General features: G+C 62.7%; 228 protein-coding genes, 6 tRNA genes, 3 rRNA genes and 2 pseudogenes (2 of these 239 only partly in view). 94 read left to right on the forward strand and 145 right to left on the reverse strand.

The features are described 5' to 3' along the window. From HWQ56_RS18945 to HWQ56_RS18955, 3 genes are all read right to left on the reverse strand, one after another. Positions 1-522 carry the 5' end (the start) of a sugar porter family MFS transporter gene (locus HWQ56_RS18945; RefSeq protein WP_158155435.1) on the reverse strand. 912 nt of this gene lie to the left of the window's left edge, so the window shows 522 of its 1,434 coding nt (coding positions 1-522); the start codon lies at positions 520-522; the stop codon falls past the left edge of the window. Positions 523-676: 154 nt separating this feature from the next. Beyond that, positions 677-2,014 carry a carbohydrate porin gene (locus HWQ56_RS18950; RefSeq protein WP_176571475.1) on the reverse strand — a complete coding sequence of 446 codons (1,338 nt, stop codon included), beginning with the start codon at positions 2,012-2,014 and terminating at the stop codon, positions 677-679. Between the two features lie 296 nt (positions 2,015-2,310). Continuing rightward, a complete protein-coding gene (locus HWQ56_RS18955) occupies positions 2,311-3,225 on the reverse strand; it encodes a LysR family transcriptional regulator (RefSeq protein ID WP_176571476.1) in 915 nt (304 codons plus the stop codon). 152 nt (positions 3,226-3,377) lie between these two features. Between HWQ56_RS18955 and HWQ56_RS18960 the strand changes: the two genes are divergently transcribed. From HWQ56_RS18960 to HWQ56_RS18970, 3 genes are read left to right on the forward strand one after another with little or no spacing between them, the layout of a single operon-like run. Then, on the forward strand, positions 3,378-4,196 hold the full coding sequence (locus tag HWQ56_RS18960; RefSeq protein WP_176571477.1) for a dioxygenase family protein: 819 nt from the start codon (positions 3,378-3,380) through the stop codon (positions 4,194-4,196). Positions 4,197-4,223: 27 nt separating this feature from the next. Then, on the forward strand, positions 4,224-4,667 hold the full coding sequence (locus HWQ56_RS18965; protein ID WP_176571478.1) for a nuclear transport factor 2 family protein: 444 nt from the start codon (positions 4,224-4,226) through the stop codon (positions 4,665-4,667). Continuing rightward, a complete protein-coding gene (locus tag HWQ56_RS18970) occupies positions 4,642-5,709 on the forward strand; it encodes a maleylacetate reductase (RefSeq protein ID WP_176571479.1) in 1,068 nt (355 codons plus the stop codon). Before HWQ56_RS18965 ends, HWQ56_RS18970 begins: the two co-directional genes overlap by 26 nt. Before the next feature lie 78 nt (positions 5,710-5,787). Here the strand turns inward: HWQ56_RS18970 and HWQ56_RS18975 are convergent, their stop codons facing one another. Further along, the gene (locus HWQ56_RS18975) at positions 5,788-6,813 is read right to left on the reverse strand and encodes a LacI family DNA-binding transcriptional regulator (RefSeq protein WP_158159181.1); all 1,026 of its coding nucleotides are present in this window, start codon (positions 6,811-6,813) and stop codon (positions 5,788-5,790) included. A 124-nt stretch (positions 6,814-6,937) separates the two neighbouring features. Between HWQ56_RS18975 and HWQ56_RS18980 the strand changes: the two genes are divergently transcribed. The 7 genes from HWQ56_RS18980 to HWQ56_RS19010 all read left to right on the forward strand — a co-directional run bounded on the left by HWQ56_RS18980 (position 6,938) and on the right by HWQ56_RS19010 (position 16,582). Then, positions 6,938-7,783 carry an SDR family oxidoreductase gene (locus tag HWQ56_RS18980; protein ID WP_158159180.1) on the forward strand — a complete coding sequence of 282 codons (846 nt, stop codon included), beginning with the start codon at positions 6,938-6,940 and terminating at the stop codon, positions 7,781-7,783. Continuing rightward, complete coding sequence (locus HWQ56_RS18985) at positions 7,783-8,931, forward strand: phytanoyl-CoA dioxygenase family protein (protein ID WP_176571480.1); 1,149 nt, start codon at positions 7,783-7,785, stop codon at positions 8,929-8,931. Before HWQ56_RS18980 ends, HWQ56_RS18985 begins: the two co-directional genes overlap by 1 nt. 47 nt (positions 8,932-8,978) lie before the next feature. Continuing rightward, positions 8,979-9,902, forward strand: a complete 924-nt coding sequence (locus HWQ56_RS18990) for a sugar ABC transporter substrate-binding protein (protein WP_158159178.1) — start codon at positions 8,979-8,981, stop codon at positions 9,900-9,902. Between the two features lie 317 nt (positions 9,903-10,219). Continuing rightward, positions 10,220-12,619, forward strand: coding sequence for a membrane-bound PQQ-dependent dehydrogenase, glucose/quinate/shikimate family (locus HWQ56_RS18995; protein WP_176571481.1), 2,400 nt, complete (start codon positions 10,220-10,222; stop codon positions 12,617-12,619). Between the two features lie 377 nt (positions 12,620-12,996). Next, positions 12,997-13,776, forward strand: a complete 780-nt coding sequence (locus tag HWQ56_RS19000) for a PhzF family phenazine biosynthesis protein (protein ID WP_158159176.1) — start codon at positions 12,997-12,999, stop codon at positions 13,774-13,776. A 98-nt stretch (positions 13,777-13,874) separates the two neighbouring features. Beyond that, positions 13,875-14,894, forward strand: a complete 1,020-nt coding sequence (locus HWQ56_RS19005) for a transporter (RefSeq protein ID WP_158159175.1) — start codon at positions 13,875-13,877, stop codon at positions 14,892-14,894. A gap of 74 nt (positions 14,895-14,968) precedes the next feature. Continuing rightward, positions 14,969-16,582, forward strand: a complete 1,614-nt coding sequence (locus tag HWQ56_RS19010) for an inorganic phosphate transporter (RefSeq protein ID WP_158159174.1) — start codon at positions 14,969-14,971, stop codon at positions 16,580-16,582. A 380-nt stretch (positions 16,583-16,962) separates the two neighbouring features. On the opposite strand, the gene HWQ56_RS19015 is transcribed toward HWQ56_RS19010, so the two are convergent. The 6 genes from HWQ56_RS19015 to HWQ56_RS19040 all read right to left on the reverse strand — a co-directional run bounded on the left by HWQ56_RS19015 (position 16,963) and on the right by HWQ56_RS19040 (position 22,583). Continuing rightward, positions 16,963-18,318, reverse strand: a complete 1,356-nt coding sequence (locus HWQ56_RS19015) for an MATE family efflux transporter (RefSeq protein ID WP_176571482.1) — start codon at positions 18,316-18,318, stop codon at positions 16,963-16,965. A 208-nt stretch (positions 18,319-18,526) separates the two neighbouring features. Next, positions 18,527-19,024, reverse strand: coding sequence for a DUF5625 family protein (locus HWQ56_RS19020; RefSeq protein WP_158157230.1), 498 nt, complete (start codon positions 19,022-19,024; stop codon positions 18,527-18,529). Positions 19,025-19,061: 37 nt separating this feature from the next. Further along, positions 19,062-19,904 carry a sugar phosphate isomerase/epimerase family protein gene (locus HWQ56_RS19025; protein WP_176571483.1) on the reverse strand — a complete coding sequence of 281 codons (843 nt, stop codon included), beginning with the start codon at positions 19,902-19,904 and terminating at the stop codon, positions 19,062-19,064. A 2-nt stretch (positions 19,905-19,906) separates the two neighbouring features. Further along, the gene (locus HWQ56_RS19030) at positions 19,907-21,148 is read right to left on the reverse strand and encodes an NAD(P)/FAD-dependent oxidoreductase (RefSeq protein WP_176571484.1); all 1,242 of its coding nucleotides are present in this window, start codon (positions 21,146-21,148) and stop codon (positions 19,907-19,909) included. Further along, positions 21,145-21,465, reverse strand: coding sequence for a MocE family 2Fe-2S type ferredoxin (locus tag HWQ56_RS19035; RefSeq protein ID WP_158157236.1), 321 nt, complete (start codon positions 21,463-21,465; stop codon positions 21,145-21,147). Before HWQ56_RS19035 ends, HWQ56_RS19030 begins: the two co-directional genes overlap by 4 nt. Before the next feature lie 35 nt (positions 21,466-21,500). After that, positions 21,501-22,583 carry a fatty acid desaturase family protein gene (locus HWQ56_RS19040; RefSeq protein WP_176571485.1) on the reverse strand — a complete coding sequence of 361 codons (1,083 nt, stop codon included), beginning with the start codon at positions 22,581-22,583 and terminating at the stop codon, positions 21,501-21,503. Between the two features lie 183 nt (positions 22,584-22,766). Between HWQ56_RS19040 and HWQ56_RS19045 the strand changes: the two genes are divergently transcribed. Beyond that, entirely contained in the window at positions 22,767-23,816 is a 1,050-nt protein-coding gene (locus HWQ56_RS19045) for a LacI family DNA-binding transcriptional regulator (RefSeq protein WP_176571486.1), read from the forward strand. Positions 23,817-23,843: 27 nt separating this feature from the next. Here HWQ56_RS19045 and HWQ56_RS19050 read toward each other — a convergent pair whose 3' ends face one another. The 3 genes from HWQ56_RS19050 to HWQ56_RS19060 form a co-directional block, all read right to left on the reverse strand. Continuing rightward, positions 23,844-25,037, reverse strand: a complete 1,194-nt coding sequence (locus HWQ56_RS19050; RefSeq protein ID WP_176571487.1) for an amino acid aminotransferase — start codon at positions 25,035-25,037, stop codon at positions 23,844-23,846. Positions 25,038-25,065: 28 nt separating this feature from the next. Next, positions 25,066-25,677, reverse strand: coding sequence for a YitT family protein (locus HWQ56_RS19055; RefSeq protein ID WP_176571488.1), 612 nt, complete (start codon positions 25,675-25,677; stop codon positions 25,066-25,068). 186 nt (positions 25,678-25,863) lie between these two features. Next, positions 25,864-26,322, reverse strand: coding sequence for an Lrp/AsnC family transcriptional regulator (locus HWQ56_RS19060; protein WP_158157246.1), 459 nt, complete (start codon positions 26,320-26,322; stop codon positions 25,864-25,866). 154 nt (positions 26,323-26,476) lie between these two features. On the opposite strand from HWQ56_RS19060, the gene HWQ56_RS19065 reads away from it, so the two are divergent. Then, a complete protein-coding gene (locus HWQ56_RS19065) occupies positions 26,477-27,847 on the forward strand; it encodes an amino acid permease (protein WP_176571489.1) in 1,371 nt (456 codons plus the stop codon). Between the two features lie 115 nt (positions 27,848-27,962). Beyond that, on the forward strand, positions 27,963-28,838 hold the full coding sequence (locus tag HWQ56_RS19070) for an undecaprenyl-diphosphate phosphatase (protein ID WP_158157250.1): 876 nt from the start codon (positions 27,963-27,965) through the stop codon (positions 28,836-28,838). 43 nt (positions 28,839-28,881) lie between these two features. On the opposite strand, the gene HWQ56_RS19075 is transcribed toward HWQ56_RS19070, so the two are convergent. The 4 genes from HWQ56_RS19075 to HWQ56_RS19090 are packed head-to-tail and all read right to left on the reverse strand — an operon-like array spanning position 28,882 to position 33,099. Beyond that, on the reverse strand, positions 28,882-29,997 hold the full coding sequence (locus HWQ56_RS19075; protein WP_176571490.1) for an acetoin dehydrogenase dihydrolipoyllysine-residue acetyltransferase subunit: 1,116 nt from the start codon (positions 29,995-29,997) through the stop codon (positions 28,882-28,884). Continuing rightward, a complete protein-coding gene (locus HWQ56_RS19080) occupies positions 29,997-31,013 on the reverse strand; it encodes an alpha-ketoacid dehydrogenase subunit beta (protein WP_176571491.1) in 1,017 nt (338 codons plus the stop codon). The genes HWQ56_RS19075 and HWQ56_RS19080 overlap by 1 nt, the downstream gene beginning before the upstream one ends. Before the next feature lie 34 nt (positions 31,014-31,047). Beyond that, entirely contained in the window at positions 31,048-32,025 is a 978-nt protein-coding gene (locus HWQ56_RS19085) for a thiamine pyrophosphate-dependent dehydrogenase E1 component subunit alpha (RefSeq protein WP_176571492.1), read from the reverse strand. Between the two features lie 3 nt (positions 32,026-32,028). Beyond that, positions 32,029-33,099, reverse strand: a complete 1,071-nt coding sequence (locus tag HWQ56_RS19090; protein ID WP_158157258.1) for an ATP-NAD kinase family protein — start codon at positions 33,097-33,099, stop codon at positions 32,029-32,031. Positions 33,100-33,381: 282 nt separating this feature from the next. Between HWQ56_RS19090 and HWQ56_RS19095 the strand changes: the two genes are divergently transcribed. Continuing rightward, the gene (locus HWQ56_RS19095; protein WP_176571493.1) at positions 33,382-35,232 is read left to right on the forward strand and encodes a sigma-54-dependent Fis family transcriptional regulator; all 1,851 of its coding nucleotides are present in this window, start codon (positions 33,382-33,384) and stop codon (positions 35,230-35,232) included. 71 nt (positions 35,233-35,303) lie between these two features. Here HWQ56_RS19095 and HWQ56_RS19100 read toward each other — a convergent pair whose 3' ends face one another. Beyond that, positions 35,304-36,434, reverse strand: a complete 1,131-nt coding sequence (locus HWQ56_RS19100; RefSeq protein ID WP_176571494.1) for an SMP-30/gluconolactonase/LRE family protein — start codon at positions 36,432-36,434, stop codon at positions 35,304-35,306. Positions 36,435-36,664: 230 nt separating this feature from the next. After that, a complete protein-coding gene (locus tag HWQ56_RS19105) occupies positions 36,665-36,823 on the reverse strand; it encodes a DUF6021 family protein (protein ID WP_176571495.1) in 159 nt (52 codons plus the stop codon). A gap of 172 nt (positions 36,824-36,995) precedes the next feature. On the opposite strand from HWQ56_RS19105, the gene HWQ56_RS19110 reads away from it, so the two are divergent. Continuing rightward, positions 36,996-37,907, forward strand: a complete 912-nt coding sequence (locus HWQ56_RS19110) for a LysR family transcriptional regulator (protein WP_176571496.1) — start codon at positions 36,996-36,998, stop codon at positions 37,905-37,907. Here the strand turns inward: HWQ56_RS19110 and HWQ56_RS19115 are convergent. The 3 genes from HWQ56_RS19115 to HWQ56_RS19125 form a co-directional block, all read right to left on the reverse strand. Further along, entirely contained in the window at positions 37,861-39,174 is a 1,314-nt protein-coding gene (locus HWQ56_RS19115; RefSeq protein WP_176571497.1) for a dicarboxylate/amino acid:cation symporter, read from the reverse strand. The genes HWQ56_RS19110 and HWQ56_RS19115 overlap by 47 nt on opposite strands. A gap of 96 nt (positions 39,175-39,270) precedes the next feature. Next, positions 39,271-40,329: a tartrate dehydrogenase gene (locus tag HWQ56_RS19120; RefSeq protein ID WP_176571498.1), complete on the reverse strand. Its 1,059-nt coding sequence runs from the start codon at positions 40,327-40,329 to the stop codon at positions 39,271-39,273. A 190-nt stretch (positions 40,330-40,519) separates the two neighbouring features. After that, entirely contained in the window at positions 40,520-40,726 is a 207-nt protein-coding gene (locus tag HWQ56_RS19125; RefSeq protein ID WP_176571499.1) for a hypothetical protein, read from the reverse strand. Between the two features lie 267 nt (positions 40,727-40,993). Here HWQ56_RS19125 and HWQ56_RS19130 point away from each other — a divergent pair, with 267 nt between their 5' ends. From HWQ56_RS19130 to HWQ56_RS19140, 3 genes are all read left to right on the forward strand, one after another. Continuing rightward, positions 40,994-41,824, forward strand: a complete 831-nt coding sequence (locus HWQ56_RS19130; protein WP_176571500.1) for an alpha/beta fold hydrolase — start codon at positions 40,994-40,996, stop codon at positions 41,822-41,824. 409 nt (positions 41,825-42,233) lie between these two features. Further along, a complete protein-coding gene (locus tag HWQ56_RS19135) occupies positions 42,234-42,962 on the forward strand; it encodes a helix-turn-helix domain-containing protein (protein ID WP_176571501.1) in 729 nt (242 codons plus the stop codon). A gap of 78 nt (positions 42,963-43,040) precedes the next feature. Further along, positions 43,041-43,976 carry a DMT family transporter gene (locus tag HWQ56_RS19140; RefSeq protein WP_176571502.1) on the forward strand — a complete coding sequence of 312 codons (936 nt, stop codon included), beginning with the start codon at positions 43,041-43,043 and terminating at the stop codon, positions 43,974-43,976. Between the two features lie 49 nt (positions 43,977-44,025). On the opposite strand, the gene mgrA is transcribed toward HWQ56_RS19140, so the two are convergent. The 5 genes from mgrA to HWQ56_RS19165 all read right to left on the reverse strand — a co-directional run bounded on the left by mgrA (position 44,026) and on the right by HWQ56_RS19165 (position 51,903). Next, positions 44,026-45,021 (reverse strand): L-glyceraldehyde 3-phosphate reductase, encoded by a 996-nt coding sequence (gene mgrA, locus HWQ56_RS19145; RefSeq protein WP_176571503.1) that lies wholly within the window; start codon positions 45,019-45,021, stop codon positions 44,026-44,028. Next, positions 45,018-46,085 carry an ABC transporter substrate-binding protein gene (locus tag HWQ56_RS19150; RefSeq protein WP_176571504.1) on the reverse strand — a complete coding sequence of 356 codons (1,068 nt, stop codon included), beginning with the start codon at positions 46,083-46,085 and terminating at the stop codon, positions 45,018-45,020. The genes mgrA and HWQ56_RS19150 overlap by 4 nt, the downstream gene beginning before the upstream one ends. Next, positions 46,082-46,906, reverse strand: a complete 825-nt coding sequence (locus HWQ56_RS19155) for a TauD/TfdA dioxygenase family protein (RefSeq protein ID WP_158157371.1) — start codon at positions 46,904-46,906, stop codon at positions 46,082-46,084. Before HWQ56_RS19155 ends, HWQ56_RS19150 begins: the two co-directional genes overlap by 4 nt. A 44-nt stretch (positions 46,907-46,950) precedes the next feature. Then, entirely contained in the window at positions 46,951-49,152 is a 2,202-nt protein-coding gene (locus HWQ56_RS19160; RefSeq protein WP_176571505.1) for a TonB-dependent receptor, read from the reverse strand. 222 nt (positions 49,153-49,374) lie between these two features. Beyond that, positions 49,375-51,903, reverse strand: coding sequence for a beta-glucosidase H (locus tag HWQ56_RS19165; RefSeq protein ID WP_176571506.1), 2,529 nt, complete (start codon positions 51,901-51,903; stop codon positions 49,375-49,377). Between the two features lie 178 nt (positions 51,904-52,081). Between HWQ56_RS19165 and HWQ56_RS19170 the strand changes: the two genes are divergently transcribed. Together HWQ56_RS19170 and HWQ56_RS19175 are read left to right on the forward strand one after the other, a co-directional pair. Continuing rightward, positions 52,082-53,038, forward strand: coding sequence for a LysR family transcriptional regulator (locus tag HWQ56_RS19170; protein ID WP_176571507.1), 957 nt, complete (start codon positions 52,082-52,084; stop codon positions 53,036-53,038). A gap of 106 nt (positions 53,039-53,144) precedes the next feature. Further along, positions 53,145-53,360 carry a hypothetical protein gene (locus HWQ56_RS19175; protein ID WP_158157379.1) on the forward strand — a complete coding sequence of 72 codons (216 nt, stop codon included), beginning with the start codon at positions 53,145-53,147 and terminating at the stop codon, positions 53,358-53,360. Positions 53,361-53,535: 175 nt separating this feature from the next. Here the strand turns inward: HWQ56_RS19175 and rrf are convergent. The 5 genes from rrf to HWQ56_RS19200 all read right to left on the reverse strand — a co-directional run bounded on the left by rrf (position 53,536) and on the right by HWQ56_RS19200 (position 58,774). Continuing rightward, a 5S ribosomal RNA gene (rrf, locus tag HWQ56_RS19180) occupies positions 53,536-53,651 on the reverse strand. A 141-nt stretch (positions 53,652-53,792) separates the two neighbouring features. Continuing rightward, positions 53,793-56,685: ribosomal RNA gene (locus tag HWQ56_RS19185) — 23S ribosomal RNA — on the reverse strand. Positions 56,686-56,909: 224 nt separating this feature from the next. Beyond that, a tRNA-Ala gene (locus HWQ56_RS19190) sits at positions 56,910-56,985 on the reverse strand. 10 nt (positions 56,986-56,995) lie between these two features. Next, positions 56,996-57,072, reverse strand: a tRNA-Ile gene (locus tag HWQ56_RS19195). Between the two features lie 166 nt (positions 57,073-57,238). Further along, positions 57,239-58,774 (reverse strand): 16S ribosomal RNA (locus tag HWQ56_RS19200). The 16S, 23S and 5S rRNA genes sit together here with 2 tRNA genes alongside, the layout of an rRNA operon. A gap of 1,625 nt (positions 58,775-60,399) precedes the next feature. On the opposite strand from HWQ56_RS19200, the gene HWQ56_RS19205 reads away from it, so the two are divergent. Continuing rightward, positions 60,400-60,615 (forward strand): hypothetical protein, encoded by a 216-nt coding sequence (locus HWQ56_RS19205; protein ID WP_176571508.1) that lies wholly within the window; start codon positions 60,400-60,402, stop codon positions 60,613-60,615. Positions 60,616-60,952: 337 nt separating this feature from the next. Here the strand turns inward: HWQ56_RS19205 and HWQ56_RS19210 are convergent, their stop codons facing one another. The 11 genes from HWQ56_RS19210 to HWQ56_RS19260 form a co-directional block, all read right to left on the reverse strand. Beyond that, positions 60,953-61,336, reverse strand: a complete 384-nt coding sequence (locus tag HWQ56_RS19210; protein ID WP_176571509.1) for a response regulator — start codon at positions 61,334-61,336, stop codon at positions 60,953-60,955. 70 nt (positions 61,337-61,406) lie between these two features. Beyond that, complete coding sequence (locus tag HWQ56_RS19215; RefSeq protein ID WP_176571510.1) at positions 61,407-61,703, reverse strand: hypothetical protein; 297 nt, start codon at positions 61,701-61,703, stop codon at positions 61,407-61,409. Beyond that, positions 61,703-61,921, reverse strand: coding sequence for a hypothetical protein (locus HWQ56_RS19220; protein ID WP_176571511.1), 219 nt, complete (start codon positions 61,919-61,921; stop codon positions 61,703-61,705). Before HWQ56_RS19220 ends, HWQ56_RS19215 begins: the two co-directional genes overlap by 1 nt. A 77-nt stretch (positions 61,922-61,998) precedes the next feature. Next, positions 61,999-62,565 (reverse strand): lysis system i-spanin subunit Rz, encoded by a 567-nt coding sequence (locus tag HWQ56_RS28960; protein ID WP_209008687.1) that lies wholly within the window; start codon positions 62,563-62,565, stop codon positions 61,999-62,001. Then, positions 62,562-63,020 carry a structural protein P5 gene (locus HWQ56_RS19230; protein ID WP_176571512.1) on the reverse strand — a complete coding sequence of 153 codons (459 nt, stop codon included), beginning with the start codon at positions 63,018-63,020 and terminating at the stop codon, positions 62,562-62,564. The genes HWQ56_RS28960 and HWQ56_RS19230 overlap by 4 nt, the downstream gene beginning before the upstream one ends. Positions 63,021-63,082: 62 nt before the next feature. After that, a complete protein-coding gene (locus HWQ56_RS19235) occupies positions 63,083-63,298 on the reverse strand; it encodes a hypothetical protein (protein WP_176571513.1) in 216 nt (71 codons plus the stop codon). A gap of 60 nt (positions 63,299-63,358) precedes the next feature. Then, complete coding sequence (locus HWQ56_RS19240; protein WP_176571514.1) at positions 63,359-64,345, reverse strand: tail fiber domain-containing protein; 987 nt, start codon at positions 64,343-64,345, stop codon at positions 63,359-63,361. Between the two features lie 7 nt (positions 64,346-64,352). After that, complete coding sequence (locus HWQ56_RS19245) at positions 64,353-65,030, reverse strand: hypothetical protein (RefSeq protein ID WP_176571515.1); 678 nt, start codon at positions 65,028-65,030, stop codon at positions 64,353-64,355. Beyond that, a complete protein-coding gene (locus HWQ56_RS19250; protein ID WP_245217781.1) occupies positions 65,030-65,359 on the reverse strand; it encodes a hypothetical protein in 330 nt (109 codons plus the stop codon). The genes HWQ56_RS19245 and HWQ56_RS19250 overlap by 1 nt, the downstream gene beginning before the upstream one ends. Continuing rightward, positions 65,356-70,788: a TipJ family phage tail tip protein gene (locus tag HWQ56_RS29130; protein WP_176571516.1), complete on the reverse strand. Its 5,433-nt coding sequence runs from the start codon at positions 70,786-70,788 to the stop codon at positions 65,356-65,358. The genes HWQ56_RS19250 and HWQ56_RS29130 overlap by 4 nt, the downstream gene beginning before the upstream one ends. A 506-nt stretch (positions 70,789-71,294) precedes the next feature. Next, positions 71,295-71,933: a tail assembly protein gene (locus tag HWQ56_RS19260; protein ID WP_176571517.1), complete on the reverse strand. Its 639-nt coding sequence runs from the start codon at positions 71,931-71,933 to the stop codon at positions 71,295-71,297. A 267-nt stretch (positions 71,934-72,200) separates the two neighbouring features. On the opposite strand from HWQ56_RS19260, the gene HWQ56_RS19265 reads away from it, so the two are divergent. Continuing rightward, positions 72,201-73,363, forward strand: a protein-coding gene (locus HWQ56_RS19265; protein ID WP_176571518.1) for an IS3 family transposase whose coding sequence is annotated in 2 segments (ribosomal slippage) — positions 72,201-72,456 and positions 72,456-73,363 — 1,164 coding nt in all. Because the reading frame shifts where the segments join, the coding sequence is not laid out codon by codon here. Here HWQ56_RS19265 and HWQ56_RS19270 read toward each other — a convergent pair. From HWQ56_RS19270 to HWQ56_RS19375, 22 genes are all read right to left on the reverse strand, one after another. Continuing rightward, positions 73,294-73,623: a DUF2513 domain-containing protein gene (locus HWQ56_RS19270; protein WP_176571519.1), complete on the reverse strand. Its 330-nt coding sequence runs from the start codon at positions 73,621-73,623 to the stop codon at positions 73,294-73,296. The genes HWQ56_RS19265 and HWQ56_RS19270 overlap by 70 nt on opposite strands. Before the next feature lie 52 nt (positions 73,624-73,675). Further along, positions 73,676-74,455 (reverse strand): C40 family peptidase, encoded by a 780-nt coding sequence (locus HWQ56_RS19275; RefSeq protein WP_209008688.1) that lies wholly within the window; start codon positions 74,453-74,455, stop codon positions 73,676-73,678. Next, entirely contained in the window at positions 74,452-75,150 is a 699-nt protein-coding gene (locus HWQ56_RS19280; RefSeq protein ID WP_176571520.1) for a phage minor tail protein L, read from the reverse strand. Before HWQ56_RS19280 ends, HWQ56_RS19275 begins: the two co-directional genes overlap by 4 nt. Before the next feature lie 8 nt (positions 75,151-75,158). Beyond that, positions 75,159-75,494: a phage tail protein gene (locus HWQ56_RS19285; protein WP_176571521.1), complete on the reverse strand. Its 336-nt coding sequence runs from the start codon at positions 75,492-75,494 to the stop codon at positions 75,159-75,161. A 2-nt stretch (positions 75,495-75,496) separates the two neighbouring features. Continuing rightward, positions 75,497-78,976: a phage tail tape measure protein gene (locus tag HWQ56_RS19290; protein WP_176571522.1), complete on the reverse strand. Its 3,480-nt coding sequence runs from the start codon at positions 78,974-78,976 to the stop codon at positions 75,497-75,499. Between the two features lie 10 nt (positions 78,977-78,986). Continuing rightward, positions 78,987-79,280 (reverse strand): DUF1799 domain-containing protein, encoded by a 294-nt coding sequence (locus HWQ56_RS19295; protein WP_425331911.1) that lies wholly within the window; start codon positions 79,278-79,280, stop codon positions 78,987-78,989. A gap of 17 nt (positions 79,281-79,297) precedes the next feature. Then, positions 79,298-79,687, reverse strand: coding sequence for a phage tail assembly chaperone (locus tag HWQ56_RS19300; protein ID WP_176571523.1), 390 nt, complete (start codon positions 79,685-79,687; stop codon positions 79,298-79,300). Positions 79,688-79,696: 9 nt separating this feature from the next. Continuing rightward, positions 79,697-80,347: a phage tail protein gene (locus HWQ56_RS19305; RefSeq protein WP_176571524.1), complete on the reverse strand. Its 651-nt coding sequence runs from the start codon at positions 80,345-80,347 to the stop codon at positions 79,697-79,699. Positions 80,348-80,414: 67 nt separating this feature from the next. Next, the gene (locus HWQ56_RS19310) at positions 80,415-80,825 is read right to left on the reverse strand and encodes a phage tail terminator-like protein (RefSeq protein ID WP_176571525.1); all 411 of its coding nucleotides are present in this window, start codon (positions 80,823-80,825) and stop codon (positions 80,415-80,417) included. After that, positions 80,822-81,478, reverse strand: coding sequence for a hypothetical protein (locus HWQ56_RS19315; protein ID WP_176571526.1), 657 nt, complete (start codon positions 81,476-81,478; stop codon positions 80,822-80,824). Before HWQ56_RS19315 ends, HWQ56_RS19310 begins: the two co-directional genes overlap by 4 nt. Position 81,479: 1 nt before the next feature. After that, positions 81,480-81,869 (reverse strand): hypothetical protein, encoded by a 390-nt coding sequence (locus tag HWQ56_RS19320; RefSeq protein WP_176571527.1) that lies wholly within the window; start codon positions 81,867-81,869, stop codon positions 81,480-81,482. Further along, the gene (locus HWQ56_RS19325) at positions 81,832-82,095 is read right to left on the reverse strand and encodes a hypothetical protein (protein ID WP_176571528.1); all 264 of its coding nucleotides are present in this window, start codon (positions 82,093-82,095) and stop codon (positions 81,832-81,834) included. Before HWQ56_RS19325 ends, HWQ56_RS19320 begins: the two co-directional genes overlap by 38 nt. A 17-nt stretch (positions 82,096-82,112) precedes the next feature. Then, on the reverse strand, positions 82,113-82,490 hold the full coding sequence (locus HWQ56_RS19330; protein WP_176571529.1) for a hypothetical protein: 378 nt from the start codon (positions 82,488-82,490) through the stop codon (positions 82,113-82,115). A 10-nt stretch (positions 82,491-82,500) separates the two neighbouring features. Next, positions 82,501-82,938 carry a HeH/LEM domain-containing protein gene (locus HWQ56_RS19335; RefSeq protein WP_158154485.1) on the reverse strand — a complete coding sequence of 146 codons (438 nt, stop codon included), beginning with the start codon at positions 82,936-82,938 and terminating at the stop codon, positions 82,501-82,503. Positions 82,939-82,988: 50 nt separating this feature from the next. Further along, positions 82,989-83,966: a major capsid protein gene (locus HWQ56_RS19340; RefSeq protein ID WP_158154484.1), complete on the reverse strand. Its 978-nt coding sequence runs from the start codon at positions 83,964-83,966 to the stop codon at positions 82,989-82,991. Positions 83,967-83,969: 3 nt separating this feature from the next. After that, positions 83,970-84,707, reverse strand: coding sequence for a hypothetical protein (locus tag HWQ56_RS19345; RefSeq protein ID WP_158154483.1), 738 nt, complete (start codon positions 84,705-84,707; stop codon positions 83,970-83,972). A gap of 88 nt (positions 84,708-84,795) precedes the next feature. Beyond that, positions 84,796-84,987, reverse strand: a complete 192-nt coding sequence (locus HWQ56_RS19350) for a DUF2188 domain-containing protein (RefSeq protein WP_176571530.1) — start codon at positions 84,985-84,987, stop codon at positions 84,796-84,798. Positions 84,988-85,044: 57 nt separating this feature from the next. After that, a complete protein-coding gene (locus tag HWQ56_RS19355; RefSeq protein ID WP_176571531.1) occupies positions 85,045-85,527 on the reverse strand; it encodes a DnaT-like ssDNA-binding protein in 483 nt (160 codons plus the stop codon). A 24-nt stretch (positions 85,528-85,551) separates the two neighbouring features. Then, a complete protein-coding gene (locus HWQ56_RS19360) occupies positions 85,552-86,649 on the reverse strand; it encodes a minor capsid protein (protein WP_176571532.1) in 1,098 nt (365 codons plus the stop codon). Then, on the reverse strand, positions 86,585-88,030 hold the full coding sequence (locus HWQ56_RS19365; protein WP_176571533.1) for a DUF4055 domain-containing protein: 1,446 nt from the start codon (positions 88,028-88,030) through the stop codon (positions 86,585-86,587). The genes HWQ56_RS19360 and HWQ56_RS19365 overlap by 65 nt, the downstream gene beginning before the upstream one ends. Next, positions 88,030-89,325 carry a phage terminase large subunit family protein gene (locus HWQ56_RS19370; protein WP_245217782.1) on the reverse strand — a complete coding sequence of 432 codons (1,296 nt, stop codon included), beginning with the start codon at positions 89,323-89,325 and terminating at the stop codon, positions 88,030-88,032. Before HWQ56_RS19370 ends, HWQ56_RS19365 begins: the two co-directional genes overlap by 1 nt. Before the next feature lie 7 nt (positions 89,326-89,332). Further along, positions 89,333-89,989, reverse strand: coding sequence for a terminase small subunit (locus tag HWQ56_RS19375; protein ID WP_176571535.1), 657 nt, complete (start codon positions 89,987-89,989; stop codon positions 89,333-89,335). 114 nt (positions 89,990-90,103) lie between these two features. Here HWQ56_RS19375 and HWQ56_RS19380 point away from each other — a divergent pair, with 114 nt between their 5' ends. After that, on the forward strand, positions 90,104-90,439 hold the full coding sequence (locus tag HWQ56_RS19380; RefSeq protein ID WP_158156606.1) for a hypothetical protein: 336 nt from the start codon (positions 90,104-90,106) through the stop codon (positions 90,437-90,439). Between the two features lie 653 nt (positions 90,440-91,092). Here HWQ56_RS19380 and HWQ56_RS19385 read toward each other — a convergent pair. From HWQ56_RS19385 to HWQ56_RS19400, 4 genes are all read right to left on the reverse strand, one after another. Continuing rightward, positions 91,093-91,323 carry an Acb2/Tad1 domain-containing protein gene (locus HWQ56_RS19385; protein WP_158156608.1) on the reverse strand — a complete coding sequence of 77 codons (231 nt, stop codon included), beginning with the start codon at positions 91,321-91,323 and terminating at the stop codon, positions 91,093-91,095. Between the two features lie 182 nt (positions 91,324-91,505). Then, a complete protein-coding gene (locus HWQ56_RS19390) occupies positions 91,506-91,649 on the reverse strand; it encodes a hypothetical protein (RefSeq protein WP_158156610.1) in 144 nt (47 codons plus the stop codon). Between the two features lie 50 nt (positions 91,650-91,699). Then, on the reverse strand, positions 91,700-92,056 hold the full coding sequence (locus tag HWQ56_RS19395; RefSeq protein ID WP_158156612.1) for a hypothetical protein: 357 nt from the start codon (positions 92,054-92,056) through the stop codon (positions 91,700-91,702). Beyond that, entirely contained in the window at positions 92,053-92,382 is a 330-nt protein-coding gene (locus tag HWQ56_RS19400) for an MFS transporter (protein WP_176571536.1), read from the reverse strand. The genes HWQ56_RS19395 and HWQ56_RS19400 overlap by 4 nt, the downstream gene beginning before the upstream one ends. A 101-nt stretch (positions 92,383-92,483) precedes the next feature. Here HWQ56_RS19400 and HWQ56_RS19405 point away from each other — a divergent pair, with 101 nt between their 5' ends. Continuing rightward, a complete protein-coding gene (locus HWQ56_RS19405; RefSeq protein ID WP_158156696.1) occupies positions 92,484-92,663 on the forward strand; it encodes a type II toxin-antitoxin system HicA family toxin in 180 nt (59 codons plus the stop codon). A 51-nt stretch (positions 92,664-92,714) separates the two neighbouring features. Further along, the gene (locus tag HWQ56_RS19410) at positions 92,715-93,140 is read left to right on the forward strand and encodes a type II toxin-antitoxin system HicB family antitoxin (RefSeq protein WP_158156616.1); all 426 of its coding nucleotides are present in this window, start codon (positions 92,715-92,717) and stop codon (positions 93,138-93,140) included. A 145-nt stretch (positions 93,141-93,285) separates the two neighbouring features. On the opposite strand, the gene HWQ56_RS19415 is transcribed toward HWQ56_RS19410, so the two are convergent. From HWQ56_RS19415 to HWQ56_RS19470, 12 genes are all read right to left on the reverse strand, one after another. Next, complete coding sequence (locus tag HWQ56_RS19415) at positions 93,286-93,585, reverse strand: hypothetical protein (RefSeq protein WP_176571537.1); 300 nt, start codon at positions 93,583-93,585, stop codon at positions 93,286-93,288. A gap of 54 nt (positions 93,586-93,639) precedes the next feature. After that, positions 93,640-93,714, reverse strand: a tRNA-Asn gene (locus HWQ56_RS19420). Positions 93,715-93,717: 3 nt separating this feature from the next. After that, positions 93,718-93,793, reverse strand: a tRNA-Thr gene (locus HWQ56_RS19425). Between the two features lie 359 nt (positions 93,794-94,152). Next, entirely contained in the window at positions 94,153-94,353 is a 201-nt protein-coding gene (locus HWQ56_RS19430) for a hypothetical protein (RefSeq protein ID WP_176571538.1), read from the reverse strand. A gap of 239 nt (positions 94,354-94,592) precedes the next feature. Continuing rightward, complete coding sequence (locus HWQ56_RS19435; RefSeq protein WP_176571539.1) at positions 94,593-95,195, reverse strand: hypothetical protein; 603 nt, start codon at positions 95,193-95,195, stop codon at positions 94,593-94,595. Further along, positions 95,192-95,767, reverse strand: a complete 576-nt coding sequence (locus tag HWQ56_RS19440; RefSeq protein ID WP_176572437.1) for a recombination protein NinG — start codon at positions 95,765-95,767, stop codon at positions 95,192-95,194. The genes HWQ56_RS19435 and HWQ56_RS19440 overlap by 4 nt, the downstream gene beginning before the upstream one ends. Continuing rightward, on the reverse strand, positions 95,767-96,186 hold the full coding sequence (locus HWQ56_RS19445; protein WP_176571540.1) for a recombination protein NinB: 420 nt from the start codon (positions 96,184-96,186) through the stop codon (positions 95,767-95,769). The genes HWQ56_RS19440 and HWQ56_RS19445 overlap by 1 nt, the downstream gene beginning before the upstream one ends. Before the next feature lie 2 nt (positions 96,187-96,188). Then, positions 96,189-96,704: a hypothetical protein gene (locus HWQ56_RS19450; protein ID WP_245217783.1), complete on the reverse strand. Its 516-nt coding sequence runs from the start codon at positions 96,702-96,704 to the stop codon at positions 96,189-96,191. Continuing rightward, on the reverse strand, positions 96,701-97,489 hold the full coding sequence (locus HWQ56_RS19455) for a hypothetical protein (protein ID WP_176571541.1): 789 nt from the start codon (positions 97,487-97,489) through the stop codon (positions 96,701-96,703). The genes HWQ56_RS19450 and HWQ56_RS19455 overlap by 4 nt, the downstream gene beginning before the upstream one ends. Further along, positions 97,479-98,441 carry a phage replication protein gene (locus HWQ56_RS19460; protein ID WP_158156630.1) on the reverse strand — a complete coding sequence of 321 codons (963 nt, stop codon included), beginning with the start codon at positions 98,439-98,441 and terminating at the stop codon, positions 97,479-97,481. The genes HWQ56_RS19455 and HWQ56_RS19460 overlap by 11 nt, the downstream gene beginning before the upstream one ends. Position 98,442: 1 nt before the next feature. Continuing rightward, entirely contained in the window at positions 98,443-99,165 is a 723-nt protein-coding gene (locus tag HWQ56_RS19465) for a Rha family transcriptional regulator (RefSeq protein ID WP_176572439.1), read from the reverse strand. Between the two features lie 137 nt (positions 99,166-99,302). Further along, a complete protein-coding gene (locus tag HWQ56_RS19470) occupies positions 99,303-99,725 on the reverse strand; it encodes a phage regulatory CII family protein (protein WP_176571542.1) in 423 nt (140 codons plus the stop codon). 86 nt (positions 99,726-99,811) lie between these two features. Here HWQ56_RS19470 and HWQ56_RS19475 point away from each other — a divergent pair, with 86 nt between their 5' ends. Then, on the forward strand, positions 99,812-100,027 hold the full coding sequence (locus HWQ56_RS19475) for a hypothetical protein (RefSeq protein ID WP_176571543.1): 216 nt from the start codon (positions 99,812-99,814) through the stop codon (positions 100,025-100,027). Here the strand turns inward: HWQ56_RS19475 and HWQ56_RS19480 are convergent. After that, positions 100,024-100,260 carry a helix-turn-helix domain-containing protein gene (locus HWQ56_RS19480; protein WP_158156638.1) on the reverse strand — a complete coding sequence of 79 codons (237 nt, stop codon included), beginning with the start codon at positions 100,258-100,260 and terminating at the stop codon, positions 100,024-100,026. The genes HWQ56_RS19475 and HWQ56_RS19480 overlap by 4 nt on opposite strands. A 113-nt stretch (positions 100,261-100,373) precedes the next feature. On the opposite strand from HWQ56_RS19480, the gene HWQ56_RS19485 reads away from it, so the two are divergent. From HWQ56_RS19485 to HWQ56_RS19495, 3 genes are all read left to right on the forward strand, one after another. Continuing rightward, positions 100,374-101,219, forward strand: coding sequence for a S24 family peptidase (locus HWQ56_RS19485; RefSeq protein ID WP_176572440.1), 846 nt, complete (start codon positions 100,374-100,376; stop codon positions 101,217-101,219). A 469-nt stretch (positions 101,220-101,688) separates the two neighbouring features. Then, on the forward strand, positions 101,689-102,171 hold the full coding sequence (locus HWQ56_RS19490) for a helix-turn-helix transcriptional regulator (protein ID WP_209008690.1): 483 nt from the start codon (positions 101,689-101,691) through the stop codon (positions 102,169-102,171). Next, positions 102,168-102,605 carry a DUF6941 family protein gene (locus HWQ56_RS19495; protein ID WP_176571545.1) on the forward strand — a complete coding sequence of 146 codons (438 nt, stop codon included), beginning with the start codon at positions 102,168-102,170 and terminating at the stop codon, positions 102,603-102,605. The genes HWQ56_RS19490 and HWQ56_RS19495 overlap by 4 nt, the downstream gene beginning before the upstream one ends. 110 nt (positions 102,606-102,715) lie before the next feature. Here HWQ56_RS19495 and HWQ56_RS19500 read toward each other — a convergent pair whose 3' ends face one another. Then, entirely contained in the window at positions 102,716-103,051 is a 336-nt protein-coding gene (locus HWQ56_RS19500) for a DUF1654 domain-containing protein (protein WP_245217784.1), read from the reverse strand. A gap of 116 nt (positions 103,052-103,167) precedes the next feature. Between HWQ56_RS19500 and HWQ56_RS19505 the strand changes: the two genes are divergently transcribed. From HWQ56_RS19505 to HWQ56_RS19565, 13 genes and pseudogenes are all read left to right on the forward strand, one after another. Continuing rightward, entirely contained in the window at positions 103,168-103,638 is a 471-nt protein-coding gene (locus HWQ56_RS19505) for a hypothetical protein (protein WP_176571546.1), read from the forward strand. Positions 103,639-103,923: 285 nt separating this feature from the next. Continuing rightward, positions 103,924-104,319, forward strand: coding sequence for a hypothetical protein (locus HWQ56_RS19510; protein WP_245217785.1), 396 nt, complete (start codon positions 103,924-103,926; stop codon positions 104,317-104,319). 709 nt (positions 104,320-105,028) lie between these two features. Continuing rightward, a complete protein-coding gene (locus HWQ56_RS19515) occupies positions 105,029-105,619 on the forward strand; it encodes a hypothetical protein (protein ID WP_176571547.1) in 591 nt (196 codons plus the stop codon). Positions 105,620-105,724: 105 nt separating this feature from the next. Continuing rightward, positions 105,725-106,003 (forward strand): hypothetical protein, encoded by a 279-nt coding sequence (locus HWQ56_RS19520; protein ID WP_176571548.1) that lies wholly within the window; start codon positions 105,725-105,727, stop codon positions 106,001-106,003. Beyond that, positions 106,000-106,203, forward strand: coding sequence for a hypothetical protein (locus tag HWQ56_RS19525; protein ID WP_176571549.1), 204 nt, complete (start codon positions 106,000-106,002; stop codon positions 106,201-106,203). The genes HWQ56_RS19520 and HWQ56_RS19525 overlap by 4 nt, the downstream gene beginning before the upstream one ends. Continuing rightward, complete coding sequence (locus tag HWQ56_RS19530; RefSeq protein ID WP_176571550.1) at positions 106,200-106,394, forward strand: hypothetical protein; 195 nt, start codon at positions 106,200-106,202, stop codon at positions 106,392-106,394. Before HWQ56_RS19525 ends, HWQ56_RS19530 begins: the two co-directional genes overlap by 4 nt. Continuing rightward, the gene (locus HWQ56_RS29135) at positions 106,391-106,762 is read left to right on the forward strand and encodes a hypothetical protein (RefSeq protein WP_245217786.1); all 372 of its coding nucleotides are present in this window, start codon (positions 106,391-106,393) and stop codon (positions 106,760-106,762) included. The genes HWQ56_RS19530 and HWQ56_RS29135 overlap by 4 nt, the downstream gene beginning before the upstream one ends. Positions 106,763-106,882: 120 nt before the next feature. After that, the gene (locus HWQ56_RS19540) at positions 106,883-107,176 is read left to right on the forward strand and encodes a phiTE_015 family protein (RefSeq protein ID WP_176571551.1); all 294 of its coding nucleotides are present in this window, start codon (positions 106,883-106,885) and stop codon (positions 107,174-107,176) included. A gap of 104 nt (positions 107,177-107,280) precedes the next feature. After that, complete coding sequence (bet, locus tag HWQ56_RS19545; RefSeq protein ID WP_209008727.1) at positions 107,281-108,084, forward strand: phage recombination protein Bet; 804 nt, start codon at positions 107,281-107,283, stop codon at positions 108,082-108,084. After that, on the forward strand, positions 108,081-109,700 hold the full coding sequence (locus HWQ56_RS19550; RefSeq protein ID WP_176571552.1) for a YqaJ viral recombinase family protein: 1,620 nt from the start codon (positions 108,081-108,083) through the stop codon (positions 109,698-109,700). The genes bet and HWQ56_RS19550 overlap by 4 nt, the downstream gene beginning before the upstream one ends. Continuing rightward, a complete protein-coding gene (locus HWQ56_RS19555; protein WP_176571553.1) occupies positions 109,697-110,218 on the forward strand; it encodes a MerR family transcriptional regulator in 522 nt (173 codons plus the stop codon). Before HWQ56_RS19550 ends, HWQ56_RS19555 begins: the two co-directional genes overlap by 4 nt. Further along, positions 110,215-110,430: a hypothetical protein gene (locus HWQ56_RS19560; protein WP_176571554.1), complete on the forward strand. Its 216-nt coding sequence runs from the start codon at positions 110,215-110,217 to the stop codon at positions 110,428-110,430. The genes HWQ56_RS19555 and HWQ56_RS19560 overlap by 4 nt, the downstream gene beginning before the upstream one ends. Before the next feature lie 20 nt (positions 110,431-110,450). Beyond that, positions 110,451-110,809: pseudogene (locus HWQ56_RS19565) on the forward strand (hypothetical protein). On the opposite strand, the gene HWQ56_RS19570 reads toward HWQ56_RS19565, so the two are convergent. Then, complete coding sequence (locus tag HWQ56_RS19570) at positions 110,792-111,430, reverse strand: hypothetical protein (protein WP_176571555.1); 639 nt, start codon at positions 111,428-111,430, stop codon at positions 110,792-110,794. The pseudogene HWQ56_RS19565 and the gene HWQ56_RS19570 overlap by 18 nt on opposite strands. Positions 111,431-111,532: 102 nt before the next feature. On the opposite strand from HWQ56_RS19570, the gene yejK reads away from it, so the two are divergent. Further along, a complete protein-coding gene (gene yejK, locus HWQ56_RS19575) occupies positions 111,533-112,537 on the forward strand; it encodes a nucleoid-associated protein YejK (protein WP_176571556.1) in 1,005 nt (334 codons plus the stop codon). Positions 112,538-112,555: 18 nt separating this feature from the next. Here the strand turns inward: yejK and HWQ56_RS19580 are convergent, their stop codons facing one another. Continuing rightward, positions 112,556-113,503 (reverse strand): putative phage abortive infection protein, encoded by a 948-nt coding sequence (locus HWQ56_RS19580; RefSeq protein ID WP_176571557.1) that lies wholly within the window; start codon positions 113,501-113,503, stop codon positions 112,556-112,558. Between HWQ56_RS19580 and HWQ56_RS19585 the strand changes: the two genes are divergently transcribed. Beyond that, positions 113,502-114,056: a phiTE_072 family protein gene (locus HWQ56_RS19585; RefSeq protein ID WP_176571558.1), complete on the forward strand. Its 555-nt coding sequence runs from the start codon at positions 113,502-113,504 to the stop codon at positions 114,054-114,056. The genes HWQ56_RS19580 and HWQ56_RS19585 overlap by 2 nt on opposite strands. Here HWQ56_RS19585 and HWQ56_RS19590 read toward each other — a convergent pair whose 3' ends face one another. Further along, a complete protein-coding gene (locus HWQ56_RS19590) occupies positions 114,057-114,266 on the reverse strand; it encodes a hypothetical protein (RefSeq protein ID WP_176571559.1) in 210 nt (69 codons plus the stop codon). 96 nt (positions 114,267-114,362) lie between these two features. Beyond that, positions 114,363-114,521, reverse strand: coding sequence for a hypothetical protein (locus HWQ56_RS19595; protein ID WP_176571560.1), 159 nt, complete (start codon positions 114,519-114,521; stop codon positions 114,363-114,365). A 105-nt stretch (positions 114,522-114,626) separates the two neighbouring features. Here HWQ56_RS19595 and HWQ56_RS19600 point away from each other — a divergent pair, with 105 nt between their 5' ends. The 7 genes from HWQ56_RS19600 to HWQ56_RS19630 all read left to right on the forward strand — a co-directional run bounded on the left by HWQ56_RS19600 (position 114,627) and on the right by HWQ56_RS19630 (position 120,177). Next, positions 114,627-116,489: a DNA cytosine methyltransferase gene (locus HWQ56_RS19600; RefSeq protein ID WP_176571561.1), complete on the forward strand. Its 1,863-nt coding sequence runs from the start codon at positions 114,627-114,629 to the stop codon at positions 116,487-116,489. Positions 116,490-116,560: 71 nt separating this feature from the next. After that, positions 116,561-117,067 (forward strand): hypothetical protein, encoded by a 507-nt coding sequence (locus HWQ56_RS19605; protein WP_176571562.1) that lies wholly within the window; start codon positions 116,561-116,563, stop codon positions 117,065-117,067. After that, positions 117,064-117,756 carry an ASCH domain-containing protein gene (locus tag HWQ56_RS19610; RefSeq protein ID WP_176571563.1) on the forward strand — a complete coding sequence of 231 codons (693 nt, stop codon included), beginning with the start codon at positions 117,064-117,066 and terminating at the stop codon, positions 117,754-117,756. The genes HWQ56_RS19605 and HWQ56_RS19610 overlap by 4 nt, the downstream gene beginning before the upstream one ends. 148 nt (positions 117,757-117,904) lie before the next feature. Then, positions 117,905-118,378, forward strand: a complete 474-nt coding sequence (locus HWQ56_RS19615) for a class I SAM-dependent methyltransferase (RefSeq protein WP_176572445.1) — start codon at positions 117,905-117,907, stop codon at positions 118,376-118,378. A gap of 72 nt (positions 118,379-118,450) precedes the next feature. Beyond that, the gene (locus tag HWQ56_RS19620; RefSeq protein WP_176571564.1) at positions 118,451-118,810 is read left to right on the forward strand and encodes a hypothetical protein; all 360 of its coding nucleotides are present in this window, start codon (positions 118,451-118,453) and stop codon (positions 118,808-118,810) included. 39 nt (positions 118,811-118,849) lie between these two features. Continuing rightward, positions 118,850-119,062, forward strand: a complete 213-nt coding sequence (locus tag HWQ56_RS19625; protein WP_176571565.1) for a hypothetical protein — start codon at positions 118,850-118,852, stop codon at positions 119,060-119,062. Beyond that, on the forward strand, positions 119,062-120,177 hold the full coding sequence (locus HWQ56_RS19630) for a tyrosine-type recombinase/integrase (protein ID WP_176571566.1): 1,116 nt from the start codon (positions 119,062-119,064) through the stop codon (positions 120,175-120,177). Before HWQ56_RS19625 ends, HWQ56_RS19630 begins: the two co-directional genes overlap by 1 nt. Here the strand turns inward: HWQ56_RS19630 and HWQ56_RS19635 are convergent, their stop codons facing one another. The 10 genes from HWQ56_RS19635 to thrS all read right to left on the reverse strand — a co-directional run bounded on the left by HWQ56_RS19635 (position 120,178) and on the right by thrS (position 128,261). Further along, positions 120,178-120,675, reverse strand: coding sequence for a hypothetical protein (locus tag HWQ56_RS19635; RefSeq protein WP_176571567.1), 498 nt, complete (start codon positions 120,673-120,675; stop codon positions 120,178-120,180). It abuts the gene before it with no gap. 122 nt (positions 120,676-120,797) lie between these two features. Beyond that, a tRNA-Pro gene (locus tag HWQ56_RS19640) sits at positions 120,798-120,874 on the reverse strand. A 106-nt stretch (positions 120,875-120,980) separates the two neighbouring features. Further along, entirely contained in the window at positions 120,981-121,337 is a 357-nt protein-coding gene (locus tag HWQ56_RS19645; RefSeq protein ID WP_158155781.1) for a MerR family transcriptional regulator, read from the reverse strand. Continuing rightward, a complete protein-coding gene (gene ihfA / locus HWQ56_RS19650; protein ID WP_002553164.1) occupies positions 121,318-121,620 on the reverse strand; it encodes an integration host factor subunit alpha in 303 nt (100 codons plus the stop codon). Before ihfA ends, HWQ56_RS19645 begins: the two co-directional genes overlap by 20 nt. Positions 121,621-121,623: 3 nt before the next feature. Then, on the reverse strand, positions 121,624-124,002 hold the full coding sequence (gene pheT, locus HWQ56_RS19655; RefSeq protein ID WP_176571568.1) for a phenylalanine--tRNA ligase subunit beta: 2,379 nt from the start codon (positions 124,000-124,002) through the stop codon (positions 121,624-121,626). Between the two features lie 21 nt (positions 124,003-124,023). Further along, a complete protein-coding gene (gene pheS / locus HWQ56_RS19660; RefSeq protein WP_176571569.1) occupies positions 124,024-125,040 on the reverse strand; it encodes a phenylalanine--tRNA ligase subunit alpha in 1,017 nt (338 codons plus the stop codon). Between the two features lie 107 nt (positions 125,041-125,147). Then, the gene (gene rplT / locus HWQ56_RS19665) at positions 125,148-125,504 is read right to left on the reverse strand and encodes a 50S ribosomal protein L20 (RefSeq protein ID WP_002553161.1); all 357 of its coding nucleotides are present in this window, start codon (positions 125,502-125,504) and stop codon (positions 125,148-125,150) included. Between the two features lie 28 nt (positions 125,505-125,532). Beyond that, entirely contained in the window at positions 125,533-125,727 is a 195-nt protein-coding gene (rpmI, locus tag HWQ56_RS19670) for a 50S ribosomal protein L35 (protein WP_002553160.1), read from the reverse strand. Positions 125,728-125,787: 60 nt separating this feature from the next. Further along, entirely contained in the window at positions 125,788-126,339 is a 552-nt protein-coding gene (infC, locus tag HWQ56_RS19675; protein WP_176572446.1) for a translation initiation factor IF-3, read from the reverse strand. Beyond that, positions 126,339-128,261 (reverse strand): threonine--tRNA ligase, encoded by a 1,923-nt coding sequence (gene thrS, locus HWQ56_RS19680; protein WP_158155789.1) that lies wholly within the window; start codon positions 128,259-128,261, stop codon positions 126,339-126,341. The genes infC and thrS overlap by 1 nt, the downstream gene beginning before the upstream one ends. Positions 128,262-128,591: 330 nt before the next feature. Here thrS and HWQ56_RS19685 point away from each other — a divergent pair, with 330 nt between their 5' ends. Both HWQ56_RS19685 and HWQ56_RS19690 read left to right on the forward strand, forming a co-directional pair. Beyond that, a complete protein-coding gene (locus HWQ56_RS19685) occupies positions 128,592-128,897 on the forward strand; it encodes a hypothetical protein (RefSeq protein WP_176571570.1) in 306 nt (101 codons plus the stop codon). Positions 128,898-129,185: 288 nt separating this feature from the next. Beyond that, positions 129,186-129,398, forward strand: coding sequence for a cold-shock protein (locus HWQ56_RS19690; RefSeq protein WP_003234260.1), 213 nt, complete (start codon positions 129,186-129,188; stop codon positions 129,396-129,398). 69 nt (positions 129,399-129,467) lie between these two features. On the opposite strand, the gene HWQ56_RS19695 is transcribed toward HWQ56_RS19690, so the two are convergent. Both HWQ56_RS19695 and HWQ56_RS19700 read right to left on the reverse strand, forming a co-directional pair. Beyond that, entirely contained in the window at positions 129,468-129,800 is a 333-nt protein-coding gene (locus HWQ56_RS19695; protein ID WP_158155793.1) for an I78 family peptidase inhibitor, read from the reverse strand. Positions 129,801-129,922: 122 nt separating this feature from the next. Beyond that, the gene (locus HWQ56_RS19700) at positions 129,923-130,225 is read right to left on the reverse strand and encodes a hypothetical protein (RefSeq protein WP_158155795.1); all 303 of its coding nucleotides are present in this window, start codon (positions 130,223-130,225) and stop codon (positions 129,923-129,925) included. A 137-nt stretch (positions 130,226-130,362) separates the two neighbouring features. On the opposite strand from HWQ56_RS19700, the gene HWQ56_RS19705 reads away from it, so the two are divergent. Next, positions 130,363-130,605 (forward strand): hypothetical protein, encoded by a 243-nt coding sequence (locus HWQ56_RS19705; RefSeq protein ID WP_158155797.1) that lies wholly within the window; start codon positions 130,363-130,365, stop codon positions 130,603-130,605. Positions 130,606-130,638: 33 nt separating this feature from the next. On the opposite strand, the gene rbsD is transcribed toward HWQ56_RS19705, so the two are convergent. The 6 genes from rbsD to HWQ56_RS19735 are packed head-to-tail and all read right to left on the reverse strand — an operon-like array spanning position 130,639 to position 136,560. Beyond that, positions 130,639-131,043, reverse strand: a complete 405-nt coding sequence (gene rbsD, locus HWQ56_RS19710) for a D-ribose pyranase (protein WP_158155799.1) — start codon at positions 131,041-131,043, stop codon at positions 130,639-130,641. Continuing rightward, on the reverse strand, positions 131,040-131,960 hold the full coding sequence (gene rbsK / locus HWQ56_RS19715) for a ribokinase (RefSeq protein WP_176571571.1): 921 nt from the start codon (positions 131,958-131,960) through the stop codon (positions 131,040-131,042). The genes rbsD and rbsK overlap by 4 nt, the downstream gene beginning before the upstream one ends. A 16-nt stretch (positions 131,961-131,976) precedes the next feature. Next, positions 131,977-133,002, reverse strand: a complete 1,026-nt coding sequence (locus HWQ56_RS19720; protein ID WP_158155802.1) for a LacI family DNA-binding transcriptional regulator — start codon at positions 133,000-133,002, stop codon at positions 131,977-131,979. A gap of 3 nt (positions 133,003-133,005) precedes the next feature. Continuing rightward, complete coding sequence (locus HWQ56_RS19725; RefSeq protein ID WP_176571572.1) at positions 133,006-133,998, reverse strand: ABC transporter permease; 993 nt, start codon at positions 133,996-133,998, stop codon at positions 133,006-133,008. Further along, positions 133,995-135,548, reverse strand: a complete 1,554-nt coding sequence (locus tag HWQ56_RS19730; protein ID WP_176571573.1) for a sugar ABC transporter ATP-binding protein — start codon at positions 135,546-135,548, stop codon at positions 133,995-133,997. The genes HWQ56_RS19725 and HWQ56_RS19730 overlap by 4 nt, the downstream gene beginning before the upstream one ends. 55 nt (positions 135,549-135,603) lie before the next feature. Then, a complete protein-coding gene (locus HWQ56_RS19735) occupies positions 135,604-136,560 on the reverse strand; it encodes a sugar ABC transporter substrate-binding protein (protein WP_176571574.1) in 957 nt (318 codons plus the stop codon). A 356-nt stretch (positions 136,561-136,916) separates the two neighbouring features. Between HWQ56_RS19735 and HWQ56_RS19740 the strand changes: the two genes are divergently transcribed. The 3 genes from HWQ56_RS19740 to HWQ56_RS19750 all read left to right on the forward strand — a co-directional run bounded on the left by HWQ56_RS19740 (position 136,917) and on the right by HWQ56_RS19750 (position 138,706). After that, the gene (locus HWQ56_RS19740) at positions 136,917-137,159 is read left to right on the forward strand and encodes a DUF1654 domain-containing protein (RefSeq protein WP_158155810.1); all 243 of its coding nucleotides are present in this window, start codon (positions 136,917-136,919) and stop codon (positions 137,157-137,159) included. A 78-nt stretch (positions 137,160-137,237) separates the two neighbouring features. After that, a complete protein-coding gene (locus HWQ56_RS19745; protein ID WP_245217787.1) occupies positions 137,238-138,299 on the forward strand; it encodes an endonuclease/exonuclease/phosphatase family protein in 1,062 nt (353 codons plus the stop codon). Between the two features lie 77 nt (positions 138,300-138,376). After that, positions 138,377-138,706, forward strand: a complete 330-nt coding sequence (locus tag HWQ56_RS19750) for a hypothetical protein (protein ID WP_158155814.1) — start codon at positions 138,377-138,379, stop codon at positions 138,704-138,706. A gap of 3 nt (positions 138,707-138,709) precedes the next feature. On the opposite strand, the gene HWQ56_RS19755 is transcribed toward HWQ56_RS19750, so the two are convergent. Further along, on the reverse strand, positions 138,710-139,231 hold the full coding sequence (locus HWQ56_RS19755; protein WP_176571575.1) for a GNAT family N-acetyltransferase: 522 nt from the start codon (positions 139,229-139,231) through the stop codon (positions 138,710-138,712). A 61-nt stretch (positions 139,232-139,292) separates the two neighbouring features. Beyond that, entirely contained in the window at positions 139,293-139,862 is a 570-nt protein-coding gene (locus HWQ56_RS19760) for an SPOR domain-containing protein (RefSeq protein ID WP_158155818.1), read from the reverse strand. Between the two features lie 132 nt (positions 139,863-139,994). Between HWQ56_RS19760 and HWQ56_RS19765 the strand changes: the two genes are divergently transcribed. Together HWQ56_RS19765 and HWQ56_RS19770 are read left to right on the forward strand one after the other, a co-directional pair. Then, a complete protein-coding gene (locus HWQ56_RS19765) occupies positions 139,995-140,291 on the forward strand; it encodes a DUF6388 family protein (RefSeq protein WP_158155820.1) in 297 nt (98 codons plus the stop codon). 65 nt (positions 140,292-140,356) lie between these two features. Further along, complete coding sequence (locus tag HWQ56_RS19770) at positions 140,357-140,500, forward strand: hypothetical protein (protein WP_158155822.1); 144 nt, start codon at positions 140,357-140,359, stop codon at positions 140,498-140,500. Here the strand turns inward: HWQ56_RS19770 and HWQ56_RS19775 are convergent. The 3 genes from HWQ56_RS19775 to HWQ56_RS19785 form a co-directional block, all read right to left on the reverse strand. Next, complete coding sequence (locus tag HWQ56_RS19775) at positions 140,497-141,135, reverse strand: SPOR domain-containing protein (RefSeq protein WP_176571576.1); 639 nt, start codon at positions 141,133-141,135, stop codon at positions 140,497-140,499. The two genes, HWQ56_RS19770 and HWQ56_RS19775, sit on opposite strands and share 4 nt — an antisense overlap. Before the next feature lie 367 nt (positions 141,136-141,502). Next, the gene (locus HWQ56_RS19780) at positions 141,503-141,850 is read right to left on the reverse strand and encodes a hypothetical protein (RefSeq protein WP_158155826.1); all 348 of its coding nucleotides are present in this window, start codon (positions 141,848-141,850) and stop codon (positions 141,503-141,505) included. A gap of 140 nt (positions 141,851-141,990) precedes the next feature. Then, a tRNA-Val gene (locus HWQ56_RS19785) sits at positions 141,991-142,067 on the reverse strand. Positions 142,068-142,243: 176 nt separating this feature from the next. On the opposite strand from HWQ56_RS19785, the gene HWQ56_RS19790 reads away from it, so the two are divergent. Then, positions 142,244-143,527: an NAD(P)/FAD-dependent oxidoreductase gene (locus HWQ56_RS19790; protein WP_158159086.1), complete on the forward strand. Its 1,284-nt coding sequence runs from the start codon at positions 142,244-142,246 to the stop codon at positions 143,525-143,527. Positions 143,528-143,572: 45 nt separating this feature from the next. Here HWQ56_RS19790 and HWQ56_RS19795 read toward each other — a convergent pair whose 3' ends face one another. Further along, entirely contained in the window at positions 143,573-144,202 is a 630-nt protein-coding gene (locus HWQ56_RS19795) for a peptidase C39 family protein (RefSeq protein ID WP_158159087.1), read from the reverse strand. Positions 144,203-144,471: 269 nt separating this feature from the next. Here HWQ56_RS19795 and HWQ56_RS19800 point away from each other — a divergent pair, with 269 nt between their 5' ends. Then, on the forward strand, positions 144,472-144,648 hold the full coding sequence (locus HWQ56_RS19800; protein ID WP_176571577.1) for a hypothetical protein: 177 nt from the start codon (positions 144,472-144,474) through the stop codon (positions 144,646-144,648). 1 nt (position 144,649) lies between these two features. Here the strand turns inward: HWQ56_RS19800 and HWQ56_RS19805 are convergent, their stop codons facing one another. Continuing rightward, the gene (locus HWQ56_RS19805; protein ID WP_158159084.1) at positions 144,650-145,393 is read right to left on the reverse strand and encodes a TerC family protein; all 744 of its coding nucleotides are present in this window, start codon (positions 145,391-145,393) and stop codon (positions 144,650-144,652) included. Between the two features lie 114 nt (positions 145,394-145,507). Here HWQ56_RS19805 and nhaR point away from each other — a divergent pair, with 114 nt between their 5' ends. Further along, positions 145,508-146,401 carry a transcriptional activator NhaR gene (nhaR, locus tag HWQ56_RS19810; protein WP_176571578.1) on the forward strand — a complete coding sequence of 298 codons (894 nt, stop codon included), beginning with the start codon at positions 145,508-145,510 and terminating at the stop codon, positions 146,399-146,401. Positions 146,402-146,463: 62 nt separating this feature from the next. On the opposite strand, the gene HWQ56_RS19815 is transcribed toward nhaR, so the two are convergent. Next, a complete protein-coding gene (locus HWQ56_RS19815) occupies positions 146,464-146,973 on the reverse strand; it encodes a DUF1993 domain-containing protein (RefSeq protein ID WP_176571579.1) in 510 nt (169 codons plus the stop codon). Positions 146,974-147,093: 120 nt separating this feature from the next. Here HWQ56_RS19815 and HWQ56_RS19820 point away from each other — a divergent pair, with 120 nt between their 5' ends. Next, on the forward strand, positions 147,094-147,744 hold the full coding sequence (locus tag HWQ56_RS19820) for a YceH family protein (protein WP_158159078.1): 651 nt from the start codon (positions 147,094-147,096) through the stop codon (positions 147,742-147,744). On the opposite strand, the gene HWQ56_RS19825 is transcribed toward HWQ56_RS19820, so the two are convergent. Next, positions 147,745-148,563, reverse strand: a complete 819-nt coding sequence (locus tag HWQ56_RS19825) for a shikimate 5-dehydrogenase (RefSeq protein ID WP_176571580.1) — start codon at positions 148,561-148,563, stop codon at positions 147,745-147,747. Positions 148,564-148,741: 178 nt separating this feature from the next. Here HWQ56_RS19825 and HWQ56_RS19830 point away from each other — a divergent pair, with 178 nt between their 5' ends. Together HWQ56_RS19830 and HWQ56_RS19835 are read left to right on the forward strand one after the other, a co-directional pair. Next, a complete protein-coding gene (locus HWQ56_RS19830; RefSeq protein ID WP_158159068.1) occupies positions 148,742-149,077 on the forward strand; it encodes a hypothetical protein in 336 nt (111 codons plus the stop codon). A 135-nt stretch (positions 149,078-149,212) separates the two neighbouring features. Further along, entirely contained in the window at positions 149,213-149,404 is a 192-nt protein-coding gene (locus HWQ56_RS19835) for a hypothetical protein (RefSeq protein ID WP_158159066.1), read from the forward strand. 184 nt (positions 149,405-149,588) lie between these two features. Here the strand turns inward: HWQ56_RS19835 and HWQ56_RS19840 are convergent, their stop codons facing one another. Beyond that, on the reverse strand, positions 149,589-150,149 hold the full coding sequence (locus tag HWQ56_RS19840; RefSeq protein WP_158159065.1) for a hypothetical protein: 561 nt from the start codon (positions 150,147-150,149) through the stop codon (positions 149,589-149,591). A gap of 221 nt (positions 150,150-150,370) precedes the next feature. Here HWQ56_RS19840 and pbpG point away from each other — a divergent pair, with 221 nt between their 5' ends. Continuing rightward, complete coding sequence (gene pbpG, locus HWQ56_RS19845; protein WP_176571581.1) at positions 150,371-151,288, forward strand: D-alanyl-D-alanine endopeptidase; 918 nt, start codon at positions 150,371-150,373, stop codon at positions 151,286-151,288. A 32-nt stretch (positions 151,289-151,320) separates the two neighbouring features. Here pbpG and HWQ56_RS19850 read toward each other — a convergent pair whose 3' ends face one another. Beyond that, positions 151,321-152,286, reverse strand: coding sequence for a sensor domain-containing diguanylate cyclase (locus HWQ56_RS19850; RefSeq protein ID WP_158157504.1), 966 nt, complete (start codon positions 152,284-152,286; stop codon positions 151,321-151,323). 82 nt (positions 152,287-152,368) lie between these two features. Next, a complete protein-coding gene (locus HWQ56_RS19855) occupies positions 152,369-152,860 on the reverse strand; it encodes a hypothetical protein (protein WP_176571582.1) in 492 nt (163 codons plus the stop codon). 235 nt (positions 152,861-153,095) lie between these two features. Here HWQ56_RS19855 and HWQ56_RS19860 point away from each other — a divergent pair, with 235 nt between their 5' ends. Genes HWQ56_RS19860 through HWQ56_RS19870 form a run of 3 tightly spaced genes read left to right on the forward strand, consistent with a single transcriptional unit; the run spans position 153,096 to position 155,816 of the window. Next, positions 153,096-153,779, forward strand: a complete 684-nt coding sequence (locus HWQ56_RS19860) for a response regulator transcription factor (protein ID WP_158157507.1) — start codon at positions 153,096-153,098, stop codon at positions 153,777-153,779. Then, entirely contained in the window at positions 153,757-155,148 is a 1,392-nt protein-coding gene (locus tag HWQ56_RS19865) for a sensor histidine kinase (RefSeq protein WP_158157509.1), read from the forward strand. The genes HWQ56_RS19860 and HWQ56_RS19865 overlap by 23 nt, the downstream gene beginning before the upstream one ends. Before the next feature lie 5 nt (positions 155,149-155,153). After that, on the forward strand, positions 155,154-155,816 hold the full coding sequence (locus HWQ56_RS19870) for a winged helix-turn-helix domain-containing protein (protein WP_176571583.1): 663 nt from the start codon (positions 155,154-155,156) through the stop codon (positions 155,814-155,816). 87 nt (positions 155,817-155,903) lie between these two features. On the opposite strand, the gene HWQ56_RS19875 is transcribed toward HWQ56_RS19870, so the two are convergent. Next, positions 155,904-156,317: a PA0061/PA0062 family lipoprotein gene (locus tag HWQ56_RS19875; RefSeq protein ID WP_158157513.1), complete on the reverse strand. Its 414-nt coding sequence runs from the start codon at positions 156,315-156,317 to the stop codon at positions 155,904-155,906. Between the two features lie 215 nt (positions 156,318-156,532). Here HWQ56_RS19875 and HWQ56_RS19880 point away from each other — a divergent pair, with 215 nt between their 5' ends. The 3 genes from HWQ56_RS19880 to HWQ56_RS19890 are packed head-to-tail and all read left to right on the forward strand — an operon-like array spanning position 156,533 to position 162,315. Next, positions 156,533-159,754 carry an efflux RND transporter permease subunit gene (locus HWQ56_RS19880; protein WP_176571584.1) on the forward strand — a complete coding sequence of 1,074 codons (3,222 nt, stop codon included), beginning with the start codon at positions 156,533-156,535 and terminating at the stop codon, positions 159,752-159,754. Beyond that, positions 159,744-160,928 carry an efflux RND transporter periplasmic adaptor subunit gene (locus HWQ56_RS19885; RefSeq protein ID WP_158157517.1) on the forward strand — a complete coding sequence of 395 codons (1,185 nt, stop codon included), beginning with the start codon at positions 159,744-159,746 and terminating at the stop codon, positions 160,926-160,928. The genes HWQ56_RS19880 and HWQ56_RS19885 overlap by 11 nt, the downstream gene beginning before the upstream one ends. Next, positions 160,912-162,315, forward strand: a complete 1,404-nt coding sequence (locus HWQ56_RS19890) for an efflux transporter outer membrane subunit (RefSeq protein WP_176571585.1) — start codon at positions 160,912-160,914, stop codon at positions 162,313-162,315. The genes HWQ56_RS19885 and HWQ56_RS19890 overlap by 17 nt, the downstream gene beginning before the upstream one ends. Positions 162,316-162,384: 69 nt before the next feature. Here the strand turns inward: HWQ56_RS19890 and HWQ56_RS19895 are convergent, their stop codons facing one another. The 7 genes from HWQ56_RS19895 to HWQ56_RS19925 form a co-directional block, all read right to left on the reverse strand. Then, positions 162,385-163,812 carry an efflux transporter outer membrane subunit gene (locus HWQ56_RS19895; protein WP_158157521.1) on the reverse strand — a complete coding sequence of 476 codons (1,428 nt, stop codon included), beginning with the start codon at positions 163,810-163,812 and terminating at the stop codon, positions 162,385-162,387. Between the two features lie 3 nt (positions 163,813-163,815). Next, positions 163,816-166,938 carry an efflux RND transporter permease subunit gene (locus HWQ56_RS19900; RefSeq protein WP_176571586.1) on the reverse strand — a complete coding sequence of 1,041 codons (3,123 nt, stop codon included), beginning with the start codon at positions 166,936-166,938 and terminating at the stop codon, positions 163,816-163,818. Further along, positions 166,935-170,147, reverse strand: coding sequence for an efflux RND transporter permease subunit (locus tag HWQ56_RS19905; RefSeq protein ID WP_158157525.1), 3,213 nt, complete (start codon positions 170,145-170,147; stop codon positions 166,935-166,937). The genes HWQ56_RS19900 and HWQ56_RS19905 overlap by 4 nt, the downstream gene beginning before the upstream one ends. Further along, positions 170,144-171,397, reverse strand: a complete 1,254-nt coding sequence (locus tag HWQ56_RS19910) for an efflux RND transporter periplasmic adaptor subunit (protein ID WP_158157526.1) — start codon at positions 171,395-171,397, stop codon at positions 170,144-170,146. The genes HWQ56_RS19905 and HWQ56_RS19910 overlap by 4 nt, the downstream gene beginning before the upstream one ends. A gap of 359 nt (positions 171,398-171,756) precedes the next feature. Beyond that, positions 171,757-172,293, reverse strand: a complete 537-nt coding sequence (locus tag HWQ56_RS19915; protein ID WP_158157527.1) for a diguanylate cyclase domain-containing protein — start codon at positions 172,291-172,293, stop codon at positions 171,757-171,759. 118 nt (positions 172,294-172,411) lie between these two features. Beyond that, the gene (locus tag HWQ56_RS19920) at positions 172,412-173,536 is read right to left on the reverse strand and encodes an L-dopachrome tautomerase-related protein (RefSeq protein ID WP_158157528.1); all 1,125 of its coding nucleotides are present in this window, start codon (positions 173,534-173,536) and stop codon (positions 172,412-172,414) included. Positions 173,537-173,559: 23 nt separating this feature from the next. Further along, the gene (locus tag HWQ56_RS19925; protein ID WP_233270909.1) at positions 173,560-174,714 is read right to left on the reverse strand and encodes an SMP-30/gluconolactonase/LRE family protein; all 1,155 of its coding nucleotides are present in this window, start codon (positions 174,712-174,714) and stop codon (positions 173,560-173,562) included. Between the two features lie 180 nt (positions 174,715-174,894). On the opposite strand from HWQ56_RS19925, the gene HWQ56_RS19930 reads away from it, so the two are divergent. Further along, positions 174,895-175,419, forward strand: a complete 525-nt coding sequence (locus HWQ56_RS19930) for a GlcG/HbpS family heme-binding protein (protein ID WP_176571587.1) — start codon at positions 174,895-174,897, stop codon at positions 175,417-175,419. Positions 175,420-175,568: 149 nt separating this feature from the next. Here HWQ56_RS19930 and HWQ56_RS19935 read toward each other — a convergent pair whose 3' ends face one another. Then, entirely contained in the window at positions 175,569-175,829 is a 261-nt protein-coding gene (locus HWQ56_RS19935; RefSeq protein ID WP_176571588.1) for a hypothetical protein, read from the reverse strand. 209 nt (positions 175,830-176,038) lie between these two features. On the opposite strand from HWQ56_RS19935, the gene HWQ56_RS19940 reads away from it, so the two are divergent. Further along, a complete protein-coding gene (locus HWQ56_RS19940) occupies positions 176,039-177,850 on the forward strand; it encodes a monovalent cation:proton antiporter-2 (CPA2) family protein (protein WP_176571589.1) in 1,812 nt (603 codons plus the stop codon). 214 nt (positions 177,851-178,064) lie between these two features. Next, on the forward strand, positions 178,065-178,631 hold the full coding sequence (locus HWQ56_RS19945) for a DUF4337 domain-containing protein (RefSeq protein WP_158158777.1): 567 nt from the start codon (positions 178,065-178,067) through the stop codon (positions 178,629-178,631). Between the two features lie 139 nt (positions 178,632-178,770). Here HWQ56_RS19945 and HWQ56_RS19950 read toward each other — a convergent pair whose 3' ends face one another. Next, positions 178,771-179,922, reverse strand: coding sequence for an N-acetylmuramoyl-L-alanine amidase (locus HWQ56_RS19950; protein WP_176571590.1), 1,152 nt, complete (start codon positions 179,920-179,922; stop codon positions 178,771-178,773). 162 nt (positions 179,923-180,084) lie between these two features. Between HWQ56_RS19950 and HWQ56_RS19955 the strand changes: the two genes are divergently transcribed. The 4 genes from HWQ56_RS19955 to HWQ56_RS19970 all read left to right on the forward strand — a co-directional run bounded on the left by HWQ56_RS19955 (position 180,085) and on the right by HWQ56_RS19970 (position 185,161). Beyond that, a complete protein-coding gene (locus HWQ56_RS19955) occupies positions 180,085-180,765 on the forward strand; it encodes a response regulator transcription factor (RefSeq protein ID WP_176571591.1) in 681 nt (226 codons plus the stop codon). Continuing rightward, complete coding sequence (locus HWQ56_RS19960; protein ID WP_176571592.1) at positions 180,743-182,137, forward strand: sensor histidine kinase; 1,395 nt, start codon at positions 180,743-180,745, stop codon at positions 182,135-182,137. The genes HWQ56_RS19955 and HWQ56_RS19960 overlap by 23 nt, the downstream gene beginning before the upstream one ends. Before the next feature lie 126 nt (positions 182,138-182,263). Continuing rightward, positions 182,264-183,658, forward strand: coding sequence for an MFS transporter (locus tag HWQ56_RS19965; RefSeq protein WP_158154008.1), 1,395 nt, complete (start codon positions 182,264-182,266; stop codon positions 183,656-183,658). Positions 183,659-183,772: 114 nt separating this feature from the next. Further along, on the forward strand, positions 183,773-185,161 hold the full coding sequence (locus HWQ56_RS19970; RefSeq protein WP_158154007.1) for an amidase: 1,389 nt from the start codon (positions 183,773-183,775) through the stop codon (positions 185,159-185,161). Between the two features lie 57 nt (positions 185,162-185,218). Here the strand turns inward: HWQ56_RS19970 and gntR are convergent, their stop codons facing one another. Next, entirely contained in the window at positions 185,219-186,235 is a 1,017-nt protein-coding gene (gntR, locus tag HWQ56_RS19975; RefSeq protein ID WP_176571593.1) for an HTH-type transcriptional regulator GntR, read from the reverse strand. Between the two features lie 208 nt (positions 186,236-186,443). Here gntR and HWQ56_RS19980 point away from each other — a divergent pair, with 208 nt between their 5' ends. Further along, positions 186,444-186,983 (forward strand): gluconokinase, encoded by a 540-nt coding sequence (locus HWQ56_RS19980; protein WP_158154005.1) that lies wholly within the window; start codon positions 186,444-186,446, stop codon positions 186,981-186,983. A gap of 74 nt (positions 186,984-187,057) precedes the next feature. Beyond that, positions 187,058-188,410: a GntP family permease gene (locus HWQ56_RS19985; protein ID WP_158154004.1), complete on the forward strand. Its 1,353-nt coding sequence runs from the start codon at positions 187,058-187,060 to the stop codon at positions 188,408-188,410. A 66-nt stretch (positions 188,411-188,476) separates the two neighbouring features. Here the strand turns inward: HWQ56_RS19985 and ilvA are convergent, their stop codons facing one another. After that, a complete protein-coding gene (gene ilvA, locus HWQ56_RS19990) occupies positions 188,477-189,490 on the reverse strand; it encodes a threonine ammonia-lyase, biosynthetic (RefSeq protein WP_176571594.1) in 1,014 nt (337 codons plus the stop codon). A gap of 265 nt (positions 189,491-189,755) precedes the next feature. Between ilvA and HWQ56_RS19995 the strand changes: the two genes are divergently transcribed. Together HWQ56_RS19995 and HWQ56_RS20000 are read left to right on the forward strand one after the other, a co-directional pair. Next, positions 189,756-190,070 carry a hypothetical protein gene (locus HWQ56_RS19995; protein ID WP_158154002.1) on the forward strand — a complete coding sequence of 105 codons (315 nt, stop codon included), beginning with the start codon at positions 189,756-189,758 and terminating at the stop codon, positions 190,068-190,070. Between the two features lie 60 nt (positions 190,071-190,130). After that, the gene (locus HWQ56_RS20000; protein WP_176571595.1) at positions 190,131-190,763 is read left to right on the forward strand and encodes a glutathione S-transferase family protein; all 633 of its coding nucleotides are present in this window, start codon (positions 190,131-190,133) and stop codon (positions 190,761-190,763) included. Between the two features lie 18 nt (positions 190,764-190,781). Here the strand turns inward: HWQ56_RS20000 and HWQ56_RS20005 are convergent, their stop codons facing one another. Next, complete coding sequence (locus HWQ56_RS20005; protein WP_245217788.1) at positions 190,782-191,678, reverse strand: LysR family transcriptional regulator; 897 nt, start codon at positions 191,676-191,678, stop codon at positions 190,782-190,784. A gap of 102 nt (positions 191,679-191,780) precedes the next feature. Between HWQ56_RS20005 and HWQ56_RS20010 the strand changes: the two genes are divergently transcribed. Continuing rightward, positions 191,781-192,488, forward strand: a complete 708-nt coding sequence (locus HWQ56_RS20010) for a CTP synthase C-terminal region-related (seleno)protein (RefSeq protein WP_176571596.1) — start codon at positions 191,781-191,783, stop codon at positions 192,486-192,488. Between the two features lie 2 nt (positions 192,489-192,490). Beyond that, entirely contained in the window at positions 192,491-192,820 is a 330-nt protein-coding gene (locus HWQ56_RS20015) for an antibiotic biosynthesis monooxygenase family protein (RefSeq protein ID WP_176571597.1), read from the forward strand. Here HWQ56_RS20015 and HWQ56_RS20020 read toward each other — a convergent pair whose 3' ends face one another. From HWQ56_RS20020 to HWQ56_RS20030, 3 genes are all read right to left on the reverse strand, one after another. After that, positions 192,821-194,239, reverse strand: a complete 1,419-nt coding sequence (locus HWQ56_RS20020) for a short-chain fatty acid transporter (RefSeq protein ID WP_158153998.1) — start codon at positions 194,237-194,239, stop codon at positions 192,821-192,823. It abuts the gene before it with no gap. A 63-nt stretch (positions 194,240-194,302) separates the two neighbouring features. Next, positions 194,303-194,959: a CoA transferase subunit B gene (locus tag HWQ56_RS20025; RefSeq protein ID WP_176571598.1), complete on the reverse strand. Its 657-nt coding sequence runs from the start codon at positions 194,957-194,959 to the stop codon at positions 194,303-194,305. Between the two features lie 35 nt (positions 194,960-194,994). Next, the gene (locus HWQ56_RS20030; protein WP_176571599.1) at positions 194,995-195,693 is read right to left on the reverse strand and encodes a CoA transferase subunit A; all 699 of its coding nucleotides are present in this window, start codon (positions 195,691-195,693) and stop codon (positions 194,995-194,997) included. A gap of 275 nt (positions 195,694-195,968) precedes the next feature. Here HWQ56_RS20030 and HWQ56_RS20035 point away from each other — a divergent pair, with 275 nt between their 5' ends. Continuing rightward, positions 195,969-196,868 carry a LysR family transcriptional regulator gene (locus tag HWQ56_RS20035; RefSeq protein ID WP_176571600.1) on the forward strand — a complete coding sequence of 300 codons (900 nt, stop codon included), beginning with the start codon at positions 195,969-195,971 and terminating at the stop codon, positions 196,866-196,868. On the opposite strand, the gene HWQ56_RS20040 is transcribed toward HWQ56_RS20035, so the two are convergent. Next, positions 196,854-197,993 carry a DUF2235 domain-containing protein gene (locus HWQ56_RS20040; RefSeq protein ID WP_176571601.1) on the reverse strand — a complete coding sequence of 380 codons (1,140 nt, stop codon included), beginning with the start codon at positions 197,991-197,993 and terminating at the stop codon, positions 196,854-196,856. The two genes, HWQ56_RS20035 and HWQ56_RS20040, sit on opposite strands and share 15 nt — an antisense overlap. 75 nt (positions 197,994-198,068) lie before the next feature. On the opposite strand from HWQ56_RS20040, the gene HWQ56_RS20045 reads away from it, so the two are divergent. Both HWQ56_RS20045 and HWQ56_RS20050 read left to right on the forward strand, forming a co-directional pair. Further along, positions 198,069-198,890: an aldo/keto reductase gene (locus HWQ56_RS20045; RefSeq protein WP_176571602.1), complete on the forward strand. Its 822-nt coding sequence runs from the start codon at positions 198,069-198,071 to the stop codon at positions 198,888-198,890. Positions 198,891-199,011: 121 nt separating this feature from the next. Continuing rightward, positions 199,012-199,707 (forward strand): GntR family transcriptional regulator, encoded by a 696-nt coding sequence (locus tag HWQ56_RS20050; RefSeq protein ID WP_158153992.1) that lies wholly within the window; start codon positions 199,012-199,014, stop codon positions 199,705-199,707. 24 nt (positions 199,708-199,731) lie between these two features. Here HWQ56_RS20050 and HWQ56_RS20055 read toward each other — a convergent pair whose 3' ends face one another. Next, positions 199,732-200,652, reverse strand: coding sequence for a LysR family transcriptional regulator (locus HWQ56_RS20055; protein ID WP_158153991.1), 921 nt, complete (start codon positions 200,650-200,652; stop codon positions 199,732-199,734). A 123-nt stretch (positions 200,653-200,775) separates the two neighbouring features. Between HWQ56_RS20055 and lysA the strand changes: the two genes are divergently transcribed. Beyond that, positions 200,776-202,011 (forward strand): diaminopimelate decarboxylase, encoded by a 1,236-nt coding sequence (gene lysA / locus HWQ56_RS20060; protein WP_176571603.1) that lies wholly within the window; start codon positions 200,776-200,778, stop codon positions 202,009-202,011. Here lysA and HWQ56_RS20065 read toward each other — a convergent pair. After that, on the reverse strand, positions 202,008-202,718 hold the full coding sequence (locus tag HWQ56_RS20065; protein ID WP_176571604.1) for a FadR/GntR family transcriptional regulator: 711 nt from the start codon (positions 202,716-202,718) through the stop codon (positions 202,008-202,010). The two genes, lysA and HWQ56_RS20065, sit on opposite strands and share 4 nt — an antisense overlap. Positions 202,719-202,978: 260 nt before the next feature. Between HWQ56_RS20065 and HWQ56_RS20070 the strand changes: the two genes are divergently transcribed. Further along, a complete protein-coding gene (locus HWQ56_RS20070) occupies positions 202,979-204,340 on the forward strand; it encodes an MFS transporter (RefSeq protein WP_176571605.1) in 1,362 nt (453 codons plus the stop codon). 28 nt (positions 204,341-204,368) lie between these two features. Beyond that, a complete protein-coding gene (gene gudD, locus HWQ56_RS20075; RefSeq protein ID WP_176571606.1) occupies positions 204,369-205,712 on the forward strand; it encodes a glucarate dehydratase in 1,344 nt (447 codons plus the stop codon). A 492-nt stretch (positions 205,713-206,204) separates the two neighbouring features. On the opposite strand, the pseudogene HWQ56_RS20080 reads toward gudD, so the two are convergent. The 5 genes and pseudogenes from HWQ56_RS20080 to galB form a co-directional block, all read right to left on the reverse strand. Next, positions 206,205-207,364 (reverse strand): annotated as a pseudogene (locus HWQ56_RS20080) (HlyD family secretion protein). Next, positions 207,361-209,025 carry an MFS transporter gene (locus HWQ56_RS20085; protein WP_176571607.1) on the reverse strand — a complete coding sequence of 555 codons (1,665 nt, stop codon included), beginning with the start codon at positions 209,023-209,025 and terminating at the stop codon, positions 207,361-207,363. The pseudogene HWQ56_RS20080 and the gene HWQ56_RS20085 overlap by 4 nt, the downstream one beginning before the upstream one ends. A gap of 175 nt (positions 209,026-209,200) precedes the next feature. Beyond that, complete coding sequence (locus tag HWQ56_RS20090; RefSeq protein WP_176571608.1) at positions 209,201-210,259, reverse strand: 4-oxalomesaconate tautomerase; 1,059 nt, start codon at positions 210,257-210,259, stop codon at positions 209,201-209,203. Between the two features lie 4 nt (positions 210,260-210,263). After that, positions 210,264-210,977 carry a 4-carboxy-4-hydroxy-2-oxoadipate aldolase/oxaloacetate decarboxylase gene (locus HWQ56_RS20095; protein ID WP_158153943.1) on the reverse strand — a complete coding sequence of 238 codons (714 nt, stop codon included), beginning with the start codon at positions 210,975-210,977 and terminating at the stop codon, positions 210,264-210,266. Further along, positions 210,974-211,714, reverse strand: a complete 741-nt coding sequence (galB, locus tag HWQ56_RS20100) for a 4-oxalmesaconate hydratase (protein ID WP_158153944.1) — start codon at positions 211,712-211,714, stop codon at positions 210,974-210,976. The genes HWQ56_RS20095 and galB overlap by 4 nt, the downstream gene beginning before the upstream one ends. A gap of 108 nt (positions 211,715-211,822) precedes the next feature. Between galB and HWQ56_RS20105 the strand changes: the two genes are divergently transcribed. Beyond that, on the forward strand, positions 211,823-213,034 hold the full coding sequence (locus HWQ56_RS20105; RefSeq protein ID WP_158153945.1) for a LysR family transcriptional regulator: 1,212 nt from the start codon (positions 211,823-211,825) through the stop codon (positions 213,032-213,034). Here the strand turns inward: HWQ56_RS20105 and HWQ56_RS20110 are convergent. Continuing rightward, the gene (locus HWQ56_RS20110; RefSeq protein ID WP_158153946.1) at positions 213,010-214,266 is read right to left on the reverse strand and encodes a gallate dioxygenase; all 1,257 of its coding nucleotides are present in this window, start codon (positions 214,264-214,266) and stop codon (positions 213,010-213,012) included. The genes HWQ56_RS20105 and HWQ56_RS20110 overlap by 25 nt on opposite strands. A 259-nt stretch (positions 214,267-214,525) precedes the next feature. Between HWQ56_RS20110 and HWQ56_RS20115 the strand changes: the two genes are divergently transcribed. Then, on the forward strand, positions 214,526-215,719 hold the full coding sequence (locus HWQ56_RS20115; protein WP_158153947.1) for an MFS transporter: 1,194 nt from the start codon (positions 214,526-214,528) through the stop codon (positions 215,717-215,719). 4 nt (positions 215,720-215,723) lie between these two features. On the opposite strand, the gene HWQ56_RS20120 is transcribed toward HWQ56_RS20115, so the two are convergent. Then, positions 215,724-216,683 carry a quinone oxidoreductase family protein gene (locus HWQ56_RS20120; RefSeq protein ID WP_176571609.1) on the reverse strand — a complete coding sequence of 320 codons (960 nt, stop codon included), beginning with the start codon at positions 216,681-216,683 and terminating at the stop codon, positions 215,724-215,726. Between the two features lie 73 nt (positions 216,684-216,756). Then, positions 216,757-217,548, reverse strand: coding sequence for an AraC family transcriptional regulator (locus HWQ56_RS20125; protein WP_158153949.1), 792 nt, complete (start codon positions 217,546-217,548; stop codon positions 216,757-216,759). 310 nt (positions 217,549-217,858) lie between these two features. Between HWQ56_RS20125 and HWQ56_RS20130 the strand changes: the two genes are divergently transcribed. Beyond that, entirely contained in the window at positions 217,859-219,124 is a 1,266-nt protein-coding gene (locus tag HWQ56_RS20130) for an MFS transporter (protein ID WP_158153972.1), read from the forward strand. A 79-nt stretch (positions 219,125-219,203) separates the two neighbouring features. On the opposite strand, the gene HWQ56_RS20135 is transcribed toward HWQ56_RS20130, so the two are convergent. Beyond that, on the reverse strand, positions 219,204-220,018 hold the 3' portion of the coding sequence (locus HWQ56_RS20135; RefSeq protein WP_176571611.1) for a LysR family transcriptional regulator. Its footprint extends 94 nt past the window's final position; 815 of the gene's 909 nt are visible here — the last part of the coding sequence; the start codon falls outside the window, past its right edge; it ends in the stop codon at positions 219,204-219,206.

Raw genomic sequence — 220,018 nt, forward strand, 5'->3', positions numbered from 1 at the left:
CTCGAACAGGTGCACCAGGCCGGCACTGGCGATGTAGGCCAGGCACTGGCCCGAGACGATCATCAGTTCGCTCTGGCACACCAGCCGGCCCCGATGGCGAGGCGCGGCCAGCTCGGCGATCAGCACCGGCACGGTGGACGAAGCACCGCCCACGGCGATACCGAGGATGAAACGGGTGGCGACCATGGTCCACAGGGTAGGTGACAGCGCCGTGCCCAGCGCGCCCAGGGCGAACAGCACGGCCAGGGCCTTGAGTACGCCGAGGCGGCCGTAGCGGTCAGACAACTGGCCGGCGAACAATGCACCGAACGCGCCACCGAAGATCAGTGCCGAGGCCACCAGGCCTTCGGAGACCGGGGTAAGCCCGAGGCCGCCCTGGCTGGGGTCCAGCGACATGAAAGGCAGTGCGCCGGAGATGACCCCGGTGTCGTAACCGAACCCCAACGAGCCCATGGTGGTGATGGCGGCAATGCGCCAGAGGATTTTCGAGGACGCGCCAACGGCGGCTTGGTTACTGGACATGAGGTCAACCTTTATTGAATTTATGTGTACGCTCAGTGGGGACGAGAGTACTGCGATTGATTTGGAAAAAACATGCCGCGATGGCAAATGTGTTTTCCGCCTGGTGGAAAACAGCGTCGCCGTCCCTGGCGACGCCCAAGGCAAGGCAGCCGCTCTAGAACCGCGCCTGCACCTTCAAACCGGCGATCAGCGCCGCGTCGACCTCGCGCACACCCCCCGGGTTCTTCACGTACTGCAGGTTGGGGCGTACCGTCAGCCAGTTGGTGACATGCACGCCGTAATAGATCTCGCTGCTGGTCTCGTTGTACTGCAGCGGGATATAAGCCGGGTTGTCGTCGTCGCTGATGCCGTTGGCTTCGTTCTGCAGGCGGGCGCGCTCGCGATAGTCGGCGTTGGTGTGAACCTGGGCGATACCGATACCCAGGTCGTCCATGGGGCGGCTGTCCAACAGCCCTTTGTAGACGATACCCGCCTGGATGAAGTGGTCGACCTGGCTGGTGGCCTTGTCGTGGTGAGTGAAGTTGGCGAACACCGACAGGCCCCGGCTGCTGTCACCGTCGCGCGCCGTCAGTTGCTGTTGCACCACCAGCCAGTAGCCGTGACGGCTGCCGTGTTGCTGGAAGGCGTTGCCCGTCAGCGGCTGCGGGTTGCCGTCGCGGTCCTGCAGTACGTCGTTGGCATTGGCGCTGCTCTTGTAGTAACCCAGGCGGTATTCACCGGGCAGGCGGTTGAAGGTGGGGCTCCACACCAGCTCCACGGGAATCAGCGCGCCTTCGGTGCCGCTGCCGCTGAGCTTGAAGCCATTGCCCACGTCCAGGTTGGAAGGGTTCTGGTTGAACACGCCGATCTGCGCATACCACTGGGGCGCGAATTGATAGCGGGTGCGGACGGCCCACTGGCTGACGGGCCAGTTGTACCAGATGTCGCCAATCCAGTTGGCAGCCTGGGCACCGCAGAATGGGGTGCTCTGGAAGTCGCAGGGGAAACTGTTGAAGTCCGAGCCTTCGTCGAAGCGTCCCGCCTTGATATCCAGGGCACCGTCGAACCAGGCCTTGCTCATCCACATTTCGGTGAGGCGCCATGTCTGCCCGCGACCGTACACTTCCTGGGACGACGCATAGCCGCCCACGCGGGGGTCTGCCACGCGGTCGTTGGTCAGGTTCCGGCCGTCGCGTTCGGTGATGGTCAATTGCAAGCGAGTGTTGTCCCAGCCCAGCAGCTTCTGCAGGTCGGTCTTGAGGCCCACGGCGTATTGCTCGGTCCAGCGCGCCGTGTGGTCCTTGTCGTAACCCCCGTGGGCGTTGGCAGCCATTTCCCCGGTGTAGTTGAGCTGGACATCCACCCCCTGCTCCAGCCACCCGCTGCGCACACCGCCCCAGTCACCGGTCATCCAGTGGGAGTCGGCGGCAAAAGGTTGATTATCGGCACAGGCCAGCCCGGGCATCAGCAGGCAAAGGCTGACCGCAACCGTGCTCTTGGCAAAGTCTTTCATGCGTGACGTTTCCTTGTTGTTGGTTTTTTTATCAACGTGCAGACAAAACAGTGCCGGGCCCGGCCACCAAGACCTGCCCGGCCTTGGCGCGACGGATCATAGGGGGGTGACGTTCAGGTGAATACCCGGGCAAAACTCAAATGTGAATTCCGCCAGGCGAAAAACTGTCCGGGTACTCAGTGGGCCACTTACCCGTACGGTGGGTGGGGCATGTGGTGGGCTGATGCTTCGCGGCGGCTGGGACGCGGCCACGTCCGCTGCTACGCAGGGTGCACGCTGCGCCGAATGCGACAGGGCTAGCGCGTCCAATGGCGTTCGTATTCGTGCTGGTTGAAATCAGCCAGCAGGAATTCGATGAATACCCGCAACTTGGCAGGCATGTAGCGGCGGCTCTGGAATGCCATGTTGATGGTCAGGCGCGGCAGGTCCCAGTCGTCCAGCACGGGTATCAGGCGGCCGGCCACCAGGTCGGCGTTGATGATGTACCTGGGCTGCACCAGGATGCCGCCACCGGCCAGCGCGGCTGCGCGCACGATCTGGCCGTCGTTGGTTTCCAGGATGGGGTCGGCCTTGAACGCCAGCTCTTCCTTGCCGCGGGTAAAACGCATCACCCGTGGCTGGTTGGCGTGGCTGTAGATCAGCAGGTCATGGTTGGCCAGGTCATCGATGGTCTTCGGCGTACCCATGCGTTGCAGGTAGCCCGGCGAGGCCGCCAGCACCCGCCGGGTCTCTGCCAGGCGGCGGATGGTGATGTTCGAGTCCGGCTCGTATTCTTTGGTGCGAATGGCCAGGTCGATTTCGCTGTCGATGATGTCGAAATAGCGGTTCTCTCCCAGCAGCTTCACGGTGATGTGCGGATAGAGTTTGCGAAACGCCGGAATCAGCGGGGCAATGTGCAGCATGCAGAAGGAAATGGACGAAGTGATGGTCAGCGTGCCAACCGGCTGTACCAGGGATTCGCTGAGCGAGGCCTCGGCTTCCTTCAACTCGCCCAGCAGGCTCTTGCAACTGGTGTAGAACTGGTGGCCGGAGTTGGTCAGCGCCAGGCGCCGGGTGTTGCGGTCAATGAGCCGGGTATTGAGGCGCTGCTCCAGGGCGACCAGGTGGCGGCTGGCGGCGGCATTGGACAGGCCCAGTATTTCCGCGGCCTTGCTCAGGGTTCCGACTTCGGCAGTCAGGACGAACAGTTCCAGTTCGGTGAGGCGATCCACTGTGTGCTTCCTTTTTATTTTTTCACAGGTGAAATAAAGAATTCCGCAAGCGGCCTTTTCTTACATCCTGCGGAACTATAACGTGCGGCGCAACAGGCTGAGAAGTGTGTCGCCCCTGATGACCGACACCGCCGACCGTTCAGGGAGTCACCATGCGCAATTTGGACGAAACCACCATCACCCAGGCGGTGCTGGCCTATAACCGCGGCACCGGCGATGCCCGGTTGTGTGAAGTGATGACCAGCCTGGTGCAGCACCTGCATGCCTTTGCCCGTGACATCAAGCTGACCGAAGCCGAATGGCGCGGCGGCATCGACTTCCTCGCCAAGGTGGGCGCCGTGCCTCCCGACCGCCACGAGTTCGTGCTGCTTTCCGATGTGCTGGGCCTGTCGACCCTGGTGCTGGCACAGAACGAGCGCAAGCCCAAGGGCTGCACCCAGGCCACCGTATTCCATGTGGCCCCGACACCCGCGGTACTGGTCCATGACCTGGGTGCGGACATCAACCCCCAGCTCGGTGGGCCAAAGGGTTACGTGCAAGGCACCGTACGCGATGACAAGGGCGCCCCCGTGCCCTACGCCGAGATCCATATCCGCGTGGCGGGCGATTGCGCCCTGCTGCAAGCCGATGACCGCGGCCACTACCACTTCAGCACGTCACTGCCGGGCAGCCAGCAAGTGCGCCACGAAGGCCCGGTGAACCAGTTGCTCGGCGCGCTCAACCGCCATGCCTGGCGCCCGGCGCACCTGGAGTTTTCCATCAGCGCCAGCGGTTACCAGCGCCTGACCACCCAGGTATTTCGCGAAGGTGACCCGTACCTGGACTCCGACGCGATCTTCGGCGTGCGCCCATCACTGATCACCCACTGGCAGTGCCAGCCTGCTGGGGCGACCCCCGACGGCGGCCACAGCAATGAAGTGTTCTACACCCTGGCCTTCGATTTTGTCCTGGCCAGGCAACCGGCCGCCTGAACCCTGCCCCTGCCTGTGGACGCCCCCATGCTCGACGATCACGCCCTGACCGCTACCCTTCGCGCGCTGGAAGACCAGCGTTACCACGCCATGCGCCAGGGCGACCTGGAAACCTTTGCCCACCTGGCCCACCCGGACCTGGTGTATGTGCATTCCAACGGTGTCCAGGACACCCTGGCGCGCTATTTGGCCAAGTGCCGCGATGGCCTCTACCGCTACCACCGCATCGACCACCAGGTACACGAGGTGCGCCGCGCAGGCGACACCGCCCTGGCGTTCGGTGAAATGTGGGCCGACATCACGTCCCACGGGGTGGCCAAAACCCTGCATAACCGAACGCTGAGCGTCTGGCTCGACACGGCTGAAGGCTGGAGGCTGCTGGCCTACCAGCCCACCCCCGTCGTCCAGCGCCCCGCCCCTGCCGCTACTCAAGGAGACTTGCCCCATGTCAACGCCCCCATTCGTCTATAACGGCCAACCGTCGCGCGTCATCTTCGGCCAGGGTTCGCTGCAACAACTGGAGGCGGAGATCGATCGCCTGGGCGCCAAGCGCGCGCTGGTGCTGTGCACCCCCGAGCAGCGTGCCCAGGCCGAGCATATTGCCCAGTTGCTGGGAGACCGCGCAGCCGACATCTTCGACAAGGCCGTGATGCACGTGCCCATCGAAACCGCCCGCGAGGCACGGGAAGTGGCACGCAAGCTGGGCGCAGACTGCGCCGTAGCCATTGGCGGCGGTTCCACCACCGGCCTGGGCAAGGCCATCGCCATGGACTCGGGGCTACCGATCCTGGCCATTCCCACCACCTACGCCGGCTCGGAAATGACCCCGGTGTACGGCCTGACCGAGAACGGTCTCAAGCGCACCGGCAAGGACCCGCGGGTATTGCCCAAGACCGTGATCTACGACCCGGAACTGACCGTCAGCCTGCCGGTGGACATGTCCATCACCAGCGGCATGAACGCCATTGCCCACGCAGCCGAGGGCCTGTATGCCCAGGACGGCAACCCGGTGATGTCGTTGATGGCCGAGGAAGGCATTCGCGCCCTGGCTGAAGGCCTGAAGAGCATCCACAAAGACCCGGCCGACCTGGCCGCCCGTGGCGACTGCCTGTATGGAGCCTGGCTGTGCGGTACCGTGCTGGGCAACGTCGGCATGGCCCTGCACCACAAGCTCTGCCACACCCTGGGTGGCAGCTTCAACCTGCCCCATGCCCAGACCCACACCATCGTGCTGCCCCACGCCATTGCCTACAACCAGTCGGCGGCCCCGGCACTGTCGCGCATCTGCCGCGCGTTGAACGTCACGCACGACAGCCCAGCGGCGGCGCTGTTCGACCTGTCCAGTTCCCTGGGCGCACCCACCCGCCTCAAGGACCTGGGCCTGACCGAAGCCGACCTGGACCGTGCCACCGATATCGCCCTGTCCAACCCCTACTGGAACCCACGGCCCATCGAAGCCACTGCGATTCGCCAACTGCTGCAGGACGCCTACGACGGCGTGCGGCCGCAGTAAGCCAGGCGCTCTGGAACGCTCGCTGGCCAGCCAGCTCTCACACCAGGATCGCGTGGGAGCACGGCCCTTACCGTCAGGTCAGTAAGGCAAATTGAACGGCGTGACGATCTGCACCTGCGAGGGTGCAATCGCGCCGGGCTTCCAGACGCGATGAAATTGCAGGATGTGCAGGAACACATGGCGGGCATCGATCTGCAGGTTATGGTCGATGATCGCTGCGATTTTCTGCTCGGCCAGCAGTTGGCGATTTTCCTCGTCCAGGTCGTGGGCGATGAACACGTCGAGGGCTCGCCCCTGGGCCGCGAACGCGTCGACGATGGCGCGGTTGCCACCGCCCACGCTGTACACTGCACGCAGGTCAGGGTGTTGCCCGAGGGCCTGCACCACCCGCTCGAACGTACTGGCGTACACGCCATAGCCCCCACTGATTTCCACGACCTGCAAATGCTCGGCATGGCCGCGCAACCAGGTGCGAAAGCCCATCTCCCGCTCTTCCTCACCGCGAAACAGTTCACTGCCGATCACCACGGCCACCTGGTGCGGCCCTGGCGCCAACCAGCGCGACAACAGGTAGGCGGCCGTTTGCCCGGCAGTGCGGTTGTCCATGCCCACGTAACCGATGCGCTCGCTCAACGGCAGGTCAGTGACCAGCGTCACCACCGGGATGCCGGCGGCCGTCAACTGCTTGACCGCGAGGTTCACCGGCGGCTCGTCGGCCGCCTTCAGCACCACCCCGTGGCTGCCGGTGCCCAGGCAACGCAGTAGCTGGTCGTGCATGGCCTGGGGCTCGATTTCTTCGAAGAAGTGAAACCGCGGGGCAATGCGAAACGGCGCCAGGCTACCCAGTTGTGCCGTGATGGCGGCCCGCACCGCGGCGCTGAAGCGCTGCGGGGTGTGCATCACCACATCGACGTAGAAAGTGCGGCCCACGGCCAGGCCGTTTTTCTCCTGGGCTTCCAGGTCATCGAGGGCCTGTTCGATGCGCCGGCGGGTCTGGTAATGAACACTGCCGCGCTCATGCAGCACCCGGTCCACCGTGGCCTTGCTGACGCCGGCCTGGGTCGCCAGCTGTTTGATGGAGAAGTGCTTGGCGCGTTCGAGCATGAGGGTAAGCCTGAGGTTTTCTTGAGGTCTTTTTGAGCCTTTGCCCGATGCGGCCAATGCTAGTCTCAGTTTCGCAAGGCGTCGAGCCGGCGCACCGACAAGAATAAAAAATCAGGAGACCCGCATGTCCACTACCGACCTGGCCACCTCGTTCACCGGCCACTATTTCGTCGTCACCGGCAGTACCCAGGGCCTGGGCGCTGCGGTGGCTCACACCCTCGCCCGCCGCGGCGCTGCCGGGCTGATCATCTGCGGCCGACGGCAGAGCCAGGGCCAGGAACAGGTTCGCCAATTGGCGCAACTCGACTGCCAGGCGTTCTTCGTCGAAGCCGACCTTGAGAAGGTCGAGGATTGCCAGAAAATCATCGAGGCCGCGCGCGAGCATTTCGGCACGTTGCACGGGCTGGTCAACTGCGCAGGCATGTCCGACCGCGGCACCATCCTGGACACCTCGCCCGACCTGTTCAACCGCCTGTTCGCCGTCAACGTCCGCGCGCCGTTCTTTCTGATTCAGGAAGCCGTCAAGCTGATGATCAGCCAGGGTGTGGAAGGCAGCATCGTCAACATTCAGAGCATCGTCAGCCACGGTGGCCCGTCCTACCTCACCGCCTATTCCACCTCCAAGGGCGCGCTGGCCGTGCTGACCAAGAACGCGGCCTACAGCGCCCTGCGCAACCGCATCCGCATCAACGGCCTGAACATCGGCTGGATGGATACCCCCCACGAAGACGAAATCCAGCGCCGCTACCACGGCGCACAGGATGGCTGGCTGCAGGCGGCCGAGCAGGCCCAGCCATTCGGCCGCCTGCTCAAACCCGAAGAGGTGGCGCAGAGCGTGGCATTCCTGCTGTCGCGCGAGTCAGGGATGATGACCGGGACGGTGATCGACCTGGAACAGGGCGTCATCGGCTGCGGTGACGACGCCGTGCCACGGCCGCAACGGCCACTGACCCTGCCGGAGAATGCCTGATGAGCACGCCCGCCTTCGTCACTGAAAACGCCGTGCGCCTGGAAGACTTCAGCCGCCTGTGCGAACAGCGCACCAGCGCCGAACACTACCCCCACTGCACCGAAGTGCAGGCGAACGTACCGATCTACGATGCCCAGCGCCTGCGGGACGGCGACCGCCACGCCGTGCTCGATGAGCTGCACCGGGTCTTTCGCGACGGCCCCGGCGTGCTGGTGATACGCAAGGGCTTTGCCGACACCGCGGTCGTCGACCGCCAGAGCGCGGTGTTCGAAGCCATCTTTGCGGTGGAGGCCGAAGCCGGCGTGGCCGCCGACCATTTTGCCAAGGCCGGCAGCAACGGGCGCATCTGGAACTCCCTGCAAAAAGCCGCCCTGCAGTCGCCCGCCGCCTACGTCGAGTATTACGCCAACCCGCTGATCGGCCTGGTCGCAGAGGCCTGGTTGGGCCCGGACTTCCAGGTCAGCGCCCAGGTCAACGTGGTACGCCCCGGCGGCCAGGCGCAACAGCCGCACCGTGACTACCACCTGGGGTTCCAGACCGTTGACGTGGTGGAGCGCTACCCGGTGCACCTGCAAGTGCTGTCCCAGCACCTGACCCTGCAGGGTGCCGTGGCCCACACCGACATGCCGCTGGAAAGCGGGCCTACCCAGATACTGCCGTTCTCCCAGCAATACCCGCTGGGCTTCCTGGCCTGGCGCCGGCCCGAGTTCATCGAGTATTTCCAGGCCCATGCCGTGCAGTTGCCGCTGGTCAAAGGCGACCTGCTGTTCTTCAACCCGGCGCTGTTTCATGCCGCCGGCACCAACCGCACCGCCGACCTGCACCGCATGGCCAATCTGCTGCAGATTTCCGCCGCCTTCGGCAAGGCGATGGAAACCGTGGACCGCGAGCGGATGATGCTGGCCATCTATCCGCACCTGCTGGCGCAACTCGCCGACAACCTGTTGAGCGCCGAAGGCCTGGCGGCAGTGATTGCCTGCACCGCAGACGGCTACTCATTCCCCAGCAACCTGGACACCGACCCACCCCTGCATGGCCTGGCCCCCCAGACCGGCCAGCAACTGATGCACCAGGCCCTCAGCGAGCGCTGGCCCTATGCGACCTTCGCCGAGCGCGTGCAGCAGATGCGCACCAAGCGGCAGGCCTGAATTCACGTCAATGGTTTTGAAAACAACAACAACAGCGGACCGACACCATGAAAAAACAATTGCTTGGCTTGATCTTCAGCGCGGTACTTTCCCCCCTGGCCATGGCCGACGTGCACATTGGCGTCAGCATCGCCCAGGTCGATGATGTGTTCCTGGCGCAGATGCGCGACTACATGGTGGCCCACGCCAAACAGCTGCAAGGCGTGACACTGCAATTCGAGGATGCCCAGGGCGATGTGGTGCGCCAGCTCAACCAGGTGCAGAACTTCACCTCCCAGGGCGTGGACGCCATCATCGTCAACCCGGTGGACACCGCCGCCACGGCCAAGATCACCGACGACGCCCAGAAGGCCCATATCCCCCTAGTGTACGTGAACCGCCGGCCCGACGGCGACCAGCTGCCGCCGGGGGTCGGCTACGTGGGCTCGGATGAGGTCAAGGCCGGCGAGATGCAGATGCGCTACCTGGCCGACAAGATGGGCGGCAAGGGCAACCTGGCGATCATGCTCGGGCTGCTGTCCAACAACGCCACCCATAACCGCACCCTGGGGGTCAAGACCGTCCTCAAGGACTACCCCAACATCCACGTGGTGGAAGAACAGACCGCCGACTGGCAGCGCAGCAAAGCCATGGACCTGATGAACAACTGGATCGTATCCGGGAAGAAAATCGACGCCGTGGCGGCCAACGCTGACGAAATGGCCATCGGTGCCGCCATGGCTATCCGCCAGGCCGGCATGGAGCCTGGCAAGGACATCCTGGTAGGCGGCAGCGACGGCGGCCCGGCAGGCTTGGAGGCCATCAAGAAAGACCAGCTGGCGGTCACGGTGTACCAGGACAACAAGGGCCAGGCCAATGGTTCCATCGATCTGGCGTTGCAGATGGTGCGCAAGGAGCCCTACAAGGCCGAGCTGACCATTCCCTACCAATTGATCACCAAGGCCAACTACCAGGACTTCGTGAACCCTTGACCCGGTGACCCACCTCGCTTGATTGGCCGACAGGCAGCGCAGCTGTCTGTCGGCCCCCCGCTCCACCTCCCCGTATTCCAATCGCACCGCTCTAGCGCAAGCATTCCCGCTTGATAGATTTCTATCAAAGAATACATGGCGCGACGAATTACCGCACCCTAGAATCCCGCGCACTCGCCAAATGGTGCTGCAAAAGTGCCATTGGAATAACAAGCCTCACTGTCAACCGCCGCCGATTAGTCCGCTTGCCTCTGGATATCCAGGGGCCGGGTGGCCTTTGCCTTGAAGAAAGTAAACGTGCACATGGAAGCAAAAAAATGAAGAAGATATTGCCCATACTCGTGGGTGTCTTATTGGGCCTTTGTGGCCTGGGGGTTCTGGCCGGGGGCGTGCAACTGGCGCTGCTGGGGGGAAGTTTCTACTACATCGTGGCCGGCATCCTGATGCTGGCGGGCGGCATCCTCGCCATTCGCCGCAGCCTGCTGGCGCTGGTGCTGGTCTGGGTGCTGCTGGTATTCACCGCCCTCTGGGCCTTCTGGGAAGTGGGCACTGACTTCTGGCAGCTGGTTCCACGCCTCGTGACCTTCCTGGTCATCGCCCTGGTACTGACGGCGATCTCGCCATGGCTCAACGGCTGGAACCGGTACCTGAAAACCTCCACCACGTCCCTGCTGGCCGCCGTGCCCGCGCTGTGCCTGGTGGTGATCGGCTACAATATGTTCCAGCCCCATGCCACCGTGGAGCCGTCGGGCAAGCCCGCCGACGTGGTCGAGCCTCAGGCCGCCGCGACCTCGGGCAACGACTGGACCGCCTATGGCCGCAACACCATGGGCGACCGCTTCGTGCAGTTCGACCAGATCAACAAGAAGAACGTCCAGGACCTGAAAGTGGCCTGGACCTTCCGCACTGGCGACATGGCCATCAACGGCGCCGAGTACCAGGGCACACCGTTGAAAGTGGACGACACCCTGTACCTGTGCACACCGTTCAGCAAGATTTTCGCCCTGGACGCCGTCAGCGGTAAACAGAAGTGGATCTTCGACCCCAAGGCAGTCGAAAACGCTGGCAACAAAGGGTGGAAACGCTGCCGTGGCCTGGGCTATTTCGACGAAGCCCAAGCGTCGGTCGCCGCGCCTGCCAGCGACGCACCTGCCGGGGCTGTCAGCTCGCCTGCCGCCGCCAGCTGCCGCAAGCGCATCATCACCACCACCATCGATGCCCGCCTGATGGCCGTCGACGCCACCACCGGCGAAGCCTGCCAGGACTTCGGCGACCACGGCGCCGTTGACCTGCTGGTCGGCCTGGGCCCCAACGCCCCGGGCGATTACTACCCCACCTCGGCCCCCCTGGTGGCCGGTGACGTGATCATCGTCGGCGGCAAGCTCAACGACAACCTGACCACCGGCGAGCCATCGGGCGTGATCCGCGGCTATGACGTGCGCAGCGGCAAACTGCTGTGGGCATGGGACCCGATCGACCCGACCCGTGGCAGCCGCCCGCTGAAGCCGGGCGAGATCTACCCACCCGAGTCGCCGAACTTCTGGGGCACCGCCTCGTACGACCCGAAACTGGGCCTGGCCTACATCCCCACCGGCAACCAGACGCCGGACTTCTGGAACGGCAACCGCCACCCGGGCTCGGATGAGTACAACGACTCGATCGTTGCCCTGGACGTGAAGACCGGTGTCGACAAGTGGCACTTCCGCACCGCCAACCACGACATGTTCGACTATGACGTGTCGGCGCAGCCGATCCTGTACGACCTGCCGAACAAGGCCGGCGGCACCACCCCGGTGGTGATCGCCATGACCAAGCGCGGGCAGATCTTCGTGCTGGACCGCCGTGACGGCAAGCCGGTATTCCCGGTGGAAGAACGCCCGGTCGCCACCGATGGCATGCCTGGCATGCACATCTCGCCTACCCAGCCCTACTCGCAACTGTCGGTGGGTGCCGAGCGCCTGAAAGAGTCCGACATGTGGGGCGCTACGGTGTTCGACCAGTTGTATTGCCGTGTGCAGTTCAAGGAAATGCGCTGGGAAGGTGAATTCACCCCGTTGGTCGAAGGCCAGCGCTCGCTGATCTACCCAGGCTACTACGGCGGCGTCAACTGGGGCGGCGGTGCAGTGGACACCTCCACCGGCACGCTGATCGTCAACGACATCCGCATGGCCCAGTGGGGCCGCTTCATCAAACGTGAAACCGCCAAGGCCACCGGCCTGAAGCCGTCGACCGAAGGTGAATACTCCGAACAGCTGGGCACCCCCTGGGGTGTCGAGCGCTCGATGTTCGTCTCGCCTGTGGGCGTGCCGTGCTTCAAGCCACCGTTCGGCAGCATGACCGCCATCGACCTCACCAGCGGCAAGGTGCGCTGGCAGGTGCCGATGGGCAGCATCCAGGACGCGCCCGTTCACGGTGTGGTACCGGGCGTGTACATGCCACTGGGCATGCCGACCATGGGTGGCCCGCTGGTGACCAAGGGTGGCCTGACGTTCTTCCACGGCACCCTGGACTACTACATCCGTGCCCTGGACAACGACACCGGCAAGGAATTGTGGCGTGGCCGCTTGCCTGTCGGTGGCCAAGGTGCACCGATGAGCTACGTGGGTGCCGATGGCAAGCAGTACGTCGTGGTAACCGTCGGCGGCGCAACCCGCACCGGCACCAACGACAACCGCGGCGACTACGTGATTGCGTATGCGTTGCCGGCTGCCAAGTAAGGCGTGAGCGGTACGGAAAAGGGTGCTTCGGCACCCTTTTTTGGTTCTTCATAGAGTGGCACTTACAAAGATCTATCGCGAACCAACAAAGGAGCATTCTGTCGGCCCGTCTTGCAACCGCGTCAAGGCCACCAGGTGCATGTCTTGGTTTTTCCTGCGCCCCTGAAACCGAGCGCCGCCCGCGCGGCGCTTCCCGGGCAGAGCCCGGTCCCACATCTGTTTCGGGCCAGTTAAGCCTGTCAGACCACCTGGTTCGCCTTGTTTGCTCACCCCAGATCGTTGTCCCCCCCTGCCGTGTCGCCCACTCCGTTGTTGCTGTTTGACGCTCCCCCTCTCCGCGCATTAGTGTTTCTTTCCCCTGAGATGGAGTTCCCCCCGTGCAGTTGAGTATCTACCAGGTCGACGCCTTCGCCGACCGCCCTTTCGGCGGCAACCCCGCCGCGGTCTGCCCCCTTGCCGAATGGCTGCCCGATGCGCAGTTGCAAGCGATCGCCGAGGAAAACAACCTCTCGGAAACCGCCTACTTCGTGCGCAAGGGCGATGCCTTCGAGCTGCGCTGGTTCACCCCCACGGTGGAGGTCGACCTCTGCGGCCACGCCACGTTGGCGGCTGCCTGGGTCATTGCCAACGAGCTGCCGGACGCACCCGCGGTGATGCGCTTCGCCACCCGCAGCGGCGAGCTACGGGTGAGCCGCACCGCCCACGGCCTGGCCATGGATTTCCCCGCCAAGCAGCCGGTACCTCGCGAACCGGTGGAAGGGCTGCTGGACGCCTTGGGTATCACCCAGGCCGAGGTCTTCGCCACCGATGACTGGTTGGTCGTGGTGGAGGACGAAGCGTTGATCGCCCAGCTGAAGCCCGACTTCAACCGCCTCAAAGGCCTGCCCCTGCGCGGCATTGCCGTGACAGCGGCCAGCCAGCGCTTCGACTTTGTCACCCGCTGGTTCGGCCCCAACGTGGGCGTCAACGAAGACCCGGTGACCGGCTCGGCGCACACCTCGCTGGCCCCCCTGTGGGCCGAGCGCCTGGGCAAGACGCTGCTGAAAACCGAGCAAGGCGGTGCGCGCAAAGGCCAGTTGACCTGCGAACTGGCTGGCGACCGCGTGATCATCAGTGGCCAGGCCGTGTTGTTCATGAAAGGCACGGTATTTTTCTGAAGCGCGGATGAAGATTGCCAGCCGCACACAAACTGTCACATAACCGCAATATGGCGACTTCATGATCGGCGGCATCTGCCTTCGCGCCGTGAGCCGCCATGACTTCGAGCATCATCAAGAGCCACCAGGACTCGGACCTCTTCGGCCTTCTCTACGGCTACCGGTTCCGCCCCGGTGGCCCGGTGTGCGAGCTGGACTCGGCCGCGGTGTTGCAGACCCTGGGGTGCGCCGAGCACAACGAGGCGTTCATCTGGCTGCACCTGAACCTGGCCCACGCCGGCTGCGAGCGCTGGATGCGCGCCCACCTGCCGCTGCCCGATGACTATTTCGAAGCCCTGCACGAGGGCTCGCGTTCCACCCGCATCGAACAGGTAGAGGACTCGTTGCTGGCGGTGGTCAACGACGTGGTGTTCAATTTCGGCATGGTCTCGTCCGACATTTCCACCCTGTGGTTGTGCGCCACCGAGCGCGTGTTGGTCAGTGCCCGCCGCCAGCCGCTGCATTCGGTGGACAAGCTGCGCTCGTCGGTCAAACGCGGCGAACGCTTCCGTTCGCCCATGGAGCTGCTGGTTCACCTGTTCCGCGACCAGGCCGAGGTGCTGACCCAGATCGTGCGCAAGACCAGCCTGAGCGTCGACGGCATCGAAGACCAGCTGCTGTCCCTGCGACTGAGCAACAACCGAGCGGAATTGGGCGCCATGCGTCGGGTACTGGTTCGCCTGCAACGGTTGCTGGCCCTGGAACCGGGGTCACTGTTGCGCTTGTTGAACCGCCCGCCGGCCTGGTTGCAGGAAGACGACCTGCAGGCGTTACGCCAGGCCACCGAGGAGTTCGCCCTGGTGCTCAGCGACCTCACGGCCCTGGGCGAACGCATCAAGCTGCTGCAGGAAGAGATCGCCGCCAACCTCAACGAACAGAGCAACCGCACGCTGTTCACCCTGACCGTGGTCACGGTGCTGGCCCTGCCCATCAACATCATCGCCGGTTTTTTCGGCATGAACGTGGGGGGTATTCCCCTGGCCAGTGACCCGGAGGGGTTCTGGATACTGGTGGCACTGGTAGCCACCTTCACCTTGCTGGCCGGGCGCTGGGCTTTTCGCAAGCGCAGCGACTACTGACCTGAAGCTGACGCCAGTCTGTCACATTCTGCAACGATCATAGGGATTCCCCTCCCTCAATCGAGTTGCCTGACATGGCTACGCCAACCCTGGCTTCTTCATCCCCTGGCAGTACCCACGCGCGCCCGACGTTCGACCGCAAACCAGGGCGCGGCACCTTGATCGTGTTTTTCGTCATCCTGGTCGTGGGGCTGGTGTACAGCACCTGGAGCCTGGTCAGCGACGTGGATGACATGGGCACGGTGGTCACCACCTGGACGCCCTTCCTGTTGTTGGGCATCGCCCTGCTGATTGCCCTGGGCTTCGAATTCGTCAACGGCTTTCACGACACGGCCAACGCCGTGGCCACGGTGATCTACACCCACTCGCTACCCCCACAGTTCGCGGTGATGTGGTCGGGGTGCTTCAACTTCCTCGGCGTGCTGCTGTCCAGCGGCGCGGTGGCCTTCGGGATCATCGCCCTGTTGCCGGTGGAGCTGATCCTGCAGGTGGGCTCCTCGGCCGGGTTCGCGATGATCTTCGCCCTGCTGATCGCGGCCATCGTCTGGAACTTGGGCACCTGGTGGCTGGGGTTGCCGGCTTCGTCGTCCCATACCCTCATCGGCTCGATCATTGGCGTGGGCGTGGCCAACGCCTTGATGCACGGGCGCGACGGCACCAGTGGGGTGGATTGGAGCCAGGCGCTGAAGATCGGTTATTCATTGCTGCTGTCGCCGCTGATCGGTTTCGTCTGCGCGGCGCTGCTGCTGGTGGCCTTGCGCTTGCTGGTGAAGAACCGCGCGTTGTACAAGGCGCCGGTCAGCGATGCCCCGCCACCGTGGTGGATCCGCGGCCTGCTGATCCTGACCTGCACCGGCGTGTCGTTCGCCCACGGCTCCAATGACGGGCAGAAAGGCATGGGCCTGATCATGCTGATTCTGGTGGGCACCCTGCCCATGGCCTACGCCTTGAATCGGGCGATGCCCGCCGACCAATCGGTGCAATTCGCCGCCGTGGCGCAAGTCACCCAGCAAGCCCTGGCCAAGGCCGACCCTACCCCGGTGGCCGGTGACCCGCGGGTAATTCTCACCGACTATATTCGCGACAAGCGACCCAGCCCGCAGCTGGTACCGGCCTTGGCGGCCATCGCCGGCCTGATCGGCCAGGAGGTGAGCGCCTACGGCAGCCTGACCGCCATCCCCGCCGCAGCGGTGGGCAACGTGCGTAACGACATGTACCTGACCGGCGAAGCCATCCGCCTGATGGAAAAGGACAAGCTCGGCCAGTACGACGCCGACACCCAGGCCAAGGTCAGCCTGTTCAAGCAGCAGATCGACAGTTCAACCCGTTTCATCCCGCTCTGGGTCAAGGTGGCCGTGGCCATCGCTCTGGGGCTGGGCACCATGGTGGGCTGGAAGCGTATCGTGGTGACCGTGGGCGAGAAAATCGGCAAGCACCACCTGACCTACGCCCAGGGGGCGAGCGCCGAGGTGGTGGCGATGCTGACCATCGGCGCGGCAGACCTGTACGGCCTGCCGGTGTCCACGACCCACGTATTGAGTTCAGGGGTGGCCGGCGCGATGGTCGCCAATGGCTCGGGACTGCAGATGCGCACCGTCCGCAACCTGGTGATGGCCTGGGTGCTGACCCTGCCCGCAGCGATCCTGCTGGCCGGGTCGCTTTACTGGCTGTTCGCAACGGTGTTCTGACCACCAGGTGGCCGCAACGTGTAGCAGCGGACCCGGCCGCGTCCCAAGCGCCGCGCCGCACCAGGCACGCCGCCTGCACCGCCACGGCGGCCTAACGGCCGCTGCTGCGAAGCGTACGCGTGAGCCGGTAGCGGCCTCCGTCCTCGGGATATGGAAGTCAGAAGCCGCCGCATAAAATATGTTTCAAACAGTTGACCAAATGCCCCTCACATGCCTCCTGGCACCCTGCCCACGCAATTGATCATTTCTTCGCCACTGCGGCCAAGATACTGGCCCCATTGGGTTTGCCGAAGTTATCCACAGAGATACCCACGATTTCCGGGGACAACTTCAACCCCCTCCACCACAACAGTTTCTGCAGGGCAAGTGCATCTGCACGCTCAGACCAACCGCTCGATCCGCCGATGGCGCCATACGCCGCGGTAATAGACCGATTGCAGCACCAGCATGCTCAGGTAGGTCACCGGGAAGGCCATCCACACCCCTTGCAGGCCGAAGTGGGCATTGAGCAACCAGGCGGCCGGCAGCTCGACACCGACGATGCAGAAGATCGAGATCAGCACCGGCACCAGCACCGTGCCGCTGGCGCGCATGATGCCGCCCACCAGCGCCTGGAAGCCGAACACCAGCATGCTCCAGAGCATGATGTGCAACAGGTGTTCGGCCTGGGCACGGGTGGCGGGGTCGGTGATGAACAACGCCAGCAGCCAATGGGAGAGCAGGTAGCCGAGCACGATCAGGCCGCCGGTGAGCCAGAGGTTGATGGCCATGCCGGTACGCAGGATCGGGCCGATGCGCTCCAGGCGCCCGGCACCGATGGCCTGGGCCCCCAGGATGGAGGCGGTGATGGCAATGGAGAGCGCCGGGAATTGCACGTAGTTGACGATCTGGGTCACCGCGCCATAAGCGGCGGTGGCCTGGGAACCGTGGCCGTTGACCAGCGACAGGATCACCAGTTCGGAGAGTGAGATGACCACCATCTGCAAGCCCGTGGGCAGGCCGATGCGCAGCACCTTGGCGAGGATCCAGCGATCCAGGCGCAGGGCCTTGAAAAACGCGCGGTCGGGGGCCAGCACGTGCTTGGCGCGGTTCAGGCGCCAGGCCAGCAAGGCGATGGCCACGACGTTCCCCGCCAGCGCAGCGACCGCGGCGCTTTGCGTGCCCAGTTGCGGCAGGCCCAGCCAGCCACGGATCAACGCCGGGGTCAGCAACAGGCCCACGGCGGTGGACACCACCAGCGCCAGCAGGGGCGAGAGGGTATCGCTGACGCCACGCAGCAGTTGGGTGAACAGCACGAACACCAGCAGGATGGGCATGATGCACATCATGACCCGGGCGTAGGCCACTGCGTCATCGAGCACGTCGGCCGGTGTGCCCAGGCCCTGTAGTGCCTGGCGCGCGAAGACGCTGCCAAACACGGCCGCCACCAGGCCGATCAGCGCGCCCAGCAACAGGGTAGACGCCGCGATCTGCTTGACCATGTGCGGTTCGCGCGCGCCCCAGGCCTGCCCGATCAGCACGCCGGCGCCCGCCCCCAGGCCGATAACCAGGGCGATGAAGAAGAACACGATCGGAAACATCCCCGACACCGCTGCCAGCGCCTGGGTGCCGAGCATCTGGCCGATGAAAATACTGTTGAGCGTACCGGACATCGATTGCAGGAAATTGGACAGCACCATGGGCGCCAGGAACGCCAGGTAGGTTTGCCACAGGGGGCGTTGCGCGGCGGTATGCATGGAAGGCGCTTCTCGGGCAGATGGCAGGCGTGGATTCTAGGGCCTGTGTGAAATGTATTCCAGCGAAGGCCAGGCCAGGCGAAAACAGGCGAGGAAGCGGAGTTTACGTGGTGTAAATGAGCATACCGAGCCTGTTTTCAACGCAGCATGGGCGAGTTGGGATGCATTTCGTACAGAGCCTACCGCACTCGGTCGTCGGCCCGCCCGATCAATAGGCCCTGACCACACTGACGGCGGCCCGGTAGTCGGAGATGCCCGCAGCGCTGCCACGGCGCTCCACCATGATCTGGTAACGCCCCGGCCTGAGGCGCACTTCGCTCAGTTCGGCATGCAGCACGCCGCTGCCCCAGGATGACAGCGTGGGGTGGTCGATGCGTCGGTCCTGGATGACCACGGCGGCGTCGATGTCGTAAATGCGCAGAAAGACGTTGAACGGTGCGCCCTGCTCGCTCGTGTGCCCGGTGGCGTCGGGGCGCACGCCACCGGCACCTGCCCACAGCTGCTGGCGGGCGACCGGGTCATTGGGCGGGTAGAAATAATCCAGGCGCACTGAGTAGCTGTCCTTGTCGGCAACGTGCAAGGTCATGCCTGCCACCGCGCCTGCAGTCTTCAGGCTCAGGGGTGCCACGTCGGCGGCGTTGGCCTCGGAACCGTGGGCCGCCAGGGCGAGGTTCAGGGCACACAAGGCCAGCGGGAAATCTCTCAAAACGGCTCCAGCGGTGGGTCATCCGTTTCAGGGTACCTCAATTTGCCCGCGGCGCCACCGACTGCCATAGCTCGCGGGCCTGGTCCTTGAGCCATAATGCTTCGGCCCAGCGGTCGCCGAGCTCGCGGCCATCGGCGCCGGTGATGGCGTACGGCGGCGGCCCCAGTTCGCAGGTGAACGACAGGCTAGCGCTGGCACTGCCTTCACGAGCCAGCCAATCTTCCATGCCGTGGCGCCACCAGCCCAGAAAGCGCTGCACCCAGCCCTGGTGCTGGGCGAACGCCAGGGACACCTGCACCTGCTCGCTGCTGGCCACCCGCCCGTGGAAGCCCCAGCTTCGGCGCAGAATCCGGTGAATCGCCTCGTCGTCTTCGCTGTTGGGGGTGTCGGGCAGCTCGCGCCCCACCACGTAGTGAGACAGGTCGGCGAGTAGCTTGAGGTCCGGCAATTGCGCCAGCAGTTCCAGGGTAAAAGGCAGGTCGTTGGTCACGCGGTAGCGGTGAGTTTCCACCAGCACCGGAAAGTCCACCTGTTCGGCCAGGCGCTGCCAGCCCTCCATCACGGGCACTGCGGCGGCCAGGGTGAACGGCCGCACGTCCGCTTGGATCGTGAGGTGATGGCAGCCGTGCTGGCTGGCCACGTCCAGCGCGGCGGCCAGGTCGTCCACCGTGCGTGGAAACACCTGGCCTTCGATCGCCAGCCCCAGGCTCTGCGCCTCGTCGCTCAAGCGTCGGGCATGGCCGGGCTGCCAGAAATGGTCGGTGATACCGTCGAAGCCCGCCGCGGCGATCTGCTGCAGTTGCGCTTCCAGCGGCTGGGTGGGCTGGCCCTGGTGGTCGAGCATGGCCCACAGGGATTGAAACACCAGAAAACGGCTCACGGTCAGTTCCTCAACAGGGTTTTGAGTGACACGCTGGCATCGGCCAGCGCATCGACGGGCAAGGGCAGGCCGGCGCCGATCAACCGTTCGCACAATTTGATGTCCTTGGCCACGCTGTTGCCGGCGCCCCAGCCGCAGGCGCCTTGCAAGCGCTGGTCGGCGTCGAGAAAGAACAGCAGCAGGCCACCGTTGCCCAGCTCGCGGCGCGCGCTGGGTGGGCTGTCACCTGCTTGGCCGACCATCTGCAGGCTGGTGTCGTAGTGGTCGGACCAAAACCCTGGCACCTGTTCATAGGGCAATTCGGCACCCAGCAAATTGAGCGCAGCGTGGCGCCCCTGGGCCTCGGCATTGCGCCAGGTTTCCTGGCGCTGGAACGGCCCCTGGGGGTGCAGCCTGAACTCGCAGACATCACCGGCGGCGTAAACCTGCCGGTCGCTGGTGCGCAGAAAGGCGTCGACCCGAATACCCTGCCCTACCGCCAGGCCGGCCGTCTGGGCCAGGTCGATAGCAGGCTGCATGCCGATACCCACCAGCACGCCATCGCACGGGAGGCGGCTGCCGTCCACCAGGGAGACGACCTCGACCTGGCTGCCCCCCTCAAAAGCTTCGACACGCGCATTCAGGCGCACGTCCACACCCTGTGCGCGATGCAAGGCCAACAGCGCGTCGCCGAGGTCGGCCGGCAGCACCCGTCCGGCCAGGCGCGGGCCGGCTTCGAGCACGGTCACCTCACAGCCCTGGGCGCGGGCACTGGCGGCCACTTCCAGGCCGATGAAACCGCCCCCCACCACCACCAGCCGCGCCCCGGGGCGCAGGTGGTCGCGCAGGGCCAGCGCTTCATCGTGGGTACGCAGGTACAGCACGTTCGGCCAGTGGGGCGCGACGCCGGGCAAGCGCCGGGCGCGCCCACCGGTGGCCAGCAGCAGGCCCCGGTACGCCAGGTGCGTACCGTCGGCCAGGGCCAGGCGTCGCGCGGCGGTATCCAAGGCCCGCACAGGTTGCCCCGTGAGGTGTTCGATACCCAGTGCCCGCAGCTGCTGCGCACCACACACACTGAAGCTGGCCAATTCAGCAGTGCCCTGCAACAGGCCCTTGGACAGCGCGGGCCGTTCGTAAGGCGCATGAGGCTCGTCACCGATCAGCAGCAGGCGGCCGTCATAACCCTGCTCACGGAGCGTCAGCGCAGCGCGGCCACCGGCGTGCCCGGCGCCCACGATGACCAGGGGCGCGGTGGCCGGGTTCATGGGTTCACCCCCAGCAGCACCCGCCCAGCCTCGACGCGCACCGGGTACGTCTTCAGGTTCACGCACACCGGCGCCCCCAGTGCCTTGCCGGTGCGGTAGTCAAAGCGGCCGTTGTGCTTGGGGCACTCGATGACGTGGTCCATCACCAGGCCGTCGGCCAGGTGGATGGCTTCGTGGGTGCAGCGCCCGTCGGTGGCGAAGAATTCGCTGTCGGCGGAGCGGTACACCGCGTACGTGTGCTGCTGGTGGTCGAAGCGGATCACGTCTTCTTCATCGATCTCGTCCACGGCGCACACATCGATCCATTGGTCATTCATGGCGGTCTCTCTTGTTATGCAAACGCTGGGCAGGTTCAGGCCGCGGCCGAGTCGTGACGCTCGGGCACCGGGCGCCGTACGTGGCAGGTAGGGTCTTTGCGCTGGCGCCACACCGTGGGCAGGATCTCGCGGTACGCCTGCCACAGGTTGGCGTAGGGCGGCGGGCAATCGTGGCGGATGGCGTCGTGCAGCTTGGGCAAGGCGTGGTACGGCACCATGGGGAACATGTGGTGTTCCAGGTGGTAGTTCATGTTCATGTACAGGAACCGCTGCAGCGCGCTCATGTAGATGGTGCGGCAGTTGTAGCGGTGGTCCAGCACGTCTTCGGCCAACCCCACGTGCTGGGACACGCCCCACACATAGTTGAGCCAACCGCCGTACAACGTCGGCAGGCCGATGATCATCAGCGGCAACCAGCTGTGCAGCACCAGCGCGGCGCCCAGGGTGACGGCGTAGATCAGCAACCACAGACGCGCCGTCCAGAACACCCGGGACCACTGGGTTTCGGGGATGAATGTCTGCTCCTGTTCATCCAGCCGGCCGCCGGCATGACGACACAGCGCGGCGCTGGTCTTGAGCACGTGGGGCAGGCTGAACAGGCTGAGGAACATCTTGGGCAAACTGGGCGGGCGCGGTTCGACGATCTCCGGGTCGCGGCCAACGATGATGGTGTCGGTATGGTGACGGGCGTGGCTCCAGCGCCATACCTGGGGCTCGAACATGATCATGAAGCTGGCCAGGTGATAAACCGCGTCGTTCAACCAGCGGGTCTTGAACGCGGTGCCATGCCCGCACTCATGCCAGCGGGCGTTGGCTGCGCTGCCATACAGCACACCGTAGGCGAAGAAGAATGGCACGCAGGCCCAACTGCCCCACAGCCAGCAGCCTGCCCCGCCGGTGACCAGCAGCGCCAGCAACCACAGGCCGGTGTCGCGCAGGGCCGGGCCGTCGCGGCGTTGCATCAGTGCTTTCATTTGTTTACGCGGTACTGGCGACTGGTACCAGGTGGCCGAAGCCAGCCCTTGCTCCACGGCGCGGGCAGCCTGGTCGCCGGTCAGGCGGTAATCGCGGCGCGCGGGCCGGGCACGGCGTTCGAACGCTGCACTGTAGTCGGACATGGTGTTGTTCTCCGCAGGCGTAAGGGGTGGGCGTGCCGGCCTTTGCTGCGGCCGGCTCGCCTGGACTCACCTTAGGTCTGCGCAGGGTTGCCCTCAATGCCTTGAAGACATTCACTCTCAAGCTATCATCGCAAGGGATGAGCGCTTGAGGGTTTTCTATCAAGCCATGACGCCAGGGCCCCCATGAACAAAAACAAACGCCCCACCATCGCCACCGTCGCCGCCCAAGCGGGCCTGAGCGTGGCCACCGTCGACCGGGTGCTCAACGCCCGCGCGCCGGTCAATGCCGAGACCGCCGAGCGCGTGTTTCACGCCGCCGAAGCGGTGGGCTATTTCGCCGCGCGGCTGATTGGCCAGCGCATCCACGAACGCAAGCCCGCCTACCGTTTTGGCGTGCTGTTGCTGGGCACCGCCCAGGCGTTCTACGGGCAACTGCAACGCGCCATCGAAGACGCCGCCCGGCGCTACGGCGCGGCGAACCTCAATTGCCAGTTCGACCACGTGACCGACCGCAGCCCGGCCGCCATCATCGGCCAGATCGAACGGCTGGCCGTGCAGTGCGACGCCCTGGCGGTCGTGAGTTTCAGTGACCCGCGCATCAACGCCTGCATCGAGCAGATGCGCGCCGCCGGGGTGCCCATCGTGGCGTTGCTGTCGGACGTGGACGAACAGGGCCGCACCCCCTACGTCGGCCTCGACAACCGCCAGGTGGGACGCACCATGGGCTGGCTGTTGGCAAACCTGTGCGGAACACGTCGGGGCAGCGTCGGGGTACTGCTGGGCGGGTACCGGTTTCTCTGCCACCAGGTAAGGGTGCAGGCCTTGTACGACTACCTGGCCGCCGAGGCACCCGGCCTGACGTTGCTTGACCCATTGATCAACCTGGACAACGACCAGCTCACCGAAGAAGCTACCCTGGACCTGCTCGCCCGCTACCCGGACCTGTGCGGGCTATGCGTGGCGGGGGGCGGTGGCGACGGGGTGATCAGTGCGCTGCGCCAGCGCCCGGGCCAGCGGGGCCTGTGCAGCATCGTCCAGGAGTCGACGCCCCTTTCGCGTCAGGCCATGGCCGACGGCGTGCTCAGCCTGGTCATCGACTCCCAGCCGCAGCCGATTGCCCAGGCCCTGATCGATGTGCTGGTGGGCTTGCAGCAGGCCCCCGACTTCGATGCCGCACGCCAGCGGGTATTCGTGCCGTTGCAGATCATCACCCGGGAAAACATGGGGTGCTGATGCCTGCAACCGCGACTCGGCCCGCCTTCAACGCAACTGGGCGATAGCGCTGGCGACGGCGGCGACGTTGTGCTCGTTCAGCCCGGCCAGGCACAGGCGGCCGCTGTCGACCAGGTAGATGCCGGCGTCTTCACGCAAGCTGCGCACCTGCTCCACGCTCAGCCCGGTGTAGCTGAACATGCCCTGCTGATGCAGCAGGTAGTCGTGGCGGCCGTCCGGGTATTCGTCGCGCAGCAGCGACGCCAGTTGCGTACGCATGGCCTGGATGCGCACGCGCATCTGCTCCACTTCCGCCAGCCATTGGGCGCGCAGGTGTGCGTCGCCCAGCACCCCGGCCACCAGACGGGCGCCGTGGCTGGGCGGGCTCGAATAGTTGCGGCGCACGGTGGCCTTCAATTGGCCCTGGACATTGGCCGCGGTTACCGCGTCGCCACACACCACCGACAGGCCACCGACGCGCTCACCGTAGAGCGAGAAGATCTTCGAGAACGAATTGCTCACCACCAGGGTCAACCCGGCATCCGCCATGGCACGTATGGCGTAGGCATCCTGCTCCATGCCCTGGCCCAGGCCCTGGTAGGCCGTGTCCAGAAACGCAATCAGCTGACGTTCGGCCAACACCTTCACCACCTCATCCCACTGTGCGGTGCTGAGGTCGGCGCCCGTGGGGTTGTGGCAGCACGGGTGCATCAGCACGATGCTGTGGGCTGGCAGCGTGGCAAGGGTCGCACACAGCGCGGCAAAATCGACGCCACCGGTGGCGGCATCGAAATAGGGATAGGTGTTGACGGTGAACCCGGCACCACCGAACAGCGCGTGGTGGTTTTCCCAGGTCGGGTTGCTGACCCATACCTGGGACTCGGGGAACCACTGGCGCAGGAAGTCGGCACCGACTTTCAGGGCTCCCGAGCCTCCCACGGTCTGGAGAGTGGCGACTCGACGTTCCTCCAGCACGGCTGCCTGCTCGCCGAACAGCAGCCGTTGCACCTGGGCGCAATAGTCGGCCAGGCCGTCCATGGGCAAGTACAGCGACGGGCCCTGCTCGCTCGCCAACCACCGGCGCTGAGCCTCGGCCACCGATGGCAATTGCGGAATACGCCCCTGGGCGTCGTAGTACAGGCCGATGCTCAGGTTGACCTTCGCGGGCCGCGGGTCGGCCTGGTAGGCCTCCATCAGCGACAGGATGGGGTCGCCGGCATAGGGGCGGACGTGTTCGAGCATGGTGGACTCCAGACAGTGGGTAAACATTTCAGGCGCAATAACGACCCGCGCGGTGGTTGAAAGCGATGATCAGGTTCAGCACCACCGCGCCCACCACCGAAATGGCCAGCAGCCAGGGTGCCACGGCGGTCAGCGACCCCGCCAGTATCAGCACATCGGCGCCCATCTGCAGCCAGCCGGCACGCCAGCCAAAACGCTGCTGCAGGTACAGGGCCAGGATGTTGATGCCGCCCAGGCTGGCGCGGTGGCGAAACAGGATGAGGAAACCGCTGCCCAGAATGATGTTGCCCACCAGCGCTGCATACAGCGGCTGGATGTGCGCCAGGCTGATCACCCCGTGCAGATGATCGGAGAACACCGACACCAGCGCAATACAGGTGAACGTCTTGAGGGTGAACGCCCACCCCATGCGGCGCACCGCCAGGTAATAGAACGGCAGGTTGAGCACGAAGTAGCTCAGGCCGAAGGCATACCCCAACGCGTAATGCAGCAGCAGCGCCACACCGGCCATGCCGCCAGTCATGATGCCGCCGTCGCGCAGCAACAGCAGGCCGAAGGAGATCATCACCGTGCCCACCAGCATCGCCAGGCAATCTTCGACGCGGCTATGGGGGCATGGAGGGGCAATGGCTGTGTTCATGGTTCGCTCGATCATCAGGTGGTCACGGGCGGCAGGCAAGCGATGCCGCAATCGAGCGCGAAACTATCAAAACACGAACGGAATGTGTATTTAAAATTGAATTAATGCGAGATTCGCGCATTGAAATCAAATTTTCCGCTCATTTCGAGTGCAGAAAATCGCTGCCAGCCCCTTTTCGGTGCAGTTTCAGCTGCCCGCGATCCCCGCTTCCTTGATGCGTTGCAGCACCACCGCGGTCTTGATATGGCTGGTGCTGCCGTTGTTGGTGAGGCGCCCCATCAAGGCATTCAATTCATTCAAATCCGCTACCGCCACCTTCAGCGAATAGTCGGCATCGCCGGTGGTCTTGTAGGTGTCGATGATCGCGGTTTCCCCCTGCACGAACGCCTCGAACGCGCTGGATTGCGCCAGTGTGTGGCCCACCAGGCGCACGTCCATCATCGCCACCATCTGGGTGTTCATGGCCTGGGGCGCCAAGCGTGCGTGGTAGCCCAGGATCAGCCCGGCCTGCTCAAGGGCAATACGCCGCCGCGAGCACTGGGACGCCGACAGCCCCACCAGCTCGCTGAGGTCCTGGTTGGTCAGGCGGCCGTTAGCCTGCAGCAGGGTCAGAATCTTCAGGTCGAAATCGTCGATGGCAGACATGGCCAAGGCTCCGTGGCACAGGGAATCGGGCCAGCAGGTTACCAGCACCGGCGCCGTCGCGCCCCTGCCTGGCACCTGAATTGCAAACGAGCCCTGCAAGACGTCACGCAGGGCATCGGCCAATGCCCGCCTCCCTTCTGATCAGGACATCGCCATGAGCCAGTCACCCGCCTCATCGTTGCACCGGGGCTTGAAGAACCGTCATATCCAGTTGATTGCCCTGGGCGGCGCCATCGGCACCGGGCTGTTCCTGGGCATCGCCCAGACCATCACCATGGCCGGCCCCTCGGCCATTCTCGGCTATGCCATCGCCGGCATCGTGGCCTTCATGATCATGCGCCAGTTGGGCGAGATGGTGGTCGAGGAGCCCGTGAGCGGCAGCTTCAGCCACTTTGCCCATCGTTACTGGGGCCCCTTCGCCGGGTTCATGTCCGGGTGGAACTACTGGGTGCTGTACGTCCTGGTCGGCATGGCCGAACTGACCGCGGTGGGCCTCTATGTGCAGTACTGGTGGCCCGGTATTCCGACCTGGGCGTCGGCGGCGGTGTTCTTCGTGCTGGTCAACCTGGTCAACCTCACCCACGTCAAATGCTACGGCGAAGTGGAGTTCTGGTTTTCCCTGATCAAGGTGGTGGCCATCGTCAGCATGATCCTGTTCGGGGGGTGGTTGCTGGCCACCGGCACCGGGGGTGAGCAGGCCGCCATCAGTAACCTGTGGGCCCACGGCGGGTTCTTTCCCCATGGCCTGGGAGGGCTGGCGATGGCCATGGCGGTGATCATGTTCTCCTTTGGCGGGCTGGAGCTGGTCGGCATCACCGCCGCCGAGGCGGATGACCCCAAGCGCAGCATTCCCACGGCCACCAACCAGGTGATCTGGCGCATCCTGCTGTTCTACATCGGCGCCCTGACAGTGCTGCTGTCGCTGTACCCCTGGGAAAAGGTCGTGACCGGGGGCAGCCCCTTCGTGCTGATCTTCCATGCCCTGGACAGCAACATCATTGCCTCGCTGCTCAACGCCGTGGTGCTGACCGCGGCCTTGTCGGTCTACAACAGCTGCGTGTTCAGCAACAGCCGCATGCTGTTCGGCCTGGCGCGCCAGGGCAATGCCCCGGCGACGGTGCTGCGGGTGAACCGCCGGGGGGTGCCGGTGGTAGCGCTGGGCGTGTCATCGGTGGCCACCGGTGTGTGCGTGGTGCTCAACTACCTGATGCCGGGCGATGCCTTCGGTTTGCTGATGGCCCTGGTGGTATCGGCGCTCGTACTCAACTGGGTGGTGATCAGCATCACGCACTTGAAGTTCAAGCGTCATCAACAGCGCCAGGGCGGCGTCTCCATCTACCCTAGCTGGGGTTACCCACTGACCAATTACCTGACCCTGGCGTTTCTGGCCGGCGTGCTGCTGGTGATGTTCCTGACCCCAGGCATGCGCTTGTCGGTGTACCTGATACCGGTATGGCTGGGGCTGCTGGCGGTGGCTTACCGGCTGCGCCGCGCGCAACCGCTGGCAAGCCCGGTACCGGCCTGACCGGTAGCGGTGGCCAGGCCAGATGAAATTCACCGGGTGCCTGAACAAAGGCATCCACGGCCCCGGCAACCCGGCTACGCTCTGTGTTTTAGACTGACTTTGCAGGAATACCACGTTGGCAACCATCTGCTCGAGCGGCCTGGATACCGGCTTCGCCTCCCTTGATTATGTGCAAATCGGCATTCTGGGGGTTATCCAGGGCATTTCCGAACTGCTGCCCATTTCTTCCACCGCGCACATGCGCATCGTGCCCGCCCTGCTCGGCTGGCCCGACCCGGGCTCGGCGTTTTCGGCGGCCATGCAGTTGGCCGCGCTGGCGGCGGTGCTCAGTTACTTCTGGAGCGACGTACAACAAGTGGTCAGCGGCAGCGTCAATGCGGTCCAGCGGCGTGACTTCAATGACCGCTGGTTCGTGCTGGCGGTGGCGATTGTGCTGGCCACCGTGCCCATCGTGATTGCCGGGGTGGCGCTGGCGCCGATCCTCAATGCCTGCAATTCGCCGCTGCGCGGCCTGCTGGTGATCGGCGGCGCCTGCCTGGTGATGGCGGCGCTGTTGGCAGCGTCCGAATTGACCTGCCGCCACCGTCGCACCGTGGAGCAGATGCGCCTGCGCGACGCGCTGATCGTCGGGCTGGCCCAGGTGGGCGCCCTGATCCCTGGGGTGTCGCGCTCGGGCTCGACCTTGACCGCGGCATTGTTTCTGAATTTCAAGCGTGAAGAAGCGGCGCGCTTTTCCTTCCTGCTGGGTATCCCGGCCATCGCCCTGGCCGGGTTGAAGGAATTGTGGGTGCTGCTGCATGCCGACATGGGTGGCCAGGCCTGGGGGCATTTGCTGTTCGGGCTGGTGGTGGCCAGCGTGTCGGCGTTCTTTGCCATCTGGGGGTTGATGAAGTTTCTGGAAAGGTTCTCTACCTGGCCATTCATCCTTTACCGCGCGGTGCTGGGGGTGTTGCTGATCGTGGCGGTGAGCCGCGGGTGGCTGGCGGGGTAACCGAACCCGCGGTGCAATTCCCCCCAATAGTGGGGGGATTGCGTCACTGAACGGAATCGACGAACGCCGCTATCAGGCGGTTGACCTGCTCCGCCGCTTCCATCTGCACCATGTGGGCTTGCCCGGCCAGCACTTCGACCCGGGCCTTGAGCCCTTCGCCGTGAGCCGCGGGAATGATCGCGTCGTCACTGCCCCAGATCACCAGCGCCGGCTGCCCACCCTCCTGCACCACCGCGCGCAAGTCGTGTTGCTGGCGGCCGTCGGTGAACAAGGTGCTGGCCAGGGTGCGCAAGGCGTGCTCCACCCCCTCCAGGCGTTTGTATTTGAGCATGTCCTCGAGCATCTGCCGGTTCACCAGTTCGGGGTTGGAGAACAACTGCACCAGGTGCGGCTTGAGGGCGTTGCGCTGGTTAGCCTCGACGAAGCCTTGCAGGTAGGCACCATTGATCTCGCTGCCCAGCCCCGCGCTGGCGATCAGGGTCAGGGAGCGTACGCGCTGCGGTGCCAGGCGAGCGATGTTGAGCGACACCGCGCCGCCCATGGAATGCCCGGTGAGGTGGGCGGCGGGAACGTCCAGATGGTCGAGCAAGGCCAGCACCGCTTGGCTCAACTCGTCCAGGTCACCGCGTTGCAGCTGCTTGCCGGATTCGCCGTGGCCCGGCAGGTCCAGGGCAATCACCCGGCGGCCGGCAGCAAGGGCCTCATGGTTGAACAGCCAATTGTTGAGGTCGCCGCCGAAACCATGGATCAGCACCAGCGGCACCCCGCCTTCGCCACGCTCGAAGTAACGGATCACCCGCCCCTCGAGTTCGACCTTGCGCGGGGCCGGGCCGCTGTCTTCATCGCCGCCCGTACCGGGCACGAAGCTGGCCTGGAACTGTTCTATGACCGCGTCGATCTCGGCGTCGCTGGCCTCGCCCTCCACGACGATGCCCAGCAACGCGCCCACCGCCAGGGTCTCGTCCTGGCGGGCGATCTGCCGGCGCAGCACACCGGTGAAGGGCGCCTCGACGCTGCTGGAGATCTTGTCGGTCTCCACGTCCAGGACTTCATCGCCCTTGTTGATGGCTTGGCCCTCTTCCCTGAGCCAGGCGTCTACCCGGCCCTCGGTCATGGACAGGCCCCACTTGGGCATGGTCAGGGTATGGATCTGGGTCATCAGTGCTTGCTCCACTCGATCAGTTTCAGCACAGCGGTTTCGATCTTCGCCGCGTCGGGGATGTACAGGTCTTCCAGGGCATCGGAGAACGGCACCGGGGTGTGCGGCGCGGTGACCATTTCGATTGGCGCCTTGAGCGCGCCGAAGGCTTTCTGCGCCACCAGTGCTGCGATATCGGTAGCCAGCGAGCAGCGCGGGTTGGCTTCATCGATGACCACCAGGCGCCCGGTTTTTTCCGCACTTTCCAGGATGCTGTCCTCATCCAGCGGGCTGGTGGTGCGCAGGTCGATCACCTCGCAGTCGATGCCCCGCCCGGCCAGGCTGCGGGCGGCGTCCAGGGCGGTATTGACCGTGCGGCCGTAGGACACCAGGGTCACGTCCTTGCCATCGCGCAGAAAGTTGGCTTCGCCGAAGGGGATGGTGTAGAGCTCTTCGGGCACCTCGCCCTGCACGCTGTAGAGCAACTTGTGTTCGCAGAAGATCACCGGGTCGTTGTCGCGAATGGCCTGGATCAACAGGCCCTTGGCCTCGTAGGGCGACGAGGGGCACACCACTTTCAGGCCCGGGATGTGGGTCCACAGCGAAGTGAGCATTTGCGAGTGCTGGGCCGCGGCGCGCAGGCCGGCGCCGACCATGGTGCGAATCACCAGCGGCGTGGTGGCCTTGCCGCCGAACATGTAGCGAAACTTGGCGGCCTGGTTGAGCAACTGGTCCAGGCAGCAGCCGGCGAAGTCGACGAACATCAGTTCGCACACCGGCCGCACGCCGCAGGTGGCGGCACCGACGGCGGCGCCGACGTAGCCGATTTCGGACAGCGGTGTGTCCAGCACGCGGCCAGGAAACTGGTCGTAAAGGCCCTTGGTAACGCCCAGCACGCCGCCCCAGGCGTCATTGGCCCCAGGCGCGCCGGCGCCCCCGGCCACGTCCTCGCCCATGATAAAGACGCTGGGGTCGCGCCGCATTTCCTGGGCCAGGGCTTCGTTGATGGCCTGCTGATAACTGATTTTTCTCGCCATGATGTCGGTCTCGGTCTTGTTATGGGAAAGGCGCTCAGGGGTAGGCGACGTACACGTCGGTGAGCAGATCGGCGGCGGTGGGCTTGGGGTCGGACTTGGCCTTGCGCACGGCGTTCTCGATCAGCAGGTCCACTTCGCTGTCGATCTGGTCCAACTGGCTGGCCTGGACCAGGCCGGCACGGGTACTGCGCTCGCGCAACTGCATCAGGCAGTCACTGCGCTCACGGAAGTTTTTCACCTCATCGGGGGCCCGATAGGTCTGGGCGTCGCCTTCGAAGTGGCCGTAGTAGCGGGTCAGCTTGACCTCGATCAGAGACGGCCCCTCCCCCGCCCTGGCACGCGCGATGGCGGCGCCGGCGGCTTCGTGCACGGCGAAGAAATCGAAGCCGTCCACCGTGAGCCCAGGCATGCCGAAGCCAGCAGCGCGGTCGGCGATGTGGTCGCACGCCACCGACCAGTTCGATGCCGTGGCCTCGGCGTAGCCGTTGTTCTCGGCCACGAAGATGCATGGCAGGTTCCACACCGACGCCATGTTCATGGCCTCGAACACCGCCCCTTCATTGGAACCACCGTCACCGAAGAACGCCACGCCGACACCGTCGGTGCCCTTGAGCTTGGCCGCCAGTGCCGCGCCCACCGCCAGCGGCGCGCCGGCGCCGACGATGCCATTGGCGCCGAGCATGCCCTTCTCCATGTCGGCGATGTGCATGGAGCCGCCCTTGCCCTGGCACACACCGGTTTTCTTGCCGTAGATCTCGGCCATCATGCCGTACACGTCCACGCCCTTGGCGATGCAATGGCCGTGGCCGCGGTGGGTGGAGGCAATGAAGTCGGTGTCGCCCAGGTGGGCCATGACGCCCGCCGCGGACGCCTCTTCCCCGGCGTACAGGTGGACGAAACCGGGGATCTCGCCCGTGGCGAACTCCACGTGCAGGCGTTCTTCGAACACACGGATGGTGCGCATCACCCGGTAGGCGTGCAGCAGTTGATCAGCGCTCAGCGATGTCGACATTTCTTATTCTCCAAGGGTGTCTTGAGGCATGAGGGGGTGCAACGGGTGTTCACGGCCGATGGCCAGCAGGCGCTGTTGCGCCGCATGGGCCAGGGCCGCCGGGACATCGATGCTCAGCGGGCCGCAGGCATCGAGGGTGACCGTGGGGCGGTCATGGGCGTTGAATTCGATTTCGCGCTCGCCATCCAGGGCCAATGTGCCGCTGGGCAGGCACAGGCCGTGGGCAATGCCGGGCTGCAGCAACTGCGCGTCCAGTACGCCACAGCCTTGCAACAGACCGGGGGCAAGCGGCGTGAGCAGGGCCTGGGGCGCGTGCGGGTCCAGGCGCATCCAGGCGCCCTGGGGTGCCTGGCGCGCAACCGGCAACCACAACCCACACAGGGCCGACAGGCCGATGGACTGGGGTTCGGCGAAGGCCACGAAGACCTCGGCCAGGTCACTGCCGCGGCTGATGGCACGCGCGCCCATGAACGGCAGCGACGACACGGCCACGTCCACCAGGGCGATTTCCTCCAGGCCCCGCGCGGCATCACGCACCACCAGGCGCTTGTTGCGCCGCAAGGCCAGTTCGGGCGGCAGCCGGCCGCTGGCATACAGCCCGCCCGCAAGGCCGGCACTGGTGGCTTCGCGCAGCTCCGGGAAGGCGTTGTTGGTGCCGGTGGACAGGGTCAGCAGCGGGATATCGCCGACTTCGGCGGCCACCGCCTTGTGGGTACCGTCGCCCCCCAGCACGGCAATCAGTGCTACGTCACGCTGGGCCATCCAGCGCGCGGCCTGGCGGGTATCCTCGACCGTCTGGCGCAGTGCCAGGTCGAGGAACTCCAACGACGGCCAGTGCCCCTGGCGAGCCTGGCGGCCCTGGCTGTTCTTCAACACGGCGGCGGCAATGCCGGTCATGTCGGTGGGCATCAACACGCGCTCGATGCCCGTGGCGCCGAAGGCGGCCAGCAGCCGCTGGATGACCGAAACCTTGTCGGTACTGGAAAACAGCCCGGCATTGGCGGTCAGCCGGCGCAGGTCACGGCCGGACGCCGGGTTGGCGATGATACCCACGGTCAGGGGCTGGCGCGGCATGGGTGGACCTCGTTGTTATTATTCGTTGCAGGCACTGGAGCAAGGCCAGTGCCAGGTTTCCCTGTTTCGCCGCACAGGCCCGATACAGAGCGCTTTGACCGCCCCGGCCGGCCCTAGGCGCGGACCGGCTGTGAGACACCCCATCGCAGCCTGCACGGCGGCGCGGCGAGACCGTGAGACGTTGCGTCTCACGCGCACCGCTTGCCGCTTGCCGCTTGCCCCGGCCGGTGGTGGGGGCTTTAATGCCCCTACAACGATAAAAAGCGGGATCCGGAGGCCTTCATGCTTTCCGCACACTCCAAGGCGCATGTGGATTGCGTCAGCCGTGTCCTTAAAAATGCTGCGCAGCTGCCGCAGTTGCCGGTCCCCGACCTGATTCTCGACTCGTGGCGCCGGTCCATGGAACAGCACCACCTGGACCCAGGCTCCTTGCAGGGCCCACGCATCCTTTCCCATAACGTGCTGCGCGAATGCCGTGAACGCGCCGAGCTGTTCCTGCGCATCGCCGGCGAGGCAGTGGCCCGCCTGCACGGCCGCGTGCGCGACGCCGACTACTGCGTGCTGCTCACCGATGCCCAAGGCCGTACCATCGACTACAAGGTGGACAGTGCCATTGCCAATGACTGCCGAAAGGCGGGGCTGTACTTGGGCACCTGCTGGTCGGAGGGCGAGGAAGGTACCTGTGGCGTGGCCGCGGTACTCACCAGCGGCGTGCCGGTGACCGTGCACAAGCGCGATCATTTCCGCGCCGCGTTCATTGGCCTGACCTGCTCGGCCGCGCCGGTCTACGACCCCCAGGGCCAACTGCTCGGGGTGCTGGACGTGTCGGCCGTGCGCTCGCCGGATGAGCGCCGCTCCCAGCACCTGATCCGCCAGCTGGTGGTACAGAGCGCCAAGGACATCGAGCAGGCGTTTTTCATGAACAGCGCCCAGGGCTATTGGGTATTGCGCGCCCATCACAGCCCAGGCTATGTCGACAGCCAGCCCGACCTGTTGTTCGCCTGGGACGATGACGGCTGCCTGCAGGCAATGAACCCGGCGGCGCGGCGCTACCTGCTGCACCGCCATGGCCAGGTGCCGGGGCATATCAGCCAGGTCTTCGACCCGGCCTTGCTGCGCCGGGCCAGCGACCAGTCGCTGTGCCAACTGCACGACCTGCATGCGCGCCTGAGCGCGCCCCGCCGTACGACCCCGCGCGCCCGTGCCAGCCTGGCTCCGGTAGACATCGACCCGCGCATCGAGCAGAACCTGCGCCTGGCCGTGCGGGTCAAGGACCGCCATCTTCCCGTGCTGATCCAGGGCGAGACCGGCGCAGGCAAGGAAGTGTTCGCCCGCCAGGTGCACGAAGCAAGCCAACGCAGCGCCCGCCCCTTCGTGGCGGTCAATTGCGCAGCGATCCCCGAAGGGCTGATCGAAAGCGAGCTGTTTGGCTACCGTCCCGGTGCCTTTACCGGCGCGTCGAGCAAAGGCATGCAGGGGCTGCTGCAACAGGCCGACGGCGGCACCCTGTTCCTCGACGAAATAGGTGACATGCCACTGGCTTTGCAAACCCGCCTGTTGCGGGTGCTGGCAGAAGGCGAAGTGGTACCGTTGGGCGCATCACAGCGCAAGGCCGTGGACATTCAAGTGATCTGCGCCACCCACCGCGACCTGGAAGCGCTGGTGGCGCTGGGCAGTTTTCGCGAGGACTTGTACTTTCGCCTGGGCGGCGCGCGGTTCCAGCTGCCACCCCTGCGCGAGCGCACTGATCGGCTGACCCTGATCGGGCGCATCCTGCAGGAGGAAAGCGCTGGCGTGCAGTTGAGCGACGCCGTGCTGGAGCGGCTGCTGGGGTACCGCTGGCCCGGCAACGTGCGACAACTGCGGCATGTACTGCGCTATGCCTGCGCGGTATGCGAGGGCGACCAGGTGTTGCTCGAGCACCTGCCCGAACCGCTGGCAACGGGGGACAGCACTCAGGACCAACACGCCCCGACTGCCGCCAGCCCTGAACGCCAGGCACTGCTGGACGCGCTGATTCGCCACCGCTGGAAGCCGCTGCCCGCCGCCAGGGCGCTGGGAATTTCGCGGGCTACGCTGTACCGGCGCGTGCATCAGCACGGGATTGAAATGCCGGGTCGAAGCGCGCCATAAAGTTTCGCCGATGAGGTAGATGCTTCCCGAGCTTCGCCCGGTCCAACAGGGCGGCGAAGCTCGGGAGGTGGTCAGGCGTGGTCCAGCGGCGACGGCTTGGCGTCGATGCGGATTTTGTACAGGTGCACCGGGTACTGCACAGTCGACGGCTTGCCGCCCGTGGTCGCCGGGGTGCGGTTGATTTGCGCGGCCGGCAGGTACAGGTAGCCGTCCTGAATCCATAGGGCGTCGACCCACACCAGGCGCGGGTCGGCTACCACCGTGGTCACGGTCTTGTCCGGGGCGATACGCTTGACGCTGCGGGTGTTGACGTCCGAGGCGTAGATATTGCCTGCGGCATCGATGGCGGTGCCGCCCGTGCTCCAGGTGTCGAGCCAATGCTCGGCATGCTCGGCCACCTGCGCCGGGGGCAACGCGGGATCATCGACGTAGCGGGTGGCGATACGCGCCAACGGTCCGGGAATGGCCTGGTAATACAGGTACTCGCCGTCCGGCGATACCTCCAGCTGGTCCAGGCCCACGCGTTTTTCTTCGCCATTGGGAATGAACAACTTGTTGCCATCGGCATACATGGGTAGGTGGTCGATGGACAACGGGTGGTTTTCAAGCAGCGTGCGCGCCTTGCCGCTGTCCAGGTCCAGCACCACCAGGCGCACGGCGCCCGGGTCGGTGAGGTAGGCCAGGCGGCCATGGAAACGCACGTCGTCGAAGTAGCTGTTGTCCTTCTGCACCGCACCTTCGAGGCTGTACACCTTGTCGACCTGGTTGGTGGCCAGGTCGATGCGCACCAGTTTGCCGGCGCCCTGCACCGCATGGGCGCCAGTATTGATGCCGGTATTGCCCGCGTCCACCGCCCACAACTTGCCGTCCGGCCCCACGCGCAGGGCGTTCACATGCAGAAAGTGCTGGCCCGGTTCGGCCACGTTCCAGGTGTTCCAACGGGCATCCGGGTAGGGGTGCAACTGCCCATCCTTGCCGACCTCGGCCAACGACATGCCCGGCCCCTCTGACTGGGTCAGCGACACGAAGGTGCGACCGTCGGCGGTGACCGCGGCGCCATTCCAGATGTGCGCCGAGGTCGCCACTTCCATCAGGCGGCTGTCTGGCTGGGTAGGCAGGGTGGGAGGCAGGGTGTCCTTGGCGACAGCGGCCAGGGGGCACAGCAACGAAATGGCGAGCAACAGGGGTCTTTTCAACGGCATGGGCACTGCTCCGGCTTGTTGTTATAGGTGTTGACCGGGAGTATTGCCGGGGCATTCATTCGAATCCATTTGCAAGTTTTCAAGGAATCTTTCCTCTTGGGAATGAGTGACCTCCGTTGGAAAAGGGGATGAATGGATGGTTCCGAGCGACGTAAACACGCCGGCCGCGCGATCAGGGCCATGCTTGCACCGAGCGTGCAGCATTAACCTGATGGCGCGGCCGGGCGGCGCTACTTGTCCTTAGCCTTGTCCTTGGCCGGGTTATCGATGGGTGGTGGATGGGGTGGGTCGGTCGCTGGGTCGTTGACATCCGGCGAGTCCGGATCAAAGCCCAGATCCTCGTCCTTGCCGCTGGAGGTGTCGGTGGGTGCCTTGGAATCACTAGTCATTCGGTGCTCCTTTAACCATGAACACGGAAATACCCGCGCCTGAGGGTTGGAAGCACACGCCTCCGGCGAGTGCCGCCCGTATGACAGACGGTCACGTAGCACCCTGCGTGCTGTACTGAATGGAAAGATACTATAGTTAAGAATCTTGCCAATGATTAACCTGGAGTCATGAATGAGCAACACCCAGGATCTGGGTTTTTTCCACCTGCTGGCCAAACAGGGAAGCCTGGTCGCCACCGCCCGAGAGCTCGGCGTGACCCCGCCCGCCGTGAGCAAACGCCTGGCCGCGCTGGAGGCGAGGCTGGGCGTACGCCTGGTCAACCGCACCACCCGCTCCATGAGCCTGACCCCGGAGGGCGAACTGTACTACGCCCACGTCGCGCGAATTCTGGCGCAGGTCGAGGAAGCCGAACAATTGGTCAGCAGCACCCGCGCCAGCCCCAAGGGCCTGATCCGCGTCAACGCCTCGCTGGGCTTTGGCCGCCGCCATCTCGGGCCGGCGCTGGCCGCCTTTTATGCCCTGTACCCCGAGGTCGAAATCCAACTGGAGATCAGTGACCACCCCCTGGACCTGGCCACCCACGGTTTCGACCTGGGCATTCGCTTCGGCACCTTGCCGGACGCCGCCTTCCACGCCCGCAAGATTGCCTCCAACCGTCGCCTGCTGTGCGCCTCGCCGTTGTACCTGGACAAGCACGGCACACCCCGGACACTGGCCGACCTGCAACGCCACCAGTGCATCTTCATCCGCCAGAACGAAGCACCCTATGGGGTGTGGAGCTTCAGCAACGGCGGTCGCACCGACAACATCAAGGTCCATGGGGCGCTAGGCTCCAACGACGGGGAAGTGGCGTTGAACTGGGCGCTGGAGGGCCATGGCCTGCTGCTGCGCGCCGAGTGGGATATCGCCCGGTACGTGCGCAGTGGGCGGTTGCGCCTGGTGATGCAGGACCATACCCCTACCCGCGCGGATGTCTATGCCGTGTACCCTCAGCAACTGCACTTGTCCGCCCGGGTACGCAGCCTGATCGACTTCCTCATCGAGCGCTTCGAGCACCTTGATAATATTGCGGATCAGCCGTAGGAACGTCGGTCGGCCCCTGCTGCCCGTTCAACGCCCGGTCGAGGGCAGCGGTGTCCAGGGCCCCCACCCATCTGGCGATGGCCAGCGTACCCACGCCGTTGCCGATGGTATTAGTGATGGCCCGGGCCTCGGACATGAAGCGGTCGACACCCAGCAGCAGCACCATGCCCGCGACGGGAATGGTACCGAGCGACGCCAGCGTCGCGGCTAGAATGATGAAGCCCGAGCCGCTCACCCCGGCGGAACCCTTGGACGTGAACATCAGCACTGCCAGCACGATCAACTGGTCGGTCAGGGTCAGCGGCGTATTGGTGGCCTGGGCAATGAAGATGGCCGCGATGGTGTAGTAGATCGCCTGGCCGTCCGGGTTGAAGCTCAGGCCCGCGGGAATCATCATGCCTGCCACCGACTTGGAACACCCTGCCCGCTCCATCTTGGTGATCATTTGCGGCAGCACCGACTCGGATGAACTGGTGCCCAGCACCGTGAACAGTTCTTCTTTGATGTAGCGCAGGAACTTCCACAGGCTGAAGCCGCTGTAGCGGCAGATCGGCCCCAGCACGCAGACCACGAACACCGCGCAGGTGAGGTAGACGCACGCCATCAATTTGCCCAGGGAGAACATCGAACCGAAGCCGTAGGTCCCGATGGTGAAGGCAATGGCCCCGAAAGCCCCCAAGGGTGCCAGGCGCATCACCATGTTGACGATGTTGAACATGCCCCGCATGAGGCTGTCGACCACGTCGATGAACACCTTCGCCCGCGGGCCGGCATTGGCCAGGGCAACGCCCAGCAGGATGGAAAACAGCAGGATCTGCAGGACGTTGCCCTTGGCGAATGCGTCGACGATGGTGTCGGGAATGATGCTGAGGATGAAATCCATGAACGAATGGTGCGGTGCCTGGCTGGTGTAGGTGGCGATGCTGGAGGTATCCAGCGCCTTGGGGTCGACGTTCATGCCGGCGCCGGGCTTGACCAGGTCCACCACGATCAGGCCGATGGCCAGCGCCAGGGTCGACACCACCTCGAAGTAAAGCAGCGCACGCACGCCCACGCGGCCCAGTTCCTTCATGTTTTCCATGCGTGCGATACCGCTGACCACGGTGAGGAAAATCACTGGTGCCAGCAGCATCTTGATCAGTTTGATGAAGCCGTCACCGATGGGTTTGAGTGCGGTGCCGGTCTCGGGGAACACCACGCCGACCACGGCGCCGAGAACCACGGCGATCAGCACTTGTACGTACAGCTTGCCGAGTATGCGTTTCATGATGACTGGCCCTGATTGTTATTGTTGTCAGGAGGTGCCCGGCAGCGCGGCCTGGGGCGGCCGCGCGCCGTGGCGGTGTGTCGCGCAATTGATGGGTCAGCGGTTGAGCAGGTCGAGCACCGCGTCGGTCACCTGCCGAGTCGTGGCTGTGCCGCCCAGGTCAGGCGTGTGCACACCCGCTTCCGTCACTGCTTCGATCGCCGACATCAGTTGCCGCGCGGCCTGCACCTCGCCCAGGTGCTCGAGCATCATGGCCGCGGTCCAGAATGTGGCGATGGGGTTGGCCACCCCCTTGCCGGTGATGTCGAAGGCCGACCCGTGGATAGGCTCGAACATGGAGGGAAATTGCTTGCCAGGGTTGAGGTTGGCGGTGGGCGCGATGCCCAGGCTGCCAGACAAGGCCGCGGCCAGGTCGGAGAGGATATCGGCGTGCAGGTTGGTGGCCACGATGACATCCAGCGTTCCGGGCTTGAGCACCATGCGGGTGGTGACCGCATCCACCAGTTCCTTGTCGATGCGCACGTCGGGAAAGTCCTTGGCCACCTCGTGGAACACTTCGTCCCAGAGCACCATGCCGTGGCGCTGCGCGTTGGATTTGGTCACCAGGGTCAATTGCTTGCGGGGCCGGGTGCGTGCCAGTTCGAAGGCGAAGCGGTGAATGCGTTCCACCCCGACGCGGGTGAACACCGACACCTCGGTGGCCACTTCTTCCGGCAAGCCACGGTGAACACGGCCGCCGTTGCCCGAATACTCGCCCTCGGAGTTTTCGCGGATCACTACCCAGTCGATGTCCTGGCCGTTGTGCAGCGGGCTCTTGACCCCAGGCAGCACGCGCGCCGGGCGCACGTTGGCATATTGGTCGAAGCCTTGGCAGATGGGCAGGCGCAGCCCCCATAGCGACACATGGTCGGGCACATTGAGCGCGCCCACGGCGCCGAAGAAGATCGAATCGAAGGTTTTCAGTTCCTCCAGGCCCCCGTCAGGGATGTAGTGACCGTGCTTGACGAAGTTGTCGGAGTTCCAGTCGAAATGCTTGAAGTCCAGGGCAAAGCTGCCCGATCGCCTGGCCAGCGCCTCAAGGACCTCAACGCCTGCCGCGATCACTTCCACGCCAATGCCATCACCCGGAACCGCAGCAATTCTGTAGGTATTCATGAGTTGACTCCACCTGTTGTTGTTCGCCTGGACGGGAGGTTGCCCAGGGGGTGGAGGGACTATAGGGAACCGTGGGGCCGAGGGGGTTAACCTTGGTTTACTACATAGGTGAATCAGATTCAGCAATGTGATATCGAAGCCCGCTGGCAGCCCGCGTCGCGGACGCGGTTGCCAGGGAGCGGGTCAGCGGCTAGCGCAATTGGTCATCCGACAATGGGCTCTGCTGGTCGGGGGCGGGTACCTCGGTGCTTGGCGGTTCGTCCCCGTCTTCTGGCTGGTCGGGCTGCTTCAAAGGGTCCAGGTCGTTGGGGTCGTCAGGGTCCAGGGACGGCTCATCCGTGCCCGGCTCGACGGTTTGCCCATGAATCTCTTGCTGAAAATCCGATTCGGTAGACATAAACACCTCACTGCTGGGGCCCGGAGTTTCCAGGCCATTTCATTTTGAGGTCGGGTGGCGGTGGGGGGTGCTGCCCGTGCGACAGGCGGTGTGGCCGCAAGCGTACTGCTGGCGTGAGGGGCGGCGATGATCATGATCGCCGTGCTGCTGGGAGGTGAGCGGTTGCTCGGCTGATGCCCCTTCATCGCTCAAGAAGCAAAACGGTGGCGTTTCGCCAAGTCACTGCCATTCTTATCAGCTCACGCCCCCGCCCCGAGGAATCAACGCATGCACTCGATCACGACCAAAGACGGTACCGTCATTTTCTACAAGGATTGGGGCCCGAAAGACGCCACCCCCGTGGTCTTTCACCACGGCTGGCCCCTGAGCGCAGACGATTGGGACAACCAGATGATGTTCTTCCTGCTGAAAGGATACCGGGTCATCGCCCACGACCGTCGCGGGCACGGGCGCTCCAGCCAAACCTGGACCGGCAACGAAATGGACACCTACACCGCGGACGTCATCGAGCTGACCGACGCGCTGGACCTCAAGGGCGCGATCCATGTCGGGCACTCCACCGGCGGCGGTGAAGTCGCGCGTTACGCTGCCCGTGCCACGCCAGGCCGGGTGGCCAAGGCAGTGCTCATCAGCGCTGTGCCGCCGATCATGGTGCAGTCCGAGAAAAACCCGGGCGGCTTGCCCCTGGAGGTGTTCGACGGTTTCCGCGCCGCGCTGGTCGCCAGCCGCGCCCAGTTCTACCTGGACGTCCCGACAGGGCCGTTTTATGGCTTCAACCGTCCGGGTGCCAAGGTCTCGCAAGGCGTGATCGAAAACTGGTGGCGCCAGGGCATGATGGGCGGGGCAAAGGCTCACTATGACTGCATCAAGGCTTTTTCGGAGACTGACTTTACCGAAGACCTGAAAGCCATCGAGGTACCCACCCTGGTCATGCACGGCGAGGATGACCAGATCGTGCCATTCGCGGATTCGGCGCCGCTATCGGCGAAATTGCTCAAGCATGGCACCCTCAAAACGTACCCGGGTTTTCCCCATGGGATGCCTACCACCCACGCCGAAACCATCAATGCAGACCTGCTGGCGTTTATCCAGGGCTGACGAAGGTGCTACGGATGGCCGATCACGGCGCCTTGCCGGTCCGACGAAATGGCCAGTGCGCCTCTATCAAATGTACGCACCAGGGGGCATGATTTCAACTTGCCACTACCGAGACCACCATCATGCCGGACAGGCCGATGAAGCTCAGGAGCTGGAACGCGTCATGGAGACTGGTTGGAGACAGCGTGCAGTGCGCACAGTGTGGAAAGGCGCAGGACAAGCGGTACAGGGACAGGCCTTTCGTGCATGCAGACACCTGCCCTGCCAAAAGCGAGACGGCCCAGCGGCCGTGGCGCGACCTCCATGACATCCTGCATTCGGTGTTTGGGGCGCAGTGAGTTGATCGGCAGTGGTAGAATCCCTGCCCACGCCTGGGCGATTGATCGCCAGACGGGTAGAACGGTGCCCTATGTTTCCAAGCCTTGAACTGCGCCGCTACGAGCGAGACAGCCCTGACCACCACCATGACTTTGCTCAAGTGGTGCTGCCGGTTCGTGGCCGAATGGAAATCGACGTGGACGGTCGCGGTGGGTACATCGATCCGTCAGTGGCGGCATTCGTGTCGCCGGGCTCGACGCACTCGCAGAGCGCCCACGCCGATAGCCGGTTCCTGGTATTGGACTGTGCGCCGAGCACGTTGGAAACACTGCAGACAGCGCGCATGGCCAAGGGCATATACGTGCCGATCTCGCCTGCGACCCGGCGACTCATCGAATTCGCCGAGCTGACAGGTAATCAGCAACTGGCTGTCGGCGCTGCCCAGTTGGCCCCCCTGCTGCTGTCGTCCATGGGTTTGGATGCGGCATATATTTCGACCCCCATTGAACAGTTGATCGCCCGCCTGCGTGCCAATCCCGGCGCCGCCTGGAGCAACGAGCGCATGGCGAAAGCAGCCAACATGAGCTTGAGCCAACTCCACCAGCGATTTGGACAATTGTTCGCAACAAGCCCGCAGGCCTGGTTGACCCACCTGCGTATCGAGCAAGCGCAGCGATGGTTGCAGGGCACCTCTTTACCGATTGCCGAGATTGCCTTGCGTACCGGTTTTTCCGACCAGGCAGCGCTGACCCGCGCCATGCAACGTGTGAGCGCCACTACCCCCGCCGCTTACCGTAAAATGCAACAACAGCCTGGGTAAAAAAACCGACAGTTTCCGACAATATTGCCTGACTGCACTGCCCCAAACTTCGTGCTTTGCGATTTGGAGTGCGGTGCGATGTTGGCTGATCGGATGTTGCTCAAGGGTATCGGCTATGGGGTGTGCGCTGGTCTGTGCTGGGGGGTGATTTTCCTTGGCCCACAGCTCACCCCGGGGTTGAGCGGCCCGCAATTCGCCGTTATCAGGTTCCTGTGTTACGGCGCAATCTCGGCAGCCCTGCTGTTGCCTCGTTGGCGGCGCGTGTGCGCCAGCCTCACTCGCGCCGACTGGCGATCACTTTTCTGGCTCAGCCTGATCGGAAACCTTGTCTACTACTCATTGGTGGGCACTGCTGTTCAGTGGGTGGGCATTGCGACCACGTCGCTGATCGTCGGGCTCATCCCGGTACTTGTCACCTTGGCGGGTCGCAAGGACGCAGACGCCGTTTCCCTGAAGGCACTTTTCCCTTCGCTTTGCTGCGCTATCGCGGGCGTCGTGCTGATGAGTTGGCATGCACTGGTCAATGGCCAGCGGCCCGAGACACTGGCGAGCATCGCGGGGATCGCATGCGCGTCAGGCGCGCTGGTGACATGGAGCTGGTTCGCGGTAAGCAACGCCCGGCGGCTGCAGGTGACTGCCGTGTCGTCCCATGACTGGGCACTGCTGACCGGTGTCATCACCGGCGCTCAGTCATTGATGCTGGCCGTTCCGGTATTGGGCTTTCAGGCGGGTATGCACGGCACGAGCCAATGGCAACATGTCTTCCTGGTGGCCGCTGGCGTGGCACTGTTGTCTTCGGTGGTGGGCGGGGCTTGCTGGAACCAGGCCAGCCGACTCCTGCCGTTGGCGCTCAGTGGTCAAGTGCTGGTGATTGAAACGCTGGCGGCGCTCATGTTCGGTTTCTTGTGGGAACAGCGGTGGCCCGACGGCTACGAAGGCGCCGCGATCGCCTTGCTGGTGACCGGGGTGGCCTGGTGCTTGGGCTGTCATCGAGGGCCCCCACGCACCGCGTGACTGCAGACAGGCCGCAGGGGCATCGACGGGGCCAGGTCTACTACAAGGCTCAACCGTCTGCCAGTTGCTTCAGGTGGTCTTCGCTGAAAGCGGCCGCGCCCACCGCGTGCAGGTTCTCCAACAGTTGCTCGGCACTGCTGACGCCCACCAGCACCGAGGTGATGCGCGTATCACGTAGAAGCCAGGACAGCGCCAGTTGCGACAAACTTTGGCCGCGGGCCTGGGCGATATCGGCGAGCAGGTTCAAGCGCCGCTGCAAGGCTTCGTCCACGGCGCTGGCTGGCAGGTATCGGCTGCCACGGCCAATGCGTGAATCGCTGGGGATGCCGGCGCGATATTTGCCACTCAACAGCCCCTGTGCCAACGGTGAGTAGGTGATGATGCCCGTGCCCCGCGCCGTGGCCTCATCAAGCACGCCGTTGTGTTCAATGTCGCGGTTGAGCAGGTTATACACCGGCTGCTGCAGTACCAGGGGCACCCGCTGCTCACGCAGTAATTCGGCCATTCGGGCAGCCTCGGGCGCGGCGTAGGAAGAGATCCCCACGTATAGCGCTTTGCCCTGTCGCACGACACTGGCCAGCGCATCAGCGGTTTCCTCCAGCGGCGTATCGGGGTCAAAACGATGGGAATAGAACACGTCCACGTACTCCAGCCCCAGCCGCGCCAGGCTTTGGTCCAGGCTGGCCAGCAAGTACTTGCGCCCGCTGCCGCCCTGCCCGTACGGTCCTGGCCACATGTCCCAGCCAGCCTTGGTGGAAATGATCAACTCATCACGGTAACCGCTGAAATCCTCACGCAGTACCCTGCCCAGGTTACGTTCGGCGCTGCCGTAGGGCACGCCGTAGTTATTGGCCAGGTCGAAATGGGTAATGCCATTGTCGAACGCCGTGTGCAGGATGTGCCGCTGGCGGGCCAGCGGTGTGTCGTCGCCGAAGTTGTGCCACAAACCCAGGGACAGAGGCGGCAACAACAGGCCACTGCGCCCGGCACGGCGAAAGTCACGGTTCAGGTAGCGTTGAGGTGCGGCGCTGTAGACGGCAGTCATGGTGCAGGCTCCTGGCCAGTTGACCAGCGGTATTGGGTAGCGGGCTTCCAGGCATTGGCCAGGTGGGCCTGAGCCAGCCCCTGGTCGAGCACTGCTGGGGCTATCCACTGATCCACGTCGATCGGGGCGCGAATCAGGTGGGCCGCCTGGGACAGGCGCACGTCCTTGCGCAGGGTGTCCACGTAAAGCGGGTCCAACAGCGGCGAGTAGATGAAACCCAGGTCACCGCCCGCCAGGCTTTCGCGGAGCACGCGCGCTGGGTAAGCGGACTGCGCCACGCCCAGGTCGATCTGCGCCTGGCGGTTCTGTTCCTGCGACAACCAGTCCAGCGCCTGGGCTACCACGCCCACCAGCCGCGCCGCCGCCTCGGGATGCGCGTCAAGGAACGCCTGGGTGACGACCAGGCCACCCTGCCCTGCGCCCTTGCCTGCCAGCTGCTGACTGCCCACGGGGATCTCGATCAGGCCACGGTCCTTGAGCGCGAACAGCCGCGCCGGTGCCCAACTGGCGTCGATCTGGCGCGCTGCGAGGGCGCCGTTCACCGCGTTGAAATCGAGGTTGATCAGCTTGATGTCGCGCTCGTCCAGGCCGGCGCTGGCCAGCACGTCGATCAACGCCAGGTGGTCGGCGGTGCCGCGCAGGATACCGACGCGCTTGCCTTTCAAATCCTGGATGCGGGTAATGCCCGAGCCGGGCACCACGCCCAGGTAGCCGTTGATGCCGCGCCCGGTAGCCATCACCAGACGCGTCTGCAAGCCGCTGGCACGGCCGATGATCGAGGCCAGGTCACCGAGGAAGGCCACGTCGAGTTGGCCGTTGGACATGGCCTCATTAATGAGCGGCCCGGCGCCCTTGAAAAAATGCCACTGCACCCTGATGCCATCCGCGGCGAAAGCGTCTTCGAGCATATGACGACTGTGCAGCACATCCACCACAGGGCCGCCACTGGGGTTGGGGCCCGCACTCAAGTCCGGCGCGGCGACCTGGAGGGTCAGCTGCGCTGCCCCGGCGAGGCCTATGCTTGCCATCAGTGGCAAGGCCATCAGCCACTTGAACGCGCTCATACCGGCCGTGCCTCTTCCAGCACCGCCGCCCGACGTACGCGCCGCCGCGCCGGGAAGTAGTCGGCGACCGCCAGGTGCTGCGTGCTGCGGTTGTCCCAGATCGCCACGGTGTTGGTCTGCCACCGCCAGCGCATCTGGAATTCGGGGATCTGCAGGTGTTGCAACAGTAAGTTCAGCAGTTGCTCGGACTCCAGCCGCGAAAGCCCGGCGATGTGGCTGGTGAACGCGCGGTTGACGTAAATCGACTTGCGCCCGGACACCGGGTGCGTGCGGATGACTGGGTGGAGCGTCGGCTTGGGGAGCAAGCGGCGCAGGTCGGCCAGCTCATCGACCGACAGCGCATCGTCGGGGTGCCGGGCATGCTGGAAGTCATGCACGGCGCTGAGCGTGCCGAACAGTGCCTTGAGGGGTTCGGACAACGCGTTGTAGGCCGCCTCGGTGTCTACCCACAAGGTGTCGCCACCCAGCGCGGGGATTTCCTCAGCGTGAAGGATGCCCAGTTTGAGGGGCCGTTCGGCGAAGGTGACATCGGCGTGCCAAGTGTCGTTGGCGCCCTTGCGCTTGTCGTCGTAGGCGAATACCACCAGCTCGCGGACCGCGGGGTCCGCCTCGAACACCGGGTGCACATGCAACTCGCCAAGACGCTCGGCAAACGCTTTCTGCTGGGCGGCGCTCCAGTGCTGGTCCGCGAAGAACAGCACCTTGTGCTGCACCAGGGCCGCCTCGATCCGCGCCAGGGTGGCGTCATCGACGTCGGCCAGGTCAAGGCCCGCCACGCGGGCGCCCAGCAAGGGGTGGATCGGTTCAACATTCAAGCTCATGGGTTGTCTCCAGGCAAGGCGCCCTACGCGGGGGCGCCGGGTGATCAGAAGTCTTTGTGCAATTGGACGCCGAAGTAGCGGCGGTCATCCCGCGGTACGATGCGGGTGGTGCTGGTGCCGGTGGACAGCACCGGTGCATAGGCCTTGTCAGCCAGGTTCTTGCCTACCAGTGCTACGCGCCAGCCCTTGCTGTAATCAGCCAGGCCGACGCTGGCGTTCCAGATGCCGTAAGCCCCTTCTTCACTGTTGGGGTTCTGGTCAAGGCTGTATTGCACCTTGCTCTGCCAGCTGTAATCGGTGCCCAGTTCGACATCCAGGCCGTTGTCCAACGGGATGTCGTAGTCGGCGCGCACAAAGCTTTTCCAGTCCGGCGTAAACGGCAGTGGTTTACCGTTGATGTCACAACTGGCGGCGGCGCCGCTGGGGCAGGCGAACTGGTCGATGCGTGCCTGGGTGTAGGCCAGCGAACCGGATAGTTTCAGCTGCCGCGTGGCCTGCAGCGCGTAGTCCAGCTCCACGCCCTGGCTGGTGACGGAACCGGCATTGATCAAGCGGGTAACCACCGAGGTACCGACCACATCGTAGAAGTTGGCCTGGTAGTTCTCGTATTTGGAATGGAACAGCGCCAAGTTGGCAGTCAGACGGTTACTCCAGGCCGAGCTCTTGAGGCCCACTTCCCAGGTGTTGGAGGTCTCCGGATCCAAGGGCTGGACGTCGGTGGCCTGCATGTTGAAGTAGACGTTGTAGGCAGGGCCCTTGTAGCCCCGCGAGTAAGTGATGTACGAGGTCAGGTTGTCGCTCAGGTCATATTGCAGGCCCACGCGCCCAGAGATGCCTGAATCGGTGTGCGAGCCACTGCTGGCGTAGGATGGCCGGATCGAGTTGACCTCCACTGCCGAGGTGGAAACGCGGCGGTGGTCGTACTCGATCTGGTCCAGGGTGTAGCGCAGGCCGAAGATGCCGCGCAGGTCACTGCGAAAATTGAACGTGCTCTCACCAAATACCGCATAGCTGTCGTTGGTGGCGCTGTAGTCGGCCACGCCGGTGTTGCCCACCGAGTTGGTCACGCTCAGGCGCCGATAGGTCTCATCCGACTTGCCGTGGAACAGGTAAGTGCCCAGCACGTATTCCACGAACTGGCCCTTGGGGGAGGTCAGGCGCACTTCCTGGCTCAACTGGTCGTAGTCCACCGTACCCTTGTCGTGCACGGCGGTTACGGGCAGGGCCGCGAGGTTATCGTTGTCTTGGTACTGGCTGTTGTTCCAGCCGCGCCACGCGGTGATGGAGGTCAGCGTGAAGTCGTTGGCCAGCGACCAGTCAGCCTGCAGCGAAAGCCCCTGGTTGCGGTCATCGACATAGGTTTTGTAGTCGCTGCTGATCTTGCGGTTGCTGTTGCCCGGCACCACTGGCGAGATACCCGCAGCCACGGCGGCGCTAGGTTTGACCACCACCGAAGGGGTATCGTTTTCACCGTCGCTGTAGTCACCGATCAAGGTCAGCTTGAGGTCGTCACGGGGCTGGAATTCGAGCTTGCCACGTACGCCTTTGCGCTCGTAGCCATTGACCTCGTGGCCGTTGGTCACGTTCTCGACGTTGCCGTCATAACGGCCGACCGAAGTGGTCAGCGAGCCCTTCAGGGTGTCGCTCAGGCGCCCGCCGATGCCGAAGCGCAGGCGGTTTTCATCGCCGCCGCCATAATGGGCATAATCGACATAGCCATGCGTCTGTTCGGGGATGTCGCGGGTGACGATGTTCAGCACGCCCGCTGAAGCGTTCTTGCCGAACAGCGTGCCCTGGGGGCCGCGCAGCACCTCGATGCGGTCCACGTCCAGCAAGTCCAGCGTCGACTGCCCAGGACGGGCGTACACCACGCCGTCGACGACTGTGGCCACGCTGGGCTCCACACCCGGCGAGGTGGAGATGGTGCCGATACCGCGCACGAACAGTGAGCTGTCCTTGTTCGAAGCGCTGGGCCGGTAATTGAGGGTCGGGATTTCCTGAACGATGGAGCTGACATTGTTGCGGTTGTCACGCTCCAGGGTTTCGCCATCGAGCACGGTCACCGCCACCGGCACTTTCTGCAGCGACTCCTCGCGGCGCGTAGCGGTGACAGTGACGGCCTTGAGGGTCGGCGACGCTTGAGTGCCGGCGTCGCTCCCCGCGTCGCCGGTGGCCGCTTGCGCGACAGGTATGCATAACAGCCCCAGCAAGGCACCTTGGTGCAGGGTACTGGCAACACGTTTCATCGGTCTGATCCTGTGTGATTATCCGGCAGCCGGTTCCAGCGCCGATGGCATTGCACCTAAGCAACGCCGAACGACGCCCTGGCTTCCCGTGATCGGGTCAGGTCGAAGGGCACGCCTTTTTCATGGACGGGGCCCCTGCCCCGCCGGTGGTGTTTTTAGCAGCGTGACGGGGGCGATGTACAAGCCGAAAATCTCATGCCTGTCATGCATGGCGCGTCTGGGTCAGGGAGCGATGGCCCGCACTGGCAGGCTCAGCGGCAGCTCCACGGCGTTGTCACCGACCTTTATCCTGTAGCGGCCAGGCACGACCTGCCAGGCGCGGCGCTGTGGGTCGTAGGTGGAAAAAGCACGCTGGTCGAGGTTGAACGTGACAACCCGGCTTTCGCCCGGTTGCAGATACACGCTGTCGAAGGCCTTGAGTAGCGGCGCTGGCACCTGCGCCGCGAGGGGGAATTCCAGGTATAGCTGTGCAACCACGGTCCCGGCGCGGTTCCCGGCGTTCTGCACGGTGACGGTGGCCTGCAGCGCAGGCACGCCTTTGAAGGTACCGTCGGCGGCAGGAGTGCCGACGGTGAAATGGTCGGTACCCAGGTGCAGGGCGCGGTACGTGAACCGGCTGTACGACAGGCCGAAGCCGAACGGATAGGCCGCCGCCGGTGCCCCACTGCGAGTGTGGTGGCGGTACCCCGTGGCCAAGCCTTCCGGGTACAGTGCCACCGCATTCACGCCCGGGAAGCTGGTGAGCGGCGACGTGGCCAAGTCTTTTTCACTGGCCGGGAACGACACCGGTAACCGACCACCCGGGTTCACCTCGCCCACCAGCACGCTGGCGATCGCTGCCCCGCCGCGAGTGCCGCCATACCAGGCTTCCAGCAGCGCCGGCACCTGGGTCTGCCATGGCAAGGTCACGGCGCTACCCGTAGTCAACACCACCACGGTACGCGGGTTGGCAGCGGCAACGGCTGCAATCAGTCGGTCCTGATCATTGGGCAGGCTCAGGCCGGGGCGGTCGTTGGCTTCGCTGGCGAGGTCGCGGGCGATAACCACGGCAACGTCCGCTTGGCGTGCCGCCTCGACGGCCGCCGCCATGCGGGCGTCCAGTACACCGGGCGGGGGTTGCAGCCCGACCTTCAATTGGCCTTCGCTACCAGCCTTGTCGTAAGTCACTTGCAGGCGATGGGCACCGGTACTCAAGTAGATATGCCTTTGGACACGGCTACCGGGCTGCGTGGCATCAAGCGCCAGAACTACCTGGCCGTCGAGTTGCCAGCGCGCGCGCCCCTGGCCGACCAGATCCAGGCCATAGTCCCCAGCTTGACTGACCTGCAACTGGCCTTGCCAGGTGACCGAACGTGCGTGCTCGGGTGGCCATTGGTAGTGGGCGACGCTGGACAGGGCCATGTCCTGAAAGCCGCGCATGGGAGTGAAGCACAAGCAGCCATCAACCTGTTGGGCGCCGGTGTCGTAGCGCGCCTGCAGGTGCGTGAGCATCGCCCGGGGCAACGGCGCAAAGCCCGGGGCCAGCGAGGCGGGTGATACAGCGTCGGTGCCCGGCGCGTAGGTGATACGGGTAGCAGGCAAGCGCTGGCGCAAGGCCTGCAGCACCGTGTCCTTGCCCGCGGGGGCCGGGTTGGCGGGGCCGCCAGCCGTCAGCGTGTCATCAGCACTGGCCCCGATCAACGCCAAGCTACCAATGCCAGGGCTCAACGGCAACAGGCCTTGACTGTTCTTCAGCAGCACGATGCTGCGCTCGGCCACGTCCTGGGCTTTCACGGCATCGGCGTTGAGGTCGGCAACCGTGCGGGCCGGCGGATTGTCGAAGATACCGTGGCGCATCATGGTTTCCAGGATATGCAGCACCGCCTCATCCACCGGTGCCTCGGCGAAATTGCCAGCCTTGATGGCGGCCAGCAGGCGATCGCCGTACTGGTCGGCGACTCGAAACTCCTGGTCCACGCCATTGCGCAGCGACTCTAGCCCATGATGGGCGCCTGCGTCCGTGCGCACTATACCGGTGAAGCCCCAGCGCTGGCGCAGCAGGTCATGAATCAGGCCGCGATCATCACAGGCGTGCACACCGTTGATCTTGTTATAGGCACACATGACCATCGCCACGTCACCGTCCTCGACCACATCCTGAAACGGTGCGAGGTAGAGTTCGTTGAGGGTTCGCAAATCGATACGCGCATCCATTTGCAAACGATCCTGCTCTACCGTGTTGACCGCGAAATGCTTGGCGTCGGCCAGCACCTGATGGTGCTGCACGCCGCGCACGTAGGCGGTGGCCATGGCAGACACCAGCACCGGGTCTTCACCGAAGGATTCATGGGCACGACCATGGCGTGGGTCGCGCAGCACATCCACGTTGGGCCCGTGTATCACACCATAGCCCAGGGCACGGGTCTCACTGCCGATCACCTCGCCATACGCCTGCGCCACCGCCGGGGAAAACGTAGCGGCCAGCGCCACCGAGGCCGGCATCTGCGTGACCTGGCGGCTGCCGATCATCAGGCCACTGGGGGCGTCACCCTGGGTCATGTCGGGAATCCCCAGGCGCGGAATACCTTTCACGTAGACCTGCCACTGCTGGCCTTCGACCACCTTGCTGCCATAGCCGTACAGCAGCGCCGATTTTTCCTCTACCGTCATGGCCGCGAGCAGTGCCTTGGCACGTTGCGGCACATCAGCGTGGCTCAGAGTGGACAGCATCAGAAACGCAGCGCCAGCGACCAGGCGCAGGGGTGAAGGCATGGTGAATCTCCTCGAATTGGACAACGGCGAGGAGAAATATGGTTATAAACAATCAGAATTTAGAATCTGAAAGTTATTACTGTAGCCTCTTCCCCACCACTGGCCTGGGTTATAGCGAGCCCAGACAGTGCTGTGAAACGCATTGTCTGCATCACCATCATTCCCTGTGAGACTGGTCATGGACCTGCACCAACTGCGCCACTTCGTGGCCTTGGCCGAACACGGCAACTTCACCCGCGCCGCTGAAGCCACCTTCATTACCCAATCCGCGTTCAGCCGCAGCATTCAGGCGCTGGAGCAGAACCTCGGCTGCCTGTTGGTGGAGCGCAGCACGGGTGGGCGCGGTTTCACACTGACGGCCCAGGGGCGCGAATTGCACCGCCGCGCCCGTGACATCATCGTGGGTGTGAGCAACCTGCGTGCCGACCTGCTGGGGCAGGCTCAGGCCAATACTCCCACCTTGGCCCTGGGTTGCGGCCCCCTGCCCGCCGCGCGCCTGATACCGGCGGCGCTAGCAACCTTTCTCGACCAGCACCCGGACACGCGGATCGATTTGCGTGTTGAAACCCCTGACACCCTCAAGGAATACCTGGACAGCGGCGAAATCGAACTGCTGATTGCAGACCTGCGCCATATCGAAACGAGCAAGGGCTATGTCACTCAAGCCTTGCGCCCTCGCCGCTTCCAGTTGTTCTGCCGCCTGCGTCACCCGCTGCTGAGCAGCGGCGCCACGTCGTTTCGCGCATTGGCCGATTACCCAATGGCGTGTTCCTCGTTACCCGCGGAGTTGCGCGTGTTGCTAACCGAGCAGGCGGGGCGAGCGACGCTCCCAATCAACCTGGAGTGCAAACACACCGACATGCTGGTGCAGATGGCGGTGGGTTCCAACCTGGTCGGGATAGCGGGCGAAGACGTGGTCGCCTACCTAGTCGCCAAGGGTGAGGTGGAACGCCTCAATTTCATCGATGCACCCCAGGGCCTGCTGCAAGGCGGCACCTGCTTTGGTGTGGTGTATCGCGCCGACCGCGCGTTGTCATCGCTTGCCAGGGCCATGGCGATGGCTATCGGCGAAGCAGACGAGCTGTACGTCGCAGCGGGTGACAACGCGGTGAGGCGCTTCGATCTGGCAGTTTGAGCAGCGCCAATCCGCGTCGGGCTGGCCATGGTGCAAGGATGGCCATATGATGGCCGACCTTGGACGCCATGGAGGCGGCCATTGTCATGATTCAAAAGGAATAGTCATGAAAGATTTCGTGATCAGCGTCAACAACACCGTTCTCTACATTGCCCTTGGCGTTATCTGGCTCACGGCAATCGTGATGCTGTTCAACAGCTTCCTGGTAGGTGTGGGGACCTTCGTGGTGGGCACGTTGAGCTGGTGCATCGTTTCGGGGTTCTGGTTCGTGCAGTCGGCGACGTATGAAGAGCTGCGCAAGCTCAACAGCAAGAGCAACTGAGGCTCAAGCTAAGCCCGGGCAGAACGCTCGAAAACATGAAAAAGCCCGGCCTGTGAAGGTTGGGCTTTTTTGTGGACGCCAGCCAGGGCGCGTCAGGAGCACGCCGGTAGCCCTGCCGAACGCCAGAAAGACAAAACCCCCAGCTGCTTTCGCAACTGGGGGTTTCGGAATTTAATCTTGACGATGACCTACTCTCACATGGGGAAACCCCACACTACCATCGGCGATGCATCGTTTCACTGCTGAGTTCGGGATGGGATCAGGTGGTTCCAATGCTCTATGGTCGTCAAGAAATTCTGTAGCCAGGATGCCCTTGGGAGGCACTCCAGCGAATCGGGTATGTGATGGTATTTGTGAACTGCAAACTTTCGGTGCGTGTCATCTTCACGACACCGCAATCTGGTCATTCGACGCAAATTGCTTGGGTGTTATATGGTCAAGCCTCACGGGCAATTAGTATTGGTTAGCTCAACGCCTCACAGCGCTTACACACCCAACCTATCAACGTCGTAGTCTTCGACGGCCCTTTAGGGAACTCAAGGTTCCAGTGAGATCTCATCTTGAGGCAAGTTTCCCGCTTAGATGCTTTCAGCGGTTATCTTTTCCGAACATAGCTACCCGGCAATGCCACTGGCGTGACAACCGGAACACCAGAGGTTCGTCCACTCCGGTCCTCTCGTACTAGGAGCAGCCCCTCTCAAATCTCAAACGTCCACGGCAGATAGGGACCGAACTGTCTCACGACGTTCTAAACCCAGCTCGCGTACCACTTTAAATGGCGAACAGCCATACCCTTGGGACCGGCTTCAGCCCCAGGATGTGATGAGCCGACATCGAGGTGCCAAACACCGCCGTCGATATGAACTCTTGGGCGGTATCAGCCTGTTATCCCCGGAGTACCTTTTATCCGTTGAGCGATGGCCCTTCCATACAGAACCACCGGATCACTAAGACCTACTTTCGTACCTGCTCGACGTGTCTGTCTCGCAGTCAAGCGCGCTTTTGCCTTTATACTCTACGACCGATTTCCGACCGGTCTGAGCGCACCTTCGTACTCCTCCGTTACTCTTTAGGAGGAGACCGCCCCAGTCAAACTACCCACCATACACTGTCCTCGATCCGGATAACGGACCTGAGTTAGAACCTCAAAGTTGCCAGGGTGGTATTTCAAGGATGGCTCCACGCGAACTGGCGTCCACGCTTCAAAGCCTCCCACCTATCCTACACAAGCAAATTCAAAGTCCAGTGCAAAGCTATAGTAAAGGTTCACGGGGTCTTTCCGTCTAGCCGCGGATACACTGCATCTTCACAGCGATTTCAATTTCACTGAGTCTCGGGTGGAGACAGCGCCGCCATCGTTACGCCATTCGTGCAGGTCGGAACTTACCCGACAAGGAATTTCGCTACCTTAGGACCGTTATAGTTACGGCCGCCGTTTACCGGGGCTTCGATCAAGAGCTTCGCGTTAGCTAACCCCATCAATTAACCTTCCGGCACCGGGCAGGCGTCACACCCTATACGTCCACTTTCGTGTTTGCAGAGTGCTGTGTTTTTAATAAACAGTCGCAGCGGCCTGGTATCTTCGACCGGCATGGGCTTACGGAGCAAGTCCTTCACCCTCACCGGCGCACCTTCTCCCGAAGTTACGGTGCCATTTTGCCTAGTTCCTTCACCCGAGTTCTCTCAAGCGCCTTGGTATTCTCTACCCAACCACCTGTGTCGGTTTGGGGTACGGTTCCTGGTTACCTGAAGCTTAGAAGCTTTTCTTGGAAGCATGGCATCAACCACTTCGTCGTCTAAAGACAACTCGTCATCAGCTCTCGGCCTTAAGATCCCGGATTTACCTAAGATCTCAGCCTACCACCTTAAACTTGGACAACCAACGCCAAGCTGGCCTAGCCTTCTCCGTCCCTCCATCGCAATAACCAGAAGTACAGGAATATTAACCTGTTTTCCATCGACTACGCTTTTCAGCCTCGCCTTAGGGACCGACTAACCCTGCGTCGATTAACGTTGCGCAGGAAACCTTGGTCTTTCGGCGTGGGTGTTTTTCACACCCATTGTCGTTACTCATGTCAGCATTCGCACTTCTGATACCTCCAGCAAGCTTCTCAACTCACCTTCACAGGCTTACAGAACGCTCCTCTACCGCATCATCAAAAGATGATACCCGTAGCTTCGGTGCATGGTTTGAGCCCCGTTACATCTTCCGCGCAGGCCGACTCGACTAGTGAGCTATTACGCTTTCTTTAAAGGGTGGCTGCTTCTAAGCCAACCTCCTAGCTGTCTAAGCCTTCCCACATCGTTTCCCACTTAACCATGACTTTGGGACCTTAGCTGACGGTCTGGGTTGTTTCCCTTTTCACGACGGACGTTAGCACCCGCCGTGTGTCTCCCATGCTCGGCACTTGTAGGTATTCGGAGTTTGCATCGGTTTGGTAAGTCGGGATGACCCCCTAGCCGAAACAGTGCTCTACCCCCTACAGTGATACATGAGGCGCTACCTAAATAGCTTTCGAGGAGAACCAGCTATCTCCGAGCTTGATTAGCCTTTCACTCCGATCCACAGGTCATCCGCTAACTTTTCAACGGTAGTCGGTTCGGTCCTCCAGTTAGTGTTACCCAACCTTCAACCTGCCCATGGATAGATCGCCCGGTTTCGGGTCTATACCCAGCGACTAAACGCGCTATTAACACTCGCTTTCGCTACGCCTCCCCTATTCGGTTAAGCTCGCCACTGAATATAAGTCGCTGACCCATTATACAAAAGGTACGCAGTCACAGAACAAAGTCTGCTCCCACTGCTTGTACGCATACGGTTTCAGGATCTATTTCACTCCCCTCTCCGGGGTTCTTTTCGCCTTTCCCTCACGGTACTAGTTCACTATCGGTCAGTCAGTAGTATTTAGCCTTGGAGGATGGTCCCCCCATATTCAGACAAAGTTTCTCGTGCTCCGTCCTACTCGATTTCATTGACAAGAGATTTTCGCGTACAGGGCTATCACCCACTATGGCCGCACTTTCCAGAGCGTTCCGCTAATCTCAAATCAACTTAAGGGCTGGTCCCCGTTCGCTCGCCACTACTAAGGGAATCTCGGTTGATTTCTTTTCCTCAGGGTACTTAGATGTTTCAGTTCCCCTGGTTCGCCTCTCAAGCCTATGTATTCAGCTTGAGATAACCATCTTATGATGGCTGGGTTCCCCCATTCAGACATCTCCGGATCACAGTCTGTTTGCCGACTCCCCGAAGCTTTTCGCAGGCTACCACGTCTTTCATCGCCTCTGACTGCCAAGGCATCCACCGTATGCGCTTCTTCACTTGACCATATAACCCCAAGCAATCTGGTTATACTGTGAAGACGACATTCGCCGAAAATTTGCAATTCGAATCACAAATTTTACCTTAGCCTGATCCGTTACCAGTGAAAGTAACGTTCAGTCTATCTTTCTATCACATACCCAAATTTTTAAAGAACGATTCTGATAAAGTTCAGAAATCAATATTCGATCCGAATATTCATTTCTAAGCTTTGACAAGGTAACAAAGGATGGTGGAGCCAAGCGGGATCGAACCGCTGACCTCCTGCGTGCAAGGCAGGCGCTCTCCCAGCTGAGCTATGGCCCCAACAAGAAACTGGTGGGTCTGGGCAGATTCGAACTGCCGACCTCACCCTTATCAGGGGTGCGCTCTAACCAACTGAGCTACAGACCCAATTTCGAGCTACTTAGGCCGACCTCACCCTGCTCTTTACCACAAAGCATGGGGTGCGCTCTAACCAACTGACCTACAACTCAGTTAAGAGCTGTTACCGATATCGTCTTCTTCAATGAATCAAGCAATTCGTGTGGGAGCTCATGATACAGCTGATGTCGTCGATTAAGGAGGTGATCCAGCCGCAGGTTCCCCTACGGCTACCTTGTTACGACTTCACCCCAGTCATGAATCACACCGTGGTAACCGTCCCCCGAAGGTTAGACTAGCTACTTCTGGTGCAACCCACTCCCATGGTGTGACGGGCGGTGTGTACAAGGCCCGGGAACGTATTCACCGCGACATTCTGATTCGCGATTACTAGCGATTCCGACTTCACGCAGTCGAGTTGCAGACTGCGATCCGGACTACGATCGGTTTTGTGAGATTAGCTCCACCTCGCGGCTTGGCAACCCTCTGTACCGACCATTGTAGCACGTGTGTAGCCCAGGCCGTAAGGGCCATGATGACTTGACGTCATCCCCACCTTCCTCCGGTTTGTCACCGGCAGTCTCCTTAGAGTGCCCACCATAACGTGCTGGTAACTAAGGACAAGGGTTGCGCTCGTTACGGGACTTAACCCAACATCTCACGACACGAGCTGACGACAGCCATGCAGCACCTGTCTCAATGTTCCCGAAGGCACCAATCCATCTCTGGAAAGTTCATTGGATGTCAAGGCCTGGTAAGGTTCTTCGCGTTGCTTCGAATTAAACCACATGCTCCACCGCTTGTGCGGGCCCCCGTCAATTCATTTGAGTTTTAACCTTGCGGCCGTACTCCCCAGGCGGTCAACTTAATGCGTTAGCTGCGCCACTAAAGTCTCAAGGACCCCAACGGCTAGTTGACATCGTTTACGGCGTGGACTACCAGGGTATCTAATCCTGTTTGCTCCCCACGCTTTCGCACCTCAGTGTCAGTATCAGTCCAGGTAGTCGCCTTCGCCACTGGTGTTCCTTCCTATATCTACGCATTTCACCGCTACACAGGAAATTCCACTACCCTCTACCATACTCTAGCTTGCCAGTTTCGGATGCAGTTCCCAGGTTGAGCCCGGGGATTTCACATCCGACTTAACAAACCACCTACGCGCGCTTTACGCCCAGTAATTCCGATTAACGCTTGCACCCTCTGTATTACCGCGGCTGCTGGCACAGAGTTAGCCGGTGCTTATTCTGTCGGTAACGTCAAAATTGCAGAGTATTAATCTACAACCCTTCCTCCCAACTTAAAGTGCTTTACAATCCGAAGACCTTCTTCACACACGCGGCATGGCTGGATCAGGCTTTCGCCCATTGTCCAATATTCCCCACTGCTGCCTCCCGTAGGAGTCTGGACCGTGTCTCAGTTCCAGTGTGACTGATCATCCTCTCAGACCAGTTACGGATCGTCGCCTTGGTGAGCCATTACCTCACCAACTAGCTAATCCGACCTAGGCTCATCTGATAGCGCAAGGCCCGAAGGTCCCCTGCTTTCTCCCGTAGGACGTATGCGGTATTAGCGTTCCTTTCGAAACGTTGTCCCCCACTACCAGGCAGATTCCTAGGCATTACTCACCCGTCCGCCGCTGAATCAGAGAGCAAGCTCCCTTCATCCGCTCGACTTGCATGTGTTAGGCCTGCCGCCAGCGTTCAATCTGAGCCATGATCAAACTCTTCAGTTCAATACTGCAATCGGGTTTTGAGAAAACCCTATAAACTTGGCTCAGCAATCGTTGGTTAAACCATGATTTCTCGTGGAGTAACTTATGATGCTGATAATCTTTTTGACTATCAGTCTGAGTCACAAGCACCCACACGAATTGCTTGATTCAGTTGTTAAAGAGCGGTTGGTTGATTCTTTCGTCTCAACCGAGGCGCGCATTCTACGCTTTCCTCAGAGTCTGTCAAGCGTTTATTTTGAAGTTTTCAGAGAATCTCTAACAACTTCAACCACTTGACTCGCTTCGATCTCTCGTTAGCGGGAGGCGAATTCTACAGCGATTTGAGTCGCTGTCAACTGCCTTTTCACCGCTTTCGACATTAAAATCGAAACACTTCGGAGCGGGCCACTTTGGTTAACTGCTTGATTATCAAGGAGTTTTCCGTTTGGTCTGCGCCGGAAGTGGGGCGAATTATAGAGAGATCTGCGGGGGCGTCAAGGGTTAATTTCGGGAAATTGTCTTTTAAGTCAAAAGGTTCCCTGCTTGGCACCTTATAAAGGCCGCCAGGTGCATGCCTTGATGCTTCTGGTGTTCTTGAGATCGAGCGCCGCCCGCGCGGAGCTTCGCGGGCAAGGGCTCGGCGCCGCCCCCGCTCCCACGTCTGTTTCGGGCCAGTTATGTCTGTGCCATCACCTGGGCCGCCTTGTTTGTTCGCTGCAGATCTGTGTCGGTGCAACTAGGCGGTCGCGGTGACGTCCCAGCATGTTGCAGCAGAGCTTGCTCGCGAACGCGCCGCGCGGGCGGCGCTCCGTCTTGAGAACACCGGAAAGCCAGAGCCCTACACCTGGTGGCCTTTATGCCCCCGGCATGCCCCCTCCCCTTCTATATAGTTCCAATCCACTCCCTAAATAGAAAGCCACCCACCACTCGCTCTTCCTCCCCAAACATCAGAATTGGACCAAGACCGAGAAACAGGCAGCCAACATCCAAATCCCATCCCAACAGAATTACCGCCATCCGATCCACGGTGGGCGCCGCAGCTCAGCACATGAGAGGGCGAAGCAAGGATTCCACCCACGAGAAGTACATTTGTACCCCACCCAACAAGAGCCTGCTGCATCGGGCGCGGCGGACAGACAGGTGAGCGAACTTCATCAGCCTAAATTGAAAGATGCTGGGCGAGGCTAACACCAAAGACCAGCGGCACTAGAAGTCGGGACGTACGCATTACTGACCGCTGCAAGGTCGGAGGCAGGGGCGTGAGGGCGGCCAGTCGGCAATCGAGAACCACACGTAGGCACTGAAATAAGAAAGGTCACGCAAACGTCACGCACATGAAAAAGCCCAACCTTTTCAGATTGGGCTAAGTCATTGAATTATATGGTCGGGACGGAGTGATTCGAACACTCGACCCCTAGCACCCCATGCTAAGGCTTTTCATAGCGTAACTACCTGATTTAAAAGGTATTTTACCAGTTTCAGACAGTGCAAAAAACACGGATTTTAGTGGTTTTGCAAACGGAAATGCGCGGCCTCCAGCTGTGGTTTTGCGCAGATCTGTACCCCATCTTACGGCGTCCTGCCGACTGTAAAAACACCTTCACAAAAAGCAGTGCTACCCTCCGATTTCCAACGGAGGGATTTCCATGACAGCAGTACAGATGCTTCAACGGTTGATGGTCGCCCAGGTCAAATCGAACCACGCCCTCGGCGCGGCCATCGAGGAACTGGCCCTGTGGGCCGAGCAGAACGGCGGTGCCCAGGCGGCGAGGAATGCTCGCGACGCGTTGAGCGCGCTGGACGATTCCAGTGAGCTCATCGGCCACTGCCTCGAAGAGCTGGGGAAGGAGGCGTCACGCTGAGAAAATACCTGACGAATTGGCACGTCCACCCTCTATGAAGCGCTGACTGCCCCGGGCATGATGCCTTATTGCCATTACCGAGGCGGACGTCATGCCAGACAGGCCGATCAAGCTCAGGAGATGGAACGAGTCATGGAGGCTGATAGGAGATAGCATCCAGTGCTCCCGGTGCGGACGGGCTCAGGACAAGCGGTACCGGGCGAAGCCTTTTGTCCACGCTGCTGATTGTATGGCCAAAACGGATGAGCCTCAGCTCCCGTGGCGTGACCTACACGATATTCTCCATTCGATATTTGGAGTTGAGGGATGACCAGGCGCCGGAGGGAAAGCAAGACAGCTAGAGCGGCTTAAACGACACCTGACGCACAGCCTGCGAAAGAGCCTCCATTGACCACGGCTTTTGGAGAAAAAGCACATGTGACGGGATCTCAATGACTTCCGATGCGTATCCTGAGGTGAGCATTAATGGAACCTCAGGCCATCGCTGTTTCACTTCATTCAAGAGATCCGCGCCGGTCAGAGCTCCGGGAACACCGTAGTCCGCAATAACCAGGTCACAGACGCCCTGAACGCTTGCCAAGTATTGAAGGCCCTCGTCGGCGGTGCGAAACGAAACGCAGTGGTTGAAGAAGTCAGTCATCATCTCCTCTACCAGCATTCGAATTGCCGCATCATCCTCGATTATGACCACCAGCTTCTTCAGCGGGAAGCGGTTATCCATCAGCTCTCCAGTACGGCCTTATGGGTTTGCGGTTCTATTTACACCACTCGAGGCACGAAACCCAGAGATTTTATATAAGCCTGCACCACCACGATTGCGCATACATCACGCCATCCACTTCCTCGATGCCGCTCAGGATCAGTCCGTTGGGAACCATGCTGGCCAAGTTCACGTCTAGCAACAGCGGCAAGAGCGGCGGCTGCATTGGCCACGCCCCTCGAATTTTGGCGACCCTGGAAACCCGCTTCAGGCATTCAACTCGCTCCTCCTCCACCGCGATCCCGCCGCGTACAGGCTGGGCCTTGCGCAGCTCATCGGCGTCCAGTGCCACGCCCAGGTGCCGCCGGCGAACCACCAGGAAGTGCATCACCGGCCACCCTGCAGCCGGGCCAGGTCGGCGCGCAGAGCGTCCCGCTGGCGGGTGAGCTTTTCGGTGATCTGCACCAGGCGGGCGATCCGGTCTCGCGCGGCCTGAATGTCGCGGTAAGCTTCGTTCAGCTCCGTCTCGAGCAGCACGCACTGGTGCTTGTAGGTCTCCAGCAGTGTCGGCGAGCCGTCGGCAAAAGGGTCTTTGTAGGGAAACATCGTGAGCACCGGAATACTGTATATGCGAACAGTATCCGGAACCTGATTTGCCCGGTCAATTATGCTTGGCGCGCAAGCTATCCGCCGTGGCACACCCGGGCATAGTCCTGCAGGGCCTTCAGGGCTGAGCGCTCGCGGATGAGGTCGGCGCGGAGATCGAAAACAGCTTGTCCAGCTTCTCCACTGAGTTCGACTGTTCCTGCATTGCCCACGCCGGCGGCGCTGGCGGTACCGGGCACCCCGCTGCTACCGCTACCATTTGCGGAGCAACTGCCCGCGATCCGCAGCCGCTGAGTGCCAGCAGCAACATCAGCGCGCAGGCGGTCATTGGCAGCCTGAGTCGCAGCGTACTTCTGGCGCAGGGTTTCGTTTTCGGCGAGAGCATCGGTTTTCTCCTTGGTGCGCTGGGCGTCGATATCTGCGGCCTTCTGCTCGGCCGCCTGCTGTATCGCCAGGGCCTTGCTGGTCTGCGCGGCTCCGGCGTTGTTGATGGCGGTCAGGTGCGCCTGGTACCCGGCCGATTGCGCGGCCAGTTGCTCGCCGTAGCTGTTGGCCTGCCAGACCCAGGCCACGTAGAAGCTGCCGGCCATGAGCAGCAGCACCAGGCCGGCGGCCACATACGACTTGATCAGGGTCTCGTTCATGCCAGAGCCCTGCGCACGCCTTCCTCGATCACCGCCTGGGTGTACGGAATGCCGCCGTTTTCGTGGTTGATGATCCCCATGGTGATGCCCAGCAGGGTCTTGAAGTCAGCCAGCACCAGCGGTGCTGTGGGCAGCACCACCATCCGCTTGGCCACGGCCGCGATGTAGGCGGCAGTGTTGTTCTCGTTGCCCGGGGCCCATCGGGTGATCACTTCGGTAACAGTATCGATGCCAGGCTTACCTACACCAGGCATGCCGTCCTTGCCCCGATAGGCGAGGATCAACTTGCCCAGTGCACGGATGCCGTTTTCCGGGCAGTCGAACTCGGCGAAGCGCGGATTCGGCACGCCGGCGCTCTTGGGCTCAAGACCGATCTGGCCCACCCAGGCGTTGCGCGGGTTGTAGTCGATGTTCCCAGGATTTTTGTTGCGGACGCCGCGGGGAATGGCTGGCATTTACTTTTTCTCCAGACGAAAAAAAGCCCGCTCGGCGGCGGGCATGGGTAGGTGTGCCTGGCTCAGGCAGCCGGGTCAGGCTCGGTATCCGGTACCGGTGTGGCGGTGATGGTCACCTCGGCGCTGTAGGTATTGAGCAACTGCGCGGTGCGTACGATCGCCTGGGGCTGGGCGGCCAGTATCTCGCGGGCCTTTGCGTCGGCCTCTTCAGCCGTGGCGTAGGTCTGCTGGTTGGCCGCGTCGAAGGCATTGGTTGAATTGATGACGATGAAGGGCATGGTGATTCTCCAGGCGAAAAAAACCCGCATAGATGACGGGCATTGGGGATAGGCGGTTAATTAGGTTGCCGAGGCTGAAAGTTTCGCCTCCAGGCGGGCCAGGCGTTCTTCTTGGCCGCGGGCGATAAAAAGTCCGAGTTGGTCGTATCGGAAGCCATACCGGTTACCGGCGTCGCGAGCTTCCTGAATTACGACCTGCTCCCGGGAGGTTTCTTCCCAGGTAAACGCTGGAAAATCCTTATATTGTTGAAACTGAGAGTAAGGAACATTTTGATAAAGAGGCTCGCCAGCTGAATAGATATTTCCACGAATAACTTCTTCGGTTATTTCCTCCAGGGCCGGCCACTCGTCATAACAAATGAAGGCATAACTCATGGCATCCAAGCCTTGGCCGCTCATTATTTCAATTGCCCTCTGCACAGTCATCCCTATGTGAGTACGTGCATCTTCACCTTTTACGACGATTGATGACAGCCATTTATATGAACCGATTTCAGCAGCAAGCAACATAGCCGCCGACACTTCTGAATCCGTCAGTTTCGAAACTTCAGTTTTTTCGCGAGCATCTGAGGTATTGATAGTACCGGTAACAGCGTACAACGAAGCGAATCGATTCTGCCCGGTACCACAGTTCATTCCGCCATCTGTATTGGGGAAGAAGGAGCCCCCCATACTCAATCCAGTAGAGCCCGCCCCCATTACCGTTACGTTTGTTGCAGAGTTCGCGATAATTCTAGAGGTATAATCAGCCGCCGATGAATTATAGTGAAAATCAATATAAGCACCTCCGGTCAACTCGAGGCCGGTAAGAGTTGGGGCATCCCCCGGGCCAACGCCTAGCGCTGTCCTCGCCCCCGCCTGAGTACTTGCCCCGGTACCGCCCTTGGCAATTGGCAAAGCAGCAGGCAAAGCCGGCGGAGTGCCGGTCGCGCCAAGCTGGTTGTAAATCTCAACCATGTTGGCTTCGGTCTTGACGAATGCACCGCGCACGGTGTCGCCGTCGGCGCCCGCGGGTGGAGTGCCGAGGTTCAGCGTTTGTTTAGACATATCGTTCCTATGAATTCATCTTTGCGAAAAGCGCGGGCAGGTAGAAGGCGTATGGATTGGAGGTTGCAGAGGTCACCGTCCATAACTTCCCGGCGGGAAAGTCCCACCATGAATAGACCATCCGTCCAGCTGCACTACCACCCACCATCAACATGCTGAAGTTATTGATCATCATGTATTCATTGGCTGGGAAATCAAAATCCACCGAGTAGTAGTTGAAATACGTCGGGGAGGAGAATGTGGTCTTCACATAGTTCCAGTTCTGGAAGGCCCGTGTGAAAACTGCCGACGGCGTACCACTATCGAACAAAAGTTTTGTCGCACCGTCCCACAATCTCATACCGAACTGGGCGACCGGAGAAGCCATGAATGCGGCTGCAAAATAGCGCCCATTGGGCTGAGCAGTGTTCACGTCGTACGCCCTGATGTAGAAGCCCGTCCAGGCGCCCGGCGACCCATATACCGCAGCAAGGCAGAGCCCGGCCACCGCGTTTACAGTGTCGGGCCGCACAAAAATCAGGGGTGGCTCGGTGCTGGTGATTACGGAGGGGAACGTGGTAACCGAACCAAGCCCAGACTCCTGCGTGGGCGAAAACCGCCCACTGCACAAAACGCAAAGTCGCGCGTACTCACTATCGAGCGTCACGACATTACTGTTGTTCATGAACTGCAGACCGAAAGTCATCACTTAAACCTTATGACGATTAACCGCATAGACGTGGCCGTACTGGTGAACGTGCCCGCATAGCCGCGTATGTAGTTATAAACTCTGACCGAATCAGCCAACACTTCTGTTTCAAACTGCGTAATGTAGTTCGCATAAGTGCCGATTGGCACCACCGTGGCTACCGCATTTGCGGTAGTAATTCCCGGAACCGAAAAGGTCTGGTAGCTCTGGCCGGCTGGGAACGCCGACCTGAGCACCTCGACCGATAACACCACCCGCATCGTGAACGACGTCTCATCAATCTGGAGCGCCCCGTCGGCACCCCAGATACGCATTCCATAGCTCATGCGCTCAAATCCCCCAATTGCACCCGGAGCACGCCGGAGCCGTCGTATACCTTCACGGCACGGTTGGTAATGGCCATCCTGCCCTGCCCCGCTACATTGCCGTTGATCTCGAAGGTACCGGCCTTATCCAGGCGCCATCCGGTGCTGCCCGCGACGTAGTCGGTGGATTGCAGGTACGCTCCGATCATTGCGTTGGTGATGGTGCCGTCTTGGATGAAGGCCGAGTTGATGAACACCTGGCCGCCCTGGACCACGAACGGGGTGTAGCTGGTGCCGCCTGCCAATGTGCCGACGATAGCGAACCGGTCGGCGCTTACCAGAACCTGGCCCTGCAACCCGGCGCCGGTGTTCTCAATACCCACGCCGATACCCGCCATCACGTACTGGCCGCTGGCGTTGACCTGCAGCTTCACCGACCAGGAAGCAGAAGCCTTGCCGTCCAGGGTGGCCACTGCCTGGCTGGTCTGCTGAACCGTGGCGTTGGTTACCGCCAGCGCGTTGGTGGTGTCCGTGACGCTCGCCTGAACGGTATCTATCCGCTGAGACGTAGCCACACCATCCTCGATCCGGGCCGATTGTTCGGACCAGACGCCTGCAAACATCGCGCTCGACCCGGCGTAACCCGTGGAATCACCCGCCGTTGCCGGGTTGACCTGCACGTAGAGACCATCCAGGCGAGTGGCCTGGGCAGTGATCGACGTTTCGGTCTGAGTGACGCGCGTATCCAGCGTGCTGAGCGCCGTGGCCTGCGCAGCTATCGCCCGGGCGGACGGCCCCGCCACGAAAGCGGACGGCGCGGTACCCGTGCCGATCTGCTCTTCAATCATCACGCTATCAATGACGATCTCGGTACCGGCTGCCAGACCTGCCATGTTCGGGTAGATGGTGATCGCCGCGCGCGCGGCGGCCGTGGCCGTGCAGACGAACACCAGGCGCTGACGGGTCGTTGTGAAGGCAACGTTCGCCGAGTAGCGATGCGTGCCGCTGTACATCGAGACCCGCATGCTGCCCGCGGCGCTCCCTTGCACATACATCGACACCAGGTAGCTTCCTGCTTCCATGTCGATGTTGTAGCCGGCGGCATTGTTGGACGGCGCCAGCATCAGGTACTGCGTGGTCACCGCGCTGCCCAGGGTCATCTTGATGCCAAAGCCCGACGCCGCAGCGGCCACGGCCACCCCGAGGCGCGTCAGGGTGTTCACTACCGTCGCCGGCAGCGTGGTCGAGGTCAGCCAGCTGTAGTCGTCCGGCAACAGGTTGGTGCCCGCGCCACCGATCCCACCGATGGTGCTCTGCAACTGGGTGACCGCCGTGCCCTGGCTGTCCAGCGTGCTGCCCTGCTGGCTGACGGTGGACGCCAGCGCCTGGAGCGCGCTGTTGTCCGCCTTGCCGGCTACCGAGTTGGTCAGCGACGTGAGCTGGCTGCCCTGGCTGGTCAAACCGGCTTCGGTCTGAGTGACCCGGCCATCCAGCGCTGAGGTAGCAGAGGCCTGCGCTGCGTCTTCATCCGACTGTTTGTTGAGGCGAGGGTCGGACACCCAGGCCACAACAGCGTCGCCAGCGCGGTACCGGATACGGATGAGCATGTAGTAGTAGCCGGCCGGGATGGTGAACTGGTACGAAATCTTCGTCCATGCACCGTCCGCGACCGTGTTCGCCCCACTCAGCGCCAGCGGCGATGTGTTGCTGGTGTTGTCCACGAACAGGTTGATGTAGGGCTGCACGGCCCTGCCAGTGGTTCCCTCGGTGAATACCCACATCGAGAAGGTGTACACCTCCCCTGGCTTGCAAGGCATCGCCTCGGCGTAGGTTCCCACCAGCGCGCGAACCTGGGGCACCGTCCAGAAGCTCACGTAACTATTCGTGGTGGCGCTGCTGAACGGAACGCGCAACAGGCGTGCAGTTGGCCCATTTGCCGGCGCGCTGCTAGATGTCCGGTCGAAGACCGAAGAGCTGGAGCTGACCGTATCTGCAGCGTTGGCGAATGCTGGATCGTTGATCAGGTTGTCCGGCGACATACCAGCCACCGAAGCCTGGACGGCGGTCAGCGCCGTCCCTTGAGCGGTGATCGTGGTCCCCTGCTGAGTGACGGTGTTGGTCAGCGCGCTGACCGTCGAGGCGTCGGCCTTGGTGTTGGCCACGGCCAGGGCATTCGCCGCGGCAGCAGCTGCGTCCGTGGCCACCTTGTCGGTCACCGCGGCCCAGGCGGAGCCGTTCCAGCGCTTGGGCGTATTGGCGCCACCGGTGATATCGATCCACAGGTTTTGCGCCAGCTGGTCAGCAGCCGCCGGCGTGGCGGTCTGAACCATGACCTTGCCTTTGGACCCGGCCAGGGTTGCAGCGTTGGTCGCAGCAGTCTGCGCGGCCGTCACGTTGGCGTTGGTCGCGGTCAGGCTGTTGTTGAGGCCGGTGAGTGCCGTGCCCTGGCTGCTGATGGTGCCTTCAGCCGAGGATACCCGGGTGGTCAGGCTGTTCAGCGCCGAGGCATCCGCTTTACCGTTGAGCGAGCTCTGCAGGCCATCAATCTGGCTGGCCTGGCTGGTGTTCACGCCCTCTACTGAAGTCAGCCGGGTTTCGGTCGTGGTCACACGCGCGGCCAGGCCGTTGGCGTCGGCCACTGCCTGGCCCACGTCGGCCCAGTAGGTGGTGTTCGGCGGCGGGGTGTTGACCGGCACGTCGCCCTTGGCCTGGTACAGCTTGCCGTCGTCCGCCAGCACGCTCTGGCCCAAGGTGTAGGCCTTGTCCGGATTGTAGGCCGCAGAGTCGGCGATATCGCCAATGGCGTTGATCTGGTCCTGCAGCTGGTTGGTCACCTCCGTTACCTGGGTGCCCAGTTCGCTCAGCCGATCGCTGACCGAGCCCGGCAGGCTTGGCGGGCCGTCGATCAGGTCGATGCGGTCCTTCAGTTCTTGGCCCAGGGCAGTTTCGTCGATCTGGCCAGCGATAAGTTCGAGGATCGGCCCCGCCTCCGTGCTCGCTTGCCCCATCACTCCGTTGCCGGCTGGGTAGAACGAGCCGATGTTACCGGTGCGGTCCACCAAGCGAGCCCAGAAAAAGAAAGTGGCCCCGGCCAGCAGGCTCTGCATCGCGTAATCAGCCTGGGGATACGCCAGGTCGGTTAACTTGGTCGCCTCATCTAGCGACGGGGTGGTGGAATACCATAGCTCGGTACGTTGGGTGTCATCGCTCCCTGCCGGAAAGGTCCACGCCAGACCAATACCAAAGATCTGGCTGGTGGCCGTGAGGGATGTGACCGCCGGCGGGAGGCCGACCTTGCCTTGCAGCTCCGTGGATTCGCTATAGCCCCAGATCGACGCGGTATTCATCGAATTGAGCGCGGCAACACGCACCAGGTACGTACCGGAATAGATCCCGCGAACTTCGATACTTGCCGAGTAAGTCCGGCCGGCATACACCCAGTCGTTGCTGTTGCGGCGCCACCACACGTCGTAGGAGACGGCGCCAGCAGGCGCAACCCACTCGGCGCGCATGGTAGTGATTGCAATGCCCTGGTCTACCGAGCTGTAGGTCGACAGCTGAATATCAGCCGGCGGCGCCTGGACGCTGGACGGGATTACAGTCACCGGCAACTGGACGATCTGCGCGCCACTGTCGATGGCGGGAAACTTGCTCGCCACGTGCTTCACGGCAGTAATGTCGTAAGCCAGGCCCTCGTCGCCCGCGTTCTCCGGTACTGTCAGTACCCGGAACACTTGCGGCACCAAGTCTGCTGTTTCAATAGCGAACACCGACTGGGCTACTGGTTGCGACGTCCACGGCGTGGTCACGGTAACGACTCGGTTGGCGTAGCTTTTCACCAGCCGCGTCTCGGCGCTGCCTGTTGGCAGGATGATGACAATCGTGTCGCCGGCAGCAATGGTTGCGTCCGCATCCAGCGTCACGGTGTTGGCCGTGGCTGTTTTGATCCGCCCTCCAATACGACGCCCTGCCCTGGCCTCGTCGGCCACGCGCACGATCTGACCTGGTCGCGCGATGGCACCATCCATACCCACGGAAAACGAAACGGTCTCGTTCTCCAGGAGGTTGGTCAGGAGCGTGTAATGGCCCAGGCGCTGGGCTTGACCTTGGGACGTGCAACCGAACGCCGTCAGCTCAGTCTGCTGCACGCCGTAGCGCGCCAGAGCTTTCTGGTCGCTGACATACTCGACCTTCTTGTTATAGAAGTCCGACGGATCGTTCCAGCTCACCAGAGCGACAGAAAAGCGAGTGCTCTTGGCGCTGCCCACGTAGGTGAACTTGCCGTCGATCACGTTCGCCTGGTTGTAGGTGTAAACCGGATCGCTGGGCATGTCTGCCGATGCAGTGACGCTGCCGGCGGCCCAATAGGCCATGCCCCGGAAAATGCTGGCCAGATCCTGCAGTACCTGCAACGCATCGGCGCGAGTCTGCAGGTAGAGGTTACAGGTGAACCGTGGCTCGGTACCGCCCTGCCCGTCGTCCACCATTTCGTCGCAGTACCCTGCGATCTGGTAGAGCGCCCACTTGTCCACCTGGGCCGCGCTGATCAACTGGCCCAGGCCATAGCGATCATTGAGGATCAGGTCGTAGTAGATCCACGCTGGGTTGTCAGTCCATGCGAGTTTGAACGTGCCATCCCACACGCCCGAGTAGCTCCGTGTCTCCGGCGTGTAGTTGCTTGGCACACGGATTATGCGCAGCTTGCAGTCGAACGCCCGGGCGGGGATGCTCGAAAACTGCGAGGCATCGACAGTGATGCCCACCACCGCGGTGTATGGGTAACGCAGCTTGGCATCAATAATCTCGGTGTACGAGGCGATGTTGGTGGTGCTCTGGATGCTCGAACTGGTCGAGTCCACAGTCAGCCGCCGCACGCGCACCCGCCATCCAGTGGTCGAGGCCGGCAGGTCGATTCGGTGACTTCGCTCGTAGGTGCTGGTGGTCTTGCCGTTAAAAGAAGTGGCCAGCACCTCGACATAGGCGCCCGAATCGGTAGCCACGTCGATGGCGTATTTCACCTCATAGCCGTTGATGTTGCCGCTGCTGTCCGTGTAAGTCAGATAGGGCACCGATAGCCGAATGCGCACGGCGGACAGCTCGACGTTGGTAATCTGCTGCACCCATGGGGTCGCGTATTTCAGCTCGACGCCCACGGCGGTTTCGCTTTCCACCGAGGGGAAGCCGGGCAGATATTCCTGATCTGCTTCGCCGGTGCGGATGCCGACGGTGACACCGGTGTAATTCAACGAGCCGTCGGCGTTCGCCAGCGGTGTTTTGTCCAGGTAAATCGACTGGTAACCGTTGACCAGGCCCACGATGGGCCCTTCGCTGATCAAGTCCAGCACCTTGGCATAGGCGGTGCTGATCAGGCTGTCGGGGGTCTCGGTGGGGGACTTCTGACTTTCGCCACTGGACTTGTGACCGCTGATACCGCGTGCTGCTGCGCCCATGCACTTTTCTCCAGGCGTAAAAAAACCCGCCGGAGCGGGTTTCAATTTTCAGTAGGCAGTAGGTGTGAGGTAAAAACCGCCAGAGTTAAGGGAGATTCGGCGTCTAGCCGACTCGCCCGGCTTAAGCTCAATCTCGGACTCGATCTGAGTTCCACCCCCACACATAGTGCTTGGGTTGATGCCGAGGATGTGTCGGCCAGGGGAAACCTTGAAGGTAGCCACTTCGCCAGATGCGAACTCAGCCGCTACTTGACCATCGATGAACAGCCGATAGTTACATCCAGATCCGTACGAACCGCTGTCGCGGGTCACGACAATTGTCGAGGCACCATCACCACTGTACGTGTAACGAGATGCAGGCACCTTGTCCGCAGTCCCTGGTGATACAGGCGACGTTGAGCAGCCGGCCAGTAGCCCCGCCATACACAAGCCCCATATGACTTTCATGTCGATCCCTCTTCGTTGAAACCGCGGAATGTAGCACAGCCGTTACAGGCGGCCGTCGATTACGCTTGGTCCTCAGCGTAGATACCTGCGCTGCCTACAGCGCTTCCGACGATCATGCGGCCGTAACCCAGCGGCACAGGGTTTCCCTGAGCCTGGGTGTTCACCGGTCCACTGAAACTGTAGCTGGCCCGATTGTCAGCGCTATCACTCGTGCTGAGGCCATTGGCAGTATTGGTGATCATCTGCGCGACACCGCCAATCGCCATTGAAATACCGATGGTACCGACCACGCCCCAAACACCCCCGCCGAACAGCGAAGCGGCCCCAGAGCCGCCTGCCGGGCCGCCAAAAAAGGACGCTGCAACAATCAGTGCAACGCCGAGAGCCGTTTGCAGAGTACCCGCGCGCTTGCTGCCCTGGATTACGGGAGCAATTCGAATCTCGTTGCGGCCCGGTGGATCGCCAAATTCTTCGTGGCTGATGTTTCGTTTTCCGTGGAAGACGGCGAAGACGATGCCCTTGTCCTTTGCTTCGAACATGAACTGCTCGAAGCCGGGAAGGAGCACCGAGAGAGCACGGCAGGCCTCGGCGGCGCTGGCCACGGCCAGGGTATGCACACGGCCGAATCGGGCGCCAAGTTTTCCGTATAGGCGAATGGTGCGAAGGCGCTGGCCTGGCTCGTAATTGGGAGTGGACATGGTTTCTCCTAAGCAATACCAAACCTGCAAAAGTGCGCTTAACTTGTGAATTCGCGCGGTTTTACGCCACGATAAACTCAGGGTAACTCCACACCTAATCGTTCTTTAAGAACCTGCTTCCCGTAAGCTTTCGCCAGCTCAACTAGCATGCTCAGTCCAGCACCACCTGCCTTTTCAGCGCCTTCCTTAGTTCTGCGCCAGACTGTAGTGGTCTAATGAAACCGGACACCCATTTAGGCGAGAATGCTCGCCACAGAGAGGTGTCTGATGACCAAGCAACGTCGTACCTTTACCCCTGAGTTCAAGCGCGAGGCTGCGTGCCTGGTGCTCGATCAAGGCTACAGCCATACCGAGGCAGCCCGTTCGCTTGGGCTGGTTGAGTCGGCCTTGCGTCGCTGGGTGAACCAGCTCCAGCAAGAACGTGGCGGTGTCACCCCGACCAGCAAAGCGTTAACACCTGAGCAGCAAAAAATCCAAGAATTGGAAGCCCGAATCAATCGTCTGGAACGGGAGAAATCGATCCTAAAAAAGGCTACCGCGCTCTTGATGGCCGAGGAGCACGAGCGCTCGCGTTAGTCGATCAGCTTCACTCCGAGGAGCCGGTTGATCTGTTGTGCTCGGTATTTGAAGTCACCCGATCTTGCTACTACGCATACTGTCGAAAACGCCGATCCCCTGATGCCGAACGGGTGATTTTGCGCAGCCGCGTGAACGAACTGTTTACTCAAAGCCGAAGCGCTGCGGGCAGTAGAAGCATCATGCTGATGATGAAAGAGGACGGCATGCAAATCGGGCGATTCAAGGTACGTAAGTTGATGCGCGAGATGAACCTGATCAGCAAACAACCGGGCTCCCATGCCTACAAAAAGGCCACCGTGGAGCGACCTGATATACCGAACGTACTTGATCGAGAGTTCAGCGTGGCATCCCCCAACAAGGTCTGGTGCGGTGACATCACGTACGTTTGGGCCGAAGGTCGATGGCACTATCTGGCAGCGGTGATCGATCTGTATGCGCGCCGGGTCGTAGGCTGGGCGTTCTCAGTCAAGCCTGACGCTGACTTGGTGATCAAGGCATTGGATATGGCCTATGAGCAGCGTGGCCGGCCTCAGGATGTGCTATTTCACAGCGAGCAGGGCAGCCAATACGGCAGTCGAAGTTTCCGCCAGAGACTATGGCGATACCGCTTCACACAGAGCATGAGTCGGCGCGGCAACTGCCACGACAACGCGCCGATGGAGCGGCTATTTCGTAGCCTGAAAACTGAATGGATACCGACGGTGGGCTACATGAGCGCCGTGTTGGCTAAACAAGATATTGGACGTTTCCTGATGGAGCGGTACAACTGGCGGCGACCACATCAGTTCAACGACGGCTTGGCGCCTGCCGTTGCCGAGGAAAAACTTAACGCAGTGTCCGGGATCAGTTGACCACTACAGACCTCACCGTCTCGAACAGTGTCCAAGAACTCATGGCCCTTGTAAGTAAGGCGCCGTGGCTGCCACTCGAAGTGATTTATGCCCCCCAAACTGATGCCAGAAACTAGCCCTGCTTCATCAAGCAACATAACGTGATAGGAGATCTCTTCAGAGGATCGTCCATTCAACGTCAGCTTCATCCAACCCTGCGGTTTATCGTGAGCCTCTACGGCTAACAGAATTTCACGCACCAACTCTTTCTCTAGCTTCATATATTCCCTTATCTAATTTTAAGGCCGTAAAAATACGAAAGTTGGAAAACTTCTATCGCAGTGTTACGTTTTTGTGCCGTAGTATCAAGCGGGTAGCCTCGCCCCAGAAACCACCATAGACGTCCCTGCGACTATCTTGACCATAAAGGTGATGCAGGATCGACCCGGGCGCTGGGTAGTGCTCTGGCTCTGTTGCCAGCTTGCCGTCCGCCAGGTAAATCCCAGCATGGTTCGGTACCGGCGCCCGCACCTGCATGATCACCACGTCACCGTGTTGCAGGTCTTGGACGGGCGAGAACCCACAGTCGGCGTAGTTCTCCATGTACAGGTTGCCGCCGTTGGCCCACCAGTCATCCTCCCGCCCGTACTGCTTGAGCGTGATGCCTAGCTCGCGCTGGTAGAAGTCAACCAGCAGTTGGTAGCAGTCCAGCGTGCCATGAAAGAACGGCCGTCCGATCAAGGGCGCCTGGTAGCCTGTTGGAGCGAACGCCACCAGCTCGCCCGCAGCCACCACACCATCCTCACTGCGGCGAACCTCAATGATCAGCCACGGTAGCTCGCTGGTCTCGCACGCCACCCGGTCCGCGGCACTGGGCTGAGCCGAGTAGTCTGGATGGCTGTGCACCACGGCCAGAACTTCACCCCGGTCTTCCGCCTGGGCGTACTCCTCCGGGGCAATGCGAAAGTGTTCACTGGGCGTGGCTGCACCATTGGCACACGGCACGTAGACCTGGCCACCTGCCTCGCTGATGACCAGCCCGCACACCTCGTGCGGGTATCCTGCCACCGCATGAGCCTCAATCGCGGCGCGAACGTTGTCGGTAATGTTCACCCAATCCTCCCAGCGCTTGGGAAAGAGCCGTAGCGCAACTGCCCGGTCTCACCGAACCTGAACTTGCAGCCCTTCAACGTGCCACTGCACATATCGCTGGCTGCGTCAGTGGTGATGATGTCGTCCGACGTGGCCACCGGACCGCCGGTGTAGCCGCAGTAGGCGCCTCGGTAACCACCTATGCTCAGCCATTGGCAGCAATTTGCGATGATCTGCCGGCCCGGGAGCTGCTTGTTGTTGAGGTTGATCGGAGAGGACAACGTGAACTCGACCTGTGTCTTGTCTTCTCCGGTCTTCTGCTCCACGTACCATATGTCGTCGGGGAAGGCCTCGTCCGGGTCTGCCTCGGCATTGCCGCCGGCAAAGTTCACGGCATCGAGGTAGCGCCCCATGGTGCGCTTGCGTGTCACTTTGGCCCCAGCCAAGTCCTCGAACCCAAGGCACAATGCTGTGATAAAACCAGTGACGTTGCCGACCAGCAACGTCGGATTGGGCTGCTGGCTGTCTGAGGTGATCTCAAACCCGCTGGCCTGAATGGGCCAGGGTGAATACTCCAGGCCCTGCCACCAGATCGACCCCAGGCGCTGGTAGCCGTGGAACCGGTAGAGGTCAGCCCCGATAGCCGTGGCGTCGAGCTCGAAAAGCTCCACCCGCTCCCCGGGCTCCAGGGTCTGGATGTCGGCGTTGATTCCCATGGGTTACCTCAGGGCGCGAAGGCCTGATCAAAAGTTACAGAAAGAATCCACTTCCCGCCGCCCTGATCCGCCGGATCGAACTCTTTGCAACGGAAATATGATTGGTCGCCAAAAGGCGGCGTCCAGTAAAACGACTGATAGCCCTTGCGCGCCCTTAGGAAGTCCAGGATCGCTTTAATGCGGGCCTTGGACCCAGTGAAGGTCAGCGGCCAGGACTGGCTTTCAGCATTGATGCCGTCGCCAGCCACCTGCTCGTACCCGTCACCAAACTTGGCCGACCGGGTGCGCTGGGTAATCTTCCCCGTGGGCTTGCTGTCTGGCTTCCAGGTGAATACCTCAGTCATTCCTACCTCCCGTTGATGGCCTTACGGATGTTGCCGCCCGAGGAGAGCGAGCGAGCTTCAAGCTCCTTGTATTTGCTCGCAGCAATTTCGCCCATCTGCTGGCCAAACTGTTGCAGGCCTGCTGTGTCAGTCGCCACCTGGGTGCTGCCGTCGCTCGCGATCTGGATATTCACCTGGGGCGCAGCAGAGGCAGACGCTGCGGCATTGGATGCTCTGATACCTGCCCCGCCACCGGTGGTTACCGGGGTGACATAGCCGCCGTCGGCGTAGCCGCGTGCGTTCAGCCCAACCAGGTAGTCCTTCATGCCGGGCTGGTCGACCACCTCCTTGCGGATCACCACCTCGCCGCCGTGCACCACACCAGCTGGGTCGTACTTACCACCCGGGCCGGTATAGCCACCGTCGGAATAGGTCGCGGATACCCAGTTGGAATAGACCGATCCGGTATATCCGGCGGCCGTACTGCCTGCAGATGCCGCTCCGCTGCTGGAAAGCCCACTCAATAGCCCGCTGATGCCGCTCCCTGACACACTGGAAAAAACGCTGGACGCAGCTGCCTCAAGCTCCATCTTGGCCAGCATCTTGGCGAAGCTGAGCAGGACGTCGCCAAAGCTTTCATCGGCGCCGAAGGCCCAGTCCACCACCGCATCGGTCAGCCCATCGAATAACGAGGTGAAAGCGGACTTCATCTGCCCGGCGACGTTATGGGCGTTATCCAGGTAGTTCTGGAGGGCTGAGGTTGCGCCAGCCGTCCAATCCCCCTGCGCCGTGGTCAAATCGTCGTAATTTTTGATCGCGGTGTCGTGCAGGTCTTGCTGGGTGGCGTTCAGCGCGGCGAGTTTTTTTGTGTACTCGTCCAGGCTCATGCCGCGCGAGCCGTCGCCATACTGGTTGGCCAGGTCCAGCTTCTGCTGGTTGATCTTGTCGTCGATGCCGTTCTGCTGGTCGGTTAGCGCCTTCTGGCGCTCGCCCTGGCCAAGCCCTGCGGCCGCACGCTCACCTTGTAGGCGCAGCGTGGCGACCTGCTGTTGTAGCGCGTCGGTGTAGGTTTTGACTGCCTGGGCTTCCTTGCGCAAACGGCCCTGCTCGTTAGCCGATAGCACCTCCAACTCGCTATCGACGTCCTTCTGGGCCTTGAGCATGCTGGCCCGGGCGTCGGCGATCTTCTGGTCGATCTGGATACGCTGGGCTGCAGTGGTAGACGACTTATCGCGCACCGACTCCAGCGCTGCGATTTCCGCCTGGTAGGCGGCGGTGACCTCGTCCTTCTCGTTCCCCAGGATTGCCGCGCGCTTGATTGAGTAATCTTCCTGGGAGATAAGCCCGGCCTTCTGGGCGGCATCAAGCTGCTTGAAGGCATTGGCATACTCGTCCTGGATGGCCTTCAGGTTGTTCTGGGCCGCGTTGAAAGCGCTAAGGTCTACTGCACCGGCAGCCGACTGCGGGTCCTTATTCTTGTCCTTGATGTTCTGGATGCCCTTGGCCACCGCAGCAGGCTGTACCAGCGGCGAAGTAGGGTTTACCGATTTGATTTTTTCGATGTTCTGGAGATATTCCTTTATCTCCTTATTGCGCTTCTGCTCGGCAGTGAGGTTCGAGTCATTGAGCGCCTTAACCTTGTCACTTGCGGCAATGGCCTCCTTTTCCGCTTCGGCTCGGTCGCCTACATACTTGGCCCGGGTGCGTTCGCCATCAATTTGCAGATTCAGGAAGTCCAGCCGGGCCTGGTCCTGCTCCCGGCTAGCCCCAGCAGCCATCATGTCGGGGTTGTCCGCCCCGATCGTTGGAAGGTTCGAGTAGTTCGATGCATCTGCCAGACGCTGCTTGAGCGCTTCGGCCTGCTGCTCCAGGCTCTGCTCGCGGCCAGCGTTCAGGGTAGCGTCCAGCGCCCCTTTGGCAGCGTCCTTGACGCCCTTCCACCCCTTCTCGATCAGCCCCAGGTTCGCCGTGATCTCTGCGGCCCGTAGCTGCACAGTTTGGGCATAGGTATCGGTGAGGAGCTTGACTGCGCCGACGTTGTCTCCCTGCTCCTTCAGCGCCACGATGTGCGCGTACACGGACTGGGTCAGGAAGTGGTACTGGTCGTTGAGTTCTTTGGCTGCAGCGACCGGGTCCTTGGCAATCTTCACGAACTCGGCGATGGTTGCATCGACTGATTTTTCTGTCGCGTCCTCCATCAGCGACGCGGCTTCGGCAATGGCCTTGAAGCTATCGCCCGCAATCACGCCCGAATTCGCCAACTTGGTTAGCGATGCCGCAGCTTCGCCCACGGTACCGTTGGTCTCGCTCACCTCTCGGGCGAGATCGCCCATGGCGCCCGCGGACGTACCAGCAGCATTACCCGTCAGGATGAGCGCCTGCTTGTATTCCTGCGCCTCCTTGGAGCCCTGGCTGTAACCGTAGATGACAACCCCTATGGCTGCAGCCACAGCAGCAGATGCGGCCGCCCCAGCAATGAGGCCAGCGGTAGCACTGGAGACGGCAGGCGTAATCGCACCGATGGCCTTGTGGGCGTTTTCCGCAGCTTCGGTTGCGGTATTTGTGCTTTCGGCGAAATCGGAAAGGCCCTCCGCCGCCTCGCCCGCATTCTCAGCTACATCCTTCGCGCCCGAGGCAACGCCATTCAGGGTCGCGCCAAGCGTAGCCGCACCGGAACCGAAGCCGAACAGAGACTTGATCTTTGATTTCAGGGCATCAAACGCATTCCCAATGCCACCAGCGTTGGTGCCAATTTCCATCAGGTTGTGCGCGGCGACGCGAAGATTTCCCTCGGCAAGAGCGTTGACGAACTGGAGGATGTTTTCCCGCGCTTCCTTGGTGCCCAGGGCCACACTTTCCAGCGGGGCCTTCGACTTGCTGCCCTCGTCGTTGAACGCTTTCAGCTTCGCCCGGGATGCTTCGATGTCTGCGGAGTAGTCCTTGAAGGTGTCACTGTCGATCAGCCCGGCCTTCTTGTACTTCGCCAACTGCTCCTGCTGGGCGTCCAGCTTGGCAAGCGCCGCGACGGTAGGGTTGATCTTGCCGAGTAGCGCCTGGAGACCTTCAGCCTGCACGCCGGTCGCTGCTGCAGCCTTCTTGGCCTCCTCAGCGAGCCGGGTTTCAGTCGCCAAGAGCGCCTGTCCCCGAGCGTTCATTGCGGCCTGCTCAGCCGCCCAGTCCCGGGCGGCCGTGGAGCCCCCCTTCATGGCGGATGATGCATCGGTGACGCCCGAGGTCAGGCTTTTGTGGTACTCGCTGGCCTCCAGCGAGGCTTTCGCCATTGCGGTGAGCCGAGTCACTGCGTCCTCGGACGACTCGGAAAGCTTGCCCTCCGCGGTGGCCAGATCCTTGGCGGATGTTGCGGCTTTGTCGAAGCCCTCGGCGACACCTTCTGCCGCTTTCTCAGCCTTGGCTCCTGCCTGGGCCAGCTTTTCAAGGTCCGTGGCCGCCTGGACGGCATCACCCGAATCTACTGCAATCCCTAGTTCGGCGATGTTGGTCATGGCGGCTCCGCTATTCCTTGCCCTGGGCCATGCAGGCCAAGGCTTCTGCCTCCATTACTCGGAGGTCGTAAAAAATGTCACAGCGCTCCCCTGCAGGGATGCCAATCAAGCGCATTACCGCCGGCAACACGCCGTAATCGAGACCGGTTGCGCCGCCCATGCCCGCACGCCACTGAGTCGACATGACCTCGAAGAGTGCAAACGCCCACCAGTTGTCTGGCAGGATCTCCATCAAGTCGTCATAGTCGCCTGGCTCAAACCCGAACGCCTCCATCTCTTCCTCGGTGGCTTCGGGTTCGTACATTGCGCGGGCGACGGCCCTCAGTTTCCCTCGCGGGCCGCCCGGAACGCTGCCTGGTAGGCATCTACGATGGCCTTCCCGGCTCCAACTGACGTCAGGATCAGAGCGCGGATCGCTTCGTCTTCGAAAGGGTCATCAAAGCCCCACCCGACAACCAGATCCTTCACCTGGTCGAACTCTAGGGACATCTGGGCTTCAGTGACCTCCACCAACGTCAGGTCTGCACCGCGAGCTTTGAAAAGCTCTTGATCCTTGGCCGAACGCTCCTGCCAGCCCGTGAAAAGCTCGGCCAGCTCGGCGCGGTCACGGTACTTGAACTCAAACGGTACCAGCACCGAATCACCACCCACCCGTGGGATCGCGACATTCGCCTTGAAGGTGGCGTCCTGGGCAATTTTGAAAGTCGTCATGGGCTTCCCTTAGGCGGCGTTGTAGCGGGTCGGGCGCGAGGCGAACGACAGCGTGATGGTGCGGGTCATGATGTTGTTGCGGCTCAGCGTCGGGGTCGCAGTGATCGACACATACGCGTAGTAGTAGATCTTCGAGCCGCCTGGCAGGTTGGCGCGGATTAAGCGCGGCTCCTTGTCCTCGTCCGCCTCCTCGACGATTGCCACGAAGTCCTTGGACGGGTCATCCGCTACCGGCAGGGTCATGCTGCTAGCCGACTTGGTGGTGGGCAATTGGCGGTCGTCCTCGTCCTCGAGGAAGCCGTAGGTCAGGAACTGCTGCTCGCCGCCGTTGGCCGCGGGCTCGGTAATCTGCGCGATCTGCGTCCAATCCGTAGCCACTTGGAAGGTGCCCGCGCCAGAACCGGCCGGGAAGCTGCTCGCGTTGATGGTATTGATGTTCTCCAGGGAGAAGGTGTCATCGGCGGCCGCAATAACACGCGCCGGGCGACCATTCAGCTTCGCCCAGCCGGAACTGACCACGAGCACGTCGCCATTGGCCAGGCCGTTATCAGCAGCCGAGACAACCGCAGGGTTGGCATTGGTGATCGCGGTAAAAGGCTTCGCGACGCCGAGAGTGCCGGCGATTTCAAAGGTCGTCCCGTTGGGGATTTTGACGCTCATGGGGTTTTCCTCATGCAGAAACGAAAAAACCCGCACAGTGCGGGTTCAGGGTTGCCCAACGGGCGGGTTATTCGGTGTCAGCGCGGTACTGAAACGAAGCTGGCACGCTGTAAGTGGTGTCGCCGACAATGCCGGTGCCTGGGTCGACTGGGGTCATCACTGTGACAGTAAAATCGCCCTGACTCAGGCGCAGGTAGATGGGGAACAGGCTGGCCAGGTCGTCCACTAAGCTCTCGGCAGTCCCCGGGCCATTCCCGGCAGGCGTCACAACATTCACCTGGAATAGGCCGGTGTACAGTTTGTGGTCGCCGGCCAGGGTGTTGCTGTCGGTACCGGCGGGCAGCGTGAATGCCGCCAGGTAGGTCTCATCCCCAGCAGGCTCGAAGCTCACGTTCTGATAGGCGACCCGCAGGCCCTGCCCTGTAGCCCAAGCGGCCAGCCGCTGCTCGTAGATGGACCGGATGATCTTGTGGCTCATACCTGGTTGTTCCTGATGGCCTCCAGCACGATCTGCTGGAAGCGCGCAACAGTGATGCGCACCATGCCGCTCGGGGCCTGGGTCGAGTGGCCGAACTCTAGCGGGATGGCATAGGGCAGGCTGTTGGTGATGTAGGCGGTCTGGCCAGCCTGGAATTCGATGGCGCCATCGCGGATGCGGGCCATGGACTTGGCGCCGCTCGGGTCCACTTCGTCCGCAATCGAGTCATCGGGCGCGCCGATGCTGAACATCCAGTTGCCGCGAAACCGGCCCCCGACGTAGTCCTTGCCGGCCACCAGACCGTTCACGTTGAAGTTCTGGTCGCGCTCGGTCTTGCTCAGGGGCTTGGCGTACTTCACGCCCTTGCGCAGCTTACCGGCCTTGGTGAAATTGCTATCGTCGAGGTTGATCAGCGTGTTGCGAATGGCGACCTTGTAGTCGTAGTCGTCAGCGGCCTGGGTGTTCTTCTGGCGATGCGCCACGTTGGCGGCCCAGATCTCAGGATTGCCCACGGGCGACATCATGATCACGCTGCTGCCAATTTCGATCACGATCTCGCGCAGGGTAGCGTCTATGGCCTCCTGCGCCTGCGCGGCGAAGGCCTGGATCTGTGCAGCGAAACTACCGCTTTTCCCGGCGTACTTGGAGGCCATGCTATTTCCTCAGCTGAAGGGTCCAGGTCGCACCGGCTGGGTCCTGACCAACGTCTAGCACCCGCTTGCCTCCAACGACGTCTCCCACCATCGGCTGGGCCACATCCAGAGTTGCCGTGCCGTCGACGGTGATCAGCAGCTCATTCTGCAGCACCAGCAGCTTCTCGTCGGTGCCGAGGATGCGGGAGCCGTCGACTTCCTTGGCCAGGTAGCTGCCAAACACCCCACGCCCGGCGTACGTCGTGGTCGTGCTGGCCGGCTTGCCGGTGGCAGGGTCGTACGCGCCTGTGACGGTTCGAGTTCCCGATACAGGTTTTACAGCATCGGCCAGGCCGTCTGGATCGTCGAATGCCTCAGCGAGGTCCGCCTGAATCTCGCTTCTCATGCTCATCGGAACCCTCCGCTCGTGGACGCTTCAGCCAGTAGTTCTTGATCCCCTTAGCCCACGCAATGGTGTAGAAACAACTCAGGATGAAGATTCCCCACTGCTCGGCCTGGATCGATGACCAGAACCAGAAAGGCTGGCCGATCATGCCGAAAACGCAGGCGTATCGCCGACGGGATTCACGGCGGCTTTGGCTCAACCAGATGGCGGCTAAGCCGAGCAATGCAATCATCGTTTGAGCTATCAAAATCAGGTCCTTTTGAGCATGAAGGTGCTTGGTCGCTTTATCCAAGGGACCAGCAGCGCCAACGCGAAGTTCTCGCCCTGCGTGAGGTCGGTAGAGCCTGCTACATAGGTTTTGCTGACGGACGTACCAGCTTGGGCCGAAACCGTCGTGCTCTGGACTTCCTTTTTGGTGTCCTTGTAGAGATTGCCCCCGGCGGCCACCTTCGCCACCTGAGCGCCAGCTGCCTTGATCTCGGCCGGAACCGGATCGGGGACAAGCCGTTTAATCTTGGCCGTGAGCCAGGCGTTGGCCATGGCCACAGCAAGGACCGGATCACCCGTGCCAGCCCAGTCCGGACCTAGCTGGGCATCGACATCGGCAACGGTGATGAAGTCGGTCATGTGCTGATCCTTATTCCTTCGGCACCAGGGCCTGCAGGTCTTCTTTCTTGGCCGACGCGTCGAATTCGATGCCTTTGGCGGCCAGCCAGGCCTTCAGATCTGGTACGGTCATCTTCAGCGGATCGGTCTCGGGGGGAGTCGCCTGGGCAGCCACTGCTGCAGCGATCTCGTCGGCCGTGCTGCGAGATGCGTAGCCTTCAGGTGGGTAGGCGCTGGCCTGGTAGCCTGCAGCGACGTATTCAGCCACTGTCGGGCCGTCCAGACGCAGGCCGTCTTCGCCCACAGCGCTGACCTTGATCCCAGCGCGCTTGTAGGCGTCGATGATGTTGGGGTTGTCGCCCTGCACGTAAACATCGGTCGCCGCGCTGATCACCCCGAAGAATTCACTGAGCAGTCGATAGCACACACCAGGCTCGCTGCCCGGCTTGTCGGTGTAGATCACTTTCATAATTCGCTCCCTTGTAATGGAGCGCCCGAAGACGCCCCGTCACAGCTGGATTACGGGGTGGTGGTGCCGCTGATCACGGCGGCGAACGGAACCTGCTTGCGGTCGAACACGCGCTCCCAGTTCGCAGCAGCAGCGTACTGAGTGGCGGTCGGGCTGAGGTTCTGGTTGTTGCTGCCTTTCCAGCTGAAACCAGCAGGTTGCAGGATGAACGTCTTACGCTCCCACAGGACTTCAGCACCGCCACCGTTACCGCCACTTGGCTTGCGCTCCAGTTCGACCGGGACGGCTGGGGTGCCTTCGCCGTAGCCGAACGCGCCCTGGCCGAAAAACACCGACAGGTAGCGGCCGGCGCCGTAGACGAGGCTGTCGTCCATGAACACTGGCTTGCCCAGATAGGTGGCCAGGATGATACGGCCGTCGGAGTCACGCAGGTACTCGATGAGGTCCTGCTTGACCATCTGGTTCATCACCACGGAGTGCACGCCGATCGCGGAGAACACGTCAGCAGCATCGCCGGAGGTGAAAGCGGCATCCTGGAAAGCGCCGGCGCTGATGGTCGCACCGGCGTCCACCACCATGTCACCGGCGTCGTTCGCGATGTTCGATGCGATCACGCCTCGGGCCGCGCCGAGCAGGTAACGCTGCCAGCGGCGGGTCCAGTAGGTGCCGAAGCGGTTGCGGATGTGCTGCATCGGCTCAGTATTGGCCAGCTCGGACGTCAGGTCAGCAACGCCATAGCCTTTGTTGAGGTAGAGCGTACGGGCGCGCATGCTGCCCTGCTCTGCCTTGCCGACTTCGCCCAGGTCGTCCGGATTGTCGTTGGAGATGTTGGGCTCTTCGTCAGCGTCCAGATCCTGCCAATAGCTGATTTCCGAGGTGCCCTGGCCGTTCTGAGCGATGGCGTCCAGCTCAGGCGATTTGACGATGATCCCGGACTCGAAGACCGCAGTCTTTTCCGGGGAGTTGACCGGCGCGATAGTGCCGTAATAGTCGGCGACAAAGATGTCCGCCAGTTGGGTCGTTGCCATGGATTAAGTTCCTTTGGTGGCCAAGAGTTTTTTGAACGCATCGGGGTTGTCGCGGGCCAGCGCAGCGCGCTCGGACTCGGTGTACTCACCCCACTTCTTCGTGGCCTTGCCACCGTTGTCGCCGGTCGGACCGGCACCCGAAGCCCTTGGCCACAGGTGAGTTGCAGTTTCACGCAGCGATTCCGCCCATTCGAGCGGCGACAGAGGCGTCTTGCCATCCTTGCCGTAGATGACCTCGCCATCACGGTCGGTGGCGATCGCTTCGCCGTCTTCGCTGAGTTTGAAAGTGCCCTTGGCGCGCAGGATGATGTCCTCGGCAGCCTCTGGCAGCGCGCCGGCCTTGATGGCAGCGGCACGGATGGAGTCGGCCAGCACTTTGTCGCTGTAGCGCGCGGCGAACGCCTCTGCCTTGTCGGCCCGAGCTTTTTCGGCGGCCAGCTGCTTGTCGTAGTCGCCACGCAGGCGCTCAGTGCGGCGAGTGATGACCTCGTCGAGCTTGCCCTCGGCAATCAACTTGGTCTCTTCGTCCTGGCCGACCTTGGCGAGCAGGCCTTTCACCGCGTTGATGTCCAGGCCCTCGAACTGAGTCTTGAAGCCTTCCAGCTCGCTGGTGGACGTCTTGAGCTTGCCAAGCAGCTCGGAGTTCTTGTTCTTGAGCCCGGCGGTAGCAGCCTCAACGGCTGCCGCGATAGCATCTTTTACGGCCTGGTCTTCAAGATCAATCTGGTTTTCGTCAGCCACTTGGTACACCCCTTGGGTTTGATTCCCCGCTTTGCGGGCATAAAAAAACCCCGGCATGGCCGAGGTCTATGTGAAGATTTTTGCGGGTCTACTTGCCGGCCTCCTCAGGCTCAGGCTTTACCCGATGAGGAGGCAGGGTCAGCGCGAATGCATTGGCCGCTGGCTCGTCTGCGAATTCGCCAAGTCGGTCTTCCCTGGTGCAAACCACCCATTTGATGCCGCCGACGTTGATTACCTCGTACCCGTTTACGATCGCTTTCGTAAGTGCTGGTGCGCCCATGAGCGTTCTCCTTGGCTGCGGTAACAAGTTACCCGAACCAGTATAGACGCCAGCAAATCAGGCTATTACCGTCAGCCCGCGCATCACCAGATAGTCGGCAAACTGCGTGCGGCTCGCCACCCACAGCGGCGGGTGGTTACGGAATGCCCCGGTACTGCGCGTGAGCGGGACGGACTTTTTGCCGTCGAAGCAGTGAGTAGGCTCAACCAGTTCGATACCCCGGTCATCGGCGTAAAGCTCAATGGCCAGCATCACCTGGCCATGCCGGATGCCGTATGGGATCAGGGTCCTGCTCAGGAACTCACCCGCCAGCACGATCCCGTCGCGGGGCCAGGCCAGCGGCTGGCCGGCTGAGGCCGGTACGCCCTTCCAGCGCATTGCGTCCATGGCCCGAGCCGCCTTCAGGAGGTACTCGACCTGGCTGGCCTCGTCCGCCGGCACCGGGAATCCGTAGTACTCACCATGGAAGCGAAGTGAGCCAGCGTCCGCGTAGCTGTTCGCTGCTGGATCAGTGCCCTGCCCGTGCTCGACGATGATCATGGCGCGCCCTTTGATGTGGGGCAGTCAGTTTACACCGGCCTTGCGGAACATTTCAGGCTCGAGCTTCTTCAATTGCTCCAGCGTCAGGGGCTGGAATTTGCTGTCGAGCTGCAGCATGGCGAACTTGGCCGGCGGCAGGCCGCCATCTCGAAACAGCTTGCCGCGCACGGGACCCAAGGCGGCATCCTGAAAGCTGGCCGGCTGCGTGGCAAGCCAGTCGTAGTAACCCAAGCCTGCATCGACCTGCCTGCCTCCTGAATCGCCCACCGATGCCCTGGTAGCGCCCTTGGAGAACGTTGCCGACAGCCCGGTGATGGGAATGATGGTGGTGCGGCAGTTAATATGGAATGGAGGCACAGGCCCCTTACCCATCTCATACTCGCGACCATCCAAACTCTTGCACTGCGCGCTAGTCTTCCGGTCCAGGGTCGCAACGATTCGATAGCCTGGCACCACATCGACATTCGCCTTGAGCGTTTCCATGCGCGCGGTGGTGGCCACGTGCTGGATGGCCGTCTGCACCACCGACTTGGCGTTGCGGTTGCTAACCGCGAGAATCCCGTCATTGAAGTTCTGGTCTGCCGTGCCGCGAATCGCCTTCACGATCTCAGCGTTGGTCTGGCCCTGGCCATAGCCCAGGCGGATGGCGTTAGTTACCCGCATCGTCTCGGACCGGGTCCAGCCATTCAGGAAAGGCTTCAGCAACTTGCCGCCGTCCAGGCCGGTCACCTGCAGCGGGTAGGTGAACACCGCGGCGCGGATGACCCCATTGGTGGGCACCACTGCATCGACAGACAGCGCGTTGCTGAGGCTATTAGCCTCGAATGTCGCCTCGTACTGGGCGATATCGACCAGGTCGGCCTGCACCACATCGCTGTAGTCCTTGTAGATGGCAAGCAGCTTGCCGTCTACGCGCGCCAGGAACTCCTCCAGGCGCTGCCGGCTGTAGGTGGTCAGCTCCTTGCGGGTCAGTTGATCGCGCACCACGGTGTCGATCTTGCGCAGGTACCGCTCGAACTTCTTCACCTCGCCAGCCTTTAACCGCTCAAGCATGACGCTATGCCGCGTCGTCTGCTCCAGCAGCTGGCTGTCCGGGTTGTCCTGCCGGGGTGTCGCTGCCATCGTCTTTGTCCAGGTTCAGGCCACGCCCAGCGTCGGCCTCATCGCCGACCAGGGTGGCTTCCTCGTCGTAGGCCCGCTCCGGCAGTTTCCCGGTGGTCAGGTACTGCCAGTAGGTATCCCAACTGATCCCGCCGGCGGCTACTGCCTTCTGCAGCTCGGCCAGTACCTGGGCATCCACGTCGGGGATGATGAATTCCGGCTTGACCGTGAAGGTCACGTCGTCCGGGTTGTAGCCGGTCCACTCGGCGGCATAGCGCAGGCCCTGCTCAATGGCAGCGGCCACGGTGATAACGATGCTGTGCAAGGTGGCATGCTGGTCGTTCTGGCGCGTCTTGCGCGCCTCGCCCGACTCAGTGCCTGAGGCATCCATCACCTTGGCACCTGCCTCCAGGGCGGCGTTCTTTTGGTCGTCCATGGCCTGGCGGACAGCCTCAATGCCAGCGCCCTGGAACTCCAGGTATCCGCACGACCCGTTTCGGCCCAGGTCCCAAGCGGCCGACGGGCCGGTCACGCTCAACTCCACCTGATCGTCCAGGCCCGACACCCACGGTTGCGGGTGGCTGGTCTGGTGCAGAGCGGTGAAGTAGTCGGCGCTGAGCTGGTAGCTCTTCAGTGCCGCCCGGGCCATGGTCAGGAGCGGCACCTCGTCGACGCCGGGGGAGTTGTCAGTGGAGCCGCAGTAGATCACCGGCAGGTACTCCAGGCCCCGCACCAGCCGGTTGTCGTTGTTCACGGTGCCCAGCGGCCGAAGCTCCTCCACCACCGCGCCATCCTCGCCCAGCACCGCGGTGTGGCAAACCCCATCTAGCAGCTTGAACACCCGGTAGACGCGCTTGCAGTCGTGGTCGTACTCGTCTTCCTGGTTGTCCCGGAACTCCACGAACACCGACAGGGTGAGATCCTGGCGGCCGCCCATCGAGCCGACCTTCCAGTTGATCGCGTTGCGAGTCGCGTAGGTCGAGAAATACGGCTCGCCGCTATCGTCGACGTTCACTACCAGCGGTACCCGGCCGTGGGAAACGGCCTGGCGGACCATGCGGAAGAACAACTGATTTAGACCAAAGCCATCGGCCGTGGCGTTTTCCTCTAGGTCCTGCATGCCCGAGGGCAGCTTGATTTCAGGGATCAGGCGGGAGACCAGGCCCATCATCGAGCGGAGCGCGTCGCGCACCCAGTGCTCGTATTGGGCCCGATCTCGGTAGTTCGCGTAGAGGTAGGCGTTTCCCTGCCCGTCCAGCTTCTCGGCCTCCACCATGCCGCTGGGCTTGGGCAGATTCCTGTCGTTGCGCTTGATCGCGCACTCGCCCTCGAGCGCGTCGTCCATCATCAGCCACTCGGGCAGATGGTCGTCGTAGTCTGGGCTTGTCGATTGCACTGGCATCAGGCCAATCCTCCAATACGGCGCGCGCCGGCAGTTTGAGACTTGATCGGGTAGCGCTTGGCAATGAAGTAGCCGGCAGCGTCGTTCATGTGGTCGTGGCCCTTTTTCGGGTCCTTGTCCGGCTCGCCCTTGTCCGTGTAGGTCTGGCGCTCCAAGCAGAGCGTGAGCTGCGGGCACTGGTCGATGTTGACCTTCAGGCGACGCTCGCCGTAGCTGTTCAGCAGGATGGCGTTGAGGGCATTCACGCGGTCTTTGACACTGGGGTTCATCGAGTCGACCACCACCGTGAAACCCGCCTTCTTGAGCAGGGACAGGTCCGATTCACTTGCGTTCTTGCTGCTGGTGTTCTGACCGCTGGCATCCGGGTAGACCGCGACGGTGTGGCCAGGGAAGCGAGCCTTGATCTTCTCGATCATTTCCGGAGTGTCGCGCACGGCGTGGAACTCATCCAGGGCCATCGGCAGGTCGTCACGGACAACGTAGACCACGGCGCTCATCTTCATGACGTTGAAGTCCATGCCTATGTGCAGCGCCTCGCCGGGCTTGATGCGCTCATTGGTTCGGCACTCATCGCGGTTGAAGGTGTAGTAGACAACGCCCGCATAGTTCTCGAAGCTTGCTTCGTATTCCTGGCGGAACGTGCGCGGGTCCATCTTGCGGCGCGCGGCGTCCAGTTCCTCGGCAGGGACGTTGCCACCATCGAGCGACGTGTAAAGCCAGCTCTTGTGGTCGGGCTCATGGCCTGGCCGGCCATCCTGAAACGTGTCGTAGCAATGGTTGAAGCCCTTCGGCGTGCCGATCCGCAGCGCGTGGCCGCCTTTCAGGGACTCACCCGTTTGCGGGATCGTGTACTGGCAGGTCGAGAGCATAGGCCGCAGGACTTCCTCCCAGGCCGCCCACTTGCAGTCCGCCCATTCGTCCACAAGGACGAAGAACAGACCGGAGCCGCGCAGGTCGTCGTAGTTCTCCAGCCCGACGCAGCGGATAAGGTGACCGCTCTTCAGCGTGATCAGCATGTCCGACTCGTTTGGCTTGAACTCACGCCACTCTCGCGGGATCGCCTGCTTCAGTCGGCGCCAGAACACGCGGCGGGCCTGCTTCTGAGTAGGAGCCGCGTACCAGATCTCATCCTCGACGCTCACACCCCACTCCGCGGCCAATCGGGCCGCACGACGCATCTCAGCCTTGCCGAGAAAGGTCTTACCGAACCGGCGACCACACACCGCATCACGGAAGCGGGCATTACGCTGGAAGCCCCACTGATAGATGTTCGCCTGCTTTGGCGTCAGCTTCACCGGTGGCTCAGAGGTACGGGGTAGTCGGGCCATCTTCGTCAGGGCTCAAGGTGTACTCGGCCTGGGCGAATTCGCCCTCAACCTCTTTAGGTGGCTCAAGCTCTCGGCGGAGCTTCTCGTTGGCCAGCCGCTTGTTCTCGACTTCGATTCGCTTCAGTTCCACATCAAGGTCGGCATGTCCCGGTGCACTGAACATCCCAAGATGACGACCGATATCGACCAGGGCGCCCTTCTTGTCGTGCAGCTTGACCTTCAGACCGTCCTTGCCTTGGGATACTTCAGCAATAGCGCCGGCCGTGTTGTCGTCGATCTCGGTCGAGTCGATCAGCGCCAGGCCATGATACGGAACCATGTCTTCGGCTTCGCCTTCCTCAGCGCCGACCATGCGGACCATGGTCTCACCCCAACGGACGACCTTCCGGATGTCGCTGAAGCCGATCTTGGCCAGTTCGCGCAGCACCATGTCCTGGGTGATTTCCACCCGGCAAGAGCGTGCCTGCATGCCTTTTGCGATGGCAGCCTGAATGTCAGGTTTTGTCAGGTTCTCATTGCTGATAGATCTTGCTGTCTTTTCGCTGTAGCCCGCGCGGATAGCGGCCTGCGTAGCATTCAGGTCAATTAGGTACTCATCGACGAAGCGCTGCTGTTTTGCTGTCAGCGCCATGGGGAATCCTTTAAGACTGCCTAGCATGAATGATGCGGGTGATATGGGATGGATTGGCGATGCTGGCCATTGTTAGTAAAGTCAGCGCTTCACCTCTTCAAGAAAGGATTCATCGTGCTGACAGTGATCAGTCTTTTAGTGACGTGCGTTGGCGTTTACCTGACCTACCTGAACTCCTCGCCTGAAGCAAAACGACAAGCAAAGGAATCCACCCAAAAACTGTTGGGCTCTAGTGGGCGCATCCTAGTCGGCCTGATAGTCGCTTTGATCGCCATCCTGTCAGCAACCGGCATCGTTTTATTTTGGAATGATGAGGGGCTGATCAAGAGGCAAGAGGTTGTGATGCTGATTCTTCACTTCATGAATCTGGCAATGTATGGCGGAATGTGCGTTAAAACCGTAGCCAAGACACTAGCTAAGACGTCGGGCTCGAGTAGCTCGGACGCCTAAATAAAGCCAAGTGTGGCCTTGTGCGACAAGCCGAAGCCAATCCGAAGGCGCGTTCGATCGCCTCCCGGTCGGGTTGCTTGGCTGTCATAGTGAATACCAGTTGATTACAATTCCGGTAATTTGCCTTGGTCGGCATTAACTCAAGACTGGAGTTCTAGAAAAATGGTGCCTGTTACTGACAGAGGAACCGCCACCATGCCATGCAGGGTGGGGGGAGTGCTCAACGCAAACGAAGCTGACGTAATACTCATACTGTCCGCCGCCTCCGCGACGCAATTCGCTCACACGCATTTCCTCGACGATCAGATGCTGGGGCCGGATCCAATTAAGCTTGCGCGCTTTGAAGCGTTTCTAGCAGATGACTCGTCGCCAGCTGTGCGAATGCCTGTGATTTTCTCCAAGTCTAATCTTGGCATTATCTTCGAGGGTGGTCGCCATAGGACAACCGTTCTAGCGGGCCGGCACTCCACGGTTCCGATTCTCACCAAGGAAAGCTTGGCAATCGCTCTCCAAGCCCACTGGGGCAGTAAGAGCATCGCTCAGAAAGAGTACGATTTTTCTCAGTGCAAGATCGCGCACTTCGTAGGACATCCGTAGCCAGATACGGCTATTTGGCTTTTTAGCCATGGTATGCGGCGGCAGTCAAGGGCGCCTCAGCTGAAGGGATCAGAGGGCTTGGCGATAGAGCGCACAAACCACATGAAGCCCTGCTGCAGATTGGTCTTGGCCAAGGCCAGCAGGCGCTGGTCAACGCCTTCAATCTGACCGATCTGCTTAAACAGCTCGCCCGCATCAGCCTCCAGGGCCTTGATCGAGTTCATGCCGTCGATCTCGGACTGGGTTAGGTCGCGGTAGCCGGTGATCTTCTTGTGCTGGTTGTCCATGACGATGCCTCTCTGCGATTGGTCAGGCGAAGGTGTAGGCCAGGACGCACAGAGCGATGACCGCAAGCGCGGCCCAGCCCAGAGCTGCAATGCCCTTCGATGAATTGGTTTTGGCTCCCATCGGGGAATCCTCAGTCAGTGCGCGCCACAAAACGCTACTTGCCATTTCGTGGCGCGGCAGATCAGAAGGCCTTCTGCACCAGGGCGATCAGGTGGTCCCACTCAGCTTCCACGTCGTGGCCTAGGGCAACCAGCAGCGCCTTCAGCTTGTCGGTGTCGGTGGTAGTGGCAGGTGTGGTGGTGACTTCAGGGGTTGGTTCAGCCATGACTGGCTCCTTCTTGGTGGTGAGCCCGGTGAACCAGGCAATGAGTGTTTTCATTTGTGCTGCCCTCGGCGCTCGATCTTGCCCGGGCCATAGCGGTGGTCGCAGCCCATGCAGTGCTCGCAGTTGAGTGTGCGGCAGAGCCAGGCCTTGACCCGCTGCCACCAGGTGACCATGAAGATGTGGCGCACTCCAGCCAGGGCCAGCGACAGGTGGAGCGTCAGCCCGGCACTGGTCGGCCCGAAGAAAATGTTCTGGTCACGGGTGAACACGACGTAGCCGCTGATGGCTATCGCTGAATAGATGACCTTTCCCAGGATGCCGTCCCGCACCTTCCCGCTCAGCACGCACCAGGTGGCCCACAGCGCGATAAGCGCGCAAGCGATGGAGTTGATCAGTTCGAGGTTCATGGTGGGTTGCCTCCCCCGAACCTCTGGCGGATGAATGCCCACAGGTCGGCGGTTTTAATGGCGCGGTTGATCGCGGCCATGAGAGAGCCACCGAAGGTACCCAGGAGAAAACCGACACCGGCGACATTGTTGGGCTCGGTAACCCCGAGGTAGGTGCTGACCATGCCTGTCAGGTACAGGGCGCAAGCGACGCCGGTGATCAGGAAGATCGCCCAGGCGCGCCAGCTGGTCAGGTCGTCTTTGTGCCACCAGCTGGCGACAATGGTGCCGACGAGCCCGGCGAAGAGCCAATCGAGCTTGTCGAGCAGGCGGTGAAAGAACTCCATGCGCTCGACTCCGTGGTGTGCATGTTCGAAACACGAACAAAAGTGTTGTATTAAAACAAAAGTGTTGTAGAATGAGCTCATCCAAACAACGAGGCGAGGTGATGAAGTTCAGCGAGTTCAGACGATGGTTGAAGGCCCAAGGGGTGACCTTCGAAGCAGGCAAGGGAAGCCACTTCAAAGTCACCGCCCCAAACGGCAAAAGGACAACCTTCGCGGATCACGGAAGCAAGGAAATGTCCGAACCGACCCGCAAGGCGATCATTAAACAACTGGGGCTCTGAGAGCCCCCTTCGCCTTTCTGACTGCTGGACGATCACCTCCAGGGAGTGACCATGTACAACTACGCAATCCGCTTCGAGAAAGACACCGCGCCGGGCTTGGCCGTGTACTGCCGTGACTTGCCGTTGCTCAACAGCTACGGGGACGACGAGCAGCACGCGGTGAGCGAAGCCGTGGACGCGATTGAGACCACGCTGTCGATCTACGTCGATGAAAGAAAGCCGATCCCAGAGGCAACCCCGCCGCAAGAAGGCGAGCGTGTTATCTACCTGCCAGCCGTGACCGTGGCCAAGATCGTGCTCTGGAACACCATGATGGAGCGAGATATGCGCAAGGCAGATCTGCGCCGCCTCTTGGGGGTGCACCAAGTGCAAGGGGATCGCTTGGTCGACTTCCTGCACACATCAAAGATGGAGCAGGTTGAAGCAGCGCTGGCCGCCCTGGGTAAACGGCTAACGATTGCAGTTGAAGCAGCCTGATTTGGCCGCCCATGTTCGGGGATAGAACCTCCCCGCTCCTGCAGTCTGAAGCAAATGACTCTGGGAAATCGCCCGGGTAGACGATTTCCTCAGCCTCACTCAAAAAGCCCGGCGCTTGGTCCGGGCTTTTTTATTCCAGGCGCAATCAGCAGGGCGAGAGGCCGTAGCTCTCTGGCAACGGCTTGGCCGAGGTCATCACGAAGTGGTTGCTGGATGCGCGCAGGTTCGACTTCAGGGTTTCACCGGCGGATTCGCCACCCGTTCGCCACTGGGCCAGGGTCAGCGCCAGGCGGGTCGCCTGGGCGCCGTACAGATCACCGACAGAGGCCAGCACACGGGCCATGGCATAAGCCGGTCGGTCTACGGTCAGCACATCAGCGAACGCGGACGAGCCAAAGCAGGCACACAGCGCCAGGGCGCAGTACTTGAGGTATCGCATCATCATGGGGAGCTCCAGGAGGGAAGGTCCGCGTGTGCGGGCATTTGGCGTTGGTTGATGTGGCTGGCAAGGCAGGATTCGAACCTACGACCACCCGGTTAACAGCCGGGAGCACTGCCGCTGTGCTACTTGCCAATCTGGTACCGCCACGAGGACTCGAGCCCCGAGCCATTCGCTTACAAGGCGACTGCTCTACCGCTGGAGCTATGGCGGCAAATAGGTCAGCCCCCGCTGCACTCCCAGCTCGGAGCAATGGGTGTGGAGGGGCTGAAAACGAAAAAGCCCAGCACGATAGCTGGGCCTTGAAATAGGTGCGCGGTCTCTCCCGCCGTCCGCCAAAGGCGTAACCAGCGCCGACGCCCCAATGCATCGGTCTCGCCAGTTAGGCCACGCGCAGTCCCTGAGGTAGCAATGGAAAGGACTCGCGGGCAGCCGGTGTTTTTCCGTGTCACGGCACTACCGGCTGATCCGTGTCCAGGCGCTCCCTTTCGGGCCACCCTGGCTGTGGTGCGCTACAAAATCGAGGTATAAAAAAGCCCGGCGGGCGGCCGGGCTCTAGAATCAACTTCGCCTCTAGGGCTCAGGATGTTCGCTTGAAATAGAATTGGTGGCATCAACGTCGGCCATATCCTCGTCGACTGGCGCTTCGTCATCAGTGGCAAGCGGGACTTCAGGCTTATCCCCTTTCGGGCCATGAGCTGTTTCGTTATCCGCGCTTCCCCCGATGCCCTGCTGCTGGGATATGTTGCCTGGGGCGTTCTCGTTAATTTCCATGGTCACCTCCGCTTTACGCGTGGATGTACGCGTCTACTTGGGACGCAGCACGGAAAACAGAGTGCCTGACGATAGACGAACGGCGGACACAAAAAAGCCCGATGCGATGATCGGGCTCTTTGCGTTTGCCAAAGGCAAAAATTTAAATATGGCGAAATGATGCCGCCAGCCGTGCGGGAAGTCAACAACCAAATACACAACAGTACTCAAGTGGACCCACACGGACTGGAATGCGGCCCTTAGGCCGCTTCCTTCATCTCGTAAATTGCTGCCGCCACTGGGCTCAATGCCATCCGATCCAGGTCCTCGCAGCACTCGAAAGCGCGCTGCACAAACGGCTCCCAGTCGCGCGCCCAGGCGCATGACTCTAGGCGGCAACCCATCTCCGCGTACAGCCAGGCTCGGAACTTCTCTGGACTGGCCAGCGGGTCAACGTTGGCCGACTGCCCGCCCTGGTGCATGTATTGATAACGGCGCATCACGCCCTTCACGACGTACTCCAGCTTCTCGCGCTTGGCAGCGGTCATGCGTGGGGACTTGGCAACCACCAGGTTGAAGACGACCTGCTCCGCTGCCTCTCGGATATCATCAGCGCGGCGCCGGTCGGGCCTTGGGGCGTACATGAAGTCGCCGAATACACGCACCTCCGGGGAGAGCTTGGCGATCGCCGACTGAATCCAGCCGGCCACGGCGCCGTGAACTGCAGAATTTGCGGTCACGCCACGATCCGTGGTCTGCACCGCGGTGCCAAGCAGGCACTGCTGTTCCAGCCCAGAAAGCCCGCCACGGGTTTCCGTGTAGGTGCAGTCGTGCCAGGCCAACCGCGCGGAATTGATCTTCATGCTGCTTCCCCCTTCAGTGCGCGAATCTTCGCCCGGTACTCGGCCTTGATCGCCTTCAAGTCTTCAATGGTGTAACGCTTGGGCTCATGCGGCCCTTCAAGCCACTCAACCTTGGAGGCGCCGATGCGGGCCACCAGGGTAATGCGGTAGTTCACGATGTCGCCGGATTTGTGGTTGTTGCATGGCGCACATTGCTTGTGGACGTTCAGGGGCTCGAAGCGCAGCTCTGGGTTGGCGCCCACCGTGCGGTAGTGGCCAGCGTGATATTGGCCTTCGTGGTGCCGGCCGCAGCTCACGCATGGCAGGGTGGCGTCACGCAGCCTGATCCACTCGTTGAACACGGTCTGAGCTTCACGCATGTGGTCGGCGCGCGTCTTGACCCGCTCCTTCGCCGCACGCAGTTCCTTGCGCCCGATCTCGGCCAGCGACTTTCTCGCCCTTTCCTGGTTCACGTCCTTGATGGCCAGACCACAGGCTGGGCTGCACACCTTTTGGCCCAGACGCTGCGGGATGAACTTGGCAGCGCAGGCAGCATTGAGGCACTTCTTGGCCTTTGGCGGTTTAGCTGCGATCACGAATACCGCCCTCCCCAGTGATCCTTAGCTGTCCAGCGCACCTGGTGCTCGCCACCAAATGCCTCGATCCAGTCCAGAAGCTCGGCGCACTGCTTCACGGAGAGCTTCGAGGTGCGCTCGTAGACGACGTCGAAGCCGTGCCCGTCGAGCGCCGGTATCATCTGCGGGCGCTCGCCGGCCTCGCGTAGCCAGGCGGCGGTTAGCAGGCGCTTCCAAATCAGTACGTCCCACTTCTTGCCGGCGTGCTCGACCTGGTTGGCGATATCGGTCAGCCGGGCGTGAAGCAACTTGTTCTGCTCCCCGCTGCGGTCTAGGTCCTGGATGATGATCTTCTTGGGCTTTGAGAAGTCCGTGCCGTCCAGGAAGCCGTTCAGCCGGCTTGTGTCATCACGGCTGCGCATCACGATTTCAGCCATGGCTACGCACCCCCGATGCTTTTCAGAATTGACTGGAGCTGCTTCAGCTTGTCGAGCGATTCGGCATTGCCTTCACGCTCAGCCTCGACCGACAGCGCCACCTCCTCGATGCGGCCGGCCAACTTGCGCAGACGGTTACCGATCTCGTCGGCCAGGCTGACGACCTCGCCCGACAGCAAAGCCAGCGCATCCAGGGCGCCGACCTGCGGCTTCTTGATCGACACCACGGTGTCATTGGCTACTTTCGGCATGGCCGGCTCCTTCTTGGCTTTTGGGGAAAACGCATCGCGCTGGAATTTGCCACCGACCGGCTCACGGATAATCCCAGCGTCCTTCAGCTCGCCCAGGGCACGACGTATCGCATAGCTCGATACGGTGGTGGAATTGGCGGCCATGGCCGCGTTGTGGATGTCGTGAGTGCTCCAGCTGTCCTGGATTGGGACGTGCAGGAACACCTTGCGGGCGATTGATGATTGGCCGGCCAGCAGCTGGGCGACGCGGGATTCGGACATGGTCATGCAGCACCCCGCTCAGATTTCAATTCAGCGAGCGCGGCACGGAGCTTGCGCTTACGCAGGTAGGTATCGACCCGGTCAGCCTGGGCCTTCTTGCGCCGGGCTTTCTCGGCTGCGGCTTTGCCCTTCTTGATCTCAGCGCGAACCGCTTCGAGCTTATGGCTGATGCCTGGCGAGGCCGGGCGAACATCGCCACTGAGCAGGCCAGCGATAGCCAGGCCGTCCTGGGTGATCGCCGTCGGCGCAATCGCCATGTCTTCCAGGTAAAGCGCCGCCCGCTCAGGCGGCATGAGCTTCAGGTGCACGGCGGTTTCAATCGCCACGGCGCGGCCTTGCGGGTCCTGGCCGAGGGAGACGGACCAGTTCACGGCCTTGGCCTCGCCGCGCGCCAGCGTTACCAGGCGTTCGTAAGCGCTCATGAACGCCATCCGGGCACCCACCTTGTCCCGGGCCTCGAAGATCGCGCTGGCCGCGGTCATGGCCGCGCGGATCTCATCGGTAAGCACCACGGTCTCGCGCTCGTCGAACGCAGCCATGGCGATGCCCCATGCCTCATCCTTGCCTGGCCGGCCATCTGCCGCCTGGGCGTGCTTCAGGATCGCGGAGACGGTCAGCCGCCCGCCTTCCATGCGGCAGTTGCGCAAGGCGGCGGTCAGCACGGGCTCGTCGTAGTCACGCAGGTCGTCGACCATGAGTAGTGCTGCGCCCTGGGTGAGCTGCTGCCCCATCGCCTCTGCGGTGGCGAACAGAGCGAGCAGCAAGCGGTCTTGCTGGTCGTTATTCAGCATGGCCGGCCGCCCTCTTCGCTCGTAGCGCTTCTAGTGCCTGCTCGGCAGCGCTGAAGTTGGCCTGGGTCTGCTCGATCTGGCGGGCAGTCGTGCCGTTGACCTGGCGGTTGGTCGCCCACTGGGTGTGGTAGGCCTCGGCCTTTGCCAGCAGGTCACCAATGCCGTGGCAGCCGTTGATCAGGCGTGAGTCGTTGATGCTCAGGAAGTACGCTGCGACGTGGTGGGCAACACCGCCGCCGAGGCGGTCGACCAACTGGCCCACCTGCCCCGCCACCTTCGCATTCCACACCGGCCAGGCGTCGTAGCGCTTGCGGTAGGCCATGGCGTAGTTGGCCCAGGCCTTGAAGGTTTTGCAGGACTGGTCTTTGGGGCCAGGCATATCGGCGGGGATTTCGCACCGGGGCTTGTCGCTGGAAACCAGAACCAAACCGGCAGGTTGCGACGGCGCAGCCGGGGCGGCTTGCAAGTCCTGACTGGTACCCTGATTGGTATCCTGATTATTGGTATCCTGATTTGTCGGAGATTTTTCCGACCCTTGCTCGGATTTTTTTCCGACCTTGCTCGGAGATTTTTCCGAGGTAGATCGGATTTTTTTCCGACCCTTGCTCTCTGGTGGGGTCGGATATTTTTCCGACCCATCCACTTTTTGGTTCCACTCCGCAGCTTTCGCGGTCAGGCGGAACAGCGTGATGTTGGCGTTGCTGGACAGCTCGATCAGGCCGGCCGCGTCCAGAGCCTTCAGCAGCCGGTAAGCGGTGTCGGGCCGATCAGTCAGCAGCGGAAGCTCTTCGACGATCTTCGCCTTGCTCAGGGCGAAGTAGATCCCGTCGTCAGTCTTCACCGCCTTGGTCCAGCTTGGGCAGCCATAGACGAAGGCGAACAGCAGGGCCTGCTGAGCATTGAGCCCCCACTCCAGCGCCTTCACCTGGTTGATAGTCACAGTGAACTGCATGTCAGGCCTTTTCGACCAATTTGGCCAATTCGAGGAAGCGATCCACGTACCAGTGCGGCTGCGTTTCGCGGGGGGATTGAGGGCTGGTCAGGTTTTTGCCATAGCGCAGCCCCCGGTCGGTGACGCACCAGAAATCGACGACCACCTGCCGGGAGTTCTTGCGCTGCATGTTCTTGAGGTAACCGTGGGCAGCAAGAGCGCGGTTGAAGGCAGCGGCCGTGCTGGCAATGCCGTGATCCTTAATCAACGCTGTCACCGCCTTGGTGGCCATGCTGGAACCGCCGGTGGCGTCCGGCGCGGCGTCCACGGCGTAGCCTGGGAGGAATTTAGGGTCCAGGCCATTGTTCTCGGCGATCTTGGTCAGCATCTGCATCTGGCAGGACGGCGCGGGCTTCAGCAGGCGCGTGAAGCACTCCATGATGGCGATCTCTCCGACCACCTTGGTGCCGTTGGCCATTGCTGCCTGGCGCGCCTGAAACTGCCCTTCCAGCTCATGCCAGCGGCGGATCACCTTCATGCGCAGACCTGCGCTGTAGCCGGTCAGCAGGCAGTCGGTGTGCTCACGATCCAGCAGGTACTGGATCTGCTCCCGGTTACGACCGTCCAGGTAGATGTCCTCAAATTTGAGTACATCAGCCTTCAGCTCTTTGAGCATGGCGACAATGTCGCGCTTCACGTTGTCGTGGCGCTTACCAGTGACGCTGGCGATTTCCCGCGACGACATCGTGCGCGCCACGTTTTCGAAGCCGCCATTTCGTGGCGCGGGCTGGGTATTGATCGTGTGGTTCTGTGTGTGCATACTTACCTCACTCGTTACAGCATCAAGCCGGGCCGCAATCCCGGCTTTTTTGTGTCCGTAATTCAGGCCGCCTTCACTGAGGCCGCCATCACATCAAGGCTCTGGCGTACGTGGTCGATCTCGACCTTGATCTGCGCCTTCTCGAATGAGCTGACGTGGTTGTCCTCCAGGGCGCTGTGCACGGCGATGGTCAGGTCAGCAACCTCCTTCCCCACGTTGATCAGCGAGGCAGTCAGTGCCTGCGGCTGAGGGGTGGCACGAGCGACCAGGCTGAAGCCGAACGCATCAGCCAGGGCAGCCAACGGGCGCATGTCGCCGGTGTGCAGCAGGACGCCAAACAGGTGTTCGATGGTCAGGTGGTGCGCTTCGTTGTCGGGGTTGGCACGCTGCAGCAGGCCGACATGGGGAACGCCCATCTTTGCCGCCAGCGCCTTGGCTTCGTTGTCGAGAACAGCGGCCTGGCAAGCCCTCAGGAAATCTTCCATTCGTAAAACCTCACTTCTGTTTCCGTGGTGGCCTTGGGCCTACTCGCCGAAAATGTGCCTACTGAAACTGATCAGGGATGGGTCCCATGACCGAGCAATCCGAACTCCAGGGCGAGATCGCCGCCCTCTGCTGCTTCATGGCCGCCGTGGCGTCCATCCTTCCGTTGTCTTGCCAGCTCAGGCTGTGGCCAGCTTTCGAGCAGCGCGCAGAGGCAATGCGGAAGCGGTTGGGGCCTGGGGTGTTGCGGGGCTTCGAAGAGGCGACGGTGTCGCTCAGCTCGAAGCGCCAGGGGCTGGGTTAGGCGGCGCCGCGAAGCACCTTGTGCGCGAGGTCAACGAGATCAGGCCGCAGACCGGCGATGGTGATCTCCCCCGCCGAAGCGTCTTGAAGGCGCTCAGCCAGTTCGGCGGAGGCTTTACGGTGACCACCTGCGAGCTGCCACAGGTGGCCGACAGTGGTCTTTGCGGCTGCCGCAACGTCCTGGCGCCGAACATTCGTAGCGTTGGCCAGCCAATCGCGAAGATGGTCATTCATGGTTTTCTCCTTACACATGGACAGAATTTAGCTTAGGGCTAATTTCAGAGCAAGGAAATAATTTAGCTATGGGCACATTTAGCAAACAGCTAAACGCTGGCATGCTTGCGCGCATGGATATTTACGCGATTCGAAAACACAACCTGGTGAAGCTGATTGGCAACCAGAGGAAGGGGGCGTGCGCTGAGCGCTGGGGGATGGCGCCTGCGCACCTGAGCCAAATCCTTTCCGACAAGACGGCTAAGAATTTGGGCGACGACGTGGCGCGCCGTATCGAGAGCGTGGAACGTTTGCCGCGGGGTTGGTTTGATTCGATTCCGCAGGACGAAAGTGTCGGAGCTGTGGTGCCCCACACGCCAACCGCCACCAATGAAGATGCGCCGGTCGCTTCTGCTGCCGCCCTGGTAAAGCAGATGCTGGCCAAGCAAGGCAAAGGGCTGTCAGCCGAAGCGCGCGCCCGCCTCCTCGCGGCAGCCGACGAGCCAGCGGAAAGCAACGTCATCGCAGCCGACTTCTCCCGCCCCGGCCAGGTCGGAGACGAGGTGTGGATTGCCCACTACGACGTTCGCGCGGCGATGGGCGGCGGCCAGGTGCCGCACGATTACCCAGAAATGCTCCAGGACATCCGCGTTAGCCCCAGGCATCTACGTGAAATGGGGGTCGAGTTCAAAGAGCACTTCCACCTGAAGATGGTCACCGGCTGGGGCCAGTCGATGGCGCCGACGATCAAGCACCGCGACCCGCTGCTGGTGGACGTGAGCATCCGGGAATTCGTCGGAGACGGGATCTACCTGTTCTCCCACGGCGACCTGCTGTACATCAAACGCCTGCAGAAGAAAGGCAAGGATCATTTCAAGATGATCTCGGACAACACCAACCACCCGCCGGAGGATATCCGCGTGGATGACACCTTCATCCAGGCACGGGTGCTGCTGGTTTGGAATGCACATTTGGTCTAGAGGGTATCAAGCGTAATAATTAGTCGCATTTAAGGGCGCCCTTCGGCGGAATTCATGATGCGCTGCTTGAGAAAATATACGTAGGGACATATATTGTACGAGCTAGTGATCCACAATGACGCGGCCGGAGATCTTCGCTCCATCGCAGCTCGAGACAGGGAGGCCGCCATCATGCTAGGTCGCTTTCTAGGTCAGCTGCGTGCGGACCAAGATCTTCTGGACAGGTTGACCCAAGATCGGTACGGGGGTCGTCCCGCGCGTCCGGTACCTAAGAACGCTGATTTTAACGTAAGCGCTTGGGGTGCTGCACAGACGGTTGGCATGAATCTTTGGCGTGTGCGGCCGTTCAAAGAGGATATATGCGGGTACAGGATCGTTTACGCATTTCGGCCAACTGACGACAAATATATTGTGCTAGCAATCGCTGAAAAAGCGGAGCACGGAGCTGAAAAGGACAATAGGTTTGACTATGAACTTAGCCACGAAATCGCAATTCGCATTACAAGATCGTACGCAGCTCTCGACTACTGAGCAGAGCACTATCGCGCAAGCAGGTTCAAGCGCATTCACTGTGACGGCAATAGAAGTTAAACTCGTATCGTCTAGCCTCGCAACCGCGCATACTGACTTTGACGACTTCATGACTGAGCTTGAGGCTGACTCTTCTAATTCAGATAGCTTTATCAAGGCAGGCAACTGGATAGCCGAAACGTTTTATGGTGAGGACGGCCTTACTCTGAAGACAGCTAGACTTCGCAGAGGCTTATCTCAAAAACAGCTGGCGGAGATGACAGGGCTTACACAGCCATATATTTCTACTATCGAAAAAAATGGCGCTGATGTTCTGCTCAGCACCGCAAACAAAATATGTATTGCGCTTGACATACCGCTTGAAAACTTGACGAGCATGATGGAGCGGCAGCGAAATATAAATATCAAGGACAAACCATGAGCCGTTTCGCCTACGCAAGCTTCTGCGATGATGTGCGCCCAGAGATCAACAATAAATTCTCGCTCATGGGGCTGTATGCCGCCGATATGATTTTTGGAGACTTCCCTACAACTCTGCCAAAAATGTGTGTAATCATGCACATAGTTACAAGCGTAGACAAACCATTTCAAGAGATTGTTTGCGCTGGTCGTTTTCAAGATAATGAAGTTTTTAAGATTCATTTGAAAACTTCTAATCTAGCACTGGGCCAGCCTGGAGTTATTTTGGAATGCGGCCATCAAAGGCTTCGAGTTCAATCGATGGCCACCATAGCTCCTGCAACATTCACATCTCCCGGATTATTCGAAATTGAAATAATTGCCGACGGAGAAAAAATATACTGCCCAGGAATAGCGATCTCCAAGGTTCCTGAGGGCATGACACTAGTCTCCTAGGGCCGGAGTTAACAGGGTTTCAGATTCTAAAATAGACTCTGCGAGCGACGAATAAGCTGATTCAAAATTCGATGAGAAGCCCGCTGCTGAGCGGGCTTTTTTATGTACGCTCAGAAAGGCACTGCCTCCTCCTCCTCTGACCTATCCCAAATAATCGCTTGGTCTTCAGCCACGGCCGCCGCCGTCGGCTCATCGCTTTCCTGGGCCTCCCACTTCACAGTCACCGAGCCATCGTCATGGAAAGTCAGGTCGATGCCATCCGTGCTTGCCAGCACCTCCAAAATCGCATCCCAGTCTTCCTGGGCGTCCGTGTCGAGCTGATGGATCGTCACCCAGCGCTGAACCTGAGCTAGTGGATGATTGATCATTGCGGACACCCTCAGCCCCAGCCGCTCTGCACCGGTCATTTGTTGACGTTGCGCCGGTGCCTTCTGCGCCATTCCCATACCGCTCTCCTTAAGCTGTATATTTGTACAGTATTAGCACAAGCATAGCGCAATGCTAAATGACCGGTAAAGGTATCCGTTTGGTAGACTTACGGTTTAGAGACAGGGAGGTATTTATGAGATTTGTATCCGTTTTCGCACTGATCACGTGCGCCTTGGCGGGGCCAGCGCTCGCCGGTCAGATCAGCGAAAAAGTTGACCGATTCAAAGGCACCAAGACCGTGTCCTGGGAGTCGTTTAAAGACCCTGGGCGTGGCTACTCCCTCAACGTGTACGCGCATTTCGCGAAATCGAACAACCCCAAGCCGTTTGGCTACTACGCCCTGCTCGTCCCGCCACCTGGCACTGCGTCGTTCACCGATTGCCACCAAAACGACTGGCTCATTGACGGGGCGCCAGCACCGGAGCTAGCGAGCGCGTACCGGGCCTCGGGCAATTCGCAAATGTTCAGGGTTGAACTGGGGCGATCGACGCTGGAGAAAATCGCGAGCGCCAAATCCGTCGAGGTCAAAATTTGCAATACCGAGGCTGAGATCAGCGGCGCCGACATTGCAGGGGTGCGCCAGCTGCTGCATGCCACGGAGTAACCCCCCACATCCACTGAAGCCCGCCAAGTGCGGGCTTTTTCATGCCCGGCTAAATTTATTTAGCTTTGAGCTATTGACGACGCTTTAGCTTGTGGCTAAATTTACCTCAACGCCAGCGACAACGGCGCCAGGGCCTGAAGCGGCCTGCCGCTCTTTAACAACCCGCGCAATACGAACAAAGACGGCACCGCCTCTACGGCGACCGGAGATCAGATAGCCCCGAAAGGCTACCAACGCGAGGCCCACCTCGACGGCTGACTAGAGCGAAAGGCTCGAACCGAGTGAATGACCCGCTACGCGGTGCCAGCGGAACCGAACGATTTACTGAAGCGCCTGGGCGACCGGGCGCTTTGGAAATCCACCGGGAGCAGCACCATGAACAAAGAAGAAATTTACGACGAACAAATCAGTCCGCTGATGCAAAACATCATCTCCATTTGCCGTGAGCACGGCATTGCAATGATCGCCAGCTTCAACATCGCTCACGACGGTGAAGGCCCGAACGGCGAAGATTGCTCTCGCCTGACCTGCACTTCTCATTTGCCAGATGGTGAAGGGGATTTCGACGACCGATTCAGCAAAGCGGCAGTGGCGATCCAGCGAAGCGCTCCGCACCACATCGGCATGAGCATCACTACTCAGCATGCCAACGGCTCCAAGACCCTCACCGCCGTTATCTGAACAGCCCCCAGGCTCTCCCCCGAGAGCCCATCGATAACCCCTTTCGCACAACGATAGTTGGACGGCAGCCACCGTCGCGAGAGGGGTTATCGATGCGGATGAATGCGCAGGCTGATGCGCAGAAAGGAATGCCCAGCGGCACACGATGCTATCCGACAGCGCCTTAAGTGGGGCTGACAGCAGGGGCCGCTAAGCCGGAGATCAGCACCGGCCATCTGCACCGTAGCAACGCAAAACCGTATGAGCCCTGGCGGAAGGCGTGGGAGGTCTAGCCCACACGACCAGAAATGACGGTGACAGTGAGCGGGATAGACCGACCGAGCGGGAAAGGCCCGCCCGATCACCTCGAAAGAGGCTGCATCGGTAGAGCGCCTCGAATCGTCCGGATCAAATGTCGTTACCGGCGAGACGCTCTACCGATGCAGATGCACGCCCAGGCTGATGGGCAGGTTTGAAAACAAACAGTTCCCGAGAGTGAGCGCTGACCGGCTAAGTACTATTTTATGCCCGCGCGGTACCGGCTCGTAATAACTGGCATTGCGGTAGCCGAAAGGCGCTGACCGCGGCATGACTCTCAAGGCGGAGATCAGCACCGTCCTTCTGCATCACCCCTTCCCCGAACCCTCCAGACAGCTCCCTCCCCGCGCCCAACGGCAACCAGCGGGACGAAGGTGGCTGTCTTGAGGGTTCTGATAACGAGGATTCAGCGATGCCTAAAATCATCGACGTGATAATTACACCGCAAAACCAGACGTTCCTGCTCCTGGACCAGATGCCCAGCCTAGTTTACGTGCGCAACGGCAGCCTGCTGACCGCCAACGATGGCGGCTTCTACGACTTCATGAAGATCGTGCCGGGCTCGAAGGATGCCTTTGCCGGTCGCGCGTTCACTATCCGCCTTGCGGATGGCTCGGACTTTGAGTGCACCGGCCAGGTTTGGAGCTGCGGTGGTAGCCCAGGCGTCCAAACTCTCCAAGTTGGCGTAGGGACTATTGAATCGCTCAGTCGTTGCTACGTGTTTTCCTCTGCCACTGTCGATGTGGCATTGATCAACGAGTGGCTCGCAGAGAACAAGCCAAGCCGCCGTTACTACAAGTATGACAAGCGCGAGACCGTGGAGTATTGGGACGCGCTGTGGCGGCGAGAGAAATGGGGTGACAAAGTTTCCCCGGCCCGCGCCAGAACGCTGCGCAAGCGTGGCGTAACGATCTTCCGACACGACGGCTCATCTCCGAGCTGGAGCCCTAGTTTTGAGCGCAAGAAGGCTCAAATTGCTGCATCCATGGCGCTCGACGCATAACCAACCCCCTCGACCGCATCGGCAGGTGCCAGGCCAGTCTCACGGCTGGGTTTGGTCGCCCGCGCCTGGTATCTGACCAATGCGGTCCACGCCCTGGAGGCGATCATGAGCTACGAGATTATCGTGGAGGAGTACGTCCTCCAGGTTGAAATCACGCACTTTGAAAATATCCAAGCCCGGCCCGGTACCTGGGACAGCGACTGGGACAGCCAAGGAAGCCGCGAGCTGGAATTCAAAATCACCTCGGCTGCGACCTACAACGATGACGGCAAGCGCGTCGTGATGACGGACGTCGAGTTAATCGCCAAGTTTCACGCTCCGGCAATTGAGACCGCGCTCTGGCATGAGATCGACAGCCAGGCGCGACGCCGGAGGGTGGCATGAGCCGGGCGGCGAAGGCTGAGCGCTTCATAAGCAAGATCCTCAGCGAATACCCCAATTCGATATACCCGGCTATGACCGAGGCCGCGGCCCAATCCGCTATCGAACTTGCCTACCACCTGGGCGATATCGGTGACAAAAGCTACGACGACTTCAACCAACGTCTGCGGCGGATGACCGACCGCAAAGGAGTTGCGGCATGAGCACAGCAGCTGTGAAAACGCTGATCGACGAGCAGCTAGACGATATCGAGCGCCGCATCGCCATCCTGGGCTTCGGACTTCCCTTCAATGAGGTGATCGGTCAGCCGCGGGAGATGCTGGTGTGCGACCTGAAACGCCGCCTCGCGCCTAGCATGAAGGGGCGCCGAATTGTCGTGAGGGTTCGGCCGTGAGCTTCTACGAGGACAATGTCGACGACGGTAGTCACTGCATGTCTTGCTGCCAGCCAATCGGTGATAGCTGCGGCTACCCACGGGCTTGTGGTGAGTGCGGCGGCGAACCTGAAGGGCCAAACGCTCCAGGGCATAAAAAACGCGTGAAAGCCGAAGCCATGGCCCGGTTCCAAGCTTGGCTGGGCAATACCGGCGTCGAGCATACGAAGCACAACAACGGCTTCCATGTCGTGCTCAGGCTTCCCGATGGCCGCATGATCGACTGCTGGCCCAGCACCCGAAAATGGCAGTTGCGAGGACAAAAGATCAGCCGTAGCGGCAAGGCGCTCCACGACCTGGTGCGCCAATCGCTGAGGCCATGGTCATGACCGCCCGCCAGCGCGCCAAACGCATTGCCTTCCTTCGCGGCTCCTTCATCACCCTGACCCTGTGCACGCTCTGGCTGATCGCCAGCGCCTACGCAGACCGCATCGCTTCGTGAGGTGACCATGAGCGACGACAAAATGCGCACCGAGTTTGAGGCGTGGCTACCAACAGTGACCACGGTGGCCAGGGACCGGCGCGGGGATGGCTACCTCGATAATTACGTAGGCCTGATGTGGGAAACCTGGAAAGCCTCCCGCGCCGCGATTGTGGTTGAGCTTCCGCCTTCTCCAGATGTGCCGGAGGATCCAGAAGACGCCTTCGACGATAGCCACATGGACGCCTATCACTCCGCCGTACAGATGCGCGAAGGCTGCTCCAAAGCAATCACGGCAGCCGGCCTGAAGGTGAAGCCATGATCGCCCTCCTCTGGTTCTGCTACGCCTACAACGTCAAGTAACCCCCTTCCCCTATCTATCGCAGCGCCCCGCATGGAGCGCGAGGATTTGCCGTGAGCGCATTAATCAAGCAGGCCGAGCACATGCCGGCCGTATCCGAAGAAACGCTGGTCCAGGTGCTCAGCGGAAGCCTCTACCCTGGCGCCGCGCACAACTCGGTCGTCATGGTGCTGGCCTACTGCAAGGCCGCTCAGCTCGACCCGATGCTGAAGCCGGTGCACATCGTTCCGATCTTTCAAAAAGGTCGCGGGATGGTCGACACGGTGATGCCCGGCATTGGCCTGTACCGTATCCAGGCGGCACGCACCGGCCAGTATGCCGGGATCAGTGAGCCCGAATATGGGCCCCCGATCACTGCAACCCTGGGCGGCGTCGAGGTCACCTACCCGGAGTGGTGCCGAGTGACCGTGAAGCGCCAAATGAGCAACGGCTTGGTCGCTGAGTACACCGCCAACGAGCGGTGGCTGGAGAACTACGCCACGTCCAGCAAGGACACTGCGGCGCCCAACGCCATGTGGAAGAAGCGCTCATACGCCCAGCTGGCGAAATGCGCGGAGGCCCAGGCGCTACGCAAGGCTTTCCCCGAGGTCGGATCGGCGCCCACCGCCGATGAGATGGAGGGCAAGGTCTTCGATGAAGGCCCCCGCGAGGTCCATGTGCAGCGCCAGCCTGAGCCTGCTGCGGAACAGCTACCTCCCTACCCCAACGACAAGTTCACCGAAAGCCTGCCGACATGGCGCGGGATGGTCGAGGCCGGGCGGTCTTCGCCAGAACACCTTATTGCCAAGGTCAGCAGCAAGTACTCACTTACCGCTGAGCAGATCACCGCCATTAACCAGCTCAAGCCCATCGAAGGGGAAACCGCATGAAAATTCATCACGTAACCCAAGGCTCGGCCGAATGGCACGCCCTCCGCGCCAAATACAACACCGCATCCGAAGCGCCGGCCATGATGGGTGCTTCGAAGTATCAGTCGCGCACTGAACTGCTGAACGCCAAGAAAACCGGCATCGTGCCGGAAGTCACCGCTCAGCTGCAGCGAATCTTTGATCGTGGCCACGTCACTGAGGCTCAGGCTCGCCCATTGGCTGAGGATCTCGTTGGTGAAGACCTGTTTCCTATCGTGGCCACTGAGGGCAACCTTCTGGCCTCAATGGACGGCGCGACGATGCTTGGCGATACGCTGTTCGAGCACAAGCTGTGGAATGAGAGCCTGGTTGCCCAGGTGCGCGCCGGCGAACTGGAACCCCACTACTACTGGCAGCTCGAGCAGCAATTGCTGGTCGGTGCGGCAGAGCGCGTGATCTTCGTCTGCTCGGACGGCACCCCGGAAAACTTCGTCCATATGGAGTACCGAGCTGTGCCGGGCCGCGCCGAGCAGCTGATCGAGGGGTGGAAGCAGTTCGAGCAGGATCTGGCCAACCACCAGGTCGTCGAGGTCGTCGCAGAGGTCGTCGGAACGGCACCGGAAAGCCTGCCAGCGCTGCGCATTGAAGTGACCGGCATGGTCACCGCCAGCAACCTCGAGCAGTTCAAGGCCCACTCCCTGGCCGTGATCGGCGCCATCAACACCGACCTGCAGACCGACCAGCACTTCGCTGACGCGGACAAGACGGTCAAATGGTGCGGCGAAGCAGAATCGCGGCTGGCTGCCGCGAAGCAGCATGCGCTCAGCCAAACCGAGTCGATCGACCTGCTGTTCCGCACCATCGATCAGATCAGCGAGCAGGTCCGCGCCAAGCGCCTGGAGCTCGAGAAGCTGGTGAAAGCCCGCAAGGTCGCCATCCGCGACGAGATCGTGATTACCGCCGCAAAGGCCCTGCACGAACACGTCGAGAAGATCAACGCCTCGTTCGCCGGCAGGGTCCGCATGCCAGCGGTACCGGCCGACTTCGCCGGCGTCATCAAGGGCAAGAAAGGCATCAAAGGCCTGCGCGACGCAGCAGATACCGAACTGGCCCGCGCGAAGATCGAAGCCAGCCAGATTGGCGACAGTATCCGCGCCAATCTGCAGAGCCTGGACACGCTGGCGAAAGATCACCTGTTCCTGTTCAACGACCTGCAGCAACTGGTCATGAAGGCCAATGACGACCTGGTCGCTCTGATCAAGGTGCGCATCGACGAGCACCAGAAGGCTGAAGAAGAGCGGCTGGAAAAGCAGCGCGAGGCCATCCGCCAGGAAGAAGCGGCGAAACTTGCTGCCGCAGCCGCGAAGCCTGCGCCCGCGCCAGCCGCCGTAGCGGAACCGGTCAAGCCCTCCGCTGCGCCAGTGCGCCAGGTCGCACCGTCCGCCAAGGTCGCACCGAAGCCGACAAAGCTCGAAGCCCGGGTAACCGACCTGGAAGCATTGGTGCAAGCAGTCGCCGCCGGCCAGGTGCCTATCGCCGTTCTGACCGTCAACTGGGGCGCTCTCGACGCCATCGTGGAAGCGAAAGGTACCGAATTCAGCATGCCGGGGGTAACCCTGGAGCAGGTGGCAGCATGATCAGCCTCGAACTAAGCAGCGTCCGCGCGAAGGACGCCGACCGCGCCTGGCTTGCCCAGGCTGTGGCCGACTTCGAAAGCAAATCCAAAGTATTGACCGTGCTTCCAGTCGAAGCGCGCAACCTTGATCTGGAGACGGCCTTCAACGGGCGCACTCAGGGCGGCAAGAGCATCGCTCTCTGCCCCTCCTTGGAGGAGAAGGTCTCCGCCAGCGCTGAATCCATGACCATCACAGAGGCGGCGAAAACCTTCCACCTGAGCCAGAAGCACCTGGAGCGCATGGCAGCCCGCGGCGGCTTCAAGTTCAAGCGCGGGTATACCACCAACCCTTCCTACCGGGACGGCGACGCAATCATGGTTGAGCGCATCTGCGCGCTGCGGGATGTGGGCCTCAATAGGGCCCAGGCCCGTAACCAGATCGGCATGAGCTACGAGAAATTTCACCGCCTGCTCAGCGAGTACGCCATCAACTTCCCCAAGGTGCCCATGCGCCAGCGGAACAAGAAGGCGAAGGCGTGAACAGGCGCGAGTACATCGACCCTGTGTACTACGAGGGTCGATCTGGCCGCCAAGACCACACCAGCAAATACGCCTGCCCGTTCGGCTACCTGACCCGCAAGTGGTCCTGGTGGACGGCGGGCTGGAACGACATGGACATGGAATTACAGCTTGAAGCACAAGAACAGAGCGCAGCAGCGGCGGCGCCCGATGCAAATTCATTTGCCGCCTAGCGGACTGACGGAGGCCGTGCATGGCTTTGACACCACAGGAGCGGGACGGTCGCCGGCGCCAGAAGGCGGCCAAGCTGCAGAAGAAGATCTACGGCTGAAGGTACGCCCAGGCACCAAGCAGGCCCTGACTGAACTGATGGCCTGGGCCGGCATCGAGGAACAGGGCGAGGCGATGACGTTGATGATTCATCACTTGCATGCGCTGGGCCCGATCGGTGCGCTGCCGTTGCTGGAACCGCCGCGCCACTAAATAGCACTATCGCGAAAAGTGGCGCTGGCGTTTGAGCGGAAGAGCCTGCTGATGATTCAGAAGGATCCGGGAGATGACGTGGAGGCGCCCACCATTCTATTTTCTCAGTATTCAACGGGTCTCGCGTAGCTTGAGTTCCAAAGATGAGACCGTTAGAGCATAAATGCGCCGTGCCTCTTCAATGTATTCCCTATGGCCATCAGTAAATATCGAGAAGCCATCCGGCCCAGGATTATCTGAATAGAGAGCGACTATTTTAAGTGGCCACTGCAGCGAATATTTCACGAACAATGGCGCAGGCCCTGGAAAGCTCTTTCGCTCGGCATCCGTCATGAAGGCTGCAGCAGTCCCCCAGGCCTTATTATATGCATCCAGATCCTTGAGCCACTTTTCTCTGGCGGCGTCGACTTCTAGCTCCATCTCTTCCGAAAGGATGTTCTGGTGCATCTGTAGGTACATACAGCGTTGTCCGAGTTTTTGCAGGTATCCCCGGAAAGAGTGAAGCCCGAGGGATGCGTCTTTGAGTTCCTTCAAAGACTTAAACCGCTCCGCATAATGAAACTGTTTTTTCCAAGCGGTTAGAGCGTTGATAGCGACCCCGCAAGCGATGACCGTCGCTACGAAACTCAGCATTTCAAGGTAGTCCTTGGTATCTGTGACCTTTACAAGCAAAGGACGCCACACAAGTCCTGCCAAGAACGCACCGATGACAACCATTCCAAGAACGACCCAATCTCCAATCTGCTTCAAAGCGTTTTTCCTTCAGCTTCTACCGATCATTTATCAAACACCAACCCCAATTAAAATGCCACCATCCGGCCCCGGAGGTGGCGCCTACCCGAGGTAACTGCTATGCCAATCCGCCACATGATCATCCACCAGATCGACAAAAAGCCGGACGGTAGCCCGGCGATGCTCCACCTGGCCGACCAGGCCCTGCCGGAATCGCAGGCCTGCGAGACGCTGCTGCAGGACTTCAACGACTCGTACAACGCCAAGCAGGGCAAGGGCTGGGGGCTTTTCCATCCTGAATCCGACGCGTACCCACTCTGCGGCTGGTTGGCCCAGCACCTGGCCGGCAGCCAAACCTTTGTCGAGTTCTCCCGCGACGCCACCGAGTACCTGTGCAAGCTGCTCGAAGAGTCGAACCTCAGCGCCGGCGGTCACGTGCTGTTCGCCCAGTACCAGCAGGGCATGACGGACTACCTTACAATCGCGATGCTGCAGCAGGTCGAGACGGTCTCTGTGGACGATCAGCTGCGCATGATCAGCACTCGCAGCCTGGACGCCAGAACCGTCACCCTGGCAGCCCGGATCAACCTGAGCGAGTGGCAGAACAACGCCAAATCTCGACAGTACATCTCGTTCATCAAGGGCAAGGGAGGCAAAAAGTTCTTCAGCTACTTCCAAGACTTTATCGGCTGCCAGGAGGGCGTTGACGGCCCCGGCGAAACCCGCACCCTGCTCAAGGCCTTCACCGACTTCGTTGAGGCGGAAGATATGGACGCCGAGGCGACCCGCGAGAAGACCCTGACCCTGCTGGACTACGCCACCACCCAAACCAAAATCGGCGGCCTGGCCACGCTCGACGAGCTGTCCGAGGTGATCGACGAAGACAACCCCAAGGCCTTCGCCGATTTCGCCCGCGCCGCGGCCTACGGCCTGTCACCCGAGCTGCCCATCGACAAGCGCACCATCAACCAGTTCCGCCGCTTCACCGGCCGCGCCGAGGGCCTGTTGATCAGCTTCGAATCCCACTTATTGGGCACCAAAGTCGAGTTCGACCAGGCCGGTGGTACCCTCACCCTGCGCGGTCTGCCCACACAGCTGACCGACCAGCTCAAGCGCACAAGGTGATATGTGTCGCCGTGAGTCTCACTGTATAGTTTTGGACGTCTGAAATATCTTTATTGCCTCGGAGTTATCACCGAAAGCTTCGATTTTCATTCGTAAAACGTCCTCAACATCAAGCAAAAGAGAAACATCTAAGTTATCAAAAACCGCAAACTCGCAAGCATATTCATTAAACTTCTCACCATTAGGCATCAAACAATTATAGAACAACACCACAAGCTCATAGTCCGAAATAAAGGACCTGGCTATACCACCTAACACCTTCTTATCAGTATGCTCACTTCTTGAAATAAACTTAAATAAGCTGTACAAACTCCTAAAGTATAAACTCAAATCACCTCTATGCTTATCCCATAGCTCTCGATAAGCTTCTCGCAGTCTATCTTCACGAGTGGAGGATAAAGCATTCGCATAGGATCGATTTAAAATCTTCAACCAAGATTGAAAGCAGTCTCTCCCTCGAGTAACTATCTGAACACTCTGATTTGTCACCACGTGCATTTGAGTTCGTTGCAGGTCAAATTCTGCAACGACTGACTGCTGCAGTTTCAAAACATTATAAAACTGAGCTTCCACCTGACGCTTGGAGTTTTCAACTTGACTATCCGATATATCCCTCCGCTGCATTAGCAAAGTTATCAAAAAGCCTGAAAAAGCCAGCCCAGAAAACAGTGCATTTAAGGTCCCAAAAGCATCACCAAATGTCCCAGCCCGAACACCTATCAACGCTCCGTCTTTGTCAACACTATTGGAATACCCTGAATACAAGAAAAAATAATATGCAACATATATGCCGCACACAGCAAAAATCGACAGGATAGCAAGCGCTACTGGACGCCACGAAAAATCATTTTTTTTCATATCAACTGAAGCTCCTTCCGGCTCCATGCCGGACATCTCTTTTACCCCAACAAGCATCGAAGCGCCACCATCGACATTGGGGGCGGCGCATGCAATGGAGATTGCCATGAAGGTCGAAACCTCGACTGTGACCAAGCTGTACATCACCGGCGCCGTGAACTTGGACCCTATCACGGTCTTCCTCGAAGACCTTGGGCCCAAGCGCGGCAAGATCACCGTTAGCTGCTGGGGTAAAAGCTGGACCGCGTTCTGGGGTGGAATGTGGGACGGCATGAACGTCGGCCAGTTCTTCCGCGAGCTGAATGCGAGCTACATCATCGGCTATTTCGATTCTCAGATGCGCTCGCGGCGGTTCAGTGGTGAAGCGCTTGCCGAAAAGGCGCGGCGCCAGGTGCTGAAGGAGCGCAGAACGTTCTGCTATGACCGGGACGAAGCGCGCGAGCTTTACGACGAGGCAGAAGATCTGAGGGATTCGTCATCCATCGACCACCTCCACTTTGCGCACAGCGAACTGATGCACAAGCTCTTCGGTGATGAGTGGTGGCACTTGGCGTCGAACAACGACGCTACAGAGCCAAACCCCGACTACGACTACCTCGAACGCATCATCGATGCGGTGCAGCAGGCCCTGGCCGAGCCAGCCGCGGCCTCTACATCGTGATCAGTTAACCCCAGGGCCCTTAGGCCGAATAAATTCAAGAAATTTGTCGTTTTCAGCACGAGCAATGGCTTCAAGCTCCAAGAGCCGTGCGTACTTCTCTTCTGTGTCGAGCGGCCAGTTGCTCTCGAAGTATTCGTCTACCGCATCAAGTGCAGCATTTTTGGCGACCTGCAGGCTCCGTGCCGGCCCAATTGAAAGATCTTTACTCATGATTTCTGCTCCTCTGCCCGGCTTATTACCGGGCCTTAAGGAATATACCACCCTCCCCTATATCGCCACCTCGGCCAGCCACCGGCAGGCGGGCACTTAATTCGTCCGGAAAAGGGGAAGCAACAGAAAGACGACGCCACCACCAAGAATGGATGTACCGAACGCTGAATGTCCGAGAGACATCAGCGCGATCCCGGCAATAACGCCGGCCACGCCCACAAAGCGGATGTTTTTGTTGGGGGATTTGAGTTCCATTCGAAGTATCTCCTTGGCAAAAGCTCAGTCTACCTCACCCGAACCACATACCAAACCCAAGCCACCGCGCCTCGGCAGGCGGGCGGCTGTCCGAAAGGAATGCCCATGACCTCATTCAAGAAACACCCGCTCGACTTCAAAACCCAGTACGGCCTTGGCTTCGACCCGCAAGACGATGAGATCGTGGTCGACTTCTTCTGTGGTGGCGGCGGGGCCGGTACCGGCCTGGAGATGGGCCTGGGCCGGCCGGTGGCCGTAGCCAAGAACCACAGCGCCGCGGCCATAAGCATGCACACCGCTAACCACCCGGCCGCCCGCCACTTCACCACCGACGTGTTCGAGGGTGACCCGGACGAGGAATGCGGCGGCCGGGCCGTGGGCTGGTTCCACATGTCGCCCGACTGCACCCACCACAGCCAGGCCGCCGGCGGCCAGCCGCGCAAGCGCGAGATCCGCAACCTCTCGTGGATCGGCTGCAAGTGGGCCGGCAAGAAGAAGCCCCGGGTGATCAGCCTGGAGAACGTGAAGCAGATCCTGCAGTGGGGCCCGCTGATCGCCAAGCGTGACAAGGCCACCGGCCGCGTGATGACCCTCGACAGAATTCCGCACCCAACCAAGCCGAAAGCGACGATCAATCGTGTTGCTGCTCCTGGTGAGTTGGTGCCGGTGCACAACCAGTTCCTGGTGCCAGACCCGAAACGCCGCGGCACGACCTGGCGCAGGTTCGTGTCCCTGCTGGAAGGCCTGGGCTACAAGGTCGAGTGGCGCATCATCAAGGCCTGCGACTTCGGCGCGCCCACCAGCCGCGAGCGCTTGTTCATGATCGCTCGGTGCGACGGCCAGCCCATCGTGTGGCCAGAGCCGACCCACGCTAAGAACCCGGTGAAAGGCCAGCAGAAGTGGCGCACCGCGGCCGAGTGTATCGATTGGTCGGTCCCGAGCCGAAGCATCTTCGGCCGCAAAAAGGATCTGGAGTCTGCCACTTTGCGCCGTGTAGCCAAGGGCATGAAGAAGTTCGTACTCGACAACCCAGCCCCGTTCATTGTGCCGATCGCGAACTGGTCGGGCACCCTGGCCCAGTCGGCGCAGGAGCCGCTGCGCACTGTGACAGCCTGGCCGCGCGGCGGGTCGTTCGCTATGGTCAGCCCGGTCATCGCGCCAGCCACCCACCAGGGCAGCGACCGTGTGAACGACCCGGCTGAGCCCCTGCCGACCGTCACCTGCGCCAATCGCGGCGAGCTGACCTTGATCAGCCCTACGCTGATCCAAACCGGCTACGGCGAGCGCGCCGGCCAGCAGCCGCGCGTGCCCGGCCTGGATCAACCACTTGGCACGGTCGTCGCCGGCGGCGCGAAGCATGCGCTGGTCACGGCCTTCATGGCCCAGATGAACGGCGGCTTCAATGCCACCCACGCCAAGGGCATGGACGAGCCCATGACCACGGTGACCAACACGGGTAGCCAGCAGCAGCTCGTGAGCGCCAGCCTGGCCACGCTGCGCAAAAACTGCGTGGGCCGCGCCATGAACGAGCCAGTGCCCACCATGACAGCCGGCGCCGAGCACCATGCCCTGGTCGAGTACACGCTTTCGCCTGAGCATGAAGAAGGCGCCCTGCGGGTGGCCGCGTTCTTGGTGAGCTACTACGGCACCGAGAACACCAGCGGCTGCGACCAACCCGCGCCGACGGTGACCACCAAGGACCGCCTGGCCCTGGTCACCGTGCACATCAAGGGCACGCCCTACGTGATCGTCGATATCTGCCTGCGGATGCTGCAGCCACACGAGCTGTACAAGGCCCAGGGCTTCCCTGCCAGCTACCAGATCGACAAGGGCGCTGACGGCAAACCGTTCACCAAGACCCAGCAGGTGCACATGTGCGGCAACAGCGTGAGCCCGCCGCCCATGGCTGCTCTGGCCCGGGCCAATGACCCATGGCGCACCGCGGTAAGCCAATCAAAAGCGGCGTGACGCGCAAGGAGTACATCTGTATTCCACCCCCCCTATCACAGCCTGCTGAGGCAGGCGCAGAGGACAGATAGATGACCGGACAATTCTACGAGCCCCAGGCGCGCGACCTGGTCGCCTGCGACGATAGGGTGCACTACGTGTTGCTCGATCAGGCAAGTGACTTCTGCAACTGGGTGATGCGGCGCCACCCGGACGGCCCCCTGGTATCGGTGCGCAAGGCCACCGCCCATGAACTGAACCATGCCAAGGCGCGCCAGCACCTGCGAACTGGCGTGGCCATGCTGCAAGGGGTCGCGCCAGAGCAGCGTCCCCCAGCGCCAGCATGCCAGCCCGACGACCAGACGGAGATCGATCGCCTCCACGCGGCGTTCATCGCCTTGGACGAGCCCAACAACGAGCAGGTGATGGCCTTCCAGGATGCGAGCTACGCGCTTGGCCTGAAGCGGGGCCAGGCGCGCGAGGCCGCACTTCAGCAGCGCCTGAACGAGGCGGATCAGCGGATTGATGAACTGCAGGCGCAACTCGCTAAAGTTCGCCAAGGCCCGTGCCAACTGATCATCGGGGATGAACTGCCATGAACCAGCCCAAGGAACGCCCCATCCTGTTCTCGGCGCCCATGGTGCGCGCCATCCTGGCCGGGCAGAAGACAGTGACGCGGCGACCGGTGAAGCCATACCAGCAACCCGAGTTGATGGAAGATGGCACCTGGTTCGCGGTCGCTCAGAAGCACCCGCGCTACGGTTTTGGGGTATCTGGCGCAGATGCCGATGCCTGTGCCGCAGCGCTGGCCGCTTCGCAGTGTTGCACCTACGGCAGGCCCGGGGACCGGCTGTGGGTGCGCGAGACCTGGTACTGCGATCACATCGAAGTACAGCGCGGCCCATACCTGCAGCCAGCCGACATGATCGACCTTGGTCAGTCGCGGGCCGACGGCGAACTGGTGTATGCGGCCGACGGACTGGAGCCATATGAGCAAGAGCAGCCGATCTGGAAGCCAAGCATCCACATGCCGCGCTGGGTCAGCCGCATCCTGCTGGAGATTACCAACGTGCGCGTGGAGCGCCTGCAGGCCATCAGCGACGAGCAGTGCGTGGCGGAGGGATGCGGCGTTGGGCCTGGTGCCATCGGCGTTAAGCTGACGGTTCCGCCTGGCGCCTCGATGCCGCAGGCCATGTTCGCCGAGCTATGGAAGTCCATCAACGGCCCCAGCGCCTGGGATGCCAACCCATGGGTCTGGGTCGTCGAGTTCAAGCGGGTGACGCCATGACCGAGCGCGAGAAATTCGAACAGGCCTACGCCCAGGACAACCGGTGCACCCTTGAATGGATAGTGAGCCAGCGGATGAGAAATGGCAGCTACGAGCATCGGGAGCTGAATACCGCTTGGCGCTGGTACCTGCGGGGATGGGCGGCGGCATGACGAGCGCGGTGAAAGTCCTCGACCCCTGCAGCGCCAGCCGGATGATGTGGTTCGACAAGCAGGACCAGCGCGCGCTGTTTGGTGATATCCGCGATGAGCAGCACCTACTCTGCGACGGCCGAGTGTTGAAGGTTGAGCCGGATGTGCTGATGGACTTCCGGCAATTACCCTTTGAGGCTTCAACCTTCCGCCTGGTCGTTTTTGATCCTCCGCACCTGACCCGCGCCGGCGTCGACAGCTGGATGCGCGCAAAATACGGCCTGCTGACCCCAGACTGGAAGGACGATATCCGCCGCGGCTTCGCGGAATGTTTCAGGGTTCTGGAGCCCGAGGGAATCCTGATCTTCAAATGGAACGAGACCCAGGTGATGGTCAGCGAACTGCTGGCCCTGACCGATGAAAAGCCGCTGTTTGGCCACAAGTCCGGTAAGCGTGAAAAAACGCACTGGATCACCTTCATGAAGCGCTGAGCGCAACCGCTGACCGCGCCCCCCCTCACCCACTCTCTACTGCCTGCCGGGGTTCGGCGGGAAGGATCAATCATGCCTGAAATTAAGCACACGCCAGGACCTTGGTTTGTGGAGTCGACCGATAAGACCCCCATCTACGTCTCTCCAGTCAATCGACATGAGCAGATAGGCATCTGCAACGTGATGGTCATTGACGAGGATGAGTCGAGCGATTCCGGCGAGTGGTTCAACGGCGACCAGACAAAAGCCAACGCCAAGCTGATCGCCGCCGCGCCAGACCTGCTGGCCGACCTGCAAGAAGCGGCCACCACCCTACGCCGCTACGAAACCCTGCACCGCGCCAAGGGCACCGACGACAGCACCGCGAAGGCCGAGGTCAACGCCACCCTGGCCGCGCGCTTCGAAGCCACGATAGCCAAAGCCACCGAATAACCCCTTCTGCCGCCATAGGGCGGCGACCCAGAGGTATCCATGAAGCGAGAACTGATCAAGATCAGCGAGTTTCGCCGGCGGCGCTGGGGCCCAAATGGCACCCCGCAGTGCTCGCAAGCCATCCGCAACCACATCCGTAATGGCCTGATCCCAGGCGAACAAATCGGCAAGCTCTGGTACGTTGACTGGGCGGCCTTCACGAAAGCTGACGGTAACGACCTGATCGCGATGGTATTGAAAGGAGCCGCGTAATGGCGCCGCGCCCACGCAACAAATCAAACCGGGGTCTTCCCCAGAACCTGTACGTCGATGAGCGCCGCGGCACCTTCCGTTACCGGCGCCCCACGGACGGAAAGTGGTTTCAATTCGGCACTGACCGACTCAAAGCTATCGACGCCGCGAAGCAACTGAACCTGGCGTTCCTCAAAGGTGCCGACCTGGTCGGTGCCGTGCTGGGCGAAACTTCCGACCTGTTCACAGCCTTCCTGGACCTTTACGAATCCAAGATCCTGCCCGAGCGAGAGCTGGCAAAAGGTACCTTGGGACTGTACGCCGTGCACTTCCGGCGCTTCCGCAAGGCCTTCGAGGGTAAGGCCGTTGACCAAATCACCATTCGGATGATTGCGGAGATGCTGGACGCACTGACGCCGCGCACGGCAAACCAATGCCGGGCGCTGCTGGTCGACATCTTCAACCACGCCGCATCAAAGGGTCTGTGCCCGGACAACCCTGCGGCGAGCACCATCAACCGAATTGAGAAGAAGCAGCGCAAGCGCCACACCGAGGAAGGGTTGAAGGCCATCAGGGCGAAAGCGCCAGCATGGCTCAAAAACGCCATCGACCTAGCCCTGATCACCGCCCAGCGGCGGACAGACATTCTGGATATGAAGTTTGAGGATGTGCGGGACGGGTTCTTGTATGTCGTCCAGCAGAAGACGGCCAAAGCCAGCGACGCAGCCTGGATTCGGTTCCGGGTGACACCCGAGCTGCAGGCTGTGATCAGCCGTTGCCGGGACAATGTGGCATCGCCCTTCCTGGTGCACCGCCGGCCGGATCGCCTGAAACAGAAACAGGCGCAAACGAAGGAGCACTGGACCAAGATCGAGGAGCGATATCTGACGCGGGCATTTAAGGCTGCCCGGGAGAATGCGGGATGTTACGCGGACTGGTCCGACGAAGAGATGCCGGGCTTCCACGAGGTGCGAGCACTATCCCTGCACCTGTATAAAAAAGCGGGCAAGGATGGCCAGAAGATCGCCGGCCACGCCAGCGAAGAGATGACGAAAAACTATCAGAAGGATCACGCCGATGTGATTTGGTCAGACGCTGTGCCTGATCTAGATATCAGCGAAGTCATAGGTTCATAACTACTTCCGGGGAATATCCCGAAAATCTTCGCCATTTTTGTGCGTAACACCTACTTGCAGGATGAGGCTAAACGCACCCAAGACGTATGTAAGGCATCCCGCGAACTCCAAGGAGGAGGTGTTCCCCTTCCCTCGCAGCCTGATAGCTTCAATGATACTGGCCTTGTAACTTTCTAGTTTGGAGGAGTCCGGATCAAGTGCATGAGCCATCATGTTGCGGATTCGATTGATCTTTTCGCAGACTGACCAGAGGTCCGCCATACTTCCGAGCTTTATGTCCGCTGGGTACAAAGCGCGGGATAGATCCAAAATCTGCGCAAATGTAAAACGCGAGTCTTTCAAAAACTGGGGCTGGGGGACCATCTCTGAGCAAAAATCGCGAAGCATCTCTTCAAGCAACAAGTGGCATTTTAAGATGAGTGTTATGTCATCCATCTGTGACGAAAAGTGCTTTTCGAATCGCTCGTCGTGCTTTTCGCTGAACTCAACGTTGACCATGCAGCCCTCCGGTCGGACGAAGTTTTACCGTTCGTTTTGCGCCAGTTTTGCGCGGGCTTTGCGCAAGCCAGAAACGACAAAGGGGATCAGCACCGTAAGTGACTGATCCCCTTATGAAAATATGGTCGGGACGGAGTGATTCGAACACTCGACCCCTAGCACCCCATGCTAGTGCGCTACCGGACTGCGCTACGCCCCGACTAGGCGTGAATCTTGTTGCGTGAAGCCCGTTCCTTGTTGAAAGGAACGATTAAGAATATACCGCAAGCTTTTGAAAAGTGGAAGTATTTTCTTAAGCTGATTTGCTACTTTTTGAGTACCACCAGGACGTCTTCCAGTTCCGAGATCATCTGACGAATCAGTTGCTTGTACTGGGTGGTGTCGTCCTTGGCCTCATCGCTGGACAAGCGCAACCGCGCGCCGCCAATGGTGAAGCCCTGGTCGTATAGCAAGGCGCGGATCTGCCGGATCATCAGCACGTCCTGGCGCTGGTAATACCGGCGGTTTCCGCGGCGCTTGACCGGGTTGAGCTGGGGGAATTCCTGCTCCCAGTACCGAAGTACGTGGGGCTTTACAGCGCAAAGTTCACTGACCTCACCAATAGTGAAGTAGCGTTTGCCAGGAATCGGCGGAAGCTCGTCGTTATGACTTGGTTCCAGCATATGCCTCAACTCGGGCCTTCAACTTCTGCCCTGGACGAAAGGTGACCACACGGCGAGCCGTGATCGGGATTTCTTCACCCGTTTTCGGGTTACGGCCTGGACGCTGGCGTTTGTCGCGCAGGTCGAAGTTGCCGAAACCGGACAGCTTGACCTGCTCGTTGTCTTCCAGAGCGTGCCTGATTTCCTCGAAAAACAGCTCGACCAATTCCTTGGCCTCGCGTTTGTTCAGGCCCAGCTCTTCGTAAAGACGCTCGGCCATCTCAGCTTTCGTCAGAGCCCCCATGCGCTACTTCCTTAACGTGGCATTCAACCTTTGTTCGAGCGAGGTGAGGATAGCTTGGGTCGTGGCATTCACCTCATCGTCATTAAGAGTGCGCGATGGATGCTGCCAGGTCAAGCCAACTGCAAGGCTTTTTCTATTGGGATCAATGCCTTTACCCTGGTAGACGTCAAAAAGGCTGAGGTCCGTGAGCCACTCGCCTGCATTTTCACGAATTACCTGGAGTACCGCGCTCGACGCTACATCACGATCCGCGACCAAAGCCAGGTCACGACGCACTTCCGGGAACCTCGACAGCTCCTGGAATTTCGGCAGGCGACCTTCGGCCACTTCAGCCAGCAACAGCTCGAAGACGAACACGACGCGGTCCAGGCCCAAGGCCTTGACCAGCTCAGGGTGCAAGGCGCCCAGGTAGCCGACTTCACGACCATCGCGAACGATTTTCGCGGTTTGGCCCGGGTGCAGCGCCGGGTGCTTGCCAGGCTCGAAGCTGAATTGCTCCAGGGCACCGGCGAAGCCCAGCACGGCTTCCACGTCAGCCTTGGCGTCGAAGAAGTCGACGGTTTCACGGCCTTGTGCCCAACCTTCCGGCAGGCGCGAACCGCAGACAACACCCGCCAGCATAGGCTCTTGCTTCAGGCCGTCCAGTTGGCCGACGAAGCGCAGGCCGCTTTCGAATAGGCGCACGCGGGTCTGCTGGCGGTTGAGGTTGTGCTGCAGCGCCTTGACCAGGCCCGGCCACAACGAGGTGCGCATGGCGGCCATGTCGTTGGAGATCGGGTTGGCCAGCAGCAGCGGCTCGACGCCGGGGTTGAACAGCTCGAACCACTTCGGATCGATGAAGCTGTAGGTGATCGCTTCCTGGTAGCCGCGGGCAACCAGCAGGCGACGCAGCTCCGGCAATTCGCCACGGGCTTCGGCCTTGGCCTGGGGGGCCAGGCGGGCCTGCGGGTAGCGGACCGGCAAGTGGTTGTAGCCGTACAGGCGCGCCAGCTCTTCGATCAGGTCGACTTCCAGGCTGATATCGAAGCGGTGGCTCGGTACTTCAACGCGCCATTGGCCTTGGCCTTCGGCGGTGATACCCAGGCCCAGGGCAGCGATCAGGCTTTCGATCTGCTCGGCCGGCATGTCCATGCCCAGCATCTGGCTGACACGGTCGGCGCGCAGGGTGATCGGCGCGACGTTCGGCAGGTGTTCCTGGCTGACCGTCTCGATGATCGGGCCTGGTTCCCCGCCGGTGATTTCCAGCAGCAGGCCGGTGGCGCGCTCCATGGCCTCGCGGGCCAGGTTGAAGTCCACGCCACGCTCGTAGCGGTGCGAAGCATCGGTGTGCAGGCCGTAGGAACGGGCCTTGCCAGCGACAGCGATCTGGTCGAAGAACGCGCTTTCCAGGAAGATGTCGCGGGTCTTGGCGGTGACGCCGCTGTGCTCGCCGCCCATGACGCCGGCAATGGCCAGGGCACGGGTGTGGTCGGCGATGACCAGGGTGTCGCTGCGCAGGGAAACTTCCTGGCCGTCGAGCAGTACGAGCTTCTCGCCCTCCTCGGCCATGCGCACGCGAATGCCGCCATTGATTTCAGCCAGGTCGAAGGCGTGCAGCGGCTGGCCCAGTTCGATCATCACATAGTTGGTGATGTCGACCGCGGCATCGATGCTGCGCACGTCGCTGCGACGCAGACGCTCCACCATCCACAGCGGCGTCGGCCGGGACAGGTCGACATTGCGGATGACGCGGCCCAGGTAACGCGGGCAAGCAGCCGGCGCCAGCACGTCGACCGGACGCACTTCGTCGTTGACCGCGGCCACGGCAGGCACTACAGGGCGAGTGACGGGGGCCGCATACAGCGCGCCCACTTCACGGGCCAGGCCCGCCAGGGACAGGCAGTCGCCGCGGTTCGGGGTCAGGTCGACCTCGATGCTGGCGTCGTCCAGGCCCAGGTACACGCGAAAATCTTCGCCTACCGGCGCATCGGCCGGCAATTCCATCAGGCCGTCGTTACCCTCGCCCACTTGCAGCTCGGACTGGGAACACAGCATGCCGTTGGACTCGACGCCGCGCAGCTTGGCCTTCTTGATCTTGAAGTCACCAGGCAACTGAGCGCCCAGGGTGGCGAACGGAATCTTCAGGCCGGGGCGCACGTTAGGCGCGCCGCACACCACCTGGAAGGTCTCGCTGCCATTGCTGACCTGGCAAACGCGCAGCTTGTCGGCATCGGGGTGTTGCTCGGTGCTCAGCACTTCGCCCACGATCACGCCGGTGAAAGCGCCGGCCGCGGGGGTGACGCTGTCCACTTCAAGGCCAGCCATGGACAGGCGGGCCACCAGCTCATCACGGTCGACCTGCGGGCTTACCCAGCCACGCAGCCAATTTTCACTGAATTTCATCCTGCTCTCCTAATAATTCGTTTAGCGAAATTGCGCGAGGAAGCGCAAGTCGTTGTCGAAGAACAGGCGCAAGTCATTGACGCCGTAACGCAGCATGGCCAGGCGCTCGGCGCCCATGCCGAAGGCAAAGCCCTGGAACTCTTCAGGGTCGATGCCGGACATGCGCAACACGTTGGGGTGGACCATGCCGCAGCCCATGACTTCCAGCCAGCCCGTCTGCTTGCACACGCGGCAGCCTTTGCCGCTGCACATCACGCACTGGATGTCGACTTCAGCCGACGGCTCGGTGAAGGGGAAGTAGGAAGGACGGAAGCGTACGGCCAGCTCTTTCTCGAAGAATACCCGCAGGAATTCCTCGATGGTGCCTTTCAGGTCCGCGAAGTTGATGTCGCGGTCGATCAGCAGCCCCTCGACCTGATGGAACATTGGCGAGTGGGTGATATCCGAGTCGCTGCGGTATACCCGGCCTGGGCAGACGATGCGAATCGGCGGCTGCGAAGATTCCATGCTGCGGACCTGCACCGGCGAGGTGTGGGTGCGCAGCAGCATGTTCGCATTGAAATAGAAGGTGTCGTGCATCGACCGGGCCGGGTGATGGCCTGGGATGTTGAGCGCCTCGAAGTTGTGGTAGTCGTCTTCGACCTCAGGGCCTTCGGCGATGCCGTAGCCGATGTGGGTGAAGAACTGCTCGATCCGCTCCAGGGTGCGCGTGATCGGGTGCAGGCCGCCCGATTCCTGACCACGACCCGGCAGGGTCACGTCGATCTGTTCGGCCGCGAGCTTGGCACTCAGTTCGGCTTCTTCGAAGGCCGCCTTGCGTGCATTGAGGACTTCTGTGACACGCTCCTTGGCTTCGTTGATCAGCGCGCCGACTTTGGGGCGCTCATCGGCCGGCAGGTTGCCCAGGGTCTTCATCACCTGAGTCAGCTCGCCCTTCTTGCCAAGGAAGTGAACCCGGATCTGCTCCAGGGCATTGATGTCTTCAGCGTGTTGCACGGCCTCCAGAGCTTGAGAGACCAGCGCATCCAGGTTTTCCATGTACAGACTCCAGATACGAAACAGGGGAAGAGCTTGAAGGCTCTTCCCCTGTTTATGACGTTTAACACCAGAGGCCGTGGACGGCCCCGGGTGATTGTCGTGGGTACTTAGGCCAGAGTGGCTTTAGCTTTCTCGACAATCGCAGCAAACGCCGCTTTTTCGTTCACTGCCAGATCAGCCAGAACCTTACGGTCGATCTCGATGGACGCTTTCTTCAGGCCGGCGATGAAACGGCTGTAGGACAGACCGTTTACACGAGCACCAGCGTTGATACGGGCGATCCACAGAGCGCGGAACTGACGCTTCTTCTGGCGACGGTCGCGGTAGGCGTATTGGCCTGCCTTGATGACCGCTTGCTTGGCGACACGGAATACGCGCGAACGCGCGCCGTAGTAGCCTTTAGCCAGTTTCAGAATCTTTTTGTGACGCTTACGGGCAATGACGCCACGCTTTACACGAGCCATGAGTAACTTCCTCTATCTTTGACCGAAATTAACGAAGGCGCAGCATGCGCTCGACTTTTGCAACGTCCGACGGATGCAGCAAGCTGCTACCGCGCAGTTGACGCTTACGCTTGGTCGACATTTTGGTCAGGATGTGGCTCTTGAAAGCGTGCTTGTGCTTGATGCCGTTAGCGGTTTTCAGGAACCGCTTAGCTGCACCACTCTTGGTTTTCATCTTTGGCATGTTCGGATACTCCGCATTCAGTTGATAAACATAACCGCAAGGCCTGCCGTGCCCTGGTGGTTACTTCTTTTTCTTGGGGGCGATGACCATGATCAGCTGGCGTCCTTCCATCTTAGGATGCTGTTCGACGGAACCGTACTCCAGCAGGTCTTGTTCGACCCGCTTGAGCAGTTCCATACCCAGCTCCTGATGCGCCATCTCACGGCCGCGAAATCTCAAGGAAATCTTGGCCCTGTCCCCATCACTAAGGAAACGTACCAGGTTGCGTAGTTTTACCTGGTAATCCCCTTCCTCCGTCCCTGGACGAAACTTGATTTCTTTTACCTGGATCTGCTTCTGGTTCTTCTTCGCCGCAGCAATCTGCTTCTTCTTCTCGAAGATCGATTTGCCGTAGTCCATGACTCGGCAAACCGGAGGCACTGCGTCGGCAGAAATTTCCACCAGATCCAGCTTCGCTTCTTCAGCGATACGAAGCGCTTCATCAATCGAGACGATGCCAACCTGCTCGCCGTCAGCGCCAATTAACCGAACCTCGCGCGCCGAGATATTCTCGTTGATCGGGGCTTTCGGTGCAGCTCGTTTATCTTGTCTCATTTCACGCTTAATAATTATTACTCCGAATCTTGGCGACCACGCCGGGAAACCGCTTGTGCGAGGAACTCGGTGAACTGGGCGACGGGCATGGAGCCCAGGTCTGCACCTTCACGGGTACGCACAGCGACAGTTTGCGTCTCGACTTCCTTGTCCCCGATGACCAGGAGATAAGGAACCTTGAGCAAGGTATGCTCGCGGATTTTAAAGCCGATCTTTTCATTTCTCAAGTCGGACTTGGCACGAAACCCGCTTTCCGTCAGATTTTTTTCGACCTGATGAACAAAATCAGCTTGTTTATCAGTGATATTCATGATCACCGCCTGCGTGGGTGCCAACCAGGCCGGGAACGCACCTTCATAGTGCTCGATCAGGATACCCACGAAACGCTCGAACGAACCCAGGATGGCGCGGTGCAGCATCACCGGATGCTTGCGGCTGTTGTCCTCGGACACGTACTCGGCGCCCAGGCGGATTGGCAGGTTGAAATCCAGCTGCAGCGTACCGCACTGCCAGACGCGACCCAGGCAATCCTTCAGGGAAAACTCGATTTTCGGACCGTAGAAAGCACCCTCGCCCGGCTGCAGATCATACGGCAGGCCAGCGGCCTCCAGCGCGGCGGCCAGAGCGGACTCGGCACGATCCCACAATTCGTCGCTGCCTACACGCTTTTCAGGACGAGTGGACAGTTTCAGCTGAATATCCTTGAAGCCGAAGTCCGAATACACGTCCATGGTCAGCTTGATGAACGCTGCCGATTCGGATTGCATCTGCTCTTCGGTGCAGAAGATATGGGCGTCGTCCTGGACGAAGCCACGCACACGCATGATGCCGTGCAGCGCGCCCGAAGGCTCGTTGCGGTGACAGGCGCCGAATTCGGCCAGGCGCATCGGCAGCTCGCGGTAGCTCTTCAGGCCCTGGTTGAACACCTGCACGTGGCAAGGGCAGTTCATCGGCTTGATGGCGTAGTCGCGGTTTTCCGACTCGGTGGTGAACATGTTTTCGGCGTAGTTGGCCCAGTGGCCAGACTTTTCCCACAGGCTGCGGTCAACGACCTGGGGCGTCTTGATCTCCAGGTAGCCGTTGTCGCGCTGCACCTTGCGCATGTACTGCTCGAGTACCTGGTAGAGGGTCCAGCCGTTCGGGTGCCAGAACACCATGCCCGGTGCTTCTTCCTGGAGGTGGAACAGGTTCAGGCGCTTGCCGATCTTGCGGTGGTCGCGCTTTTCCGCTTCCTCGATGCGCTGGATGTACGCGGCCAGTTGCTTCTTGTCAGCCCAGGCGGTGCCGTACACGCGCTGCAGTTGCTCGTTCTTGGCATCGCCGCGCCAGTAGGCACCTGACAGCTTGGTCAGCTTGAACGATTTCAGGAAACGGGTGTTCGGCACGTGCGGGCCGCGGCACATGTCGACGTACTCTTCGTGGTAGTACAGGCCCATGCTCTGGGTCTCAGGCATGTCCTCCACCAGGCGCAGCTTGTAGTCCTCGCCACGGGCGCTGAACACCTCGATGACTTCGGCGCGCGGCGTGACCTTCTTGATCACGTCGTATTCGGTGTCGATCAGCTGCTGCATGCGCTGTTCGATGGCGGCCATGTCGTCCGGGGTGAAAGGACGCTCGTAGGCGATGTCGTAATAGAAGCCTTCGTCGATGACCGGGCCGATGACCATCTTCGCGGTGGGGTACAGCTGCTTGACCGCGTGGCCGACCAGGTGGGCGCAAGAGTGACGAATGATTTCAAGCCCCTCTTCATCCTTGGGCGTGATGATCTGCAGGGTGGCGTCGTTTTCGATCAGGTCGCACGCGTCGACCAGGTTGCCGTTGACCTTGCCGGCCACGGTGGCCTTGGCCAGGCCAGCGCCAATGGAGGCTGCAACCTGGGCGACCGATACCGCGTGGTCGAAGGAACGTTGACTGCCGTCGGGAAGAGTAATGATGGGCATGGCGCCTCCTCTCCTAGTGGTGACCCCTACCAAAGGTCACGTGGGTTGGGATGAGCCAGTACAAGATTCGGCGGTATGCCTGCCTCACAGTGGCAGGAGCCGCTAGGCCAACCGGGACCGAACCAGAGTGACTGGAATAATATTGAAGGTACCTCGCCACCGCGGCTGCCAAAAGAGCAACCGCACCTGTCGAGGGCGCTCACAATAGCACAGATAATGGCCGATGAGTGGTCGGCGGGGCACGCCTTGCAGGAACTTGCTCGCTGACCTTCACTCTGATGAGAGGCAAGCCATACTTCGAGTCAGCCTGAACAAAAGGAGCATTACGGTATGCGTCTTCAATCGCTTTTCCTGTCCCTGGCCGCCTGCGCCGCGATCACCCTGCCCCAACTGGCCAGCGCGGGCGAGTGGCCAGCGGGTGCGCAAAGCCAGTTCCTGTCCCAATGCGAGAAATCGGCGGGCGAACACGCCACTGCCGACCAGGCCAAAACCGCCTGCGAATGCAGCGACAAGGCCATCACCGCCAAGCTGAGCACCGCCGAGCTCAAGCAGGTGGCCGACTCCAGCAACGGTGTGCCGGCCGCTTTGCAGAAGAAAATGATGGACGCGGCCGCCAGCTGCCGGACCAAAAAATAACCCCGTTTTCGTGCCCTGCGTGCGCCTGGGACCCCATCGCGGCCTGAAACCAGGTCGTGACGGGTGAAATTCTGTGTTTTTTTTCGGCTTTTTTTTGCCCCCGATTTCGCCGCCAAACCCAATGAAATCAAGGGTCTGACGGCGTCAGCGAGGCAAGAACGAAAAAATAGCTGAGACAAATGCGCATCTAAAGAGCTATTCAGTCGAACAATTAGACTATGATACCTCCGTGTGCCCAGTTGGCCTGAGCAGCACAGCACTACTTAATATGTTTCTTGGAGATACACCATGTCTAATCGCCAAACCGGCACCGTAAAGTGGTTCAACGATGAGAAAGGCTTCGGCTTCATCACTCCTCAAGGTGGCGGTGACGACCTGTTCGTACACTTCAAAGCTATCGAATCCGACGGTTTCAAAAGCCTGAAAGAAGGCCAGACCGTTTCGTTCGTGGCTGAGAAAGGCCAAAAGGGCATGCAAGCTGCTCAAGTTCGCGGCGAGTAATCTCCCGAGCTAGAAAAAACCCGTCTTCATGACGGGTTTTTTTGTGCCTGGCGTTTGCCCCCGGGGGTATCAGCCGCAATTGACTCGGGTGACGTTGCCCGTGCCATCGGCGTTGAGGTTCAGCCGGTCGGAGCGGTACTCCAGGGTCATGACGTCGTTGGGCTTGAGAATGCGAGCCACCTGCGAGCCCGAACGGGTACGCGCTTGCTCCAGCAACTGCGGAGTGGCAGGTTTGCCGACGGCAAATTGCGCCGCTTCGGCATGACAACGACCGTCCGATGCGACCGCCGGGGCACTGGCCGCGGCCGACTCCGTGTTACCCGAACCACCGCCATTCGACGCACAACCCGCCAGGGTCAGCGCCGCCAGCAGGGTTACCCATGATGCACGCATGCAGGACATGAAGCCTCCTTGTGAGAAATAAGATCTGCCCCTGTGCGACAACTCGATGACCGCCAGGTTGCATGAAACGACAAGTCTGCCCCACCCTGCCCGTGGCGGCGCGAGGCAATCGTGTCCAAATGTTAATAAACGTCGATGTAGTCCAGCGGTGGATTCGGCCAGTTTTCCCGCAGGGCGTTGAATATCTGGCGCACCCACACGTCGTCGCACGCGGCAATCGGCCCCACGCAGCCGGAGCCTTTGGCCCAGGTCTCCAGGCGGAAGCGCAAATCGTCTATATCCGTGCCGCCCACCGTCGTGGACAGCCAGGCAATGCCGGCCTTGCTGACCCGCAACTGGTTGTGCACATCGTTGTCGCCGGCGGCAATCAATCGCCGTACAGCGTCGAGGGTGAAATCGGTCGGGTCGTTCAAATCAATGCGCACAGGGTTGTTCCGGCCAGGCAAATAAGCGCCAGTTTGGCACGAACGTGGCTTTATGCCTAAGTAGGAGTGCCAAAAATCGTGGCGCGTGATTTACTGATGGCACTCTTGTCCCTTCCCGCTCAGGTAGCTTCTGCACCATGGCCAACGTAACCGTAGACGCCGACATCAAAGCCAAATGGCCTCAAGGCCAGTGCTCCTATAGCCCGGGCAACCCAGAGGAACTGACGATCATCGCCATCGACCTGCTGGTCAAGGAACTGGGCACCCCTGGCGCGCAGTCGTTCATCGAGCAGGTGTTCGGGAAGTATGCCGGCGAGCACGGCCATTACGCCGCGCCGCCCAAGGTTGCGCCGGCAGAGCCTTCAGTCCTTTCGGGCTGAAGCCGCAACCCCGGCCGCGCAGCGTGCGTACAGTCAGAACGTGACGCCTGCCACCAGGATGATATTGCTGTACGGCTGACATTCGCCGGTTCGCACCACGGCCCGTGCCTGGCGGGTCAGTTGCTTGAAGTCCTCGTGCGCCATGGCCTGGCGCGCACCCAGCAGCCCTTCCCCGTTCAAACGCTCCAGGCTCGCCAACGCCGGCGGCGCCTTGGCGAAGATCTCTTCGGCCAGTACATGGCGCTCCACCTGCATTTCACTGAGCACCACACGCAGGGTACCGATGAAATCCGGCACGCCGGGGGTCAGTGCGAGGTCGATCAGCTCCACGCCGGGGGGTACCGGCAAACCGGCATCACCGATGACGACCAAGTCTCCATGACCCAAGGAGGCGACAAGCCGCGACAAAGCGATGTTCAACAACGGTGTTTTCTTCATGGCTGCACAAAACCTCTGACTTCGGCCAGCGACGGAATCGACGGCTGAGCGCCCGCACGGGTGACCGACAACGCAGCGGCCACCTGGCCAACCGCGATGGCCTCCCGCTCCCCTTCCCCACGGGCCAGCGCCGCGGCAAACGCACCGACGAAGGTATCCCCTGCGGCGGTGGTGTCCACGGCCTGCACACGCGGTGCCGGGAAGTGGATGAAGCCACTGCCATCGGCGAACAGTGAGCCCAGGGCGCCCAGGGTAATGATGACCTTGCGCGCACCAGCGGCCAGCAGGTAGATGGCGGCCTGCTCGGCACTGGCCACGGAGTCGACGCGTACCCCGGTCAGGGCGAATGCCTCGCTTTCATTGGGAACGAGGTAATCGACCGCCCGGTACCAGGCCGCGGGCAAGGGCCCACTGACCGGTGCCGGGTTGAGGATCACTGTCTTGCCCAGGACCCGACCGCGCTCCAGGGCGAAGGCCACCGTGTCCATGGGCACCTCAAGCTGGCAGACCAGGACCTCGGCCTGCTGCAATAGCGCGTCGGCGTCCTGCACCCGCTGGGGACGGACCTCGCCGTTGCCCCCCGCGACGATGACAATGTTGTTCTGGCTGGCGTCGTCCACCACGATCAGCGCCACGCCGCTGCTGACCCCAGCCACGCTCGCCACGGCCTGGCAGTCGATGCCTTCTGCCAGCAGCGCACCGCGCAATTGCTCACCATAGGCGTCATCGCCCACGCAGCCGATCATCGCTGTCGGCGCACCCTGGCGCGCAGCGGCCACCGCCTGGTTGGCACCCTTGCCACCCGGCACCGTGGCGAACGACGTTCCCACCACGGTCTCCCCGGGCTGCGGCAAGCGCGCCGCGCGGGCCACCAGGTCCATGTTCAAACTGCCTACAACCACGACTTTCGCTTGCATGTGCCTGCACTCTGATTCAGCGGTATTCATTGAAAAGGTCCGTGCGCGGTGCGGTGGATTCACGCAGCACGATGCTGGGGGCGACGATCTGCTGAGCCACGCCTTCCCCCACTTTGCCCCCGATGCGAGCCAGCAGCCGCTGGGCGGCCTGCTCCCCGAGCTGGCGGATGGATTGCCCCACCGTGGTCAACGCCGGGTACACATAGCGGCACAACTGGATATCGTCGAAGCCGATGACCGACAACTCCCCTGGCACCCTGATGCCACGCTCGGCGGCGGCCCGCAGCACGCCCATGCCGATCATGTCGTTGGCGGCGAACACCGCCGTGGGCCGCTGGGGCCCATCGAGCAATGGACCAGCGGCCTGGTAGCCACCGGGGCCGGTGAAGTCGGTTTCCACCAGGCGGCCAGCGCTGGGCTCGACGTTGAATTCAGCCAGCGCCCGGTGGTAACCGGCCTGGCGCATCTGCGCCACACTGGTGTCGGCCGGGCCGTTGATGCAGGCGATGTCCCGGTGCCCCAATTCCAGCAAGTGACGGGTGGCCAGATAGCCGCCCAACTCATGGTCGATGCGCACCAGGTCCGCCTCCACGCCCTCCAGGCTGCGGTCGACGATGACCATGGGCGTGCGCACGGCCGCGAGGCTGCTGAGCAGGTCGCCGTCCTTGCCCACGGACGCCACGATGAGGCCGTCCACACGCTTCTCCAACAGCACGCGCAGGTAGCTGCGCTGTTTCTGCGGGTCATCATCGGAGTTGCACAGAATCACGCAGTAACCATTGCGCTCGCAACAGTCTTCGATACCCCGGGCCAGTTCGGCGAAATACGGGTTGATGCTGTTGGGCACCAACAGGCCGATGGTGGCCGTGCTGCGCGCCTTCAGCGAGCGTGCCACGGCACTGGGCACGTAATCCAGGCTGGCGATGGCCGCCTCGACCTTGAGGCGCACCGGTTCGCTCACCGGGCGTGTCTTGTTCAACACATGGGAGACCGTGGTGTAGGAAATGCCCGCCAACGCGGCGACATCTTTGATCGTCGCCATGGCTCAGCTCCGCTTGCGAGCGCGATGGCTGCGATAGGTGTCGAGCACCACGGCGACCACGATCACGGCACCGGTAATGATCCGCTTGGTCGGCTCGGTAGCACCGATTTGCGCCAGCCCCGCGGCCAGCACCGAAATGATCAGCACACCGAAGAAGGTACTGATCACCGACCCTCGCCCCCCCATCAGGCTGGTGCCGCCGATCACTACCGCGGCGATCACCTGCAGCTCCAGGCCAGAACCAGCGTTCGGGTCGGCGGCCTCCAGGCGGGAAATCTGGAACAGCGCCGCCAACCCAGCCAGCAGCCCCATCAGCGAGAACACCAGAATCTTGTAGGGTCTGGGATTGATGCCGGCCAGGCGCACCGCCTCTTCATTGGTGCCGATGCCGATCAGGTAGCGGCCGAACACCGTGCGGGTCAGCACCGCCTGGGCGACGATGATGACCACCAGGGCAATGATGAAAGACGGCGAAATGCCAACCGCAATAGGGTCGGACAGCCAGGCAAAGGCATCGCCGATGTAGGCGGTGCGCGAATCGGTCATCTGGTACGCCACGCCCCGGGCCATTTCCAGTACACCCAGGGAGACGATGAACGATGGAATACGCCAGGCCACGGTAATGGAACCGGTGACCGTGCCGGCCAGGGCCGCGCAGCCCATGCCCAGCAGCGCCGCCGGCAGTACGCTCCAGCCCCAGCCGAGGATCGCCACGCTGACCGCCGAGGCCGCTAGCGCCAGCACCGACCCTACCGACAGGTCAATGCCGCCAATGATCAGCACAAAGGTCATGCCCACCGCCAGCACCATCAGGTCAGGTATCTGGTTGGCCAGGGTGCTGAACGTGTTATAGGACAGGAAGTGATCGCTGAGCAGCGAGAACAGCACGATCATCGCCACCAAAGCACCGGCCAGGCCCAGGTAGGTGCCCAGCCCGAAATAAGTGCCACTGCGCCTGGCCGCGGGTTTCGCATCAGGTAATACGGAGGTCTTCATGCAAGGTTCCTGGGCGCTGTATCACTGACCAGCGCATCTCGTTTTTGATAACCGGCAAAGGCGGCAGCCAGCAGTTGGTCCTGGGTCCAGTGGTCACGCTCGAACGTGTCGATCAGGCGGCCCGCCGACAGCACCCCGATACGGTCGCAAATCAGCATCAGCTCGCGCAGGTCACTGGACACCACCACCAGGGCTTTGCCCTGGCGCGTCAATTCCCCCAGCAAGGCGTAGATGTCGAACTTGGCACCCACATCGATACCACGGGTAGGCTCGTCAAACAGCAGCACCGAGCAGTCACGCTCCAGCCAGCGGCCAATCACCACTTTTTGCTGGTTGCCGCCAGACAATTGCGACACCAACTGGTCCGGGCTGGAACTGCGAATGTGCATGGCCTGGATCTGCCGTTGCGCCAGCTGGCGCTCGGCGCCACCGTGCACCACACCGGCCGCCGAAATGGCCGGCATGTTGCCCAGGGCGATATTGGCGCTGATGGACTGCGACAGCAGCAGGCCTTCGCCCTTGCGGTCCTCGGTGATCAGGGCGATGCCATGGGCCACGGCATCGGCGGGCGAACGAATGGCGGCCTTGCGCAAGGGCACGCCCACTTCCACATGGCCACTGTCGGCGGCGTCGGCCCCGAAGATCAGGCGCAGCAGTTCGGTACGGCCGGCGCCGATCAGTCCGGAGATACCGAAAATCTCGCCCTTGCGCACCTCGAACGACACGTCATGGACCCTGCCAGCGCGGCTGAGGTTTTTCACCGCCAGCACGGGGTCGCCGATGTGCCGGGCGCCCAGGTCGATGTGCTCGCCCAACTCACGGCCCACCATCAGGTTGACCAGTTGTTCGCTGTCGTAGCGACGCATGTCATCCACGCACACCATCTGGCCATCACGCAGCACGGCGATGCGCTGGGCTACTCGTGCGAGCTCTTCCAGGCGATGGGAGATATAGACAATGGCCACGCCACGGGCCTGCAGGCGGGCAATCTGCTCGAAGAGCATTTCCACCTCGCGCGAGGTGAGCATGGCCGTGGGTTCATCCAGAATCAGCACATGGCAGTCGCCGATCAGGTTGCGGGCGATTTCCACCATCTGCTGATGGCCGATACCCAGCTCACCCACCAGGGTATCCGGGTCGATGGCTTCCAGGCCTACCTGCGCCATGGCATGCACGGCCGCTTCGCGCAGGCGCTTGCGGTCGATCCAGCCGGCACGGCTGGGCAGGTTGTCGAGAAACAGGTTTTCCGCCACCGACAGGGTCGGCAACAGGTTGAGTTCCTGCATGACCATGCGCACGCCCAGCGCTTCGGCGGCGGCGCGGCTGACCGGGCGGTACGCCTGGCCCTGGTAGTGCATTTCACCCACGGTGGCGGTTTCCAGGCCGCCGATGATCTTGGACAAGGTGCTTTTGCCGGCGCCGTTTTCCCCGGTCAGGGCCAGCACCTCGCCGCGCACCAGGCTCAGGTCGATGCCCGACAGCACCGGCTGAGCGTAGGTCTTACCGATACCACTGACCGAGAGTACGACGTTCGGGGCAGCAGCTGACATAGCGATTCTCCAGGCGCCCACCCAGGACGGGCAGGCGCGGCAATGCAAGGAAGGCTCAGGGCTTGGTGACCAGCTCTACCGGTGTTTCGATCACGCCATTGGCGGCGCCATCGACCGGTTCGTGCTTGAGCATCTTCAAGGCCGCCTGAATACCGAAGACCGCCTGCTTGGCGGCGAACTGGTCAGCGGTGGCCAGCACGCGACCGTCCTTGAGCATTGGCTTGATGGCATTGATGTTGTCGTAGCCCACCACTTGCACCTTGCCCGCCTTGCCCGCCGCGCGAACGGCCGATACGGCGCCCAGGGCCATGCTGTCGTTGCCCGCCAGCAACGCCTTCAGATCGGGATATTCGTTGAGCATCGCCGAGGCCACGGCGTTGCCCTTGTCGATTTCCCAGTTGCCCGACTGGGTGGAAACGATCTTCATGCCCGCGGCGTCCATCGCATCCTTGAAGCCCGCAGTGCGTTGTTGGGCATTGGTGGTGGTAGGCACCCCTTCGATGATGCCCACCTGGTCGCCGGCCTTGAGCTGTTTGGCCAGGTATTCACCCACCAGGCGCGCGCCTTTGCGGTTGTCGGGGCCCACGAACGGCACGCTGATGTCCTTGCTCTTGAGCACGGCGGGGTCGAGCTGGTTGTCGATGTTGATCACCGTGATGCCGGCGTCCATGGCCTTCTTGATCACCGGCACCAGCGCCTTGGAGTCGGCCGGGGCGATGACCAGGGCGTCGACCTTGGAGACGATCATCTGCTCGACGATGCGAATCTGGTTGGCGGTGTCGGATTCGTCCTTGATTCCGTTGGAAATCAGGTCAAAATCGGCTGGATGGCTTTTCTGGTAGTCCTTGGCGCCGTCTTCCATGGTGAGGAAGAATTCGTTGGCGAGCGACTTCATCACCAGCGCCACTTTTGGCTTGGCGGTGTCGGCAACGGCTTGAGACAGGGGCGCGACCGCACAGGCGGCGGCCAACAGGGATGCAGCGAGAAAACGTCCAGCGACTGGCAATTTCATGGGGTCACTCCGAGCTTATGATTATTTTTGTGCAAGCTGAGGTGCGCAGCGTCGGGCTGAAAGGTTAAAGCAGGATAATTCAGCGCAAACGTTTGCGTTATCGAACTATGAGGACGGCTAGGGTTATTTGTCAACAGGAACTCTGGTTTGCAGCACTCCCCAGATCGGGCGCCAGCCGATGTCAAGAAGGGGCAACACTCAAGCGCCCACCGCCAAGGCCCGCGAAAAAAATACTTTCCTCCCACGCAGCAAATCCCCTTTTTCACTGTCACAAGCGCTCTTCTTCAGCCGACCAGTTGCGAAAATGCCTACAGTAAAATACTGTATGCGCATACAGCAAAAACAAGGAATGCTTCGTGGCTACCACTTCCCCTTCCCCGCTCGACAGTTACCAGCAGCTCGGCCTGCGCATTTCCAAGATCATCAACTCGCCCACGGCCCAGAAAGCCAAGTCGGCGCTGATCTTCAAGCTGGAGCACGAATCACCCGAGGACTGGGCGCAGTTGCTGGAGGAGATCGGCGAAAACGACAACGTCACCCTCGCCTGGCGCGACGATGGCGGCGTGCAGATCTTCTGGGTCGTGCCCAAGGAAGACTGAGCCCCGCCCGCTACACCGCTTAACGGCGCGCGCCACACAGGCACGCGCCTTCCCCTCGCTATTTGATTGGAAGCATGCATGTTCAGAACACTCACCACGGCGCTGCTGGCGCTGATGCTCGTCTGCGGCCAGGCGTTTGCCGATGTCCGCATTGGCACCTGGAACCTGGAGCACCTCAGCGTGCGCCCCGGCAAGGATTTCGCCAGCATCGCGAAGGTGGCGCAGAACGTCGACTTTCTCGCCGTGCAGGAACTGATGAACGAGGACGGCCTGACCGCCTTGCAAAAAGCCCTGGAGCAGGCCACCGGCAGCAAATGGTCGGCGATGGCTTCCCACGCCACCGGGCGCAGCTCCTACAAGGAGATGTATGGCTTCGTCTGGCGCGACGATGCCGTGGCCTATGAAGACGGCGCCGTGACCTACCTGGACAAGGGCGACCACTTCGAGCGCGAACCCTACTCGGCGCGCTTCCGCAACCTGAAAGACAACACCGCCTTCGTCGCCGCCACCGTGCACATTCACTACGGCAAGACCGTTGCCGACCGCACGAAGGAAATCGCCGTGCTGGGGGATTACTGGGACTGGCTCAAGAGTGTGTATGACGGCAACACCAACATCATGCTGATGGGCGACTTCAACACCCCACCCACATCCACTGCCTGGGCCGGCCTGCGCACCAGCGCGCGGCCGCTGATGCTGCAAGGCGCCAGCACCCTGTCCACGACCGATGGCCAGTTCTCCAACCTCTACGACAACATCTTCGTGGCCAACGAGAGCACCATCAAGGTCAAGACCGTGCAGGTGTTCGATTACCCCAGCTACCTGAAGATGAGCAACGCCAAAGGCCGGTCCAGCGTTTCCGACCACGCACCGATTTTCCTCGATGCCGTCATGGGCGGAAAAGCCAGCGGCAAGGCGACGCCGTTCGCCAGCACAGCACCGGCCAGCAAGCCGCAGGTCGCCAGCGCCGACAGCAGCACCGCTGCCACCGGCCCGGTGCGTGGTAACCGCAACTCCCAGACGTACCACCGCCCGGATTGCCCGTCCTACAACACCATTGCCGCGAAGAACCGGGTTGAATTCGACAGCGAGGCAGCAGCGCTGGCGGCGCATTACCACATCGCAGGTAACTGCCGCTGACACGACGCCTGAAAGCTACCAGCGCCTGCTGGACCAGCGTAACAGGCTGAAATTCAACCCGTGAAATGAGAGGACCTATGCGACGTTTAGCCTTGACCCTGGCAACCCTGCTGTTGGCCGCCACCGCCAACTCGGCGATGGCGCGGAATCTGAACCGTCACGAAGTGCACATGTGCAAATGGGGCGCCGACGTGGCTCGCCATGCCCAGCAGGAAAAACTGTCGGGCGTGACGCTGTACAGTGCTCGGCGCAAGCTGGCGCACCAGCGCTTCAGTCAGCCATGGATGCGCAGCATGGCCATGGGCATTACCGAACAGACCTACCACAGCCGCTCGCGCATGCGACCGGCCGCGGTGGGCAAGACCTACCTCGAAGGCTGCGTGCGCCACGAACGGGCACGTCGCTAAGGGTCAGGGGTGTGAACTGCGCAGGCGCGCCATGCTGAAGACATTGGTCAGCCGGCCGTCGCGCAGGGCGTAATCGCGCAGCTCACCCTCTACTTCGAAACCGAACTTGCCGTACAGGGCCAGGGCAGGCTCATTGTCGGTATACACCGTCAGCTCCACCCGGCGCAGCCCCATCCAGTTGTCCGCCACTTCCAGTACGGCACTCATCAGCCGCGTTCCCACGCCCTTGCCCTGCCATCGTGGCGCCACGCCCATGCCCAGGGAACCGCTGTGGGCCAAGCGCACGCGCTCGCTCTGCCAGAGCGAACAGTGGCCCACGACCTGACCCTTGTCCGTAGCCACCAACGCTACCCGTCGCTCGCTGTCGGCGCCCGTCGCCAGGCGCTTGCTCCACACCTCCACGCTCGCCCAGGGCATCTGCAACACCTGGCGCGTAACGGCCGGGTGGCCATAAAGCTCGGCCAGCCCTTGGGCGTGCAAAGCGGTCGCGGGTTCGATGCGGATCTCGTCGGCATGGCCAGTCATGGGCTGCTACTCCTTGTGCAGTGGAGCCCGAGTGTAGGCGAACCGCGTCCGGCGATGCCAGTCAGTTGGCCTGGTGCGGTGCCACCACTGACTTGATGCCCTGGGCGGCGAGCAATTGCGTGCGCTTCTGCTCAGCCTCGTCCCGGGTCTTGAAGGGGCCCAGGTAGACCGTCTGCTTGCCGTCGCGGTCGGCGACGCTGGCAATGAAGCCGTTCTCGATCAGGCGCGAGGTCATGTCACTGAGCGCCCCCATGTTGGCCCCCGCGACGATCTGCACTTCCCAGCCATTGGCCGACTCGACCGCAGCCGGGGCGTCGGCCGCCTGGGCCACTTCCTGGCCTTCACCACACACCTGGCGGACCTTGGGATTGTTGCCGTCTTCGTCGATGACCGCGGTAAAGCCGTCTTCGGTCTTGATGGCGGCGTAGTTACGGTAGCCCTCGAACTTGCCCGAGGCATCCTTCTGCCGCACCTGGCCACAGACATCACCCTTTGGCGTGGTGCGCACGTTGGTGAAACGCGCGGTCTTGGGGTTGTCCAGATGCAACAACACCGCTTTCGCCGATTCCTCGACCGCACTGCCACAGCCTGCCAACATCAATACCGCACCCACAGCCATCAATTTGCGCACGCGCCGACCTCCCGAAAATGATCCGCCGATTTTACCACTGTTCGCCGTGCAGGTAGCGGCCGCGCGCACTTCCCGCCACCGCGCCTCTGGTCGATAATGGCCTGGCTTTTCACCGCCTGATCAGAGACCACCATGATTCCCAAAGAAACCCGCAGCCAGCTCGCCCTGGACAAATTTGCCGCCAGCCAGCCGCAGTTGCTCGACGAAATCAAAGACTTGAGCGCCAAGGAACAAGAACAGCAGATTCAATGGGCCTTCGATGACCAGGCCGAAGAGCAGGGTATCGAGCCCTGGGAGCTGACCCTGGAACTGATCGCCACCTCACCGGAGGAGCTTAGGGCCATGCGCCTGGAAGTGCATCAGGAAGTTGCCGAGACCCTGGGCATGAGCTGGGAGGAATACTGCAGCTTCAATGAAATCGAACCCTGAAAGCGGGAACCCTCACGCCCGTTGGCCGTTCAAATGGAGCAACGAACACCACGGAGCACAGCCCCATGAACCCCGATAGCGATTTCGACCACGGTGACGAAGCCCCGCTCAACGACTCCGACGAGGGCGAGGCGAATCTGGATACCGAAGAAGCGCTCGCCGACGAGCCGGAAATCATCATCGACGACGGCGTCAACGGCGTCGATTAACCGTGCGCGACCGATGCTGCCGGCAGGTCGCCCACCCCGCGATAGCGGACAATCACGCCGCGCATCTTGTGCTCACGGCGAAGCTGGTCCAGCTTTCGGGTGGCTTGCGAACGGGAGTCAAAGGGGCCGACGTAGACGCGGCTGACGGCGTCTTCGTGGGTCACGTAGGCCGCGTAGCCGTAGCCCTTGAGTTTCTGGCTGACCAGGCGTGCCGAACCGGCACTGGTCGACACCAATTGCACCGACCACTTCACCCCGACAATCTCGCCCACCCCTTTGCTGGCCTCGGCCACGGGGAGTGGCGCTGGCGCGGGTGCCGGCGCCTGGACAGCCGCCAAGGGATAACCACAAGCGGTGGCAGCCTCGGGGTTCCTCGCCTGGGGATCCAGGGTCACCTGAAAACCCTCTGCGCCTTTGCGCGCCAGGTAATGGCCGAAGCCTGAATAGGCGCCATCACTGTTCTTGCCGTTGACCTCACCACAGACACTGCCATCGCCCAGCTCGCGGTCCGCGCGAAACTGCGCCGACCCTGGGTCTTGCAACTGGTAGGCCACGGCCTTGTGGGCATTCTGTACGGCGCTGTCGCCACAACCGGCCACTGCCAGGGCAACCATCATCAAAGAAAGCGTGCGCACGATGAGACCTCCACGAGGGGACTGCACCCTTCATTCTAGCAGCACCACAGGATTTGCCGCGGCGTTCCCTGCCAGACCCGGCCTGACTATAGCCCCCTGCAACGTCCGTTCACAAGGTGTCTAGGCCCGGCCTTCCAGCCTCAAGCACCTGCCCGCCAGCGCGCCGATGCCTACTGCCGAGGCGTAGGAGAGAAAAATGCCGTTGCAGGCTTCTTGCCAATCATGGAGCCCCCCCTTGCAATATATATGACTTGAGCAACACCCCACCGGGCGTCATTGCAGTCAGTGTGTGCAGCTCGCCTGGTGGTGAGAATGCTCTCCTGGCAAATCAGAACGCTCCTACAAAGGCCTCCTCAGTTCGCGCGCTCTACAAGCAGGTGCTGAGCGCCGCCAACCGGCGGTTCGACAACGGCACGCCCTGTTCGGCAAAGTAGGCCACCGAGCTGCCGGCACCGGCCTGGCGTACGTCGGCAAAATTCTTCGAGTCGACCATGACGGTCAGGCCACCGTCCTTGCCGGGCTCGGTGTGGGAGTCGGCCGCGGCGCCAGACAGCACTTCGTCCTGCCAGGAGTATTCGATGCACTGGGCAACGTCCTTGGCCGGCTTTTGCGAGGTAAAGGTGCGGTAGGCACCCTGACTGCGCACCTCGTCCATGTTTGCCGACATGCAGCCGCCCAGCGAAACCAGCAGCACGGCACTCAACAGCTTACGCATAGTGTTCCCTCATGTTTGGTCAGGGGCGGACTCTACCACCTGCGGCCCGGATTTGCCCCGCCGGGTTTTCTTCAGGCAAACAAAAAAGGCGACCCCTGAAGGTCGCCTTTTCTACACCGCCCAGCAGAGCGGATTTTGTTTGGTAGGCACGATTGGACTCGAACCAACGACCCCCACCATGTCAAGGTGGTGCTCTAACCAACTGAGCTACGTGCCTGCTGTGAGGCGGCATTCTACGGATTTGCACCGGCGTGTCAATCGCTTTTTCAGCTAACCCACTGAAATAGCCGAATTTTTTCTAAAGATCAGCGTTTCAAGTTAGCGCTGGAATACCGTTTTCAACTCAGGTACGATTTGCCAACACGTCAAAAATATAAAACAGAGGTTGCAGCAATGGCGAACACCCCCTACCCACAGTCCTACTACGCCGCATCAGCCAATGCCGCGCCTTCACGCCCATCCTTGCAAGAAGAAGTGCAAACTGACGTGTGCATCATCGGCGCTGGTTACACCGGACTGTCCAGCGCACTGTTTCTTTTAGAGAACGGCTTCAAGGTCACCGTGCTCGAAGCCGCCAGGGTCGGGTTTGGCGCGTCAGGGCGCAACGGCGGCCAGATCGTCAACAGCTACAGCCGCGACATCGACGTCATCGAACGCACCGTCGGCCCCAAGCAGGCGCAACTGCTGGGCAAGATGGCCTTCGAGGGCGGGCGCATCATCCGTGAGCGGGTGGCCAAGTACAACATTCAGTGCGACCTGAAGGATGGCGGTGTGTTCGCCGCCCTTACCAGCAAGCAAATGGGCCATCTGGAGAGCCAGAAGCGCCTGTGGGAACGCTACGGCCACACCCAACTGGAGTTGATGGACCAGCGCCGCATTCGCGACGTGGTGGCATGCGACCAATACGTGGGCGGCATGCTCGACATGAGCGGCGGCCATATTCACCCGCTGAACCTGGCCCTGGGCGAGGCCGCGGCGGTGGAGTCGCTGGGGGGCACCTTGTATGAACAGTCACCGGCCGTGCGCATCGAACGCGGCGCCAACCCCGTGGTGCATACGCCCCATGGTCGGGTCCGCGCCAAGTTCGTGATTGTCGCGGGCAACGCCTACCTGGGCAACCTGGTGCCAGAACTGGCCGCCAAATCGATGCCCTGCGGCACCCAGGTGATCACCACCGAACCCCTGAGCGACGAACTGGCCAAGACCCTGCTGCCACAGGACTACTGCGTGGAGGACTGCAACTACCTGCTGGACTACTATCGCCTGTCCGCCGACAAGCGCCTGATCTTCGGCGGCGGCGTGGTGTATGGCGCCCGGGATCCGGCCAACATCGAGGCCATCATCCGTCCCAAGATGCTCAAGGCCTTCCCGCAACTCAAGGACGTGAAGATCGACTACGCCTGGACCGGCAACTTCCTGCTGACTTTGTCGCGCCTGCCCCAGGTCGGCCGACTGGGCGACAACATCTACTACTCCCAGGGTTGCAGCGGCCACGGCGTGACCTACACCCACCTGGCCGGCAAAGTGCTGGCCGAAGCCCTGCGCGGCCAGGCCGAGCGCTTCGACGCTTTCGCCGAGCTGCCGCACTACCCGTTCCCCGGCGGCCAGTTGCTGCGCACGCCACTGACCGCGCTGGGCGCCTGGTACTACAGCCTGCGCGACCGCCTGGGCTTCTGAGAACACGCCCCCAAGCAAAACGGCACCCTAGGGTGCCGTTTCGCCTTAGCGGGTGTTCAATGCCCGCGTGGCTTGTGCCGCCGCCTGCTCCTGGCCGGCTTGGGCCAGGTCGTTGGCGGCCTTCAGCCAGCGCTGCCGGTCGACATTGGCCGGCAGTTGGCCCGGCTTCTGCACCAGTACGGCCCAGTGCCCGGCGTCTTTCCAGGCCGAGTTGAAATGGGCGAAATCCATCAGCTTGCGCCGTTCATTGCCCGAGCGCAGCAGCACATGCTGCTTATAGCGGTCGTAACCCACCAGCAACGCATAGCGCGGACTCGTCCAGATCGAGCCTTCCGTATAACGCAGCAGCACCGGATAGCCGGCGGCCACCTGGGCGAACAGCGCGGGCAGATCGTCCTGCAGCGGGTAAACGACCATGCCGTACGCTTGGGCAGTGGCGGCCAGGGATGCCTGCAAGCGGTCCTCGCCGCCAGGCAGGTGCAAAGACGCGTCCAGCAGACCTGGGGTGATGATTACACCCTGTTGCGACAGCGCACTGGCCAGGGCCATGGAAGCGCCCTGTTCGGTGTCCCCGCGAAAGAACGGCACACTGTTGAGCTCGACCCGGTCCGGCAGCCCCTGGATCGGTGGCGCCGGCGGCGGGTGGCCCGCGCAGCCGGCAATGGCCAGCACCATCAGCACCGGGGCGAACAGGTTGAGCAAAGGGGTCTGGAAACGGGCAAGTCCCTGCAAAATAGCCTCACTCGGGTTCAAACGCCGCCCCCAAGGCGGCCAGGGCCCTGATCATAGGCCCCAGCTGCGACCGGGTATAGCCTTTGCCGGTAGTTTCCTACAGCCCATAGAGCCAAATAGCCCAAGCGTTGCGACCTTCGGTCAATAGCCTGAAACACGCCACCGGCTAGACTGTCACCTGTAGAGACCGTTGATTGCCTGAGGAGGCACACATGAGCCTGACCATGGCCATCGTCATGATGATAGGCGCCTGGCTATTGGTGGCCGCCGCCATGCTGTGGGGCGTGATGCGCATCGCCCGCCGTCATCACCACCCGGCGCCATCGGCTGCCCAGCGCCAGCCGCTGGACAAGCCCGACAACCGCCCCGCCTCCTCGCCTTCGGCCTGACCTACAGCCCCTCGCGCTTGCGCCGAGCCCGGCGCGACAACATGTTCAACCCTTCCACCAGCGCCGAGAACGCCATCGCGGTGTACACATACCCCTTGGGCACATGGGCACCGAAGCCTTCGGCAATCAGCGTCATGCCAATCATGATCAGGAAGCCCAACGCCAGCATCACTATCGTGGGGTTATCGTTGATGAACTTGGCCAGCGGCTCGGCGGCCAGCAACATCACCATGACGGCACAGATGACGGCGATGACCATGATCGGCAAGTGCTCAGTCATGCCCACCGCGGTCACGATACTGTCGATGGAGAACACCAGGTCCAGCATCAGGATCTGACAGATGGCGCCAGCAAAACTCGCCGCTACCTTACCCCCGACACTGGCCTCCTGCTGTTCCCGCGGGTCGACGCTGTGGTGAATCTCTTTCGTCGCTTTCCATACCAGGAACAAGCCGCCGGCGATCAGGATCATGTCCTTCCACGAGAAGGCCTGGCCGAACAGCTCCACCACCGGTTCGGTGAGCTGCACGATATAGGCCACGGTACTGAGCAAGCCCAGGCGCAACACCAGCGCCATGCCAATGCCCACGCGCCGGGCGCGCGCCTGGAATTGCTTGGGTAGCTTGTTGGTGAGAATGGAAATGAAGATCAGGTTGTCGATGCCCAGTACGATTTCCATGACGACCAAGGTGGCCAGGGCGATCCAGGCGGTAGGGCTTGAAACGAGTTGCAACAGATAATCCATAGGGGAGCCGCTCATGATGCCGAGAAGATGAGCATCAGTGTAGGAAAAATAACACTGCGAAAAAATTCGTATTTTTACCCGTTATACTTCGGCTTTAACGAATCGGCTGCCGTCATGCTCAATTATCGTCAATTACATTACTTCTGGGTGGTCGCCAGGACCGGCAGCGTCACCCGCGCCGCCGAGCAGCTGAACCTGACGCCGCAGACCGTCAGCGGCCAGATCACCCTGCTCGAACAGACCTTCGGCGTGGCCTTGTTCCAGCGCGTGGGACGGCAGCTGGAACTGACCGAAACCGGGCGCCAGGCCTTGCCCTATGCCGAGCAGATGTTTCAGCTGGGCGATGAGCTGCACAACGTGCTGCGCGCCCAACCGGGTCAGCAAGCCCTGGCGTTGCGAGTGGGCGTGGCCGACGTGGTGCCCAAGTCCATCGTCTACCGGCTGATCGCGCCGAGCATGCAGTTGGCCGAGCCCGTGCACATTACCTGCCGTGAAGACAAGCTCGAACGCCTGCTGGCGGACTTGGCGGTGCAGCGGCTGGACCTGGTGATTTCCGACAGCCCCATGCCCGCGCACCTGGACATCAAGGGCTACAGCCACAAGCTGGGTGAATGCGGCATCAGCTTTTTCGCGACCCAAGCCTTGGCCGAGCGCTACGGCCCTGGCTTCCCGAACAGCCTGGACGGCGCCCCGTTGTTGATTCCCGGGCAGGAGACCATGGTGCGCAGCCGCCTGCTGCGCTGGTTCGCCGAGCAACTGATTCAGCCACGCATCGTCGGGGAATTCGACGACAGCGCACTGATGCAGGCCTTCGGCCAATCGGGCAGTGGCCTGTTCATCGGCCCCAGCGCCATCGCCGAAGAGGTACAGGCGCAACAGGGGGTGTGCCTGATTGGCCAGACCGAAATGGTGCGTGAATCGTTCTATGCCATCTCGGTAGAGCGCAGGGTCAGCCACCCGGGCATCGTCGCCATCACCGAAGGCGCGCGCCGGGAGCTGTTCACTTAAGCAGGGGTTGCCAGTCGCGGGCGCATCAGCAGCCAGACCGATGCGTTACCCAACGGCATGGATCAATAGGCACCCATGTAATCGCGCTTGCCCACTTCCACGCCGTTGTGGCGCAGGATGTCGTAGGCGGTGGTGACGTGGAAGAAGAATTGCGGCAGGCCGTAGTGCAGCAGGTAGGTCTGGCCGTTCAGTTTCTTCTCCTTCGGGGTGCCGGCGCGCAACACGATTTCACGGCTCTCCTGGCCGTCGATCTGCGCCGCAGCCAGGCCGTCGATAAAGGCCAGGACTTTGGCCAGCAGGGCCTGAAGATCGGCGAAGGAGGCTTCAGCGTCCGGGTAGGCAGGTACCTCGACACCGGCCAGGCGCGCCGACACACCCTTGGCGAAGTCCACGGCGATCTGTACTTGCTTGACCAGCGGGAACATGTCCGGGTACAGGCGCGACTGCAGCAACACGGTTGGCTCGATATGCTTCGCGGCAGCGTGGCCTTCGGCCTTCTTGAGCACATCGCCCAGGGCAGTCAGCAATTGCTTGAACACAGGGACGGAGGCAGCGTACAGGGAAATGCTCATGGTGAGATCCTGATCGAGGTAAGGGCAGTGAGCCGCCAATGATAGCCCCGCCCCGGCGCGGCGTCCGGTGTTTTATTGCATACTGGTGGCATTTATCCGCCCTTGCCCACGGAGCGCACCATGTCCGCCGAACACGATACCCCCCAGCAGGCCCCGCGCCTCAGCGCCACTGACGTGCGCGTTCTGGGCGCGCTGATCGAAAAGCAGGCCACCAACCCGGAAACCTACCCGCTGACCCTCAACGCCCTGGTGCTGGCCTGTAACCAGAAAACCAGCCGCGAGCCGGTGATGAACCTCACCCAGGGCCAGGCCGGGCAAAGCCTGCGGGACCTCGAAGCGCTGGAAATGACGCGACTGGTGATGGGCAGCCGCGCCGACCGCTGGGAACACCGCCTGGACAAGGCCCTGGAGCTGGTGCCGGCGCAACTGGTCCTGATGGGCCTGATGTTCCTGCGCGGACCGCAGACACTCAACGAACTGCTGACTCGCAGCGGGCGCATGCACGACTTCGATGACACCGAGCAGGTGCGCCACCAGCTCGAACGCCTGATCGCCCGCGGCTTTGCCCTGCACCTGCCACGCCAGGCCGGGCAGCGCGAAGACCGCTATTGCCACGCGCTGGGTGACCCGGCCGACATGGAAGCCATCCTCGCCGCCCGCGGCACCGGTGCGGCAGAACGTGGCGCTGGCAGTGCGGTATCTGCCGAGCGCATCGACGAACTGGAGGCGCGCATCGCCGCCCTCGAGGAGCGGCTGTCACGCCTGGAGTGATCAGCTTCGCGCGTACTCGGTGGCCAGGCGCACCTGCTCGGCGGTGGGCCGCACGCCGGTGTACAGCACGAACTGCTCCAGCGCCTGCAAGGCAATGACTTCAAGGCCGGTGATGACCTGCTTGCCTAGCGACTGCCCCAGCACGACCAGAGGCGTCAGGGCAGGCAGCGCCACCACGTCGAAAACGATGTCGGCGGCCTGCACGGCCGCTTCAGCAAACGCCAACTGATCCGCTTCCGGCCCGCCGCTCATGCCGATAGGCGTGACATTGACCAGCATTCGCGGGCGTGCATCCCCCAAGTGCGCGCGCCACTCGTAACCCAGGTGCCGCGCCAACGCCGGGCCGCTGTCGGGGTTGCGGGCGATCAGGGTGCCGTGGCTGAAGCCGGCGTCGCGAAACGCCGAAGCCACCGCCTTCGCCATGCCGCCACTGCCGAGCAGGGCGAACGACGTGTCCGGCGCCAGGCTGTGCTGGTCGATCAATTGACGAATGGCCAGATAATCTGTGTTGTAAGCCTTCAAATGGCCGTTATCATTCACCACGGTATTGATCGACTGGATGGCTGCCGCCGACGCATCCATCTCATCGACCAGGGCGATGCAAGCCTCCTTGAACGGCATCGACACCCCGCAGCCTCGGATACCCAGGGCGCGGATACCCGCAACCGCTGCCGGCAGATCATGGGTGCTGAATGCCTTGTAGTAATAATCGAGACCCAGCTGTTCATACAGATGGTTATGAAAACGCACGCCGAAACTGCCCGGGCGCCCGGCCAGGGACATGCAGAGGACGGTGTCGCGAGTGGGAATCAAGGGCATTGCAAGGCTCCATCACTGGTATGTAACTGAGTTGTAAGGACACTGTGGTTCATGACCTTACACAAAATTTACCAAACCCCGTCGCAGATTCTTACAAAACCGCTGTCATAGTAGTGCGACAGTCCTTGGGCCACCTAACCGGCCCCGGGTACTGGAATCGTAATATGAGGAACAAGTCATGATTCGTCAGCTTCCCAAGATTGCCTTGCTGGTCGGCGCTCTCGCCGTGGCAGGCCAGGCGTCCGCCCATGGCGGTGGTGGTCCAGGTGTGTTGGGTGCCGTATTAGGTGGCGCCGTGGTCGGTGCCGTGGTGACCTCTGCCCTGGCCCCGCGCGAGGTCGTGGTACAACAGCCGGTCTATGCCGCGCCACCACCGCCCGTGTATGTAGCCCCGCCGCCACCGGTGTACTACGCGCCGCAGCCAGTGGTGTATGCGCAGCCCGTCTACGCGCCGCCACCGCCGCCACGCTACTACGGCCCGCCTCATGGGTACTACGGCCGTCCAGGCTGGTAAGCGCCGCGGCTCACCGGCAGCCGTTCGCGGCTGCGGTGAGCTGATGCGTTGCGTCAATGATGGCTATTGAGAGCGGTGATTTTTACCCGCGGCTGAGCCACCGTATGCTGGGCTCACGTTTCGCAGGAGCCCACCATGAATACCGTCAGCATCATGTCCGTCATCGGCAGTGCAGTGCCCGCCAACCTGCGCGACCTGGGGTTGCTGGCCTGCTGGTATGTGGTTCGCGATGGCGAGCCGGTCAGCGGCCCATTGATGTCGCGCGACCAGGCCCAGGCACTGTTCGATACATTGCTGCAAACGGCCAGTGCACCTGTGAAGCACTGAGCCCTGAATTCCGTAAGGTGCGTTGCTCTCGCACACCCTTTGCCCCGCCACTGTCGCGGGGCTTTTTATTCACGCCATGCCCGCCCGGTAGCAGCGGACCTGGCCGCGTCCCAGGCACCGCGCAGCATTCGGCACACCGCATGCACCGCGACGCGGCCAGGTCCGCTGCTACACATCGCGGGGTTCAGCCGCGTTCGGCCATGAGCACGTTGGCCTGGCCCCGCTGGGCCAGCTTCTGCAGGCGCTTTTCCAGCCCCTGCAACACAGCGCGGTCGGACCGCCCGCTTTCCAGTTCGTCGATCAACGCATTCACCACTTGGCGCAACTCGTGGGCGATGACGATACGGTCGTCATTGTTGTCCTGCTTGTGCGACTCGAACAACCGATGCAGGTAATCCTGCAACACCGCCTGCATGCGATGGCGGTCGGTGGCGCGCCAGTGCGCCAGCCCCAGGCCGGTCTGGTTCAGCAACTCCTGGAACTCCAGCACCAGGTACTGCAGGCGCCGCGCAAGGCCCACCTGCTCTTCGCGCCAGCGCTTGTGGTGCGCCAGGCCTTCCTGCTTGCGCTGAATGGCGGGCACGAACACCGCCAGCATCAGGGCAATGACCACCGCTACCGCCTGCACCCATGCCAGGGCATCCAGCGGCTTCTGAATGAACGCACACACCAGCAGGACCACGGCGATAACGCTACCCCACAGCAGCAGAGCGCTGTAATCCTTGCTCATGAAACCCTTGAACATTGCGCGACTCCCAAGCCGTTTTCAAACGTGATGAAGGGAAAAAAACCGTTGGACCGGCGTTGGACGGCCCGCGAAGATGAAAGATTACTTTTATTTTTTTATTACAGGGGTTTAAGCCCGCCAGCCAATCGACAGTGCCTGAGCCATACTCATAAACTACAACGCTTTTTCAAGAACAACCCGTTGTAAACGGCATATCTACTTTTTAGCGAGCGCTACACGTGAAAACCTCCCTTTCGATCCTGAGCCTGTTGCTTGTCCTCACAGGTACTGCTGCCGTCACGTCGAACGCTGTCGCCGCCCCACCCCCACCCGCCCAGCGAGACCCTTCACAGCTTCACCTGGCCTCGGGAAGCGCCCTGCTGATCGACCTGCAGACCAACAAGGTCATCTACGAGAACCGTGCCGACGCCGTGCTGCCCATTGCCTCGGTTTCCAAGCTGATGACCGCCATGGTCGTGCTGGACGCCAAGCAGGACATGAACGAGATGATCGATGTCGACATCAGCCACACCAAGGAAATGAAAGGTGTGTTCTCGCGGGTCAAGCTGGGCAGCGAGCTGAACCGCCACGACATGATACTGATTGCCCTCATGTCTTCGGAAAACCGTGCCGCGGCCACCCTCGCCCACCACTACCCGGGCGGCTACAACGCCTTCATCAATGCCATGAACGCCAAGGCCCGCAGCCTGGGCATGAGCCACACCCATTACGTGGAGCCCACCGGCCTGTCCACCAGCAACGTGTCCACGGCCCGCGACCTGAGCAAACTGCTGATCGCCGCCCAACACTACCCCATGCTGCGCGAGCTGAGCACCACCCCCGAGAAGACCGTGTTCTTCAAGAAGCCCAACTACAGCCTGGGTTTCCATAACACCGACCACCTGATCAACAAGAACAACTGGGACATCCGCCTGACCAAGACCGGCTTCACCAACGAAGCCGGGCACTGCCTGGTACTGCTGACCACCATGGGCAACCGCCCGGTGGCCATGGTGATCCTCGATGCCTTCGGCAAATACACCCACTTCGCCGACGCCACGCGCCTGCGCAACTGGGTGGAGACCGGCCGCAGCACCGCGGCACCCGCCGTGGCCCTGCGCTACAAGGCCGACAAGCACGGCCGCCAGGTCGACTGAGGCAGCGCGGCGCTGGTCACGCCCTGGCGTGATCAGTGCCGGCGGCCCGCCTGCTTGTCCCGGTACATGGCCGTGTCCGCCTCGGCCAGCAGCACCTTGATGGAACCGTGCTGGGCCGGGTCATATTCGATGCGGCCAATGCTGTAGCGAATGTCGTAGCCCCGCTGCGCCTCGGCATTGCGACGCGCCAACGCCTCTTTCAGGCGCCCGGCAATCAGGTCACCGTCCTGGGCATTGGAGCCCATCAGCAGCGCCACGAACTCATCCCCGCCCAGGCGCCCTACCAGGTCCATCTCCCGAAGTACATCGCGCAGGGTCTCGGCGAACGCCACCAATGCCCGGTCGCCTTCGGCGTGCCCCCAAGTGTCGTTGATGTGCTTGAAACCGTTGAGGTCGAAGAACAGCAGCGAAGCCGGGGTATTCATGCGCTTGCAGATACTCAGCGCGTGCTCGGCCAGGGCCTCGAAGCCGCGACGGTTGGAGACCTGGGTCAATTCGTCGATGGTCGCCAGTTGGAACGCCTCTATTTCCTGCTCGGCCATGCTCGCCAGGTCACGCAACAGGTCACGTTCCTCGGCGTCCAGGATGCGCGGGCGCGAGTCAATCAGGCACAAGGTGCCGATCTTCACGCCATTGCCCACTCGCAGCGGGCAGCCGGCGTAGAAACGGATGTGCGGGTCGCCCGTCACCAGCGGGTTGTCATGGAAACGCTCGTCGTTGGTGGCATCCGGGATCATCAGCACCTGGTCACCCAGGATGGCATGGCCGCAGAACGAGATATCCCGGGACGTTTCCGGCACGCACAGGCCCTGGCACGACTTGAACCATTGGCGGTTGGTATCCACCAGGCTGACCAGCGCGATAGGCACATCAAACAGGCGCCGCGCCAGGCGCGTCAAGCGGTCGAAACGCTCTTCCGGGGCCGTGTCGAGAATATTCATCGAACGCAGCGTGCTGACGCGCTCGGCTTCGTTAACGGGTTTGGCTGGGGCCAGCATCGAGATACTCCGTGGTCCTGACTCTGCTTGTGCGCTAAGCCTAGCCCATCTGCAAGCGCGAACGAAGACTGGCCCCAAAACATTACGCCGTGGTGTTGATGGTCGAACCGGTGGTGCTGCTGCCTTCTTCCGTCAGCGCCGTGGACAACTCGGCGGTCAGCGAAGAAATCTCGGCCGAGGTGGACGACACCTGAGCCTCGGCGGACGCCACGGCGGCGGCCTTGGCGTCCTCATCCTTCAAGGATTGCGCCTGCTGCACGGCCTGCTGCTCGGCTTGCAGTTGCTTTTGCAGTTCGGCGATCTGTTTTTGCAGTTCGGTCACGGTATCGGAGGCCGTCGACGAGCTGCTATCGCTGTCGCTACTGCCGCTACCCCCACCGGCACCACCGGCGCCCGCGGCGCCGCCAGCCGCATTGGCCGTGGTGCTGGAGGTGCTGGACGTGGTGGACGTGCCATCGGCGCTGGTCGAGGTCGAGGTGGTATCGTCGGTGCTGGCAGTGGTAGCCGCCGTGGATTTGGTGGTGCTGGTGCTGGTGATCTGCAAACCAGAGGCGATGTTGCTGATGGTCGACATGACAGAAACTCCTTTGATGGAAGTAGGTTCATGGGTCATCGACTGGTCAGGGCCCAGCTTTAGAAATATCGTGTAACACATGGGATACGCCGGCACTACAAACCTGTGAACGGCTGAAATCCTTGATCTAGAGCCTTCTAGACCTGCTCTCCATAGATGAAATAATCTTCAGCAAGGCGACAGGTAAAACTCGGCACAATGTACCTTCAACAGCCGAAATCCCAGGTACAACACCATGACACGCGTTTTGACCATCGAAGACGATGCCGTGACAGCCAAGGAAATCGTGGCCGAGCTGAGCAGCCACGGCCTTGAAGTGGATTGGGTCGATAACGGTCGCGAGGGCCTGGTCAAGGCCGTGAGCGGCAACTACGACGTCATCACCCTGGACCGCATGCTCCCGGAGCTGGACGGCCTGGCCATTGTCACCACCTTGCGCACCATTGGCGTTTCCACACCCATCCTGATGATCAGCGCCCTGTCCGACGTGGACGAGCGTGTGCGCGGCCTGCGTGCCGGTGGCGACGATTACCTGACCAAGCCTTTCGCTTCCGATGAAATGGCCGCCCGCGTCGAAGTGCTGCTGCGCCGCAAGAGCACCGTGGCCGACGTGGACACCACCCTCAAGGTCGCCGACCTGGAGCTGGACCTGATCACCCGTGAAGCCCGCCGCGGCGAACAGGCCCTGAACCTGCTGCCCACCGAGTACAAGCTGCTCGAATTCCTGATGCGCAACGCCGGACAGATACTGACCCGCATGATGATTTTCGAGGAAGTCTGGGGCTACCACTTCGACCCGGGCACCAACCTGATCGACGTGCACATCGGCCGCCTGCGCAAGAAGATCGACCCGCCGGGCGCTACCGCGCTGATCAAGACCGTTCGGGGCTCGGGCTATGTCATTGCCGAACCCCTCTAAGGGCTGGCGCTCGTCCAGCAGTCGCCTGCTGGCCCTCTACAGTTTTCTCTTCGTGGCCTGGAGTTGCATCCTGATGGGTGTGCTCTATTACGAAGTGTCGGACTACCTCAACAGCCTGGCGCGTCATTCATTGATGCAGCGCCAGCACCTGTTCTCGCGGTTCAGCGGCCAGGCCCTGGACGACGCCCTGTCGGCCAGCGAAACCTTCGACAACCGCGCCTACGACGCCTATGGGCTGTTCGATGCACAGTTGCGCCCGCTGGGGGGCGATATCAAGGAAATCCCCAAGGGCGTCGCCCTGGACGGCAACATCTATGAACTGGATGACTGCATCGATTCCGACGACCCCAAACTGCCCCAGCAGGGCTGCGACGCCGTGGCCATGGCCACCCAGGATGGCCGCTGGCTGGTGCTGGTGCGCGACAACGGTTCGCTGTTCGCGGTGACCCGCATCATTCTTCACGCCTTGCTGTGGGGTATCTCGCTGACCATCATTCCCGGGGCGGCGGGCTGGCACCTGCTGCGCAGGCGGCCCATACGGCGTATCCGCGCCATTCAGGACAGCGCCGACGCCATCGTCGCCGGCGACCTGACCCGGCGCCTGCCCCTGTCCAACCGGCGGGATGAACTGGACATGCTGGCCGCCATCGTCAACGCCATGCTCGACCGTATCGAGCGGCTGATGATGGAGGTCAAGGGTGTGTGCGACAACATTGCCCACGACCTGCGCACGCCCCTGACGCGCTTGCGCGCCCAGCTGTACCGGATTCAGCAGCAGGCCGGCATGGATTCGGCCCAGGCCCTGCAACTGGACGGCGTCATCGCCGAGACCGACACGCTGATGGCGCGGTTCCGGGGGCTGTTGCGCATTTCCGAACTGGAAGACCATCAGCGTCGCTCTGGCTTCGTGGAGTTCGACCCGCTGCCCCTGCTGCACGAACTGCACGATTTCTACCTGCCCCTGGCCGAGGAAGGCGAGTTGCGCCTGGAGCTGGAGGCGCCCGAGGTGCTGCCCAGCCTCAATGGTGACCGCGCGCTGCTGTTCGAGGCCATTGGCAACCTGTTGAGCAACTCCATCAAGTTCACCCCGCCCGGCGGCGTGGTGGTGCTGCGAGCCCATAACGAACTGGACAGCACCTGCATCGAAGTCCAGGACTCAGGCCCGGGCATTCCCAAGGACGAGCGCCAGGCGGTGTTCCAGCGGTTCTACCGCTGCGACGACGACAACACCCAGCCGGGTTTCGGCCTGGGCCTGTCGATTGTCGCGGCCATCGTCAACCTGCACGGTTTCACCCTTGAAGTGGGCAACAGCCAACAGGGCGGTGCCAGCCTGGCACTGCATTGCCGTCAAAGCAAAGCGCGAGTGTGATGACCATGAATCTGCTCTATATTGCCGACACCCGAGACGAACAACTGCTGCGCGGCTTCGCCGACAGCGGCCAGCGCGTGGTCGAAGCTCGCCCCGAGGAAGCCGACTGGGCCCTCGCCGACAGCAACTATGGTTTTATCGTGCTCGACGTGGAGGCGGCTCGGCCCGACCTGCTGGAGCGTTGCCTGGCGCGCAAGCGCAAATCGCGGGTGCTGATGCTGCTGGGTGAAGACAACGCCGCAGCGCGAGTCGCCGCACTGCGGGCCGGTGCCGAGCTGTGCCTGACCAAACCGGTGGTGTTCATCGAACTGCAGGCGCGGATGCACGCCCTGGTGCGCGACCATCTGAGCCCATCGGTGGACGCCGAGGCGGGCCTGTGGCTGTCCACCACGCGCCTGTTGCTGGGCCGCGGCCCTCATCAGCAGCCGCTGACCGTCAGCGAACAGCGCCTGCTGGCTATCCTGGCCAAGCGCCCGGGTGCGGTCAGTCGTGAGTTGATCGAAGAACAGCTATGGGGTGCCACCCATGATTCGCGCAGCGCGCTGATCGAACGGCACATCTGCAACCTGCGGCGCAAACTGGCGCGCCTGGATGCGCCGAATGCGCTGCAGACGCTGCGGGGGTTTGGGTATAGCTTGCGCGAGACGGTGCATGTGCGTACGGATTGAGGTGGGTCAGGGCCGCCAGGGGCCAGGCTTGGCTTTTGCGGCGCGCTCAGGATCGCCGCAGAGCCCAAGCCTTGCCCCCCCAAAACCTCAACCCGACATGCAATCAAAGTTGTCGGTGGAAGCCACCGTCTTGCCCTGGTCATTCTTCAGGTCAGCGCGCAGGTTGGTTTCGCCCAGGCTGCTTTCCACCAGCGTGTAATGCTTGCCCTGCTTGAAGCCCTTGTAATCGATGGTCGCGCGGCAGGTCTGGTCGTCCTGCTGGGCGGTGCTTTCTTCATACAACAGTACTTCCAGCTTGTGCTCACCGGGCTTGACCTGGAAATAACGGCCATCCTTCAGGTTCTTGCCATCCAGCTGCTCGGCCAGCATCGCGTCCTGGGTTTCCTCCTTCAGGCCCACCCAGGCATCGTTCGGGTTGGGCGTGGGCATCGGGCCCGCGCAGGCGGAGAGCAAGGCAACCAGGCCCATCATGGGCACCAGCATCAGCGTTTTCGCGTTCATGGGTATTCCTCGAGTATCAGGGAAGTTGGCCTGCACCGGCAGGTCGTTTTTCGATCGGTGCCAAGCTTGGGCCGCCCCCCCTTTCAACGCTAATGAATCCCCGTGAAACGAATTTCAGGCGCGCCATAAAACATCTTTCACCTTCTTGAAAGGCTTGTGTTAGGTGGTTCCAGCAAGACTTGCCAGCATCCGCAAACCCTTTGGAGGTTCCCGGCATGCTAGGGCTGGTAAAGACCGCATTGCTCAAGCCGTACACGTTTATCGTGTTGGCGATATTCATCTGTATCATCGGGCCCTTGTCCGCGATGCGCACCCCTACCGACGTCTTCCCCGACATCGGTATTCCCGTGATCGCCGTGGTCTGGTCCTACACCGGCCTGTCGCCGGACGCCATGGCGGGCCGGGTGATCTACACCTACGAACGCTCGCTCAGTACCACCGTCAACGACATCGAACACATCGAGTCGCAGTCGCTGCCGGGCATGGGCATCGTCAAGATCTTCTTCCAGCCCGGGGTCGACATTCGTACCGCCAACGCCCAGGTCACGGCCGTTTCCCAGACCGTGCTCAAGCAGATGCCGCCGGGCATCACCCCGCCGCTGATCCTCAACTACAGCGCCTCGACGGTACCGATCCTGCAGATGGCGTTTTCCAGCCCTACGCTGTCCGAAGCGCATATTCGCGACCTGGTGCAGAACTCCATCCGCCTGCCGCTCTCTGCCGTGCCGGGCCTGGCCATGCCGACCCCCATGGGCGGCAAGCAACGCCAGATCACCCTTGACCTCGATCCCCAGGCACTGGCCGCCAAGGGCCTGTCCGCCCAGGATGTGAGCAATGCCCTGGCCGCGCAGAACCAGATTGTGCCGGTCGGTACCGCCAAACTGGGCAGCGATGAATACACCGTGCTGCTGAACAACAGCCCGGATGCCATCGAACAGCTCAACGACCTGCCGATCAAGACGGTGGACGGCGCGGTCATCACCGTTGGCCAGGTGGCCCACGTCCGTGACGGCTCGCCACCGCAGACCAACATCGTACGGGTGGACGGCCGCCGCGCCGTGCTGATGCCGGCCCTGAAAAACGGCAACATCTCGACGCTGTCGATCATCCAGGACATTCGCAACATGTTCCCGCTGATCAACGAAACCCTGCCGCCGTCGCTGAAAACCTCGATGCTGGGCGACGCTTCGGTGTTCGTGAAAGAGTCGGTCGGCAGCGTGGCCCGTGAAGGCATCATCGCCGCGCTGCTGACCAGTGCCATGATCCTGCTCTTCTTGGGCAGCTGGCGCTCGACCATCATCATTGCCGCTTCCATTCCCCTGGCGGTGCTGTCGGCCATCGCCCTGCTCGCCGTGAGCGGCCAGACGCTCAACGTCATGACGCTCGGCGGGCTGGCGCTGGCCGTGGGTATCCTGGTGGACGACGCCACGGTCACCATCGAAAACATCAACTGGCACCTTGAGCAAGGCAAGCAGGTGAAGCAGGCGATCCTCGACGGTGCGGCGCAAATCGTCGGACCGGCCTTCGTGTCCCTGCTGTGTATCTGCATCGTGTTCGTGCCGATGTTCATGCTGCAAGGCATCGCCGGCTACCTGTTCCGGCCCATGGCCCTGGCGGTGATCTTTGCCATGGCCTCCTCGTTCATTCTGTCGCGTACCCTGGTACCGACCCTGGCCATGTTCCTGCTCAAGCCCCATGTAGTAGAAGACGGTGAAGGGCGTCATCCCGACGAGCCATTCATCAACCACCACGAAGGCGACCAGCACAAAAAGCAACACGGCGCGTTCGTGCGCGGCCTGCTGAGCTTCCAGGTGGGCTTCGAGAAACGCTTCGGCAACATCCGCGACAGCTATCACGGCGTGCTGGCCCTGGCCCTGGAAAACCGCAAGCGCTTCCTGGTCGGCTTCATGATCTGCGTGCTGGCGTCTTTCGCACTGCTGCCAACCCTGGGCGAGGACTTCTTCCCCGCCACCGACGCCGGCGCCATTTCGCTGCACGTCAGCCTGCCGGTGGGCACCCGCATCGAAGAAAGCGCCGCCGCCTTCGACCGCATCGAAGCGCGCATTCGTGAAGTGATTCCGGCCAGTGAACTGGACACCGTGATCGACAACATCGGTATCCCCCTCAGTGGTATCGACATGGCCTACAGCGCCAGCGGCACCACCGGCCCCCAGGATGGCGACATTTCCGTCAGCCTGAAGGAAGGCCACAAGCCGACCGCCGACTACGTCAAGCAACTGCGTGAAGTCCTGCCCCACAGCTTCCCGGGCAGCACCTTCTCGTTCCTGCCAGCGGACATCAGCAGCGAGATCCTCAACTTCGGTGCCCCGGCGCCGCTGGACGTGAAAATCTCCGGCCCTGACAACGACGCCAACCACGCCTATGCCCTGGAACTGCAGCGCGCCCTGAAACACATCCGCGGTATCGCCGACCTGCGTATCCAGCAGTCCAACGGCTACCCGACCCTGCAAGTGGACGTGAACCGCGAACGCGCCAACGGCCTGGGCATCACCGAGCGTGACGTCACCAACTCCATGGTCGCCTCGCTGGCCGGTAGCTCCCAGGTGTCGCCGCTGTACTGGCTGAACCCGAAAAACGGCATCAGCTACTCCATCGTTGCCGCCACGCCGCAGTACCGCCTCAGCAGCATGCCAGAGCTCGAAGCCCTGCCGGTGACCGGCGCCAACGGCCAATCGCAGATCCTCGGCGGCCTGGCCACGATCCACCGCGTCGACACCCCCGCGGTGGTCACCCACTACAACATCCAGCCGACCCTGGACATCTACGCCAACGTGCAGGGCCGTGACCTGGGCGGCGTCGCCAGCGACATCCAGAAAGCCATCGACCTGGCCGCACCGCACCGTCCGAAAGGCGCCACCATCACCCTGCACGGCCAGATCGACGCCCTGCATGAAGCCTTCAGCGGCCTGTCCCTGGGCCTGCTCGGCGCCGTGGTGCTGATCTACCTGCTGATCGTGGTGAACTTCCAGTCCTGGCTCGACCCGTTCGTGATCATCACCGCCCTGCCCGCCGCCCTGGCCGGCATCGTGTGGATGCTGTTCCTGTCCGGCACCTCGCTGTCGGTGCCGGCGCTGACCGGGGCGATCCTGTGCATGGGGGTGGCCACGGCCAACTCCATCCTGGTGGTCAGCTTCTGCCGGGAGCGCCTGGCCGAGCACGGCGACGCCCTGCGCGCCGCCATGGAAGCCGGCTACACCCGTTTCCGCCCGGTGTGCATGACCGCCCTGGCGATGATCATCGGCATGCTGCCGCTGGCCATCTCCCAGGAGCAGAACGCACCGCTGGGCCGCGCCGTGATCGGCGGCCTGATTCTGGCCACCACGGCCACCCTGCTCTTCGTTCCGGTGGTGTTCAGCCTTGTGCATGGACGCCGCACCGCCACTGCATCCGTTGGAGAAACATCCCATGTCGTCTGAAACCCTTCCGACCACGCAAAAGAAGCCGTCGCGCAAGCGCCTGATGTTGTTGGGCGTGGGCGGGCTGACGCTGGCCGCGGTACTGGTGGCCAACGGCCTGGCCGCCCGCACCCGCCATGACGACGCCGTGGCCACCTGGACCGAAAGCCAGTCAGTGCCGATCGTCAGCGTGTTCCAGCCGACCCACAACACCACCGGCGACACGCTGGTGCTGCCGGCCCACCTGGAGGCCTGGAGCCAGGCGATGATTCACGCGCGGGTCAGCGGCTACCTGAAAGACTGGAAAGCCGACATCGGCACGCCGGTGAAAGCCGGCCAGGTGCTGGCCGAGATCGACAGCCCGGATTTGGACCAGCAATTGGCCCAGGCCCATGCGCACCTGCTGCAACAACAGGCGGACGAGAAACTGGCGCAAACCAGCGCCGCGCGCTGGCAGCACCTGTTGAGCACCCACTCGGTCTCGCAGCAGGAAGTGGACGAGAAACTGGCCAACGCCGCGGCCGCCAAGGCCAACGTCGAGGCGGCGCGCGCCGACTACGCGCGGCTCACCGACCTGTCCAATTACAAGACCCTGCGCGCGCCGTTCGATGGCACCGTCACGGCGCGCAATACCGATGTGGGCCAGTTGATCAAGGCTGACGCCGACGCCGGCCCGGACCTGTTCGAAGTCGCCGACACCCACCGCCTGCGTCTGTACGTGCCGGTACCTCAGAACTACGCCGCCGCCGTACGCCCTGGCATGCACGTCACCCTGACCGTGCCGGAGCACCCGGGCGAGCAATTCGATGCGCAACTGGTGGGCAACTCCAATGCCGTCGACATGAAGTCCGGCACCCTGCTGGCGCAGTTCGTCGCCGACAACCCCAAGGGCGTATTGCTGGCCGGTGACTACACCGAAGTCACCCTCAACGTGCCGGCGGGCAGCCAGGGCGTGAGCATCCCCGGCAGCGCCCTGATCTTCCGTGCCCAAGGCACCCAGGTGGCGGTGGTGGACGCGCAGAAACACGTGCACCTGCGCAACGTGCACATCGGCATGGACCTGGGCGCCACCCTGTTCATCGACCAGGGCCTGGCCCCGACCGACCAGGTGATCGACAACCCGCCGGACTCGCTGCGCGAGAACGACCCGGTGAAACTGGCCGACGCAGGAGGTACCCATGCGCCTAAAGCTTGACCGCCTGGTGGCGGCGATGGCCCTGGTGCTCCAGGGCTGCTCGCTGGCGCCGACCTATAAGGTTCCCGACGCCCCGATACCGCTGCATTACAGCGGCCCGTGGCAGGCCGCGAAGCCTGCCGACAACGTCCCGCAACAATGGTGGTCGCTGTACCGGGACCCGCAACTCGACGACCTGCAGGGCAAGCTGGTCAAGGCCAATCCTGACCTGGCCGCGGCCCTGGCGCATTTCGATGCCGCCCAGGCCTACGCCAGCCAGTTGCATGGCGGCCTGTTCCCGCAGATCGGTGCCACCGGCTCGTCCGTGCGCCAGCGCCAGTCGGAAAACAAGCCGCTGCGCGGCAGCGACCAGCCGAACGTGTACAACACCAACACCGCGGCGTTCACCCTGGGCTGGGACCTGGATTTCTGGGGCAAGGTACGCAACCGCGTGGCCGCGGGCGACGCCCAGGCCCAGGCATCGGCCGACGACCTGGAAGTGGCCCGCCAGAGCCTGCAGCGCCAGCTGAGCAACCTGTACCTGCAACTGGCCGGGCTGGACGCGCAGCAGGTCATTCTCAAACGCTCCCTGGACGCCTACACCCAGGCCCTGGCCCTGACACGTGACCGCTACGAAGGCAAGATCGCCAGCGAACTGGACATGACCCGTGCCCAGAGCGAGCTGGCCCAGGCCCAGGCGCAACTGGACGACGTGATCAACCAGCGCAACCTCACCGAGCACGCCATTGGTGAGCTGGTGGGCGAGCCGGCGACCACCTTCAAACTCGCGGCCATCGGCACATTTCCGGCCTTGCCCGACGTGCCGGTGCAGCTACCGAGCACCCTGCTGCAGCGGCGCCCTGACATCGCTGCCGCGGAACGCCGGGTATTCGCCGCCAACGCCAACATCGGCGTGGCCAAGGCGGCGTTCTACCCGGACTTCAGCCTGAGTGGCTACTTCGGTGGCCAGGACATGGGCGTGGGCAATGTGCTGAGCGCCACCAACCGCTTCTGGGCCATCGGCCCGGTGGTCAACCTGCCGATCTTCACCGGCGGGCGCCTGACCGGTGCCGAGAAACAGGCCAAGGCCGAATTCGCCGAAGCCAGTGCCCACTACCGTGGCAGCGTGCTGAAAGCGTTGCGCGAAGTCGAAGACAACCTCTCGCAACTGCGCGACCTGAAACAGGAGGCCGCGGACCAGCAAGCGGCGGTGGATGCCGCGACCCAATCGCAGACCCTGGCCATGAACAGCTACGAAGCGGGGGCGGTGAACTACCTCGACGTAGTCACCGCGCAAACCGCTGCGCTGGATGCCCAGCGGCGGTTGCAGGACGTGCAGACGCGCCGGTTGCAGGCCAGTGTCGGGTTGATGGTGGCATTGGGAGGCGGTTGGCAAGTCGGGCCATAAAGCCGCGGCGGCGCCCTTGCCCAGGGCGCCGCCGTGCATCAGGCAGACCGCGATGCTTCACGTCGACGGTCATTCACCCGTCCAGGACCCACCCAACGCGGCCTGCAGCTGCACGCTGGTGACCAGCTGCGTGGCCACCAGGCTCAGCAAGGTCTGACGCTCACTGAGGCTGGTAGCCTGAGTGGTGGCGACGTCCAGATAGTCGATCACGCCCGCTTCGTACTGGTCGCGACTGACCGAGGCCGACTCTTCGGCCGACTGCGCCGAGTTGCGGCGAGCCTCCAGCTCCGGCTCCAGGGTCCGCAGTTCCACCAGGTAATCCTCTACTTCACCCAACCCGGTCAACACGGTCTGGCGGTAGGTGGCGACCTTGGCGTCGTACGCATGCCGTGCCTGTTCGACGGCCGCTTTAGTGGCGCCGAAGTCCAAGAGCGTGCCGGTCAAACTCGGGCCGATGGACCAGAAGCGGTTGGGCACCGAAAACAGGTTGCTGAGGGTCGAGCTCTGGTAGCCACCACTGGCACTCAACGTCAGGTCCGGGTAATAAGCCGCGGTCGCTACGCCGACGGCGGCATTGGCCGCCGCCATGTCGCGCTCGGCGGCGGCGATGTCCGGTCGGCGTTCCAGCAGGCGGCTGGGTACGCCCAGTGGAATGCTGGGCACATGGTATTTCCAGCCCGGGTCAGCCGCCAGGGCGAAGTCCGCCGGGGCCTTGCCGATCAGCAAGGCAATGGCGTGCTCGTACTGGGCGCGCTGCCATTGCAGGTCCAGCATGGACGCCTGGGCGCTCTGCAGCTGGGTCTTGCCCGTGGCCAGGTCGGCGCGCGAGGAGATCTGCTCGTCATACTTGTTCTGGATGATTTGCAGGTAGCGCTCGTAGCCGGTGATGGTCTCGCGGTACAGGGCAATGCGCTGATCAAGGATGCGCAACTGGAAATAATCCTGAGCCAGCGACGACTGGGCACTGAGGGTCGCGTTGGCCAGGTCGGCGGCACTGGCCTGGGCGCTGGCACGGTCTTCTTCCACGGTGCGGCGCAGCTTGCCCCAGATGTCGGCTTCCCAGCTCAGGCTGAGGCTGGCCGAATGTTCCTTGCTGACACCGCCGCTGGACGACGTGCTGCTGGACGACGAGCCGGTGCCCGTTTCACTGCGGGTACTGGACGCGGTGCCGCTAAGCGTCGGGAACAGGTCGGCGCGCGACTCGCGCACCAGCGCCAGGGCCTGGCGGTACTGGGCGGCATACAGCGCGACGTTCTGATTGTTGAGTTGCACCTGCGCGGTCAACGCGTTGAGTTGCGGGTCCTGGTACAGCTCCCACCATGGCCCCTTGGGCAGTTCATCCTGGGGGCTGGCGGCTTTCCAGCCCTGGGCTTCCTTGAAGGTGGTGGACATCGGCGCGGCGGGCTTGTGGTAGTCCGGGCCCACCATGCAACCGCCCAGCAGGCTGCTGGCCAGCAGCACGGCAACACACAGGCGGGAAGGCAGTAGAGCATTCATGGGTTAACCCTTGTCAGTCGCCGCGCGCACGTGGGTGCGGCGGACACGCGTGTGCCAGAGGTGCCGGGTGGCACGGCTCAGGCGGTCAAGATAGAGGTACACCACCGGTGTGGTGAACAGTGTCAGCAATTGGCTCAAGGCCAGGCCGCCGGCGATGGCCACGCCCAGCGGCTTGCGCAGGTCTGCGTCGCCGCCGCTGCCCAGGGCCAGGGGCAAGGCCCCGAAGAAGGCCGCCAGGGTGGTCATCATGATCGGACGGAAGCGCATGCGGCAGGCCTCGATGATGGCCTGTTCGGGCGGCAGCTTGCGGTCGCGCTCGGCGACCAGGGCGAAGTCGATCATCATGATCGCGTTCTTCTTCACAATGCCGATCAGCAACAGGATGCCGATCAGGGCGATCACCGTCAGTTGCATGTTCACCGCCTTGAGCAGCAACAGCGCCCCCACGCCCGCGGACGGCAAAGTCGACAGAATGGTCAGGGGGTGGATGTAGCTTTCATACAACACGCCCAGCACGATATACACCGCCAGCAAGGCAGCGGCGATCAGCCAGGGCATGCTCGCCGCCAACGCCGCGTAGGCCTGGGCGGTTCCGGCAAAGCCGGCCTGAATGTCGCGCGGCATGCCGACCTTGTCCACGGCGGCGTTGATGGCCGCAGTGGCCTGTTCCAGCGACACCCCGTCCTGCAGGTTGAAGGCGATGGTACTGGTGGCCGACTGGCCCTGGTGGGCCACCGCCAGCGGTGCGTTGTCGGGGCTGAAGGTGGCGAACGCCTTCAGCGGCACCTGCTGGTTGTCACTGTTGATCACGTACATGCGGTCCAGCATGGTGGAGTCGCTGGTGTACACCGGGTCCAGGCCCATGACCACGTGGTACTGGTTGAGGGTCTTGTACAGGGTCGCCACCTGCCGCTGGCTGTAGGAATTGTTGAGCAGGTTGTCGATGTCACTCACGCTTACCCCGAGCCGGCTGGCCGCGGCGCGATCGATGTGCAGCATCAATTCCTGGCCACCGGTCTGGGAGTCGGAGTCGATGCCGGTCAGCTCCGGCAAGGCACGCAAAGCGGCTTCGACCTTGGGCTCCCACACGCGCAGCAAATCCAGGTCATCGGCCTGCAGGCTGAACTGGTACGTGGCGTTGGCACTGCGGCCCCCCACGCGAATGTCCTCGGCGGGCATCAGGAACACCTGGATGCCGGCCACCTTGTTGTTCTGCTTGGTCAGGCGGTTGGCGATCGCCGCCGCACTGCTGGTGCGCTGCTTGTAGTCCTTGAGGCGAATGAAGAAGTCCCCGGTGTTGCGCGAACCGGCGCGGCCGCTGCCGGTGGACGACATCACCGCTTCCACGTCGGGGTCGGCGGCCAGGTCGTGGGCGATCTGCATCAGGTGCGGCTTGAGAGCCTGGAATGAAATGTTCTGGTCGGCGCGCACCGCGCCCATCAGCACGCCCGTGTCCTGGGCGGGGAAGAAGCCCTTCTCCACCGTGGCGTACAGGTAGACGTTGAATGCCACGGTCAGCAGCAGGCTGAACAGGGTGAGCAGGCGGTGGCGCATCACCCAGGCCAGCGCCGCCAGGTAGGCCGCCTGCAAGCGAGCCAGGCCGGCCTCGATCCACCGGTACAGGCGCGGCTCGCGGGCGTCATGCACCGGTTGGCGCAACAGCATCACGCACAGCACCGGGGTCAGGCTCAACGACACCACCATCGACAGGCACAAGGCGACGCTGAGGGTGACGGCGAACTCGCGGAACAGCCGCCCGACGATGTCGCCCATCAGCAGGATGGGAATGAACACGGCGATCAACGACAGGGTCATGGACAGCACCGTGAAACCCACCTCCCGCGTGCCCATCAACGCCGCGCGCAGCGGGCGCATGCCCTGTTCCTGGTAGCGGGCGATGTTCTCCAGCACCACGATGGCGTCATCCACCACGAACCCGGTGCAGATGATCAGGGCCATCAGCGACAGGTTGTCGAGGCTGTAGCCCAGCAGGTACATGACCGCGCAGGTGCCGATCAGCGACACCGGCAGCACCACCGCCGGGATCAGCGTGGCGCGCAGGTTGCGCAGGAACACGAAGACCACGGCGATCACCAGCAAGGTGGCGATCAGCAGGGTTTCCTCGGTGTCGTGCAACGATGAACGCACCGTGGGACCGCGGTCGATCACGGGGATCAGTTGCACGTCACCGGGAATCTCGCGCTGCAACTCGGGGATCAACGCCTTGATGCTGTCGATGGTCTGCAGCATGTTGGCGCCGGCCTGGCGGGTCACGCCCAGGGTCACTGACGGCTGGCCGTTGTAGTAGCCGCCGACGAAGGTGTCCTCCACCGAATCGTAGACGTTGGCCACGTCACTCAAGCGCACGGCGGTGCCGTTCTGGTAGGTGATCACCAGTTGCTGGTAATCGCTGGCCTTGTCGATCTGGTCGTTGCCGTCGATCACCCAGCTCTGGCCATTGCCTTGCAGGATGCCCTTGGGCTTGGCCTTGGTGGCGTTGCTGACGGCTTCACGCACCGTCTCCAGGGAAATGCCGGCGTGCACCAGCAGGTTGGGCTGTATATCGATGCGCACCGCGGGCAGCGCGCCGCCGCGCACCGAGACCTCGCCCACGCCGTTCACCTGGGCGATTTTCTGTTGCAGCTTGCTGTAGGCCAGGTCGTAGAGCTCGCCGGGGCTGCGGGTGGACGACGTCAGCGCCAGCATCAGCACGGGCGCTTCGGAAGGGTTGGCCTTGCGGTAGGTGGGCAGCGACGGCATGGAACTGGGCAGCAGGCTGCGCGAGGCGTTGATGGCCGCCTGCACGTCGCGGGCGGCGCCGTTGATGTCGCGGTCCAGTTCGAACTGCAGAATCAGCGTGGTCGAGCCCTGGCTGCTGGTGGACGTCATCTCGGTGATACCGGCGATCTGCCCCAGGCTGCGCTCCAAGGGCGTGGCCACGGTGGCCGCCATGGTCTCGGGGCTGGCGCCGGCCAGCGAGGCGCTGACCATGATGGTGGGAAAGTCCACCTGGGGCAGCGGTGCCACCGGCAGCAGCTTGTAGCCCAGAATGCCGGCCAGGGTGATGCTCAGGCTCAGCAGCAAGGTGGCGACTGGCTTGCGGATGAACAGCCGTGACAGGTTCATGCCCGCGCCCTGCCCCGGTTCAGCCGTGCCTTGGCGCGCTCGCTGAGGCGGTCAAACATCAGGTAGATCACCGGCGTGGTGAACAGCGTCAGCACCTGGCTCAACAGCAAGCCGCCGACGATCACCAGGCCCAGCGGCCGGCGCAACTCGGCGCCGGCGCCCGTGGCCAGCATCAGCGGCAAGGCGCCGAACAACGCCGCCAGGGTGGTCATCAGGATCGGCCGCAACCGCAGCAGCGCCGCCCGGTGAATGGCGTCGCGCGCATTGAGGTGCTGGTGCTCGCGGCCTTCCAGGGCGAAGTCGATCATCATGATGGCGTTCTTCTTGACGATGCCGATCAGCAATATCACCCCGATCAGCGCGATCAGGCTGAACTCGGTGCCGGTCAGCAGCAGTGCCAGCAAGGCGCCGATGGCCGCCGAGGGCAAGGTCGAGAGGATGGTCACCGGATGAATGAAGCTCTCGTAGAGCATGCCCAGCACGATGTACATGGTCACCAGCGCCGCCAGGATCAGCCACAAGGTGTTGCCGGTGGCGGTCTGGAATGCATCGGCGGCGCCCTGGTAGCGCAGGGTGATGCTGCTGGGCGCGTCCAGCTCGGTCATGACCTGGCTGATGGCCTGCTGCGCCTGCTCCAGCGAATAACCGTCGGCCAGGTTGAAAGACAGGGTCACGGCGGGGAACTGGTCCAGGCGGCTCAGCGACAACGAACCGGTGCGCTGGCCGACCTTGGCGATGTCGGTCAGGCGCACCATCTGCGCAGTACTGCTGGTCGTACTGGTGGACGAACTGGCGGTACTGCTGGACGACGTGCTGCTGCCCGTGCTGGTACCGGTGGTGGTCGTGGTGGTGCTGCTGTTGCTACCGGTGGTACTGGTGGTGGCTGCGGCCAAGTAAATGTTGTCGAAGGCTGCCAGCGACTGCTGGAATTTGCCCGGTACCTGCAACACCACGCGGTACTGGTTGGACTGGGTGAAGATGGTGGAGATCAGGCGCTGGCCGAAGGCGTTGTACAGCGCCGTGTCGACGTCCGAGGCGGTGATGCCGTAGCGCATGGCGGCGGCGCGGTCCAGCTCCACATAGGCCACCAGGCCCTGGTCCTGCAGGTTGTCGATGACATCGCGCATTTCCGGACGATGCTGCAGTTTCTCCATCAGCTTGGGGATCAGCGCCGACAGGTTGGCGCTTTCCGAGTCGTCGAGGGTGAACTGGTACTGGCTGGGGGTGAGCTGGTCATCCACGGTCAGGTCCTGGGACGAGACCATGTTCAACTGCAACCCGGCCACGGCCTTGGCCGACTGTTCCAACCGGCTGATGACCTGGGTGGCGGTGTCATCGCGGTCTTCGAACGGTTTGAGCTCGATCTGCAAGCGGCCGTTGTTCAGCGAATTGTTGGTGCCATCCACGCCGATGGTGGACGACACCGACGCCACGGCCGGGTCCTGGCGCACCACGTCGACCATCGCCTGCTGGCGGCGGGCCATTTCGCCGAAGGACACGTCCTGCGAGGCACGGGTAAAGCCCTGGATCAGGCCCGTGTCCTGGGTGGGAAAGAAGCCCTTGGGCACCACCAGGTAAAGCAATCCGGTCAGGGCAATGGTACCCAAGGCGATCAGCAGGGTCAGGCGCTGGTGGTTCAGCACCCAGACCAGGCCGCGGTCGTAACCGTGCAGCACCTTCTGGTACTGGCGGTCGCCCCAGGCGGCGAAGCGGTTCTGCCCTCCTTCGGGCACATGGCGAAGCAAATGGCCGCAGAGCATGGGCGTCAGGGTCAGGGAAACGATCATCGACACCAGGATCGCCACCGCCAGGGTGATGGCGAACTCGCGGAACAGCCGTCCCACCACGTCGCCCATGAACAGCAGCGGAATCAGCACGGCGATCAGCGAGAACGTCAGGGAAATGATGGTGAAACCGATTTCCTGTGAGCCCTTGAAGGCCGCGGCCATGGGCTCTTCGCCCTCCTCCAGGTGCCGGGAAATGTTTTCCACCACCACGATGGCATCGTCGATGACGAAGCCGGTGGCGATGGTCAGGGCCATCAGCGTCAGGTTGTTGATACTGAAGCCGGCCAGGTACATGACCCCGAAGGTGCCCACCAATGACAGCGGCACGGCCAGGCTGGGGATCAGGGTGGCGGTGAAGTTGCCCAGGAAAGCGAAGGTCACCAGCACCACCAGGCCAATGGACAGCAGCAGTTCGATCTGCACGTCCTTGATGGACGCGCGGATGGTCTGGGTGCGGTCACTGATGACGCTCAGTTGCACCGAATCCGGTAGCGCGGACTGCAGGGTCGGCAGTTTTTTCTTGATGCTGTCGACCACCTCGATGACGTTGGCGCCGGGCTGGCGCTGCACGGCAATGACGATGGCGGGCTTGCCATTGGCGGTAGCGGCCAGGTATTGGTCCTGGGGCGCCTCGGTGGTGGTGGCCACGTCCTTGAGGCGCAAGGCCGAGCCGTTTTCATAGGCCAGCACCAGCTCGCCGTATTCCACCGCATCGCGCAACTGGTCGTTGGCGTCGATGGTGATGGAGTGCGAGGGCCCGTCGAAACCACCCTTGGAGCCGTTGACGTTGGCGGCGTTGACCTTGTCGTACACGTCTTCCAGGGTCAGGCCGTGGGCGGCCAGGCTGGTGGGGTTGACCTCGATTTTCACTGCCGGTTGCTGGCCGCCGGCCAGGGTCACCATGCCCACGCCGGAAATCTGCGAGAGCTTGAGCGCCACGCGGGTGTTGATCAGGTCTTGCACGCGGGTCAGCGGCAAGCTGTCGGAGGTGGCCGCCAAGGTCAGGACGGCGGTGTCGGCCGGGTTGACCTTCTTGTAGGTGGGCGGGTTCGGCAGGTCGCTGGGCAGCAGGCTGTCGGCGGCATTGATGGCCGCCTGCACTTCCTGTTCGGCGACGTCCAGGGACAAGTCCAGAGAGAACTTCAGGGTAATGACCGAGGCACCGGCGGAGCTCGTGGAGTACATCTGCGACAGCCCGGACATCTGCCCCAGCTGGCGTTCCAGCGGCGCGGTCACCGCCGACGCCAGTACGTTGGAGCTGGCGCCGGGGTACAGGGTGCTGACCTGGATGGTCGGGTAGTCGACTTCCGGCAGCGCCGAGGTCGACAGCAACCGGTAAGCGAAGATGCCCGCCAGCATCACCGCCAGCATCAGCAGGACGGTGGCGACCGGGCGCTGGATAAACAGTCGAGACGGGTTCATTCGGTCTTGTCGCCAGCAGCGGGCTTGGCGCCGTTCTGCGCGGTTTTCTCAGTACTGGCCGGCTTCTCCACCTCGACCTTGCTGCCTTCGCGCAAATGGTCGATGCCGCGTGTCACGACCTGCTCGCCCTGGGCCACGCCCTGGGTGATCACCGTCTGCTCGCCCAGCGCGGGGCCGACCTTGATGGTGCGGCGCTGCACCGTGCCGTCCTTGACCACGTAGAGGAACTCGCCGTCGCTGCTCAACTGCACGGCGGCCGAAGGCACCACCACGGCATTGTGCAGGGTATCGGTGGTCAGCTTCACGTTGACGAACTGGTTGGGGTAGAGCTTTTCATCCGGGTTGTCGAACTGTGCCTTGAGCTTGATGCTGCCGGTGCTGGTGTCGATCTCGTTGCTGATGAACTTCAGCGTGCCGTTGGCCAGTGGCGTGTTGCCCATCTGGTCCAGGGCCTGCACAGGCAGGGCTTCACCCTTGCGCACCTTGGGCAGCAAGGTGGCCAGCTGCGCCTGGGGCAGGCTGAAGGTGACGGCGATAGGGTTGGTCTGGGTGACGGTGACAATGCCGGTGGTGCTGCCGGAGGTCACGATGTTGCCGGGGTCCACCAGGCGCAGGCCGACGTAGCCGTCGATGGGCGAGACGATCTTGGCGTAGATCAGGTTGAGCTTGGCGGCATCGATCTGCGCCAGGTCGGCTTTCACTGCGCCGGCGTACTGGCCGACCGTGGCCACCTGGGTGTCCAGGTCCTGCTTGGCCAGCGAGTCCTTGGCGAACAGGCGCTTGTAGCGCTCGGCCGTCAACTGCGCGCTCTTGAGCAGCGCCTGGTTCTGCGCCAGGTCGCCCTGGTACTGGTCGAGGGTAGCCTGGTAGGCGCGCGGGTCGATCTGCGCCAGCAACTGGCCCTTCTTCACGTACTGGCCTTCGGTGAAGTACACCGCCTGCAACTCACCGTCCACGCGGCTGGTGACGGTCACCGAATAGTTCGGGATCACCGTGCCCAGCGCCTGTTGAACCACCGGTACGTCCGCGACCCCTGCCGTGCCGACGGCCACGCTGACCGTGGCGTTGGCGTCCATCCCTGGGCCACCGTGCCGGCCGCCGGGGGCCGACGGCCGCGCCGCGCCGGCGTCAGTGGCCTGGCCGGTGGACGGCGTGTGGCGAACGTAGATGAAAGCAGCGCCAATGGCTGCGGCTATCAGGAGCACAAGCACGAGGCGCTTGCGGGAGCGGGCTGCCGGGATCTGGGTCATTGAAAACTTCTGCGTGGGCAAGGGACAAGGAGTGGATCGGGCATCTGCAATATTCTGGGCAAATCACTGGTCAGCATAGCCAGCAAATGTGCAGCAACTGTGGAGAAATACGTGCGTTTTCGCGGGCTGGCGAACAGGGCCGCAGGATTCGAGCGATACCAGGGAAATAAGTTCATGGGGGCATTTAGCCTTGGGTTGGCGAGGCTCACAAGGCTGACGAACGGGCTTTGCCGATTCTTTACATTAAGGCCGGCGAGTTGACATTTCAGACAACAATCTCCGGCCTCACCCTGCACGCCGTAGCAGCGGACCTGGCCGCGTCACAGACGCCGCAAGACACCAGGCACACCCCTTGAGACCTAAAGGATGCCAGTGCGCGAATGACCGAAATGCCGGGCCACCCAGCGATCGCCGCCCTTGCTCGACGCCTCGTCGCACAACTGCGCGACGGCGTTGAAGAAAGTCGAATGCCCCGCCTCGCTGCGGGGGATGACCGTCCCCACGCCCAGGCTGACGCTGAGCAACTGCTCGGCCAGCGCCGCCCGCACGTTCTGCAGGCAACGCTCGGCCACTGCCTTGGCGCCATCGGCCGGAGTGCCGGGCAGCAGCACCATGAAGGCATCCGCCGAACAGCGCCCCACCCCGTCCCTCGCACGCCGGGCGGTCAACTCCAGCGCGACAGCGATCGCCTCCACTTGCCGCCGGGCCTGGGCTTCCCCGTGCTGGCGGACAAAAGCGCGAAGATGGTCGACCGACACCACCATCAACGACAGCGGCTGGCCAAGGCGCAAGGCCTGTACCCATTCACTGACCAGCAACGTGGCGGCAGGCCGGGCGTCGGCCTGGCCGGGGATCAGGGACGGCGCCCCTCGGGCGGGTTCTGTGTGCAAGCTCACCTTGGACTCCTTGTGCGGCATGCCTGGCCAATGCGGCATGCCTGGCACCTTAAGCCCGGCTTTTGTCACTGTCCAGCCCAGCGCCCCGGAGGCGCGTAGCCAGTCGGTATCACGCCTGTTACCTGGCCGGTTTCGCGGTCTTGAACCTGAGGATGTCATACGGCGCCTTGCGCAGGTCCTGGCCGCCGTGCAAACCCGGCACCCGCTGCCACTGCCCCACGGTCACGTACAAGTAACCGCCCTGCCAGTACAGGCCATCGGGCCAGATCAGCCGCGCGTCACGCCCCACCAGGTGAAATTGCCCGGCACTGTCACGACTGATCACCGAATAGCGCGAGGCATCGCCGAAGTAAAGGTTGCCCTGGTCGTCCACGGCGATACCGCCGTTGGACGCCACCTGCCCTTCGAAGTGAATGTCCTTGATCAGGGCATCCTCTGGCCGGTTGAAATCACTCAGGTTGGCGGTGTCGATGCTGTAATAGTTCGGGTTGGTGGGAATGGTCCAGTACAGCTTCTTGTGGTCGGGCGACAGCTCGATGCCATTGACACCGCCTTGGGGCATGGTCGGTTTGTCGAGGCTGTAGGCATGGGGCTGGCCTTCGACGTAGGTCATGAAGCCCGGCGCCGGCGAGGTCTGGGGCAGGTTGTGGAACAGCTCGCGCATCTTGCCGGTGGCCAGATCAACGACGATCAGCGAACAGTCCGACGGGCTGGAGTAGCCGTTGTTGGAAATGTACACCGTACCCTCGGCACCGTGGTCGGGGTCGATGCGCAGGTCGTTGAGTTGCAGGCTGTCGCGCATGAACGGCTTGTGGAAGACGATGGTCTTGGTGACCTTGCGCGAGTTGATGTCGATGCCCACCAGCTTGGCCGAGCCATCGGGAATGCCGTCGATGCCGGGGCGCTTGCCTTCGTCAAGCACCCACAGGGTGTTGCCCGCCAGCGTCAGGCCCAGGGGCGACACCAGCCAATCGGTCAGCGGCTTGCCGGTGTTGGTGGTGGTGGCCAGGTCAGGGAAAGCCACCTGCTTGCCGTGTACCAGTTCGACCACGGAGGGAAAGGCATGGTTGCTGCCCGCCCGTGGCAAGGTCAGGAAGGTGCGCCCAGTGGGGGTGACGACGATGCCGCTGGCCTCGGTGTTGTTCAATGCGGCCACCAACTCGCCTTCGCCAGAGGTGGCGGCCTGAGCCGTGCCCAGGGAACCGAGCACGGCGGCGGCCAAGGTCCATTTCATCGCGTTCATGGCGGGGTTACTCCTGTAGGGGGTCATTGCGGCTGGGCGTCGTAGACGGGCGTGCCGTCCGTGGGCGTGCGGATCAACAGGTAAGGCGGCTTGCGGGTGTCGGCGTGCTGGCCCAGGCGGTCCCATTGGCCCAGCGTCACGTAGACCTGGTTGCCGGCCACGAAGATGCCATCCGGCCACACCAGGCGCGGGTCGCGCAGCACCACGTCGAGGTGGCCATCGGGCCAGCGACGCAGGATCTGGTGGTGTTCGGCGTCGGTCAGGTAAATGCGGTCCTGGGCATCCGTGGCAATGCCATCGGTCATGACCTTCTCGCCCTCGTCACGAATCTGCGCGGCGAGCGTGCGGTCATCGTTGGAGAAGTCAGCCAAGGCCGCGGTGGGGATGCTCCACAAGTGGCGGCTGGTCAGCGGCGAGTAATACAGACGCGAGCTGTCGGCGCTCAGGGTGACGCTGTCGACGCCCCCGTGGGGGAAGGCGCTCGCCTTGCCCTGGTAGCGCATGGGCACGCCGTCCAGTTGGGTGACGAAGTCTTTCTGCGGCAGCACCGAAGGGTCCTTGCTCAGCACCCGGCGCTGTTTGCCGGTGGCCAGGTCGACCACCACCAGGGCGGGGTCTTCACCGAACGACGAATCGGCAACGTAGGCGGTGCCCTTGGCGCCATGGGTCAGGTCAACGCGCAGGTCATTCATGTGGCTGTCCTGGCGTAGCGCATCCTTGAGTACCCAGGAGGCGAAGACCTTGTTGGTCTGCGGGTCGATGCCCACCACCTTGGCGGCCCCGGCAACGATACCGTCGATGCCGGCGCGCTTGCCATCATCGATCACCCACAGGCGGCCCTGGGTGTCGGTGGTCATGCCATGCACCGAAATCAGCTTCTGCGCATCGCTGCGCGACGAGGGCTGGCTGGTGTCGGCGTCGGGGTATGGCACCAGCTTGCCCTTGACCAGCTCGCCCAGGGTCATGCCGCTGTGGTTGATGGCGTGGCGCGGGAAGCCCACGAACACCCGGCCCGTGGGCGTCACCACAATGCCGGACGGGCCGGGGCCCGTGAAAGCAGCCACCTCGTCAAGCGAACCGAGCGGAATGGCGCTGCGGTCTTCGGTCTCGGCCAGGGCGGGCAGAACGCTGCCCAACAACAGGCCAGCGGTCAGCAACAAGCTTGCGGATTTTCTCACTACTACGTCTCCGGATTTGACTGAAACCGGTTTCAGGCCGATGCTGAAAAAAACCCGAGCAACGGCATCGGGCCTGATCGGAGCGCATGGCACACAGGCCGTGACGCTGGATCCAGTATAGAAAGCGTTCCGCGTTCGCGGATGAAAGGATCTTCATCAACCCTCCAGAAGGAAACTGCCATGCCCCTGCACCCGCTGTCCAGCACCGTCGCCGCCCTGGCCCTGAGCCTCGCGGCCCTGGGTGCCAACGCCGCTCCCAGCCACCTGATCAGCAGTCAGAAATTGCCCTGGCAACTGGCCCAGCAACTGGCCGCCGAGGCTGTACAGACCTGCGCGGCCAAGGGCTGGTCGGTGACCGCCACGGTCGTGGACCCCTCCGGCCATGCCCAGGCGGTAATCAAAGGCGATACCGTGCCGCTGCAATCGTTGTCGGTGTCGTACCGCAAGGCCTACACCGCGTTCTCCTACGGCCAGGCGTTCGACAAGGACACCATCAGCGAACTGCTGGCCGGCCATTACGACGGCCCGGCCAATGGTGCGTTGAACACGGTGCCGGAGGTCATCTTCATTCCAGGTGGGGTCACCCTGCGCAAGGCAGACCGCCAGGTGCTGGGCGGCCTGGGGGTGTCCGGCGCGCCCGGCGGCGACAAGGACGAGGGCTGTGCGCTGGCGGCGGTCAAGAAATTCCAGCCGCAGTTCGAATAACGCCTGACCAGCAACCGTGGCGGCGCGCACAACGCCAGTCGCAGTGACACGAATGCCGCCACGATGAAAGTATTTTCACCCTGGCGGCTTTTCACATCGCCTTCACAAAAGAAGGTGCACAGTACACCTACTCCTTTGTGATGATTCATTTAGCCCGCCTCGTTGCGGGCTTTCTTTTGCCTGGGCAAAACCCGCGACTCAGCGCGAACCGCCACCGCCGCCGTTGCCGCCAGGGCCACCACCACCGCCTGGGCCACCGCCGCCAGGGCCACCGCCCTGCATGCCGCCGCGATCACCACCGCCCCCGCCTCCGCCGCCATGCCCCCATGATGAGGGTCAAAGATCCAGCAACCTCCCAGGGTGGACATCAACACCGCGACGATCGTCAGCTTCGCAAGGTACTTGTGCATGTTCAGTTCTCCCGATTGTGGACGGCAACGCCGCCCTTGGGGTTGTGACCGACGATTGCCGTGTTTGCTCACGGCGTTTGGAAACAAAGTTGATACATTCAGCGCCCTGGACCCCGTTGCACACCGCCCCGCCGGCAAGGAGAAGGGTGTTGCCCTCGGCGAGAACCCGTAAACTACGCCCCCCCCTACTTTCCAAGGAGTGACCGCTCATGCCCCACGAAGGGAGCCTGCTGCAGGCCGCTGTCGTGTTTTTGTTCGCCGCGGTGATCACCGTGCCCCTGGCCAAGCGCCTGCAACTGGGTGCGGTACTCGGCTACCTGTTCGCTGGCGTGATCATCGGGCCGCAAGTGCTGGGCCTGATCGGCAACCCACAGAGCGTCTCGCACATTTCCGAGCTGGGCGTGGTGCTGCTGCTGTTCATCATTGGCCTGGAACTGTCACCCCGGCGGCTGTGGGTGATGCGCAAATCGGTGTTCGGCGTGGGCCTGGCCCAGGTACTGTTGACCGGTGTGGTGATTGGTGGCGTGGCACTGCTGGGCTTTGCCCAACCGCTGCCCACCGCAGTGGTGCTGGGCCTGGGGCTGGCGCTGTCGTCCACTGCGTTCGGCTTGCAGAGCCTGGCCGAAAGCAAACAGCTCAACAGCCCGCATGGCCGGCTGGCGTTCGCCATTCTGCTGTTCCAGGACATCGCGGCCATACCGCTGATTGCCCTGGTACCCCTGCTGGCGGTCGGCGGCCACGATTCAGCGCCCGGCGACGGCCTCAATCATGGCCTGCGGGTGCTGGGCAGCATCGCCGTGGTCGTGGTCGGCGGCCGCTATCTGCTGCGCCCCGTGTTTCGCACCGTGGCCCGCACCGGGTTGCCCGAGGTGTCCACCGCCACGGCGCTGCTGGTGGTGATCGGCACCGCGTGGCTCATGGACCTGGCCGGCGTGTCCATGGCGCTGGGCGCTTTCCTGGCGGGGCTGCTGCTGGCCGACTCGGAATACCGCCACGAACTGGAGTCACAGATCGAGCCCTTCAAGGGGCTGCTGCTGGGGCTGTTCTTCATCAGCGTGGGCATGGGCGCCAACCTGCAACTGCTGCTGGAAGCGCCCGCCACGGTGGTGGGGCTGATGCTGTTGCTGATCGGCATCAAGCTGCCGGTGCTGCTGTTCATTGGTCGCCTGGCGGGGGGCCTCAGCCGTATCGGTGCCGTGCGGTTGGGGGTGGTGCTGGCAGCGGGCGGCGAGTTCGCTTTCGTGGTGTTCAAGATCGGCCGCGACGAAAACCTGTTCGACCAGCACCTGTACGACACCTTGCTGTTGACCATCACCCTGTCCATGGCGGTGACGCCGTTGCTGTTGCTGGCCTGCGCGCGCTGGATCAAGTCGCGGCCCAAGCCCGTGGTGCCGGTCCCGGAGCAATACACCACCATCGAGGCCGACGCACCGCGCGTGGTGATCGCCGGCATGGGCCGCATGGGCCAGATCATCTCGCGGATCCTGCGTGCCCAGAACGTGCCTTTCGTGGCGCTGGACACTTCGGTGGACACCATTGAACTGACCCGCAGTTTCGGCAACGTGCCGGTGTTCTACGGTGACCCGCTGCGCCCGGAGATCCTCAGTGCGGCCAAGGTGGGCGAAGCCGAGTACTTCGTGATCGCCACCGACGACCCGGAAACCAATATCAAGACGGCCGAGCTGGTGCACCGGCTCTACCCCCATATCAAGATCATCGCCCGCGCCCGCAACCGCCAGCATGTGCACCGGCTGGTGGACGCGGGCGCCCAGGCCGTGCGGGAAACCTATTATTCGAGCCTGGAGATGAGCCGCCGTACCCTGGTGGGCCTGGGCCTGAGCGAAGAGCAGGCCCATTGGCGCATCCAGCGTTTCAAGCAGCACGATGAACAGGTGCTGGCGGCCCAGTACCTGGTACGCGATGACGCGGCGAAAGTGATGCAAACGGCCCAGGAAGCGCGCAGCGAACTGGAGACCCTGTTCCAGTCCGACAGCAACGACCCAGAGCGGCCGGACCACTGAGTTCGGCCCTGGCCAAGGCTTGCCCAAGCGCCGTGAGAGCTGGCTTTCACCCGCGCTGGCAAGCCACCTCCACGCCCCATCGGCCCAGCAAATGAAACTTCACGCCTGGTGCCCTCACCCCGCTAGGCGCCCCCCGGGTTTTGACCTATATTCGCGCCCGCACTGGCCACCGGCCAGCGCGCTCGATTTCATACCCCAAGGCACCACGCGCACCATGTCCGAAACCTTCGAAGTTCCTTCCCCCCACGAACACCACGTCGAACACGCCCACCACAGCGGTGATGGCTTCGCCAACAAGATCGCGGTGATGACGGCGGTCATGGCCACCCTCGGTGCGTTGCTCAGTTACCAGGCCGGCTCCACCGAAAGCGAGGCGGCGATGAACAAGAACAACGCGGCCATCAAGAAAACCGAAGCCTCCAACCAGTGGAACTACTACCAGGCCAAGTCCAGCCGGCAGAACCTGGCCGACCTGGCCAGCCACATCCCGGGCATGGACGTGGCCCATTACCAGGCAGAAGTGGAGCGCTACAGGGCGCAGAAGGAAGACGCCCGCCAGAAGGCCGAGGCCCTGGAGAAGGAAGCCGCCGAGTGGGACGTGAAGTCCGAGACCATCCTGCACCAGCATCACCGCTGGGCCCAGGCGATGATGGCCATACAGATCGCCATTTCCCTGGCCGCCATGACCCTGCTGACCCGCAGGGAATGGCTGGAAAAAGTCTCCCTGGGCGCCGCCGCCCTCAGCGTGGTACTGGGCGGCCTGGCGTGGCTGCATATCTAGGCTCTGTACGAAATGCATCCCAACTCGCCCATGCTGCGTTGAAAACAGGCTCGGAATGCTCATTTACAACACGTAAACTCCGCTTCCTCGCCTGTTTTCGCCTTGCCTGGCCTTCGCTGGAATACATTTCATACAGACCCTAGGCGACGTGTACCGGGTACTTGTGGAAATAGTCACCGATGGACGTGTGCAGCGCCTGGGCCAGTTCCACCTGATGGCGGTGGCTGATCAAGCGGCCGCAGTCGTAGGGGTTGCTCATGAATCCATGCTCCACCAGGATCGACGGAATGTCCGGTGACTTGAGCACGGCGAAACCGGCCTGCTCCACCCGCGATTGGTGAATGTTGGTCACCTGCTTGAAATGCCCGAGCACCATGCGCCCCAGGTCCAGGCTGGAAGCGATGGTGGCGTTCATGGACATGTCCACCAGCACCTTGGAGACCATGGGGTCGTCGTTGCTCAGGGTACTGTCGAACACGCCGGCGTAGGCGTCGGAGCTGTTTTCGCTCTCGGCGATGTAGCGGGCCATGGCCGACGTGGCCCCGTGCGCCGACAGCACGTACACCGATGCGCCGCGTGCCGAACGGGACGGCGCGGCGTCAGCGTGGATGGACACCAACATGTCGGCGCGGCGCTGGTGGGCCAGCAATACACGCTGGTGCAGCGGCACGAAGAAATCGCTGTCACGGCTCATGGTCGGGTGAAAGCGCGGGTCGCGGCTCAATTGCTGGTGCAAGGCCGTGGCGATGCCCAGCACCACGGTCTTCTCATAGTGACGGGTGCCGCTGACGGCGCCCGGGTCCTTGCCACCGTGCCCCGCATCGATGGCGATCACCGCCGGGCGCTGCCTTGGCCCATGGGCAGGCGCGTGGCGGGCCATGAGCGCGGCGGCGTGGCCCACCGGCAGGTCCACCAACAGGCGTTGATGCCCACCCCCCATCGACACCAGGCGCGCCTGGGCCTTGGCCGGCTGGTGCATGTCCAGCACCAGGCGCATGCCGGTCTTGGTCGGCCCGCTGCGCAGACCCTGCACCGGGGTACCCGCGAAGTTCAGGGCCCCGGGCGGCAGGTGGGCGGCTACCCCGTGCAGGTCGATCACTACGCGGTCGGGGGCACTCAGGGTGAACACCTGGTACTGCACCGGGCCGGCCAGGTCCAGCACCAGGCTGGTCAAATCGCCCTGGTGGCGCAGCGTGCAATGGCTGACACCCGGCAAGGGCGCGGCCATCAGCCAGGAAGGGGACAACAAGGACACGGCACTGAGCAGGCCGAGAAAATTGCGACGGTTCACGAAGGGGCCAACCTCGGCAGGACGGGGTAGCCTATTTAACCGGGGCGCGCCCAAGGCACTGCATTAAGTCGCTTAAATAAAAATTTAATAGAGTGCCGAACGCTGGCTGCCTAGGGTAGCCGGGCCTATACAATGGCGCCCTTTTTTTCAGAGGAGTAAACCATGAGCAGTGCCCTGGTCATCGAGGACGACGAGGTGACCGCCCACGTCATCATGAGTGAACTGAGCCTGCATGGCTTTACCGTGGACTGGTGCGCCAACGGCCGCGAGGGCCTGGCCAAGGCGATCGCCGGCGGCTTCGATGCCATCACCCTGGACCGCATGCTGCCCGACTTCGACGGCCTGACCATCGTCAGCACCCTGCGCAGCCTGGACATCCATACGCCGGTGCTGATGATCAGCGCCCTGTCGGACGTGGACGAGCGCGTGCGCGGCCTGCGCTCGGGGGGCGATGACTACCTGACCAAACCGTTTTCACCGGTGGAAATGGTCGCCCGCCTGGAGGTATTGCTGCGCCGCCCCGCCACCGCGGCCAGCCACCCGCAACTGCGCGTCGGCGACCTGTGCCTGGACCTGGTGCAACACCGCCTCAGCCGCGGCCAGGAGCAGATCGCCCTGCTGCCCACCGAATTCAAGATCCTCAACTACCTGATGCGCAACGCCGGGCAACTGGTGACGCGCACCATGCTGTTCCAGGAAGTGTGGGGCTACCACTTCGACCCGGGCACCAACATCATCGACGTGCACCTGGGGCGTTTACGCCGCAAAATCGAGGGCAGCGAGCAGTCGCCGCTGATCCAGACCGTCAGGGGCACCGGCTATGTCCTCGCGCCCCGTGGTTGAACCCTGGCGCTCGTCCAGTAGCCGCCTGATCGGCTTCTATGCCCTGTTCTTCGTGGCCTGGGGGGCGCTGTTCACTGGCGTGCTGTACTGGCAGATCTCCAACTACCTGGGCAATGTCGCGCAGCGCACGCTGATGCAACGCGCCCACTATTACGCCAAGGTCGACGACGCCAACCTGCTGGGCGAATTGGCTGCCAGCGAGGCGTATTCAACTCCCAACATCGACGCCTATGGCTTGTTCGACGCCCAGGGCCGACACCTGGCCGGCGACCTGCTGAAGTTGCGGGCCAGCCTGCCTGACGATGGCCAGGTGCACTACCTGCAACGGGGCTTGAGCGTGGCCCAGGCCAGTGAGGAACCGCGCAGCAGCTATGCGCTGCTGGTGCACCGCGGCGACGGCCGCATGCTGGTGCTGGCGCGCGATGGTGGCTCGGTGTCGGCGGTGGGCGGCATTATCCAGCAGGCCTTGGCCTGGGGCCTGTCGTTGACCCTGATACCCGGGCTGATCGGTTGGCACCTGCTGCGCCGCCGTCCGCTCAAGCGCGTACAGGGCCTGCAGCGCAGCACCGAGAGCGTGGTGTCGGGCAACCTCGCCGATCGCCTGCCCTTGTCGTCGCGACGCGATGAACTGGACATGCTGGCCAGCGCGGTGAATACCATGCTCGACCACATCGAGCAGTTGATGCTGGAGGTCAAGGGTGTGTGCGATGGGATCGCCCACGACCTGCGCACGCCGCTGACCCGGCTGCGAGCACGCCTGCACCAGCTGGACCAGATGCCCCTGGCGCCGGAGCAGCGCAGGACCCTGGACCAGGCGCTGACCGAGAGTGAATCGATCATGGTGCGGTTCCAGGGCCTGCTGCGCGTGGCCGAGCTGGAAGACACCCGCCGTCGCGGCGCCTTCCAGGCCTGTTCGGCTACCGATTTGCTGACCCAGGTCCATGAGTTCTACGAACCCCTGGCCCTGGAACGCCAGCAAACCTTGAGCCTGGATATCGAAGGCCCTTTGCCGGCGCTGATGGGCGATGTGGCGCTGCTGTTCGAGGCCCTGGTCAACCTGCTGGACAACGCCATCAAGTTCACCCCGCCGGGCGGGGCGATTCGCTTGCGGGGCAGCGCTACGGCCAGCGCGGTGACCCTGGAAGTAATCGACAATGGCCCAGGCATACCGCCCGCCGAGCGCCCGCAGGTGCTGCGCCGCCTGTACCGCGCCCCGGCGGCCGATACGCAGCCGGGGCATGGCCTGGGCCTGTCGCTGGTGGCCGCCATCGTGCGGCTGCACGGCTACCAGTTGCACATCGGCAGTGCGGACGATGGCCGTGGCGCGCGAATCAGCCTGAGTTGCCCTGTCGTGCCGGCCACCCAAGGGTAAAAATTGCCAATATCATCAACACCCAACAATAAAAAACCAATAAACCGGTATTTGTTGACCTAATAGCACACACTTTTTCGGCAACACCCAGTATCATCCTGGCTCCATTCATACTGGGTGTCCGCCATGTCCGCTCCCGCTTCCCCCGACCGCGCCGCGCTGATTTCGGCACGCATCGACCGCCTGCCCGCCGTGGCGACGTTGTGGAAACTGGTGGCGCTGCTATCGATTGGCGGCTTCTTCGAGCTGTACGACCTGTTCCAGACCGCCTACATCAGCCCTGGCCTGATCCGCGACGGCATTTTCGCCGCCGGTAACCAGGGCGTGTTCGGTGTTTCCGACCAGGCCGCTTTCGCCGCAGCGACGTTCCTGGGCCTGTTCGTCGGCGCCAGCGTGCTGAGCCCCATCGCCGACCGGTTCGGGCGCCGGGCGATCTTCACCTTTGCCTTGGTGTGGTACACCCTCGCCACGGTGGTGATGGGGCTGCAAGGCACGGCGCTGGGGCTGATCGTGTGCCGCTTTTTCGTCGGCATCGGCTTGGGCATCGAATTGGTGACCATCGACGCTTACTTGTCGGAACTGGTGCCCAAGCGCATGCGCAGCTCGGCCTTCGCCTTTGCCTTTTTCGTGCAGTTCCTGTCGGTGCCGGCGGTGGCATTGATGTCCTGGTGGCTGGTGCCCCTGACGCCATTGGGGGTCTCCGGCTGGCGCTGGGTGGTGCTGGCCAGCGCCGTGTTCGCGTTGTTCATCTGGTGGCTGCGCTCGCGCCTGCCGGAGTCGCCCCGCTGGCTCGCCCAGCATGGCCGCTTCGAGGAAGCCGAAGCCATCCTGGGCCCCATCGAGGCCCGTTGCGCCCACGATTTCAGGCAGGCGTTGCCCGCCCCGCAGGTCGAAGCAGTGCCCGTTGAAGCCCAGGGCCGTTTCCGTGATATCTGGCAACCCCCCTATCGACGCCGGGCGCTGATGCTGATCGTGTTCAACGTGTTCCAGGCCATCGGTTTCTTCGGCTTCGGCAACTGGTTGCCGGCGCTGCTGTCAGGCCAGGGCGTGAGCATTACCCACAGCCTGGGCTATGCCTTCGTCATCACCTTGGCCTACCCCTTGGGGCCGTTGCTGTTCATGCGTATCGCCAACCGTTTCGAGAACAAATGGCAGATCGTCGGCTCGGCGCTGGGCACCATGCTGTTCGGCACCCTGTTCGCCTTCCAGAGCAGCGCGACGGGGCTGATCGTGTGCGGGGTGATGATCACCTTCTGCAACGCCTGGCTGACGTTCAGCTACCACTCGTACCAGAGCGAAATGTTTCCGACGCCCATTCGCGCGCGGGCGGTGGGGTTCTGTTATTCGTTCAGCCGTCTGTCCACGGTGTTCAGCAGCCTGATGATCGGTTTCTTCCTGGAGCATTTCGGCACACCCGGGGTACTGGCGTTCATTGTCAGCAGCATGCTCATCGTCACCCTGACCATTGGTGGCTTCGGGCCCAGGACCCGCAACCTGGCGCTGGAGAACATCGCCCACTGAGGTGGGGGCTGCACGCCGCAAGTTTCAAGCGACCTCGCGCCGATCTCGGTCTAAGCTTTGAGCTTTCAACTTGCAGCCTGCAGCGTGCAGCTGCCCCTACAGGGAGTGAGGGTGATGTCCGATCTGCAAGACCTGCCTGCCGCGCAGCTTCTGACCATGTTCGCCAGCAAGGCGCTGTCGCCCTTGGAGTACTACCAGCACCTGGTGGACCATATCAGCCGCTGGGAACCGCATATCAATGCCCTGTGGAACTTCGACCCGCAAGGCGTCATGGAGCAGGCCCGGGGTGCCACCGAGCGCTGGGCCAGGGGGTTGCCGCGTGGGCCGCTGGACGGTGTACCGGTCACCTTCAAGGAACTGATCGCCACCCAGGGCAGCCCGGTGCCCGCAGGCAGCGCAGCCACCGTACTGCAACCCGCCGCCCAGGACGCGCCACCCGCTGCGCGCCTGCGCGAGGCCGGGGCCATTGTGCTGGGCAAGACCACGGTGCCGGATTTCGGCATGCTGTCGTCCGGTGTGTCCAGTTTCCATGGCATTACCCGCAACCCCTGGAACCCGGCCAATAACACCGGGGGGTCGAGCTCCGGTGCCGCGGCGGCGGCCGCGGCCGGTTACGGTCCTTTGCACGTAGGCACTGACATTGGCGGCTCCATCCGCCTGCCCGCCGGCTGGTGCGGCCTGGTCGGGTTCAAGCCGACCCTGGGCCGCGTGCCCATCGACCCGTACTACACGGGCCGCTGCGCCGGCCCCCTGACCCGTACCCTGGACGACTGCGCGCTGCTGATGCGCTACCTGTCGCTGCCCGACAGCCGCGACGCCACCAGCCTGCCTCCCCAGGCCCTGGACTGGAAACTGGCGCCGCCATCCCTGCGCGGCCTGCGGGTAGGTCTGTTGCTGGACCCCGGGGTGGGTTTCATCCCGTCAGCCCGCACCTGCGCCCTGGTGGAAGCCGCGGCGAAGCTGTTCCAGGCCCATGGCGCACGGCTGCAGAGCGTAGCGCCGTTGATGGACCGCTCGCTGCTGGACGGCATGGACCGTTTCTGGCGCGCCCGCCAATGGGCCGAGCTCAGCGCCATGGGCAGCGCCCAGTTTGAAAAAGTGTTGCCTTACATCCGTGAATGGGCCGCCCCCGCCGCCGAATACACCGCCGTGCAGGCGGTTCAAGGCTTCAACCAGACCTTCGAAATGCGCCGCCGCGCCGCCCAGGTCTTCGAGCAGGTGGACCTGCTGCTATGCCCCACCAACCAGGTCGATACCTTCCCCGCCGACTGGCCGTCGCCGGGCAATGACCCGCAGAAACCGTTCGAGCATATTGCCTTCACCCTGCCCTGGAACATGGGCGAACAGCCGGCCTTGTCGATCAACTGCGGCTTCACCGACGACGGCATGCCGGTAGGGCTGCAACTGGTGGGCCCGCGGTTCGCCGATGAGTGGTTGCTGCAGATGGGCAAATGGTACGAAGGGGTGCGGGGGCAGATGCCGCGGTGGCCGGGTTCAGCCTAGCCGCGGGCGGGCAACTCCCTCAAGCCGGGGTGATGGCAACGGCGGCAGGGTCGGGGATCAGCTTTCGCGCACCACCAGTTCGAAACCCAGGTCCTGGGTGGGGTGCGCGGCGGGCTTGCCGTCCAGCAGGCCCAGCAGCAGTTGCGCGGCCTGGCGGCCGATGGCGGCGCGCGGGGTACGGATGGAGGTCAGGCGCGGCACCAGGTGTGCCGAGGCCGGCAGGTCGTTGAACCCCACCATGGCCACCTGCTCGGGTATCCTGAGGCCCTGGCGCGAGGCTTCCAGAATGGCGCCCTGGGCCAGGTCGTCGTTGCAGAAGAAGATACCGTCCACGTCCGGGTGGCGACGCAGCAGGTCGTTGAACAGCTCGCCGCCCAGGCCGATGGACGAGGGCGTGGGTGCCATCAATTGCAGCGCCGGGTCGAAACAGCCGGCGGCCTGCAAGGTCTGGCGAAAGCCATCGCCGCGTTGCAGCACCCGTGGGTCGAGTTGCGCAGCGATGTAGGCCAGGCGCTTGCGCCCGCGGGCCAACAAGTGCCGGGCGGCCACGGCCCCGGCCTGCTCCTGGGAAAAGCCCACCGAGGCCACGCCCGGCGTGGTGTCCAGTTCCATCATGTGCACGCAGGGCACGCCGCTGGCGGCCAACAGCCGCCGCGAGGCCTCGGTGCGTTCGAACCCCGTCAGCAACAGCCCCCTGGGCTGGTAGGCCAGGTAGTTGCGAATCAGGTTTTCTTCTTCATGGATGTCGTAGTGGGAGTTGCCGATCAGCACCTCCAGGCCCCGGGGGCGCATCACGTCATGGATGGCTTCCAGGGTGTCGATGAACAGCTGGTTGGACAGCGACGGCACCAGCACCACGATGGACTGGCTCTGCGCGGAGGCCAGCGCACGGGCGGCCGGGTTGGCCACATAGCCCAGCTGCTGGGCCGCCTCATGCACCTTCAACGCCAGGGCCGGGGCCACGGTGGCCACGCCGCGCAGGGCGCGGGAAGCGGTAATGGGGGATACGCCGGAGAGCCGCGCGACCTCGGAAAGCGTCGGGCGTCCGGTCGTGCGAGAGCCGGTTCGGGTCATGGGTCTTATTGTTTTCGACTTGCCATTAATAGGGGTGGCGGCTAAGGTAGCGCTGTCTTTAGCACAGGGCAATGGTGAAATTATTTCACCAAGTGCAACTCCCAGGGCAAAGGCTGCTCAAAACATATCAATAAGATCAGGGCGCAGTCGCCGCTGGGGTAGCCTTTCCAAGGATCCTCTGCACGCGCTGTTCCTGCAGGAGATACCGATGGTTTTCCCTCTTTCCGCGATCGTGGTGATGGGTGTTGCGGGCTGCGGCAAGAGCAGCGTCGGCAATGCTATCAGCCAGCGTAGCGGAGGTCGCCTGATTGAAGGTGACGTGTTCCACCCTGCCGCCAACATCAAGAAAATGTCCGCTGGAATCCCCCTCGACGACGAAGACCGCGCTGGCTGGCTGACCCGCCTCGGCGAGGAAATGAGTGCGTGCGTGGCCAGTGGCGAGCGCGCCATCCTGACCTGCTCGGCGCTCAAGCGCGCCTACCGCGACAAACTGCGCGCCGCCGTGCCGGGCCTGGGCTTCGTGTTCCTGCAACTGTCGCGCGAGGAAGCCGCCGAGCGCGTCAACCATCGCCCCGATCATTTCATGCCTGCCAGCCTGATCGACAGCCAGTTCGCCACCCTTGAATCGCCGATCGGGGAGCCGCTGACCCTGCCACTGGATGCGAGCCAACCGATCACCGAGTTGGCCGAGACCGTCGATGCCTGGCTGCACAACCGGGACGGCGCTTCGTTGCCTCATTCGGCGTGATTTCATGACGCCGAACAAGACAGCGCTACCTCAACTATTATTGCTCCGACCACAACAAGAAGAGGCATACCCTGATGCTGGGTCTACCGACTAACACCTATCTCTTGCTCGACGCCCTGATTACCATCGTCGGGCTCGTGCTGCTGATCACCAAGCTCAAGGTTCACCCGTTCGTGGCGCTGACCATCGCCGCCGGCTTCCTCGGCCTGACCTCGGGCATGCCCGTGGCCAAGGTGATGAAATCGTTCCAGGACGGCTTCGGTGGCGTACTGGGCTTCGTCGGTATCGTGCTGGCCCTGGGCACCATGCTCGGCAAGCTGATGGCCGACTCCGGGGGTGCCGACCAGATCGCCCAGACCCTGATCCGCGCCTTTGGCAAGCAGAAAGTGCACTGGGCCATGATGTGCTCGGCCTTCCTGGTAGGCATTCCGCTGTTCTTCGAAATCGGCTTCGTGCTGCTGATTCCGCTGGTGTTCATCGTCGCCCGCCGTTCCGGCGTATCGCTGGTCAAGATCGGCATTCCGCTGCTGGCCGGCCTGTCGGTGGTGCACGGCCTGGTGCCGCCGCACCCGGGCCCGCTGCTGGCCATCGGCATCTTCAAGGCTGACATCGGCAAGACCATCTTCTACGGCCTGATCGTCGGCCTGCCGACCGCCGTCATCGCCGGCCCGCTGTTCGGCAGCTTCATCTCCAAGTACGTGCCGGGGAACCCGTCCACCGAACTGATGGACCAGATCGCCAAGGAATCGCAGCACGAGAACCTGCCCAGCTTCAGCGTGACCCTGATTACCGTGCTGCTGCCGGTGTTCCTGATGCTGCTCAAGACCTTCGCCGACGTGTTCCTGCCGGCCGAGCACATCTTCCGCCAGTGGATGGACCTGATCGGCCACCCGATCACCGCGCTGCTGGCCGCCCTGCTGCTGGCGTTCTACACCTTCGGCTATGCCCGTGGCTTTGACCGCACCAAGATCATGAAGCTGCTGGACCAGAGCCTGGCGCCGACGGCTGCGATCATCCTGATCGTGGGTGCCGGTGGCGGCTTCAAGCAGATGCTGGTGGACACCGGCGTGGGCAACGTGATCGGTGAAATGGCGGTACAGGCTCATGTATCGCCGATCCTGCTGGCCTGGCTGGTGGCGGCGGTGATCCGCATCGCCACGGGTTCCGCTACCGTGGCCACCATCACCGGCGCCGGTATCGTCGCCCCGGTGGTCGACCTGATCCCGGGCGTGAACCGCGAACTGCTGGTGCTGGCCGCCGGCGCGGGTTCGGTGATTCTGTCCCACGTCAACGACGCCGGCTTCTGGCTGGTGAAGCAGTACTTCAACATGACCGTGGCCGAGACCTTCAAAACCTGGAGCATGATGGAAACCATCCTCTCCGTGGTGGCGCTGGCCTTCATCATGCTGCTGTCGGTTGTCGTCTGATCAACCCCGCCGCCTGATATCCGCGTATCACTCGGTGCTGCAAGACCGGGCGATACGCGGAAACCGTCAACACACCGTTTCCTGCCTGCCACACCTTCCCGCCCGCTCGGCGAAATCCCCCAGACGATCGAAATTGACGTTGGCCCCCGAATCGATGGCCACCAGCGTCTGCCCGCGAACACCCCGCGTCGCCACGTAACGCTTGATGCCCGCCACCGCCAATGCCCCCGACGGCTCGGTGATGGAGCGCGTGTCGTCGTAGATATCCTTGATCGCCGCCCCCAGCTCGTCGTTGCTGACGGTGATCACTTCGTCCACCCACACGCGGCAGATGTCGAAACAGTGCGCACCGATCTGCGCCACCGCCACGCCGTCGGCGAAGGTATCGACCTGGCCCAGCACCACCCTCTCCCCCGCCGCCAACGCCGCCTGCAGGCAGTTGGAGCCCTCGGATTCGACACCGATGACGCGGATGTGCGGGCGCAGGTATTTGACGTAGGCGGCAATGCCGGCGATCAAACCACCGCCGCCCACCGGCACGAAGATGGCGTCCAGGCCATCAGGCTGTTGCCGCAGGATTTCCATGGCCACGGTGCCCTGCCCGGCGATCACGTCCGGGTCGTCGAACGGTGGGACAAAGGTCATCCCTTGCTTGGCCAGCTCCAGCGCGTGGGCCAGGGCCTGGGGAAACGCCGGGCCGTGCAGCACCGCCTGGCCACCGCGGGACAGCACACCGTCAACTTTCAACTGCGGAGTCGTCTCAGGCATCACGATGACGGCCTTGATGCCCAGCTCGCGCGCCGCCAGTGCCACACCCTGGGCATGGTTGCCCGCCGAGGCCGTCACCACCCCGGCCGCGCGCTCGGCAGCCGTCAGTTGCGCCAGTTTGTTGCAGGCGCCGCGAATCTTGAACGAGTACGTGGGCTGCAGGTCTTCGCGCTTGAGCAGAATCTGGTTGCCCAGGCGCGCGGACAATGCCGGCGCTGCTTGCAGGGGTGTTTCGACGGCCAGGTCGTAGACCTTGGCTTCCAGGGTCTTGCGGGCATACCAGGCAAGCTGGGCGGTGGCGGTGTCACTCACAGTGCGGTCTCCGTTCTGGTCGGAGCCCTGGTGACGTTTCAAGAAAAACCCGCCACGAGGGCGGGTTCGGTGCAGCTGCCAGCTAGCCCGCCAAATGAGGAATGGCGGTAATAATAAGGCTCATGGCGGGCAGCGACAGGGATAGGTTCATGGGGGAAACATACCCCCGCCCGCACCGCGCCGTCAACCGCCTGTCGGCGTGCGGGCACCTTGCCATCCCTCGCGCAGCCCAATGCCTGTAGCCATCATGGAAAGGAGACAGTTCATGAATACTTCCCGTTGGGCCGCCCTGGCCCTGACCACCCTGCTCAGCGCCGGCGCCTTCGCCGATGACAGCACCGGGCCCACCAACCCCGCCAACCCCAATGGCGCCATCGGCACCACGCCGGCGGAAATCGGCGTGCCCAGCGGCACGGGCACCCGCATGCAGAACGGCAACACCGACGGCTCCGCCGGCCCGGACATGCCGTCGGGCAGCCAGCCGATCAAGCCTGCGCAAAGTGGCAATCCCGAAGGCAGCTCCATGGGCAACAGCAACACCAAGCCCGACAGCCCTTCGAGCACCACCAGCAAACCGTGACGGATACCGGGCCGACAGGGTAGATTCAACAGTTCCTATCGGCCCGCACAGGATTGCACCATGGACATGCCCGTTCGCCTACTGGGGCGCGACACTTCGATCAACGTGCGCAAGGTGTTATGGACGTTGCACGAGCTGGGGGTCGGCTTCATTCGCGAGGACTACGGCAACGGCTTCGCCTCGACCCACACCCATGACTACCTGCGCCTGAACCCCAACGGCCAGGTGCCTGTATTGGTGGACGAGGCCGGCGCACTGTGGGAGTCCAACACCATTTGCCGCTACCTGGCCGCCAAGCACGGCGACCAGGGTTTGCTGCCCGGCAATGCCCACGCCCGCGCGCAGGTGGAACAGTGGATGGATTGGCAGGCCACAGAGTTGAACCCGGCGTGGCGGTACCCGTTCACCGCCCTGATCCGCCAGGACCCGACCTGCCAGGACGCTGCCAAGCTGGCCGCGGGTACCGCCGAGTGGAACCGCATGATGGGCATTCTGGAGGGGCAGTTGGCACACACCGGGGCGTATGTCACCGGCGCCGCGTTCACCTTGGCCGATGTGGTACTGGGGCTCTCGGTAAACCGCTGGAAGATGACGCCCATCGAGCATGCCCGGTTACCCGCCGTGGAAGCCTACTATCAGCGGCTTCAGGGCCGTGAAGGCTTTGCGCTGTACGGGGCCAATGGCATGCCATGAAGCCGGGTACCAGGCGCACTAGCCCGTTCCCGCGATAGGCAGGTCATCAACCATGGCCTGCCACGAAATGGCCGAACGCAGTTCGTTGAACAAGGTCACCACCGAACGCAGTGCACGGCAATCCGGCCGGGTCAGCAGCCACAGGGCGCTGTCGTGGCCGGCCAGCGGCTCGCCCAGTGGCACCAGCCCCTGCATCAGGAACGGCGGCAACACCGCCACGCCCAGCCCTCCACGCACCAGTTGCGCCACCGCCAGCATCGAACTGGCCCGGTACATGGGGGTGACGCTGGGCAAATGCTCGCGCCGCCAGGCCACGCCCGGGTGGTCGGGTATGAAGTCATCTGCGGCGATCCAATGCATCTGCGCCAGGTCAGCCGTGCCGCAGGTATCAAGATACCCCTGGCTCGCGCCTACCCGGTAAGGCACCGACCCCAGTCGGCAACCCACCAGGTGCTCGGGCGGTGCCTGGGTGAGGCGCAGGGCCAGATCGGCGTCACGCCGGGTCAGGTTGGCGAAGTCGTTGCTGGTGGTCAGTTCCAGCGCCAGTGCCGGGTAGCGCGGCATGAACATCGCCAGGGCCGGCAGCAGCACGTGCTGCAACACGGCATCAGTACAGGTCAGGCGCACCGTACCGCTCACCACTTCACCGCCCTGCTCGACGCTGACCTGCGCCACCTGCAACGCTTGCTCGGCCTGTTCCGCCTGGGCTGCCAGGCTCAACGCCAACGCCGTGGGCAGGTACCCCGCCCGGCTCTTCTCGAACAACGACTGGCCCAGCGCCGACTCCAGGCGGCGAATGGAACGGAACACCGTAGACACATCGACCCTCAGCAACTCGGCCGCCCGCGCCAACGCGCCTGCCCGTACCAGGGCGAGGATCAGCGTGAGGTCTTGATGGTTGATTCGATATTGCATGAATGCACGGATACTTTGCCGAAATGCCAATATTGATTGCGCTGACGCCAGCCTATAGTAGCCCCCAGCCACCCGGCAAGGCTCACTGAAGGAACACAGCCCATGTCATCCACGCGCCCACTGCAGATCGCCCTGGTCGGCGATTTTGATGCGTCCATCACTGCCCATCGCGCCATCCAGGCCGCCCTGCCCTTGGCGGCCAGAGCCTTGGGCCTGAGTGTCGAGGCTCGTTGCCTGGCGACTGACCAGATCAGCGCCGGCACCCTGGCGCAACCGTTCGATGCCTTCTGGTGCATGCCAGGCAGCCCTTATCGCAGCCTGGAGGGCGCCCTGGCCGCTATCCGCCATGCCCGGGAGCAGCGCATTCCATTCCTGGGTACCTGCGCGGGCTTCCAGCACGCGTTGCTGGAGTACGCCCGCAACGCGCTCGGCTGGGCGGACGCCGAGCACGGCGAAAGCACCCCGCAGGCGGCACGGGCCATCATCAGCCCGCTGAGCTGTTCGCTGGTGGAGGTACGCGGCACCCTGCACCTGCAACCGGGCACGCTGATTGCCCAGGCCTATGAGGGGTTGGCGATCGAGGAAGGCTACCACTGCAACTACGGGCTCAACCCTGCGTTCGCCGAAGCGCTGCTGGCCGGGCCGTTGCGCCCCTGTGCCCGCGACGCAAACGGCGAAGTGCGCGCCGTGCACCTGGAAGGCCACCCGTTCTTCGTCGCCACCCTGTTCCAACCCGAGCGCGCGGCGCTGGAAGACCGCGTACCACCTTTGTTGACCGCGCTGTTGCACGCTGCACAGCGGAGGGTTTGAGGATGTTCGCGAAGACGCCGCAGCCGCCTTACTTCGCCGTGATCTTTACCTCGACCCGCACCGAGATCGACGACGGCTACGGCGAAGTGGCCGAGCGCATGGTCAGCCTGGCGGCCGAGCAACCCGGGTTCCTGGGCGTGGAGTCGGCCCGTGGCGAGGACGGCCTGGGGATCACCGTGTCGTACTGGGCCAGCGAGGCCGCGATTCTGGCCTGGAAACACCATGCCGAACACACCGATGCCCGCGCCAGAGGGCGCGAGCAATGGTACCGGCAGTGCATCACCCGCGTGGCCCAGGTGCAGCGGGCTTACGCCTTCACGACCCCGGCCTGATCACGGCGCCAACGGCGGCACATACTGCAAGGTGGTGCCCAGCGCCCACAACAGCACCAGCACCAGGGGCGCATGCACCAGCAATTGCACGAAGCTGAAGCCGATCAGGTCCCGGGCCTTGAGCCCCAGCACGCCCAGCAGCGGCAGCATGTAGAACGGGTTGATCAGGTTGGGCAGCGCCTCGGCGGCGTTGTAGATCTGCACAGCCCAGCCCAGGTGATACTTCAGGTCGTTGGCCACTTGCATCACGTACGGCGCTTCGATGATCCACTTGCCGCCGCCCGATGGGATGAAAAAGCCCAGCACGGCGGAGTACACGCCCATCAGCAACGCGTAGGTGTCATGGGAGGCGATCTGCACGAAAAAGGTCGAGATGTGGTGAGCCAGGGCCTGGCCATCACCGCCCTTGACCGTGGTCAGGATCGCGGCGATGGAACCGTACAGCGGGAACTGGATCAGCACCCCGGTGGTGGTCGGCACCGCGCGCGCCACGGCGTCGAGGAAGCTGCGTGGCCGCCAGTGCAACAAGGCGCCAAGCATGATGAACAGGAAGTTGTAGGTATTGAGCCCGGAAATCGCGGTGAGCATCGGCTTGGTGGCGAACTCGTGGTACAGCCAGCCGGCGGCCAGCAGCACCAGCAATACTGTCAACAACGGGCTGTGCTCCAGCCATTCCCCAGGGCGGCTGCGCCCCGCCTGGGGCGGCGCGCTGAAGCTGGGGTCGACACCACAGGCCTGGGCATCGCGGGCGCTGCCTGGGCCGGGCGCAGTGGCATAGGCAATCGCCAGTGACACCACTACCAACACGGCGAGCAGCACCCCGGATTGCCACAGGAAGATCGTCTGCGTGAAGGGAATGACGCCGGTGATGGCCAGGATAGAGGGCGGCAGGCTGCCGGGGTTGGCCTGCAATTGCGCCGCCGAGGACGACAGCCCCAGTGCCCACACCGCGCCCAGGCCCAGGTAGGCAGCGGCACCGGCGGCGCGGTAGTCCATCTTCAGGTCGGTGCGTCGGGCCAGGGCGCGCACCAGCAAGCCACCGAACACCAGGGACAGGCCCCAGTTGAGCAGCGACGCCAGCATGGAGATCAACGCCACCCAGGCCACCGCCGAGCGGCCATTGCCCGGCAGGCGTGCCAAGCGGTCGATCAACCTCACTGCCGGCGGCGAACTGGCGACCACATAACCACCGATGACCACGAACGCCATCTGCATGGTGAACGGGATCAGGCTCCAGAAGCCATCGCCGAAAGCGGTGGCGGTGTCAGTGGGTTTGGCGCCAATGGCCAGGGCGGCCAGGGCCACCGCCACTACTGCGACGGCGGCGAACACCCAGGCGTCGGGGAACCAGCGTTCGGCCCAGGTGGAGCAACGCAGGGCAAAGCGCGCATAGCGGCTCTCTTCAATGTCTACAGCCATGGTATTTCCCAGTTTTTATTGTTATCGGCGGCGTCCCCTGAGGGGCCGGGTACGTTCCGGCCATCAGAACTGCATTTCGATCACATCATCCGGCACGATCAGCTTGCCTGCCGTCTTGGCGATGATCTCTTCCACACTGATGCCCGGCGCCCTTTCGCGCAGGATGAAGGCACCGTCCTCGATCTCCAGGTACGCCAAGTCGGTCAGCACCTTGCGGATACAACCCGCACCGGTCAGCGGCAGGCTGCACCGGGGGAGCAGCTTGGACTCGCCGTCCTTGGAGGCGTGGGTCATGGTGACGATGATGTTCTCGGCACCGGCCACCAGGTCCATGGCACCGCCCATGCCCTTGACCAGCTTGCCGGGGATCATCCACGAGGCGATGTTGCCCTGCACGTCCACTTCGAAGGCGCCCAGCACCGTGAGGTCCACATGCCCACCGCGGATCATGGCGAACGACTGCGCAGAGTCGAAAATGGATGCCCCGGCGCGGGCGGTCACCGTTTGTTTGCCGGCGTTGATCATGTCGGCGTCGAGGGTCTGCTCGGTGGGAAATTCGCCCATGCCCAACAGGCCGTTTTCCGATTGCAGCATCACGTCGATGCCGGCGGGGACGTAGTTGGCCACCAGGGTCGGGATGCCGATGCCCAGGTTCACGTAGTAGCCATCCTTGAGTTCGCGGGCCACGCGCTGGGCCATCTGTTCGCGGGTAAGTGCCATGTACAACACCTCTTGTTGTTCTGTGGGGCCAGGCGTCAGGCCTTGACGGTGCGCTTTTCGATACGCTTTTCGAAGGTGCCGAGGATCACCCGGTCCACGTAGATGCCGGGGGTGTGGATCTGGCTGGCGGGCAGTTGGCCAGGCTCGACGATCTCTTCCACCTCGACCACGGTGATTTTTCCGGCGGCGGCGGCCAGCGGGTTGAAATTCTGCGCCGTGTGGCGGTAGATGACGTTGCCGAAATGGTCGGCCTTCCAGCCCTTGACGATGGCGAAGTCACCGGTGATGGCTTCTTCGAGGATGTACTTGCGGCCCTTGAACTCGCGCACTTCCTTGCCTTCGGCCACCGGCGTGCCATAGCCGGTGGCGGTGTAGAAGGCCGGGATACCGGCGCCGCCGGCGCGCAATTTTTCCGCCAGGGTGCCTTGGGGAGTGAGGTCCACCTCCAGTTCGCCATCGAGCAACTGGCGTTCGAACAGGGCGTTCTCGCCCACGTAGGAGGCGATCATCTTGCGGATCTGCCGGTCTTCCAGCAGCACGCCCAGGCCAAAGCCATCGACCCCACAGTTGTTGGATACCACGGTCAGGCCACGCACGCCCATGCGCTTGATGTGGGCAATGAGGTTTTCCGGGATGCCACACAGGCCAAAGCCGCCGGACAGCACTGTCATGTTGTCGGTCAGGCCAGCCAAGGCCTCTTCATAGGTTGCCACTCGCTTGTCGAGTCCCGCCATGTCGATCCGCCTTTTTTGTCGTTGTAGGGCTTCAGGCTCTGTACGAAATGCATCCCCACTCGCCCATACTGCGTTGGAAACAGGCTCGGAATGCTCATTTACACCACGTAAACTCCGCTTCCTCGCCTGTTTTCGCCTTGCCTGGCCTTCGCTGGAATACATGTCATACAGACCCTAGGCAGCTTAGCTGCCAACGCGCCCAGGGTTCATCTTCTCGCCATGGCAGTAATTTGTTAATTTTGTTTTTCTGATGGATTGATTGGGTTCGCAAAACAATGAACATCAAACAGCTGCGCGCCTTCCTCGCCGTGGCCCAGACCCTGAGCTTCGCCCAGGCCGGCGAGCGCCTGCACCTGTCGCAACCGGCCTTGAGCCTGACCATCAAGGCCCTGGAGGAAGACCTGGGCGGCCCGCTGCTGACGCGCACCACGCGGAGCGTGGCCCTGACCCCCGAAGGCGAAACACTCGTGCCCCTGGCCCGGCAACTGCTGGCCGACTGGGACAACGCCGAAGAACTGCTGCGCCAACACTTCACCCTGCAGACCGGCAAGGTGTCCATCGCCGCCATGCCCTCCTTCGCCGGCAACCTGCTGCCACCGGCGCTGAAACGCTTTCGTGACCGCCACCCCAGGGTCAACGTGGCGGTGCATGACGTGATCAACGAACAGGTGCTGGAAATGGTCCGCCACCGCCGGGTCGAACTGGGCATCGGCTTCGAACCGGCGTCCACCCAGGGCCTGGTGTTCACGCCGTTTTACCTCGACCGCTTCGTCGCCGTGGTACCGGCAGACTCGCCCCTGGCCCGGCGCCAGCAGATCAGTTGGCAGGAGCTGTTGCGCGAGGACTTCGTCACCCTGCAACGGCCATCGGCGGTGCGCTTGCTGCTGGAGCAGGACCTGGCCGCCGCCCATGGCAAATTGTCGGTGGCATTCGAAAGCCACCAGTTGAGCACCGTGGGGCGCATGGTCGCCAGCGGCCTGGGGGTCAGCGCGGTGCCGTCGCTGTGCATCGCCCAGATGCAGGAACTGGGGGCCTGCTGCGTGGCCTTGGACGAACCACGGGTGGAACGGCGCATTGGCCTGATGCGCCTGGCCGACCATAAGTTGTCGGCGGCGGCGCAGGCGTTGCAGGAAGTGCTGGTCGCGTCCTGTACAGCCGCTTCAAACGCTCGCTGACACACCAGCCCTCACCGGGGCACCGGGCTGCTGCATGGGCTGGTCGTCGACCACCTCGAACTCACCTGGCAGGTTCATCGGGTCGTAATCACCGCTGTCGATCCGCTGCACCACCGAGCGGTGCACCAGGGCCTTTTCGGCAATGTAGCGTGGCCGAGGCTGGCCAAACGGCGGCATGCTGCCGATCGCGAATACCCGTTTGTGCAGGCTGAAACTCCAGGCCCGGCGCGGCAGCCATTCGGCCAGTTTCCAGCGCCAGGTCATGGAGTCGTGCAATTGCCCCGGCCCGCCGGCTACCAGCAGCTGCAACTCGCGGGCGCAGCGGTCTGCATCCAACGGCAGGCCCAGGGCCCGGGCCTCGCCCAGCATCCAGCGCAGGGCCAACAAGGCCGGGCCGGCCTGATCGGGTGGGTAGCCACCGCCCACGTCGCTGTGGACGCCGGCGAACCACACCTGGCGTACATCGGTCACCTGGCTGTCGCGCTTGCGCCATAGGTTGGGCCGAAAGAAGCAGCGGCGCTCGTCGATCGACAGGGCATGGCGCACATGGTCGACCACGGCATTGCTGGCGGTATACGGCAGCACCAGCGGATCGTAGATCCAGCCCACCGATTTGACCGTGTCGAACAACCCCAGCAGATGAATCCGCACCGGGCGGCCAAAGGTCTGCTTGAACTCGTCCTGCAGCTTGAATGCCGGCTCACCGCTGCCGCCGCGGGCCTGCAACATGGCCCAGGCGTAATCGAACAGGTGGGCCTCGTGGCCGGCCACCAGGCCGATGGCGTCGATCAAGGCCGCCAGGGCCCGAACCGCATAGGCACCGCGGGAAAAGCCGAACAGGGAAATACGGTCGCCCTCCTGCCAGTGCTCGGCCAGGAAGCGATAGGCGCCGCCCACGGTGCGCTTCAGGCCCCAGCCGAACGCCAGCCCGCACAGGCGCGAGGGCAGTTTCTGCCATTCGAACAGCGTTTCGCGCACCCCGAAGGTGCCCACGCCCTGGTCGTAGTACGACAGCACCTGGGCCGGGTCGGCAGACACGCACCGCACCAGCCGGATAATATTCGTGGGTTGAAGGCTGAAGCGGTTGTTGGTGCCGTCCAGGCATACCACGAGGTGTCGGCCCATGCCTTCTCCTGAAATTGAACGATGCGCCCCTTGCGCTGGCCAGACTATAAGCCATCCCCCTTCAATGGAGTAGCTATGCGCCATCATCCACTTGCAGAAGCATCCGTATCCATCATCGGCCAGGGCACTTGGCGCATGGGCGAAGACCCCCATGCCAAACGCCAGGAAGTGGCCGCCTTGCAACTGGGCATCGAGCTGGGCATGAACCTGGTCGACACGGCCGAAATGTACGGCGAAGGCGGCGCCGAGGAGGTCGTGGGCCAGGCGCTGGCGGGGCGCCGCGACCAGGTGTTCCTGGTGAGCAAGGTGTACCCCCACAACGCCAGCCGCAGCGGCGTGGCCGCGGCCTGTGAACGCAGCCTCAAGCGCATGGGCACCGACCACATCGATCTGTACCTGCTGCACTGGCGCGGGCAGTACCCGCTGGCCGAAACCGTGGACGCCTTCGAACGCCTGCGCGAACAGGGCAAGATCGGCCGCTGGGGCGTGTCCAACTTCGATGTCGACGACCTCGAAGAACTGGACGACCTCCGCTGCGCCACCAACCAGGTGCTGTACAACCCGCAGGCGCGGGGCATCGAGTTCGACCTGCTGCCCTGGAGCCATGACCACGGGCTGCCGACCATGGCCTACTGCCCCATCGCCCAGGGCGGCAAACTGCTGGAGCACCCCAACCTGCGCTCCATTGCCGACAAGCACGGGGTAACGCCCGCTCAGGTGTGCCTGGCCTGGGCGGTGCGCCAGGACGGTGTGATTGCCATACCCAAGGCCGTCGACCCGCTGCACGTGCGCCTGAATGCAGCCGCCGCAGCCCTGCAACTGGAGGGCGACGACCTCCATCTGATAGATCAGGCCTGCCCGCCACCCCGGCGCAAGCAGCATCTTGCAATGGTTTAATGGGTCAATTTCCCTGACGGCGGGGTGCCCGCGCGCTTTTCAAAGGCTGCCCCGCTGGCGGATAATGCGCCCCCACTGCATCCCCACTCCGGATCTGCAGGGGCACACCGTTCGAGGAAATATGGGCTCCGTCACCGTCACCGCCAAACAGCTGGAAGTCAACCGCATCGTCGACGTGCTGTCGCGCGCCATCGCCCAGCAACGCCTGCGCCCCGGCACGCGGCTGGTAGAAGCACAGATCGTCGAGACCCTGCAGGCCAACCGCAACCATGTGCAAGTGGCCCTGCAGCGCCTGGCCATGCAACACATCATCACCATCGAGACCAACCGCGGCGCCATCGTTTCCCAGCCGACCGCCCAGGAGGCCCGCGAAGTGTTCGCCGCCCGCCGCGCCATCGAGCGAGCCGTGGTCGAAGCCATCACCCCCGATGCCCTGGCCGCCCATGCCGATAGCCTGGCCGAACAGATGGCGGCCGAGCGCCAGGCCTCGGCCAGCGGCGACCGACGTGAAACCGTGCGGGTACGCAGCGAATTCCACCTGATGCTCGCCGACTTGTGTGGCAATCGTTTGCTGCGGGAAATTCTGGGCAATCTGATCGTGCGCAGCTCGCTGATCGTCTCCCTGTATCAGCGCCTGGACACCCCATCGTGCCGCTGCGACGACCACCAGGCCATCCTTGACGCCCTGCACAGCGGTGACAGCGAACAGGCAGTGCAGGCCATGTTTCACCACCTGGTGGACCTGGAAAGCCAACTGGACCTGACCGAGCAGAGCGCGCCGGACATCAACCTGCGCGAAGCCTTGGCGGATCTGTAGAGCACTGATCCGACGGGGGTGCCATTAGCCTTCGGTGCCCGCGGTCAATCCCTGCCGCAACCTCTGCGCCTCATCCTTCAAGCGCTCGGTGAAGGCCTCCACCAGCACCGACGCTGGGCGGTATTGCGGCTGGATCAGGCTGACGCTGAACGGCGCCGCCACAGCCAGGGGCCGCAGCACCAGCCCGCGGGCCGATTCGTCCAGCGCGGTAAGCGGGTTGACGATGGCTACGCCCAGCCCCTGGCGCACCATGGCGCACACCGAAGCCGCCGTGCTGGTTTCGACCACGCCATGGCGCTGTACGCCGGCACGGCGGAACTGCTCATCGAGCATTTTGCGATACAGGTCCAGGCCCGACAGGTGAATGAACGCCTGGCCGTCGAAATCGTCGAGCGCCAACTGAGCCTTGGCCGCCAGCGGATGCGCCGTGGGCAGCACCGCCACCATGTCGGCGCAAAACAGCTCGAGCCCCCGCGTGCCACGTGGCGGATGGCGGCTTTCAATCAAGCCAAGGTCGAAGCGCTGGCCGCTCAATGATTCTTCCAGCGCGGGCGATTCCTGGGCCGTGATGCTCACGGCCACGCCTGGGTAGTCGCGGCTGAACGCCTGGCAGGCCGCTGGCAGAAGGACCTGGGCGAACATCGGCAGGCAGGTGATGTTCAGCTGCCCCTGGTCAAAACGCCGGATCGATTCGGCGACACTGGCAATCTGCTCCAGTCCCACATAGGCCCGCTGCACTTCCTCGAACAGCATCAGGCCCTGGGCGGTGGGCGTCAGGCGGCCACGCTCGCGCACGAACAGCGCCATGCCCAGCAGGCTCTCCAGCCGCGCCAGCTCGCGGCTTACCGTCGGCTGGGAACTGAACAGCAATTGCGCGGCGCCGGTCACGCTGCCCGCGTTCATGACCGCGCGAAACACTTCGATGTGGCGCAGAGAAATGTCCATGAAAGGCCTCGACTCAACTCAATGCCATATCAGAACTGAATAGACTGAGAAAAAACAGATATTTTATTGCATGCAACGAAATAGCCATGATGGGCGCCTCTCCCCTTTCACGGCCACACCACCATGTTCGATCGCTACCTGCCCCTCGTTGAGCAACTCGCCACCCCGTTCTGGACTTACGACGCGGCGATGATTCGCCAGCGCATCAGCCAGCTCCAGGGCTTCGACGTGATTCGCTTCGCCCAGAAGGCCTGCTCCAACGTGCATATCCTCAGGTTGATGCGCGAACAGGGCGTACAAGTGGACGCGGTATCGCTGGGCGAGATCGAGCGTGCCCTGCTGGCCGGTTTCAGCCCCCAGGGCGAACCCGCTGGCGTGGTGTTCACCTGTGACCTGCTGGACCGCCCTACCCTGGCGCGCATCATCGAACTGGACGTGGAGGTCAACTGCGGCTCCATCGACATGCTGCGCCAGCTGGGCCAGCAGCACCCCGGTCACCGCGTGTGGATTCGCCTGAACCCCGGCTTCGGCCATGGCCACAGCCAGAAAACCAACACCGGCGGTGAAAACAGCAAGCATGGCATCTGGCACAGCCAGCTGGGCGAAGCCCTGGCGGTGGTGCGCCAGTACGACCTGCACCTGGTGGGCTTGCACATGCACATCGGCTCGGGCGTGGACTACGGGCACCTGGAAGAGGTGTGCACGGCCATGGCCGACGCGGTGATCAACATGGGCCACGACCTGGAAGCGATCTCCGCGGGCGGCGGCCTGTCGGTGCCCTACAAGGCCGACCAGCAACCGGTGGATACAGAGCGTTATGCCGCCATCTGGAACGCGGCGCGCGAACGTGTGCAAGCGCACTTGGGCCACCCGGTGCGCCTGGAAATCGAACCCGGGCGCTTCCTGGTGGCCGAGGCCGGCACACTGGTCACTGAAGTGCGCGCGGTGAAAGACATGGGCAGCCAGCATTTCGTGCTGGTGGACGCCGGTTTCAATGACCTGATGCGCCCGTCCATGTACGGCAGCTACCACGGATTCACCCTGCTGGACCGCGACGGCCAGCCGCGTGGCGGGGAGCTGCAACCGAGCGTCGTGGCCGGCCCGCTGTGCGAGTCCGGAGACGTCTTCACCCAGCACGAAGGCGGCCTGGTGGCGCCGCGGCCCTTGCCGCGTGCTGCAGTGGGCGACCTGTTGGTGATCCATACCACCGGCGCCTATGGGGCATCGATGTCGTCGAACTACAACAGCCGGCCGCTGATCCCCGAGGTGCTGATCGATGGCGAGCAGGTGAAGGTGATTCGTCGTCGCCAGACCCTCGCCGAGCTGTTTGCCCTGGAACTGGATGCCGCGGTCATCTAACTGCCGGAGAACCTGTCCCGGCTGTTGGTCAGGTGCAACACCATGGCCGCCCGAGCTGCATCGGGATCCTGCTTGCGAATGGCATGGAAGATGGCCTCGTGCTCCAGGCTGGCCAGGTACCCCAGCCGCTCGAAGTCTGCATCGCCGCGCTCCTCGGCCTTGACCCGGGTGCGCGGGATCATGGCGTCACCCAGGTGCTGCATGATTTCGGTGAAATAGGTGTTGCCCGTGGCCTCGGCGATCAACTGGTGGAAGCGCTTGTCCTCTTCCACACAGCTGTCGTTGTTGGCCAACTGCGCCTGGTAATCGTCCAGCGCCTGGCGCATGCGCCGTAGCTGGTCGTCGCTGCGCCGCTGTGCGGCAAGGGCCACGGCCTGCACTTCCAGGCCCAGGCGCAGCTCAAGGATGCCCCGTACGCCCGCGGCGGTGTCGACGGTCAGGCGCAGGCCCAGTTGCGACTCGCGCGCCAGCACGAAGGTGCCGATGCCATGGCGGGTTTCCACCAACCCCGAAGCCTGCAAGCGCGAGATAGCCTCGCGCACGACGGTGCGGCTCACGCCGTGCTCACGAACGATGGTGGGCTCGGAAGGCAGCTTGTCACCCGGCCGGAACTGCCCCAGCAGAATCTGCTGGCTCAAGGCCTCGACCAGATCATGGGCCAGGCTGGTGGCGCGCTTGCGCCCCGGGACGTTGGGTTGGTCGTGCATGCAGGCTGGTTCCGCCGCGAAAGGTCATGAGCCAGCTTACCAGATAGGTCGGTGCAACCGTGCGCGAATGGCTTGGCACCCGAGCTTGTATGACAAGTATCGTCCTCCCTTTATCGACGAACTGCGCATTGAGCAACAAGCCGGCGAAGCCCCTCGCACAAACCCATTGCATCGACAAAACACAACTTGTACGATGACTGTTAACAGGCCCAACCTGTACACCTACCCGCATAAAAACAAGTCAGTGGGAGCGTCGAGTCGTGAGCAATTCAAACCCTGTGTCTGGCGTCGCCGGCAGCGATCCCGTGCTGGCCCGCGCCGTCGCCAAAGTGAAGCGGCACGTATTGCCGCTGTTCGTCCTGATGTTCATCGTCAACTACATCGACCGGGTCAACATCGGCTTCGTGCGCACGCACATGGAGCACGACCTGGGCATCGGTGCCGCTGCCTACGGCCTGGGCGCCGGGCTGTTCTTCATCGGCTATGCGCTGTTCGAAGTGCCGTCCAACATCCTCTTGCAGAAAGTCGGCGCGCGCATCTGGCTCACCCGCATCATGTTCACCTGGGGGCTGGTGGCCACGCTCATGGCTTTCGTCCAGAACGAGACCCAGTTCTACATCCTGCGGGTACTGCTGGGTGTGGCCGAAGCCGGCTTCTTTCCCGGGGTGATTTATTACTTCACCCGCTGGCTACCCGCGGTGGAGCGCGGCAAGGCCATTGCCATCTTCCTCAGCGGCTCCGCAGTGGCCTCGCTGATTTCCGGGCCGCTGTCGGGGGCACTGCTGCAGCTCGACGGCCTGGGCTTGAAGGGGTGGCAATGGATGTTCGCCATCGAAGGCCTGGTCTCGGTGTTGCTGGGGTTCTTCGTGTGGTTCTGGCTGGACTCCAACCCCCATGACGCCAAATGGCTGAGCCGCGCCGAACAGGACGCGCTGGTGGACGTCATCGACCAGGAACAGAAAGACCGCGACGCCCTGCAGACCCTGAAGCCGACCTTGGGCAAGCTGCTCAAGGACGGCCAGATCCTGATCTTCTGCGTGCTGTACTTCTGCATTCAACTGACCATCTACGCCGCTACCTTCTGGCTGCCCAGCATCATCAAGAAGATGGGCGACCTCAGTGATGTGCAAGTGGGGTTCTTCAACTCCATCCCGTGGCTCATTTCCATCATCGCCATGTACGGGTTCGCGGCCCTGTCGGGCAAGTTCCGCTTTCAGCAGGCGTGGGTCGCCACGGCGCTGCTGATTGCGGCGGCGGGCATGTTTCTATCGACCACCGGGGGGCCCATCTTCGCGTTCGTGGCCGTGTGCTTCGCCGCCATCGGGTTCAAATCGGCGTCTTCGCTGTTCTGGCCCATTCCCCAAGGTTACCTGGACGCGCGCATCGCCGCGGCCGTCATCGCCTTGATCAATTCCCTGGGCAACCTCGGCGGTTTCGTCGCCCCCGCGACGTTCGGCCTGCTGGAGCAGAGCACTGGCTCTATCCAGGGCGGGCTGTACGGCCTTACGGCCACGTCGATTCTGGCGGCGGTGCTGGTGTTCTTCGCCCGCACCCAGCCCAAGGGACCTGCTCCTGTCGCGCCTGCCGCCCCCCATGGCGCGACGCTGAGCAAAATCATCTGAGCCTTTTCGCGCGAACAGGAAAACCGACATGAGCCACCCAGCACACACCAATACCCCCGTGGTCACCGCCCTGCAGGTCATTCCCGTGGCCGGCCACGACAGCATGCTCCTCAACCTCAGCGGCGCCCATGGCCCGTTCTTTACCCGCAACATCGTTATCCTCACTGACAGCGCCGGGCACACCGGGGTTGGCGAAGTACCCGGGGGCGAGCGCATCCGCGAGACCCTGGAAGACGCTCGCAGCCTGGTCATCGGCCAACCCATCGGCCACTACCAGCGCGTGCTCAACCAGATGCGCAGCACCTTCGCCGCCCGCGACGCTGCCGGGCGTGGCCTGCAGACCTTCGACCTGCGCATCACCATTCACGCGGTGACGGCCATGGAAGCCGCCCTTCTCGACCTGCTCGGGCAGTTCCTTGAAGTACCGGTAGCCGCCTTGCTGGGTGAAGGCCAGCAACGCGACGCGGTGAAAATGCTCGGCTATCTATTCTATGTGGGCGACCGTGGCGCCACCGACCTGGCCTACCGCAGCGAGCCGGATGCCGGTGACGAATGGAGCCGCCTGCGCCACGAAAAGGCCCTGACCCCGGAAGCCGTGGTACGCCTGGCGGAAGCCGCCAAAGCCAAATACGGCTTCAATGACTTCAAGCTCAAGGGTGGCGTGTTGCGCGGCGCCGAGGAAATCGAAGCGGTCACCGCCCTCGCCGAACGCTTCCCGGATGCGCGCATCACCCTGGACCCCAACGGTGCCTGGTCATTGAAAGAAGCCATCGCCCTGTGCCGCGACCAGCACAAGGTGCTGGCGTATGCCGAGGACCCCTGCGGCGCGGAAAATGGCTATTCGGGCCGCGAGGTAATGGCCGAATTCCGCCGCGCCACTGGCCTGCCCACCGCCACCAACATGATCGCCACCGACTGGCGCGAGATGGGCCACGCCATCCAGTTGCAATCGGTGGACATCCCCCTGGCCGACCCGCACTTCTGGACCCTGCAGGGTTCGGTGCGTGTCGCGCAGATGTGCAACGACTGGGGCTTGACCTGGGGCTCGCACTCCAACAACCATTTCGACATTTCCCTGGCCATGTTCACCCAGGTGGCCGCTGCCGCCCCGGGCGACATCACCGCCATTGACACCCACTGGATCTGGCAGGACGGCCAGCGCCTGACCAAGGAACCGCTGAAGATCGAAGGCGGCTTCGTCAAGGTCCCGGCCAAGCCGGGGCTGGGCGTGGACATCGACATGGACGCCGTGGCCAAGGCTCACGAACTCTACAAGGGCATGGGCCTGGGCGCGCGTGACGACAGCGTGGCCATGCAGTTCCTGGTGCCGGGGTGGAAGTTCGATAACAAGAAGCCTTGCCTGGTGCGTTGACCTGCTTGGGGAGCCAGTTCGGGAAGCAGCCGCTGCGGTGCATCTGGTAGACCGCGGCGCGGCCTTCCCGAGCTTCGCCCGGTCCCACAGGAGGGGTACCTCGCCATCGCGGCCATCCCCTGTGGGACCGGGCGCCAGCTCGGGAAGCAGCCGCTGCGGTGCATCTGGCAGACCGCGGCGCGGCCTTCCCGAGCTTCGCCCGGTCCCACAGGAGGGGTACCTCGCCATCGCGGCCATCCCCTGTGGGACCGGGCGCCAGCTCGGGAAGCAGCCGCTTCGGTGCGTCAGGCAGACCGCGGCGCGGCCTTCCCGAGCTTCGCCCGGTCCCACAGGAGGGGTACCTCGCCATCGCGGCCATCCCCTGTGGGACCGGGCGTCAGCTCGGGAAGCAGGCGCTGCGGTGCGTCAGGCAGACTGCGGCGCGGCCGTCCCGAACTTCGCCCGGTCCCACAGGGGGAAGTCCGATCTAGCCGGGGCAGGTTCGACGACGCCTCAATCCTCCTCCCCGCGCACCGGCTCGCCCCGCTCATCCTCCACCACGTACCCGGTATCGATACTCACCACCACCGACATCCCCGGCCGCAGGCGTTGCGCCTCCGGTTGGTCGCTGTCCACGGTAATGCGCACCGGAATGCGCTGGGCGATCTTGACGAAGTTGCCGGTGGCGTTGTCGGCTTGGAGCAGGCTGAATTCCGAGCCGGTGGCCGGTGAGATGCGTTGCACATGGCCGCGCAGGCGCAGGTGGTTGAGGGCGTCGACGGTGAAGGTGGCAGGCTGCCCCACACGAACGTCGGCCATCTGGGTTTCCTTCATGTTGGCGATGACCCACAGGGTGTCGGGAACCAGGGCCATGAGCTGCGCACCGATATTGACGTAAGCGCCCAGGCGTACGCCGATCTGGCCCAGCTGGCCATCACGCGGGGCGGTGATTCGGGTGTTGGACAGGTCGATGCGTGCCAGTTCCACCGCGGCCTCGGCGCTGCTGACGGCGGCTTCCAGGGAGGCGCGGTTGACGATGACGGTTTGCAGGTCCTGGCGCGAGATTTCCAACGCTGCCTTGGCCTGCGCCAGGCTGGAGATGGCCGCGGCGTTGGCGGCCCGGGCCACGTCCAGCTCGCTTTTGGAAACCGAACCATCGCTGACCAGCGCTTCGTTGCGGCGCAGGTCGGCGGCGCTTTTCTGCGCCTGCGCCGCGCTGTCGCCGATGGCGGCCTGGCGCTGGGCGATGGTGGCCTCGGCGCTTCGACGCTGCTGCAGGTTGTTGGCAAGGTTGGCCTTGGCCTGCTCCAACTGGGCCAGGGACTGGTCGACTTTCTGTTTGTAGATACGATCGTCCAGGCGCACCAGCAGGTCACCGGCCTTGACGAACTGGAAGTCCTGTACCGGCACTTCAAACACGTAGCCGGCCAGCTGCGGGCCGATGATGGTGGTCTGGCCACGCACCAGGGCGTTCTCGGTGCTTTCGATCTTGCTGCTGAACGGCGGCAACTCCCAGGCATAGAGCACGATCAGCACGCCGATGACCGCGACGCTGGCGAAGATCAGCGTGGACAGAATGCGCACCCGCAGTGAACGCGGCGCGGTGGCGGCAGGGGCAACCCCTTCGGGGTGGAAGCGATGGCGTTGGTGGTGGTCGTCGTCGGTTCGGTCATGAAGAAGAGGCGCCGCTGGCAGGTTCGGAAGGTGATGGCGCCGAGGGCGCCTGGGTCGTTGTGGTGGTCAGCAGCCACAGGCTGCGGATGAAGATCCACAGCATGGTCAATACCGCGACCACGCCGATGAACATGAAAACGTCGTTGTAGGCCAGCACGTTGGCCTCTCGGGTCGCGGCGGTGGACAACGCGCGGTAGCCCAGGTTGGTGCGCGACGAGGTATCGGCCACCACCGAGGCGTAACCGGCGGCGCTGCTCTGCACGCGCGCCAGCACCCTGGGATCAAGCAGCGTCAACTGCTCGACGATGATGCTGGAATGGAATTTTTCCCGCACGATCTGATAGGTGCCCAGCAACGCCGAGCCGATCAGCCCGCCCAGGTTGTTGCAGATACCGAACAGCACCGAGAAGCTGATGAGGTTGCGCGGGTTGGTCACCACGTTACGGGTGCCCAGGGCCATGGTCGGCCCCACGAAGAAGGTGCTGCCGAAAGCCAGCAGGAACTGGCTGAGGTACATGTTCCAGGGCCGCGTGAGGTTGTTGGAAAACGAATCCATGTACGAGCCCGTGGCCATCAGCGCCAAGGACACGATCAAGGGCATGAACAGGTGCTCGGGGCGGATGGTCCAGGCGCTGACGGCCAGCCCGGCGATCGCGCCCACCAGCATCACGCAATAGAGGCTGCGCATCTGCTCCTGGCTCATGTTCAGCGCCTGCAGGAAGCCTACTGCGCCCGTCGACTGTTCGGAAGCCACCATGCGAATGAGGATCACCGCCAGGGCCAGGCGGATGGCCACGCCGCTGCCCAGCCAGCGGGTCATGAGCATGGGGTTGCTGCGGTTGTGTTCGATGGCAAGCCCGGTCAGGATCAGGATGATACAGGCCGCCGAAGCCCAGCCGATCCACGGCGCCTCCAGCCACCAGTCGATGCGCCCCAGGGACAACACCGCGCACAGCAAAGCGAAGCCCGTGGCGAGGATGGCGAAGGTCAGAAAGTCCAGTGGCTCGAAGGTGCGGAAGCGGTCGCCCGGTGGCAGCTTGAGCATGAACACGCACCCCAGGGCGGTCAGTGCCAGGCCCAGCTCGAACAGGTACAGGCCGCGCCATTCGGCGATCTGCAACAAGTCTTCGGAAAACACCCGGGCCAGCGGCAAGGCCAATTGCGAAGCCCCCAACCCCAGGACCAGGGCCTTGAGCCGCCACTTGGCGGGGAAGGCCTGGATCATGTAGTACAGGCCCAGGGAACTGAGCGCCGCGCCGGTCATGCCGTGGGCGGCACGCACGGCAATGGCGGAGTTGAGATCGTTGACGAACAGGTGGGCGAAGGTCACCAGGGCATAGAGCACCAGGAACACCTCAGTAAACGCACGCAGGCCGAACTGCTGGCGAAACTTGACCAGCACCAGATTCATGGAAATGTTGGTCATGACGTACGCAGCAGGCAGCCAGGCCATTTCCGCCTGGGTGGCGCCCAGCGCACCTTGCAGAAATTGCAGGTTGGCCGTGACCAGGGCATTGCCCAACCCGCCGGTGATCGCCACCAGCAGGCCAACGGCAGCGAAGGCCAGGCGCTTGGGCGTGGAGTGCAACGGCGTGGATGGCGAGCCGGGCAGGCTCGGCTTCTCATGGGGCAACCAGGAATGGGGGGCGTAGCGGTCCATTGGCACCTGCGGGCATCAGAAAAACGTAAACCCTGTGAGGGTACCAGTAAATCTGACTGCGGCGCGTTGCGCCAGTTCGCAGGGTGGGCCGCGTCGGGCATGTGCGGACAGCGCCCGGCGCTACGAGGCGCCCGGGACGCGACCAGGTCCGCTGCTACTTGGGTTCTGCGTCACTTCAGCCGATGCAGACCTTGCCATCGAACAGCAACCGCGCGGTGCGCACCAGGCCACAGCTGACCACCTTGCCGTTATCGGTGTGCACCGCCACGGTGAATTCGCCCGTAGGGTGTTCCACCGCCAGGCGTTTGTGATCGCCGCCAGGGACTTCGCTGAGGTCACTGGCCACGGAGCCTGGATACAGGCACGCGGTGGCGACGCTGACCGCGCCGAACACGCCGATGGAGGCATGGCACTTGTGGGGGATGAAACTGCGGCTGCTGATCGCCCCGCCCTGCTGCGGCGCGGCCACCAGGCACATCTTGGGCACGGTGCGAGCACTGACATCACCCAGGTTCATGGCCGGGCCGGCTTGCAGGCGGATGGCTTCCAGGCGTGCCTTGAGCGCTACGTCGGCGTCCAGGTCCGCACGGCTTTCATAGCCGGTGCGGCCCAGGTCGCTGGCGCGAATCAGTACCACCGGCATGCCGTTGTCGATGCAGGTCACGGCCACGCCGTCGAACGTGTCGGCCACGTTTCCGGTGGGGAACAGTGAACCGCAACTGGAGCCGGCGATGTCATCGAACTCGATGACCACTGCAGCCGCGCTGCCAGGCACGCCGTCGATCCGGGCGTCACCGGCGTAGGCCACCTCACCGCCTGGGGTCTGCACCTGAGCGGTGGCAGTCTGGCCGGTGTTTTCCATGAAGATGCGCACCGCGGTCACGTCACCGCTGGCCTGCACCAGCCCACGCTCCAGGGCGAAGGGGGCGACGCCGGCGAGGATGTTGCCGCAGTTCTGCCCGTAGTCCACGCGCGGCTCATCGACCACCACCTGGGCAAACAGGTAGTCGACGTCCACGCCCGGGCGCGCCGAACGCTTGATGATCGCCACCTTGCTGGTCAGCGAATCGCCGCCGCCAATGCCATCGATCTGCCGCGCATCGGGCGAACCCATGGCCGCCAGCAGCAGGCGGTCGCGGGCCTCGCCATCGGCGGGCAGGTCGTCGGCCAGGAAGTAGGCACCCTTGGAGGTGCCGCCACGGATCATCAAGCAGGGAATTCGACGCTGGGCCACGGCTTCAGTCCTCCAGTTCACTGACGTCGTCCACGTAGCGCAGGCCCTTCTCGGCCAGGCGTGGGCGCATGTTGTAGATGTCCAGGCCCAGCTCGCCGCTGGCCAGGCGCAGGCGCTTGCTTTCTTCGAGGTCGGCACGCTTGCGGGCGGCCTCCACTACGGTGTGCAGTTCGTCGCGGCGCACTACCACCACGCCATCGTCGTCGGCCAGCACCACGTCACCGGGGTTCACCAGTTGCCCGGCGCAGATCACCGGAATGTTCACCGAGCCCAGGGTTTCCTTGATGGTGCCCTGAGCGTGGACCGCCTTGGACCACACGTGGAAGCCCATTTCCCGCAGGGTATGGGTATCGCGCACACCCGCTTCCAGGATCAGGCCGCGCACACCACGGGCCTGCAGCGAAGTGGCCAGCAGGTCGCCGAAATAGCCATCGGTGCAGGGCGAGCTGGGGGCAACCACCAGAATATCGCCGGCCTGGGCCTGCTCGACCGCCACATGGAACATCCAGTTGTCACCAGGCGCCACCAGCACGGTGATGGCCGAGCCGCTGATGGCCACGCCTTGCTGAATGGGGCGCATGAACGGCGCCAGCAGGCCCTTGCGGCCCTGGGCTTCGTGCACGGTGGCCACGCCGTATTGGCGCAATTCGTCGATCAGGGCACTGTCGGCACGCTGGATGTTGCGCACCACGACACCGGTTTTTCCGACAAGGCTCATCCCAGATTCTCCGTCACGCGGGGGAAGATGCTCTGGTAACCCTCGGCGTAGATGATGTCTTTCTTCGAGGTGATACCAATGTTGCGCTTGGCCTGCACGCCACGCTGCAGGGCCACGCGAGTGTAGTACTCCCACAGGTGTTCCTGGCCGGCCATGCATTGAATGGCCGCGTACTTCTTGTCCCAGACCTCGGTGATGTCCAGCAGCACATCAGGCTTCCATTCGCACTGCTCGGGCTGGTGCGGTTCGAAACTGTACACCGGCGGTGCGCCGACGATCTTCTCGCCCGGCTTGTAGCCTTCGGCCTGGGCAATGATGCGCGCTTCCTGGGCCAGGTGGGTGGCCAGGGGGTGGTCGTAGTTGTACGGGTCTTTGAGCGAGTGGCTGAGAACGAACTCGGGTTGCACGCGGCGGAATACATCGGCCAGGCGGAACAGCGTGTCGGTGTCGGCGCGCATCGGGTAGTCGCCGATGTCGAAGAACTCGACGGTGGCGCCCAGCACTTCGGCGGCGGCCTCGGCTTCCTGGCGACGACCGGCCTTGACGATTTCCTCGGTCATGCCCGGGCCCTTGCGCCACATTTTCGCCGACTCGCCGCGCTCGCCGAACGACAGGCAGACGATGTGCACGTCATAGCCCTGGCGGGCGTGCAGGGCAATGGCGCCACCGGCACGCCAGACGAAGTCGGCAGAGTGAGCGCTGACCACCAGGGCGGTCTTGTTGGAAGTGGCAGACATGGTGGACTCCTGCGGGTTGGAATGGCTTTATCCTGTCACGCGGCCTTGGCGCGGAATAATGCATTCAGTTAGGCTAGGTATACTTTTTATTTATCGAGGGTACCTGCAATGCTCGACGAACTGCCTAACCTGCTGCAGGTTCGCGCCTTCGTGCGAGTGGCCGAGCACGGCAGCATTTCCCGCGCCTCAACCTTGATGTACCGGGCCCAGTCGGTGGTGACCCGGGCGATCCGCGACCTGGAAACCCGCCTCGACGTGCCGCTGTTCGAACGCCACGCCAGCGGCATGCTGTTGACCGACCAGGGCAAGCGGGTGCTGGCCCGTGCCCGCCGCACCCTGGACGAACTGGAAAGCGTGCCGGCGCTGCTGGGCAATGTCGCCGGGCATGCCGCCGAGCCCCTGTACCTGCTCAATGCCCGGCGCCTGGAACTGTTCATTGCCCTGTGCCAGACCCGCCACATGCAGACGGTGGCCAGCCTGTACGGCCTGACCCAGCCGGCCGTGAGCGCGGCGCTCAAGGTGCTGGAAGGTGGCAGCGGCTGCCTGCTGTTCGAGCGCTCGTCGCGCGGCCTGCAGCCCACCCGCGCGGCCAGCGAGATTCTCACGCCCTTGCGCCGGGCCCTCAACGAACTGCGCCACATCGATGCCGACCTCGCGGCCCTGCGCGGCTCCTTGCAAGGCACCGTCAACGTCGGCGCCCTGCCCCTGGGCCGCAGCCGCCTGTTGCCCGCCGCTATCGTTGCGCTGACCGCGGCCCACCCAGGGGTGCGGGTAGCGACCAACGAGAGCCCGTTCGAGCTGCTGGCCTCGGAACTGCGTGCCGGTGATGTGGATTTCGTCTTCGGCGCCCTGCGCCCGGCCGACTTCGCCAGTGACCTGCATGGCGAGGCGCTGTTGACCGAAGCGATGGTGCTGCTGGCCCGACGCGACCACCCCTTGCAAGGGCATCCCCTGCAACCGGACGAGCTGCAGAACATGCGCTGGGTGCTGCCCCGCGCGGGCAGCCCGGCCCGCGGCTTGCTGAACGGTCAGTTCGCCGCGTGGGGCATCGACCCGCCCCTGCCGGTGGTGGAAAGCGCTGACCTGGCGATCATTCGCGGGTTGCTGCTGGGTTCGGACATGATCGCCGCCGTATCGGCCCACCAATTGGGCCACGAGATCGACAGCGGCGAGCTGCACCCCCTGAAACTGCAACTGCCCCTCACCGAACGCCCCATCGGCCTGACCTACCGCAGCGCCGGGCTGCATGCGCCCGCGGCCCAGGCGCTGATGGAGCAGATTCGCGCGGCGGTGGCTCAGCGCTTGCCGGCCACCGAGTAGAGCACCTGCTGGTTGCGGGTTTTCTGGAAGTCTTCCAGCGACAGGCCACGGAAGGCCGCGTAGATGTGCAGGTTCGAGACGCCGGTGACCGCGCCCAGCTTCTCCAGCAGGAAGAAGATCACCCCGTACTGCAACAACCCCAGCCAGTCGCGGCGGCGGACCAGGTCGCGCTCCTCCTCGCTCAGTTGCGCCTCGTCGAACAGCGCTTCCGGGTCGGCCAGGAAGCGTTCGCGCCAGGCGGGCACGATCATCTGGTGCAGGAAGCGGTTCAGGCGGTAGCCCTTGTGGCTGCGTTCCAGGGTGAAGGGGTAGGTGCCTGGCAGGTTCTCCACGCCTTTGAGCTGATGGTCGATGTGCTCGCGGTGGCGCGCCAGCAGGTCAACAGGAACGTCGCGGGCCTGGTTTTCCAGGACGAGGGTGGCGATGCCGGTCATGGACGGCAGGTAGTAGCCCTCGTGACGCTTGACCACGTTGGCCGACAGGGCACCGCGCATGATCAACCAGGTGATCACTTCCGAGCCTTCCATACCACCCAGCTCGGCATATTCGGCCAAGGTGATTTCGGTCAGGCGTTGCGGGTCATTGACCAGCAGGTCGAGGAATTGCGCATCCCACTCGGGGTTGTTGAAGCCGCAACGCTCGCCGTGCACCTGGTGTGACACGCCGCCGGTGGCGACCACGGCAACCTTGAGGTCTTCAGGAAAGCTTTCGATGGCGCGGCGCAGGGCCTGGCCCAGCTTGTAGCAGCGGGCAGCGCTGGGAATCGGGAACTGCAGCACGCCCACATGCAGGGGCACGACCTGCACGGGCCATTCGGTGTCGAACGGCAGCAAAGCCGACATGGGCGAAAACAGGCCGTGGTCGATCGGCTTGTCGCGGAAGAACGCCATGTCGAACTCGTCAGCCATCAGGCTGCGGCCGATGTGCCGGGACAGTTCAGCGTGGCCACCGATGGCCGGCAGCGCGCGCACGCCGCCACCTTCGTCGGCCACTTCATAGCGCTCGTCCACGCCCAGGCAAAATGCCGAATAGTGGTCGAAGAAGAACGAGGTCACATGGTCATTGAAGATGTAGAACAGCACATCGGGCTTGTGCTCGTCGAGCCACGCCTTGATAGGCTCGAAGTCTTTGAAGATGGGCGCCCAGGCGGCCTCTTCCTGCTTGTTGTGGTCCACGGCAAAGCCGATGGTAGGCGTGTGGGAAACGGCGAGACCGCCAATGATGCGCGCCATGAAAACCTCTGCTCGCTGAAAGAATTCTTTTGATGAGGCAGGCTAGCGCAGGGGCAGCGCAACGTCTTCTGTGTAATGGTTAAGGAGGGGTCGTTTTTCTTTATCGCCCTGGCACGTGGCGGCGATCATGCCTGAAGCCGATGGTCATTATTAACGCGACCGCTCTGGCGCGGGGAATGGCGGGGGCTTAGCCTTGCGGCAGAAATTGAATCGGTGCGCGCCCTTCCGAGCGCCGATCCCCCGCCATGAAGAGCACACCATGACCAGCCTGAGCGACCCTACCCACCTGAACCACCCGACGATGAGCCGCGCCATGGTGGCGCTGTTCGCGTTCTGTTGCGGCGCCATCGTCGCCAACATCTACTACGCCCAGCCGATCATCGAGCTGATCGCCCCGGACATCCAGCTGTCGGCCCACGGCGCCAGCCTGATCGTCTCCCTGACACAGATCGGCTACGCCTTGGGGATTTTCTTCCTGGTGCCACTGGCTGACCTGCTAGAAAACCGCAAACTGATGCTCGGCACCACGCTGCTGGCCACCGTCAGCCTGATCGGTGCGGCGCTGAGCAGTCAACCCAGCGTATTTCTCATCGTGTCGCTGTTGATCGGCTTCAGCTCGGTGTCGGTGCAGATGCTGATTCCCTTGGCGGCGCACATGGCCAGCGAGCAGACCCGCGGCAGCGTGGTGGGCAGCATCATGGGCGGCCTGCTGGTGGGCATTCTGCTTGCGCGGCCGTTGGCGAGCGTGATCGCCGACCATTTCGGCTGGCGCGCGGTGTTCTACGTGGCCGCCGCAGTGATGGTGGCCATCACCCTGATCATGGCGCGCACCATTCCGCACCGCCAGCCGGACCACAGCGCGACCTACGGGCAGCTGCTGGCATCGCTGGGCACCCTGGTGCGCCGCCATGGCCCCCTGCGCCAGCGTTCGTTCTACCAGGCGCTGATGTTCGCCACCTTCAGCCTGTTCTGGACCGCCGTGCCCCTGGAACTGTCGCGCCAGCACGGCCTGAGCCAGAGCCAGATCGCGGTGTTCGCCCTGGTGGGTGCCATCGGCGCCATCGCCGCGCCCATCGCCGGGCGCCTGGCCGACGCCGGCCATACCCGCCGTGCCTCGCTGCTGGCCATGGTGCTGGCGCCCGTGAGCTTCACCACGGCGCTGGTTCATCCGGCCTATAGCGTGGTGGCCCTGGCGTTGACCGGGGTGCTGCTGGACTTCGCCGTGCAGATGAACATGGTGCTGGGCCAGCGCATCATCTACGGCCTTGACGCCAACAGCCGCGCACGTTTGAACGCGCTGTACGTGACCAGCATCTTCGTCGGCGGCGCGGTGGGTTCGGCGATGGCCAGCAGCGTGTATGAAGCCGGTGGCTGGGGGCTGGTGATGAAGGTCGGCAGCGCCATTCCGCTGGTGGCGCTGGTGGCGTTCCTGTTCAATTCCCGCAAGCCCTAGCCGGTCAGGGCAGGAGGATGACCTTCTGGCTGCTGCCGCCATTGACTGCCGCATAGGCCGCCAGGCCTTCGGTAAGCGGCACCTCCAGCAGGTCAGTGGGCAACGGCAGCTGGCCGTTGTCGAAATAACCGCCAAACTGCTCCAGCATGCGCGCACAGGCGGCACAGTCGTACAGCAGGCTGTTGACGCCCACCAGCGAGCCACCCTTGCGGTACAGGCCCAAGGCCGAGAACTCCACCAGGCCGTTGACCGGCGCGGCGATGATGGCGATGCGGCCGAACGTGGCCAGCGCCACCACTGCGGCGGGCAACCAGAAGCCTGTGGTGTCGAAGATGACTTCGGCGCCGCCCGTGAATACGTCGTTCACCTGCGAGGCCAGGGTGTCGGCGTGCTCCAGCAGAACCACCGGGTAACCCTGCGCTCGCAGGGTCGCGGCCTGCTCCGGGCGGCGTACCGCGGCCAGTACCTCGGCGCCGCGGATCCGGGCCAGGGCCAACGCCGCGGAACCCACCGCGCCGTTGGCGCCCAGCACCAGGAACCGCGTGCCCTGCCCCACCTGGCAGCGCTCCACCGCGTCCCAGGCCGTGGTGTACGGCACCCCCAGGCTGGCCGCCTGGGTGAAGCTCAACTGGCCGGGCTTGAGCGCTACGCCATCGGCGGGCACGGTCAGGTACTGGGCGTGGCTGCCGTCATGCGCGAAACCCAGGTCGCTGCCGGTGCCCCATACCGCTTGCCCCAGCAACCGCTCCGGACCGGCGACCACCACGCCGGCGAAATCGCGGCCCGGCACCCTGGGCAGGGTGGTGTAGGGAAAGCGGCCCAGTACATTCTTCACGTCGCTGGGGTTCAGGCCCGCGGCGCGAACCTCGACCAGTACGTGGCCCTCGGGTGCCACCGGGGTGGGCAAGTCAGCGACTTCAAGGTGGGCGAGGTCGCCGGTGTGCTTGAACTGCAGTGCTTTCATGGGGGTACCCCTTCAATGGATGCGCCGGCAGTGTATGGTCGGCGTCGCGCGGGTATCGGCCAAGTGCTTCGGTTTATCGGCCAACCGAGGGTGTCAGCGCAGGGATAGGAAAACGCGATGGCGCCACGCCCAGGGCGCGCTTGAACATGTCGCTGAAGCTACTGGGTGAATAGCCCATGGCCCGGGCGATGGTGCTGACCGGCACGCCCTGGATCAATTCGGCGACCGCGGTGGCCACTTGCACCTGGCGCCGCCATTCGGCGAAGCCCATGCCCAGGTGAGCCTGAAACAACCGCGCCAGGGTGCGCACGCTGGCACCGGCCAGGGCGGCGTGCTGTTCGAATGACACCGCCAGCGACGGTTGCGCCATGACGGCCTGGCACAGGTTCATCAAGCGCCGATCCGGACTATTGGGCAGCGGCACCCGCAAGGTGCTGCGGCGCGCCTTGTGCAACTCCAGCACCGCCAATTGCGCCAGCGCCTGATAGTACTCACCGCGGCTGTCGCGGCCCTGCTCTACCAGGGTCAGCATCAGTTCACGCAGCAGCCCGCCCACTTCCAGTACCTGCACACGGGGGTCCAGGGTGGCGGCGATGGCTGGGCGCAGGTAGATATTGCGCATTTGCAGGTCGGTGACCACGCGAATGCCATGGGGCACGTCCGGGGGTAACCAGACGGCACGCTGGGGTGGCACCATCAGCGCCTCGGACGGCGTTTCCACCCACATGACCCCGCTGGCCGCATACAGCACCTGGCCCCAGGCATGCTGGTGGGGCTCCACGAACAACCCGCGTGGGTAGGTACGTGCCAGCGGCTGCACGGGGATGTCGAGGTCGCTGAGGTCGGGTGGGGCGGCAAGGGCCATGGCGGGGCGTGACAGTCGGGGAAAAAGTGCACAGGGTAACCAGCCCTGCGCATGAAGGCCACTAGCACTTAGCCGGGTGGTCGGCAGGATGAAAAATTCTTAACCTTTGCCGCCATGGCGTGCGGCAGCGCGCCGCAGACGACTTTAGCGACCGATCATCGAACTAGTTCGTACATTTTGCCTTGACCCTGCGTCGACGCTTCAATAGCCTGCGGGCAACAACTACAAAGACGAGAATCACCCCATGCCTGACAATCAATCGGGCGCAGTGACGATCCCCACCGTGCCTCGTTCCGCTGCTGCCTCTGCCGTGCGTCCCAGCCGTGCCCGCTTCGTCATTCTGACGCTGCTGGCGGTCGGTACCATCATCAACTACCTGGACCGCAGCATCCTCGGCATCGCCGCGCCCACCATGACCACCGAACTGGGCATCGACCCCGCGCTGATGGGCGTGATGTTCTCTGCCTTCGCCTGGAGCTACGTGCTGGCCCAAGTACCGGGCGGTGCTCTGCTCGACCGTTTCGGCAGCGGCAAGACCTACTTCGTTGCCGCCAGCGCCTGGTCGCTGACCACCTTGCTGCACGGCCTGGTCTCCGGCTTCACCTCGCTGATCGGCCTGCGCCTGTTGCTCGGCGTCAGCGAAGCCACCTGCTTTCCCACCAACAGCCGCGTGGTCGCCACCTGGTTCCCCCAGCAGGAACGGGCCCGGGCCACCAGTATCTACACCGTGGGCGAGTACATCGGCCTGGCCTTTCTCAGCCCGCTGCTGTTCATGCTGCTGGCCCATTACGGCTGGCGCTCGCTGTTCGTGCTGGTGGGCGTGATCGGCCTGTTGTTCGCGCTGGTGTGGAAGCTTCGCTACCGCGAGCCCCATGAGTGCACCCGCGTCAATGCCGCTGAGCTGGCGTATATCGAAGCCGGTGGTGGCCTGGCGCCGAAGGACGAGAAGAAAACCCCGTTTTCCTGGAAAAGCCTGCGCCAGCTGCTGGGCTTCCGGCAGATCTGGGGCGCCTGCCTGGGCCAGTTCGCGGGCAACGCTACGCTGGTGTTCTTCCTGACCTGGTTCCCCACCTACCTGTCCACCGAGCGGCACATGGGCTGGATGAAGATGGGCTTCTTCGCGGTGCTGCCCTTCATCGCGGCGGGCTGCGGGGTGATGCTGGGCGGCTGGTTCTCCGACCGCCTCATTCAGCGCACCGGCAACGCCAGCCTGGGGCGCAAGCTGCCGATCATCGCGGGCTTGCTGATGGCCAGTTGCATCGTCGCGGCGAACTTCGTGGAAAGCGACCAGGCGGTGATCGCCATCCTGTCCATCGCCTTCTTTGGCCAAGGCATGGTTGGCCTGGGGTGGACGGTGATCTCCGACATCGCACCGAAGAAGCTCATCGGTCTGACGGCGGGCGTGTTCAACCTAGTCACCGGCATGGCCGGCATCATCACGCCGCTGGTGATTGGCTTCATCGTGTCCAGCACCGGTTCGTTCACCGGCGCCCTGTGGTTCATCGGCGCAGTGGCTCTGGCAGGCGCTTTGGCGTACCTGTTGCTGCTGGGCGACGTCAAACGCCTGGAGGTCTGACCATTAGCCGGACTGCCGCGTCGGGGTCAAGCGGTGTGCGGGGAACGCCGCGGCGGCCAGGACGCGGCCAGGTCCGCTGCTACAGGTCCTTTGCCATTGCGCCGACCACGAACGCCACGAAGCTGCGCAGTTTGGGCGAGCGGTAACGCTCCTGGGGGTAGACCAGGTGCATCGGGCGCACCGGCAAATGCCAGTCGGGCAGCAGCGGCACCAGCCGCCCGCTGGCCAGCTCCTCGCGCACCAGGGCATCGGGCAACATCGCGATGCCCAACCCCGATAGCGCCGCGCGCTTGAGCGCCGGGGCGCTGTTGACCGCGATGCGACCGCTGACCTCCACACTCACCTCACCTTCCGGCCCGCTGAGGCGCCAGTGCTTTTGCGTCCACCGCCACTCGGTGCCTGCGGGGTAAGCGAACGCCAGGCAATCGTGCTCGGCCAACGCTTGCACATCGACAGGCGCGCCCCGCCCTGCCAGGTAAGCTGGCGCAGCGCAGAGCGTCAGCCCATAGTCCTGCAACGGCCGGGCGATCAGGCTGGAGTTTTCCAGGGTGCCCAGGCGGATCGCCGCATCGAAGCCCTCTTCCACCAGGTCGACCAGGCGGTCCGTGAGGACCACGTCGAGCTTCACTGCCGGGTTCTCGTTCAGGTAATCGGCCAGGCAAGGCATCAGGCATTCGGCACCGAAGGTCGGTGGCGCGCTGATGCGCAAGGTACCGTGGGGCACGGCCTGCACTTCCTCGGCCAACTGCTCGGCGGCGCTGACCTGGCCCAGAATATCCAGGCAGCGTTGGTAGTAGGCGCTGCCGAACTCGGTCAGGCTCTGGCGGCGGGTGGTACGGCGCAACAGGCTCACCCCCAGGCGCTGCTCCAGCGCACGCAAGTGGTTGCCCACCA

Origin of the sequence: Pseudomonas eucalypticola, assembly GCF_013374995.1 — a bacterium.
Classification (GTDB): domain Bacteria; phylum Pseudomonadota; class Gammaproteobacteria; order Pseudomonadales; family Pseudomonadaceae; genus Aquipseudomonas; species Aquipseudomonas eucalypticola.

What these genes read in the sequence shown, in the direction of transcription:
- HWQ56_RS18950 (WP_176571475.1), bottom strand. Translation starts at nt 2,014, where the DNA reads ATGAAAGACTTTGCCAAGAGCACGGTTGCGGTCAGCCTTTGCCTGCTG.
- HWQ56_RS18960 (WP_176571477.1), top strand. Translation starts at nt 3,378, where the DNA reads ATGCGCAATTTGGACGAAACCACCATCACCCAGGCGGTGCTGGCCTAT.
- HWQ56_RS18965 (WP_176571478.1), top strand. Translation starts at nt 4,224, where the DNA reads ATGCTCGACGATCACGCCCTGACCGCTACCCTTCGCGCGCTGGAAGAC.
- HWQ56_RS18970 (WP_176571479.1), top strand. Translation starts at nt 4,642, where the DNA reads ATGTCAACGCCCCCATTCGTCTATAACGGCCAACCGTCGCGCGTCATC.
- HWQ56_RS18975 (WP_158159181.1), bottom strand. Translation starts at nt 6,813, where the DNA reads ATGCTCGAACGCGCCAAGCACTTCTCCATCAAACAGCTGGCGACCCAG.
- HWQ56_RS18980 (WP_158159180.1), top strand. Translation starts at nt 6,938, where the DNA reads ATGTCCACTACCGACCTGGCCACCTCGTTCACCGGCCACTATTTCGTC.
- HWQ56_RS18985 (WP_176571480.1), top strand. Translation starts at nt 7,783, where the DNA reads ATGAGCACGCCCGCCTTCGTCACTGAAAACGCCGTGCGCCTGGAAGAC.
- HWQ56_RS18990 (WP_158159178.1), top strand. Translation starts at nt 8,979, where the DNA reads ATGAAAAAACAATTGCTTGGCTTGATCTTCAGCGCGGTACTTTCCCCC.
- HWQ56_RS18995 (WP_176571481.1), top strand. Translation starts at nt 10,220, where the DNA reads ATGAAGAAGATATTGCCCATACTCGTGGGTGTCTTATTGGGCCTTTGT.
- HWQ56_RS19005 (WP_158159175.1), top strand. Translation starts at nt 13,875, where the DNA reads ATGACTTCGAGCATCATCAAGAGCCACCAGGACTCGGACCTCTTCGGC.
- HWQ56_RS19010 (WP_158159174.1), top strand. Translation starts at nt 14,969, where the DNA reads ATGGCTACGCCAACCCTGGCTTCTTCATCCCCTGGCAGTACCCACGCG.
- HWQ56_RS19015 (WP_176571482.1), bottom strand. Translation starts at nt 18,318, where the DNA reads ATGCATACCGCCGCGCAACGCCCCCTGTGGCAAACCTACCTGGCGTTC.
- HWQ56_RS19030 (WP_176571484.1), bottom strand. Translation starts at nt 21,148, where the DNA reads ATGAACCCGGCCACCGCGCCCCTGGTCATCGTGGGCGCCGGGCACGCC.
- HWQ56_RS19035 (WP_158157236.1), bottom strand. Translation starts at nt 21,465, where the DNA reads ATGAATGACCAATGGATCGATGTGTGCGCCGTGGACGAGATCGATGAA.
- HWQ56_RS19040 (WP_176571485.1), bottom strand. Translation starts at nt 22,583, where the DNA reads ATGTCCGACTACAGTGCAGCGTTCGAACGCCGTGCCCGGCCCGCGCGC.
- HWQ56_RS19045 (WP_176571486.1), top strand. Translation starts at nt 22,767, where the DNA reads ATGAACAAAAACAAACGCCCCACCATCGCCACCGTCGCCGCCCAAGCG.
- HWQ56_RS19050 (WP_176571487.1), bottom strand. Translation starts at nt 25,037, where the DNA reads ATGCTCGAACACGTCCGCCCCTATGCCGGCGACCCCATCCTGTCGCTG.
- HWQ56_RS19055 (WP_176571488.1), bottom strand. Translation starts at nt 25,677, where the DNA reads ATGAACACAGCCATTGCCCCTCCATGCCCCCATAGCCGCGTCGAAGAT.
- HWQ56_RS19060 (WP_158157246.1), bottom strand. Translation starts at nt 26,322, where the DNA reads ATGTCTGCCATCGACGATTTCGACCTGAAGATTCTGACCCTGCTGCAG.
- HWQ56_RS19065 (WP_176571489.1), top strand. Translation starts at nt 26,477, where the DNA reads ATGAGCCAGTCACCCGCCTCATCGTTGCACCGGGGCTTGAAGAACCGT.
- HWQ56_RS19075 (WP_176571490.1), bottom strand. Translation starts at nt 29,997, where the DNA reads ATGACCCAGATCCATACCCTGACCATGCCCAAGTGGGGCCTGTCCATG.
- HWQ56_RS19080 (WP_176571491.1), bottom strand. Translation starts at nt 31,013, where the DNA reads ATGGCGAGAAAAATCAGTTATCAGCAGGCCATCAACGAAGCCCTGGCC.
- HWQ56_RS19085 (WP_176571492.1), bottom strand. Translation starts at nt 32,025, where the DNA reads ATGTCGACATCGCTGAGCGCTGATCAACTGCTGCACGCCTACCGGGTG.
- HWQ56_RS19090 (WP_158157258.1), bottom strand. Translation starts at nt 33,099, where the DNA reads ATGCCGCGCCAGCCCCTGACCGTGGGTATCATCGCCAACCCGGCGTCC.
- HWQ56_RS19095 (WP_176571493.1), top strand. Translation starts at nt 33,382, where the DNA reads ATGCTTTCCGCACACTCCAAGGCGCATGTGGATTGCGTCAGCCGTGTC.
- HWQ56_RS19100 (WP_176571494.1), bottom strand. Translation starts at nt 36,434, where the DNA reads ATGCCGTTGAAAAGACCCCTGTTGCTCGCCATTTCGTTGCTGTGCCCC.
- HWQ56_RS19105 (WP_176571495.1), bottom strand. Translation starts at nt 36,823, where the DNA reads ATGACTAGTGATTCCAAGGCACCCACCGACACCTCCAGCGGCAAGGAC.
- HWQ56_RS19110 (WP_176571496.1), top strand. Translation starts at nt 36,996, where the DNA reads ATGAGCAACACCCAGGATCTGGGTTTTTTCCACCTGCTGGCCAAACAG.
- HWQ56_RS19115 (WP_176571497.1), bottom strand. Translation starts at nt 39,174, where the DNA reads ATGAAACGCATACTCGGCAAGCTGTACGTACAAGTGCTGATCGCCGTG.
- HWQ56_RS19120 (WP_176571498.1), bottom strand. Translation starts at nt 40,329, where the DNA reads ATGAATACCTACAGAATTGCTGCGGTTCCGGGTGATGGCATTGGCGTG.
- HWQ56_RS19125 (WP_176571499.1), bottom strand. Translation starts at nt 40,726, where the DNA reads ATGTCTACCGAATCGGATTTTCAGCAAGAGATTCATGGGCAAACCGTC.
- HWQ56_RS19130 (WP_176571500.1), top strand. Translation starts at nt 40,994, where the DNA reads ATGCACTCGATCACGACCAAAGACGGTACCGTCATTTTCTACAAGGAT.
- HWQ56_RS19135 (WP_176571501.1), top strand. Translation starts at nt 42,234, where the DNA reads ATGTTTCCAAGCCTTGAACTGCGCCGCTACGAGCGAGACAGCCCTGAC.
- HWQ56_RS19140 (WP_176571502.1), top strand. Translation starts at nt 43,041, where the DNA reads ATGTTGGCTGATCGGATGTTGCTCAAGGGTATCGGCTATGGGGTGTGC.
- mgrA (WP_176571503.1), bottom strand. Translation starts at nt 45,021, where the DNA reads ATGACTGCCGTCTACAGCGCCGCACCTCAACGCTACCTGAACCGTGAC.
- HWQ56_RS19150 (WP_176571504.1), bottom strand. Translation starts at nt 46,085, where the DNA reads ATGAGCGCGTTCAAGTGGCTGATGGCCTTGCCACTGATGGCAAGCATA.
- HWQ56_RS19155 (WP_158157371.1), bottom strand. Translation starts at nt 46,906, where the DNA reads ATGAGCTTGAATGTTGAACCGATCCACCCCTTGCTGGGCGCCCGCGTG.
- HWQ56_RS19160 (WP_176571505.1), bottom strand. Translation starts at nt 49,152, where the DNA reads ATGAAACGTGTTGCCAGTACCCTGCACCAAGGTGCCTTGCTGGGGCTG.
- HWQ56_RS19165 (WP_176571506.1), bottom strand. Translation starts at nt 51,903, where the DNA reads ATGCCTTCACCCCTGCGCCTGGTCGCTGGCGCTGCGTTTCTGATGCTG.
- HWQ56_RS19170 (WP_176571507.1), top strand. Translation starts at nt 52,082, where the DNA reads ATGGACCTGCACCAACTGCGCCACTTCGTGGCCTTGGCCGAACACGGC.
- HWQ56_RS19175 (WP_158157379.1), top strand. Translation starts at nt 53,145, where the DNA reads ATGAAAGATTTCGTGATCAGCGTCAACAACACCGTTCTCTACATTGCC.
- HWQ56_RS19205 (WP_176571508.1), top strand. Translation starts at nt 60,400, where the DNA reads ATGACAGCAGTACAGATGCTTCAACGGTTGATGGTCGCCCAGGTCAAA.
- HWQ56_RS19210 (WP_176571509.1), bottom strand. Translation starts at nt 61,336, where the DNA reads ATGGATAACCGCTTCCCGCTGAAGAAGCTGGTGGTCATAATCGAGGAT.
- HWQ56_RS19215 (WP_176571510.1), bottom strand. Translation starts at nt 61,703, where the DNA reads ATGCACTTCCTGGTGGTTCGCCGGCGGCACCTGGGCGTGGCACTGGAC.
- HWQ56_RS19220 (WP_176571511.1), bottom strand. Translation starts at nt 61,921, where the DNA reads ATGTTTCCCTACAAAGACCCTTTTGCCGACGGCTCGCCGACACTGCTG.
- HWQ56_RS28960 (WP_209008687.1), bottom strand. Translation starts at nt 62,565, where the DNA reads ATGAACGAGACCCTGATCAAGTCGTATGTGGCCGCCGGCCTGGTGCTG.
- HWQ56_RS19230 (WP_176571512.1), bottom strand. Translation starts at nt 63,020, where the DNA reads ATGCCAGCCATTCCCCGCGGCGTCCGCAACAAAAATCCTGGGAACATC.
- HWQ56_RS19235 (WP_176571513.1), bottom strand. Translation starts at nt 63,298, where the DNA reads ATGCCCTTCATCGTCATCAATTCAACCAATGCCTTCGACGCGGCCAAC.
- HWQ56_RS19240 (WP_176571514.1), bottom strand. Translation starts at nt 64,345, where the DNA reads ATGTCTAAACAAACGCTGAACCTCGGCACTCCACCCGCGGGCGCCGAC.
- HWQ56_RS19245 (WP_176571515.1), bottom strand. Translation starts at nt 65,030, where the DNA reads ATGACTTTCGGTCTGCAGTTCATGAACAACAGTAATGTCGTGACGCTC.
- HWQ56_RS19250 (WP_245217781.1), bottom strand. Translation starts at nt 65,359, where the DNA reads ATGAGCTATGGAATGCGTATCTGGGGTGCCGACGGGGCGCTCCAGATT.
- HWQ56_RS29130 (WP_176571516.1), bottom strand. Translation starts at nt 70,788, where the DNA reads ATGGGCGCAGCAGCACGCGGTATCAGCGGTCACAAGTCCAGTGGCGAA.
- HWQ56_RS19260 (WP_176571517.1), bottom strand. Translation starts at nt 71,933, where the DNA reads ATGTCCACTCCCAATTACGAGCCAGGCCAGCGCCTTCGCACCATTCGC.
- HWQ56_RS19270 (WP_176571519.1), bottom strand. Translation starts at nt 73,623, where the DNA reads ATGAAGCTAGAGAAAGAGTTGGTGCGTGAAATTCTGTTAGCCGTAGAG.
- HWQ56_RS19280 (WP_176571520.1), bottom strand. Translation starts at nt 75,150, where the DNA reads ATGGGAATCAACGCCGACATCCAGACCCTGGAGCCCGGGGAGCGGGTG.
- HWQ56_RS19285 (WP_176571521.1), bottom strand. Translation starts at nt 75,494, where the DNA reads ATGACTGAGGTATTCACCTGGAAGCCAGACAGCAAGCCCACGGGGAAG.
- HWQ56_RS19290 (WP_176571522.1), bottom strand. Translation starts at nt 78,976, where the DNA reads ATGACCAACATCGCCGAACTAGGGATTGCAGTAGATTCGGGTGATGCC.
- HWQ56_RS19295 (WP_425331911.1), bottom strand. Translation starts at nt 79,280, where the DNA reads ATGTACGAACCCGAAGCCACCGAGGAAGAGATGGAGGCGTTCGGGTTT.
- HWQ56_RS19300 (WP_176571523.1), bottom strand. Translation starts at nt 79,687, where the DNA reads ATGACGACTTTCAAAATTGCCCAGGACGCCACCTTCAAGGCGAATGTC.
- HWQ56_RS19305 (WP_176571524.1), bottom strand. Translation starts at nt 80,347, where the DNA reads ATGAGCGTCAAAATCCCCAACGGGACGACCTTTGAAATCGCCGGCACT.
- HWQ56_RS19310 (WP_176571525.1), bottom strand. Translation starts at nt 80,825, where the DNA reads ATGAGCCACAAGATCATCCGGTCCATCTACGAGCAGCGGCTGGCCGCT.
- HWQ56_RS19315 (WP_176571526.1), bottom strand. Translation starts at nt 81,478, where the DNA reads ATGGCCTCCAAGTACGCCGGGAAAAGCGGTAGTTTCGCTGCACAGATC.
- HWQ56_RS19320 (WP_176571527.1), bottom strand. Translation starts at nt 81,869, where the DNA reads ATGAGCATGAGAAGCGAGATTCAGGCGGACCTCGCTGAGGCATTCGAC.
- HWQ56_RS19325 (WP_176571528.1), bottom strand. Translation starts at nt 82,095, where the DNA reads ATGATTGCATTGCTCGGCTTAGCCGCCATCTGGTTGAGCCAAAGCCGC.
- HWQ56_RS19330 (WP_176571529.1), bottom strand. Translation starts at nt 82,490, where the DNA reads ATGACCGACTTCATCACCGTTGCCGATGTCGATGCCCAGCTAGGTCCG.
- HWQ56_RS19335 (WP_158154485.1), bottom strand. Translation starts at nt 82,938, where the DNA reads ATGAAAGTGATCTACACCGACAAGCCGGGCAGCGAGCCTGGTGTGTGC.
- HWQ56_RS19340 (WP_158154484.1), bottom strand. Translation starts at nt 83,966, where the DNA reads ATGGCAACGACCCAACTGGCGGACATCTTTGTCGCCGACTATTACGGC.
- HWQ56_RS19350 (WP_176571530.1), bottom strand. Translation starts at nt 84,987, where the DNA reads ATGGGCGCACCAGCACTTACGAAAGCGATCGTAAACGGGTACGAGGTA.
- HWQ56_RS19355 (WP_176571531.1), bottom strand. Translation starts at nt 85,527, where the DNA reads ATGATCATCGTCGAGCACGGGCAGGGCACTGATCCAGCAGCGAACAGC.
- HWQ56_RS19360 (WP_176571532.1), bottom strand. Translation starts at nt 86,649, where the DNA reads ATGGCAGCGACACCCCGGCAGGACAACCCGGACAGCCAGCTGCTGGAG.
- HWQ56_RS19365 (WP_176571533.1), bottom strand. Translation starts at nt 88,030, where the DNA reads ATGCCAGTGCAATCGACAAGCCCAGACTACGACGACCATCTGCCCGAG.
- HWQ56_RS19375 (WP_176571535.1), bottom strand. Translation starts at nt 89,989, where the DNA reads ATGGCGCTGACAGCAAAACAGCAGCGCTTCGTCGATGAGTACCTAATT.
- HWQ56_RS19385 (WP_158156608.1), bottom strand. Translation starts at nt 91,323, where the DNA reads ATGGACAACCAGCACAAGAAGATCACCGGCTACCGCGACCTAACCCAG.
- HWQ56_RS19390 (WP_158156610.1), bottom strand. Translation starts at nt 91,649, where the DNA reads ATGGCTGAACCAACCCCTGAAGTCACCACCACACCTGCCACTACCACC.
- HWQ56_RS19395 (WP_158156612.1), bottom strand. Translation starts at nt 92,056, where the DNA reads ATGAACCTCGAACTGATCAACTCCATCGCTTGCGCGCTTATCGCGCTG.
- HWQ56_RS19400 (WP_176571536.1), bottom strand. Translation starts at nt 92,382, where the DNA reads ATGGAGTTCTTTCACCGCCTGCTCGACAAGCTCGATTGGCTCTTCGCC.
- HWQ56_RS19405 (WP_158156696.1), top strand. Translation starts at nt 92,484, where the DNA reads ATGAAGTTCAGCGAGTTCAGACGATGGTTGAAGGCCCAAGGGGTGACC.
- HWQ56_RS19410 (WP_158156616.1), top strand. Translation starts at nt 92,715, where the DNA reads ATGTACAACTACGCAATCCGCTTCGAGAAAGACACCGCGCCGGGCTTG.
- HWQ56_RS19415 (WP_176571537.1), bottom strand. Translation starts at nt 93,585, where the DNA reads ATGATGATGCGATACCTCAAGTACTGCGCCCTGGCGCTGTGTGCCTGC.
- HWQ56_RS19430 (WP_176571538.1), bottom strand. Translation starts at nt 94,353, where the DNA reads ATGGAAATTAACGAGAACGCCCCAGGCAACATATCCCAGCAGCAGGGC.
- HWQ56_RS19435 (WP_176571539.1), bottom strand. Translation starts at nt 95,195, where the DNA reads ATGAAGATCAATTCCGCGCGGTTGGCCTGGCACGACTGCACCTACACG.
- HWQ56_RS19445 (WP_176571540.1), bottom strand. Translation starts at nt 96,186, where the DNA reads ATGGCTGAAATCGTGATGCGCAGCCGTGATGACACAAGCCGGCTGAAC.
- HWQ56_RS19450 (WP_245217783.1), bottom strand. Translation starts at nt 96,704, where the DNA reads ATGACCATGTCCGAATCCCGCGTCGCCCAGCTGCTGGCCGGCCAATCA.
- HWQ56_RS19455 (WP_176571541.1), bottom strand. Translation starts at nt 97,489, where the DNA reads ATGCTGAATAACGACCAGCAAGACCGCTTGCTGCTCGCTCTGTTCGCC.
- HWQ56_RS19460 (WP_158156630.1), bottom strand. Translation starts at nt 98,441, where the DNA reads ATGCAGTTCACTGTGACTATCAACCAGGTGAAGGCGCTGGAGTGGGGG.
- HWQ56_RS19465 (WP_176572439.1), bottom strand. Translation starts at nt 99,165, where the DNA reads ATGTCGTCGCGGGAAATCGCCAGCGTCACTGGTAAGCGCCACGACAAC.
- HWQ56_RS19470 (WP_176571542.1), bottom strand. Translation starts at nt 99,725, where the DNA reads ATGGAAGATTTCCTGAGGGCTTGCCAGGCCGCTGTTCTCGACAACGAA.
- HWQ56_RS19475 (WP_176571543.1), top strand. Translation starts at nt 99,812, where the DNA reads ATGACCGAGCAATCCGAACTCCAGGGCGAGATCGCCGCCCTCTGCTGC.
- HWQ56_RS19480 (WP_158156638.1), bottom strand. Translation starts at nt 100,260, where the DNA reads ATGAATGACCATCTTCGCGATTGGCTGGCCAACGCTACGAATGTTCGG.
- HWQ56_RS19485 (WP_176572440.1), top strand. Translation starts at nt 100,374, where the DNA reads ATGGATATTTACGCGATTCGAAAACACAACCTGGTGAAGCTGATTGGC.
- HWQ56_RS19490 (WP_209008690.1), top strand. Translation starts at nt 101,689, where the DNA reads ATGAACTTAGCCACGAAATCGCAATTCGCATTACAAGATCGTACGCAG.
- HWQ56_RS19495 (WP_176571545.1), top strand. Translation starts at nt 102,168, where the DNA reads ATGAGCCGTTTCGCCTACGCAAGCTTCTGCGATGATGTGCGCCCAGAG.
- HWQ56_RS19500 (WP_245217784.1), bottom strand. Translation starts at nt 103,051, where the DNA reads ATGGGAATGGCGCAGAAGGCACCGGCGCAACGTCAACAAATGACCGGT.
- HWQ56_RS19505 (WP_176571546.1), top strand. Translation starts at nt 103,168, where the DNA reads ATGAGATTTGTATCCGTTTTCGCACTGATCACGTGCGCCTTGGCGGGG.
- HWQ56_RS19510 (WP_245217785.1), top strand. Translation starts at nt 103,924, where the DNA reads ATGACCCGCTACGCGGTGCCAGCGGAACCGAACGATTTACTGAAGCGC.
- HWQ56_RS19515 (WP_176571547.1), top strand. Translation starts at nt 105,029, where the DNA reads ATGCCTAAAATCATCGACGTGATAATTACACCGCAAAACCAGACGTTC.
- HWQ56_RS19520 (WP_176571548.1), top strand. Translation starts at nt 105,725, where the DNA reads ATGAGCTACGAGATTATCGTGGAGGAGTACGTCCTCCAGGTTGAAATC.
- HWQ56_RS19525 (WP_176571549.1), top strand. Translation starts at nt 106,000, where the DNA reads ATGAGCCGGGCGGCGAAGGCTGAGCGCTTCATAAGCAAGATCCTCAGC.
- HWQ56_RS19530 (WP_176571550.1), top strand. Translation starts at nt 106,200, where the DNA reads ATGAGCACAGCAGCTGTGAAAACGCTGATCGACGAGCAGCTAGACGAT.
- HWQ56_RS19540 (WP_176571551.1), top strand. Translation starts at nt 106,883, where the DNA reads ATGAGCGACGACAAAATGCGCACCGAGTTTGAGGCGTGGCTACCAACA.
- HWQ56_RS19550 (WP_176571552.1), top strand. Translation starts at nt 108,081, where the DNA reads ATGAAAATTCATCACGTAACCCAAGGCTCGGCCGAATGGCACGCCCTC.
- HWQ56_RS19555 (WP_176571553.1), top strand. Translation starts at nt 109,697, where the DNA reads ATGATCAGCCTCGAACTAAGCAGCGTCCGCGCGAAGGACGCCGACCGC.
- yejK (WP_176571556.1), top strand. Translation starts at nt 111,533, where the DNA reads ATGCCAATCCGCCACATGATCATCCACCAGATCGACAAAAAGCCGGAC.
- HWQ56_RS19585 (WP_176571558.1), top strand. Translation starts at nt 113,502, where the DNA reads ATGAAGGTCGAAACCTCGACTGTGACCAAGCTGTACATCACCGGCGCC.
- HWQ56_RS19580 (WP_176571557.1), bottom strand. Translation starts at nt 113,503, where the DNA reads ATGGCAATCTCCATTGCATGCGCCGCCCCCAATGTCGATGGTGGCGCT.
- HWQ56_RS19590 (WP_176571559.1), bottom strand. Translation starts at nt 114,266, where the DNA reads ATGAGTAAAGATCTTTCAATTGGGCCGGCACGGAGCCTGCAGGTCGCC.
- HWQ56_RS19595 (WP_176571560.1), bottom strand. Translation starts at nt 114,521, where the DNA reads ATGGAACTCAAATCCCCCAACAAAAACATCCGCTTTGTGGGCGTGGCC.
- HWQ56_RS19600 (WP_176571561.1), top strand. Translation starts at nt 114,627, where the DNA reads ATGACCTCATTCAAGAAACACCCGCTCGACTTCAAAACCCAGTACGGC.
- HWQ56_RS19605 (WP_176571562.1), top strand. Translation starts at nt 116,561, where the DNA reads ATGACCGGACAATTCTACGAGCCCCAGGCGCGCGACCTGGTCGCCTGC.
- HWQ56_RS19610 (WP_176571563.1), top strand. Translation starts at nt 117,064, where the DNA reads ATGAACCAGCCCAAGGAACGCCCCATCCTGTTCTCGGCGCCCATGGTG.
- HWQ56_RS19615 (WP_176572445.1), top strand. Translation starts at nt 117,905, where the DNA reads ATGACGAGCGCGGTGAAAGTCCTCGACCCCTGCAGCGCCAGCCGGATG.
- HWQ56_RS19620 (WP_176571564.1), top strand. Translation starts at nt 118,451, where the DNA reads ATGCCTGAAATTAAGCACACGCCAGGACCTTGGTTTGTGGAGTCGACC.
- HWQ56_RS19625 (WP_176571565.1), top strand. Translation starts at nt 118,850, where the DNA reads ATGAAGCGAGAACTGATCAAGATCAGCGAGTTTCGCCGGCGGCGCTGG.
- HWQ56_RS19630 (WP_176571566.1), top strand. Translation starts at nt 119,062, where the DNA reads ATGGCGCCGCGCCCACGCAACAAATCAAACCGGGGTCTTCCCCAGAAC.
- HWQ56_RS19635 (WP_176571567.1), bottom strand. Translation starts at nt 120,675, where the DNA reads ATGGTCAACGTTGAGTTCAGCGAAAAGCACGACGAGCGATTCGAAAAG.
- HWQ56_RS19645 (WP_158155781.1), bottom strand. Translation starts at nt 121,337, where the DNA reads ATGCTGGAACCAAGTCATAACGACGAGCTTCCGCCGATTCCTGGCAAA.
- ihfA (WP_002553164.1), bottom strand. Translation starts at nt 121,620, where the DNA reads ATGGGGGCTCTGACGAAAGCTGAGATGGCCGAGCGTCTTTACGAAGAG.
- pheT (WP_176571568.1), bottom strand. Translation starts at nt 124,002, where the DNA reads ATGAAATTCAGTGAAAATTGGCTGCGTGGCTGGGTAAGCCCGCAGGTC.
- pheS (WP_176571569.1), bottom strand. Translation starts at nt 125,040, where the DNA reads ATGGAAAACCTGGATGCGCTGGTCTCTCAAGCTCTGGAGGCCGTGCAA.
- rplT (WP_002553161.1), bottom strand. Translation starts at nt 125,504, where the DNA reads ATGGCTCGTGTAAAGCGTGGCGTCATTGCCCGTAAGCGTCACAAAAAG.
- rpmI (WP_002553160.1), bottom strand. Translation starts at nt 125,727, where the DNA reads ATGCCAAAGATGAAAACCAAGAGTGGTGCAGCTAAGCGGTTCCTGAAA.
- thrS (WP_158155789.1), bottom strand. Translation starts at nt 128,261, where the DNA reads ATGCCCATCATTACTCTTCCCGACGGCAGTCAACGTTCCTTCGACCAC.
- HWQ56_RS19685 (WP_176571570.1), top strand. Translation starts at nt 128,592, where the DNA reads ATGCGTCTTCAATCGCTTTTCCTGTCCCTGGCCGCCTGCGCCGCGATC.
- HWQ56_RS19690 (WP_003234260.1), top strand. Translation starts at nt 129,186, where the DNA reads ATGTCTAATCGCCAAACCGGCACCGTAAAGTGGTTCAACGATGAGAAA.
- HWQ56_RS19695 (WP_158155793.1), bottom strand. Translation starts at nt 129,800, where the DNA reads ATGTCCTGCATGCGTGCATCATGGGTAACCCTGCTGGCGGCGCTGACC.
- HWQ56_RS19705 (WP_158155797.1), top strand. Translation starts at nt 130,363, where the DNA reads ATGGCCAACGTAACCGTAGACGCCGACATCAAAGCCAAATGGCCTCAA.
- rbsD (WP_158155799.1), bottom strand. Translation starts at nt 131,043, where the DNA reads ATGAAGAAAACACCGTTGTTGAACATCGCTTTGTCGCGGCTTGTCGCC.
- rbsK (WP_176571571.1), bottom strand. Translation starts at nt 131,960, where the DNA reads ATGCAAGCGAAAGTCGTGGTTGTAGGCAGTTTGAACATGGACCTGGTG.
- HWQ56_RS19720 (WP_158155802.1), bottom strand. Translation starts at nt 133,002, where the DNA reads ATGGCGACGATCAAAGATGTCGCCGCGTTGGCGGGCATTTCCTACACC.
- HWQ56_RS19725 (WP_176571572.1), bottom strand. Translation starts at nt 133,998, where the DNA reads ATGAAGACCTCCGTATTACCTGATGCGAAACCCGCGGCCAGGCGCAGT.
- HWQ56_RS19730 (WP_176571573.1), bottom strand. Translation starts at nt 135,548, where the DNA reads ATGTCAGCTGCTGCCCCGAACGTCGTACTCTCGGTCAGTGGTATCGGT.
- HWQ56_RS19735 (WP_176571574.1), bottom strand. Translation starts at nt 136,560, where the DNA reads ATGAAATTGCCAGTCGCTGGACGTTTTCTCGCTGCATCCCTGTTGGCC.
- HWQ56_RS19745 (WP_245217787.1), top strand. Translation starts at nt 137,238, where the DNA reads ATGTTCAGAACACTCACCACGGCGCTGCTGGCGCTGATGCTCGTCTGC.
- HWQ56_RS19750 (WP_158155814.1), top strand. Translation starts at nt 138,377, where the DNA reads ATGCGACGTTTAGCCTTGACCCTGGCAACCCTGCTGTTGGCCGCCACC.
- HWQ56_RS19755 (WP_176571575.1), bottom strand. Translation starts at nt 139,231, where the DNA reads ATGACTGGCCATGCCGACGAGATCCGCATCGAACCCGCGACCGCTTTG.
- HWQ56_RS19765 (WP_158155820.1), top strand. Translation starts at nt 139,995, where the DNA reads ATGATTCCCAAAGAAACCCGCAGCCAGCTCGCCCTGGACAAATTTGCC.
- HWQ56_RS19770 (WP_158155822.1), top strand. Translation starts at nt 140,357, where the DNA reads ATGAACCCCGATAGCGATTTCGACCACGGTGACGAAGCCCCGCTCAAC.
- HWQ56_RS19780 (WP_158155826.1), bottom strand. Translation starts at nt 141,850, where the DNA reads ATGCGTAAGCTGTTGAGTGCCGTGCTGCTGGTTTCGCTGGGCGGCTGC.
- HWQ56_RS19790 (WP_158159086.1), top strand. Translation starts at nt 142,244, where the DNA reads ATGGCGAACACCCCCTACCCACAGTCCTACTACGCCGCATCAGCCAAT.
- HWQ56_RS19795 (WP_158159087.1), bottom strand. Translation starts at nt 144,202, where the DNA reads ATGGTGCTGGCCATTGCCGGCTGCGCGGGCCACCCGCCGCCGGCGCCA.
- HWQ56_RS19800 (WP_176571577.1), top strand. Translation starts at nt 144,472, where the DNA reads ATGAGCCTGACCATGGCCATCGTCATGATGATAGGCGCCTGGCTATTG.
- HWQ56_RS19805 (WP_158159084.1), bottom strand. Translation starts at nt 145,393, where the DNA reads ATGGATTATCTGTTGCAACTCGTTTCAAGCCCTACCGCCTGGATCGCC.
- nhaR (WP_176571578.1), top strand. Translation starts at nt 145,508, where the DNA reads ATGCTCAATTATCGTCAATTACATTACTTCTGGGTGGTCGCCAGGACC.
- HWQ56_RS19815 (WP_176571579.1), bottom strand. Translation starts at nt 146,973, where the DNA reads ATGAGCATTTCCCTGTACGCTGCCTCCGTCCCTGTGTTCAAGCAATTG.
- HWQ56_RS19820 (WP_158159078.1), top strand. Translation starts at nt 147,094, where the DNA reads ATGTCCGCCGAACACGATACCCCCCAGCAGGCCCCGCGCCTCAGCGCC.
- HWQ56_RS19825 (WP_176571580.1), bottom strand. Translation starts at nt 148,563, where the DNA reads ATGCCCTTGATTCCCACTCGCGACACCGTCCTCTGCATGTCCCTGGCC.
- HWQ56_RS19830 (WP_158159068.1), top strand. Translation starts at nt 148,742, where the DNA reads ATGATTCGTCAGCTTCCCAAGATTGCCTTGCTGGTCGGCGCTCTCGCC.
- HWQ56_RS19835 (WP_158159066.1), top strand. Translation starts at nt 149,213, where the DNA reads ATGAATACCGTCAGCATCATGTCCGTCATCGGCAGTGCAGTGCCCGCC.
- HWQ56_RS19840 (WP_158159065.1), bottom strand. Translation starts at nt 150,149, where the DNA reads ATGTTCAAGGGTTTCATGAGCAAGGATTACAGCGCTCTGCTGCTGTGG.
- HWQ56_RS19850 (WP_158157504.1), bottom strand. Translation starts at nt 152,286, where the DNA reads ATGCTGGCCCCAGCCAAACCCGTTAACGAAGCCGAGCGCGTCAGCACG.
- HWQ56_RS19855 (WP_176571582.1), bottom strand. Translation starts at nt 152,860, where the DNA reads ATGTCGACCATCAGCAACATCGCCTCTGGTTTGCAGATCACCAGCACC.
- HWQ56_RS19860 (WP_158157507.1), top strand. Translation starts at nt 153,096, where the DNA reads ATGACACGCGTTTTGACCATCGAAGACGATGCCGTGACAGCCAAGGAA.
- HWQ56_RS19865 (WP_158157509.1), top strand. Translation starts at nt 153,757, where the DNA reads ATGTCATTGCCGAACCCCTCTAAGGGCTGGCGCTCGTCCAGCAGTCGC.
- HWQ56_RS19870 (WP_176571583.1), top strand. Translation starts at nt 155,154, where the DNA reads ATGAATCTGCTCTATATTGCCGACACCCGAGACGAACAACTGCTGCGC.
- HWQ56_RS19875 (WP_158157513.1), bottom strand. Translation starts at nt 156,317, where the DNA reads ATGAACGCGAAAACGCTGATGCTGGTGCCCATGATGGGCCTGGTTGCC.
- HWQ56_RS19880 (WP_176571584.1), top strand. Translation starts at nt 156,533, where the DNA reads ATGCTAGGGCTGGTAAAGACCGCATTGCTCAAGCCGTACACGTTTATC.
- HWQ56_RS19885 (WP_158157517.1), top strand. Translation starts at nt 159,744, where the DNA reads ATGTCGTCTGAAACCCTTCCGACCACGCAAAAGAAGCCGTCGCGCAAG.
- HWQ56_RS19890 (WP_176571585.1), top strand. Translation starts at nt 160,912, where the DNA reads ATGCGCCTAAAGCTTGACCGCCTGGTGGCGGCGATGGCCCTGGTGCTC.
- HWQ56_RS19895 (WP_158157521.1), bottom strand. Translation starts at nt 163,812, where the DNA reads ATGAATGCTCTACTGCCTTCCCGCCTGTGTGTTGCCGTGCTGCTGGCC.
- HWQ56_RS19900 (WP_176571586.1), bottom strand. Translation starts at nt 166,938, where the DNA reads ATGAACCTGTCACGGCTGTTCATCCGCAAGCCAGTCGCCACCTTGCTG.
- HWQ56_RS19905 (WP_158157525.1), bottom strand. Translation starts at nt 170,147, where the DNA reads ATGAACCCGTCTCGACTGTTTATCCAGCGCCCGGTCGCCACCGTCCTG.
- HWQ56_RS19910 (WP_158157526.1), bottom strand. Translation starts at nt 171,397, where the DNA reads ATGACCCAGATCCCGGCAGCCCGCTCCCGCAAGCGCCTCGTGCTTGTG.
- HWQ56_RS19920 (WP_158157528.1), bottom strand. Translation starts at nt 173,536, where the DNA reads ATGAACGCGATGAAATGGACCTTGGCCGCCGCCGTGCTCGGTTCCCTG.
- HWQ56_RS19930 (WP_176571587.1), top strand. Translation starts at nt 174,895, where the DNA reads ATGCCCCTGCACCCGCTGTCCAGCACCGTCGCCGCCCTGGCCCTGAGC.
- HWQ56_RS19935 (WP_176571588.1), bottom strand. Translation starts at nt 175,829, where the DNA reads ATGCACAAGTACCTTGCGAAGCTGACGATCGTCGCGGTGTTGATGTCC.
- HWQ56_RS19940 (WP_176571589.1), top strand. Translation starts at nt 176,039, where the DNA reads ATGCCCCACGAAGGGAGCCTGCTGCAGGCCGCTGTCGTGTTTTTGTTC.
- HWQ56_RS19945 (WP_158158777.1), top strand. Translation starts at nt 178,065, where the DNA reads ATGTCCGAAACCTTCGAAGTTCCTTCCCCCCACGAACACCACGTCGAA.
- HWQ56_RS19955 (WP_176571591.1), top strand. Translation starts at nt 180,085, where the DNA reads ATGAGCAGTGCCCTGGTCATCGAGGACGACGAGGTGACCGCCCACGTC.
- HWQ56_RS19960 (WP_176571592.1), top strand. Translation starts at nt 180,743, where the DNA reads ATGTCCTCGCGCCCCGTGGTTGAACCCTGGCGCTCGTCCAGTAGCCGC.
- HWQ56_RS19965 (WP_158154008.1), top strand. Translation starts at nt 182,264, where the DNA reads ATGTCCGCTCCCGCTTCCCCCGACCGCGCCGCGCTGATTTCGGCACGC.
- HWQ56_RS19970 (WP_158154007.1), top strand. Translation starts at nt 183,773, where the DNA reads ATGTCCGATCTGCAAGACCTGCCTGCCGCGCAGCTTCTGACCATGTTC.
- gntR (WP_176571593.1), bottom strand. Translation starts at nt 186,235, where the DNA reads ATGACCCGAACCGGCTCTCGCACGACCGGACGCCCGACGCTTTCCGAG.
- HWQ56_RS19980 (WP_158154005.1), top strand. Translation starts at nt 186,444, where the DNA reads ATGGTTTTCCCTCTTTCCGCGATCGTGGTGATGGGTGTTGCGGGCTGC.
- HWQ56_RS19985 (WP_158154004.1), top strand. Translation starts at nt 187,058, where the DNA reads ATGCTGGGTCTACCGACTAACACCTATCTCTTGCTCGACGCCCTGATT.
- HWQ56_RS19995 (WP_158154002.1), top strand. Translation starts at nt 189,756, where the DNA reads ATGAATACTTCCCGTTGGGCCGCCCTGGCCCTGACCACCCTGCTCAGC.
- HWQ56_RS20000 (WP_176571595.1), top strand. Translation starts at nt 190,131, where the DNA reads ATGGACATGCCCGTTCGCCTACTGGGGCGCGACACTTCGATCAACGTG.
- HWQ56_RS20005 (WP_245217788.1), bottom strand. Translation starts at nt 191,678, where the DNA reads ATGCAATATCGAATCAACCATCAAGACCTCACGCTGATCCTCGCCCTG.
- HWQ56_RS20010 (WP_176571596.1), top strand. Translation starts at nt 191,781, where the DNA reads ATGTCATCCACGCGCCCACTGCAGATCGCCCTGGTCGGCGATTTTGAT.
- HWQ56_RS20015 (WP_176571597.1), top strand. Translation starts at nt 192,491, where the DNA reads ATGTTCGCGAAGACGCCGCAGCCGCCTTACTTCGCCGTGATCTTTACC.
- HWQ56_RS20020 (WP_158153998.1), bottom strand. Translation starts at nt 194,239, where the DNA reads ATGGCTGTAGACATTGAAGAGAGCCGCTATGCGCGCTTTGCCCTGCGT.
- HWQ56_RS20025 (WP_176571598.1), bottom strand. Translation starts at nt 194,959, where the DNA reads ATGGCACTTACCCGCGAACAGATGGCCCAGCGCGTGGCCCGCGAACTC.
- HWQ56_RS20030 (WP_176571599.1), bottom strand. Translation starts at nt 195,693, where the DNA reads ATGGCGGGACTCGACAAGCGAGTGGCAACCTATGAAGAGGCCTTGGCT.
- HWQ56_RS20035 (WP_176571600.1), top strand. Translation starts at nt 195,969, where the DNA reads ATGAACATCAAACAGCTGCGCGCCTTCCTCGCCGTGGCCCAGACCCTG.
- HWQ56_RS20040 (WP_176571601.1), bottom strand. Translation starts at nt 197,993, where the DNA reads ATGGGCCGACACCTCGTGGTATGCCTGGACGGCACCAACAACCGCTTC.
- HWQ56_RS20045 (WP_176571602.1), top strand. Translation starts at nt 198,069, where the DNA reads ATGCGCCATCATCCACTTGCAGAAGCATCCGTATCCATCATCGGCCAG.
- HWQ56_RS20050 (WP_158153992.1), top strand. Translation starts at nt 199,012, where the DNA reads ATGGGCTCCGTCACCGTCACCGCCAAACAGCTGGAAGTCAACCGCATC.
- HWQ56_RS20055 (WP_158153991.1), bottom strand. Translation starts at nt 200,652, where the DNA reads ATGGACATTTCTCTGCGCCACATCGAAGTGTTTCGCGCGGTCATGAAC.
- lysA (WP_176571603.1), top strand. Translation starts at nt 200,776, where the DNA reads ATGTTCGATCGCTACCTGCCCCTCGTTGAGCAACTCGCCACCCCGTTC.
- HWQ56_RS20065 (WP_176571604.1), bottom strand. Translation starts at nt 202,718, where the DNA reads ATGCACGACCAACCCAACGTCCCGGGGCGCAAGCGCGCCACCAGCCTG.
- gudD (WP_176571606.1), top strand. Translation starts at nt 204,369, where the DNA reads ATGAGCCACCCAGCACACACCAATACCCCCGTGGTCACCGCCCTGCAG.
- HWQ56_RS20085 (WP_176571607.1), bottom strand. Translation starts at nt 209,025, where the DNA reads ATGGACCGCTACGCCCCCCATTCCTGGTTGCCCCATGAGAAGCCGAGC.
- HWQ56_RS20095 (WP_158153943.1), bottom strand. Translation starts at nt 210,977, where the DNA reads ATGAGCCTTGTCGGAAAAACCGGTGTCGTGGTGCGCAACATCCAGCGT.
- galB (WP_158153944.1), bottom strand. Translation starts at nt 211,714, where the DNA reads ATGTCTGCCACTTCCAACAAGACCGCCCTGGTGGTCAGCGCTCACTCT.
- HWQ56_RS20105 (WP_158153945.1), top strand. Translation starts at nt 211,823, where the DNA reads ATGCTCGACGAACTGCCTAACCTGCTGCAGGTTCGCGCCTTCGTGCGA.
- HWQ56_RS20110 (WP_158153946.1), bottom strand. Translation starts at nt 214,266, where the DNA reads ATGGCGCGCATCATTGGCGGTCTCGCCGTTTCCCACACGCCTACCATC.
- HWQ56_RS20115 (WP_158153947.1), top strand. Translation starts at nt 214,526, where the DNA reads ATGACCAGCCTGAGCGACCCTACCCACCTGAACCACCCGACGATGAGC.
- HWQ56_RS20120 (WP_176571609.1), bottom strand. Translation starts at nt 216,683, where the DNA reads ATGAAAGCACTGCAGTTCAAGCACACCGGCGACCTCGCCCACCTTGAA.
- HWQ56_RS20125 (WP_158153949.1), bottom strand. Translation starts at nt 217,548, where the DNA reads ATGGCCCTTGCCGCCCCACCCGACCTCAGCGACCTCGACATCCCCGTG.